The organism is Methylobacterium sp. SD274 (genome assembly GCF_017355285.1).
Classification (GTDB): Bacteria; Pseudomonadota; Alphaproteobacteria; order Rhizobiales; family Beijerinckiaceae; genus Methylobacterium.
On sequence record NZ_JADIJP010000005.1, the window covers coordinates 1 to 225765 of the forward strand.

The following is a 225765-nucleotide window of genomic DNA, read 5'->3' on the forward strand; positions in this document are numbered from 1 at the left end:
TACTTCCAGACGATCACGCCGTCCTTGTCGAGGTCGAGGGCGTAGACGATGTTCGGGAAGGGGGTGTGCACGTACATCATGTTGCCGATGACGAGCGGCGAGCCTTCGTGGCCGCGCAGGACACCGGTCGAGAACGTCCAGGCCACCTGCAACTGCTTCACGTTGCTGGCGTTGATCTGGTCGAGCTTCGAATAGCGCGTATTGGCGTAATCGACCGTCTGCAGAACCTGCTGGGCCGGATCGGCCGAGCGCTTCAGGACGTCGTCGTTGGCGAAGGCGGGGGCCGAAGCCACCAGACCAGCGCCGAGTGCGAGAAGATGGACCGCTCTCATGCATTCCTCCGACAAGTCTTTGACACAACTGGAGAGCAGTTCGACCTGCTTCCGTTTGCGCGACCTGTTATTTGCGACAGGGATAGTTCACTTCGATAGAGTCTCCTAAGCGGTTGTTTCCGCGAAACTTTCGCCTCAACCACCGCCTGCTCTCCCGGTCGCCGCTACCCCTTTGCGGCGCCCCTCCGAACCGAAGCTTGAATGAACTCTAAGAAAAATCTCGGCGGCGTCAACTCGATTGAGCAAGCTTGAGCATGGTCTGCATCAAGTCCTGGTGAACGAATGTCTTCCCCGGCAGGCATTTCATGCACCTGCACAAGGAAATGCTGCATTGCAAAATCGCCAAGTTCAAAGACAAAAGCATTTGTAAGCCGCAGGCGCTTCTTATGCACTCCATGCATGAGCTCGGCCTGGCATGCCAGATTCTCTCTCTTGCAGCAGAGACCATTGGTGGAAACGACCGCTTCGTCCCACGGAAGGGCAAGTTTCACCATTCGAAATAAGCATTATTTTGCCTGCTCGCAAAATAGATCGAGTGCCCCCTGCATGTGCGGAAACATCGATTGGGCGCCATTGGATCGGGCGCTGCGTTGTCTCGCCGCATGAGTACGTAGCGCGCCGCGCATGCGCCTTACGTCTTGTGCGCATGTGCATAATGTTGCGTCGGCGATATCTTGCGCCTCATGCAGGACGGTAAACGCCGTTCAAGCGGCGATGACGCCCGGAAAGCGATTCGCCAAATCCTCGCGCATGGCCTCCGACCATGCCCGGTCGCGTCTGTTACGAGGCCGGTCGAGGGTCACGTCGGCGAGCAGGCTCGCTGGGCGCGCGGAAACGAGCAGAAGCCGGTCGGCGATCTCGATCGCCTCCGCGACGTTATGGGTGACCATCAGCACGCTCATCCCTTCGCGCCCCACCGTCTCCACCACGATCTCCCGCAGGGACGCGGCGGCCCTGTCATCCAGGGACACGAAGGGCTCGTCGAGCACCAGGATGCGGGGACGTAGGGCCAGGGCGCGGGCGAGGGCCACGCGACGCGCCATGCCCAAGGAGAGCTTTCCCGGATAGCGGCTGCGCCACGGCGTCAGCCCGAGGGATTCGAACAGGCCGTCGAGATCACGCCCCCGCTCCGGGCGGGGCAGGCCAAGGCGGACGTTCTGCTCGACGCTGCGCCAGGGGAGGAGGCGAGGCTCCTGGAAGACCATGGCGATCCCCGCCTCGCGCGGATCGGGAGTCACCGCGCCCTCGTATGCGTCGTCGAGGCCGAGCAGGATGCGCAGGGTGGTGGTCTTGCCCGCCCCGGAGGGGCCGATGAGGCAGGCGATCTCCGAGCGGCGGATGGTGAAGGAGAGGTCGCGCACCGCCTCCACCGGCTCCGGCCCATCGGCGCCGTAGACTTTGCGGAGGATGGAGACGGAGAGAGCGTCCGCCATCTCAGCGCCAGCGCCGGACATACGCTTCGAGGCGCTGGAGGATGAGGATGTCGATGGCGATCATGACACTCATGAAGACGACGCTGTAGCCGATGATGGCGGCCACGTTCAGGCTCTGAACGAAGTAGAAGTTGATGGCGAAACCGACGCCGTTCGGCCGCCCGAGCAGCTCGATCACCAGCACGATCTTCCAGGCCAGCGACAGGCCGGACCGGGCCGCGGCCACGACGAACGGCTGCAGTTGCGGCACCAGGACGTGGGCGATCCAGGTGCGGCGATCGAACCGGTAGGTCCGCGCCATTTCCTCGAGCCCCGGATCGAGGCCCCGCGCGCCCTCCCGCACGATCACCGCCACGTTGGGCAGCTTGTTGAGCACCACGGCCAGTACCGCGGCCCCTTCGTTGAGGCCGACCCAGATATAGGCCAGCACGGTGATGACGAGGGCGGGCGTATTGAGCAGGATGAGGAGCGGCGTGTCGAGGGCGAGGTTCAAGCCCTTGAGGCGTCCGAGGGCAATCCCGAGGAGCACGCCGAGCCCCATGGCGATCATGAAGGAGACGCCCACCCGCGTGAGGGTGATGCCGACATTGCGCCAGAGATCGCCGCTGGCCGATTCACTGACGATGAAATCGAGGATCGCGAGCGGTGCGGGCAGGAGCCGCGATCCCGCCAGGCTTGCCGCCACCTGCCAAGCCGCCAGCAGCAGCAGGACGGAGACGAGCCGGGTCGCCACCCCCATGGCGTTGGAGCCGGGCCGGATCAATGTCCGCCGTGCCGATCGGAGAGGCCGCAGCGGCTCAACCGTTTCCGGCCCCGTCGAAATACAGGCCGGGGGGCAGGGTCGTCCCCGCCCCGACGAGGCGCTCGCCGCCGAGCTTGGACAGAACGCCGAACAGGCGCTCGCCGTCGCCGCGCTCGGTGGCGATGGGCCGGCGCGGAATGCCGGCGAGGAAGTCCCGCTTCAGGGCCTCGAAGGTCGGCTCGTCATCGGCCGACATCAGCGGTCGCACCACCTCCCAGGCGGACGGGTCGTTGGCGAGCATCTCCTTGGCGGTGCGCGAGGCGCGGGCGAAGCCGGCGATCGCCTCGGCCTTGCCCGAGACCGTGCTCCCTTCGAACAGGTAGCCGATGAGGGCGATGGAGCCGGTGGCGCCGAAGGCGCGCATGATGTCGTCGGAGCCGATGATGCGACGAAACCCCTTGGGCTCGAGCCGTGCGCAATAGGTCCAGTAGAGCAGGGCTGCGTCGAGTTCTCCCTGTTCCAGCTTCAGTGCCAGGAGGGGCGGCGCGCCATAGGCGATCTGCGCCTGAGATTCGAGGTCGATCCCGGCGGCATCCTTGGCCTGAGCCTTGAGCAGCAGCCAGTTCTTGTCGAGGGGCCCTCCGGCGATTCCGAGGCGTTTCCCGACGAGATCCTTGAGGCCTGCGATGGAACTGCCGGGCGGCACCATCAGCGATCCCTCGGTGGTGGAATAGGGGATGAAGCGCATCGCCCTGCCCTCGTTGCCGAGGCGGGCGGCCCAGAGCAGGTCCCCCACGATGGTGTCGACCTGACCGCCGAGAAAGGCGATGCGGGCGGCGTCGTTGCCGGCGAGCTTGACCACATCGAGGGTGAAGCCGTTGGCCGTGTCGAGGCCGCGCGCCTTGATGATGGCGGCCTCCCAGGACACGGTGCCGAAGGGCAGGCTGCCGACGCGCACGCTCGCCGATGCGGCCGCCACCGCGCCGGCCATGGGCCAGAGCGCCGCCGTCGCGAGCAATCCGCGCCGTGACAGCATGAGCATCGTCTCCCTGGGACCGGATTTTGAAAGCCCGGATTTTGCCGTTCGACGGCCTCATCGCTGAGACTGCCCGGCGGTTCTTATATTTAATAGGGTCTCACATCTCCGTCGTCCACCGACGCGCGCCATGGTCGAGTGGCCGCAGGTGACGAGCTCGGACGACCGGGGGCAGAGAATCCGAAAAACCCGAGCTCCGGAAAACTTGCCGGACTACGCTGCTCGGGGCAGGGTCCGGACCCGGAATGCCTCCGGTACCAATCACGACATCCAGTCGCTGGATGACATCCACCTCACCCAACAGGAATGCAGGCCATGGCCGGATCACGCGAAGACGTTATCGACGACGCCACCATCGCGGAGCGTTTGAGCGCCGAGCTGCCCGCCTGGACCTACGAGGATGGCTGGATCCGGCGGACCTACAAGACAGCGAGCTGGAAGAGCACGCTGATGGTCATCAACACGGTGGGGCACCTCGCCGAGGCCGCCTGGCACCATCCGGATCTCACCGCTTCCTATGCCTGGGTCGAAGTGCGGCTGATGAACCATGCCGCCAAGGGCATCACCGACAAGGATTTTGCCCTGGCGAAGAAAATCGAGGAGGTCGTGGGCTGGCAGCCCGGAACGGAAGGCCAAGGCCTGGAGGGCACGCCCGGCGACGCGCGCTTCGCTTATATCAAGTACGACAAGTAGGGCTTACCGCGCCTCCTTCACTCTCCGGCACTCGGTCTTGAGATAGGCGGTCTTACCGATCTCCTCGTTGAGATCGGTGCGGGAGATGATTTCCTGCCAGCCGTTGGTGCAGCCGAGTTCGTTGGAAACGCGGACCTTGCGCACCTCGCTCGCCTTGTCGTCCGAACAGGCCTCGATCGGGATCGCGTTGGCGCAGACGAGCACGACGGCGATGAAGGTGTTCATGACAGGCTCCGGTGCGAGGTGGGGCCGTGCCCCTCGGCCCTCTACGTCGGACGGAGGGCTTCGGTTTCGCGTGAGCCCGCTCTCTCGAAGATGATCGGAGAGTCGAGGCCTGCCCCTCACCCCAGATCGACGAACCTCTCGGCCGAGTAAGTCGCCCCCTCCACCGGGTTGGCGACCCAGCGGGTGCGGCCGACGCGCAGGTCGTGGCCGGAGTGGAAATGGCCGGAGACCCAGAGATCGGGCCGGCTCGCCTCGGGGAGATCGTCGAGAGCGGTGGTGGCGTAGAAGGCCGGCACCCACCAGGGCACGCCGGGCGTGGCCCGGAACGCGTCGGCCGCCAGTGGACTGGCCGGATGGTGGGTGACGACCACGGTAGGGCCGGGATGCGGCACGGCGAGGGCGGCGGTCAGCTCGGCCTTCTGGGCGAGATGCGCCGCCATGGCGTCGGCGGGCGACCAGACCGTGCCGTCACCCTTGCGGATCGACCCGCGAAACTCTCGCGAACCGGTCACCGGATCGGTCATCCGCGCCGCGGCGAAGGCGACGGGGTCCGCCGGGTGGTCGGCGACGGTCTCGTCGAGCCAGCGACCGGCCAGCGACCAGTCACTCCAGAGCGTAGTACCGACGAAGCGGATTCCATCGAGGACGACGCTGGCACCGTGGTTGAGGAGGTGGACCGGACCGCCCTCCCCCGACGTGTTGATCCGCGCCACCTCGGCCTCCAGGGCGGCGATCAATTCGGGCGCGGTGCGCGGGTCACCCGTCGGCGCATAATGTTCGTGGTTGCCCGGCACGAGCACGATGGGACGGCCCTGCGCGATCTGTCGCAGGGCGGCGAGGCCGAGTTCGGGCCGGCCCTCGTAAAGATCGCCGGGACAGACCAGCACGTCGAACGCTTCTGCCGGCCGCGCGATCGTCTCCGGACGCCGGCGCTCGAGATGCAGGTCGGAGATCGGGAACAGGCGCATCTTTCAGAACCTCATCGTCTTGGCGATACCGGGCATCGGCGCGGCCGGGCGGCGGGGCACGTTCTCACGCGACGGGATGCGCCGCGCGCCATTCGGCACGGGCGGCCTTGAGGATGTCCACGGCCGAATCCGCGTTGAGCACGGCGATGCCGGCCGCCGCCACGAGATCGGGCCAGGGCGAGAGGGTGAGCGCCGTGACGAGGCCTGCGCCGATGATGGCGAGATTGGCAAAGGCATCGTTGCGGGCCGAGAGATAGGCTGCCCGGGTCAGGCTTCCCCCGCCCTCGCGGTGACGCGCCAGCATCATGGCGCAGACGAGGTTCACGCCGAGGGCGCCGAGGCCGGCAAGGGTGAGCGGCAGCGGCGCGGGGGGCGCCATGTCGGAGACCTTCTCCAAGGCGGCATAGGCGGTGGCGAGTGCTGGCAGCAGCAGGATGCCGGCCAGCGCCATGCCGAGCCGCGCCCGGTTTCGCAGGCTCCAGCCGATCCCGGCGAAGATCAGCAGGTTGAGCGCCGCATCCTCCAGGAAATCCAGGCTGTCGGCGATGAGCGCAAGGGAGCCGATCGCCAAAGCCACGGCGATCTCGATGCTGAAATAGGCGAGGTTCAGTCCCGCCACCCGCAGGACGACCGGGCGCAGGGTGGCGTGACCTGCCGGGGTGGATGCGTCGGTCATCGGCTCTCAGGATCGGCTCTCGAAAAAGTCTTTGCTCTTGGACCGACGACGACAGGCCTGTCGAGCCGCGATTTTCGGCGTGCTTGCGCTGGATTTGCAGCAGCGCTTGTGCGACGCGACACGTCGGATGCGGGGCCAAGTCCCGTGAGTACGACGTGAGACGGGGGGAGACCGACCGATGATGCCAGAGCTGCGCGTCCTGTATTTCGAGGATCTCGAGGTCGGATTGTCCGAAACCTTGAACAAGGTCATCGCCTCCTCCGACGTGGTGGGCTTCGCCGAGATCACCGGCGATCGCAACCCGATCCACCTGTCCGAGCACTTCGCCGCCCGCACGCCTTTCGGCACCCGCATCGCCCACGGCCTGTATACGGCCGGGCTGATCTCGGCCGTGCTCGGCACCCGCCTGCCCGGCCCCGGCGCCATCTACATCAGCCAGACCCTGAACTTTCGCGCGCCGGTCCGCATCGGCGACACCGTCCAAGTGACGGTGGAAGTGGCTGAGCTCGTCCCCGAGCGCCGCCGCGCCCGGCTCAAATGCACCTGCTCGGTGGCGGGTGAAGTCGTCCTCGACGGAGAGGCCCTGGTGAAGGTCCCGACCAAGGAGGAGGCCGACCCGCTCGCCATCCGCATGGGCGGCCGCCCCGCGAACGCGTAGCGCGCATACCCCTCTTTCCGCATGCGGGAAGAGGGGCAGCTCCGGCCATGCGCATCATCTGCCAGGGCATAGGATGCGGCCAGCGGTGACACCCATCCCCATCGACGACCCCTCCGACCCCCGCATCGCGGCCTATGCCGCCATGCGGGAGCGCGACCTGATCGGCCGCGAGGGCCGGTTCATCGTGGAGGGGGAGGTGACCCTGCGGGTCCTGCTCTCGGGTGCCGCGCGTTTCCCGGCCGAATCACTGCTCCTCAGCCACGAGCGCTTGGCGCCCCTTTCCGATGCGCTCGCCGCCCTGTCCGCTTCGGTGCCGGTCTATACGGCCTCGAAGGCGGTGATGAGCGCCATCGCCGGCTTCCCGATCCACCGGGGCGTGATGGCGGTGGCCTCGTGCGGAGAGCCCCCACCTCTCGTCCTGCCTCCGTCCCCGGCGCCCGTCACGATGGTCGGGCTCGTCGGCTTGACCAACCATGACAATGTCGGCGGCCTGTTCCGCAACGCCGCCGCGTTTGGAGCCACCGGCATCCTTCTCGATTCCGCCACCTGCGACCCGCTCTATCGCAAGGCGATCCGGGTTTCGGCGGGCGCGGCGCTGATCGTGCCGTTCGCGCGGCTAGAGGCGGAGGCCATGCTGCACTTCGCGCAGGCCAACGACCTCGTCCCCCTGGCATTCAGCCCGCGCGGGAAGGCGGTGCTCGCGGACCTGCCGCCCTCGCCGCGCACGCTTCTGCTCCTCGGCACCGAGGGGCCGGGGCTGTCGCACGGCCTGATGGCGCGCGCCCGAACAGTGCGCATCCCCATGGCACCGGGATTCGACTCGCTGAACGTGGCGACAGCGGGAGCATTGGCGCTCCACCATCTGGCGATGCAGGCACGCGACAATCCGCACCCATTGTCCCGCTGGTGATGCCGGTCGAGATTAGGCGGCAAGCTAGGCCGGTGCGTCGGGGATTCCGGACGCCGCGACCTTGAGCTTGGAATGAATCTCGATACCCCTTACGGGAGGAACGATCCGCCGTAGGGGGCCTGTCGCCGAAGGAGTTCAACGCGTTGCTTCAGTCTCGGGATGGCATGCGGACCTTGTCCGGACGCCGCGTCATCATCGTCGGCGCCGGCCCCGGGGGATTGGCGACGGCGCTGCTCCTCGCACGAGCGGGCATCCACGTCACGGTGGTCGAGAAGGACCCTGCCGTCGGCGGCCGGACCAAGACGGTGGAGGCGCCCGGCGGCTACCGCTTCGATATCGGCCCGACCTTCTTCCTCTATCCACAGATCCTCGCCGACATCTTCGAGACATGCGGCGAGCGTCTCGAGGATCACGTCAAGCTGGAGCGGCTCGATCCGCAATATCACCTCGTGTTCGAGGGCAAGGATGCGGAGGGCAGGAACGGGGTCTCGGGCGAGATCCGTGCCACCGGTGACATGGAGCGCCTCGAGGCGGAGATCGCCCGCATCGCCCCGGATGACGCCAAGAACGTCCGCAAGTTCTTCGCCGACAACCGGGTGAAGCTGAAATTCTTCAAGCCCGTGCTGGAACAGGCCTTCCACACCCTGCGCGCCATGGCCTCGCCGGCCATGATCGCCGCCCTGCCCCACCTCCATCCCGGCCGCAGCGTCGACAAGGACCTGCAGCGCTACTTCAAGGACCCGCGGGTCCGCCTCGCCTTCGCGTTCCAGACCAAATATCTCGGGATGTCGCCGTTCCGTTGCCCGAGCCTGTTCACGATCCTGTCGTTCCTCGAATACGAACACGGGGTCTACCATCCCGTCGGCGGCTGCGGCGCGGTGTCAGAGGCGATGGCCGGGCTCGCCCGCCGCATGGGCGTGGACATCCGCCTCGACACTTCGGTCGACCGGGTGATCTTCGATGGCAAGAAGGCCACCGGGGTGGTCTGCGGGACAGAGACCCTGAAGGCCGACGCGGTGGTCATCAACGGCGATTTCGCCAAGGTCATCAAGGATTTGGTGCCGCAGACGCATCGCCCACGCTGGCGCGACGCTAAGATCGGCAAGGCCCGCCTCTCCTGCTCGACCTTCATGATGTATCTCGGGATCGAGGGGAAAGTGCCGGCGGCGCTGGGCCACCACACGATCTTCCTGTCGGAGGAATACGCCCGCAACATCCGGGAAATCACCGAGGGCACTCTGCCGATGCAGCCCTCCCTCTATGTCCAGCACGCGGGCTACACCGATGGCGGCATGGCGCCGGCCGGCCATACCAGCCTCTACGTCCTCGTGCCGGTGCCGAACCTGAAGTCGGGGATCGACTGGCCCTCCACCCGTGAGAGTTACCGCCGCCTCGTCCTCGACCGGTTGAAGCTGCTCGGCCTCGACGATATCGAGGATCGCATCCGCTACGAGCGCATCGTCGACCCGTCGCAATGGCGCGACGATTTCTTCGTGTATGAGGGCGCCACCTTCAACCTCGCCCACGACCTGATGCAGATGTTGTATTTCCGCCCTCACAACCGGTTCGGGCCAGGGCTCTACCTCGTGGGCGGCGGCACGCATCCGGGTTCGGGCCTGCCGGTGATCTACGAGGGCGCGCGCATCACCGCCCGCCTCCTCATCGAGGAGCTCTCCGCCGGGCGCGTCGGCGCGGAGGCCGCCGGCATCCCCACCACCCAGCCGCTCGCCACGTCGGGCGAGGCTTCATGAGGCGTTTCTTCGCGACCGCTTTGGCGCTGGCCTTCGTCATGCCTCTCGATCCCGCGCGGGCAGCCACCGTCGAGGTCGTGGTGGAGGGAATCGAGCCGGGGGCGGGTGCGGTCTACGTCGCTCTGTGCCAGGGCGGCCTGTCGGAGACCGAGTGTCGCAATGGGCAGGACGTTCTCGCCGACGGCAGGAACCAGCGGGTGATCCTCACGGGGATCGAACCCGGCGCCTACGCGGTGGCGGCCTATCAGGATCTCAACGGCAATCGTCGCCTCGACCGGACGGGCCTTGGCCTTCCCCTCGAACCCTATGGCTTTTCCGGCGAGGCGGCGCGCGCGCGACCGGATTTCGCCCGTGCGCGCGTCGTCGTGCGCGAACCGGGTCTCGCCCTGCGGGTGCGCCTCGTCCGCGCCCTGCCACCCCGCTGAACCCGCCCAGGATGAGTCCGGGACAGGAGCCCCTGGTCATGGTCCGGGGCGCCGTCCTCGCCTATCGCGGGCATCGGGTCCTGCGGGGCGTCGATTGCCGGATCGAGGCGGGCGAGACCCTCGCCCTGCTCGGCCCGAACGGCGCCGGCAAGAGCTCGCTCATGCGCATCGTGGCCGGACGATTGCCGCCGGAGAGCGGCACCGTGCGGATCGCCGGCGCCGATCCGTTCCGTGAGCGCGAGGCACGGCGCGCCATCGGCTGGGTTCCTCAGGAAATCGCCCTCTATCCACGCCTCACCGTGGCGGAGAACCTTTCCGTCTTCGCGCAGCTCTCGGGGATCGGTCGGCGTGAACGCAAGGCAGCGGTCCAGGCCGCCCTCGATCTGGCCGATCTCGCCGAGGTGGCGCGGCGTCCGGTGGGCCACCTGTCCGGCGGCTACCAGCGCCGGGCCAATATCGCCGCGAGCCTGATGGCGCGGCCGCGCCTCGTCCTCCTCGACGAGCCGACCCAGGGAGTGGACCTGCACGCGCGCGCCGCGATCCATGCGGTGCTCGCGCGCCTGCGAGAACAGGGCGCCGCGATCCTCATCGCCACCCATGATTTCGCCGAGGCCGAACGCCTCGCCGACCGGGTCGCCATCCTGGCGGACGGGCGGCTCATCCATGAAGGCCGGCTCGCCCTCCTCCTCGAACGCATCCGCGCGGAAGTGCCCGAACACGAGGTGGCGCTCACCAATCCCGCCGGCCCGGACGCCGTGGCCGCCCTGCGCCGGGCGGGATTCACCCCTATCGATACCGGACTGACCTGGAGGGCGAGCCACAGGGCCGGGCTCGACGGGACCGCGCTCCTCGTCAGCCTGCGGGCGGAAGGCGTGCCGGTGGGGGAAATCCGCATCCGCGCGCCGGGCCTGGACGCGATCTATCGCGAGGCCCTCGACCGGGCCGGGCCGGACCGGGCCATGCCTCTCTGCACGGGACACGAGGCATGATCACCGCCGCCTTCCGGGTGATGCTGATCAGCCTTCGGCGCGACCGCGCCGCCCTGGTCATGGCCTTCGTCCTGCCGACCGTGATCTTCATGATCTTCGCCGCGATCTTCTCGGGCGCCATCGGCGACCGGATCCGCATCCATCTCGGTCTCGTCGACCTCGCCCGCACGGCAACCACCGAGCGGCTGATGACGGCCCTGGAGGCCGACACCTCCCTGCGCATCGAGCGTCTGAAGGCCACCGATCTCGCCGGGGCGACGAGCGCGGTCCGGCGCGGGGAGGTGGACGCCGCCCTGGTCCTGCGCGGCGACCTCGACGCGCCCGTGGCCGGAGCCCCGCCCGAGGCCGCCCAGCCCGTGGTCCTCATCGAGAACCCCGCCCGGGCCCTGGCCACGCCGATCGCGCTCGGCCAGTTGCAGCGCATCCTCAACGAGGCCCTGCCTGACGTCGTCCTCGCCCGGATCGTCGCCGACGTGGAACGGTCGGGCAAGATCGGGCCGGACGAACGCGCCTTCCTCAACTCGGCCTTCGCCGAGCAGCGCGCCCGCAAGGAGCCGTTCTCCTTCGCCTCCCTGGTAGAACGCCAGAGCACCGCCTCGGGCCGCACCAACGAGCGGGTGAGCTATTATGCCGGCGCCATCACCGCCGTGTTCCTGCTGTTCGCGGCCATGCAGGGAGCGATGTCCCTGGTGGAGGAGCGGCAATCGGGCCTCGCCGACAGGCTCATGGCCGGGCCCGGAGGGCTCGCCGTGGTGGTGGTGGGGAAGTTCCTGTTCCTGGTGATCCAGGGCGTGGTCCAGGCCGGGCTGATCTTCGCCGCCGCCGCCCTGGTCTACGGGGTCGAGATCGGCCCGCACTGGCCGGCCTGGATCGTCACCTCGTTCCTCGTCTCGGCCATGGCGGCGGGGTTGGCGCTCGCCGCCTGCGCGGCGGCCAATACCCGCCAGCAGGCACATCTCGCGTCCACCTTCGGCGTTCTACTGCTCTCGGCGGTGGGTGGCAGCATGGTCCCACGCTTCCTGATGCCGCCCTGGCTGCAGCAGGTCGGCTGGCTCACCCCCAACGCCTGGGCGATCGAAGCCTATCAGACGGCGCTCGGCGAAGGCATGGCCGCGGCCATGCCGGCCTGGGGGGTGATGATCACCGTGGCGGCCTTGGGCCTGGTGGCCGCGGTGGGGTTGGTGGCGCGCCGGGTGGTGTGAGCCTGCGGGCGTCACCTCGAACCCGAAACTGGCCGCCTCGGACCTCCAATCCCCGCTCACGGCCCTGAAATGGGCGATAACTCCGGCGGCGCGACCGGTTAGCGCGTTGACCACGCGGCGATCCGGTCTAGCTTCACCCGTGAGGCGCGGCATCGGCCGGGCCCAGGGAGTGACGATGAACATGCGGATCGGGTCTTCGGTCGCCGTGGTCGGCGCAGGGTTGGGCGGCCTCGCGGCGGCCTGCGTCAGCGCTGCGCGCGGCCACACGGTCACTCTCTACGACAAGAACGATTGGCTCGGCGGCAAGGCAGCGGTGTTGCACGAGGGCGGCTTCCGCTTCGACATGGGCCCGACCATCCTCACCGTGCCGAAGGTGCTGGAGCGTATCTTCCAGGAAGCCGGCCGCAACATCCACGACTATCTCGACCTGCGCCGCCTCGATCCGCAATGGCGCTGCTTCTTCGACGACAACACCCATCTCGACCTCATGGCCGACGTGCCCACCATGGCCGCCGACATGGAGCGTTTCGCGCCCAATACCGGCGCCGGCGAGGGCTACAAGAAGTTCCTCGAAATCTCCGAGCACCTGCACGACGTCTCGAACAAGTTCTTCTTCTGGAAGCCGGTGGAAGATCTGTTCGACACGATCAACATCCGCGCCAACATGAATCCCGGTACCCTGCGGGACGTGCTCTCCCTCCGCATGGGCTCGTCGGTTGCCGGCACCATCCGCTCGAAGGTCAAGGATGCGCGCCTCGCGCAGATGCTCGACCATTTCGTGCAATATGTCGGCTCGTCCCCCTACGGCGCGCCGGCCGTGCTCTGCGCCATCGCCCACATGCAGACCGCCGAGGGCGTCTGGTACCCGATGGGCGGCACCCGCGCGGTGGCCGAGGCGCTGACGAAGCTCGCCTCCGAACTCGGCGCGACCCTGCGGCCTGGCGACGAGGTCACCGGGCTCGCCATCGAGAAGGGCACGGTGAAGGGCGTGAAGACCGCCGCCGGCATCACCCCGTTCGACGCGGTGATCTCCAACATGGATTCGGTGCGGACCTACCGCGAGCTCGTCGGCGGCGATGTCGGCAAGGCCTACGAGAAGAAGAGCTTCGAGCCGGCCTGTTCCGGCGTGGTGCTCTATCTCGGCCTGAACAAGCGCTACGACCACCTGAACCACCACGATTTCGTCTTCTCCCGCGATCCGGAGGAGGAGTTCGACTACATCTACCGCAAGGGCGAGCCGGCCCCGGACCCGACCGCCTATCTCGCCGCCCCCTCCTCCACCGACCCGTCGGTGGCTCCCGAAGGCGGCGAGGCCCTCTACGTCCTCGTTCACACGCCCTATCTTCGGCCGCATCACGACTGGTCCAAGATGTTCCCGGCCTACCGCCAGGTCATCCTCGACAAGCTCAAGCGCACCGGCCACATGCCGGATCTCGAAGAGCGCATCGTCGTCGAGCGCCATCTGACGCCGCAGGACATCCACGAGCGCTACAAGGTGCTCAACGGGGCGATCTACGGCCTCGCCTCGCACGGCAAGTTCATGGGCGCGTTCAAGCCGGGCAACCGCTCGCGGCAGGTGCGCGGCCTGTATCTCGCCGGCGGCGCGGCCCATCCCGGCCCCGGCATGCCCATGGTGATGATGTCGGGCTGGATCGCCGCCGACGCGCTCGATTCCGACGCTCGGCAGGGTGGGGCGACCGGTAGCGAGGTACGGCAGAGCGCGTGAGGCCAGCGGCGTCCCCGGCCCGACCGGCTCCCCGTCATTCGCCGCTGATCTGGCGGTTCATGGTCGGGTATTTCGACCGCTTCCTGCGCCGGCACATGAACGCGCTCCGGCTCGCCCGCTGGGGCGCGCCGGATTGTGCCGGTCATGCCGGCCCCATCGTCGTCGTCCTCAACCATCCGTCCTGGTGGGACGCGGCCGTGGTGATCCTCCTGGCCGGCCGCCTGTTTCCCGAGCGGACGAGCCACGCCCCGTTCGATGCGGCGGCGCTGGAGAAATACGCGGTCTTCGGGCGAATCGGCGCGTTTCCGGTGGATCTCGAATCGCTGCGCGGGGCGGCGCAGTTCCTTGCCCATTCCCGCGCGATCCTCGGCGCGCCCGGACAGATGCTCTGGATCACGGCGCAGGGACGCTTCGTCGATGTCCGCGCCCGCCCGCTCGACCTGCGCGCGGGTGTGGCGAGACTCCCCGAGATCGCACCGGACGCGCTGTTTGTGCCCCTGGCCCTGGACTACGCCTTCTGGGAAGAACGAGGCGCTGAAGCCTTCGCGGCCTTCGGGACGCCGGTGCGAGGTGCCGACCTCGTCGCCCTGCCCCGGCCGGAGCGGCTGGCACGGATGGAGGCAGACCTGACCGCCACCCTCGACCGGCTCTCCGCGGACGTCGTCGCCCGCGAGCCCGACCGCTTCACGACCCTGACCTCCGGCGGCAAGGGTATCGGCGGAATCTATGACGGCTGGCGCCGGATGCGGGCTATCCTCACCGGTCGCCGCTTCGACCCCGCCCATCGCCCCGAGGGAGACAGAGCCCCGTGACCCTCGTCCTGGCGCTCGTCGCCCTCGCCTTCGCCCTCCTCCCCGCCATCCTGGCCTGCGCGAACCTCATCGCCTTGCGCACGCCGGAGCCGGAAGCGGCGCAGGACGGGCTAGTTTCGATCCTGATCCCCGCTCGCGACGAGGAAGGCACCATCGTCGACACGGTGCGGGCCGCGCTGGCGAGCACCGGCATCGCCGTGGAGGTGCTGGTGGGGGACGACCATTCCACCGATGGCACGGCGGGCCTCGTCCGCGCCCTGGCGCAGACCGATCCCCGGCTCCGGCTGGTCCCCGTGCCCGCCCTGCCCGAGGGCTGGACGGGGAAGAACCACGCCTGCGCTGCCCTCGCGGCCGAGGCGAGGGGCGGGCAGCTCCTCTTCATCGACGCGGACGTCTCCCTCGCGCCCAGTGCCGCGGCAGGGCTCGTCGCCCATGCCCGCGCCACCGGGGCCGCCCTGGTGAGCGCCGTGCCGCGTCAGATCATGCGCAGCCTGGGCGAGCGGCTCACCGTGCCGATGATCAATTTCCTCCTCGTCGGCTACCTCCCCGTGCCGATGATGCGCGCCTCGCTCCGTCCGGCACTCGGCGCCGCCTGCGGCCAGCTCGTCCTGATCGACCGCTCCGTCTACGGTGAGACCGGCGGCCACGGCGCCATCCGCGGACTCCTGCATGACGGCGTGTTCCTACCCCGGATCCTGCGCCATGCCGGGCATCGGACCGACCTCGTGGCCGGGCACGCGCTCGCCACCTGCCGGATGTACCGGAACCTCGCCGAATCCTGGGCCGGCTTCTCGAAGAACGCCCATGAGGGTATGGCCACGCCCCGTGCCCTCCCCGTCTGGACGCTGCTCCTGCTCGCGGGTCATGTCCTGCCGCTGCTGCTCGTTCTCGCCGCCGCCTTCGGCCTCGCGACTCCGACGGCCGGGCTGGTGGCGCTCGCTGCCCTCGTCGTGTCGCTCGCCACCCGCGCGGCGATCACCCTCATCACCCACGAGCCGGCCGCGACCATCCTCCTCCACCCGCTCGGGGTGGTGGTGGCCCTGGCGATCCAGTGGAACGTGCTGCTGGACCCCAAGCGCGCCGGAGCGGCGGTGTGGAAGGGGCGAAGCTATCCGGTGAAGGGGACGAAGACGCCCCATTCCCAGCCGTAGGCGAGGCCGGGTTTTCAAGCGGTACCGTCGCCTGCCGGCTGTTCCCCGGCTGACCGGCCGCGCACAGGATTTCTATCCCCGCGACCAAAGGATCGGCCCGGCATCACGACGACGCATCGGCTGAACCGGAGACCGCCGGAGCGTGGAACGAAGTATACCAAGTGTTTGTTTTTTTTGACGTAAATATCAAAAAACTCTTGGTTTTATAATTTATGCAGATCGAATACTCGGATCTACGCGGCACGACATTGTCTACCCCGACAGGGATCCGATCATAGCCTGCCCGTGCCGGTCAAACAGCTCGGAATGCGATGGCTTCGATCTTCTGCCTTCCCGTCATCGTCGCGGCCAAGTCGGTGAAATTATTTTTCCCGACTGTGGTGGATGAAAAATCCTGCTCATCCGTGAGGCGTTTCGGAGCAAAATTTCGCGAATTCTGGATGAATCCTCTTGGGCTCATGCATTATGGTGCTTGCAAGCCAATCTGATATGCCAAATACTGAATACCAGCCAGCGACCTCTGATCTCGACGATCACTTGCCGCGGCCAAGGAAGCCGATGCGCTGGGGTGCCTCGACCACCAAGCCTTCAAGTATCCATGTCCATGATCAGGGAGAAAGCTCATGGCGACGTCCGTGACCGCGCCCATAGCGGTGCAACCTTCAAAGCGGTGGCTCCAACTTATTCTCGGCGTTGCCTGTATGGTCGCCGCGGCGAACATCCAGTACGCCTGGACTCTGTTCGTCCCGGAAATTCAGAAGACGTTCGGCTGGGACCGCGCCGCGATCCAGGTCGCGTTCACGATCTTCGTCGTGGTGCAGACATGGCTGACCCCGATTGAAGGCTATTTCATCGATAAGTACGGCCCGAGCCGGGTCGTGATGTTCGGTGGTCTGATGACCGGCCTCGCCTGGGTCATCAACTCCTACGCCACCTCGCTCACCGGCTTCTATCTCGGCTCCGTGGCGGGCGGTATCGGTGTGGGCTGTGTCTACGCCACCTGCATCAACAACGCCCTGAAATGGTTCCCGGACAAGCGCGGCCTCGCGGTCGGCCTGACGGCGGGCGGCTACGGCGCCGGCTCGGCCCTCACCATCCTGCCGATCGCCAGCATGATCTCGCACGGCAGCTACGCCCAGGCCTTCTTCATCTTCGGCCTGATCCAGGGCGCGGTCATCATGCTGGCCGCCATCGGCCTGCGCTCCCCGGCCAAGGACCAGGTCATCTTCTCGACCAAAGTCCTGCAGACCCGGCGCGACTACACCCTCGGGGAAGCCCTGCGCACGCCGGTCTTCTACGTGATGCTGCTCATGTTCACCTGCACGGTCACCGGCGGCCTGATGGCCGTGGCCCAGCTCGGCGTCATCGCGCAGGATCTCGGCGTGAAGGAGTTCCAGGTCAACCTGTACTTCTTCGCCATGGCGGCCCTGCCCTTCGCACTGATGCTCGACCGGATCATGAACGGCATTTCGCGGCCGCTCTTCGGCTACATCTCCGACCGGATCGGGCGTGAGAAGACGATGTTCATCGCCTTCACCATGGAGGGTATCGGCATCGTCGCCCTGGGTTACTTCGGCTCGAACCCCTGGGCCTTCGTGATCCTGTCGGGCATCGTGTTCCTGGCCTGGGGCGAGGTCTACTCGCTGTTCAGCGCCACGGCCGCCGACACGTTCGGCTCCAAGCATATCGGCAAGATCTACGGCGTGCTCTACTGCGCCAAGGGTTTCGCCGCCCTGTTCGTCCCGGTGGGCAACCTGCTGATGCAGGCCACCGGCACCTGGGCGACGGTGCTGTACACCGTGGCGGTCATGGATCTCTTCGCCGCCTTCCTGGCCGTGGCCGTCCTCCGGCCGATGCTCAAGCGCCACCACGTCGCCAACGGCTCGGTCACTCCGGCGGGCGCCCTGGCCCACGCCTGATCCCCGGCTCGTCCCGCCCGACCGGCGGGGCGAGCCCGGCACGACCGAAGGAGCCGATGACCGGCTCCTTCAGCGACCGGCCTCGATGGCGCCCCTCCGAGGAGCGCCATCTCCGGCCCGGCACACGGTGCGCCATCCTGTCCGCCGCCCCCGTGTTGCCCCATGCGCCGTCATGTCCAACTCTGCTCGGCTACCGCCGGAGTGCCCGAGATGAACATCGCCGCCATCCTCGCCCTGCAGAGCATTCCGTTCGCGGCCCTGGTGCTCGCCACGGCCGGTGCCAACCGCGACCTCTTCGCGGTGCTGTATGTAGCGGCCTTAGGCCTGACCTTATCGATCATCATCTTCGGCGACGGCTATCATGCACTTCCGCTGATGCCCGGCGTGTCCGGCGGCAACCATCGCTGAGAAGCCCTCAGCCAGGTTACAGGCACCGGAACGGCGCCCCCCCGTCCCATTCCCGACACTCACGCACCTTCCCGATGACCGGCTGGCCCCTCGTGCGACCGCAGAGTGGCCTTCATCCGCAGATCCGCGTCCGGAACATAACCGTCATACGGAATGTGATATACCAAAGACCATTGTGCGGTGCGATATAGGCTTCATTGCAGCTGCAAGAGAGGCTCCCTTCATGATCGCTCTGTTCATCCTCGGCCTCGCCGCCGTCGCCGTCGGCCCTGCTTTGGCGCTGCTCACGGACCGCCCCGAATCGGCTGAGCCGGTCTCCAACACGACCTCGGCCGGCATGTTCGTCGCCATCAACGACAACGCCCAGGCCTCCTACCGTCTGGCCGCCTGAGCCGAGGCCGATCGATCGGCACCCGTCCAGTACCGTTTCCCCCCGCCAGGCTGAGCCGAGGCGGGGTTTTTCATGCCCGGCGGGAGAGTGACCGCACGCGCCTCAACCGCCGGTCTCGCCCAGGATCCACGCCGCAGTGGCGGCATCCGCCCCGCTCGTAGCCAGGTGCAGGATGATCGGCGTCTCGTACGGGTGGCGCTGTTTCAGCGCAGTCGCGAGGTCGTCTGCGAGGCCCTCCCGGGTCTTGAGGATGGTGACGACCTCGTCGCCCCGCTCCACCGCGCCCTTCCAGGCATAGACCGACCGCATTCCCGGCAGGACGTTGACGCAGGCGGCGAGCCGCGCGCGCACCAGTTCCTCACCGATGGCGAGCGCCGTCTCGGCATCGGGAAAGGTGGTGTAGACGAGAAGCGGACGCTCCATGCTATGGGTCTCCCGGTCTGCGGCCTGTTCCGAGCGGAATGAGGCGCGCGGTCGAGCCCGGCGTCAACACGAGCGGACGATCACCCATGGCGCGGCGCTTCCAGAGGATCGCCTTCATCGCGAGCCCCACCGCCGATGCGCGCGGTGCGGCGGATACGCTGATGCGGCGCTACGACAGCGTCGCCCCCGAAGAAGCCGACGTGATCGTGGCGCTCGGCGGCGACGGGCTGATGCTGCAGGCGCTGCACCGCTTCATGCTGGCCGGCATACCGATCTACGGCATGAACCGCGGCACCGTCGGCTTCCTGATGAACGAGTACCGTGAGGACAACCTCCTCGAACGGCTGGAGAGCACCAAGCGCAGCACCATCCATCCGCTGCTCATGGAAGCCGTGGACGTGGAGGGGCGCCGGCACACGGCGCGGGCCATCAACGAAGTCTACATGCTGCGCCAGACGCACCAGACCGCCAAGCTCAAGATCTCGGTGGACGGACATGTGCGCCTGCCCGAGCTCATCGCCGACGGTGTGCTCTGCGCGACGCCCGCCGGCTCCACCGCCTACAACCTCTCGGTGGGCGGTCCGATCCTGCCCCTGAATTCTCGGCTTCTGGCGCTGACACCGATCTCGGCCTTTCGCCCCCGGCGCTGGCACGGAGCCCTGCTACCGGATCACGCCCGCATCCATGTGGAAGTGCTCGACGCGGCGCATCGCCCGGTGGCGGCGGTAGCTGACCACACCGAGTTCCGCCGGGTCTGCACCGTGGAGACATGGCTCGACCTCAAGACCGACCTCACCCTCCTCCACGATCCCGGCCACAGCCTGGACGAGCGGATTCTTCGCGAACAGTTCGGCTGATACGCTGGCGGCATATACAGGAACGCCCGCAAGAGCTCGGGGACGGGACACGGCCTTTCCTGCCGCGATCGGTGCGTCTCGCGTGAGCGTACCTGTCACGACCAGCACCTTTTCCAGTCGTCTCAAGTGTTAGCGCTCATCTCATCAGCCGCGAGAATAAACTCTCGCAAATACCTGCATCACATACGTTTTCTCGTTCATGCCGATCGGTTCGGATCCGCCCGCTTCGCCCGGTAGGCGCCAATCGTACTGCCCACCGAGGCCGTCATGATGCAGGCGATGGCCGCTCCCTGCAGGGGCGTGAGACGCTCCCCGAGGATGAGGTAACCGGCGAGCGCGCCGCAGACCGGCTCGAGACTGAGCAGGATGCCGAAGGTCTGGCGCGGCAGGCCCCGCAGCGCCACCATCTCCAGGGAATACGGGATCGCGCTCGACAGGATCGCCACGGCGAGGCCGGCCACGACGATGGAGGGCGAGAGCAGCGCCGTGCCCGCGCCGGCAATGCCGAAGGGCAGGATGACCAGGGCCGCCACGCTCATGCCGAGGGCGACCGCCTGCCCGCCGGGCAGGTGCCCCGCCCTTTGGCCGACGAGGATGTAGATCGCCCAGCACAGGGCGGCGCCCAGCGCAAAGGCGACGCCGAGGGGATCGAGGCCGGCGCTCGCCCGCTCCAGGGGCAGCAACAGGCACAGGCCGAGCAGAGCGAGCGCCACCCAGACCAGATCGACGGCGCGCCGCGACGAGGCCACCGCCACCGTGAGAGGCCCGACGAACTCGATGGCGATGGCGAGCCCCAGCGGGATCGTCCGCAGGGAGAGGTAGAACAGCAGGTTCATGCAGCCGAGCACGAACCCGTAGAGCACCACCACACCGGCATCGCGACGGCTGAGCGACCGGCGCCAGGGCCGCCATACGGCGAGCAGCAGCACCGCCGCCAGGGTGACGCGGTAGGCCGAGGTGCCCTCCGCGCCGATGACCGGGAACAGCTGTTTGGCGAAGGAGGTGCCGATCACGAGGGAGAGGATCGAGCCCACCAGGGCAGCCACGGGGGCGAGGCCGGAAAGAAGGGCTCTGGTGTCGGTGCCTGTCATGCCGCCCTCATAGCCGGATGAGGGCGAAGGAGCGACGGCCGGCGGAGGCCGGTCGCACCCCGTCAGGTCAGGCTGCCAGACGCATTCGGTCGCGGTCGGCGCGGTAGCTGGCGATCAGGGCGCCGGGGATCGCATCCAGGATCGCATCGGCTTCGTGGGTCGGCGATACGCCGATTTCGATCCGCACGGGGTCGGGTACGATGTCGAATTCCGGCTGGGACACGACGATGGAGGGCACGTCGATCGTCACGAGGTCGTGGCCAGTCAGATCGATCGGCGCGGCGGTGAGCGGGCGGACCTGCGCCCTCGCCTCGCGCACACTCGCCCTGAGCCCGTCGGACAAGGCGTCGAGCACGGATTCCATCGCCTGCCCCTGCTCGATGGTGACGGCGTCGATGCGGACGGGCTGGAGAACCAGCGGTGTGGGTTGGGCCGGCCGGGGAGAGACGAGCTGCTGCGCCAGGCGCCATTCGGCGTCGAGGATCTGCATCCGTGTCCGGGTCTCCCGGCTCTCCTTCTCCTCCATGGCCTTGGCGGTGACGCGGGCCTCCTCGCGGGCGGCCTCGGCCTCGTAGCGAGCCAGAAGCGCGACGACGCTCTGCGCCTCCGCAAGCGGCATGGTCTCGCAGGCGGTGAGCGCGCGCTCGATCATCCGGCGCGACAGGGTGGCATTGCCGGGCTTGGCTTGGCTGGTTTTGGCTTGGCTGGTTTTGGCTTGGCCCGGCTCGGCCTGGAGACCGGCCTCGCGCCAGGCCGAGAGCGCGGCGACGAAGGCGGGCAGCAGGACGGGCGGCAATCCGGCGCGGCGGTGGAGGGCCGCGAAGCCCGAGGCGGAGGGGTCGTGCATCAGCCCAGCCACGCGGTCGGCCTTCAGGCCGGTGAGATCGGACAGCGCCGCCTCCGCGAAGGCCATGCGGCCCGACAGGATCGCCCGCAGGATCAGGCCGGCATTGAGCTGTCCCCGGATGCGGAGATGGCTCACGAGGCGCGCGAGATCCGCCCCGTCGGCACCGGCGCTCACCTCCAGGGTGCTGCGCTCCAGGGCCTCGCGGCTCGCCCGCTCCCCGCGCGCCGGGGTGAGCCAGCCCGAGGCGATGGCGAAGGCCGAGAGCGATGCCGCCACACGGGCGGTGACGGCCTGCCGCACTTCGAGGGGCAGGTCGGCCCGTAGCGTCAGGGCGTTCCGGAGGCCGGCATCGTCGCCGTGCCGCTCCACCATGCGCAGCAGACTGCCGGTGGTGATGCGGGCGCTGCGGTTGCGCACCAGGGTGGTGAGCGAAGGGACGCCGCCGATCTCGGCCATGGCGCCGGCCACCGCGTGGGAGAGGCCGAGCCGGCCGGCGATGGCGGTGCGGGTGGTCTCGCAGCCGACGGCGATGCCGTCCACGAGATCCGCATCGGTCAGGACGGAGGAGCGCCGTAGCACAAGGGCGGCGATGTCGGGATGGTCGCCCGCCAAAGCCACGACCAGCGACCGGGGCGCGGTGGCGCAACCGGCGCAGGCTTGCGCCAGGGCTCGACGCACGGCGAGGGCCGGGTCGTCGAGAAGCGCCAGGATCGCCGATTGCGCGTCGCGCGCCGCCCCGGCATCGAGCCCGCCATAGAGATAGGCCCGGGTCAGTGCCGCCGCGGCCTCCGCGCGACGGTCGATGGAAGCGTCACGGGTCCAGGACAGGAATTGGCGGATGATCATTGACCGCTCCGGGTCGCGAAGAGTGAAAGATCGAGAGGTTTGGAGGCGAAGTGTCCGGCCGACGGGGCGGCAGTGAATTCGGCGGGCCGGCGCGGGGGCAGCGGTGCGCCGACGAGGGCGGTGGCTGTGGCGGCGGTGGGCGAGGCCGTCGCCGCGACCTTCGCCGGCTCCGCGGGGATTGCGGCCGTCACGGAGGCCGTCTCTCCCGTCCCGTCCGAGCGCGGGAAATAGGTCGGCGCGCTGCGCGTCGGCTCCGGCGACGGTGACGTGGCCCTGCCCTGCCAGAGGCGGGCGACCCCCTCGGACATCGCCCCCTGGCGCTTGTCGGTCTGGAACAGGGCCCGCAATCCGCCGCCATCGATGGCCGCATAGGCGGAGACGGGATCGGTGGTGGAGGCCGGCTCGGCTGCGGCACCCGTCAGGGCCGTGGGGGCGGGCCGCGACGCGGATTGGCTGGCGGAGAGGAGCGCGTAGAGTTCGGCGGCGCCGCGAGGGCGGCCGGTCTTGTCGTAGAACAGGCTCCTGTTGGCGGCGGCCGCCTCCGGCATGTCGAGGGCGGCGGCGCGCGCCGGACTCGCCTGGGCGGTGCCGATCAGCGTCGCCGCCCCCCGTGCGCCGAGAACATGGGCGGCGTAGAGATCGCCGCCGGTCGGCTCGCGCCCGAGGGCGGCGGTGAGCGCCTCGCCGTTGCGCTGGGTCAGGGCGCCCGCCATGGTGGCGGCCACCGCAGGGTCACGGCGCAGATCCAGGATGGTCTGGCGAGTGGTGGCGTCCTCGACCGCATAGGTGCCGTTGGGCCGGGCGGTGATGGCGTCGGCATAGGCCGAGAGGCCGAGCTTTGGCCCCGCATTCTTCATCGTCCCGAGCCAGGTCTGTTCGATGAATTGGAACAGCCCGGTGGCCGAGGACGTGGCGGCCTTGGCCGACGGGTCGAGGGAGGATTCGCGCTTGGCCGTGGCGAGAAGGTAGTCGAATTCGGTGCCGGTGCTGCGCGCGCCGCTGCGGATCGCATCGACCACGCCCGCCGAAGCCGATCCGGCGGCCGTTCCCGTGGTCGCCCCGTTCCGCGTGCCCGCGTCCCGGCCGAGGCCGGTCTCGCGAGTGCTGGCGGGGGGCGTCGTGAAGAGGAACATGACCGTCCGGCTGCAGGCGGACCTGACGATGTCGGCCTAAGCCTTAATCTGTTCCGGTTATGGTAAATAAAGGTTAAAGGAACCGCCACTCGCGCCGTCCCGAACCTGTATAAGTTTCAGGACGATACGGGTTCCGCCAACCCGCGCCGCCCCCGGCGCAGGGCCACCAGCATCGCGAGGCCGGCAGCGGCCATGGCAGCCCCGGCGAGGGGGACGGCCGGATAGCCGAGGCCCGCATCGATCACGCCTCCGCCGAGGGCGGCACCGATGGCGTTGCCGAGGTTGAATGCGCCGACATTCATGGCCGAGGCGAGGTTGGGCGCGTCCTGTGCCCTCTCCATCACCCGCATCTGCAGCGGCGGCACCAGGGCGAAGCTGGCGACGCCCCAGAGGAAGATCAGGATGGCGGCCGGGATCTCCCAGCGCATGCCCCAGGCGAAAAGGACCAACACTGCCACCAAGCCGGCCAGGGAGGCCACGAGTGTGCCGTCCACCGAGCGGTCGGCAAAGCGCCCGCCGGCCCAGTTGCCCACGGTGAGGCCGATTCCGTAGAGCACCAGCATCGCCGTCACGAACGGCGTCGCGGCTCCCGTCTCGATCCGCAGGATCGGCACGATGTAGGTGAACACCGTGAACATCGCGCTCGCCCCCAGCACGGTGAGGGCGAGGGCGGCAAGCACCGGCCCCCGCATCAGGACGCGGAGTTCGGCCCGCATGTCGCCACCGGCCTCGGCCTCGAGGGGCGGCAAAGCCAGGCGCAGCGACAGCATGGCCACGGCCCCCACCGCGGCGATACCCCAGAAAGCCGCGCGCCAGCCCAGCATCTCCCCGACCCAGGCCGCCAGCGGCACGCCGCCGATGGTGGCGATGGTGAGCCCCGAGAACATCGCGGCGACGGCAGCGGCGCGGCGCTCGGGCGGCACGATGCCCGCCGCCACCACCGCCCCGACCCCGAAGAACGCGCCATGGTTCAGGGACGTGACGAGGCGGGCGACGATCAACATCGTATAGCTGTCGGCCACCGCCGAGAGGAGGTTGCCGAGAGTGAAGATGCCCATCAATCCGACGAGCAGGCGGCGGCGCTGCATCCGGGCGAAGGCCAGCGTCATCAACGGTGCGCCGATGAGCACGCCCATCGCATAAGCGCTGACGACGAGACCCGCCGCCGGGATCGAGACCTGCAGGTCGTTCGCGATCAGCGGCAGCATGCCCATCGGCGTGAACTCGGTGACGCCGATGCCGAAGGCACCGGCCGACAGCGCCAGCAGGGGAAGGTTGAGTCTCATGATTCGTGCTTTCCGTCTGTTCCGGAACAGCACATGGCGGATACCGCTTCTCCCTGGTAGTATCGCGCTGGGATCAACATCCGTGCGCCGGAGGCATCAATGCTGCGCGACAAGGTCGACCGGGCCGGAGACATGGCGGTCTTCCTCGCCGTGGCTCAGGAGGGCAGCCTGTCGGCGGCCGCGCGCCGGTTCGGCCTTACCCCCTCGGCCGTGAGCCGGGTGGTGGCACGCATCGAATCCCGGCTCGGCGTCCGGCTCCTCGTGCGTACCACGCGCTCCCTGCACCTCACCGCCGAGGGCGAGACCTATGCCCGGGCGGCGCGACGGATCCTCGCCGATCTCGACGAGACCGAAGCGCAGATCGCCGACCAGGGCTGCCCGCGCGGCCGGGTCCGCGTCAGCGCTTCGATGGCCCATGGCAGGCGTGTGGTGGTTCCCCTCATCGGCGATTTCGTCGCCCGCCATCCGGGGATCGTGGTGGAGATCGACCTCAGCGACGAGGTCGCGGACGTGATCGGCGGGCGGGCCGATCTGGCGATCCGGTTTGGGCCGCTGGCGGACAGCCCCCTTACCGCCCGGCGCCTCGGCGAGACCGGGCGCATGGTCGTGGCCTCACCCGCCTATCTCGCCCGCGCCGGCACGCCACGGGTTCCGGGAGATCTAGCCGGCCATAATTGCCTCGACTTCAACTTCCGCCGGATCGAGCCGGGCTGGCCGTTCCGCGAAGACGGGCGCGACCACCTCCTGGCGGTGCGCGGCAACATCGCGGCGAATAACGGCGAGACCCTGGTGCAACTCGCCCTGCAGGGCATCGGCGTCACCCGTGTCGGCACCTTCCATATCTCGGAGGATCTCGCGGCGGGCCGCCTCGTGCCGCTTCTGGAGGCGTACAATCCCCAGGACCGCGAGGCGATCCATGCGGTGTTCGTCGGCGGGCCGGCCATGCCCGCCCGCATCCGGGTCCTGGTGGATTTCCTCGCCGAGCGCATGGGCCGTAGCCAGGGACCGGTTTCATGAAGGTGATCGGCAGCGATCGGACGTCCCGCGCCGGAATACGGGAGAGGCCGTCATGCGCGCATTCCTGATCGTCCCTGGGGATTCAGGGGCCATCGCGACGGCGATAGCGAGCGGCGCGCATGCGCTGATCATAGACATGACAGGTCTCTCGTCGCCGGTCCCCTTCCCCGAGCGGGAGCAGGGCGGGCCATCGATCTACCTGCGTTCATGCGACTTGGAACGCGATCTCTCGGCGATGATGGCCATGGCGCCGCACGGCATCCTGCTGTCCCGCTGCGAAGGCGCCCGGGATGTCATGCGCCTCGGTGCGCGGCTCGCCGTCGAGGAGGCGATACATGGGTTGGCCGACGGGTCCACGCAGATCCTCCCTCTCATCGAGACGGCACGAGGCGCCCTGGCCTCGCACACCCTCGCGGATGCGAGTGGGCGTCTCGCCGGCATCGCCTGGGACGCCGAGGCCATCAGGGCCGAGATCGGGGCGCTCACCACCCGTGATCGCGGCGGCGCGCTGAGACCGCCCCTCGCTCAGGTCCGCTCCCTCATTCGCCTCGCCGCCGCCGCAGCGAGGGTCGCCGCGATCGACGCGGCATGCCCGCCGGGGGGCGACTTCGCAGACGAGGTCGATGCTGCGTGGAGCGATGGATTCGAAGCGAAGCTCGTTCTCGAACCGGATCAGGCCGGATTCGTCACCGCTTTCGGCGGTCGCGCCCCGGCACCGTCCACGGAGAGATGACGGTGCCGGCAAGAAGGCGCTTCATCGTTCAGGCGCGTCGGGGCCAGCCTATTCGGCGGCTTCGCCGTCCTCATCCGCCGGCAGGGTCCGAGCGGTCGGATCACGCTGCGCGTCGGGCGAGACGAGGTCGTGGCTGACGGGGACCGCCGTTACGTCGGGGGTGGAGCGTGAGCCCGTATCCGCCAGCATCATCGAAGCGCCCACCGAGATCAGACCGGCGAGGGAGCGGATGTCGTCCGGCTGGCGCGGGCTCCGGGAGATGACTTCGGCCTCGCGCTGAAGGCGCAAGTTGCAAGCCTTGCTGGGCAGCCCGCCATCCGGCGTGCAGGCGTCGTGCCGGGCACAGGCCGCATCGAGGGCGTCGATGGGCGGGAGTGGGGCATTGTTGCCGGGCCCGCAGTAATTGCCATGGATCAGCATGGTCGGCGGCCGGGTCGTCGTTTGCGCCAGAGCCGGCGTCGCGAGAGTAGCGGCCAGCAGAAGCGGTGCGGTGAACTTGAGGAACATGATATGACTACCTGTGCGAGCGCCCCCTCAGGCGTTTCGCGGAAAGGAGTCGCCGAACGACGGCTCGGCCCATTAAGGCTTTGCCCCTCATCTTGGTTCCCACTTTGACACGAAGCAGACCCCGGCCACTCTCGTCATGGCTCAGCTTGCGCCGTTGGTGGGAGACTGGCCGAACCGAGGCTACTGACCTGCTCCGGGCGGACGCTTCAACTCGAAACGCGCTTCGTCGGTAACGCTGAAATAATCGAAATATCCTCCCCGCATGAGAGGATGCATGGCGCCGGTATCGACCCGGCCGTCCTTGATGAAGGCATCGTCGACATAGATCGACACAACCTGCCCGATCACCAGGAAGTGGTTGGCTTCGCTGCCGTCGAGAGGTGTCAGGGGCACGGTCTGGAGCCATCGGCATTCCAAGGCGGCGGGGGACTCGGCGACCCGTGGCGGACGCACCTTGCGCGATGGCACCGGAGTCAGCCCGGCCGCCACGAACTCGCTGTCGCCCCGGGCGAGGGGGGCCGAGGTGGCATTCATAGCGTCGCGCAGCCCGTAGGTAGCGAAGTTGCAGACGAACTCCCCGCCCTCCTCCGCGAAGGTCATCGCGTCCTTGCGGCCGAAGGACGAGAACATCACCATGTCGGGGCCGGTGGCGACGGCGTTGAAGTAGGAATAGGGGGAGAGGTTGACGTGGCCCTGCTTGTTCATCGCGCTGATCCAGCCGATGGGGCGGGGGGCGACCAGGGCCTTCAGCGGGTTGTGCGGCAGGGTGCGGTTCTCGGAATCGTAATGCATGGCGCGGCTCAGATCCGGGTGACAATGTCGGCCAGGGCCGGTCTCGGGCGATCGCCCGGAACCTCGCGGGCACGGCCGAGATGGATGAAGCCCGCGAGTTTCTCGCGCGGATCGAGGCCAAGGACGTCGAGAATGCGGCGGTCATAGGCGAACCACTCGGTCAGCCAGGCAGTGGCGAAGCCCGCGGCATTGGCCGCGACGACGAGGTTCATGCACACGGCACCGGCCGACAGCACCTGCTCCCATTCCGGGATCTTCACATGGGGGGCGGCGCTGGAGACGACCGCGACCACGAGGGGGGCATGGGCGAGGCGGTGGCGCTCCAGATCAAGGCGCTTCGGATCGGCCTCCGGGTGGTCCGCCGCATAGGCGTCCGCGATGGTCTCACCCACGCGCAGGCGGGCATCGCCCTCGATCACCAGGAAGCGCCAGGGGCTGAGCTTGCCGTGGTCCGGTACGCGGGACGCGATGGTGAGAATCGCATCGAGCTCCTCGGTGTTCGGACCCGGGCCCTCGAGATTGACCGGCGGAACCGAACGGCGGACGCGAAGGAGGTCGATCGTGTCGTTCCGCGGAATGTCGGATATGGTGTCCATGGAACCTGTTCGGGGCGAATGAGGAACGTGGGGGCACCGCCGGGCGGCTGGTCTGAGGCGAGCCGCTTCGGCGATCGATAGGAAGCTTCGGCCTTGGAGCCGCCACGGTCCGGATACAAAGCGGGATGTCGCATTCGGCACGGTGACGGTCGACAAGCGAAAACATGCCGTGCGGTCCGCAGCTTGGCAATCGCCGACATGCATGGCCGCCCCGTGCATGGTGGCCCCGTGAAGGAGATAGCGGATGGGACCGGTAATGCGCGCGCTCGCGGTGACGGGAGCCATGGCGATGGCGGCGTTTCCGGCGCAGGCGCAGGAGCGCGACCCGTTCGGCGGTCGCAACGGTCCGGCCCTGCCCTCCCCCTCGATCACGGGACCGCAATTGCCGAGCCCACCTGTCGAGGGCGAGGCACCGCTCGCCCTCACCGCCCTGTTCGCGGGCAGCAACCAGCCTGTACGGTCCGGCCTCGCCTGGCGCATCTACGAGGACCGGTCCGACGGGGTGCGGCCGAACATCGTCGCGCGGTCCGAGGCGGCGGATCCGAGCTTCACCCTGGCACCCGGCACCTACGTCGCCACCGTCACCTACGGCTTCGCCAGCGCCTCGAAGCGCATCACCATGGCGGGCGCGGCACTCAGCGACCGCCTGACGATCACCGCGGGGGCGCTCAAGCTCTCTGGTGCCATCGGCGACATGAAGATCGCCCCCGCCGAACTCGCCTTCTCGGTCTTCGTGCCCATCGGCACCAATTCGGAAGGGCGCCTCGTGCGCAGCGGCGTGAAGGCGGGCGAGTTGATCCGCCTGCCGGAGGGGACCTACCACGTGGTCTCGAACTATGGGGAATCGAACGCGATCCAGCGCGCCGACCTCAAGGTGGAGAACGGCAAGGTCACCGACGCCACCCTCAACCACCGGGCCGCCACGGTGACCCTCAAGCTCGTGGCCGCGCCCGGGGCAGAGGCCTTCGCCGGCACCGCCTTCAGCGTCCTGACGCCGGGCGGCGACACGATCCGCGAGGCGATCGGCGCCTTCCCGCAGGTGACCCTGGCCGAGGGGGACTACGTCCTCATCGCCCGCCATGACGGGCAGGTCTACACCCGCGAGTTCAAGGTCGAGAGCGGGATGGACCGCGATATCGAAGTGGTGGCGAAGGCGTCATGATCCGGACCGTCTGCGTGTCCGTCGTCCTTCTCGCCGCCGTGCCCGCCACGGCGCAGACCATCACCGACGGATCCGACGCGACCGTGGGAGCGGAGGTCGCCGCCGCTACGACGGCGCTGCTGGGCAAGGGGCTCAAGAGCCCGGCCGAGGCACGCTATTCCCGGCTGCGACCGGGCAAGGCGGGCGCCGTCTGCGGCGAGGTCGACGTGACCAACCGGATGGGCGTCCATGTCGGCCCGCGCCCCTTCGTCGCCGATACCGGATCGGGATTTGCCGGCATTCTCCCCGACGCGGCGGAAATCCGGCACCCGTCCAGCATGGCGCAGTATCAGGGTTTCCAGCGCATTCTGGCGCTGCTCGCCGCGAATTGCGAGGGATGACTTTTTCTCGGCTCCCTCCTGCGGCCTCATCCCGAATCGACCGGATGGGACTGAGGGGGCCTCAGCCTCCGAGAACCGCGAAGCCGGCCCCCGAGGCGGCTGTCAGCACGACGACGATCCAAGGCGGGGCCGCGCCGATCGTCAGGAGCAGGAACGCGCCGGCGGCGAGGGCGAAATCGCGCGGGCCGAGGACGGCGCCTGTCCAGAGCGGATCGTAGAGGGCAGCGGCGAGGATCCCGACCACTGCCGCGTTGGCGCCCCGCATGGCCGCCTGCGCCAAAGGCTTCGCGCGGAACGCATCCCAGAACGGCAGCGCGCCGTAGACCAGGAGCAGGCCCGGCATGAAGACCGCAACCAGGGCGATGACGGCCCCGGCCAGACCGTTGGGCTCAGGCCCGAGGGCAGCGCCGAGATAGGCCGCGACGGTGAAAAGCGGCCCCGGCACGGCCTGGGCCGCGCCGTAGCCGGCCAGGAACGCGTCCGGGCCGATCCAGCCGGTCTCGACCAGAGCCGTGCGCAGGAGCGGCAGCACCACATGGCCTCCGCCGAAGACGAGGGCGCCCGCGCGGTAGAACGCATCGAACATGGCGAGCCCCTGCGAGGCCAGAACTTCGGCCAGGAGCGAAGGTAGAACGAGGAACAGGCCGAACAGGAGGAGGGCCACCGTGCCGGCCCGGCGCGAGACCGGGAAGCGGAGCGGCTGGCCCGGCACTCCGGCCGCCTGCCGGCACAGGACGAGGCCGGCCATGGCTCCCGCCGCGATGGCAACGACCTGCCCCGCCGATCCAGCGAGTGCCGTGACGAGGCAGAGGGCGGAAAAGGCGATGGACGCGCGGGTGACATCGGGCGCGAGGCTGCGGCCCATGCCCCAGACCGCCTGCGCCACCACCGCCACGGCGACGAGCTTCAGCCCGTGGACGAGGCCCGATCCGACCGGGCCGCCGAGGGCACCGGCGCCATAGGCGAAGGCCACGAGAAGGAGCGCCGAGGGCAGGGTGAAGGCGGTCCAGGCCGCCAACCCACCGGCCAATCCCCCTCCCCGCATCAGGCCGAGGGAAAACCCGACCTGGCTCGATGCCGGGCCGGGCAGGAACTGACACAGGGCCACGAGATCCGCATAGGCCGCCTCGTCGAGCCAGCGCCGACGGTGCACGAACTCCTCGCGAAAGTAGCCGAGATGGGCGATCGGGCCGCCAAAGGCGGTAAGCCCGAGCTTGAGGAAGGCGAGGAAGACTTCCCGCACGGAACCCTCGCGGGCGAAAAGGGGTGTCGTCACGTGGGAGGACCTCGAGGGGACGGGGGCGGGCTCGCTCCCGCGACGTCTTCCTATCTGAATTCCTCATCCTGAGGTGCCGCGAAGCCGCCTCGAAGAAGGGCTCCGGCCTGACTGGCGATCCCTGGACGCCTCCTTCGAGGGCTCCGCTGCGCTGCGCCGCCTCAGGATGAGGTCGTGGGTGGGATGGCTCCCGGAACCTATCGCAGCCCGCCGGCCTCGACGATGAAGCGGGCGACCGTGTCGGCGCCGTGCCCCTCGCGCAGGGAGGAGAACACGTAGGGCCGCGTTCCCCGCATGCGCCGGGTATCCGCCTCCATCACCCCGAGATCGGCGCCGACCATGGGAGCGAGGTCGGTCTTGTTGACGATGAGGAGATCGGACCGGGTGATGCCGGGGCCGCCCTTGCGTGGGATCTTCTCGCCGCCGGCGACATCGATGACGTAGAGGGTGAGGTCGGCGAGTTCCGGCGAGAAGGTCGCCGCGAGGTTGTCGCCGCCGGATTCGATCAGGATCAGGTCGAGCTTCGGGAAGCGTCGGCGCATCTCGGCCACCGCCGCGAGGTTGATCGAGGCGTCCTCGCGGATCGCCGTATGCGGGCAGCCGCCGGTCTCGACGCCCATGATCCGCTCCTCGGGCAAGGCGCCGGCCACGGTGAGGATACGGGCATCCTCCTTGGTGTAGATGTCGTTGGTGATGGCGCAGATCTCGAAGCGATCGCGGAAGCGCTTGCAGAGCTGTTCCATCAGGGCGGTCTTGCCGGAGCCGACAGGGCCGCCGATGCCGACGCGCAAGGGGCCGTTCGGTGAGTGGCCGTTCAGTGAGGTCATGACGGGGTCTTTCACGAGCGGAAGATCCGAGAATACTGGGTCTCGTGCCGGGCCGAGCCGAGATCGAGGCGCAGTGTCGCGCTGCCGATCTCGTCCAGGCTCAGGGGCGGGATGGTTGCGGCCAAACCCGCCACCCGAGGGGTGAGGGACGCGATCACCCGCGTGCCGGCGCTCTGGCCGATGGGCGCGCAGCGCAGCGCCGCCGAGACGAGGTTCTGCAGGAAGGCGAGGCCGAACCCGGCGAGCACCGGGGCGAGCGCCATGCGATGGGCGCCGGCCGAGAGCCCGACCGCCACCGGGTATGCCACCTCGCCGGGCAGCGCCTCGCTCAACCAGTCGAGATCCGCGCTTCCCCAGGCGGCGCGGGTGGCGTCGAGGAAGCTGCGGCCTTGCTGGGTCGTCTCGAGGTGGAGTTCGCGCGTGGGCGCCAGGGCGACGGCGAGGTCGTTGACCTCCATCAGCGCCGGGACGTCCCCCGCCTCGGCGGCGGCATGGGCATGGGCCAGAAGAATCAGGTCGGTGCGCACAGCGCCCCGTTCGAGCACGTCGCCGAGCCATGCCAGCAGCGAGGCCTCGCCGCCGACATCGCCGCATTCCACGGCCCATTCGAGCCCATGCGAATACGCATAGGCCCCGACTGGATAGCCCGGCGAGAGCCAGGCCATGAGCCGAACGGTGTCGATCATCGAGGGGTCGCCCCTCATCGTACCGGGCGCCCTTCCCTGGAAGCCCGAACCGCCAGCGGTCCATGGGGCAGAGGATGGGGGCAGAGGACGAGGCTCAACCGGACACCGTGCCGTGGCTGTGCGGATGAGGGTGGTCGTGAGCATGATCGTGTTCGTGGGCATGGCCATGCCCGTGGTGGTGCCCGGCAGCCTCGCCGGCATAGGCCCCGCCCTCGGGCCGGAACGGACGCTCCACCGGCTCGGCCGTCCCCCCTAAGCCCCGTACCATCTCGGCCAGCACGTGGTCGTAGGCGATATGGACCGCGTCCGCGCCGATCTCGGCCGGGATGTGCCGGTTGCCGATGTGCCAGATCAGGCGCTTGAGGGCGAGGTCGTCGGCGGCCCGGATCTCGAGCAAGCGCTCGGGCGCGGCCTCGACCCAGACGAGGCGGCCATCCTGCAGCACCAGGGCGTCACCGTCGTCGAGGACCGTCGGCGCAGGCAGGTCGAGCAGGAAGGACAGTCCGCCGACCCCGCGCATGGCCATGCGGCGGCGATGCCGGTCGCCATGGTCGAGGACGATGCGGTCGACGATCTCGCCGGAGAGCGCGTCTCGGCGGATCACTTTCGTGGCGCGGATTAGGGAAGAGCTCAAAACAGGAAATACCGCTGGGCCATCGGCAGCACCTCGGCCGGCTCGCAGACCAGGAGCTCGCCATCGGCGCGCACGTCGTAGGTCTCCGCGTCGATCTCGATGTTCGGCGTGGCGTCGTTGAGGATCATGCTCTTCTTCGAAATGCCGCCGCGCACGTTCTCCACGGCGACGAAGAGCTTCTGCGCGCCGAGCCGTTCGCGAAGACCGTCCTCGATGGCGGCCTTCGAAACGAAGGTGAGCGCGGTGGCGAAGGGCGACCGGCCGATCGCCCCGAACATCGGGCGGTAATGCACCGGCTGGGGCGTGGGGATCGAGGCGTTGGGGTCGCCCATCGGCGCGGTGGCGATCATGCCGCCCTTGATGACGAGATCCGGCTTCACCCCGAAGAAGGCCGGGGTCCACAGCACGAGATCTGCGAGCTTGCCCGCCTCCACCGAGCCGACATGGGCCGAGACGCCATGCGCGATGGCCGGATTGATCGTGTATTTCGCGATGTAGCGGCGGGCGCGCAGGTTGTCGTTGCCGGAGGCGTCGCCCGGCAGGCTCCCGCGCTGGCGCTTCATCTTGTCCGCCGTCTGCCAAGTCCGGATGACGACCTCGCCGACCCGGCCCATGGCCTGGCTGTCCGACGACATCATCGAGAGCGCACCGATATCGTGCAGGATGTCCTCGGCCGCGATGGTCTCCTTGCGGATGCGGCTCTCGGCGAAGGCGAGATCCTCGGGAATCGCCGGGTCGAGGTGGTGGCAGACCATGAGCATGTCGAGATGCTCGTCGATGGTGTTTTTCGTATACGGGCGCGTCGGGTTAGTGGAGGACGGGAGCACGTTCATCAGCCCCGCCACCTTCATGATGTCCGGCGCGTGGCCGCCCCCCGCCCCTTCCGTGTGGAAGGCATGGATGGTCCGCCCCGCGAAGGCGCGGATCGTGTCCTCGACGAAGCCGGATTCGTTGAGCGTGTCGGAATGGATCATCACCTGCACGTCATGCAGGTCGGCCACCGTGAGGCAGGTGTCGATGGCCTGGGGCGTGGTGCCCCAATCCTCGTGGAGTTTCAGGGCGCAGGCGCCGGCGCGGACCATCTCGACGAGGCTCTCGGGCCGCGAGGCGTTGCCCTTGCCGGCGAAGGCGAGGTTCATGGGGAAGCTATCCGCCGCCTCGATCATCCGGGCGAGATGCCAGGGGCCGGGGGTGCAGGTGGTGGCGAAGGTGCCGTGCGCCGGGCCGGTGCCGCCGCCGAGCATGGTGGTGACGCCCGAGCACAGGGCCTCCTCGATCTGCTGCGGGCAGATGTAGTGGATATGGCTGTCGAACCCGCCGGCCGTGAGGATCTTGCCTTCGCCGGCGATCACTTCGGTGCCGGGGCCGACGATGATGTCGACGCCGGGCTGGATGTCCGGGTTGCCGGCCTTGCCGAGCTTGAAGATCCGCCCCTTCACGATGCCGACATCGCATTTCACCACGCCCCAATGGTCGAGGACCACGGCATTGGTGATGACGGTGTCCACCGCGCCATCGGCATTCGTCACCTGCGACTGCCCCATCCCGTCGCGGATGACCTTGCCGCCGCCGAACTTCACCTCCTCGCCATAGGTGGTGTGGTCGCGTTCCACCTCGATGAAGAGGGAGGTATCGGCGAGGCGGATGCGATCGCCCGTGGTGGGGCCGAACATGTCGGCATAGGCCGAGCGGGCGAGGGAGGCGGGGCGGGGTGTGTTGGACATCAGGCGGCCTCTCGTGCCTCTGCGACGGCGCGGTCGAACAGAGCGTCCAGCGCCGCGTTGACGCCGCGACAGCCGGCAACGACTTCTTTCGCCCAATCGATGTAGTTCGCCACGCGCTCCGCGCTCCAATCGTCCGGGGGGCTCGCCACGAGCGAATGCAGGTTGCTGATCTTGTCCGCGATCTTGAGGGCGCGGGCGCCGGGCGACTTGTGCGGCGCCTGCTCGACCTGGAGACGCTTGCGCTCGGCCTTGGGCAGAGATTTGTCGTCCGTGACCTCGGCCACGAGTTCGGCGACGCGCCGACCGAACAATTGCTCGATCTCCTCGCGGCTCGTCCCGGTATCCTCCACCGTGTCGTGGAGCCAGCCCGCCGCCACCAGATCGGCATCGGGCGCTTCGGCCGTCGCGGCCAGGAGCGAGGCCACCTCGGCGAGGTGGTTCACGTAAGGCTCGCGCGCCGCGCCCTTCCGGGTCTGTCCCACGTGACACCGCGCGGCGAACTCGGCGGCACGGGTGACGAGGAGGATGCCATCGCGCAGGCGGGATGTCTCGTCGGTCATAGGGACCCCATCACGTCACCGCGGAATCCGTAGACCGTCCGGGCACCGAGCAGCGGCACCAGGGAGACCTCCCGTGTGGCGCCCGGCTCGAACCGCACCGCCGTGCCCGGCGCGATGTCGAGGCGCTGGCCCCTCGCCTTCTCGCGCTCGAAGGTCAGGCCCGGATTCACCTCGTAGAAATGGTAATGCGAGCCCACCTGGATCGGCCGGTCGCCAACATTGGCCACGGTGAGCAAGGTGCGCGGGGCGCCGTCGTTGAAGACGATCTCGCCCGGAAGCGTCGTCACAATGCCCGGCACATCCGACGAGGGCGCGCCGCGGATCGGGTGGTGGACGGTGACGAGCTTGGTCCCGTCGGGAAACGTCGCCTCCACCTGGATGTCGTGGATCATCTCGGCGATGCCCTCCATCACCTGATCGGCGGTCAGCACATGGGCGCCCGCCTGCATCAGTTCGGAGACCGAGCGGCCATCCCGCGCGCCCTCCACCACGGCATCGGTGATGAGCGCAATCGCTTCGGGATAGTTCAGCTTGACGCCGCGGGCGAGCCGGTTGCGGGCGACCTGGGCGGCCATGGCGACCAGGAGCTTGTCCTTTTCGCGCGGGGTCAGGAGCACGGGAAACCTCGGGTGTTGGCCAATCGAGCGGAGACTTGGACACGTTGGCCCTCAAGGCAAGGACCGTGCGCGACGAATGCAAGCGGTATCGATGCATCTCTGCGCAAACAACGCGACCCCGGCAGTCCGAGCGCCTTCGTGGCGTAGGGCTGGTTTCTGGCGGGATGTGCCAAATTCGTCTTTCCACTTGATTGGACAAATCACGTTCGGAGAACAGCTGAGACGATAGGGATTTTTCAATCCAAAAATGTCATTCCCGATCCTACTCTCGCACCAATATAAGTATAGAGCCGACTTTAGGATCCGAGTCATGACAGAATCCAGCAAATTGCCTACCGAATTGGACATGACGAATGCGGCGGATGTCGAATGGGTGAGATCGCGAAACGATCCCGCGATTTGGCATGAAGCGGCGATAGCGGCAGTTGCTTATCGTGGCGACAAGCATGGCTTTCTGCCATGGCTCATACAACAGCCAAACATGGACCGCGCAACGGCAGGATGGTTGCTTTTCTGGCTTCAAGGCTCAAAATATTTACAAGGTCAAAAAGACTCGTTCTGGGCAAAAATTTACGACAATGATGCCGTCTCTCTACTGGATAGTCTTTGTCAGAGAAGTGAGAAGATCGGCTTCATCGAAGATAGCATCGGTCTGGACGGTGGCTTCGAGAAGGAGCGCCAAGCGTGCCTAGCAGTCATTGAAGATGGACTGCTGGCTACGGAAATCACCGTTCCCCATGCCATTATCGCAAAAAGCTTCAAATCTCCATCGGGAACCCAGCCCTATGAGATCCATGACGGGACGCTTCTGAGCATCGATTTTCTTCGGGATTCGATGCCGGAACTATATTCGTGACGATGCCGAAGTGGCAAACATAGCGTGCCTGTCCCTAACCGGCGACAAATCTATACGGTCTATGCGCCATCGGTTGACAGGACGCCGCTCCTCGGCCGAACAGCGGAGGCATTCCTCTCCCTGAGACTAGGGCAGGCCCCGTGACCTATCCCCGCGACCTCGTCGGCTACGGCCGCAACCCGCCCCATCCGCGCTGGCCGAACGGCGCGCGGATCGCGGTGCAGATCGTGCTCAACTACGAGGAGGGCGGCGAGAACTGCATCCTGCATGGCGATGCTGCCTCGGAGGCGTTCCTGTCGGAGATCGTCGGCGCCCAACCCTGGCCGGGCCAGCGGCACATGAATATGGAATCGATGTTCGAATACGGCTCGCGTGCGGGCTTCTGGCGGATCTGGCGGCTGTTGCAGGCGCGGAACGTTCCCATCACCGTGTTCAGCGTCGCCACGGCGCTGGCCCGCCATCCCGATATCGCCGCGGCCATGAAGGAGGCCGATTGGGAGATCGCCTGCCACGGCCTGAAATGGATCGACTACCGCGACTTCACCCGCGAGGAGGAGAAGGCGCATATGGACGAGGCGATCCGCATCCACACGGAGATCACCGGCGAGCGGCCGCTGGGCTGGTACACGGGCCGCTCCTCGGTTCACACCCTCGATCTCGGCGTGGAGGCCGGCTTCACCTGGCTCGCCGATTCCTACGCCGACGACCTGCCCTACTGGATCGAGGAACCGAGCGGACGCGGCCTCGTGGTGCCCTACACGCTGGACGCCAACGACATGAAATGCGTCGCCCTTCAGGGGTTCAACACCGGCGACCACTTCTTCACCTACCTGCGCGACACGTTCGACGCGCTCTACGCGGAGGGCGAGACCGCGCCGAAAATGATGTCGGTGGGCCTGCATTGCCGCCTCGTCGGGCGCCCGGGACGGATCGCGGCGCTGGCCCGCTTCCTCGACCATATCGCCACCCATGAGGACGTCTGGGTCGCGCGGCGGATCGATATCGCCGAGCATTGGATGAACACTCATCCGCCGGGCTGATCCCCCGCCCGCTGGACGGAACGGGCGTTCCTACTCCATCCTCGAAGCGGTATCCCCGACGGGACGAGGGGAACGCGTGAGGCCGTGGAGTTCCCAGCCGCTTCTTCGAAACCCGACAGGACCGCATCCCCGTGCCAACGACCGTCGAGAAGCCCCCCGAACGCCGTCGCCGCAAGGACGGCGCGGCGCGGCGCGAGGCGATCCTCGATGCCGGACTAGAGGTGTTCTCAGGGCTCGGCCTGCACGGGGCGAGCGTCGACCGGCTCGCCGAGCGGGCCGGCCTGTCGAAGGCCAACCTCCTCTACTACTTCCCCTCCAAGGAAGAGCTCTACGTGGCGGTGCTGCGCCGCGTCCTCGACGTCTGGCTCGATCCCCTGCAATCCTTCGACGCGGACAGCGAGCCCGCCGACGCGATCCGGGCCTATATCCGCGCCAAGCTGACCCTGTCGCGGGATGCGCCGCAGGCCTCGCGGCTGTTCTGCCTGGAGATCGTCCAGGGCGCACCGCTCCTGCGGGCCGAACTCGAAGGCCCCCTGCGCGGGCTGGTGGAGAGCAAGGCGGCGATCCTGCGCGGCTGGATCGACCAGGGCCGCATCGGTGCCCACGACCCGCACCACCTCATCTTTTCGATCTGGGCGATCACCCAGCACTACGCCGATTTCGCGGTCCAGGTGGATGCGGTCACCGGCCGGAGCCTCGACGAATCCGACTTCTTCGAAAGTACAGTGGCGAGCACGCACGCCTTGATCCTCACCGGGCTGGGCCTGCGATAGGCACTCGGCGGATTTCGCGTCCAGGAGCCCGCTCTGGAAGCGAGCCCCATCGGCGAGATCCCCGAAAAACCTATTTCTTCGAGGCGAGATACGCGATCACGTCATCGATCTTCTTGTCGTCGGGATAGCCGGCGAACACCATCTTCGTCCCCGGCACCTTGGCCTTTGGGCTCTTCAGCCATTCGTGCAGGCTCGCCTCGTCCCAGGTGAGGCCGGACGCCTTGAGCGGGGCCGAGTAGGAATACCCGTCGAGGGAGGCCGCCTTGCGGCCGACAACCCCCGTCAGATCCGGGCCGACGCCGTTCTTGCCGAAGGCATGGCAGGCCTTGCAGGGCGCGAACGCCTTCTCGCCGGCGGCGGCATCGCCCTCGGCGTGGGCCGCCATCGGAAGCAGCATCGCAACGAGAGCACCGAGCATCGGGTACCGCATGGGGTTTCCTCTCCGTGGTTGTTTTGAATACCTCCAGATTACTGACCGCATGCTTCCCGAAGGCAATGTCCGAGAGGGAAGACTCACGAGAACGTGTCACGTCGCGAGGATGGCCAGAGAAGATTCGCGTATCCGCCCCGCAATTCAGCAGACGCCGCCTCCCCACCGGGCAAATCGGAGAGAGTTTGGGCAAACACCTAATCTGTTGGATTTAGAGTTTGATCATATGGTCCAAACAGCTACCGTTCACCATCGGACGGGGCGAACACGGTACACTCCGTTCGCAACCTTGACCGGCATTGGATCCCATCGTCCAATCTCTGCCAGCTCAGCGAGGTTGTCATGAATGTCGGCGTCTTCATTCCTATCGGCAACAACGGCTGGCTCCTCTCGGAGAATGCGCCGCAATACAAGCCGAGCTTCGAACTGAACAAGCAGGTCGTCCTCAAGGCCGAAGGCTACGGGCTCGATTTCGCCCTGTCGATGATCAAGCTGCGGGGCTTCGGCGGCAAGACCGAGTTCTGGGACCACAACCTCGAATCCTTCACGCTGATGGCGGGCCTCGCCGCCGTGACGAGCCGGATCAAGCTCTTCGCCACCGCCGCCACCCTGTGCATGCCCCCCGCCATCACAGCCCGGATGGCCTCCACCATCGATTCCATCTCCGGCGGCCGCTTCGGGCTGAACCTCGTGACGGGATGGCAGCGGCCTGAATACTCGCAGATGGGTCTGTGGCCCGGCGACGGGTACTTTTCGCGGCGCTACGAATACCTCTCCGAATACGCCCAGGTGCTGCGCGATTTGTGGGAGACGGGGTCCTGCGACCTCAAGGGCGAGTTCTTCCAGATGGACGATTGCCGGCTCTCGCCCCGGCCGCAGGCGGAGATGAAGATCATCTGCGCCGGCCAATCGGCCGCCGGCATGGCGTTCACGGCGAAATATGCCGACTACAATTTCTGCTTCGGCAAGGGCGTGAACACGCCCACCGCCTTCGCCCCCACGGTGGAGCGACTGGAACTCGCCAAGGCCGAGACGGGCCGGGACGTGTCGTCCTACGTCCTGTTCATGATCATCGCCGCCGAGACCGACGAGGAGGCCCGCGCCACCTGGGAGCATTACAAGGCGGGAGCGGATCAGGAGGCCATCGCCTGGCTCGGGGTCCAGGGCGCGGCCGATACAAAATCCGGCGCCGACACCAACGTGCGCCAGATGGCCGACCCGACCTCGGCGGTGAACATCAACATGGGCACCCTCGTCGGCTCCTACGCGGAGGTGGCGCGCATGCTCGACGAGGTCGCTACCGTGCCCGGCACCGAGGGCGTGCTCCTGGTCTTCGACGATTTCCTCGAAGGGCTCGATGCCTACGGCACCCGCATCCAGCCGCTGATGCGCTCGCGGGCGCATGTCACCGCCGATGCGGTGCCGATGGCGAAGGTGGCGTGATGGTCGCCGGCTATCACGACGCAGCCGGACGCCATGGCGGCATCACCCTCCCCGCGCGGCCGGAACCCATCGCCTTCGCTGCCGAGGCCACGGCCCTCATCGTCATCGACATGCAGAACGCCTATGCCACGAAGGGCGGTTATCTCGATCTCGCCGGGTTCGACGTCTCGGCGACCGGGCCGGTGATCGGACGGATCGCGACGGCCGTCGCTGCCGCCCGCAAGGCCGGGATCAGGATCGTCTGGTTCCAGAACGGCTGGGACCCGGACTATGTCGAGGCCGGAGGGCCGGGCTCGCCGAACTGGCACAAGTCGAACGCCCTCAAGACCATGCGCAGCCGCCCCGACATGAACGAGCGGCTGCTCGCCAAGGGAAGCTGGGACTACGCCCTGGTGGATGCGCTGAGCCCCGAGCCCGGCGACATCGTGCTGGGCAAGCCGCGCTACAGCGGCTTCTACAACACCCAGCTCGACAGCCTGCTGCGCTCGGCCGGCATCCGCACCCTGGTCTTCACCGGCATCGCCACCAATGTCTGCGTGGAATCGACTCTGCGTGACGGGTTCTTCCTCGAATATTTCGGCATCGTCCTCGCCGACGCGACGCATCAGGCGGGGCCGGACAGCCTGCAGGCGGGCGCGCTCACCAATATCGAGACCTTCTTCGGCTGGGTCTCGGATGTCGCGAGCTTCGAGGCGGCCCTGGGCGAGCGGGACGCCGCCGCGGCGGAGTGACACCCTCCCCTCGCGCCCTCGACCTCATCTTGAGGTGCCGCAGCGTAGCGGAGGCCTCGAAGGAGGCTTTCAGTTCGCTCCCAGGGGCCTGGAGGCCTCCTTCGAGGCCCGCTGACGCGGGCACCTCAAGATGAGGTCACGGGTGGGCAAGACGACACAGACGACGAAGACGGCCATTTCGACGATCGAACGGGAGCACCGCGAACCATGCCCAAGACCGTGATCATTCCCCCAGGCACCGGTAAGCCGTTGGCCCCCTACGTGCCGGGCACCCTCGCCGACGGCGTGCTCTACGTCTCGGGCACCCTGCCGCTGGATGCGGATGCCAACGTCGTCCATGTGGGCGATGCCGGCGCGCAGACGAGACACGTGCTGGAGACGATCAAGGGCGTCGTGACCGCCGCCGGCGGCACCATGGACGATGTCACCTTCAACCACATCTTCCTGAAGGACTGGGCCGATTACGCCGCGATCAACGCGGTCTATGCCAGCTACTTCCCCGGGGAGAAGCCGGCGCGCTACTGCATCCAGTGCGGCCTGGTAAAACCAGACGCCCTGGTGGAGATCGCCTCCGTCGCGCATGTGGGCAAACCGTGAGCGCGACCATCCATCACGAGATCCACGGGGACGGGGAACGGACGGTCCTGCTTTCGCCGGGCCTCGGCGGATCGTGCGGCTATTTCGCACCGCAGATTCCGGCCCTGGCCGAGCGGTTCCGGGTGGTCGGCTACGATCATCGCGGCACCGGGCGCTCGCCCGATGCGCTGGAACAGGGCCACAGCATCGCCGCCATGGCCGCCGACGCCCTTCGGGTGATGGACGATCTCGGCATCGCCACGGCTGACATCGTCGGGCATGCGCTCGGCGGGCTCATCGGCCTCGAACTGGCGCGTGCCCATCCCACCCGGGTGGGGCGGCTCGTGGTCATCAACGGCTGGGCCAGGACCGATTCCGCGACGAAGCGGTGCTTTGCCGCCCGCAAGGCCCTGCTGGCCCATGCCGGCCCCGAAGCCTACGTGGCCGCGCAGGCGATCTTCCTCTATCCGGCGCCCTGGCTTTCGCTCAACGCGGAGCGCGTCGCGGCGGACGAGGCCCATGCCCTGGCGCATTTTCCCGGACCTGAGAACACGCTGCGGCGGATCGCGGCGCTGGAAGCCTTTGATCTCACCGCGCATCTGTCCGGTATCCCGCACGAAACCCTCGTGATGGCAGCGGCCGACGACGTGCTCGTGCCCTATCTGCGCTCGGAGGAACTCGCGGCGGCGTTGCCCAACGCCACGCTGGATCTGGCCAAGAGCGGCGGCCACGCGCATAGCGTGACGCAGGCGGAGGCGTTCAACCGCACCCTCGTCACCTTCCTCGACCGGCCCTGAGGAAGTTCGTCATGGCTCATCCGGCTCGACCGGTTCGTCTTGGCGAGCCAGCGCGCCATCTCGCTTGGATCCTCGAGGGGCTGCCGGTGTTCAGGCGCGGAACCGGTGACCACTTTTGCTGAACCTGCTTAGGATGAAAGCTCCGCCATGACCGAGACGACGTTGCCCACGGTCGAGGCCGGAGCTTTTCGCGAAGCGATGGCCCATCTGGCCAGTTCGGTCCATCTCGTCACCACCGACGGGCCGGGCGGACGGGCCGGTTTCACGGCCTCTTCCGTCTGCAGCGTCAGCGACGCGCCACCGACCCTCCTCGTCTGCATCAACCGAACCTCCTCCGCCTATGCCGCAGTGAGCGCCAATGCGGCCCTGTGCGTGAACACGCTGTCGGGCGGGCAGGCCGCCATCGCCGGCGCCTTCGGCGGCCGCACCCCCATGGACGAGCGCTTCGCGGCGGGGGCCTGGGGAGTGCTCGCCACCGGGGCACCGGTGCTGGAGGGGGCGTTGACCGCCTTCGATTGCCGCATCGTGGCGCGCCACGCCGTCGGCAGCCACGACGTGCTGTTCTGCGAGGTGGTGGATCTCTCGGAGCCCGCCGGCCAACAGGGTCTCGTCTATGCCGGCCGGCGCTACCACACCCTGCCCGTGGCGGTCGCTCCGCCGCACCCCGCCGCCGTCTGACCGTCCGGCCTCGCCCCGAGCATCCCGTCACGCTTCTCGCCTCACGCGATCCACCGCCCGGAGACCACGAGACCATGGCAGCCGAACCCTATTTCCCCGTCTGGCGCGCCAGAGATGCGACGACCGAGGCCGCGGACGTCATGCCCGACGAGCGCCTGCCGGCGGGCCAGACCGTGCTCCTCGGCTTCCAGCACGTGGTGGCGATGTTCGGCGCCACGGCCTTGATGCCGATCCTGATGGGGTTCGACCCCAACCTGGCGATCTTCTTCTCCGGCATCGGTACACTCATCTTCTTTCTCGCCACCGGCGGCCGGGTGCCGAGCTATCTCGGCTCGTCGGCGGCCTTCGTCGGGGTGGTGATCGCAGCCACGGGCTATGCCGGGGCGGGGCCGAACCCCAACATTGCCGTGGCGCTCGGCGGCATCATCGCGGCGGGCCTGCTCTACGGCCTCGTCGGCGCCGTCATCGGCCTCGTCGGCTATGCCTGGGTGGAGCGGGTGATGCCACCGGTGGTGACCGGAGCGGTGGTGGCCGCCATCGGCCTCAACCTCGCGCCGATCGCGACGCGGATCATCTCGGCCTCCGCCTTCGACACCTGGTTCGGCCTCCTGACGGTGGTCATCGTCAGCGTCATCACCATCTACGCGCCCGGCCTCGCCCGGCGCCTGCCGATCCTGATCGGGGCGGCCCTCGCCTACCTGCTCTATCTCCTCCTCGCCAACGGGTTCGGTCTCGCCAAGCCCATCGATTTCTCTGCCGTCATGGCCGCCCCCTGGATCGGCGTGCCGGGCTTCGTCGCGCCGGTCTTCGAGCCTAAGGCGATCGCCCTCATCGCCCCGGTCTTCGTGGTGCTGATCGCCGAGAATCTCGGCCATATCAAAGCCATCGGCGCGATGACGAGCCGCAACCTCGACCCCTACATCGCCCGCGCCTTCCTCGGCGACGGCCTCGCCACCATGCTGTCGGGCGGGCTCGGCGGCACCGGGGTGACGACCTATGCGGAGAATATGGGCGTCATGGCCATGACCCGGATCTACTCGACCCTGGTCTTCGTGGTGGCCGGCTTCACCGCGATCCTGTTCGGCCTGTGCCCGAAATTCGGAGCGCTGATCCTGACCCTGCCGGTGCCGGTGATCGGCGGATTGTCGGTGGTGGTGTTCGGGCTGATCGCGGCCACCGCCGGGCGGATCTGGGTGGAGAACAGGGTCGATTTCGCCAATGCCCGCAATCTCCTCACCGTCGGGATCGCGGTGGTCCTCGGCGCCGGCGACCTGACCCTGAAATTCGGCTCCTTCGCCTTCGGCGGCATCGGCACCGCCACGTTCGGGGCGATCCTCATCTATCATCTGCTCGGGCTGACGAGGCTCGGACGCGCACCGGCCGATCCGGCCAGCGTGCGGGCCTGAGCGGACCCCGTCTCAGGACGCCCGCGGATCCGAGCCTCACTCGGGCCTCAGCGGGATCTGTACCCGCCGCGACGGGCGGAGCCGGTGGTGATGTCGCGCTCATCCCCGCGGCGGGGCGCGGAGGCGGCGTATCTGCCGCGAGCATCCAAGGCGGCCTGGCCTACGAGGCCGCCGGGCGCCACGACCGCCGGGAGGCCGGCCGGCGCGGTATAGCTCTGGGCCGAGGCAGCGGAGGCTGCCAGGACCGAGGCAAGGGCGAGAAGACCGGTGGACAAACGTGCCGTCATGGGTGTCGTCCTCATCGTCGATTCCGATGCCGACCCACCGGCATCATCGATTCGAGGTCCCAATCCTTGAGCAGGACTGCCCAACCAAGCAACAGAAATTGCCGCCGCACTGTGCAGCATGCTGCCGACAGGCAGAGGACGATCGGCCCCTATCCGGCAGGAATCGAGCGGGCCAAGCGTGGTTCGGTGCCGGGAGCGCGGCTCATTCGGCCGCGAACAGCCCCGGCATCTCGGGCTCGACGCTGCCCGGCAGGCTCGCCTTCGGGTCGCCGGGGCCGGTCTCACAGCCGAGCGACGGCAAAGCGATGACGCGGTTGCCGCGAAAATCCATGCGGCAGACGATGGTGCCACGGGTCTCGACATAGGCGAGCAGACGCCGTGCCCGGCCCGGCGAGCGGCTGCCGATGGCGCGGGCCAGGGCCTCGTCGCCGGGGCAGGGCTCTCCCGCCAGAGCGGCGCGAGCGAGCAGCAGGAACAGGCCCTGGACCTCATCGGGCAGGGCGGCGGCAGCGCTTTGCGCCTCCTCCCAGCGCCCGTCGCTGTCGGCCGGGGCGCCCTGCCCGTCGATTCCCGCACGGGCGACGCCGAGGCGGCGGCGGAAGGCGGCGAGAGTGAGGGACTCACCGTCGAGCCCACGCATGCGGCAGCGGACGAGGAAGTCCTGGTAGATCACCGCCACCGGCTGACGCCCGGCATCCGGGTCGGTGGCGATGCCCCGCAGGATCTCGTCGAGCCCGGCACGCAGATCTTCCTCGCTCAAGGGCTCGGGCGCCTCGGCGGGTTCGGGCCGGTAGGCACTGAGCTCACGCAGCAGATCGGCCGGGCTGGCGCGCGGTGTCGGAGGGGTGCGCGGAGCCGGGGCCCAGGAGGCAGGGCCGTCCTCGGCCGAGCGGGTGAGGATCAGGGCGCGTAGATCCGCATCGGCGGGGGCGGGGAGCGGCACGAGCTTCGGGGAGCCCGAGCGCGCCGAGGTGGAGACCGGACCGATGCGCAGGGCCAACGGCCGACGGCTCAACGCGGGCCCGAGGGCCACGAATTCGCCGCGCGAGAGGTCGCGGAACCGCTCGGCACCGCGGCGGTCAAGGCCCAGCAGGTCGGCGGCGCGGGCCATGTCGATATCGAGGAAGGTGCGGCCCATCAGGAAGTTGGTGGCTTCCGCCGCCACGTTTTTCGCGAGCTTGGCGAGGCGCTGCGTGGCGATGATGCCCGCGAGCCCGCGCTTGCGGCCGCGGCACATCAGGTTGGTCATGGCGCCGAGGGAGGCCTTGCGCGCCTCGTCGGAGACGTCGCCGGCCGCGGCCGGTGCGAAGATCTGCGCCTCGTCGACGACGACGAGAACGGGGTGCCAATGGCTGCGCTCGGCCTCGAACAAACCGCCGAGGAAGGCGGCGGCCGCGCGCATCTGTGCCTCCATGTCGAGGCTCTCCAGGGTGAGCACCACGGAGACCCGGTGGGCGCGCACCCGCGCCGCGATGGCCTGGAGATCGCCCTCGCCATGGGCACCATCCACCACCACGTGGCCGTAAGCCTCTGCCAGGGTGACGAAATCGCCTTCGGGATCGATGATGACCTGCTGGACCGAGCCGGCGCTCTGTTCGAGCAGCCGCCGCAGCAGATGCGACTTGCCCGAGCCGGAATTGCCCTGGACCAGGAGACGGGTGGCCAGCAGCTCCTCGAGATCGAGCCGGGCGGGCTCTTCGCCCGGGCCCATGCTCAGCCCCATCTCGATCCCGACCGTCATTCCCGCTCCGCTGTCCCGCAACCCGTCCGCGACGATGGCGACCCTAGCACGGATGGGCTCAGGCGACCTCCCCCTGCCCTTCCCACATCCACAGGGACGCTCCAGGAGAAGAATAGGTCCATCATCCTAGGACAACTAACGCAGGCCTTTTGTCCTAGGAACATAGCCCTTCTCGAGAGGAAAGCCTCGAATGAGCAGTGGGACGGATGCGTTGCATTTTCCTGCCGGACTCCCTTGCCGGCTCGCCCGGGGCATCTAGTTCGCCTGTCATGAACACCATCCTCGTCGTCGCCCTCGTCTGCGCCTCCACCGTCCAGGCCCCGGATTGCACGCGGGAGACCGCCCTCGACGTGATCACCGGGCAGGCTCACACCCTGCAGGAATGCCTGATGCAGGGGCCGGTCCTCGCGGCCAATGCCGGCCACGGCGCCGACAAGGACAGCTACGTGAAGACCCGCTGCGACCAGCGGCGCTGACATCCGGGAGCGCGACCCTCATGAGCGACGACGTCAGCCCGGACCGGGCGGTGATGATCCGCTTGCGCGCCCGCCTTGCGGTGGTGGAGCGGGCAGCGTGGTTCGGCTTCGCCGAGGCGATGCGCCGGCAGCCGGAGGAGACCGAGGCCTATATCGCGGCAGAGCGCGCCAAATGCGCCGCCGGCTTCGCCGGGCCGAAATGGGCACGCGACCTCAGCGATGCCGAGCGGGCGATGCTCGGCGCCGAGGTCGATGCCGGGCTGGCGCAGCTGGTGGAGGACGCCAAGGAGGCGTGAGCCTTACGGGCCTCCCTCCTCGCGCATCTTCGGGCGCTGCTCATCGCGACCAAATCACATTGTCGGTCGATTTGCGGCAAAATCGCAACAGATCGTCGATTTTAAGAGTGTTGCGGAAGAGAATCTCGACTTCCACCTGAAAACCCATGATTGCTCCCCTGATCGACTGGGGAACATCCATGGCCACCGTTCAAGTTGAAGATAACTACTTCGATATTGAAGCAATCCATGGCGCATGGTCCGCAGGATTTCTCAGAAAGACATCGGCCACCAAATATACGCTCTCGCGCGACGATGGCACCTCCTATGGAATGGAACTAGTAGGATCCGGGTTCCAATACACAAAAAGCGGAGACATCAAAGCCGGGACGATCAAGTCGATCAGCCTGATCCACGTCGATGGATCAACGCAATGGACGATGTCGGGACTTTCGCTCAACGCGAATGCCTTTCGTATTGCACTGACCGATTCGAGTTTCGATGATAAGGGGCCGCTCCTCAAGCTGTTCGCCCCCATTGCACTGACCGTCTACGGTGCGTCTCTAGACGATAAGTTCTTCGGCGGCCAAAAGGCCGATACCTTTCTCGGCAGTTTCGGTTCGGATACCTTCGTGGGTGGCTCCGGCAAGGATGCGATCGACGGAGGGATCGGGGATTACGATGTCGTAGACTACAGTCGCGAGTCCGGTGGCAGGGCCATCAAGGTCGATCTCGAGAAGGGCACGGCGACCGATACCTACGGATTCGTGGATTCGATCAAGAACGTCGAGTTGATCATCGGTACGGGCAAGGCCGATTCCTTCATGGGATCGAAGACGGCGTCCTACGAAGCGTTCAGCGGCGGTGCCGGCGCGGACATCATCAACGGCGGCGGCGGAACCCACAACACGGTCCGGTACGACATCACGGCCTCGACGGGTGTGATCGTCGAACTGGCGGGCAATCCAGATGGGAGCGGCTTTGGACGCTCCCTCTCCCCGCTTGAGGATGACAGGTTGATCGGCATTCAAGACGTCGTGGGAACGAGAAGCGACGATACGATCATCGGCTCCAATGAAAACAACATCCTCTCCGGCCTCGCGGGCGCCGATCATCTCGACGGCGGACGAGGGATCGATACGGTGGATTATTCTCTCGAAACCGGATGGGGCACCGGCATTAGGGTAAACTTGGAGCAATCGTCCGGCTACGACTTGATGGGAAAAAAGGATGATCTGATTTCCATCGAGAACGTCACTGGATCGGGGTCGAGAGATTTCATCACGGGCTCTCAGATCAGGAATACGCTCTTCGGGCTCGACGGCAACGATACGCTTCGAGGTCTTGCGGGAAACGACCGCCTGTCGGGTGGCGATGGAGCCGACATTCTCTTCGGAGGTCTCGGCAAAGACATTCTGACGGGCGGTTCGGGCCACGACACCTTTGTCTTCGATAGCACGCCGAATGCCGTGTCGAACGTCGACCGGATCGTCGACTTTTCCGTGTCCGACGACAGGATCAGGCTCGATCACCCTGTCTTTGCCGCCCTCGCGAAGGGCCATCTCACCTCCGACGCCTTCATCATCGGCGCCAAGGCCACCGATGCCGATCATCGGATCCTCTACAATTCCAAGACCGGCGCAGTGTCGTACGATGCCGACGGCAACGGCGGTGCGAGTGCCGTGCAATTCGCCACACTCGACGCGAACCTCAAGCTGACGGCGGACGATTTCTACGTTCTGTAGGAGCGTCGAGAACCACCTTGGGGGGACCTCACCCGCCCCACAGGTCCCGCCAGGCGGGCGGCATCGCCAGCCCCGGCAGGCTCGTCGCTGCGTGAATTCCGATCGCCACCGCACGGGCGAGCGTGTCGGCCGCCGCCGCGCCGATGCGGGCGAGGTCCGTGATGGGGTCGGAGAGCGCGACCCGGCCGGTGGAGACCGCGAAGACCGCATCACCGTCGAGCGGGGTATGAACCGGGTGGATCGCCCGCGACAGGCCGTCCTGTGCCATCACCGCAAGGCGGCGGGCCTGGGCCTTGGTCAGGTCCGCGTCAGTGGCGACGATGGCCAGGGTGGTGCTGCTGCCGGGCAGAGCCTCGCGCGGCCAGGTGAAGGCGTCCGCCGGCATCGGATCGGGGAAGCCGAGAGCGCCGAACTCCCCCTCCCGCTCGAAGGGTGCGGCCCAGAAATGCCGCCCCTCCCCCACCGTGACCCGGCCGAAGGCGTTCACCGCCACCAGCGCGCCGACCCGCGCGGGCGTGCCGTCCACCAGGGAGGAAGCCGAGCCGAGGCCGCCCTTGAGGTTGGCCGTGCGCGCGCCGTAGCCCACGCCGACGGTGCCGAGGGCGACATCCTCGGACGCAGCGGCGGCGGCCGCGTAGCCGAGGTCGCGATAAGGCGAGACGCGGCCCCACTCCTTGTCGCCGCCGTTGAGGAGATCGAACAGGATCGCGCCGGGCACGATGGGGACGCGGATGTCGCCGATGGGAAACCCCCTCCCCCTCTCGGCGAGCCAGGCCACGACGCCGGCGCCCGCATCGAGGCCGAAAGTCGAGCCGCCGGAGAGGACCAGGGCGTCGATGCGTTCCACCGTGCGCTCGGGGTCGAGGAGGTCGGTCTCGCGGGTGCCCGGCCCGCCGCCGCGCACGTCCACCCCGGCCACCACCGGGGCGTCGAACAGGATCGCGGTGGTGCCGCTCGCCACCCGCGCGTCATGGGCGTGGCCGACCCTGATACCGGCGATGTCGGTGATGCGGTTGCGCATCGGAATCCTCCGAATCTCGCGGATCCTCCAAATGTCTCTCAGAACGATCTCATGCCGGGGCGGTCGGGGCCAGCGGCGACGGGTTCCGGCGGCGTCTTGGCCCGCCGCGCGGCGCGGAGGGAATCGGCGGCATAGAGGGCGAGCGCCAGCCAGATCAGGACGAACAGGACCAGTCGATGCGGCTCCAGCCGCTCGCCATAGACGAGGACGCTGAGCCCCAACAGGCAGGAGGGGGCGAGGTATTGCATCAGCCCGAGGGTGGAGAGGGTGAGGCGCTGGGCGGCGGCGGCGAACCAGATCAGTGGCAGGGCGGTGGTGACGCCGGTGAGGAGCAGCAGCGCGAGCCGGACGGGATCGCCCTTCACCACAGGCTCGGCGAGGCCGACGAGGTAGATTCCCGCGAGGGGCAGGAGCAGGAAGGTCTCGGCGGCAAAGCCCACCATGGCGTCGACCCCCACGACCTTGCGCACCAGCCCGTAGAGCGAGAAGCTGGCGGCGAGGCACAGGGACAACCAGGGCAGGTGCCCGGCCAGCACCACTGCGAGCACCACCCCGGCGGCGGCGAGCCCCACCGCCACGGCCTGGACCGGCCGCAGCCGCTCACCGAGGACGAGGGCGCCCAGCGCCACGCTCATCAGCGGGTTGATGAAGTAGCCCAGACTCGCATCGAGCATGTGCCCGGACTGGACCGCCACGAGGTAGAGCAGCCAGTTGACGGCGATGAGCCCCGCCGAGACGACGAGGAGGAGATGGCGCCGCCTCAGGGGAAACGGGTTGCGCACCCGCCGGCGCAGGATCGCCAGCAGGGCGACCACGAGCACGCTCGACCAGACGATGCGATGAGCCAGGATGCTGCCGGCCGGCACGGCATCGAGCAGCCGGAAATGCACCGGGACGACGAGGCCCCAGCTCAGATAGGCACCGAGCGCGTAGATCAGACCCACGACGTTCCTCCCCTCCCTTGCGAGGTTGGGACGGGGTTTACACCAAGTCTCGCGGGACGGCTCCGGTGGGGGATCGGGGAGCCGATCTGGATGGAGAGACCGTTCGGTTCCGCGACGGGATGACCGTGATCGGGAGCGGCAGAGCGGCGGTTTCTTGCTCGAAACCTGTCGCCTGTCATCGACCGCTTTGCCCCTTAGCGGCCCCGGGGAAGGTCAGCTTCGGGGCAAAGAACCCTGAAAGCCGCCGTTGAAGCCTTCAGTTGCCGAATGCACGAGACCGTCACTTCCTCAGCGGCACGCCCTTCGTGGTGAAACGCGGCGCGCCCGGATGGCGCATGGGGCGCGGCTGGCCCTGTCCCTTGCCGGCACCGAGCCCCGTTCCCGGCGGCTGCGAGGACGGAATCAGCTGGTCCGGCCTCGGCCCGATGAGATCGGCGCGGCCCATGGCCCGCAGCGCCTCGCGCAAGATGGGCCAGTTCTCGGGGTCGTGGTAGCGCAGGAACGCCTTGTGCAGCCGGCGCTGCCGCATCCCCTTGATCGCGTCGACGGGCTCGCTGCCGCCGCGCCGCACGCCCTGCAACGGGTTGATCTCGGTGTGATACATGGTCGTGGCCGTCGCCATGGGCGAGGGCAGGAACGTCTGGACCTGATCGGCGCGATAGTCGTTCTTCTTGAGCCAGACGGCGAGGTTCATCATGTCCTCGTCGGTCGTGCCCGGATGCGCCGCGATGAAATACGGGATCAGGTAGTATTTCTTGCCGGCTTTCTTGGCGGCGGCGTCGAACATCTCCTTGAAGCGGTCGTAGGTGCCGATGCCCGGCTTCATCATCAGGTCGAGGGGGCCGCGCTCGGTGTGCTCGGGCGCGATCTTGAGACGGCCGCCGACGTGATGGGTCACGAGCTCCTCGACATATTCGGGGCTTCGCACCGCCAGATCGTAGCGCACGCCGGAGGCGACCATCACCTTCTTCACGCCCTCCACCTCGCGGACCTTGCGATAGAGCCGGATCAGGTCGTCGTGCGAGGTGTTGAGGTTCGGGCAGATGTCCGGGAAGACGCAGGACGGCAGGCGGCACGCCGCCTCGATCTTCGGGTCCTTGCACGCCATCCGGTACATGTTGGCCGTGGGTCCACCAACGTCCGAGATCACGCCCGTGAAGCCCGGCGTCTTGTCGCGGATCAGCTCGATCTCGCGCAGGATCGAGCCCTCCGAGCGGTTCTGGATGACGCGGCCCTCGTGCTCGGTGATGGAGCAGAAGGTGCAGCCGCCAAAGCAGCCGCGCATGATCGTCACCGAGAACTTGATCATGTCCCAGGCGGGGATCTTCGCATCGCCGTAGGAGGGATGGGGGGCGCGGGCGTAGGGCAGGTCGTAGACCGCATCCATCTCCTCGCTGGAGAGCGGGATCGGCGGCGGGTTCAGCCACAGGTCGCGGTCGCCGTGGCGCTGGACGAGGGGGCGGGCGTTGCCGGGATTGGCCTCCCGGTGCAGCACCCGCGAGGCGCGGGCATAGGCCTCCTTGTCGTCCTTGACCTCGTCATAGGCGGGGAGCCGGATCACGGTCTCGCCGGGGCGGCGGCTGGCGGCCTCGTCGGCCGAATCGAGATCGTCGGCGGGCAGCTCGGTGTAATGCTCGGGCACGCGGCGGAACAGGGCGACGCCCCGGACGGAGTCGAGCTCGTGCGGCGCCGCGCCGGCCGCGAGGCGGTTCGCCACCTCGACCACGGCGCGCTCGGCATTGCCGTAGAGCAGAAGGTCGGCCTTCGCGTCCGCCAGGATCGAGCGGCGCACCTTGTCGGACCAGTAATCGTAATGGGCGATGCGGCGCAGGGACGCCTCGATGCCGCCGAGGACGATCGGCACGTCCTTGTAGGCCTCGCGGCAGCGCTGCGTGTAGACGATTGTGCAGCGGTCCGGGCGGGCGCCGCCTTGTCCGCCCGCCGTGTAGGCGTCGTCGCTTCGCAGGCGACGGTCCGCCGTGTAGCGGTTCACCATCGAATCGAGATTGCCGCCGGTGACGCCGAAGAACACATTCGGCCGGCCGAGCGCCTTGAACGGCTCCGCCGATTGCCAGTCGGGCTGCGCGATGATGCCGACCCGGAACCCTTGCGATTCGAGGAGCCGGCCGATGATCGCCATACCAAAGCTCGGATGATCGACATAGGCGTCCCCCGTCACCAGGACGATGTCGCAGGCATCCCACCCGAGCGCGTCCATCTCGGCGCGGCTCATGGGCAGGAACGGCGCCGCCTTCCGGAGAGGCTGCAGGTTGCAGGCGAGGGGAGCCACGGATCGACTCGGGGAAGCTTGAAGGTCCATGGGGTCCGTGCATAGACCGCCCAGGCCGCAAGCTCAACGAAAGGTCGAATTCGAATAAGAGGCCTTCCAAAAACCATCGGCGGCTCGAGATGGGTGGCGAGCCGCTTACCCGGCCCGAATTGCTGCCGGCCGCTTCACACCTCGCTCCGCCTCCCGAGGAACGGGCGGCCCCCAATCACCGCCGTGGCGGGGTGATCGGGTCGCCGCGCAGGAGGGCGTTGAGACGTTCGGTGTCGAAGCCGTCCGTGGCCTTCGGCTTGGCCGGGACGGGTTTCGCGGAAGCGGTCTTGGTCACCGGGGGCTTGCCCGCCGAGGAGGCGGAGGGCTTTGCCGAGGCGGGCTTCGCGCCCGTCGGACGGGGGGCCACCGGGCCTGTGGTGGAGAGGACGCCCGGCTGGAGCAGGGTCGGGATCGAGCCGGTATCCTGAGGCTCGCTCACGATCGGAGCCTGCACTATCTGTGGCGCGGGCGCCGCCGGAAGATGGGCCAGCCGGTCGGCGCTGACGAATCCGATCGCCAGGATGCTCAGCCCAAAGACGCTGCCGATGACGAGGAAGCGCAAGATACGCACGCGATACGCTTTCTACAAATACTCAACACCTTGATCACCGGTTTTAAACCAAGGCCGTTAACGAACCCGAGCATCGGCGGGCGGCCGGACCGTGCCATTTTCTGACCCTTTCTCATGTCGCTGGCAGGAGACGGTCACAGGATCTGGCTGAGGAAGGCTTGTGTCCGGGAATGCCGGGGCCTGTCGAAGAAATCGGCCGGCGGAGCGGTCTCGATGATCTGGCCCTCGTCCATGAACACCACGCGGTCGGCGATCTCGCGGGCGAAGCCCATCTCGTGGGTGACGCAGAGCATGGTCATGCCGCCGCGCGCCAGCTCGGCCATGGTGTCGAGGACCTCCTTCACCATTTCCGGGTCGAGGGCCGAGGTCGGCTCGTCGAACAGCATCACCTTCGGGCTCATGCACAAGGCGCGGGCGATCGCCACCCGCTGCTGCTGCCCGCCCGAGAGCTGGCCGGGAAACTTCCCCGCCAGCTGCGGGATGCGGACGCGCTCAAGATACTCCATCGCCAGCGCCTCGGCCGCCGCCCGGCCCATCCGCTTCACGTGGATGGGGCCCAAGGTGCAGTTCTCCAGCACGGTGAGATGGGCGAACAGGTTGAAGTGCTGGAACACCATGCCGACCTCGCGGCGCACGGCGTCCACGCTCGCCTGCGCGCTGGTGAGTTCGGTCCCATCCACCCGGATCGTGCCCTGCTGATGCGCCTCGAGCCCGTTGACGCAGCGGATCAGGGTCGATTTGCCAGAGCCCGAGGGGCCGCAGATCACGATCTTCTCGGCCTTCGCCACCGTGAGGTCGACGTCACGCAGGACGTGGTGGGCGCCGAACCACTTGTTGACGCCGGAGAGCGCGACGGCGGGGGAGGTCTGCGGTGCCTTCAAGGATTCACTCGTCATCGTCTCTCTCCCGCCGCGAGGCGGCGTTCGATGAACCCGGCATAGCGCGCCATGCCGAAGCAGACGGCGAAATAGACGAGGGCGGCGAAGATGTAGGCGGTGGCCGGGATGGTGGCAGCCGACCAGCGCGGATCGGCGCGCGAGGCTTCCAGCACGCGGATGAAATCGCTGATGCCGACGATGGAGACCAGGGTGGTGTCCTTGAACAGGCCGATCATCGTGTTGACGATGCCGGGCAGCGCCACCTTCAGCGCCTGGGGCAGGATGACGAGGCGCAGCGCCTGGCCCCGGCCGAGGCCGAGTGCCGCCGCCGCTTCGGCCTGCCCCTTCGGCACGGTCTGCAGCCCGCCGCGCACCACCTCGGCCATGTAGGCGGAGGCGAAGAGCGCGATGCCGACGAGGGGCCGCAGCAGGCGGTCCACGGTGATGTCGCCGGGCAAGAACAGCGGCAGCATCACGTTGGCCATGAACAGCACCGTGATCAGCGGCACGCCACGCCAGAACTCGATGAAGGCGGTGGAGAGCACGCGCACCACCGGCATGGTCGAGCGCCGCCCCAGCGCCAGCAGGATGCCGAGCGGCAGGGAGACGACGATTCCCACCGTGGCCACCACCACGGTGACGAGGAAGCCGCCCCACAGGCCCGTCGCGACGGTCTTCAGCCCGAGGGAGGGCGCACCGGAGAGGAGCAGGTAGGCCAGGACCGGGAAGACCAGGAAGGCGAAGAGCGCGCCGAGATCGCGCCGGGGCGCCCCGAGCCAGAGCATCCATCCAGCGGCGAGAGCGAGCAGCGCGACGGCGAAGTTCGGGCGCCAGCGCTCGGCGGCGGGGTAGGAGCCATAGGCGAGGTAGTTGATCTTGTCGGCGATGAAGGCCCAGCAGGCCCCGACTGGCCGCCCCGCCACTTCCGGCCGGCAGGCATCGCCCGATGCGCCGGTCCAGACCGCATCGATGACGAGGAAGCGGATCGCGATGGGCAGCAGCCAGGCGAGCAATCCCAGGATCAGTAGGGTGGTGAGCCCGTTGGCGAAGCTCGAGAACAGGTTCCGGCGCAGCCAGCCCAGCGGTCCGCCGACGGTGGCGGGCGGCGGGCGCGAGGCGTCGAGATCGGCGCGGACGAATCCCTCCATCCTCAGCGCTCCACCATGGTCACGCGGCGATTGTAGAGGTTCATCAGGAAGGCCGTGGCGAGGCTGAGCGTGAGGTAGACGGCCATGGTGATCGCCACCACCTCCACCGCCTGGTTGGTCTGGTTGAGCACGGTGCCCATGAAGACGTGGACGAGGTCGGGATAGCCGATCAGCACGGCCAGCGACGAGTTCTTGGTGACGTTGAGATACTGGCTGGTGAGCGGCGGCACGATCGCCCGCATCGCCTGCGGGACCACCACGAGGCGCAAGCTCTGGCCCCGGCTCAGCCCCAGGGCGGAGGCCGCCTCCCCCTGCCCCCGCGCCACGCTGGAGAGGCCGGCCCGCACGATCTCGGCGATGAAGGCGGCGGTGTAGGTGGAGAGCCCGAGCACCAGGGCGGCGAATTCCGGCAGGATCGGCAACCCGCCCTCGACATCGTAGGGGCCGCGCGCCGGCCAATCGACCGCGACCGGATGGCCGGCCAGCGCCAGCCCGATCCAGGCGAGGCCCGGCAGGAGGATCGTGAGGGCGAGCCCCGGCAGCCAGGCCCGGACCGGAGGCAGGCCGGTCTCGGCTGCGCGGCGCGCCCGCCGTCGCAGGAGCGACAGGGCGGCAATGCCGGCGAGGAAAGCGATCGGCACCAGCCAGGCGGCGCCTGAGAATTCGGGGCTCGGCAGAACGAGACCACGCTGCGAGACGAAGGCGCCTCCCAGGCTCGCAGGAGCCTCGGCCGAGGGCAGGGCCACCCGCACGGCCACGTACCAGACGAGGAGTTGCAGCAGCAGCGGCACGTTGCGGATTGCCTCGACATAGGCGGAGGCCAGCCCGCGCGCGAGGAGGTTCGGCGACAGCCGGGCGATGCCCACCACGAAGCCGATCAGCGTGGCGAGGACGATGCCCAGCGCCGCGGCGAGCAGTGTGTTGCAGAGCCCGACGAAGAACGCATCGAGATAGGTCGAGGTCGCCGCCGCGTAGGGGATCAGCCGCTGGCTGATGTCGAACCCGGCATTGCGCGACAGGAAGCCGAACCCGGCGACGATGCCCTGTTTCGCGAGCTTCTGCGCGGCATTGCCGGCAGCGAGATAGACGAGGCCGGCGACGGCGAGCGCCAGGAGGATCTGGAGCGCGAGGGCACGCAGGGAGGTCTTTCGGGATTCAGCCATGACGGCATCCTCCACGCGCAACCCCTCTCCCCCCTGCGGGAGAGGGTGGCCTTCGCGTCAGCGAAGGTCGGGTGAGGGGAGCGCCCTCTCCGGAAAGACCTGTGCCGGCCCCTCTCCCGCCCGCTCCGCGGGCACCCTCCCCCGCGAAGGGGGGAGGGTCTTGCTCCCACACGCCCCTCACCGGATCGGAGGCCCGTATTGCAGGCCGCCCTGGTTCCAGAGGCCATTCAGACCGCGCGGGATCTTCAGCGGTGTCTGCGCGCCGACATTGCGCTCGAAGGAATCACCATAATTGCCCACATGGCGGACGATCCGGTAGGCCCAATCGGTGGTGAGACCGAGGCCCTCGCCGTATTTGCCCTCGAGGCCGAGGATGCGCTTCGCGTCGGGGCTGAGCGCCGATCGGCGCATCTCCTCGACATTGGCCTGACCGATCCCCGCCTCCTCGGCGTCGATCATGGCGTAATGGGTCCAGGCGACGAGATCGCGCCACTGATCGTCGCCCTGACGCACGCCGGGGGCGAACGGCTCCTTCGAGATCGCCTCGTCGAGGATGACGTGCTCGTCCGGATGCGCCGTCTTCAGGCGCTCGCCGTAGAGGGAGGATTTGTCGGTGGAATAGGCGTCGCAGCGGCCGGATTCGTAGGCGCCCAGCGTCTGCTCGCTATTGGCGAAGGTGACGACCTTGTAGGTCAGCCCCCGCGTGCGGAACCAATCGGCGAGGTTGAGCTCGGTGGTGGTGCCCTGCTGCAGGCAGATCGTCGCCCGGTCGAGCTGTTTCACCGACGTGATGGCGAGGGACTTTCGCACCAGGAACCCCTGCCCGTCATAGAAGGTGATGACCGGAAAGTTCATGGCGGCGGTGTCGCGGGACAGGGTCCAGGTGGTGTTGCGCGACAGGACGTCGATCTCGCCCGATTGCAGGGCGGTGAAGCGCGCGGCCGAGGATTGCGGGATGAACCGCACCTTGGCCGGATCGTCGAAGATCGCCGCCGCCAGCGCCCGGCAGAAATCCACGTCGAGCCCGCGCCACTGGCCCTGGCTGTCCGGAATGCTGAACCCCGCGACCCCGCCGCTGACGCCGCAGACGAGATGCCCCCGCGCCTTGACCTGAGCGAGGGTGCCTTGGGCGGAACCGTTCTGGGCGAGGGCGGGAGTGAGGCAGAACAGCATGATCCCCCCGACCCAGAACCTCATCCTGAGGTGCTGCGAAGCGGCCTCGAAGGAGGCCTCCAGCCAGCATCGCGCGATCTGGAGGCCTCCTTCGAGGCCGCCGCTGCGCGGCGTCACCTCAGGATGAGGTGAACGGGTCGGATGAGGCGTCGACGATGCCGGGAGACCGTTGATCATACCCGCGCATTGCAAAGGATCGGCAGGCCCGGTCAAGGGCTTCCGCTTGACGCCATTGCACAGGCGAGGCTCAGGTTGCGGCGCAACCGCCCTCCCCGCATACGGGTTTCCATGTCGAACACCCCTCCCCGCGATCCCGCCCGCTTCGGCCCGGCCACACGCCTCGTCCATGCGGGGCGCGATCCGTCCGCGCAGCATGGCTTCGTCAACACGCCGATCTATCGCGGCTCGACGGTGCTGTTCCCGACCTATGACGACCTGCAGCACCGGCGCGGGCGCTACGATTACGGCACCAGCGGCTCGCCGACGATGGATTCGCTCACCCAGGCCTGGAGCGAGCTCGCCGGGGCGGCGGGTACGGTGCTGACACCCTCCGGCCTCGCCGCCCTCACGGTCGCCCTCATGAGCGTGGTGAGCGCGGGCGACCATCTCCTCGTCACCGACAGTGCCTACCGCCCCACCCGCATCTTCTGCGACGGGGTGCTGAAGCGCTTCGGCGTGGAGGTGACCTATTACGATCCCCTCGTCGGCGCCGGCATCGGCGCTCTGATGCAAACGAACACCAAGGCGGTTCTGGTGGAGGCGCCGGGCTCGCAGAGCTTCGAGATGCAGGACGTGCCGGCCATCGCGGAGGTCGCCCATGCGCATGGCGCCGCCGTCATCATGGACAATACCTGGGCGACGCCGCTGTTCTTCCCACCGCATGAGCGGGGCGTCGACATCGCCGTGGAGGCGGGGACCAAATATCTCAGCGGCGGCTCGGACCTGCTCCTCGGCCTCACCTCGGCCAACGAGCGATACTGGCCGGCGCTCCACCGCACCTTCGAGCATTTCGCCATGTGCGCCGGGCCGGAGGATGCGTTCCTGGCGCTGCGCGGCCTGCGCACCATGAACCTGCGCCTGCGCGAGCACGAGCGCCAGGGCCTCGCCATGGCGCGCTGGCTGCAGGCGCGGCCGGAAGTGCTGCGGGTGCTCCACCCGGCCCTGCCGGAGGATCCCGGCCACGCCATCTGGAAGCGGGACTTCTCCGGGTCGTCCGGCCTGTTCGGAGTGGTCCTCAAACCGGCTCCGGCGAACGCCGTGGCGGCGATGCTCGACGGGCTCGAACTGTTCGGGATGGGCTTTTCCTGGGGCGGCTTCGAGAGCCTCGTCATCCCGTTCGATTGCCGGACCTACCGCACCGCCACGCGCTGGGAGCCGGGCGGACCGGGCTTGCGCTTCCATATCGGCCTCGAGGAGATTTCGGATTTGCAGGCCGATCTCGATGCCGGGTTTTCGCGGTTACGCGCCGCGATGTGAGGCGCTCTTCGTAAGACACGGCGCACCGTCATCCCGGGTCGCCAAAGGCGAGCCCGGGATCCAGAGCCGCTGCCGGTGCATCGCCTTGCGCTGTCGTCGCTTCTGGATTCCGGGCTCCGCTACGCGGCCCCGGAATGACGGCGGATGACGATCGTGAGGGGGTTTTCCAAAACAGAAAAAGGGTCTTTCACGGCGCCAGCCAGGTCCCCGCCCAGCCGTCGCCGTCCCGCTTCCAGGCGGCGCGCCGGTGTCCCCGCCGGTCGAGGAATAGGAATTCGAGCCGGGTGGCACTCACCTGAACCGCGCAGAAATTTGGCCGGCCGGCGGCGATGGCCGCGTCGGTCTCCGGTAGGGAATAGCCCTCGCCCGAGGCGAGTTCGGTGCCGGGCCCCGGCGCCACGCCGTAGCAGACCCGGCTCATCGCCATCGATCCGTCCCAGGCGGCATCCGCCAGGGCATCGTCGGTATGGAGCGTGGCCGGGCCCGAGACCCGGATCTGGACCTTGCTCGCCGAATCGTAGCCGTGCAGCGCGGCCCGGCCGGAGGCGGCGATCTCGGCGGCCTTGCGGGACCGGCGGTCGCAATGGAAGCGCAGGATCCCGGTCCTGCGCTCGGCCTCGCGCAGGACGATGGTGCGGACCTGCGGGCAGCCGTCGGAATCCACCGTGGCGAGGGCCGGCATGTGGAAGGCGTTGCGGCGCAGCCTCGGCCCGTCCTCCAGAAGCTGCCAGAGATGGGCCAGGCTGGCGTCGAGATCGTCGAAGAAATCCGGCAGCGGAATCGTCGGGGGAGTCATGCCGAGGACGTCACGGAACGGGATCCGCCCCGGACTTCCGGCGCTTTTCCTTCAGGATCAGCGCGACGTTGCGGAGATAGATGCCGGTCGAGAGGGCCTGCCCGAAGATGATGACCGGCTCGCGCCGCACCAGCCCGTAGACCAGGGTCATCAGCCCGCCCGCGATGGAGAGGAACCAGAACGAGAGCGGCATGACGCTGCGGCCGGCCTTCTCGCTCGCCAGCCATTGCAGGATGAAGCGGGCACCGAACACGACCTGGGCCAGGATGCCGAAGACGAGCCAGCCGTCGAACTTGGTGACGAAGATGTCGTAGGCGTAGCCGCTCAGGTCTTCCGAAAGCTGCATCAGCATGGGTTCAGGCCTCCCCACCGGTCACGAGAGCGCTCTGCGCCGAAGTGGATGCCGGTTCGGCGAAAAAAGAGCGTGGCACGACAAAGGTCTAGATCTCCACCGCCTCGGGCGAGGGCCGCTTGCGGCGGATCAGCCACCACACCCCCGCGAGATCGAGGAGGCCCACCCAGAGCCGGTCGAACAGGCCGTAATTGGAACGCCCGGTGAAGCGCGGCCGGTCGACCACGTCGGCATGGACCACGCGGTAGCCCTCGCGGGCGACGAGGGCCGGCATGAAGCGGTGCAGCGCATCGAAATAGGGCAGCGCCCGGTAGACCTCGCGCCGGAACACCTTCATGCCGCAGCCGGTATCGCGGGTGTCGTCCTTGAGGATGCGGCCGCGCACGCCGTTGGCGATGCGCGATTGCAGGGTCTTCAGGCGCCCGTCCTTGCGGCCGACGCGCTGGCCCTGGGCCAGGCCCGTGCTCCGGCCGCCCTCCTCCAACGCTGCCACCAGGGCGGGGATGAAGGCCGGATCGTTCTGGCCGTCGCCGTCGAGGGTGGCGATGAGGGCGCCGCGCGCCACGGCGACGCCGCTGCGGATCGCGGCCGATTGCCCGCCGCTGCGGGCATGGCGGACCACGCGCAGCCAGGGCCGGGTACGGCGCAGATCGCCAAGGACCGCCCCGGTGGAGTCGGTGGAGCCGTCATCGACATAGATCACCTCGAACGGGGCGAGGGCCGAGCAGGCGCGCTCGATCTCGGTGACGAGGCTCTCGACATTGCCGGCCTCGTTCTTCACCGGGACGACGATGGACAGGCGGGTAGAGGGGGCTGTGTCGGTTTGGGTCACGGGGTCACCGCATAGGCCGAGAGGTCGATCCGCCGGCCGCTGTTGATGTTGAAGCCGGAGACCCGGCCGACCGGGGCAGCCTTGACGGGGGTATCCTTAGCGCGTGTCTCCGCCCGCCGGAACTCGTCCAGGAACGGCTCGGTGACGAAGACGAGGCGGCAGCCGCCCCCTGCCAGGAACTCCGCCGCCTCGGCCCCGGTATTCAGCATGGCGAGGTCCGTCCCGATGAGGAAGACGAGGCTCGGCTCGCGGTAGCCGAGGCTGGCGACCTTCGGGGCGGCGCAGGGCAGCCCGTCGCGGAGGGCGGCGAGGCGCGGCGAGACCTTCAGCGCCGCGAGCACCGGCTGGGTCAGGCCGAACACCGCCGGCGAGAGCAGGGCCGAGGCCAGGATGGCGCAGGCCAGCGCCCGTTCGGGCAGGCGGCGGGCGAACAGCACGACAGCGAGGATCGCGGCGGCGCAGGAGGCCAGCAGCAGCGGCAGCCCGGCGACGGGGATCACGTGGTCGAAGGTCCAGGCCACGCCGACGAGGCCGAGGGTCAGGCCGACCGGGATCAGCACCACCAGGGCGGCCACGGCCCTGGCTCCCCGCCGGCCCGGATCGAGGGCGCCGCGCCCCACGGCCAGGAGGGTGAGGATCGCCACGGCCGGCATCAGCGGCAGGACGTAATGCGGCAGCTTGGTCGGCACGGCCTCGAACAGGATCCAGGCAGGCACGATCCAGGCGAGGAGGAACGCGATCGCATCGTTGCGCCGATTGGCGAAGGCGAAGGGCGCGCTCAGCGCCGCGAAGGCGGCTCCCGGCCAGAAGGTGGCGAAGAACACCGCCAGATAGGTGCCGGGCGGCGCGCCGTGCTTCTCGGCGGCTCCCCCCACCTTGCCGAGCATGTCGCGACCCACCGCCTCGCCGAAGAACGCGCCGCCGCTCTTCCACGCGATGGCGACGAACCAGGGGGCGACGATGGCCAGGGTCAGCCCGAGGCCGAGGCCGGGACGCAGGTCCATGAGCCAACGGCCGGACCGCTCCTTCAGCGACAGCGCGAACGCGGCGAGCCCGACGAAGAGCGGCACCATAGGCCCCTTGATCAGGATGCCGATCGCCATGGCCAGCCAGAACACCAGCACGGTCGTGAGATCGGGCCGGCCCCGCGTCCGTCCGGGCGTGATCCGGCCGAGCCAGACCCGCGCCAGCGCGCCCATCGCGGCGACCGAGCAGGCGGTGAGGAGGGCGTCCGTCTTGGCGAGGCGCGCCTCCGCCGAGATCATGATGCAGGCCGAGAACAGGGCGGCGGCGACGAGCGCGCCCCGGCGCGGCAGGAAGGCGAGGGCCGCCCAATAGGTGACCAGGCTCGCCAACAGCGCGCCGATCAGCGAGGGCACGCGGTAGAGCGCGATGGTGGTGCGGGCCCGGTCGACCCCCAGGGCCTCGGCCCCCTTCACCACCGTGGCCTGCACCCAGTAGATCCCCACCGGCTTCTTGTGGCGCGCCTCGCCCTGGAAGCGGATGTCGACGATGTCGCCGGTCTCGATCATCTGCTTCGAGGCCTGGGCGAAGCGCGGCTCGTCGCGGTCCATCGGCTGGAGCGAGACGAAGCCCGGCAGGAAACAGACGAGGCAGAGAGCCAGGAGCAGGGCGCAGGCGCGGGCATGGCTCGCCGAGGCCGCCTCGATCAGCCTGTCGAGGAAGCCCGCTCCATCGCCGGGCGGGACGGCATGTCCGGCATCGGCGGTTCTCATGAGACGGGACGCAGTGGGGCGGACATGGGGCGGCTCCGGGCCGACGGGCAGCCCTTGACGATCGGTCGATGCCGCGACGGGCGGCGGTGTCGATGATGCGGCCGGGAAAGTCAAATTCGCCCGCATCGGAGGAGCGCTGCCAGGATCACGCAAAAGCAGCGAAACGACGGCGGTAATCACCGGGCGTCGTCGCGATCCGGCGCAGGAAGACCCGGCGCAGGGTTTCCTCGGCACGAAGGCCACAGCGTTCGGCGATGCGCTTCAGCGGCAGGTCGGTCTCCTCCAGCAGCCGGCGGGCGGCCTCGAAACGGATGCCCTCGATCGCCTCGGCCGGGCTGCGGCCCGTCGCGGCGCGGTAATGCCGGGCGAAACTGCGCGGGCTCATCCCGGCCCGGTCGGCCAAAGCGGGGATCGTCAGATCGGCGGCGAGGTTCTCGCCGATCCAGGCATGGAGGCGACCGAACCGGTCGTCGCCGCCCTGGAGCGACAGGGCCGCGCTGAACTGGGCCTGCCCGCCGGGCCGCTTGAGGAACACGACGAGGTGACGCGCCACGGCCAGGGACATCTCCCGCCCGAGATCGGCCTCCACCAGGGCCAGCGCGAGATCGATGCCCGCGGTGACCCCGGCCGAGGTCCAGAGCGCGCCGTCGCGGATGAAGATCGGGTCGGCCTCGACCCTCGCCGCCGGATAGAGGGCCCGCAGGGCATCGCAGCGGGTCCAGTGGGTGACCACGCGGCGGCCGTCGAGGAGGCCCGCCGCACCGAGGAGGAAGGCCCCGGTGCAGACCGAGGCGACGCGACGCGACAGGGCGGCCCGGCCGGACAGCCAGGAGACCAGGCCGGGATTGTCGAGATGGGCATGAACCCCTCGCCCGCCGGCGACGATCAGCGTGTCGATGGAGCCGGAATCCGGAACCAGACCCTCGGCGGTCAGTGCGAGACCCGAGGAGGTGACGACGGAGCCGGCACGCTCGGCGACGACGCTGACGCGATAAGGGGATGGCCGTCCGGCGTCGACGAAAAGGTCGTTGGCGGTGGCAAAGACCTGGAGCGGACCGGCTACATCGAGGAGCTGCACCCCCGGATAGGCCAGGATCGCCACGGTGATGATCGCCCCGGCGAGGGGCGGCTCCAGAAGCGGGTGGTTTGGCAGGATACGAGGGTTTTTGGTCATGTCGGCCGGCAGCCTGCGCCGGTACCGTCGGATCTGTCCAGCCGCGGCCTTTCCGTTGCCGCCCCCTCCCGGAGACCCTTGCCATGCCCCAGACCGAGATCCGCTTCGAGATCGGCCTCCTGACCTTCGAGGGCGTGCAGCAGCTCGACCTCACCGCGCCCTACGAGGTCTTCGCCTCGCTGCCCGGCGCGCGCGTCCATCTCGTCGGCCTCGACCGCGCCACCATCGTCAGCGCCACCGGGTTGCCGCTGACGCCCACGACGGATCTTACCGCCTGCCCGCCCCTCGACCTCCTCTGCATTCCGGGCGGGATCGGCGTGAACGCCCTGATGACGCACGCGCCGGTGCTCGATTTCGTGCGCGCCCAAGCCGAGCGGCCGATCCTGGTCACCTCGGTCTGCACCGGCGCCCTCATCCTCGGGGCAGCGGGCCTGCTGCGGGGGAAGCGCGCGACCACCCATTGGGGCGCCCTCGACCTCTTGGCGGCCTTCGGGGCGATCCCGGTCGACGAGCGGACCGTGCGCGACGGACGGATCATCACCGGGGGCGGCGTCACCGCCGGCCTCGATTTCGCCCTCGCGGCGGTGGCCGAGCTCGCGGGCCGGACGGAAGCCGAGACGATCCAGCTGGCCCTCGAATACGCGCCGGCCCCGCCCTTCTCGGCGGGCCATCCCGGCACGGCCTCGCCTGAGGTGGTCGCGGCTGCCCGCGCACGATTCGCCGCCTCGCGCGCCGCCCGCGAAACGATCATCGCGGGGATCACCGGGAACGGGGGGTTCTGAGCCTCATGCGTCATCGGGCCCGGCGGCGAGGGCATAGACCGCGTCGCCGAGGCGCTGGAACGGACCGTCGGGCCCCGAGCGCTTCCACAGCCGGGTGTTGAGGGCCGCCACCGGGTCGATGCCGGGGACCGACAGGCCGCGCAGGGTCAGGCCCTCCAGGATCTCGGCGGCGTGGAGAGGCCGGCCTGCCTCCTCGAGGATCTCGGAGGCCGCCTCCATGAGGAGACGACCCTCGCGCCGGGCCTGCGACCGGTCGCCGCCGGATTCGCCCACAGGCTCCTCGCTTGCCGAATCCTGCGGCGGGGCGACCGGGGCCGGATCGCGCCGCCCGTCCCCCGCCCCTCCGCTAGGCTCGGATATCCGGCGGCCGATATCGAGGAATAGCGTGAGGTCGGCGATGGCCCGCTCGATCCGGGCCCGCTCACGATAGAGGTCGGAGAGGCGCGTCTCGGCCTCGGCTTCCGTCAGGAACATGGTAGCACCTCTGGAATATTCCAATTACGGAATATCTAGCAGAAGGCGTGCCGGTATGGAATATTCCTCTCGGATATTCGGAAGATGTCTCAGCCCGCGAGGGCGCGCCGTGCCGCACCGGCCTTGGATGCGCCCGCCTTCGCCCCGCCGAGCCTGGGCGGCACCAGCAGGGCGCTCGGATGGGCGGGCTGGAGCATCATGCCGGCCTCGTCGAGGGAGACGGGCAGTTTCGGGAAAACCTCCTGCATATGGGCGAGATCGGCCTTGAAGGCCTGCCGGAAGCTGCGGATGCTGGCATTGTCGGCACCGAACTGGCTGTGCAGGTTGGCCCAGGTCAGCCGCAGCGGGCGCTGCAGGACGCGCAGGCGGTAGCCGAGCCAGAATAGGAGATCGAGCTTGCGGGCCGAGCCGGCGAAGGCGCGGGCCGCGCGGATATCCACCGGCAGGGCGTGCTGGATCAGGTTGTCGTAGAAATCCTGGTGGAACTGGACGGTCTTCGACCAGACCTGCCCCTCCCCCGATCCGTGCGAGAGCCAGAGGTCGAGCTGGCGGAAGGGCGGCACGTTGAGGGTGCTGGCCTTGTCGCTGCCGTCCCAGAGGCCGATCTGCAGGGTACAGGCGGCGAGCCGGTTGAGCTGTTCCTTGAACTGCCGGATCGTGCCGCGCTCGCCGCCGGTGACGGAAAATCCCATCTCCTTCATGAAGCCAGACAGGCTGTCCGCCACCGTGATGGTGGGGCTGCGCTGGCGCACCGCCTCGGTGCAGAGATGCAGCAGGACGAGGCGGGCCTTGGGGCCGTAGGGCAGGCCCTGGAACTCCATCTCGCCATTGACCGGGTTCTTGAGGCGGCCGGCCAGCAGGCTGAGGGAGTTGCGGCCGTATTCCCGGAAGAACTCGCGGGCATCGCCCGGATCGCGATAGGGCAGGCCGCACAAGGCCAGCACGCTGTGGATGTGCTGCAGGTTCTCCGGCAGGGTCGGTTCGTTCTCGATGACCTCGCGCACCATGTCGCGCCGGCGCCGGTCGCGGGGCATGGCGCCGCGCATGTCGGCGGCCTCGCGCAGGCTCGCCGCCTCGGCGTCGCGGGCACGCTGCCGGTGGAGGATATGCTCGACGATGCTTCCGAACAGGAAGCTGCCGCGGCCGGCCTCGACCTCCTCCAGGAGGTCGGGATCACGGATCTGGGCGAGCTTCTCCTCGATCCCCATGGCTGTCATCGATACCGGCGGCTCTGGTCACTGAACTCCCGCCATCGCACGATTCCGAGGCCAGGAGTCGCCGGGGCCGGATCTTATCCCGACAATCCACGGAGTCGGCCCAAGGGCTCGGCGAAGGGCTCGGCCAAGGGCTCGGCCACGGAACCCCGCAGCCGGGGGATGGGCCGCACCCGTGCGGCGATCCCGCCGCCGGAAGAGACCGCCCCTCAGCCCTTCCGAGGTCTACGCAGAGTTCGATACGGGCCGGAATTCCGTTCTATCCCCATACTTCACCGGCAAACCTCGTTCTCCCCGCAGAATTCCATACGGATCGGCGCAGAATCGCATACGGATCGGGGCCGCGACAGCGCAGAATCCGATACGGGGCCACGCAGAGTTCGATACGTACCCGCGCAGAGTTCGATACGCGAAAGGGTCTCAACCTACGGGGAGACCACGCGAATTCGCCGTCCCATATAACTTGCTGAACTGACTCTCTAAAAAGAGGTTACTGATATCTTTCCTAAGGGGTCGGTGGGTCGTTCGCTTTACCGGACGGCACGGTTTTTTGATCAATATCTTGGAATTTCCAGAATTCCTCCTCTCCCGGTCCACAGGTTCGGCACAGACGAGGATGGATCGTGCCCCCCTGCGACACCGGCTTGAGGGGACGCCACCGGTTGGCCTAACCGTGGCCGAGCCCGGACCTGCGCCCTTCCCCCTTCCTGACTTTCTCCAGCATGGTGAGCCCGTGACATCCGAAGCCCCGATCGAGACCCTGCTGCGATTGATGGCGGCCCTGCGCGATCCCGAACGGGGCTGCGCCTGGGACCAGGTCCAGACCCTCGACAGCCTCGCCCCCTACACGCTGGAGGAGGCCTACGAGGTGGTGGACGCCATCGAACGTGGCGATCTCGCCGATCTCCAGGGGGAACTCGGCGACCTCCTGCTTCAGGTCGTGTTCCAGGCGCGGGTCGCCGAGGAGGCCGGGAGCTTCGCCTTCGACGATGTGGTCCGGACGATCTGCGCCAAGCTGATCCGGCGGCATCCGCATGTGTTCGAGGCGGATGGGTCGCTGCTGGCGGATGGTCCCGAGCGCCTGAACCAGGCGCAGCTCGACGCCAACTGGAATGCGGCGAAAGCGGCGGAACGGTCGGAGAAGACGGGGCGGTCCGAACACGCCGGGGGCGACCTCCTCGGCTCCGTCGCCAAGGCCCTGCCCGCCCTCACCCGGGCCGAGAAGATCAGCCGCAACGCGGCGCGGCACGGATTCGACTGGCCGGACGCGGCCTCGGTCGTCGCCAAGATCCGCGAGGAGGTGGACGAGGTCGCCGACGCGCTCGGGCGGAACGACCCGGATCACCTCGCCGAGGAGATCGGCGACCTGCTCTTCGCGGTGGTGAATCTCGCCCGGCATTCCGGAATAGATCCGGAATATTCCTTGAAAATAGGGAATATCAAGTTCGAGCGGCGCTTCCACGCCATGGCGGCTTTGATCGCGGAGGATGGGGCAAGCCTGGACGAGGCCGATCTTCCCGCCATGGAGGCGGCCTGGCAGCGGGTGAAGCATTCGGAAGCCTGATCGCCGGCTGGCTTCGGTCCGTTCGCCCGCCCGCGCTCTACCGCCGCCCGAACGGCCAATCGACGATCCGCGTGGCGTGGAGCGCCCACCAGACCAGAACCGGCTGCAGGGCGAGGCGGGGCCCGTGATACCACCAGCTATCGGGCAGGCCGGGAACGGAGATCCCCTCGACCGCGTGCTTGATATTGGCCGGAACCACGCAGATCGCGTAGGCGGCCAAGCCGTAGCCGGCAGCGCGGCGGGTGCGCGCGACAAACAGGCCGGCCACGCAGGCGAGTTCGTAGAGACCCGTCAGGATGACGACCTGCCTCGGCCAGGGCACCCAATCGGGCATGATCGGCAGGAACCTGTCGGCGGCCGCGAGGTGGAGGAGGCCGATGCCGCCATAGAGCGCGGCGAGGCCGAGCCGCGAGAGCAGGCGGCTGTGCGTTGGGGCCTCCGTCGTGATGGTCTCCGGCCTCACGCCACTGCCGGCGCGACGCCGCATTCCTCGGCGATGAGACGGCGGAGCGCGTGGCTCAACGCGGCGACGGTCTCGTGCCCGCCGGGGAACGCCGTCGTCCCGATCGCCGTGACGGGGGAGAGGCCGCGCAGGGAATTCGTCATGACCACCGCCTCGGCGGCCAGGACCTCCTCGAGGGCGAGGGAGCGTTCCGTGGTCCCGATGCCGAGGGAGCGCGCCAAGCCGAGAACCTGCGCCCGGACGATGCCGGGCAGCACGCCGTCCGACAGGGGCGGGGTGACGAGGCGCCCGTCCAGGATCGCGAACAGGTTGCCGGTCCCGGCGCAGGCGAGGTGGCCTTTGGTGTTGAGGAAGAGGGCCTCGTCGAATCCCCGCGCCCTCGCCTCCCGGGCGGCGAGGATGGCGTCGAGATAGCCCAGCGTCTTGATCCTCGCGGTCGGCGAGGTCTCGTTGCGGCGGATCGTGCTCGGATGCAGCGAGACCGGCGTGAAACCCGACCCCGCCCGGCGCGGCGTGGCGGCGATCCACCAGACCGGCCGGGCCGGCTCCGGCGGGGCGAGACCGCGCGGGCCGGAGCCGCGGGTGATCGTGGTGCGGAGCGCGCCGTCGCCGATGGCGGCGGCGACGCGGCGCATCGCCTCCCCCACTGCCTCCCGGTCGATGGAAAAGCCCAGATCGTCGGCCGAGGCGGCGAGCCGGGCGAGATGCGACTCATGGAAGGCGAGGCGGCCGCCGAGGCAGAGGGCCGTGTCGAAGAGGCCGTCTCCGAGGGTCAGGCCCCGGTCGGCGAGGTCGAAACCGTGGCGGCTGCCCTCGTGGAGGGCGCCGTCAAACCACAGCATCGCGGCTCTCCCGCCACCGGCGCGCCAGATCGAGGAAGTTGCCGAACACCGCGTGGCCGTTCTCGGTCAGCACCGATTCCGGGTGGAACTGCACGCCCATCGTCGGGTGGCGCCGGTGCGACAGGGCCATCACCTCGCCCTCCCCCGACACGGCGTCGACGACGAGGGATTCGTCCATGCCCGGCTGGGGCGTGACGATGAGGGAATGGTAGCGGCCCACCTGCATCGGGTCGGGCAGGCCCGCGAACAGGCCGGACCCGTCATGCCGGATCGCCGTCGCCTGGCCGTGGAGCGGCCGCGCCGCCCGCTCGACCCTTCCGCCGAAGGCCGCGCCGATGGCCTGGTGGCCGAGGCAGACGCCGAGGATCGGGATCTCGCCGGACAGGGCCTCGATGGCGGGCAGGGTCACGCCGGCCTCGTTGGGGGTGCAGGGGCCTGGGGAGAGGATCAACGCCTCGGGGGCGAGCGCGCGGATGCCGGCGACGTCGACGGCGTCGTTGCGCAGCACCTTCACCTCCTGGCCGAGCTCCTCCACGTAGCGCACCACGTTGAAGACGAAGGAATCGTAATTGTCGACGACGAGGATCATGACGCCTCGCCCCGGTTGCGATCCGGCTCGAAGGCGGCGAAGACCCGCGCCGCCTTGGTCAGGGTCTCCTCGTACTCCGCGGCCGGGTCGGAGAGGAGCGTCACCCCTCCCCCGGCCTGGAGCACGGCGCGGGCCTCGTCCATGAACACGGTGCGGATGGCGATGGAGGTGTCGAGCGACCCGTCGAACCCGAGTGCACCGATGGCCCCGCAATAGAGCTCGCGCGCATCCCCTTCGATCTCGGTGATGATGTCCATGGCGCGCAGTTTCGGGGCCCCGGTGATCGAGCCGCCGGGGAAGGTGGCGGCGATCAGGTCGATGGCGTCGAGCCCCTGGCGCAGGGTCCCGGTCACCACCGAGACGAGGTGGTGGACCGAGGCGTAGGATTCGAGGCCGCACAGGACCGGCACCTTCACGCTGTGCGGCTCGCAGATGCGCGAAAGGTCGTTGCGCAGGAGATCGACGATCATGATGTTCTCGGCCCGCTCCTTGACGTTGGCCTGGAGCGCCTCGCCCAGAGCCCGGTCCTCGGCCGGATCCTCCACCCGGCGCACGGTGCCCTTGATCGGCCGGGTCTCCACCGCCCTGCCCTGCAGCTTCATGAAGCGCTCGGGACTGCTCGACGCGATGGTGAGAGCGTCGAAGGACAGATAAGCGCCGAAGGTCGCCGGGTTGGTCTCACGCAGGCGGTGATAGAGCGCGAAGGGATCGTATCCCGCCGGCAGCGCCGCCTCGAAGCGCTGGGCGATGTTGGCCTGGTAGATGTCCCCGGCCCGGATGTAGTCGCGGACCGTCTCCACCGCCGCCTCGTAGGAAGCCCTGGTGAAGTTGGAGCGCCAGGCGAGGGGCGCGGCCTCTGCTCTCGTCCGGGCGCCGCCGCCGCCCGCGAGCAACTCCGCGAAACGGTCGAGCCGCGCCCGTGCCCGGTCGGCGCGGGCGGAATCCGTCCGTTCCGGAAAGCCGGTGGCAATGAGCCGGCAGGTGCGGCTGTCATGGTCGATGGACAGGATCGTGTCGTAGAGATTGAAGGCGATGTCGTCGGTGAGGCCGGCGCGGCGGGCCGGCGGCGTCACCCGCTCCAGGCAGGCGCCCAGATCGTAGGCGAAATAGCCGATGGCCCCGCCGGGAAAGCCGATCGCTTCGTCGCTCGCCAACCGGTAGGGCGCGAGGCAGGCGCGCAGGGCCTCCAACCCGGACCCCTCGAGCGGGCGTCCGTCGAGCGACGCGCGGCCGTTCGCGTAGCGGAACCGCCCGAACGGATCGGCGGCCACGATCGAGACGCGCCCCAGGGTCTCGTGGCGCATGGCGCTGTCGAGGAAGGCCAGTCCCGGCAGGGACGAGAACGCCTCGGCCGCCGCGACGGGATCGATGAAGGGGATCTCGCGGGTCCACATGATGCTGTCGGACTTAAGAGCTTCGCGCGGGCTGGGACACGGGGCCCTCCTGCGGCATGGTTTCCTGATGACGCGCCACAGGTGACACGGGTCGCGGTCCGACGGAAGCCGCGCGGGCTGCATGGGCCGTGGAGATTGGCGGCATGGTGCCCGGAACCGCCGCCCTCGCAACCGCGCGAGGATCGGCGTATAGGGAGACCGCAACCCGGCACCCTCCGCCCCGAGAATCACGGCCGGTCGAGTTTTCCTCGGCCGCGACCGACGAGCGACCATGACCGTATCCGTCACCGTTCCGACCCCGGCGAAAGCCGCGCCCAAGATCTCCTTCGTCTCCCTCGGCTGCCCCAAGGCGCTGGTGGATTCCGAGCGCATCCTCACGCATCTGCGGGCGGAAGGCTATGAGCTCGCACGCCGGCATGACGGGGCTGACGTCGTCATCGTCAACACCTGCGGCTTCCTCGATTCGGCCAAGGCCGAATCGCTTTCGGCCATCGGCGAGGCCATGGCCGAGAACGGCCGCGTCATCGTCACCGGTTGCATGGGCGCGCAGCCCGAGGAAATTCGCGAGAAATATCCGAACCTCCTCGCGGTGACCGGGCCCCAGGCCTACGAATCGGTGGTCGCCGCCGTGCACGAGGCGGTGCCCCCGGCCCATGACCCGTTCCTCGATCTGGTGCCGCCGCAGGGGGTGAAGCTCACCCCGCGTCATTACGCCTATCTGAAGATCTCCGAGGGCTGCAACAACCGCTGCACCTTCTGCATTATCCCGTCCTTGCGCGGCGACCTCGTCAGCCGGCCGGCCGGCGACGTGCTGCGCGAGGCCGAGAAGCTGGTGAAGGCCGGCGTCAAGGAATTGCTGGTGGTCTCGCAGGACACTAGCGCCTACGGCGTCGATATCCGCTACGCCACGAGCCCCTGGCGCGACCGCGAGGTGCGGGCGAAGTTCTACGACCTCTCCGCCGAACTCGGGGAGCTCGGTGCCTGGGTGCGGATGCACTACGTCTATCCCTACCCGCACGTGGACGACGTCATCCCGCTGATGGCCGAGGGCAAGATCCTGCCCTATCTCGACATGCCGCTCCAGCACGCCAGCCCGTCCGTGCTCAAGCGCATGCGCCGGCCGGGCAACCAGGAGAAACAGCTCGAGCGCATCCGGCGCTGGCGCGAGATCTGCCCGGACCTCTCCATCCGCTCGACCTTCATCGTCGGCTTCCCCGGCGAGACCGAGGCCGAGTTCGAGGAATTGCTGACCTGGATCCGGGAAGCCAAGCTCGAGCGCGTCGGCTGTTTCGAATACGAGCCCGTGGGCGGCGCGGTGGCCAACGGGCTCGGCGATCTCGTCCCGCCGGAACTCAAGGCCGAGCGCAAGCGCCGCTTCATGGAGGCGCAGCAGGGCGTCTCGGCCCGCCTGCAGAAGGGGCGCGTGGGTAAGCGCCTGCCGGTCATCATCGATGCCGTCGAGGGCGGTATCGCCAAGGGCCGCTCGAAATACGACGCGCCCGAGATCGACGGCAACGTCCATGTCACCTCGCGCCGGCCGCTGCGGGTCGGCGACATCGTCACCGTGAAGATCGAGCGGGCCGACGCCTACGACCTCTACGGCAGCGCGGTCTGACACCGCCCACCAAGGAGCCCCACCGGCCGCGACCGGCGGGGCCTTCCTCGTTAGCCGGGGTGTACCTGACCCGTCAGGAGTTCTTGCTCGTCAGGAATTCTTGCGCGGGCGGTGGTTCGGATCGATGCCGCCTTCCGGCGTCGTCTCGTTGTCGACGTCGCCTTCGAAGGTCGACTCGCCTTCGAGATCACGGGGGTCGCCCCCCGACATCGTCATCCCCTTCGAGGTGCCGATTCCGGGATTGCCCTTGAGGTCCGCATCGGTCGGGACGTCGGTCTTCATGTGCTTGTTGGACATGAGCGCTCCATCACAGCTGCGATGACCCGTCAACGCGGCACCCACCGGCCAAGTTACCGGGTATCGTGCCGCATCAGGAATCGATGGACGCGCTGTCGATCCGGGTGATCCCGGCGCGGTCCATCTCGTCCCAGGCGCGGGCGAGCGAGCCGCTCTGGTCGATCGCCCTCACGGCGTCCTCCACCACGACGATGTCGAACCCCGCGCGCCGTCCGTGGAGGGCGCTCCAGGCGACGCAGAAATCCGTGGCGAGGCCACAGAGGAACAGGCGGGTGACGCCGCGTTCGCGCAGGTATCCCGTGAGCCCCGTGGGCGTGACGCCATCGGCTTCGAGGAAGGCCGAGTAGCTGTCCGTATGCGCATGGTAGCCCTTGCGGATCACCAGCTCGGCCTGGTCGGCATGCAGCTCGTCGGAGAGCCGCGCGCCGGGCGAGCCCTGGATGCAATGGTCCGGCCACAGGATCTGTGGGCCGTAGGGCAGATCCATGGTCTCGAACGGGCGTCGCCCGGCATGGCTGGACGCGAAGGAGACATGCCCGGCCGGATGCCAGTCCTGAGTCAGGACCACATGCGGGAACAGGGCGGCGAGGCGGTTGATCGGCGCGATCACCGCATGGCCGTCCGGCACCGCGAGGGCTCCGCCGGGCAGAAAGTCGTTCTGGACGTCGACCACCAGGAGAAGGTCGCGCTCACCTGGGGTCATCATTCGCTTCGTCCTGTCGTCGGGTGATCCCGGGATCGCGGTATCCTTGAATCACGGGATACTCGGATCACGAGACGCCTGAATCAGGGGATGCTTGGATCCGGAGTTTCTTGGATCCGGTTTTTTTTGGATCACGGGGTCATGATCGTGGCGCCCGTGGTCTGGCGTCCGGCCAGATCCTTGTGCACCTGCACCGCCTCGGCGAGTTTCGCTCGCGCATGGACGGGGATCTTCACCGCGCCGCTCGCCACCACGCCGAACAGGTTCTCGGCCATGGAATCGAGGGTGGACCGCGTCCCCGCATGGGCGAACAGGGAGGGACGCGTCGCGAAGAGCGAGCCCTTCTGGCCCAGCACCGCCAGGTTGAAGTTCTCCACCGGGCCCGAGGCGGAGCCGAAGCTCACGAACATCCCCAGCGGGGCGATGCAGTCGAGGGAGGCCGGGAACGTGTCCTTGCCGACGCCGTCATAGACGACGCGAACGCCCTTGCCGTCGGTGATCTCCCTGACCCGCGCGGCGAAATCCTCGTCGCGGTAGAGGATGACGTGATCGCAGCCATTGGCCCGCGCCAGTTCCGCCTTCTCGGCCGAGCCCACCGTGCCGATGACGGTGGCGCCGATATGCTTGGCCCATTGGCAGGCGATGAGGCCGACGCCGCCGGCGGCGGCGTGGAACAGGATCGTGTCGCCGGGCTTCACCGGGCAGGTGCGGTGCAGGAGATACTCGGCGGTGAGGCCCTTCAGCATCATGGCCGCGGCGGTGTCGTCGTCGACCCCGTCGGCGAGATGCACGGCGGCGCTGGCATTGATCACCACCTCCTCCGCATAGGTGCCCTCGGCCGAACCGTAGGCCACGCGCTCACCCACCCGGAACCCGGTGACACCCTCGCCGATGGCGGTGACGACGCCCGCGCCCTCCTTGCCGGGGGTGAAGGGGAGCTGAGCTGCCTTGTAGGCGCCCGAGCGGAAGTAGATGTCGATGAAGTTGACGCCGATGGCCGTCTGGCGGACGCGGATCTGGCCGGGGCCGGGTTCGCCGACGGTCACCTCCTCGTAGCGCATCACCTCGGGCTCGCCGTATTCGTAGACCCGGATCGCCTTGGGCATTGTCGTCACTCCTCGTCTGTTCGATGGACGCGACATAAGCTGCCGGTATTAAGGGGCAAGTCCGGCGCTGCCGATTGAGGTGCCCGGCCGGAGGCGCGGGCGGCATGGCCATTGCGAAACATCGCCCGCCTCGTGTGAGAGAGGCCGGGCGGCGGCGTTCCCCGGCAACCGCGACGGAGGGTGGCAGCGTTCCATGGAAGAGATCGTCTGGATCAGGCCCGCCGATTACGATCCCGCCGTCGTCGCGGGGCTCGTGTTCCAGCCGGAGCCGGGCCTTCCCGCCTTCGAGGTCATGGACCGCTGCCGGGTGGTGATGATGTTCAAGGCCGGGATCGCCTGGGAAATCAGGCCGTTCACGCAACTCACCTTGAAGATCGTCGAGGAGCCGGAAGGCTGAAGTCTTTCACGGGATCCGCGACAGTTCCAGGTCGCGGCGGATCGCCAGGAGGTCGAGGACGGCGAGAACCAGCCAGGGACCTGCGATCCCGATGAAGAATGCCATGTGACCTCTCCTGTCCCGGCGATGATCCGGCATCGCCGCATCGGACGATAGGACAGGTCCCGGCGGTCGGCAAACGGCAGGGCGCGGGTCTCGATCCGCCCTGCCCCCGGACGATGGTCAGGGCCGGCCGGCGGCGTCCAGGATCAGCTTCGCGATCGTGTCGGGCTGGGAGATCAGGGACAGGTGGCTCGCCGTCACCTCGATCGTGGTCGCGCCCATCCTCTTCGCCATGAAGCGTTGAAGATCGGGGTCGATCGTCCGGTCCTCCGTCGAGACCGCGTAGAAGCTCGGCTTCGATCGCCAGGCCGCCTGGGTGGTCCTGCCCGCCAGCAGCGCTTTGGCGAAGGGCTGCTGCACCGCGTAGAGCACCTTCGCCTTCGCCTCGGGAAGGTCGCCGGCGAAATCCCGCAGGAAGGCCGCTTCGCCGAGACGTCCGTACTCGCCGTCGAAGACGATGCCGGCCGTGGCGGGCGGTGTCGGAAACGTCCTGGCCAGGGCGGCGTAATCCTCTCCCGCATCGGGGGCGCGTGCCGCCACGTAGACGAGGGCCGACACGTTGGGGGCGATGCCGGCTTCCGTGATGATCATCCCGGCGAAGGAATGCCCGACGAGCACGGTCGGCCCGTCCTGCCGCTCCAGCACCCGCCGCACCGAGGCCACCGCCTCGTCGAGGGTGGTCAGCGGGTTCTGCACTGAGGTGACATCGAGCCCCGCCGCCTGCAGCCGCCCGATCACCTCCGACCAGCACGACCCGTCGGCGAACAAGCCGTGGACGAGGACCACGTTGCGCGCCCGCGGGACCGGTGCGGCCAGAGCGGGGCCGTGCAGAAGCGGGACGACTGACGCGGCGACGGACAGCCTCAGGAAAGAGCGGCGATCCATCGGGGGCTCCTCTGACGGCGACAGATTCGGTATTGACCGCGCCTTCGCGGGGAAAGTCCAGGCGCGGCTCGAAACTCTGCCCGCCGGGATGATCGCCCTCCGGCCCGCCTCAGACCAGCCCGGTCAGGTAATAGACCCCGATGACCAGGAAGACCGCGCTCGTCTTCAGCAGCGTGATCGCGAAGATGTCGGCATAGGCCTGCCGGTGGGTCAGCCCCGTCACCGCGAGCAGGGTGATGACCGCGCCGTTATGGGGCAGCGTGTCCATGCCGCCGCTCGCCATGGCGGCGACCCGGTGCAGCACCTCCATGGGGATGCCGGTGGCCTGGGCCGCCGCGATAAAGGTGGAAGACATGGCGGCGAGCGCGATGCTGAGCCCTCCGGAGGCCGAGCCGGTGATGCCGGCGAGCGCCGTCACCGTCACCGCCTCGTTCACCAGCGGATTGGGGATCGCGGAGAGTGCCTCGCGGATGACGATGAAGCCCGGCAGGGCCGCGATGACCGCGCCGAACCCGTATTCGGAGGCGGTGTTCATGGCGGCGAGCAGCGAGCCCGCCACCGCCGCGCGGCTGCCCTCTGCGAAGCTCTTCGAGACCGGCCTCCAGGCGAAGACGAAGACCGTGAGGATGCCGGCCAGCAGCGCCAGTTCCACCGCCCAGATCGCCGTGACGGAGGACAGGGTCGTGACGATCGGCTTGTCGAGCCCCGCCAGCATGGTCTCGGTCTTCGCCCCGTAGAGGCGCGGGATGAGCGCGGTGAAGGCGAGGTTCGAGAGGCCGACCACGACGAGCGGCAGAAGCGCCACCAGGGGATGCGCCAGGGCTTCGTCGGAGACGGGCGTCGGCTCGTTGCTGTGGCCGCTGCCGTAGCCCTCTCCCCTGGCCTTGGCCGAGGCGATGCGCCGGTCGAGATAGGCGACGCCCGCGACGAGGATGAAGGCGGCACCGATCAGCCCGAGCCAGGGGGCCGCCCAGGTGTTGGTGCCGAAGAAGGTGGTGGGAATGATGTTCTGGATCTGCGGCGTGCCGGGCAGCGCGTCCATCGTGTAGGAGAAGGCGCCGAGCGCGATGGTGCCCGGGATGAGGCGTTTGGGGATCTCGCTCAGCCGGAAGGCTTCCGCCGCGAACGGATAGACCGCGAACACCACGACGAAGAGCGAGACGCCGCCATAGGTGAGCAGATTGCAGACCAGCACGATGGAGAGGACGGCCCGGCGCGGGCCGACGAGATCGATCACCGCCGTGACGATGGAGCGCGAAAAACCCGACAGTTCGATGACCTTGCCGAACACCGCGCCGAGGAGGAAGACCGGCAGGTACAGCTTCACGAAGCCGACCATCTTCTCCATGAACAGGCCGGAGAAGACCGGCAGCACGGCGGACGGGTCGGTGAGGAGCACGGCAAGCAGTGCCGCCACCGGGGCGAACAGGATGACGCTGAAGCCGCGATAGGCGACGAGCATCAGGAAGCCGAGCGCCAGCAGCGCGATGGCGAGATTCATGACGATGCACTCATGGGGGAGCTTCCGCGCAGGCCCTCTGACGGGGCTCGCTGCTGATGCTAGAAGCCGCAGTGCCGCAATGCCACAGCGACGTGAACCCGAATGGGGCGCGGCCTAGATGAAGCGGTTGAAATCCGGTGCGGTCTCGTTCCGGCAGGTCGGGCGGGGGACACCTCGCCGAGGAGCGATGACATGAAGCCGTCCTCTCCCCGTTTCGACGTGGCCGTCGTCGGCGCAGGCGCGGCCGGGCTCGGTCTGGCCCTGGCCCTGGCGCGCGAGGGCATCGCTACGGCCCTCGTCGGCCGCCACGCCCCCGTCGCCGACGGACGCACGGTCGCCCTCCTCGACGGATCGGTGCGTTTCCTCCGCGCGCTGGGGGCCTGGGCGGAGGTGGCGCCGCATGCGGCACCCCTGGCCGAACTCCACATCGTCGACGATACCGGTAGCCTGTTCCGTCCGCCGCCGGCCCGGTTCGTCTCCACCGAAATCGGCCTCGACGCCTTCGGCTGGAACGTGGAGAGCGCCCGCCTCGTGGAATCGTTGCGAGCGCAGGCCCGGTCGGCTCCCGGCCTGACCCTGTTCGAGAGCGACGCGGTGGGGCTGGAACGGGATGCCGACGAGGCGCGGATCGGTCTGGAGGAAGGCCCGGCCGTCGCCGCGCGCCTCGTCGTCGGTGCGGACGGAGCCCGCTCGCGCATACGGGAGCAGGCCGGCATCGCCACCAAGGACTGGTCCTACCCGCAGGCCGCCATCACCACCTTGCTCGCCCATGAGCGTCCCCACCGGGACGTCTCCACCGAGTTCCATACCCGGCAGGGGCCGTTCACCCTGGTCCCCCTCCCCGGCGGACACCGCTCCAGCCTCGTCTGGGTCACCGGCGCGGGACCGGCCCGGCGCCTCTCCGAACTGGAGGATGCCGACCTCGCGCGCGCCATCGAGAACCAGGCCCAAGCCATGCTCGGTGCCATGCGCATCGACGGGCCGCGCGGGCTCGTGCCGATGCGCGGCCTCTCCGTCGCCTCCCCGGTCGGGCCTCGCATCGCGCTCATCGGCGAGGCGGCCCACGCCTTTCCGCCCATCGGAGCGCAGGGGCTCAATCTCGGCTTGCGCGATGCCGCGGCGCTACGCGACAGCGTCCTGGCCGCGACCGCGGACGGCCGCGATCCGGGCTCGCGCGAGGCTCTGTCCGGGTTCGCCCGTTCGCGGGCACTGGATGCCCGCCTGCGCACGGCTGCGGTGGATACGCTCAACCGCAGCCTGCTCAGCTCCCTGATCCCCGTCGATGCCCTGCGCGGGCTCGGCCTGCTGGCCATGACCACGATCGGGCCGCTGCGCCGCATCGTCATGCGCGAGGGTGTGCTGCCGCGCCTCGGCGCCCCCGCCCTGATGCGGTGACGGTCAGCGCCGGGCGAGGCTCGTCGGCGCATCCGCCGCACCGAAACGATCGCCGGTCGATCCGGTGGGGATCGAGGCCGCGGGCGTTCCGCGGCTGAAAGCGGTGCCGTCCCGCCCGAGGCGCTCGCCATGGGCGAACAGGGCCTTCATGTAATCCTGGTCGAACGGCGCCGAGGTGGTGCGCGTGAACCGGTTGTCGATCTGGGCCACGTCGAGATCGAGGCCGTGACGCTCGGCGAAGCTCTCCGTCAGGGCGAGCGCCGCACGGGTCTGCGCCTTGATCGCGGCCGACATTGCGCGGCCGAGCACGCTCAGGGTCGTGCGGGTGGCCATCTGGAAGTCCGGCGTCACCGTGTTGTTGACGACGAGATAGACCGTGCTCGTGGGAAGCCTCACCTTGGCCTTGCCGAGGATCGCGGCTTCCGGCGCCAGGTAGAACGGCGCAGTGGTGCCGCCATCGGCATGCATCTCTTGGAAATGCTTCCCGTCCGTACCGACCACGTCGATCATCACCGGCGGGAACACGCCCGGCACCGCCGAGGAAGCGAGGATGATCGCGCGGAACAGGTCGAGCGCCTTCGGGCTGCCCTCGGAGGCGATGGCGCCCATGTCCCACAGGACGGGGCGCTCGCTGTCCACCGCCGTGGTCGCCACCAACAGGCGACGTCCCTTGGCGTGCTCGGCGGCGATGTCGGCGAGAAGCTTGCCGGTGACCATCCGCTCGATCCGGCGCTTGAGCGGCCAGGTATCGGTCAGGGCTTCGTTGGTACCGCCGAATTCGAAGACGTCGGCGGCCGAGATCTCCGTATAGGCGTGCGCCAATGTCGCATCGGCGCTGGATCCGAGGAAGGCGAAGGGCGCGATCATCGCCCCCGTACTGACCCCGGTGATGATTCCGAAAGCGGGCCGGTTGCCGGCCTTCGACCAGCCGTTGAGGAGACCGGCGGCGAAGGCTCCGTTCTCGCCGCCGCCGGACAGGACCAGCCACGGATCGGACGCGGCACCCGCGCCGTCGATGAGATTCTGGAAGGCCTTGGTGTCGTCGGCTGGTATCCGAAGAAGGCCCTTCAGGCCGTCGGGCCTGGCATCGGCCGCATCACCGGCCGTGAACGCGACCCGTTCGGATGATCTCGCTGGCGATGACTTCGAGGATTCTTTGAGGGGAGCGGATCTCGCCGGTGTGCCCGCATGGGCCGGAGCGGCCTCGACCGGTCCGGCGATGCCGAGCATGGCCACCATGCTGGCCGCATAGAAGAGACCGTGTCGGCTGGATGATCCGGACATGAGAGAGTGTCCTTGGTAAGTCTCGAAACGCCCGCCTCTGCTGCGAGAACCCGGCGTCGACCGGCCGGTTCCGGTCCGTGGACCCTCCCCTTGCGTCGAACATGCGCCAGCGCACGTCGTTGGGAAAGCGGTCTTCTCCCAAAACCCGCCTTTACGCGGGGGGTAACCTTGACTAACCGCTTCGAGGCTAGAGCATCATCCGGAAAGTCAGATCTGGTTTTCGGTAAAGATGATGCGGTGCCAACACCCTAGGTCGACGACCTGAATACGATATGCAGGTCGTCGACCTGGTCCAACGACTATCCATAGCCGGAGCCCGAGTCCCGATGAAACTACCGCGCCGCTTCTTCCAGCCGCTCGCCACAGGCGCGCCGGCCCCGTTCCGTGACCTGCCGGTGAAGCTCGAGCGGATGATCCATTTCGTGCCGCCGCACAACGACAAGGTCCGTTCCCGGGTGCCGGAACTCGCCGCCACCGTGGACGTGGTGCTCGGCAATCTCGAGGACGCCGTGCCGGTCGATCAGAAGGAGGCGGCCCGCAAGGGCTTCGTCGCCATGGCGCAGGCCACCGATTTCGCCGCCTCCGGCACCGGATTGTGGACCCGCATCAACGCCCTCAACAGCCCCTGGATTCTCGACGACCTGTTCGAGATCGTGTCCCAGGTCGGGGACAAGCTCGACGTGGTGATGGTGCCCAAGGTCGAGGGACCGTGGGACATCCACTATATCGACCAGCTCTTGGCGCAGCTCGAGGCGAAGCACGGCGTCTCGAAGCCGATCCTCGTCCACGCCATCCTGGAGACCGCCGAAGGCGTCGCCAATGTCGACGCCATCGCCTCCGCCTCGCCGCGCATGCACGGCATGAGCCTCGGCCCCGCCGATCTCGCGGCCTCGCGCGGCATGAAGACCACCCGCGTCGGCGGCGGCCACCCGGATTACCGGGTCATCGCCGACCCGACGAGCGACGGCGCCGCCCGGGCTAGCGCCCAGCAGGACCTCTGGCACTACACCATCGCGAAGATGGTCGATGCCTGCATGGCCAACGGCCTCAAGGCCTTCTACGGCCCGTTCGGCGACTTTTCGGACGGGGATGCCTGCGAGGCCCAGTTCCGCAACGCCTTCCTCATGGGCTGCGCCGGCGCCTGGACCCTGCATCCGAACCAGGTCGCCATCGCCAAGCGCGTCTTCGCCCCCGATCCGGCGGAAGTCGCCTTCGCGGTGCGGATCGTCGAGGCGATGCCGGACGGGACCGGCGCGGTGATGCTGGACGGCAAGATGCAGGACGACGCCACCTGGAAACAGGCCAAGGTCATCGTCGATCTGGCCCGGCTGGTGGCCGAGAAGGACCCGGAGCTCGCCAAGACCTACGGCCTGAAGTGACCTCTGGCCCGAACTGAGATGGCCTTCCCTCTCCCCGCACGCGGGGAGAGGGCTTCATGCCTCCTCGTCGGGGCATGAAGCGAGGCGGCAGCCGAAGGTGAGGGGGCGGCTCAGGCACAGCCTCGTTCGTTCGACCCCCCCTCACCGCCGCTCCGGCTTCGCCTCCGCTTCCCGCAGCCACGGATCCCGAAGCGATCGGCCGGATGCCGTCCGAGATCTGCAGACCGAGACGGCTCCTTGCGATGCGGCGTGGCAACGCCGCCGATGACAACCTGTCCGCCGCATCCTATTTTGGCGTCATGACCGATTTCTCTCCCACCGGAATCCAGACGCGCACCGCCAAGTTCGGCCTCGGCGCCGTGGTGCGCCACCGGATCTACCCGTTTCGCGGCGTCGTCTTCGACGTGGACCCGATCTTCGACAACACCGAGGAATGGTGGCTGGCGATTCCCGAGGAGGTCCGGCCGCGCAAGGACCAGCCGTTCTACCACCTTCTCGCCGAGAACGCGGAGAGCGAGTACGTCGCCTATGTCTCCGAACAGAACCTCATTCCCGACACGTCCGGCGAGGCCCTGCGCCATGCCGGGATTCCGGAGGTGTTCGAGCGGGATTCGGACGGCGCCTACCGCCTTCGGGGCGCTCACGCGAACTGAGTCCCGGACGGGACCCCACATCGCGGAGCCCCCTCATCGACGGTGCGCATGAAAAAGGCCGGGCTCGCCGCCCGGCCTTTTCCTATTGTCATGAAGTGGGTTCGAGGCCCGGTCTCAGGGCTTCGGAGCGGTACCCACGGCGGCAGCGCCGGCGGCATTCTGCTTCTCGAGGTTCTTGCGCATGTCTTCGCTGCGCTTCTCGAGCTCGGCCTGGAGCTTCTTCTGCTGCTCTTCCAACACCTTCGGATCGACGGCCGGGCCGTCGAAGGCCTTGCCGAAGCCGGTCAGCGGCACGGCGAAGGTCACCTCGCGCTGGGCCTGGTTCTGGACGCTGATGTTGAGGGTGGTGCCCTTCTTGAGCGCGTTCACGAGGTCGTTACCGACATTGCCGGCCTCGGCGAAGCAGCCGTTGGGGAAGCACACGGCGAACTTACCCGGCGTCGCCTGCTGGCCATCGACGGTGAAGCGGATGCCGGGGCCGAGGAGCAGGCCGAGCGGCAGTAGGTAGCGCACCACGCGCACGCTCTGCTGGGCGTTCTTCATGTCGTAGACCGCCACGGCGAGGACCGGCTGGCCCTGGTCGGAGACGAAGTCGCGGGTGGTGTAGCAGACGTCGGTGCTGGTGTTCTGGTCCTTGCCGCAGACCTTGGTCCAATCGGCCTGGGACGGCTCGGACTTTACGTTGACGATCTGCGGGCCGGCCGGCTGCTGGGCGGCCGGGGTTTGGGTGGCCGGCGCTGCCGGGGCCGGTGCGGTCGGAGCGGGGGCCTTGCCCTTCGGAGCCTGGGCGAAGGCCGGTGCCGCCAAGCCCGCATTGCCCATCATGCCGGCCAGGGCGAGAATCGCGGCGGCGCGCATCGGGCGCGCGGGACGGTTGGCAAAGAACATCAGCTCTGACCCCTTGGATATCGCGAATGACGAAGACATGCTGCGGCGCTTGAACCCAGCAGGACGTTTCCTGAACTCGATGATGCGGATCGAAACCCGCGGACGGCGTTCGGCCGAGCCCTCGCCGCCCTGGTTCGCGCGGTCAAGCCCTCGGCGCGCGCAAATCACCCGCTCCTGAACCCTGGATGGCCAATATGGGCCCGCCAGGGTGCCGAACGGGGCGTTCAACGCCTCGAACCCGCTCGAACGACCGGGCCGCCTGCTTCCCTGCGGAATGCGGCGAAGACATGACACCTGCGCTGTCCGCCAGATCGCGGACGACCTGTCGGTTGCCCTTTCCAAAGGGCGTTTTTAAGCAAAGTTTAACCCTAACCGTTCATCACCGCAGGGCACGGAAAGTCGATGCACGCGGGGAGTTGAGGCGGAGGTGTCGGCGCAGCCAGCGATCATACCCTTTGGCGACGCTCCTCCCGTCGCCCTTCCGGCGGACAGGCCCGTCGTGCCGAGCCCGCATTCGGATGTGGTCAGGCCCGGCCTCTGCACGTTGCTGGCGGCGACCGCCCATGCCGATCCGGGCCGTGTCGCCTTCATCGATCCCAAGGACAAGGTCGGGTGGTCCGGGCGCAGCCCCATCACCTGGACCTATGGGTCCGCTGCCGAGATCGTCGCGCGCCTCGCCAGCGGGATGAGGCAGTGGCGGCTGGCCCCGGCGAGCCGTGTGGGCCTGATCGCCGCCGCCGGGTCGGAGACCGTGCTCTCGTACCTGGCCATCGAGGCCGCGGGCCACATTCCCTGCCTCCTACCCCTGACATGGGACGAGGACGCCCTCGTGGCCGGCATCCAGGCCGCCGGTATCCAGGCCGTGCTCACCCAATCCCGTATCGCCGGAATGCTGCCGGCCGAAGGCCTGCGCCGTGTCGCCCTGCGCTATTTCGGTCTGCGCTACCTCGCGGCCTTCGGGCCGGAAGTGCCCGACGGGGTCATCAGTCTCGACGGCATGGTCCTCGATGGACATGGCGGCCCGTTCGCGCCGTCGAGCGCCGGGCTCGTGACTTTCGCCGCTGCCGATCCCACGCAGCCGGTCTATCGCCCGGCGGACGCGCTGATCGCCTCGATCGCGGTCCATCTCGCCACGATCCGGATCGCACCACGCGACCGAATCCTGACCCTTCTCGCGCCAGCCGACCTGAGGGGCCTCGTCACCGGCCTCGGCGCCGCCCTCGTGGCGGGGGCCGGGCTCGAAACATGTGGGCCGTTCGACGCCGCCCACCTCGCCGAGGCGCTGGCTCGACCGGGACCGACGCATCTTGTCGTGCCCGCTGCCCTGGAGCGCAATCTCGCGGCGAGCCGTTGCCCTCGCAGCCTCGAATCCGTCACCCTTGCTCACCGGTTGCCGACCCGCCTGACCACACGGCTGCTGGCGCCGGGCGCCGTGCATGGTCCGCGAAGGGTGATCGATGTCCTCGCCTTCGACGAGGCGGCCCTCCTCACCGCCTCGCGGGCCGATGGGGACGTCGCCCACTTCCTCGCGGATGCCCATCCGTTGGCACCGTTCCCGGCTCTTCTGGATATCGCCCGTGACGAGGACGGGCGATTCGCTTTCCGGGGCCGCGCCTCCAAAGCCAGCCCCCTGCAACGCGGCATCCCGCCGGAAAAAGCCGCCGATCTGTGGAGGGCCGTCCCATTCGCGGCAAAAATATTTGCCGGACGAGCAACAGAGATCCTTCGCTGCTGACCATCCGGCGGTATCGTCGTGCCCGAAATTCACCGCTTTCGACGCGTGGCACGGCGGCCGTGCCGAAGTCGGTGATTCAGCTATTTTGTGAAACGAATTTCCTATTTCGGAACAGCGGTCTAGAGTGAGTTCCGGATGTCTTGCGCGATGCCGCGTGAGGCTAGGGCGCCACGGGTCGCGAGCGGGCTCTTCGCCGGATAGCAAGAGGATTTTCACCCTGCAGCCGGCGAACCAACTGGGTTCACGTGTGTTATCGCACGGGTCCCTTCCCAAGGGGCGATGGATGAGCTAACCCTGACAGTCATGAGTGCGCTGCAACAAGTGTTGGTCGTCGATGATGGTCACCGCGCCATCGATCACTCCCTCGCCGCCGAGCTTGCCGAGCTGGGTTATGCGAGCGTTACCGCATCCCTCGAGGCCGCCGACGACGTTCTCGCCGTCATCGCCCGCCCCGCGGCCATCCTGCTTCAGACCTCGACCCGGCTCGACCCGGCCTATGCCATGCTTTCCGAGCGCCTGCGTGAGCAGATGCAGCATGCGGGCATTCCCGTCATCGTCATCGATGGCCGGACGGGACGCGGTAGCGGTGCCTCGGTCGATCTGCAGAGCCGCATCGGTCCTTACGTCCTGAACGAACCGGACCTCTAATCCTGCCTATGAGGACAGCACCGCAGGTGCTTGTTTGAGAAAAGATTTTTCGATGGAGGCGGGCCGGTGAGCCCGCCTTTTTCATGAGGTTTTCGCCGAATACGCCGGGGTGATCGACCCGGCGTGATGTCCCTCACGCCGCCTTCTTGGCGCGGGCGATCTTGGACAATTCGCGCAGGATCGAGGTCGTGATCTTCAGGCGCTCGGGGATGGAATCGAGCTCGCGGATGAACACGATGCTCATGTCCGGGCGCACCTTGGCGAAGGAGGCCTGACCGCCGACGAAGGCCACCAGCCCCTGCGGATTGGCGAAGGACTTGTCGCGGAAATGGACGACGACGCCCTTCGGCCCGGCCTCGACCTTCTCCACGTTGGTGTCGCGGCACAGGATCTTGATCGTGACGATCTTGAGGAGCTGCTCCACCTCCGGCGGCAGCGGCCCGAACCGGTCGATCAGCTCGGCCCCGAAGCTCTCCATCTCGGCATCGTTCTCCAGGGTGGAGAGCCGGCGATAGAGGCCGAGGCGGACGGTGAGGTCCTCGACGTAATCCTCCGGGATCGTGACCGGTGCTCCCAGCGCGATGGTGGGCGACCACGCCTCCTCCACCGGCTCCTCGATGCCGGCCTTGAGGGCGGTGACGGCATCCTCCAGCATCTGCTGGTAGAGCTCGTAGCCGACCTCCTTGATATGGCCGGACTGGGCGTCACCCAGCAGGTTGCCGGCGCCGCGGATGTCGAGGTCGTGGGAGGCGAGCTGGAAGCCAGCGCCCAGCGTGTCGAGGGTCTGGAGCACCTGGAGGCGCTTCTCCGCCTGCACGGTGAGCTGCTTGTTGGCCGGGGTCGTGAACAGGGCGTAGGCGCGGGCCTTGGCGCGCCCGACGCGGCCGCGCAGCTGGTAGAGTTGGGCGAGGCCGAACATGTCGGCCCGGTGCACGATGAGGGTGTTGGCAGTGGGGATGTCGAGGCCGGATTCGACGATGGTGGTGGAGAGCAGCACGTCGAACTTGCCCTCGTAGAACGCGGTCATCACGTCCTCGAGCTGGCCCGCCGCCATCTGGCCATGGGCCACCGCCACCTTGGTCTCGGGCATCTCGGTATCGAGGAAGCGCTTCACCTCCGCCAGATCCTCGATCCGCGGCACCACGTAGAAGGACTGGCCGCCGCGATAGCGCTCGCGCAGCAGGGCTTCGCGGATCATCAGCGCATCGAACGGGATCACGAAGGTGCGCACCGCGAGGCGGTCCACCGGCGGCGTCGCGATGATCGAAAGCTCGCGGACCCCGGTCATGGCGAGCTGGAGCGTGCGCGGGATCGGCGTCGCCGAGAGGGTCAGCACGTGGACATCGGCCTGGAGCGCCTTGAGGCGCTCCTTGTGGGCCACGCCGAAATGCTGCTCCTCGTCGACGATGATGAGGCCGAGATCCTTGAAGGCCACGTTCTTGGCGAGCAGCGCATGGGTGCCGACCACGATGTCGACGGTCCCGGCGGCGAGGCCCGCGCGGTTCTGCTTCATCTCGGCGGCGGAGACGAAGCGCGAGAGCTGCGCCACCTGCACCGGCAGCCCTTTGAAGCGCTCGGCGAAGGTCCGGTAATGCTGGCGCGCCAGCAGGGTGGTGGGCACCACCACCGCCACCTGCTTGCCGCCCATGGCCCCCGCGAAGGCGGCGCGCAACGCCACCTCGGTCTTGCCGAAGCCGACATCGCCGCAGACGAGGCGGTCCATGGGACGGCCGGCATTGAGATCGGACAGGACGGCGTCGATGGCGGTGGCCTGGTCCTCGGTCTCCTCGAACGCGAAGCGGGCGGCGAACTCGCCGTAGAGGCCGTCCGGAGCCTGGAGGCGGGGTGCCTGGCGCACGAAGCGCTCGGCCGCGATCTTGATGAGCTGGCCGGCCATCTCCAGGATGCGCTTCTTCATCTTGGCCTTGCGGGCCTGCCAGGCACCGCCGCCGAGACGATCGAGAGCGACCTCCGCATCTTCCGAGCCGTAGCGGGTCAGAAGCTCGATATTCTCTACCGGCAGCAGTAGCAGTCCGCCGGCATACTGGATCTCCAGGCAATCGTGCGGCGCGCCGGCCGCCGTCACCGTCTTGAGGCCGACGAACCGGCCGATGCCGTGATCGGCATGGACCACGAGATCGCCGGGCTGCAGCGCCTGCACCTCCAGGATGATGTCCTGTGGGCGTTTAGACTTGCGCTTCTGGCGCACCAGCCGGTCGCCGAGGATGTCGCCTTCCGAGATGACCGCGAGCTTGTCGACGACGAAGCCGGAATCGAGCCCCCACACCGCCACCGCCATGTCGGTGCCGCGCTTCAGGGCATTCACCGCCGTGAGGGTGTTGATGGAGACCGGCTTCTTCAGGCCGTGATCGGTGAGCACGCCACAGAGCCGGTCACGCGAGCCGTCGGACCAGGATGCGAGGATCACATGATGACCCGATCCCTGGAGTTCCTTCACATGGGCGACGGCGGCGTCGAACACGCTGGCCGTCTCGTCCGCCCGCTCGGCGGCGAAGCTGCGGCCCGCCTTGCCCTCGCAATCGATGGTGAGGCGGTCCGGGCTCTCGGGCATTGCGAAGGGCGAGAGCCGCGCGACGGAGGCGGCGGCGACCCGCTCCTTCCAGTCGTTCTGCGTCAGGTAGAGGGAGGACGGCCTCAGCGGCTTGTAGGGCGCGACGCCGGTGGACGGCGTCTTCATCGCCTCGGCGCGGGCGTCGTAATAATCGCGGATCAGGGTGAGGCGCTCGGCGACCGCCTCCTCCGCCTGCGCGTCGAAGACCAGCGGCACGCCCGGCACGTAGTCGAACAGGGTGTCGAGATGATCGTAGAACAGCGGCATCCAGTGCTCGAGGCCGGCATAGCGCCGTCCCTCGCTGATGGTCTCGTAGAGCCGATCGTCGCGGGTCGCCGCGCCGAAGGTGGAGATGTAGCCCTGGCGGAAGCGCCGGATCGTCTCCGTGGTCAATTGCACCTCGCTCATCGGAACGAGGTCGAGGGAGCGGAGCGAGCCCACCGTGCGCTGGGTCTCCGGGTCGAAGGCGCGGATGGATTCCAGGGTATCGCCGAAGAAGTCGAGGCGGATCGGGTTCGGCAGGCCCGGCGGCGACAGGTCGAGGATGCCGCCGCGCACGGCGTATTCCCCCGTCTCGCGCACCGTCCCCGTGCGCAGGAAGCCGTTGGCCTCGACCCAGGCGGTAACGGTATCCATCGGCACCACGTTGCCGATCGCCGCCGAGAAGGTCTCCACCGCGATCTTCTCTCTGGGAGGCACTCTCTGGATCAAGGCGTTGACGGTGGTGCAGAGGATGCGCGGCTGTTCCTCCGAGGAGCGCGAGCGCGAGAGCCGCGACAGGGCGGTCATCCGCTGGGCGGCGATGGCGGCGTTCGGAGAGACCCGGTCGTAGGGCTGGCAGTCCCAGGCCGGGATGCTCATCACCTCGATCTCGGGGGCGACGAATTTCAGCCCGGTCTGGAACGCGTTCGAGCGCCCGGAATCACGGGCCACATGCACCAGAACCGCCGGTCCCTCGAAACTCCGCGACAGGGCGCGGGCGAGATCGGCCACCACCACCGCATCGAACCCTTCGGGCACGTTGGCGAGCGTCGGGCTATCGCCGCGCTTCAGCGCCTCCAGCGCACGGGCGAGCGCACCGGATTTCGGCAGGGCGAACCGCGCCGTCTGGGGCTTCGGGGCGGGAGCGGGAGCTTTGGGCTGGGGTTTGGCCATCGGGTCGGGGTTTTCGAACTCATGGGAAAGTGAGACGCGACGCGCCTCCCTCCCCCCTGTGGGGAGGGACCGAGGGTGGGGGTGGTTGGGCGACCCTCCCACTGCGGAGGCGAGCGGCGCTACCCCCACCTCCAACTCCTCCCCACAAGGGGGAGGAGAGCCTCGCATCGCCTAGACCGCTAATGAATCGGCGCGTCGTGCTTATGGAACGCCTGGAGGCGGCGGTATACCGGCGTGTCGTAATTCTGCGGCGTCTCGTCCTCGCCGGTGAGCCAGCGGAACAGGTCGCGGTCGGGCAGCTCGATCAGGGCTTCGAAGGTCGTCAATTCCTCATCGCTCAGCGTACCGATCTCCGCATCGGCGAAACGGCCCATGATCAGGTCCATCTCGCGCATGCCGCGATGCCAGGCGCGGAAGAGGGTGCGGCGGCGGCGCGGATCGAGATCCGCGCTGGTGCGGGTGGTTCCGGACATGGGGTCAGCCTGTCATGCTGCGATCCTGGGATCCGGTGATCCCGGGACAGGGGAAACTGTGCGCGGCCCGGTGCCGCGATAGCGGCGTAGGACCCTGCCGTCGTCTATATAGACCCGCGCGGCGGCATCACCATCTCCGTTCGCGCGGCTCAACCGGCTTTGCATGACAGACGAACCCCGCCCGACGAACCTGCGCCCCAGCATCCTCGATCCGCTCTTCGCCCAGGCCCGGACCCTCCCCGGCGTCGGGCCGAAGATGGCGCCGCTGATCGAGCGGCTCCTCGGCACGCCCGAACAGCCAGCGCGGATCGTCGATCTTCTGTTCCACCTGCCCCAGGGCGGGGTGGCGCGCACGATGATGGGCTCCATCGCCGAGGCGCCGCCGGGCGAGCCCGTGACGTTGGGTGTCACCGTGACCGGCTATCGCCCGCCGCAGCCCGGGGCGGGGCGGCGTCCCTTCCGGGTCCTGGTGGAGGACGGCACCGGCGACATCACCCTGGTGTTCTTCGGCATGCCGCAGGCCCGCGTGGAGAAGATGCTGCCGCTCGGCGCCCATCGCTACATTTCCGGCCGCATCGACCTGTGGGACGGGCACCGGCAAATGGTGCACCCATCGCGGATCGTGGACGAGGCGGGGCTCGCCGCCCTCCCCGCCGTCGAGCTCGTCTACGGCGCGACCGAGGGGCTGACCTCGCGGGCGATCTCGAAACTGGCGCATTCCGCCCTCGACCGGCTGCCGACCCTGCCCGAATGGCAGGACCCGGCCTGGCTCGCGCGGGAAGGGCTGCCGGGTTTCGCCGATGCGCTCAGGGCCGAGCACCGGCCCGAGAACGCGCCGCCCACGCCCGCGAGCGATGGCGTCACGCCCCGCACCCCGGCACGCCGGCGGCTCGCCTATGACGAACTCCTCGCCTCGCAGCTGGCGCTGGCCCTGATGCGGGCCCGCAACCGCAGGGCGCCCGGCCGCGCCAATGCCGGCGACGGTCATCTCAAGGACCGGATCGAGGCCGCCCTGCCCTTCGCGCTCACCGGCGCCCAGGCCCGGGCCGTCGAGGAGATCCGCGCCGATCTCGCCTCCGACCGGCGCATGCTGCGCCTGCTCCAGGGCGATGTCGGCTCGGGCAAGACGGCGGTGGCGCTGCTGGCCATGGCCTCGGCGGTGGAGGTCGGCCGGCAGGCGGCTCTGATGGCGCCCACCGAGATCCTGGCGCGCCAGCATTTCGAGCGCCTGACGGAGCTCGTCGGTTCGCTGCGCCTGCGCCTCCTCACCGGGCGCGACAAGGTCTCGGAGCGCCGCGCCACCCTGGCCGACCTCGCCGACGGCCATATCGATATCGTGGTCGGCACCCACGCCCTGTTCCAGGATAGTGTGATCTTCAAGGATCTCGGCGTCGCCGTGGTGGACGAGCAGCATCGGTTCGGCGTCCATCAGCGCCTCGCGCTCGGCGCCAAGGGGGCGGCGGTGGACATCCTGGTGATGACCGCGACGCCGATCCCCCGCACCCTGGCGCTGACCTGTTTCGGCGACATGGACGTCTCGGTCCTCGACGAGAAGCCGGCCGGCCGCCAGGCCATCGCCACCCGCCTCGTCTCCATCGACCGGCTCGACGAGGTGGTGATGGGGCTCGGCCGGGCGCTTGCCGCCGGGGACAGGGTCTACTGGATCTGCCCGCTAGTGGCGGAATCCGAATATGTCGATCTCGCCGCCGCCGAGGATCGCTTCGCCGACCTGCGGCAGGAATTCGGCGACGCCGTCGGGCTGATCCACGGCAAGATGCCGGGGCCGGACAAGGATGCCGCCATGGAGCGGTTCGCCGCCGGCGAGACGAAGATCCTGGTCTCCACCACGGTGGTGGAGGTGGGCGTCGACGTGCCCGAGGCGACCATCATGGTGATCGAGCATGCCGAGCGGTTCGGCCTCGCGCAGCTGCACCAACTGCGCGGGCGGGTCGGGCGCGGGGCCAAGGCCTCCACCTGCCTGCTGCTCTATCGCGGGCCGCTGGGACAGGTCTCCCGCGCCCGCCTCGAAATGATGCGCGAGACCGAGGACGGTTTTCGCATCGCCGAGGAGGATCTGCGCCTGCGCGGCGAGGGCGAGGTGCTGGGCACGCGCCAATCGGGCGCGGCCGCCTTCCGCCTCGCGAGCCTCGAGAGCGACGCCAACCTGCTGGAGGTCGCCCGCGATGATGCGCGGCTCATCGTCGAGCGCGATCCCGGCCTCAGATCCGAGCGTGGCAAGGCGCTTCGGGTGCTGCTCTACCTGTTCGAAAGGGACGCGGCGATTCGGTTGCTCGGAGCCGGTTGAGCCGATTCGCTGGCCGTCAGGAGCCCACGCCAAACCTGAACGCATCGCCACAAAAGCGACGAATCGACCACCGATGACGTATGCGCAGTTCAGCTTCGAGAACCATGGCACCGCAGCCACACAGCGCCGGAAAGAGCTTGATTTTCAAAGACTAAGCTGATTTCCGGATCTCGTTTCCCGAGCCGTTGTGCGGTGCCGCACGGACTTCCTGAACTTGAAATGAACGTATTCTCCTCTTAACTGAACATGAACGAACAGCCCGCCAGACTGGGCTGCCACAACGAATTCAGGAGGATGGATATGTCTGCCGGACTGTTCCAAAACCTACCGGGTGCCCACGAAATGGGGAGCGTCCACGCCCTTCCGAGCGAGCCGTGGCTGCTTCCGATCTCGGATGGCAAGGAGCCCGCGCTGAAGACGACGGACGATATCCTCCTCGCGGTTCGTCAATCCGCCCGCCCCTTCCAGATCGCCGCGAATGCGCTGATGGTCCTGCTTTTGGTGGCCGTCACCGCCCAGATCGCCATGGGCTGGGGTGGTTCCACCGTTGCCCCGCACGCCAACAGCCATGTCGCCGATGCCTCGCCGCCGACGCTGCCCATCGAGAAGGCCTCGATGACGGTTCACAACTAGGCGCGTTCCAGCGAGGCTCCCGAAAGGCGGGTTCGCTTTTCGGGAGGTGTGCGTCGGGTCATGTACCGGCCCGGAGACTTGGACCGGCAGCCCTGCGAGGGCGAGCTTTTCACTCCGTGCTGACGAGCTTGTCCTGACGACGGGACGAGGCTTCGAGCACCGCCTCCGGCCCGGCGGCCTGCCCGTTCTGAGCCGAGCGGATCGACGCCGCCATGGCCTGCAGCCTGACCTGCGGATCTTCCGGTTGGATCACCCCTGCCGACATCACCAGCTTGGCCGCGTCGTCGATGCTCATGGGCACTTCGATGATATCGGCCCGTGGCAGGTAGAAGAAGAAGCCCGTCGTGGGGTTGGGCGCGCAGGGCAGGAACACGCCCACATGGTCGTTTTCCTCCCCCAAAGCCGTCTGGACGTCCGGTCCGGCCGGCGCCGAGACGAACACCACCGACCACGTTCCCTTTACCGGGAATTCGACCAGGCCGACGGTGCGGAACGACGTGCCGTTGGCCGAGAACAGCGTCTCGAAGATCTGCCGCAGGCCCTTGTAGAGGCCCGAGATCACCGGGGTGCGTGCGAGCAGCACCTCCCCGAACTCCACCACGCTGCGGCCGACGAGGTTGGCGGTGAGGAAGCCGAGCAGCGTCACCGCGACGAAGGCGATGACGAGGCCGATGCCCGGAAGCGAGAAGGGCAGGTAATGGTCCGGCAGATAGCTCGCCGGCACCAGGGGCTTCACCCAGCCGTCGATGAGGCTGATGAACCACCACGTGATGTAGATGGTGATCGCCAACGGCCCGGCGACGATGATGCCGGTGAGGAAGTAGGTCCGCAGGCGGCTCTTCTTGCTCACCCGAGGCGGCGGCCGTGCGACGGCGGGGTCTGGTTCCGGCAACGGGGTGAGCGTTTCGCGCACGGGCGGCCTGTCTCGTGGGAGGCTGGTCTTCAGCCTGCATGACAAGGGTTAGCGGGTCGGGCGTGCCACCTCAAGCGCGAGGAAGCGCCCCCTGCCCCGGATGATCCGAGGCCGAGGATCACGGCTTGGTTTCGCCGAGCGCCGCCTCTGCCGTGAGCGCCCTCTCCTTCCACGCATCCCGTTCCGCGAGGGCCTCCTTGAGGGCGAGTTCGGCGCGCTGTGCCCGCGTGGCGCTGGCCGAGGCCAGGGCTTGGGCCCGTTCGCGAGCGCGGGTCTCGCCGGCCATCTGGACCTTGAGGTCGCGCGGCGTTGCCATGGTCGTGTCCGTTCTTGTCGGGGAGGGAAGTTGCAGGATGCCCCGCCGGCGCTCGGTTCGCCAGAGCCGAGGCACCGTTCCCAGGGCGGCGTTACCTCAGGTCGACGAAAGCGGGTCGTTTGCCAGGACGATCGCCTCACCGTGCGGGGTCGCGGCGGCAGCGCGCAGGAATGCGTCGCTACGGGCCTGGACGCTCGCGGAATCGGTGACACCGCGTTCGGCGAGCAGGGCTTCCAGAGTCGCGAGCCAGCGTCCGTAATCGGCCGCCGCTTCCGGCTTCCCCTCCGGCCGGATGGTGCGCCCGAGGGCGCTCGCCCACTCCTCCTGCGTGAACAGGCCCCTCTCCTGCAAGGAGACCACCAGGGCGAAGACCTGCGCCTCCCACGGTTCTGCGAACGGCCCCGGATCGTCGGTTCGGCAACCGGCGCTCATCGCGGCGTCCCCGGCAGGAGATAGCCCTCGAAGGCGGCCACGGTGACGCGCCCTCCCGAGTCGGCGCTCGTCCCCCATAGTTCGGCGGCCTCGAACCCCACCGTATAGAGCCATTGCGGCGGGGCCTCCCGGCCCTCCGCGCTGGCATCGGGCAGGACGAAGGCACCATGGACCCGCTCGATGACGCCACGCCGACCCCGGACGTAACGCGGTAGGCGGGTGTGGCCAATGGGGTGGTCGTTGCGGGTCAAGACGGGGTCGCGTACCGCATATAGGGCCGGCGCATCCGCTGGCCGGTCGCTGGGAAATCCCACGGAGAAGCGAGGCGGGATCTCCTCGGCACGCAGCACCCGTTTCACCGGGCTCGCCGGCCCAGCGCTGGCGCCAGTGGCGATTTCCTCTTGCGTGGCAAGGCCATGGGCAACGACCTGCGCTTCGAGGGCGGCGAGCCAGATCTCGTAATAGCTCGACGACAGGTACTCCGCCGGGGGCAGCGATTCCCGCGCGGCGCGGCTGCCGTCCAGGGTCCAGGTACCGGTATAGCCCACCGCCAGAGCCAAGGCGAAGACGCGCCGTTCCCATTCCGCATGAAAAACCGGCTCGTTCGCCTCCGGCATGACGGTGCCGAATCCGTGGGCGCCGCCGAGATCCTGTGCCCCGTTCATTGGGTCGTCTCCGGGGTGAGCGGCAGCCCGGTGCCGATCATGGAATCGCGCGTGACCAGTGCGGCGAGCTCGGCCTCGCTCAGGGATTCGGTGCCGGCGGGCCGCAGGGGCAGGACCATGAAACGGGTCTCGGCGGTGGAATCCCACACGGTGATGCGGGTCGTCTCGGGAAGGGTGAGGCCGAACTCGGCGAGGACGCCGCGCGGGTCGAGGACGGCGCGGGCGCGGTAGGGTGGCGCCTTGTACCAGACCGGCGGCAGCCCGAGCACCGGCCAGGGATAGCAGGAGCACAGGGTGCAGACGACGAGATTGTGGCTGTCGGGCGTGTTCTCGACCACCACCATGTGCTCGCCGCCGCGCCCCCCGATGCCGAGTTCCGCGATGGCCGGCGTTCCGTCGGCGAGGAGCCGGTCGCGATAGGCCGGATCGGTCCAGGCGCGGGCGACGACGCGGGCGCCGTTATGGGGGCCGATGCGGGTCTCGTACATTTCGACGAGCGCATCGAGTGCGTCCGCCTCCACGTAGCCTTTCTCGAGAAGCAGCGATTCCAGCGCCCTCACCCGCGCCTCGATGGGGGTGAGGCTGCTGCCATGCGCGTGGTCCGGATGGTCATGGTGATGGTCGTGATCGTGCGCCATGGCGTCTCGTCCTGTGCCCGGAACGGCTTCCAAGTCGGTTGTCCGGCCCGGAGGCGGGCAAGCACGGGGCGCGCCGGGCATTATGCGCGGGCCAGTCTGATACCGGAGAGGCACCGTGTCGACACCACTTCGCAGTTCGTCAACGCACGGCTTCGATGGCCTCCTGAGCATCGCGGTGATCCTCCGCGGTGGCCTCGGGCTTCTCCTGCCGGGCGGGGGCCTGCGGCGCCGCGCAGAGGCTGACCGTGATCGGGAAATGATCCGAGCCGACGCCGGGCAGCCGTTCCATGTGGCCGAGCAGGAAGTGCTCGCTGAAGAAGACATGGTCGAGGGGCCAGCGCATCACAGGCCATTTAGCGTGGAAAGTCGCGAACAGGCCGCGGCCCCGGCGCGGATCGAGCAAGCCGCTGATACTCTGGAACAATTGGGTCGTGCGGGACCAGGCCACGTCGTTGAGATCGCCGGCGACGATGGTCGGACCCGGCGCTTCCGCCACTTCACGGGCGACGATCACCAGTTCGGCGTCGCGCGGCGCGCTGCTATGGCCGGGATGCGGGGGGCGCGGATGCAGGCCATAGAGCCTCACCGCCTCGCCGTCCGGCAACACCACCTGCGTGCGCAGCGACGGCACGTCGTCCTGGAGCAGGAAGCGGATTTCGGGGCCGCGCAGGGGAAGGCGGGAGTAGAACAGCAGGCCGTAGGTGTTGTCCTGCGGCTGCTCGACCCGGTTCGGGTAGAGCGCGCGCAATGGGGACATGGCCTCCTGCCAAGCGGAATCGGTCTCCAGCAGCAGGACGAGATCGGGGGAGCGACGCGTGACGAGATCGAGGGCCGCGCCGTAATTCCTGTTCGTCTGCAATACGTTGAGCACCACGAGGCTGAGCCGGTCTCCCGGCTCGCAGGCTTTGGCCGCCTTCGCCTGGGTGGCGGCGAGCGGCGTGAAGGGCAGGATGTAGCGGACCTGCATGACCAAAGCCGCCGCCATGGCGAGGGCGAGGATGAGGGACGTCGTGTCCCGGGAGACCAGAAGGAGGCCGGCGAGGCAGGCCGCCAGTGCCACCGCGATCTGGAGCCGGGGGAAGTCCAGGCTGCGGACGAAGCCGAGATTGGTCTCGATCAGGGGCAGCACCGTGGCTGCCACCAGCAGACCGGCGATGCCCTGCAGGGCGAGCGTGAGATACGTCAAACCTGGTCTCCGCCGCCGTGCGCCCGTCAGGGAGCCGCCCAACCGGGCCATTCAATGGGCCATGCCGCGTCGTCTCGCGCGACCGCCACGCGGCCCGTAATGACCGCCATGCGACCCCCGTTTCGACCGCCACGCGACCCGGTTTCGAGGGGCGCCTGACAATCGACGGATTCCGGTGGCGGTTCCGGCCTATTCCACCGTCACGGACTTGGCGAGGTTGCGCGGCTGGTCCACGTCTTTGCCCATGAAAACGGCCGTGTGGTAGGCGATGAGCTGGATCGGCACGGCGTAGACGATGGGAGACACGACCGGGTCGAGGTCGGGCATGGTCACCGTCGCCATGGTGTCGAGGCCGGCCGCCGCCGCGCCCTTGGCGTCGCCGATGAGGATGATGCGGCCGCCGCGCGCGGCCACCTCCTGCATGTTCGACACCGTCTTCTCGAAGATTGCGTCGTGCGGCGCGATGACGATGACCGGCACGCTCTCGTCGATGAGGGCGATGGGGCCGTGCTTGAGCTCGCCGGCGGCGTAGCCCTCGGCGTGGATGTAGCTGATCTCCTTGAGCTTCAGCGCGCCTTCCAGCGCCATCGGGTAGCTCGTGCCGCGGCCGAGATAGAGCACGTCGCGGGCCTTCGAGACCTCACGGGCGAGAAGCTCGATCTCGCCTTCCAGCTTGGTCGCGTCCGCCATCAGGCCCGGCACGGTGATGAGCGCGTCGACGAGTTCGCGCTCGCGCTCGGCGCTCAGGGTACCCCGCGCCCGGCCTGCCGCGATGGCGAGGCACAGGAGCACCGTGAGCTGGCAGGAGAAGGCCTTGGTGGAGGCCACGCCGATCTCGGGGCCGGCGAGCGTCGGCACCACGGCCGAGGCCTCGCGGGCGATGGTGGAGGTCGGCACGTTGACCACCGCCAGGGTGTGCTGGCCTTGGCTCTTGGCGTAGCGCAGGGAGGCCAGGGTGTCGGCGGTCTCGCCCGATTGGGAGATGACGAGGGTCAGGCCGGCCGTGTCGAGGGGCGGCTCGCGGTAGCGCGCCTCGGAGGCGACGTCGATCTCCACGGGCAGCCGCGCCAGGGATTCGAACCAGTATTTCGCCACCAGCCCGGCATAATAGGCGGTGCCGCAGGCGGTGATCGAGAGCCGCGAGAGGTCCTTGAAATCGAACGGCAGCGCCTCGGGCAGGGCGACCCGGCCATTGGCGAGATCGACGTAATGGGCCAGCGTGCGGCCGACCACTTCGGGCTGCTCGTGGATTTCCTTGGCCATGAAGTGGCGGTGGTTGCCCTTCTCGACCCGGTAGGCCTGGGCGACGATGCGCTGGCGCTGGCGCGAGACCGGGTTGCCGTCGATGTCGCGGATCGCGGCGCCCTCACGGGTCAGCACCGCCCAGTCGCCCTCCTCCAGATAGGTGATCTCCTCGGTGAAGGGGGCGAGGGCGAGGGCGTCCGAGCCCAGATAGGTCTCGCCATCGCCGAAGCCGATGGCCAGGGGCGCACCGTGGCGGGCGCCGATGAGGAGATCGTCGTGGCCGGCGAAGATGAAGGCCAGGGCGAAGGCACCGCGCAGGCGCGGCAGGGCGGCGGCTACGGCCTCCACCGGGCCGAGACCCTTGTCCATCTCGGCGCTGACGAGCTGGGCCACGACCTCGGTGTCGGTCTCGCTCTCGAAGCGTACGCCGCCGGCCTGCAACTCGGCCTTCAGCTCGCGGAAATTCTCGATGATGCCGTTATGGACGACGGCCAGCCGCGCCGTGGCATGCGGGTGGGCATTGGTCTCGTTGGGGCGGCCATGGGTGGCCCAGCGGGTATGGCCGATGCCGATGGCGCCGGGCAGCGGCTCGTCGCGCAGCCTGAGTTCGAGGTTGGAGAGCTTGCCCTCGGCGCGGCGGCGATCCAGCCGGCCATTGGCCAGGGTGGCGACCCCGGCCGAATCGTAGCCGCGATATTCGAGGCGGCGCAGGGCTTCGACCACCTGCCCCGCCACCGCCTCATGCCCGACGATGCCAACGATTCCACACATGGTCGCTTCTCTCACACGAGGGGGCTTGGCCGGGAAAGCGGAAGGATCGTGCCTCCGACAGTCCCGGACCGGGATCTTGGCGGTGGCCCACGCAAGGAGCGGCCCAAGCCTTCTGGGAGGGCCTTGTACCGGATCGGAACACGATCCGGCCAGGGTTCCTGCTCTTGCACGGTCTCCGAGGCTGAATTCGGCTCAACGGATACGTCCACGTCCGACGATACGATACTGACGGAACTAGTCTTTCTTGGAACGAGCGGCCTTCATCGCCTGCAGGGCTGCCCGCATCCCGCTGGCCATGCCCTCGATGATGCGCTGGCGGCTGCGGGCGATGGCGAGGGCATCGGCCGGCACCGAATGCGTAATGACCGAGCCCGCGCCAATGATCGCGCCGGCCCCGACGCTCACGGGCGCCACAAGGGCGGTGTTCGAGCCGATGAAGGCGCCGGCCCCGATCTCGGTCCGGTGCTTGTTCACCCCGTCGTAATTGCAGGTGATGGTGCCGGCCCCGACATTCGCGCCCGGCCCGATCTCGGCATCGCCGAGATAGGTGAGGTGGTTGGCCTTGGCGCCCTCGCCGAGGCGGGCGTTCTTCATCTCGACGAAATTGCCGATGCGCGAGCCGGCCTCCAGCACCGCGCCGGGGCGAAGCCTCGCATAGGGGCCGACGCTGACGCCCTGTGCCAGGGTCGCGCCTTCGAGATGCGAGAAGGCATGGATCACGCAACGGTCGCCGACCGTCACGTGGGGGCCGAACACCACATGAGGTTCCACGAGAACGTCCCGGCCCAACACCGTGTCGACGCTGAAGAAAACCGTTTCCGGCGCCACCAGGGTGGCCCCGCCGATCTGGGCCGCGCGGCGCAGCCGCGCCTGGATCGTCGCCTCGGCGACGCTGAGCTGGACCCGGTCGTTGACGCCCTGCGCCTCGGCCTCGTCCACGGGCACCACCGCCACGGCGAGCCCGTCTTCCACGGCAAGGGCGACCGCGTCCGGCAGGTAGTACTCGCCCGCCGCGTTGGCGTTGCCGATCCGCGTGAGCAGGGAGAGGGCATGGGGGCCGGAGAGCGCCATCAGGCCGGCATTGCACAGGGTGACGGCGCGTTCCTCCGCGCTCGCATCCTTCTCCTCGCGGATGGCGAGCACGCGCCCGCCCGCCGTCAGCACCCGTCCGTAGCCGGTGGGATTCTCCGCCGTGAAAGCCAGCACCGCCACCGCCGCCCCATCGGCCAGGGGCGCGCGCAGGCGGGTGAGGGTGGCCCCGGTGACCAGGGGAGTGTCCCCGAACGCGATCACCACGTCGTCGGAGCCCGCCTCCAGGGCCTCGCGGGCGGCCAGAACCGCATGGGCGGTGCCGAGGCGCTCCACCTGCGGATGGACCGAGGCTCCGGGTGCGGCCCGCGCGATCTCGGCGGCCACCGCCTCCTGCCCCGGCTCGACCACCACGGCGATGCGGGTCGCCCCGGCCTCGCGAGCGGCGGCGAGAACATGGCCGAGCATGGTCCGCCCGGCCACCGCGTGCAGCACCTTAGGCAGGTCGGACCGCATCCGCGTGCCCTTGCCGGCGGCGAGAACGATGGCCGTGAGGCTGCGTCCGCCCGTCCTGGCGGGCTCGGTCGAATGGGGGGTCTGCGCCGTCATCGTCGCTCCGCCGCTGTCGGGCCGGGGGCCGGCTCGCGTCCTATCCGGCTGCGCTACTGCGTGGCTTGTCGGGTAGCAAGCCTGCGCGGCCGGCGAGCCGGGGGCGCGGACGGAGATCCGGTCCGAACCGTCCGAGTCATCAGCTCTTGCATCAGCTCTTGAGGATCAGGGTGATCAGCACGGCGGCCAGGCACACGAACATGACGACCCCCAGGACCAGGCTCGCCAGGGTGGTGGAGGAGATATAGGTGCCGGCGACGGTTCCCAGCATGCGCGTCACACCGCCTCCCGCCGGGGAGGCGGCGTCACCGGGGTGGCCGCATCCCGGACAGGCCACGGCTTGCGCGGAGACCTGTCGCGAGCAGGCAGGGCATGGGATGAGCGCCATGAGGTGCCTCGTAAGAGGTGAACGACCTCTGGAATCTGTCACAAGCGCGGCTATTCGGCCAGTCCGGGACCCTTATCGCCCCTCGCCGCCGTTCCCGGCCGAACTGCTTGCCTGCCGGGAAAATCCGCGTTCCGTTGAACGGTTTCGGTTCCTTCCGGCTTAAGGTTGGGTTCGGGCCGTGCCGTGGTAAAGCCGGGACATACTGCATCGCACCCCGCGCCTTCCCGCGCCGACATTACAGGTCCAATGACGCCGACGATTCCGGGACTTCGCCGCGCCGTGACAGAACCCTCCTCCGATGATCCCGTGCTGACGGGACCGCAGGACCGGAGCCGCCGGGAGCTTTTCTTGCAGGCGAGCGCCGCCGCGCTGGCTCTCTCCCTCCCCGGCACCGCCTCGACCGCCTGGGCGGACGATGCCCCCGCCCTCCCCGCCGAGGGCGCGCCGTTCCTCGGCCATACGGTGCCCGACCTCGCCCGCGAGCTTGCCAAACGCCCCTATGCCGCCCCCCGCACCGACGACCTGCCCGGTGCCCTGACCGGGCTCAACCGCGAGCAGTACAACGCCATCCGGACCGTGCCGGGCAGCGCGATCTGGGCGAACGAGGCCTTCGGCTTCACCCTCGAGCCCCTGCATCGCGGCTCGGTCTTCACCGGCCGCGTGGCCCTGGCCCTGGTGGAGGACGGCACAGTGCGGCCGCTGGCCTACGACCGCGCCCGGTTCGAGGCGGAGGGCATCGCCCTGCCCGAGTTCAAGGACGATCCCGGCTATTCGGGCCTGCGCATCCGCGCCCGGTTCGATGGCGGCGAACTCACCGATTTCGCCACTTTCCAGGGGGCGTCGTTCTTCCGCCTCGTCGCTACCGGCCAGGGGTTCGGCGTCACCGCGCGCGCCCTCACTCTGCGCCCCGCCGATTCACGCGGCGAGGAGTTCCCCGAACTCCGCGCCATCTGGGTCGAGCGGCCGGGCCCCGGCGGCCCGCTGGTGCTGCATTGCCTTGTCGATTCCCCCTCGGCCACCGCGTCCCTGAGGATGAGCCTGCGGCCCGGCGGCGATTCGCTGTGCGATGTGGAGGGCACGGTGTTCGCGCGCGCGGCCATCGACCATCTCGGTCTCGGCGGCATGACCACGAGCTACCTCTTCGGCCCCTACGACCGGCGCGGTGCCGACGATGCCCGCGCCGGCGCCTATGCCTCCACCGGCCTGCAGATCCGCACCGGTGCCAATGAGGCGATCTGGCGTCCCGCGCGCAACCCGGAGACGCTGCAGGTCTCGTCCTTCGTCGACGAGAACCCCAAAGGGTTCGGCCTGATGCAGCGGGCGCGCAGCTACGCCGATTTCGAGGACGACGTGCAGCATTGGGAGTGGCGCCCGTCGCTCTGGCTCGAGCCGTTCGGCAATTGGGGGCCGGGCGCGGTGACGCTCCTCGAGATCCCGAGCGATTCCGAGTTCAACGAAAACATCCTGGCCTATTGGCGGCCGAAGGCGACGCTGGCGGCGGGCACCGAGCATGCGTTCAGCTATCGCCAGCACTGGTGCTGGCAGCCGCCGGAGGCGCCGCCCGTGGCGCTCGTCTCCGGCACCCGCAGCGGCAAGGCGCCGGGGAGCAACCGCCGCCTGTTCCTGGTGGATTTCACCGGCGACATCCTGTTCGCCGATCCGGACTTGCAGCCGACGCTGCTGACGTCGCCCGGCACGGTGGCGGCCCCGACCCTCTATCGCTATCCCGACCGTAAGACGGTGCGGGTCTCCTTCGAGCTCGACACGGGCGGCGGGAAATCCTGCGAACTGCGCCTCGTGCTCAAGCGCGGGGAGGCCTCCGTCACCGAAACCTGGCTCTACCGGTGGACACCCTGAACACGCACGCGCTTCCCCCCACCGCCCCGGCTTCCTTCCGGCCCGCGATGCCGCCCGAAGCCCCGCTGCCCATGCCGGTGCAGGCGCTCGACCGCTGGGACCCCGCATCTGGGCACCGTCCGGCCAAGCCCGCGCGGCGGCCCTGGGCCGCCCGCGCCTTCGTCTTCGGCGGGGCGGCGCTGCTCACCGCCTACGGCGCCCTGGAGATGTACGAGGTCGTGGCCGTCTCGGGCGGGACGACGGCGCTGCAATACGTGCTGCTCGTGCTCTTCACCCTGAACTTCTCCTGGATCGCCCTCTCCTTCATGAGCGCGATCCTGGGCTTCGCCACGCTCCTGCGCCGGCCGAAGGCGCCGCTTCCGCCGACCCGGCTCGCCACGAAGACCGCCATCGTCATGCCGGTCTACAACGAGGCCACCGCCCGTACCTTCGCGGCCGTGGAAGCCATGCGGGCGGAGATCGACGCCACCGGCCTCGGCGAGGCCTTCGACTATTTCGTCCTGTCGGACTCGACGGTGGGCGATGCCTGGATCGCCGAGGAGCGCGCCTTCCTCGATCTGCGCGAGCGCTGGGGCGCGGATGCGCGGCTCTATTACCGGCACCGTGCGAAGAACCATCACCGCAAGGCCGGCAATATCGGCGACTTCGTCTCGCGCTGGGGCGGGGCCTACGACCACATGCTGGTGCTCGACGCCGACAGCCTGATGACCGGACCCTGCGTGGTCCATCTCGCCGCCGCCATGGAGGCGGACCCGGATTCCGGCATCATCCAGTCGCTGCCGCTCATCATCAACCGCAACACCCTGTTCGCCCGCGTCCAGCAATTCGCCGCCCGCATCTACGGCCCGGTCATCGCCACGGGCCTCTCCGTCTGGTCGGGCCGCGACGGCAATTACTGGGGCCACAACGCCATCATCCGCACCCGCGCCTTCGCGGAGGCCTGCGGCCTGCCCGATCTCAAGGGCAAACCACCCTTCGGCGGCCACATCCTCAGCCACGATTTCGTCGAGGCGGCGCTGATCCGGCGGGCCGGCTGGAGCGTGACCATGCTGCCCGCCCTGCCCGGCTCCTACGAGGAGAGCCCGCCCTCCCTCATCGACGTCGCGGTGCGCGACCGGCGCTGGGCGCAGGGCAACCTCCAGCACAGCCGCGTCATCGGGGCGGCGGGCCTAACGCTGGCCTCGCGCCAGCATTTCGCCACCGGCATCGCCGGCTACGTCGCCTCCCCGCTCTGGCTCGGCCAGCTCGTGGTCGGTATCGCCCTGGTGCTCCAGACCGCCTATGTGCGGCCGGAATATTTCACCTCCGAATTCGGGCTTTACCCGGTCTGGCCGCGCTTCGACCCCGTGCGCGCGCTCCAGCTGTTCGGGCTCACCATGGGCATCCTGCTGGCGCCGAAGCTCCTGGGGCTGATCCTCGCCCTCATCGACGGGCCGGTGCGCCGGGCCTCGGGCGGCGCCATCCGCCTCGTCCTGTCGAGCCTGATCGAGACGATCCTCTCCGCGCTCATCGCCCCCATCGCCATGCTGATCCAATCCGGCTCGGTGTTCGAGATCCTGGTCGGGCGCGATACCGGCTGGAACCCGCAGCGGCGCGACGACGGCTCGATACCCTTGCGCGACATCGTCCGCCGCCACCGCTGGCACATGGTGCTGGGACTGGTGACCGGCATCGCCGCCTTCGCCATCGCCACCTCGCTGTTCCTCTGGATGTCGCCCACCATCCTCGGCCTCGTCCTGGCGATCCCGATCTCCTGGGCGAGCGGCCAGCTCTCCTGGGGCCTCGCCCTCAAGCGCCTTGGCCTGCTGATGACCCCGGAGGAGCGCGACCCGCCCGCCATCGCCGTCACCGCCGGGACGCTCGCGGCCCGCAACGCCGAGGCCGGCCTCGACGACTCGGATGCGATCCGCGCCCTCCACGCCGATGCGGGCTTCGCCGAAGCCCATGCCCTGATGCTGCCCGAGATGCCCAAACGTCCCCGCGGCGTGATCGACACGGACCGCGCCCTCGCCCAGGCCAAGGTGGTGGAGGCCGAGACCATCGCGGAGGCCGCCGAGTGGCTCAGCCCGAAGGAGCGCATGGCCCTCCTCCACGACCGCGCCCTCCTCGACCGCCTCACCCGCCTCGCGCAGGCGTGAGCTACGATCGTCACGCCTGTCGCGGGATGCGCTGACGAGCCCTCCTCCCCAGCGGATCTCGGGCCTGCCCGAGATCCGTCGAGCTTGTGGGGGGAGTTGGAGGTGGGGGTGGTCGGGCGACCCTCAAGCTGCGGAGGCTGGCGGAGCCACCCCCACTCCTAACCTCTCTCCACAAGGGGGAGAGGGACGCGGTCTGCCAACGAGGGCAGATGTGTGAATCCGGTAGCCCGCGTGAGACGGGGGGATCGACCGTGCCCGGAGCTCGTTTCCACGAGAGCCCGCGGATCCGGGCGGCCGATGCCGGCCCCCTGCCCGCTCGGCCGCCGATCCGGAAGGTCAGTCGGCGTTTCCCGAATCGGGTGCCTTGGCGAGACGGTCCGCCAGGGAGGCCTCGTACTGGATGAGGTCCTTGCCCCGCTTCATCGCCCGGTAGAAGTCCCGCGCCGCCACGTGGGCGTTGATGTCCCGGACATAGGGAGCCGTGGTCGGTACCGCCTCGAGCAATTCGCTTGCCTGGGCCACGAACAGGTTCTCGATCTCCGACACGTCATCGGAGAGATAGAGCACCGTGAGAGTCAGGTAGAGGCGCTTGCAGGCCGTATCGGCCTCGCTCTCCGTGATGATGTCGGATTCGCGCAGGAACTTCGTCATCGTCTCGATGACGAAACTCGACCGCCGGGACCCGTTGCGGATCGCGGCCCCGCCGATCAGCAACCGCTCGAACGGCTTGAGTTCGATCTTCAGGGGCATGACCGGTCCTTCGGGCTCGGGCGGGATCATCGGTCCGGACGGTTAACAAGACGTCACCGCATTGGCGAGGGTTGCTTCGCGGAATCCGGCATCGCCCCGAAGGCCGCGAAAATACGGAGAATGCAGCGGATCCCCCACATGTTTCGTTAACCGTTCGCCTTAAGACCTTCGCAACGTCCTCGTGGTTTGGTGACGCTGCATCCAAAAAAGGGGTGCTTCCAGATCAGAATGGATCGGACCACATGTCTTCAGGCATCACGCTCACCGCGGCAACGCGCCAGAACCTGCTCTCGCTGCAGGGTACCGCCGACCTCCTGACCCAGACCCAGAACCGTCTGTCGACCGGCAAGAAGGTCAACTCGGCCCTCGACGATCCGACGAGCTTCTTCACCTCGCAGTCCCTGTCCGGCCGCTCGGGCGATCTCGGCTCGCTCCTCAACGGCATCTCAAACGGCGTCCAGACGATCCAGGCCGCCAACCAGGGCATCACCTCGATCCAGAAGCTGGTCGACTCGGCCAAGTCCACCGCCAACCAGGCGCTAGCCGACAAGAGCGCTGTAACGAGCGGCACGCCGGCAACGTCCGCAATCCTCTCGGCAGCGACGTCCTTCCAAGGTACGTCCACGGCGGCCACCGACGGCACGCAGGACTTCTCCGGCACCCGCAACGCCGTTTTCACCGTGAATGACGGCACCAATAATACTGTGATCACCCTCGATGCTTCCACGCTGAGCGGCGTGACGAGCAACGTCGGCAAGGCGACCGCTGATGACGTGGTCAAGGCAATCAATAACCAGCTGGCCAACGACACGACAAATCCTGCTGCGGTCTCTGCCTCCAAGACGACAGATGGTCGGATTGTTTTCACGTCGACTGCGACCGGTAAGGACGCAACGGCAACGGTCACTAACGCGACCGGCAACGAAGTCGATCTTGGATTTGGTACTGCCACAGCTGCACAGACAGCCAAGGGTGCTGATGCTAAGAACGGCGCCACAGCTGCAGCTGCAGAAGGTGCAGCAGTTGCTGGTTTGGCCACTGGTGGTACCGGCCCTGACTTCACGGGCGCAGCCGATGCGTCGTTCACGATCAAGCTCGGCGATGGCCCGGCCAAAAAGATCGAGCTGAACACGGCTGCGGATGCCACGCTCGGCGCTCTGACGGATGCAAAGGCGACGGACCTTGCCACCGCAATCAACAAGCAACTGAATGCCGATACCGGTTTCAAGGGTAAGGTCACGGCCGTTGGTGATGATACGACGGGTAAGGTGACCTTTACTTCGACGGCGACGGGTTCAGATCAGAAGATCACGATCGATGCGTCTTCCGCGACGACCGACACGGATATCGGTTTTGGTGCCGGTGCCACCGCAAAGCCGGTCGTGGCGAGCGGTGCTGGATCTGCCAGCGGCACCAACGCGACCCGCACCTCCCTCGCCAAGCAGTTCAACACGCTGCTGGATCAGATCACCCAGCAAGCGAAGGATTCGAGCTACAACGGCATCAATCTTCTGTACCGTTCGGGCACGGACAAGGCCGAGAACTCGCTGAAGGTCACTTTCAACGAGACGGGTTCGTCCAACCTGAACATCGAGGGTGCCAAGCTCGACTCCGATGGCCTTGGCCTGAGCTCGGTCACCGGTGGGTTCCAGTCCGACGACGAGATTAACAAGGCCCTGACGGCCATCACCGCCGCCACCAGCCAGCTTCGTGCCCAGTCCTCGACCTTCGGCTCCAACCTTTCGGTGGTGCAGAACCGTCAGGATTTCTCGAAGAACTTGATCAACATCCTCGACACCGGCTCGGCCAACCTGACGAACGCGGACCTCAACGAGGAAGCCGCCAACTCCCAGGCCCTGTCGACCCGCCAGTCGATCGGCATCTCGGCCCTCTCGCTCGCCAACACGGCGCAGCAGGGCATCCTGCAGCTCCTCCGCTAAGCGGATCAGCCGTCACGACACTAAGCGGCCGGGGGAAACCCCGGCCGTTTTCGTTCGCGACACGTCCCGGCCCCGGCCGAATGAGGAGTATCGAGGGACGACCGAGCGGGCCACCACGATCCGACAGATAAGGGCGGTTCGGTCCCGCTGCCCCTCACGCTGCCGGGGACAAGGCCGCCGGATGACGGGATCGAGCCCGTTCAGCGACGGACGACAGCCCAGGCGTCGGCGAAGGCACGCCATCGCGCCTTCGCAACGGTTCGGAAGGATGGCCGAGTGGTTCGAGGAAGCGGACTTCAGATTCGCTTCCGGCCATTCCGCGCAGTCCCTCGAGATCAGCGACAGTATTGCCCGGGCTCGGTCTTTCGATCCGAAGGCGTTCGCTCATCGTTCTCTGCCCCTGCCCGTATCGAGGCGTTGGGCGGGCCAAAGGCGGCAACACTCGTTCGGCCTTTGGCCCGCCGAACGGCCGCCGGAGCGGAGCTCAGTTCGGCTCTGTCCCACCCGCGGGCGGCTTCTGCTCCGTGCAGACGATGGGGTGCTTGGACTGGTCGGTCCACGTGACCTCCTGCCCCTTGCCGCGCAGTTCATGCGTGTCGTCGCCGTAGCGAAACCCTGAGCCCGAAGGCTGCGCCGGCAGAGTGATCTCCGGCCCTTCGGGAGGCCGGACGATCGCAGGCTGTGCCGGGTCGGAGGTGACGAACTCGACCGTGAGCAAGACGTCCTTTGGGCACGAGAAGATCACCCGCTTCGTCGTTGCCCCCTCGCTGGCGGTCGCCCGGGACAGCGTCTTGTCGGGGGCCTCTGCGTGAGCCTGGATCGACACGCCGACCATGACGGCGGCAACGAGAAACGGCGATACGGTGTGAAGGCGCATCATCGAGAGCATCTCCGAGTTCAGCCTGATCGGCCGGAGGGTTAGGACGCGCCCGACCGGAGGTCCCGTCAAGCATACGACCGCTCGGGATCATGATGATGGGCCGGAGCTCAGGGGCTCCTGGATATCCCGATCTCCGCTCCTCGCCCATGACGATCCGACACGGGCCGCCAGGAGGGCCTCCATCGACGTCTCTCCATCCGCGTCCGGTTCAACGTCCAGTATCCGTCTCCCGGTCGGCATCCACGTCGGCGGAGAGCGCTCTGGCGTGGCTGGCCCGCCCGTTCAAGGGGGACGAAACACCGGAGTGGAACCAGCCTGCGAGCCATTACCGTTGTTCCGTCGAGGACGCCTCAGGTGAGGGCGACCGCAGGAGGCATGTCCATGCAGAGCAAGCTCACGAAGACGATCATCGGGGCTGTCATCGCCGTGGCTCTCGCGGCTGCCGTGTCCTATGGGCTCATCAACCAGCAGACGGCGGATCAGCTGCAGACCAAGGCGAACCAGACGCTGTCGGACGACCAGGCTGCCCCCGGCACGGCGCCTCGGCAGCCGGCCCCCGCGCCGCAGGGCCCCAACCAGCAAGCGCCGACGCAGCCGACCCCCACGCCCGCACCTCGGCAGTGAGAGTGGTGGCACGGACATCCGCACGCCGTCTCGGTTCGCCGGCTGAAACCGCCCGGTAACCCTCCGGCTTTAGGCCTCGTTAGGCACGAAACCGCCGAACCGAGATGGATACCGATGACCAGGGACCAGCTTTCCGCCGAACTGTCGCGCATGGCGAAGATGCAGATCAGCGACATCACCCGGGCGGTGAAGAGCGGCGATAAAGCCATCGCCTTGAACGAGGTGAGCGACCTAGCGCTACGCTTGAATTTCCTCGCCGACGCCATCGCCGGCGTACCGGTCCCGGCACCGGCACCGGCGGTTTCCCCCGCTCGCGTCCTCGATCCGGCGTGACCGCTGCATCGGAGTGGCGCGCGGAGCGCAATGGACGCTCCCGCGCCCGGCTTGAACGCTCGCTTCCCGCCCTCTTCCCGGCGCCGGTCCTCCAGCACGCGCTGTCACGCCCGCTGACGCCGCCCACGCCGCGCCTCGCCGTCGAGAGTTATTGGCGCAACCACGTCCTCCGGGCCGATCGCCTGGCGCGGGCACTGGCCGCACGCTCAGGCCAGCCGGAGGGATGGACGTGGCGTCTCGGTTCGGAGAAGGGTTCGGGCCTCGCCGCGACCTTCCGGATGCCCCCTTCGCCCTATCGCGAGCCTGCGCATGCGCGAGGGCCCGGCCATTGCTGCATCTGCGGGCAGCCGATCTTCCGCTTCGGCTGGCACAAGGATCTGTGGGGCACCGGCACGCCGAACAAGAACGCCCGCTGGCATTCGGCCTGCGTCACGGCCTGGAAGTTCTGGGTGGCGCCGAGCGACCAGGTGAAGGTTTTGAAGGCGCATCAGCGCCATCGCTGCGCCGCCTCCGGGAAGCGCCTGCTGAAGACGGCCGAGGTCGACCATCGCACACCGCTCTATCGCGTCTGGCGCGAAGACCGCGACGCTGCTTGGCCGACATTGCTGGCCTATTGGGGCGCTCCGAACCTTCAGGTCGTGAACCGCGTTGTCCACGTGGAGAAATGCGGTGCGGAGGCAAGCGAGCGAGCGCTCCAGCGGCGGTCTTTCGTCTCGGACAATCCCCTCGATACGGAGGCTGACGCCATGATGCTTTTCTCGACATCGGCGTGAACCACTCGCCGTCGAAGCCTTTCCTCGGACCTGCTTCCCGCGCGCGATGGGTCATCACGCTACCGCTTCCGGAATTGGAGACGATCGAATGACGGATGACAAAGTCGGCCGGCAGGACCGTAAGGACACGAGGGCTGCCAAGGCCGCCGAACGTGCCGATACGGCTGGTCAGGTCTGGGAAGAAGTCAAAGTCCGAGAGACGGCGCGTGACGACCAGATCGTTCGGCTGAAGGCCCAGCGGCTCGAGCGCGATGCCGCGGATGCCGCTGCAGAGAAGCCTCCCACGAAGCGCTCGTCGTGAGTGAGCTTCGTGGCACTGACCGAAACTGTCGGCTGCGGAATCCTAGGCCGAGCGGTGCGGGCCGATCGCAGCGCATCTGGTTTGGGACCGGGGGGGCCATCGAAGCCGCCCTCCCCGGCGGCCACATGGAGCCGATGCACGAGGGACCGGGGATAGTTAGTGAGCGCTCGCGAGTTTCATGGTCACGAGTCCTGAGACGATGAGGACAGCCGCGATCATGCGGGTGAGGCTGGCTTCTTCTCCGAGGACCGTCACGCCGACCACGAAAGCGCCGATCGCGCCGATACCCGTCCAGATCGTGTAGGCAGTCCCCAGCGGCAGCGTTCGCATGGCCATGGCCAACAGCCCGAAGCTTCCGACCATCGCCACCAAGGTGATGACCGTCGGCCAGAGGCGGGTGAAGCCGTCCGACTGCTTCATCATGGATGCCCAGACGATCTCGAGGACACCGGCAATTCCGAGATAGACCCAAGCCATATCGGCCCTCTGCTTCAAGGGCCGGGCCGTCCCGGACTTCGACCCTGCAGGAGGGGGAGGACGTGGCCTCGCGAGTGCCTAATTAGCGAGCAGAATGCTTATTTTCAAGGCGGAAAAGTGCCGGTCATCCCCAAACGGGAACGGCGGCCCCTGAGATGCCGCCGCGCAGGAACACGCCTGTTCCATCCTTTCGACTGGTCGATGGAGGCCCCTCGCTCGCGCATCGTCATCGGCCGGAGCGCATCTGTGTAGGCCGCCGCGCCAGGAACGAACCGCGCTCCGCGATCTTCTCTGAAAGACAGCAGCCCGTGGGAGAGCACAATGGACGACGATCGCGTCTGGTCCTTCGAGAAGAGTCTCTGGACCGGTGGGGCGGACCATTACCGTGAACTGGTCGACGACGAATGCCTGATGGTGCTGCCGCAGCCCCCCTTCGTGCTGAGCGGCTCGCAGGCCATCGAGGCCGTCGCGGACACGCCCCGCTGGTCGGAGGTCGAGCTTTCCGGGGGACAGATCTCCCGTCCGCAGGAAGGGCTGATCGTCATCGCCTATCATGCGAAGGCCTCGCGGGACGGCGAGACCTATCAGGCGCATTGCACCTCGACCTATCGCCGGCTGTCACACGAGGTCTGGCGCGTGGTTCAGCACCAGCAGACGCCGCCGCTGGTCGGCTCCACGGCCGAGAAGGCCGCCGGATAGGTACGGCCATCCTCGTAGCCGAACCCTGCGCTCGACGCCCGAGAGCGGCGAGTCAGGCTTCCAGCGCAGCGGCCTGTCGCTCGAAACTGGCGAGGTCGAAATAATCCCGCCATTCCGTGATCGCGCCGTTGCCAACGCGCATGCTGCCCATGGTGGGAAGGGTGATGCGGCCGCCGTTCCGGTCGGTGAAGAGATCGAGCCTCTCGGTCAGAACCGTATCGCCATCGTTTGCGATGTGCAGGAGCTGCCAGTCGACACGAATGCGACTGCCGACCCCGAAGGTCTTATGGAAGCTCCGCGCGTTCTCCCGACCACGGATCTCCGGCAGCGGGATGTTGTGGTAGACGACGTCCTCGGCCAGGAGATCGATCGCGTCATCGAAGCGATCTGCGTTGATGCGTTCGAAAAACAGACGCACCAGGGCGATCTCGGGGGTGTCTTCGATCATTGCGTGCCTCGTTTCCCCTCAATCGGCGTCGCCGGTCGTCGATCGAACTTCGAACGAGACCGCGCATGGCGCCAGCAGCCGATCGACGCTGCCGGACTATCCTCACGGTCGGCGGACCACGTCACCGCAGCCCTCGTGCAGGGGAGAACCTACCCCCTCACGAAGGCGAGAATGTCGGCGTTGAGCGTGTCGGCATTGACGGTCAGCATGCCGTGGCTGAAGCCGGGATAGGTCTTCAGGGTCCCGTTCCGGAGGAGCTTGATCGATTCCCGCGCCGCCGCCCCGATCGGTACGATCTGGTCGTCCTCGCCGTGCAGAACGAGAGTCGGGACGGTGATCGACGTCAGGTCGTCGCGCTGGTCGGTTTCCGAGAAGGCCGCAATGCCGTCGTAATGTGCCTTGGCACTGCCCATCATGCCTTGGCGCCACCAATTCGTGATCACGCCGGGCTGCACCGTCGCGCCATCGCGGTTGAAGCCGTAGAAAGGCCCTGTCGGCACGTCGATGAAGAATTGCGCCCGGTTGGCGGCGAGCGCCTGACGGAAACCGTCGAAGACCTCGACCGGCAGACCGCCCGGATTGCCGGCGGTCTTGAGCATGAGCGGCGTCACGGCGCTGACGAGCACGACCTTGGCGACCCGGCCGTCCGGTTGACCGTGCCGGGCGACATAGCGGGCGACCTCACCGCCCCCGGTGGAATGGCCGACATGGACGGCGTCGTGCAGGTCGAGGTGCCGGACGACGGCGGCCGCATCCGCGGCGTAAGCGTCCATCGTGTGCCCATCCGAGACCTGCGCCGAGCGACCGTGACCGCGCCTGTCATGTGCGACCACCCGGAAACCCTTCGTGAGGAAGAAGAGCATCTGCGTGTCCCAATCGTCGGAGGAGAGCGGCCAGCCATGGTGGAAGACGATGGCTGGCGCATCTCTCGGGCCCCAATCCTTGAAGAAGATGTCGACGCCGTCGGATGTAGAGACGTAAGGCATGGTCGTGTTCCTGCTGTTTGCCGAAGCAGTACGGATCGATGGAGCGTAGAGCGAGGGTCGTTTCAGGGGTGTGACAAGGCTATTGTGCTTGGCCGCATCGTCATCAAGCGAACCTGACGAGGTTGAGGGCCGGCAATGGCCCCCCTGGGAACTGTGCAAGACGGCCGCCATCCGCGAGAGAACCGAGGTCGATGCCGAAGAAGCCGAGCCGGTCGATGAGCGTACGAACCGTCGCTTTCGCCTCGGCATCGTCGCCTGAATAGAAGAGGACGCGCCGACCGCCTTCGCTGGCCGGATCGCCTGCCAGGAGCGGTGGCCGGAGATGGTTGAACGCCTTCACCACCCGGGCACCGGGGACCAGGGTGGCGACGATCTCGGAGGACGAAACGCCCCCGAGATCCACCGGCTCGAACGACGGTGCCTCGATCGGATTGTTGGCGTCCACCACGATCCGGCCGCCGAAATCCGGCAGGCCGCCCAGCGCAGCCGGCAGCTTCGACCAATTGACCGCGACGATGATCATGTCCCGGGCGGCGGCGTCCTCGCGCGTGCCGGGCGTGATCGTCGGGCCTAACGAAGCAATGGCCTCGGCGAGGCTGTCTGGACCGCGACTGTTCGCGAGGATCGCCGGAATCCCGTGCCGAGCGAGGGCGCTGGCAATGGCACGGCCGATCTGGCCGGCGCCGATGATGCCGATGGAGGGCATGGAGAGGTGTCCTTGCGAGGGAGGTCGAGAGGAGGCGTCAGGCGGATTGGCCACCGTCGACATTCAGTGTGGCGCCCGTGACGTACCCGGCGTCGGGACCGACGAGGAACGCGACCGCTCCGGCGATATCCTCCGGACGGCCGTAGCGGCCGAGGGCCGCAAGGCCCTTCAGTGTCGTGGCGAAGGGGCCGTCCTCGGGGTTCATCTCGGTGTCGATCGCACCCGGCTGGACGAGGTTGACGGTGATGTCGCGGGGACCGAGATCCCGTGCCCAGCCCCGCGTGTAAGCCGCCACGGCCGCCTTCGTGGCGACGTAGTCCGCCGCACCCGCGAAGGGGACATGCACGGCCCCTGTCGTGCCGATCGAGACGATGCGTCCCCCATGCGTCATCAGCGGAACGGCAGCGCGGACCGCGGCGGCGACGCCCTTCACGTTGATATCGAGTTGCCGATCGAACGCGGCACGGTCGGCTTCCGGATCGTCCACCATGCCGGTGACGAAGACGCCGGCCGAATTGACCAGGATGTCGAGCCGACCGAACGTGGCATGCGTCTGGCGGACCAGGCCGGCGACCTCGGATGCGTCAGCCTGGTCGGCACGGATGGCGATGGCGCGGCGTCCCGATGCCGTCAATTCGGCGACGATCCGGTCGGCCCGCTCCCGCGATGCGGAATAGCTGAAGGCCAGATCGGCGCCGTCACGCGCGAGACGACGAACGATGGCGGCGCCGATGCCACGCGATCCGCCAGTGACAAGGGCCACCTTGCCGGCGAGCGGTTGCGGGTCCTGGCCCATGATGCTGCTCCTGTCCTCTTGGTGGAGCGAATATGGCCGAGGTATTGCGCTTGGTTTAGCCGGGATTGGGTTACTACACCTTCAATCATCCCTTGAAGGTGGCATCGTGGAAACCCTGGCGAACCTGGAATCCTTCATCCGCAGCGCGGAGCACGGCAGCTTCTCCGAGGCCGCCCGGCGCTTGTCGCTGACTCCGGCCGCCGTCAGCCGGAACGTCGCCACGCTGGAGCGGAACCTCGGTGTGCGGCTGTTTCATCGTTCGACGCGGAAGCTGAGTCTGACGGAAGCGGGTGAAACCTTCCGCCTCGCGGTCGCGGACAATCTGGAAGGCATCCAGGCGGCCATCGCCGGGATCGCCACCGCCGGCGGCGAACCGGCCGGTACCCTGAAAGTCAGCATGGCCCTGACATTCGGCACGATGCACATCCTGCCGCTCTTGCCGCCGTTCCTCGAACGCTATCCTCTGATCCGCCCGGAATGGCATTTCGAGAACCGTCGGGTCGATCTCGTCACGGAGGGCTACGACGCCGCGATTGGTGCCGGGTTCGACCTGGCCCCCGGTCTCATCGCTCATGCTCTGGCCCCCGCGCACGTCATCGCGGTCGCCTCGCCGGCCTACATGGAAGGCCGCCCACGTCCCGACGATCCGAGCGGGCTTCAACCCCTCCAAGGCATCGTCCAGCGTTCGCTCCGGACCGGCCGCCTCCAGCAATGGACCATGCGCAATCCCGCAGGCGAGGACATGCCAGCGCACCTGTCTGCGACCATGGTCGTCAACGACCCGGCGGCGATGCAGGAAGCGGCTCTTCTCGGGCTGGGCGTCACCATGCTGGCGGTGCCCGACGTCCTGCCGGCATTGGAGGCTGGCCGCCTGATCCAGCTGCTGCCGGGTTGGTATGCCGATGCGGGAGCGATCTCGCTCTATTATGCCAGCCGAACCCTGCTGCCTGCCAAGACCCGCGCATTCGTCGACTGGGTCACCGAAGCGTTCAGGAATCGGCGTCTCGCCGAGCGCTTCGCGGGGCACCGTCTCTAGGTTCGTGTTTCGGCACCGACGTCCGACATGGCATGGTGCCCGATCCGGCCGGATACGGACGCCATGGCCGGCATGGCCCTAGAGCTGTGCCCGGCCACCTTGGGTCGGGTGCGGCTCTAGGCCTTTGTTTTGCCGCGCTCTTTTTCGCCGAACCGGCAGCCATTTCGGCGGTGAGCGCTCTAGTTCGGGATCAGCTCGCGGGCCGGGCCGCCCGTCTCCTGGCCACGGGCCTGGGCATAGCCCGGCAGAGCCGGGTTCTTGGCGTTTCCGCTGTCGGTGTCCGGCCCGCCGAGCCAGTACGCGGATTGCGCCGGAGCCGGGATCGAGCCCGTGATCGTCGGGCTCTCCATCCGATGCGGGGCGGGCCGGGCCTCAGAGGCCCCGGTCAGGGCGGCGAGCGTGCAGGCGGACGCGAAAACGACGGCCGAAAAGGTCTTGATCATCGTCATGTCAGGTCTCCGGTAATTCCTGCTCGATCCAAGATCGTCAAGCAGTGATGCCGGACAGACGACGTCTTCGTCTGCTTATTCCATGACCCTATCGAAAAATTCCAACGCTATGCTCGGGACCATATCCCGTGAACGAATATTCGATGCCGAGTGCGAAGTTTTTCGTGCAGACGTGGAATAAACACGATTTCGCGGCGTCCATGCCCCTGTCGCCGGCCCCGAAATCCGTTCGGTCCGGCCAGCGTGCCGACTGGAGCCCCGCCCATGCCAGGAGACAGGAGATGATGGACATGATGCGCCTCATCGAGCCGCTGATCCCGGCCCTGCGCCGCTACGCGCACGCCCTCCTGCGCAACCCGACCGATGCCGACGATCTGGTGCAGGATTGCCTCGAGCGGGCCGTCACCCGCTGGCACCAGCGCCAGGCCGACGGCGACGCGCGGACCTGGCTCTTCGCCATCCTCCACAATCTCGCCGTGACGCAGATGCGCCAGCGCGCCCGCCGCGGCGCCCACATGCCGATCGAGGACACGGCGGAGGCGAACCTCGCGGTGGCGCCGACGCAGGAGAGCGGCCTGCGCCACCGGGACCTGATGACGGCGCTCGACGCGCTGCCGGAAGAGCAGCGCAGCGTGCTCCTGCTGGTGACGGTGGAGGGCCTGTCCTACGCCGAGACCGCCGACATCCTCGCGATTCCGACCGGGACCGTGATGTCCCGCCTGTCCCGAGCCCGGGACCGGATGATCCAGTCGATGGACGGCACCGAAGCCTCCGTCCCCGCCAAGCGCCCGCTCCTGCGGAGGGTGAAATGAGCATGCGTCCGATCGGTGACGACGATCTCCAGGGCCTCGTGGACGAGCGGCTCGATACGGCGCGGAAGCGTGAGGTCGAGGCCTATCTCGACTCCCATCCCGAGGCGCGGATCCGGGTCGAGCGCATGGTCGCCCTGCGTGAGGACATGCGGGCCGCCTTCGCGCCCATCGCCGCCGAGCCGGTGCCGGCCCGGCTGAACCTGGCGCGCATCGTCGAGGCGCGCCGCCGGCCGGCACATCCGATCTGGCAGGCTTCTCCGATCTGGCAGGCGATGGCGGCGGGGCTGCTGCTCCTCGTCGGAGGCGCCGGTGGCTGGGGCCTGCGTGAGGTGGTCTCGCCCGTGCCCACCGGCATCGAGGCGCTGGCCCAGTCCGCGAGCGTGAACTACGCGGTCTATGCGCCCGACCACACCCGCCCCGTCGAGCTCGCCGCTGCCGACCGCGACGAACTCGCCGGCTGGTTTTCCGCCCGGATGAAGCGGCCGGTGGCCGTGCCGGACCTGAGCGGCTCCGGCTACCGCCTCATGGGCGGGCGTCTCGTCGCCACGCAGCAGGGACCCGCCGGGCTGCTGATGTACGACGATGGGCACGGCGCGCGCTTCGTCATGTTGATGCGCCCCATGAGCGTTCCCGGCGACGCGCCGATGCGCGCCCACACGACGGAGACGTCGAACGGCTACGCCTGGGCCCAGGACGGGCTCGGCTACAGCCTCGTGGGTGCGGCCGACCCCACGATCCTGCACCCGCTCGCCAACGAGATTCGCCGCGCCACCGCGAAAGCCATCTGAAGGCCCGACATGTCCCTCCTGAACGACCTCACCGGGGCCGATCCGGCCTTGAGCCCGCGTGCCGCTGGTCTCCGCCTCGCCGCCATCGGGGCGCTCGTCGCCGGCACGACGGGGGCCTTCGCCTATGCGGGCGGCTGGCTCTCTCCGGGGGACCTGACCCAGGCCCGGATCGTCGACCGCTTCGAGCAGGTGAATGGCCCCCATCCGGGCTTTCGGCGCAACCACGCCAAAGGGCTCTGCCTCGCCGGGCGCTTCGAGAGCAGCGGCCGGGGCGCGCGTGTGTCGACGGCGTCGCTCTTCACTGCGGGACAGGTCACGCCCGTCACCGGCCGCATCGCGCTGGCGGGCGGCCAGCCCTATGCGGCGGACGCGGCCACGACGGTGCGCAGCCTCGCGCTGCGTTTCCACCTTCCCGACGGCGAGGAATGGCGCACCGGCAACAACGACATCCCGGTCTTCCCGGTCCGCAGCCCGGAGGGGTTCTATGCGCAGCTTCTCGCCGCCAAGCCCGATCCGGCGACAGGCAAGCCCGATCCCGAGGCGCTCAAGGCGTTCTTCGCCGCGCATCCCGAGAGCGCGAAAGCGGCTTCCCTGATCAAGGCGCGAACCATCACCTCAGGCTTTGCCGACGACACCTTCCGGAGCCTGAACGCCTTCCGGTTCATCGCCGCGGACGGGACCCGGACGCCGGTGCGCTGGGCGTTCGTGCCGGAACGGGCCGCGACGGCGGAGAGCCCGGCCCAGAGGGCTCGCGCGGACAAGAACGTTCTGTTCGACGACTTCGTGTCCGCCGTCCGCCGGGCGCCCGTGCGGTGGCATCTCGTCGTCACCCTGGGGCAGCCCGGCGACCCCACGGCGGATGCGACGCTTCTCTGGCCGGTCGAGAGGCAGAGCCTGGACGTCGGGACCGTAATCGCTGCGGAAACACAGCCGGAAGCGGATGGCAATTGCCGCGACGTCAACTTCGACCCTCTCGTCCTACCCGCCGGCATCGTGGGATCGGACGATCCACTGCTCAGCGCCCGTTCGGCGGCCTATTCGCAATCCTTCACGCGCCGCGCCGGCGAACCGAAAACGCCGAGCGCCGTCCAAAACACGCCTGCATCGGGAGCCGGATTGTGAGCCACACCGCGCGCTTCAACCTGCCGGCCCGGCTGCTGCACTGGACCATGGCGGCCCTGATCCTCGCCATGCTGTTCATCGGCGTGACGATGGTGACCTCGCTGGCGCATTACCACACCCTGGTCGCGCTGCACCGCCCAATCGGGATCGGCATCCTGGTCCTCGCGCTGCTGCGCCTGCTCAACCGCTGGCGCCATCCGCCGCCCGGCCTGCCGTCGGACCTTCCGGGCTGGCAGCGGCGGGCGGCGCATGTCTCGCACGTCTTGCTCTATGGGCTCATGCTCGCGCTGCCGCTGGTTGGCTGGGCGATGCTGTCGGCGGCCGGCTATCCGATCGGGCTCGCCGGCTCCCTCGTCCTGCCGCCGATCCTGCCGCGCGATTCAAGCCTCTATGCGTGGCTCCGTCCGCTTCACACACTCCTGGCCTACACCCTGTTCGGTCTCGTCCTCGCTCATCTCGGCGCGGCCCTGATGCACGGTTTGATCCGCCGGGATGGCGTCTTCTCCAGCATGATCGCGCGCCCGACGGCATCCCGGTCCCAGTAACGTCGAGGCAGGCTGGAAGGCGAAACACGGTGAACGATCGCGCAACGGGCAGGGTGCTCATCGCCGGCGGCGGCATCGCGGGCCTCGCCATCAACCTGCCGGGCAACGCGGTCCAGGCTCTCGGCCAACTCGGCCTGGAAGACGCGCTCCGCTCGCGGAGCGCGCGGAGTGGGGCACGGTCGATCCGCGCTACGAAGCGCTGCGCCGGCCCCGCGTGGCCCATGTCCAGGCCATGACCGATCGCCTGTCCCGCTCTGCGCGGATGCCGGGCCGGAAACCTCCTGCTTCCCGTGATCGGCCCGCGCAGCTACCGCGCGGCTTACTCGCCGCTCCGCACGCCGGTCTCGGCCTGAGCCTGGCTGCGGCGATTGCCCGGCCTCCTCCCGGTCGAGGCTCTCGGACTTGTGCGGCGCAGGCCGGTCCGGCCCATGAGAACCGCGGCAGGATCGGTTCGTTGGCCCGGCAGACATAAAAGCGCTTCCAGCAAAAAATGGAGCGCACCCTCTAGACGACCGGTCTAATTCAGGCTAGTTAAGGGTCATGGCACGCGTCACCGCACATACCGACACACGACAGGGCATCCTCGATACCGCCTACGGCCTGGTGGGCGCGAAGGGTTTCTCAGGGGTCGGTCTCAATGAGATCCTGGCCACGGCCGGCGTGCCCAAGGGGTCGTTCTACCACTATTTCGGCTCGAAGGAGGCCTTCGGCGAGGCTCTTCTGGCGGATTACTTCGAAAGCTACCTCGCCGATCTCGACGCAACCCTCGCTGAGCCCGGCTTGAGCCATGCCGAGCGACTGATGAACTACTGGCGGAAATGGCAGGCAACGCAGGGAAGCATCGACGACCAGCGCAAGTGCCTCGCGGTGAAGCTCGCGGCGGAGGTCTCGGACCTGTCCGAGGCCATGCGCCTTGCCCTCAAGAGCGGGACCGCCGGGATCATCGAACGCCTGTCGGGAGCGATCGCGGCGGGCGTGGCGGAGGGCTCGCTCACAGTCGAGGGCGAGCCGCGGACGATCGCCGAGATGCTCTACCACGTCTGGCTAGGCGCGAGCCTGATGGCCAAGATCGTCCGGACCGACGCACCGTTCGAGGCTGCCATGGGGACGACCCGGCGCATCCTCGGCCTCAGGTCGCATTGACCCCCCTCATTCCGACGTTGCCGAGAACCACCTTTTACCAGGCCCAAAAACGAGACGACCGGTCTACTTATCTGGGAGTCGATCACCTTCCTCGGGCCGGCCGGCGAACAGAACCCAGATGGAGAAAACCCATGCCCCACCACACGAAGACATCTGTTGCCGCGACCCTCCCCTTCGCCGGGCTGATGGCGTTCCTGACCATGCCGGAAGCAACCGCGCAGGAACGGATCACCCTGGAGACGATCGGCGCCGTCCGCATGGCCCGGTTCGAGGAGGTCCGTGGCGCGAGCCCGGAACTCCGCCCCTCGCAGGCGGCGCCGGTGCGAGATCCGGCCACGGGACGCACCGCAAAGGCGCGATAGCGCCGGTCCACCTTCCCCGAGCCGCCACCGTGCGGACCCGGCGAAAGGCCCGATAACCCAAGACGTCCTGCTCACCCCAAGCGAAAGATCCGGAGAATAACGATGAAGATCCTCATGGTGCTGACCTCGCACGACCGCCTCGGCGATACCGGCCGGAAGACCGGCTTCTGGCTGGAGGAGCTCGCGGCCCCCTACTACGTGTTCAAGGATGCGGGTGCGGAGGTGGTCCTGGTGTCGCCCGAGGGCGGCCGCCCACCGCTCGATCCGAAGAGCGCCGAGCCGAGCTTCCAGACCGACACGACGCGCCGCTTCGAAGCCGACGCGGCGGCCATGGCGGTGCTCGCCGAAACGGGCAGGCTCGACGCCGTCGGCCACGAGGGCTTCGACGCCGTCTTCTATCCCGGCGGTCACGGGCCCCTCTGGGACCTCGCAGAGGACCCGGCCTCGATCAGGCTCATCGAAACGACGCTCGGCGCGGGCAAGCCCTTAGCCCTGGTCTGTCACGCCCCCGGCGTCCTGCGCCATGCCAAGGCGGAAGGCGGGAAGCCCCTCGTCGAAGGCCGGAACGTCACCGGCTTCACGAACACCGAGGAGGAGGCCGTCGGTCTCACCCAGGTGGTTCCATTCCTGGTCGAGGACGAGCTCAAGCGAAACGGAGGTCTCTACGCCAAGGGGGCCGACTGGGGACCCTTCGTCGTCACGGACGGCCTGCTCGTCACCGGCCAGAACCCCGCCTCCTCCGGCCCCGCCGCCGAGCGTCTCGTGGCCCATCTCGCGAACCTCTGAAGACGTGGGCGCCCAAGGTGGCGCCCGCCCCCGACCACCCGCTCAACCCATGATCGTCGCTTGGCCGAGCCAGCGCGATCCGGCCGCACCGGCGGTCTCGAAGGATTTCATCCCATGACCACCGACATCCTCTTCTCGGACGCGACCCGTCTCGCCGAGCTGATCCGCACCCGGCAGGTCTCGCCGGTCGAGGTGGTGCAGGCCCATCTCGACCGCATCGCGGCGGTCGATTCCAAGATCAACGCGATCGTCACCATCGCGGAGAATGCGCTGTCCGTCGCGAAGGAGGCCGAGGCAGCGGTCATGGCGGGCAGGGAGCTCGGCCCCCTGCACGGCGTGCCGTTCACCGTCAAGGATTCCATCGACACCGCCGGCGTGATGACCCAGCGCGGCTCACCCATCTTCAAGGGCCGCACCCCCGACACCGACGCGACCAGCGTCGCCCGCATGAAGAAGGCCGGCGGCATCCTGCTCGCCAAGACCAACCTGCCGGAGTTCTCCTACTGGATCGAGAGCGACAACCTGCTCTCCGGCCGCTCGAACAACCCTTGGGATCTCACCCGCACACCGGGCGGATCGAGCGGCGGCGAGTCGGCGGCCATCGCGGCGGGCATGTCGCCGCTGGGCCTCGGCACCGACCTCGCCATCTCGGTACGCGGACCGGCGGCGCAGACCGGCATCGTCTCCCTGAAGGGGACCCATGGGCGTGTGCCGATGACCGGCATCTGGCCACGGGCGCCCCGCCGCTTCTGGCATGTCGGCCCGATGGCGCGCAGCATCCGCGACCTCGCGCTCGCCTTCTCGCAACTGGCCGGCCCCGATGGACTGGACGCCTTCGCGACCGGCGCCGTCCCGTTCGACGCCGGCATCGGCGCCGCGCCGGACCGCAAGCTTCGCGTCGGCTGGATGGTCGGGCCGGGCTTCGGTCCCATCGACACGGAGGTGGTGGCGACCGTCAAGGCGGCGGCCGAGGCGCTCAAGGGCGAGGGGCACCCCGTCGAGGAGGTCCACATCCCGGCACTGGAGCGCGACTTCGCCCTCGACGTGTTCAACAAGCTTCACGTCATGGAGATGAAGCCGGCCTTCCGGGAGGCGACCGCCGGACACGAGGACCAGATGTACACGATGGCCAAGACCATGCTGTCGCTGCCCGACACCTCGATGGAGGACTACATCGCGGCCGAGCAGGCGGCGGAGCGTCTCCGGGACGGCTATGCGACCTACTTCCGAGATTACGACGTCCTTCTCACCCCGGTGCTGCCGGTGCCGGCGCACGAACACGGCATCACCGAACTCGTCGTCAACGGCGAGACGGTCGACCTGACCTACCTGCAGGGCGCGACGGTGCCCCTGAACGTGACGGGCTTGCCCGGGCTGTCGATGCGCTTCGGGACCAGCCGGGAGGGTCTGCCCATCAACGTGCAGTTGGTGGGGCGCTGGCAGGCAGAGACCACGATCCTGCACGCCGCCGCGGTACTGGAGGGCGTCAGCACAGTCCGCGGCCTGCACCCGAGCCTTTGACGGGCGGGAACCTGCCGGAGAGCGCTTCGGGGTCCCCGGCCATGACCGGAGGTCGAACGGCGGAAATGCCTGCTCGAAAAGGGCATGGGCGGGGCTGGGGGAAACGAGGCACGAGGTATCCGGTCCCCGGGAAGCTGGCGATCATCCGGCTGGTCGAGCCGTCTCACCTGCCGGTACGGGCCACCCTGGAGAAACCCGGTATCTCGCGTGCCACCTTCTACCGCCGGTACGCGGCCCACCGGAGCGGCGACCCCGAAGCCCTGCCGACCGCCCTGCCCTCGCATCCGCTTCCACGACCTGCAGCACAGCCACGCGACGCAGATGTCGACGAGCGGCATCCACCCCAAGATCGCGCAGGAGCGCCTCGGCCATTCCAGCATCGGCATCGCCCTCGATCTGTACTCCCGCGTGATGCCCGGAATGCAGAAGGATGCCGCCGCGAAGGTTGACGCTGCCATGCGCGCCGCCATAGACAAGGCGGCCGGATGATTGGGTATAAATCCGGCAGCGACGGACGAAGAATCAAGCGTCGGCGAAGGCAAATGATCTAGCCTGCGCAACGGCTTGGAAGGGTGGCCGAGTGGTTTAAGGCAGCGGTCTTGAAAACCGCCGTGGGGGCAACTCCACCGTGGGTTCGAATCCCACCCCTTCCGCCATGTTACCAAGCCAAATCATTGCGAACGTTATAGAATTTTGCTCGACGGCCTGCTTCAGCCGCCTATTTACCCAACATTTCGTATGGTTTGTGTTGGCGAAAGCTAGATCTCGGTGGACTTCGCCTCGCGCGCGCAGGGCCAAGCCCCGGGGGTGCATTGCAGCGTTTTAATTAGCGCTGCTTTTTGCCCAGAGGTGCTGATATCCGGCCGGGCGGATGCGTTTGAATAACGGGCGACTGCTCAGGGCATGTGTCACCGACGGATTCGCAGGGCCGCCTTTTTCACTGCCGACACGCATTTCGGAGACACGGCCGCGCGAGTACGACGGATCGACTGGAAGTTCATTCTCTGAAGGGGGCGGCGACGCATGACGAACACCCTCGACCAGTCGACAGATGGGCCGACACCGTTGGCTACGACTTCCCCGCTACCGAGCGTCGGCATCTTCTGGGGCCTATGCGAGGGCGATGGCCCCTGGGAACTGGTGCATGCCGGGCTCCCGCTGTCGGAGGCGGAGCCCTATGGCGACTGCTTGACCTATCCCGGCGCGCACTACGATGTTTGGGAAGGCTGGTGCCGACTGCGTCCCGCGGGCCTCCGCAAACGGGGATTGCCGGCAATGATCGCATCCCACGAGTACGAACACTTCCCCCGCGGCCGTATTGTCTACGAGACGATGCCGCACCGCTTCGTTCTATATGCAGACCGTCGTCTGCAGCGGCCCATGATCATCCACCAATTGCGGCGGGCGTTCGGTCTCGTCGATGCCAATGTGATCGTACGCAGCGACTCACATGACCGAACAACACCGTAGCCGTTGATCATGGCCGTATGCCTGGTTCACCGCACGTCGGCCGAGGGTGGTTTTCCACCGACTTGCTTCGATCTTTCTCAAGATTAATCTTCCGTAAAATCCGCAGATCCTGAATTGGCGAGATAGAGTTCAAAGCTAAAATCTTCACAATTTGCTCATCAACGACATGGCCACGATTAGGTTCATCCCCCGGTTTCGGACATCTTTCTCGCAAGCTGGGTGGCTGCGCCACGGCTCAAAACGAAATCGTGGCCTTTGGGCTTCCGGCCGAGGGCCACGTCGATGATTCTCACCAGATCGTCGTCCGTGCCGCCGGTTCGCAGGAGTGTCCGCAGGTCCGTCGCGTCGTCCTGGCCCAGGCATGTGTGCAACGTGCCCGACGCCGTGATCCGCACTCTGTTGCAATCCGCGCAGAAGTTGTGCGTGTGCAGGGTGATGAAACCGATCAGGCCACCCGTCTCCGCGACACGCGCATACCGGGCCGGGCCGCCGCTTCGCATCGGGACGTCGATGAGCGACCAGCGCTCCTCGATCCGCCGGCGCAAGGCGTCCAGGGGTAGGTACTGATCGAGGCGATCGACACCGACATCGCCGAGCGGCATGGTCTCGATGAGGCTCAGCGTCATGTTCCGATCGTGGGCGAAGGCGATGAGATCGTGGATCTCGCCCTCCGTCCCGTCCTTCAATGCGACCGCGTTGAGCTTGACCGCGAGCCCCGCCGCGCGGGCCGCGGCGATCCCCTCCAGCACCTTGGCGAGGGAACCGCCACGGGTCAGCATCCGGAAGCGCTCCGGGTCGAGGGTGTCGAGCGAGACGTTGATCCGGCGCACCCCCGTCCGGGCCAGATCCTCGGCGAAACGGGCGAGCTGCGTTCCGTTCGTCGTAAGGGTCAGTTCGCGCAACGAGCCGTCCCGGAGCGGCTGGGAGAGTTGCTCGAACAGGCCGAGGATGCCGGGCCGCACCAGCGGCTCCCCCCCGGTGATGCGCAGCTTGTCGATGCCGCGGGCGATGAACAGACGCGCCAGCCGAGCCAATTCGTCCAGGCTGAGGATGTCCCGTCGAGAGCGAAAGGTCATGTCTTCCGACATACAGTAGACGCAGCGCAGGTCGCACCGGTCGGTGACCGAGAGACGCAGATAGGTCACGCGTCGTCCGAAGCTGTCGATGAGCCCGCAGGTGGAGGCCGCATTCTGTGCTGCCATCTCAAGCCGCCACGCCCGCGACCGCGAGCATCTCTGCGCGCGTCACGAACTTCTCGCGGGGTTTTCCGACCGCTCGACCACGGGCGGCTTCGGCGGCTTCGATCCGGCGCCAGGCGGCATAATCGAGGATGTGCCCGGTCCGCTTTGCGAGGCTGGCGAACAGCGCGTCGGCGTTCCCGATCGGAGCCGGGAGAGACGCGAGGTCGGCGAGCAAGGCCGTGGCCGTCTCCACGCCACAGGCGCGATTCGTCCCGATCGTGCCGTGGGGGCCGCGCTTGCTCCAGCCGCAGGTATAGAGGCCGGGCACCGGTACGCCCTCCGCCTGAATTCGCCCGCCGAGATTGGCGTGAATGCCCGCCCGCGCATCGTAGGGGACGCCCTGCACTGGCGCGGTCCGGCGACCGATGCTGGAGATGACGAGGCCGCAATCGAGGTCGATCGTCCTGTCCGAGCCGGTTCGGCGCAGATGCAAGCTTTGCACGTGGCCCTCGCCCGACAGGCGGACGGGCTCCAGCCCGAAGCGGATCAGACAACGCCGCCGCTTGCCCGTACCGCCCTGAGCGTCGGCGAAACCACGCAGGATCGGAGCGATGGCGCGTGCCTCCATGCCGGCGTCTATCGACGGCTCCGGAATGCCCTCGGGCAGGTCATCGGGGTCGAGCCCCGTTTCGCAATCGCGCAGATCGCCGAACTCACCGAGTTCCTTGGGGGAAAAACGCGCCCGCTCGATTCCGCCGCGCCCAACGATCTGAACCTCCCGGATCCGGCTCTCCGCCAAGGCGTCCAGCGCATGGGCCGCGATATCGGTATGGCGCAACTCGTCGGTGGTCTTGAGGAGGATGCGGGCCACGTCGAGCGCCACGTTACCGTGTCCGATCACCACCGCCCGCTCCGCCGAGAGGTCGAAGCTCAGGTGGGCCGCGTCGGGATGACCGTTGTACCAGCCGATGAACGCGCCCGCCTGATGGCTGCCGGCCAGATCTTCGCCGGGAATATCCATCCGCCGGTCCAGGGAGGCGCCGTTCGCCAGGATGACGGCATGATAGCAGGCACTCAGTTCGGCCACGCTGACATCGGCCCCAACCTCGACCCCGCCGATGAAGCGGAAGCCGGGGAGACCGGCGATCCGGTCGAACACTGTGGTCACCTGCTTCAACTTCGGGTGGTCCGGCGCGACGCCGAACCTGACCAGCCCGAACGGAGCGGGCAGGCGCTCGAACATGTCCACTGCCACCGGCACGCCGGAGCGCAGGAGCGCCTCGGTCGCGTAGAAGCCGGCAGGACCGCTCCCGACCACTGCGATGCGAGCGAGCGCACTCATGAGGCCAGCCGCCTTGCCTGCTCGTCGGCGCCGGGCAACGGCGGAATCTTGGCGGCGATCACCGGGGTCTCGGCTGCCCGCAGGCGATTGATCTCGACCCATTCGGACTTGCCCGCCGGCATCTGCCAGGACGGGTGGATCGCGCCGACCGGGCAGATCGGCGCGCAACCGCCGCAATCGATGCAGTTCTCAGGGTCGATGTAGGTCATCTGCTCGTCGAGATGGAAGCATTCGACGGGGCAGACGGTGACGCATTCGGTGTAACGACACCCTCGACACGCATCGGTGACGACATAAGCCATGGACGTCTTACTCACTCTGGCATTGACGGGAGGCTGAGAGGGCCGTCAGGCGGCGGCCACGTCCACGAGCATGTCCGAGAAGGTCGGGGCACGGCCGAGATCGGCGAAGGCCGGGGGCGTCAGGGCGTGGACGGTCGGCCCGCGCTGGTTGGAGCGCTGCCAGAAGCCCGCCGGGGCAACGACAACCCCGCGCATCACATCGGCCGACAGGGTGGCGAAGGCCTCGAAGGCGCCCCGTTCGTTGAACACGCGGATCGGCGTTCCTGCGCCGATGCCACGGGGCGCGGCATCCTCCGGGTGCAGGAGCACTGCCTGCTGCTCGCCCGCCTGCGCCACCTGAGCCGGAAGGTTGCCGTAGTTCGAATTCATGAACGCGTGGCTTTTCGGCGAGATCAGGCTGAGGGGGAAGCGCTCGGCCAGCGCCGGCGCGGTGCGCGGGTTCTCGTTCGGGGGCACATAGTGCGGCAGCGGATCGACCGGCTCACCCGCCTGATCGCCGCCATAGCCCTGGCGGAACAATGGCACTACGAAGTTTCCGCCTTCGGCCAGGCTCGACTTGAACTCGCACTTGCCGGAGGCCGTCGGAAAATTGCCGTCCCGGTGTGGGGCCCAGGAATCGGCCGCGTCCATCGTCAGACGCATGTAGCCCTTCTGTTTCAACTCATCGAGAGTGATCCCGGCGAGGACCGGGCTCGACCAATCCATCGAGGCTTCGATCATCTCCTCGTCCGACCGGAAGAAGAACGGATCGTCGATCCCGAGCGCCTTGGCGAGTCGACGGAACAGTTCGGTATTCGAGACGGCCTCCCCGAGGGGGGCGATGGCCTGGTTGTTGTAGGACAGATACAGGTGCCCCCAAGAGAACATGATGTCCTCCTGCTCGAGCTGGGTCGTCGCCGGCAGCACGATATCGGCGTAGCGCGCGGTGTCGGTGAAGAAATGCTCGCTCACGACCGTGAACAGGTCCTCGCGCGCAAGGCCCTGCTCGATCACCTGCTGCTGCGAGACCATCGCCATCGGATTGGCGTTGTAGACCATTAAGGACCGGATCGGCGGGTCGAGGGGCATCTCGCCGGTGAGAGCCGGGCCGAGGCGCCAGGAATTGATGACCCGCATCGATTCCGGCTGGAGATCCGGTCGCATCAAGCCCGCCCAATTCACGGGGAAGGCCCAGATCGGCAATTGGAGCAGGCCACCGCCGACATGCTTCCAGGCGCCGATCAGCGCCGGAAGGCAGGCGATCGCCCGGACGGTCTGGCCGCCGCCCGCATGGCGCTCGACCGCCACGCCGATCCGCACCACCGCTGCCGGTGTCGTGGCGTATTCACGGGTGAGCTTCAGGATGTCCTCGACCGGGATACCGGTCTCGGCCGAGGCGAATTCCGGCGTGTAGGTCTCGCACCGCACGGCGAGTTCGTCGAACCCCAGAGTGTGCTTGTCGATGTAATCGCGGTCCGTGAGCCCTTCCTTGATGATGATGTGCATCATCGCCATCGCCAGGGCGCCGTCGGTGCCGGGCTGAATCGGGATGTGCCAGTCGGCCAGCCGCGCCGTACGGGTGCGGACGGGATCGATGACGACGAGCTTGGCACCGTTCCGCTTGGCCTGCTCGATGAACGGCCAATGGTGCGAGTTGGTGCTGAGCGTATTGCAGGCCCACAGGATGATGTATTTGGAATGGACGAAACTCTCGGGGTCCACGCCCGGCGTATGCCCGATCGTCATCATGTAGGCGGTACAGGCGCCCGAATCGCAGAAGGTGCGCTCACAGACGGTGGCGCCGAGCTTGTTGAAGAGGGGATCGCCGACGTTGAGGCCGTTGATGATGCCCTGGGTGCCCAGATAGCTGTAGGGAAGGATCGCCTTGGCTCCGCTCTCGGCGATGATGGCCTTCCAACGGCCCGCGATCTCGTCCAGAGCCTCGTCCCAAGTGATGCGCGCGAACTGGCCGCTTCCCTTCGGACCGACGCGCTTCATCGGGTAGAGCACGCGCTGGTCGCTATAAACCCGGTTCTGGTAATCGTTGACCTTCACGCAGAGGCGCCCTTTGGTGAAGGGATGATCCGGGTTGCCCCGGACAGCGATCGCCTTGCCGTCCTCCACCGTCGTGAGGATCGAGCAGGTATCGGGGCAATCGTGCGGGCATGCGCCGATGACGACTTCGCGAGCCATATCCACTCTCCGGTTGAGTAATTCTCGAACAGGAGGAGAGCGTGCCAATAATCGAGGCCGTGGGCATTATCGGGACCTGCGCCTTCGTATTCCTCGACTGCGGTCCTCAGCCCGGCGGAACGGACGGTCTTTCTAAGCCTCAGGCTCAATGGCGCGGTTTGTGCACCGGTTGGAGCGATTCCAAGTGCTGACGCGAGAGAGGGAGCCATGCTGGGCCATTCGGTCGACAAGTACGTGACAGGCCGGTTGCTCGACACCTCCAACGATTTGCGCTGGTCGACTCTGCACGCCGAACGCTGGAGCCATATGCCCGGCGAGCTCCCGTCCCTCACCCCACGCGATACCGAAATTGCCGTCCAGTTGGGCGGTCGCACCTTCGTCGAACGCGTCGGGGACGGACGGCGTCAAAAGACTCACGGCCATCGCGGCACGATTTGGCTCTGCCCGGCCGGGATCGAAGAAAACTATATCAATATCGCCGATCCGATGGTCGATTGCCTGCATATGTTCATGCCGGCTCACCCATTCGAGCAGACGATGCTGCGGGATCTCGACATAGACCCCGCCCGGTGTGAATTGCGCTACGATGTGATCCAGCAGGATCCTTTCATTGAATATGTTGCCTGTCGCGTCATCGATGAAATGGAGCACGAGACCGCAGCCGGACGTCTTCTTATCGAAACACTGGGAGTCGCGTTGGCGGCCCATCTGGTCCATCGCTATTCGGCCGCGACCATCCGCATCCCGGAGAGCGGCGACAAGCCCCTTGATCGACGACGCCTGGAACGGGTCGAGAATTACATCACGGCGCACCTGTTTGAGGATTTCGCGGTCGCCGATCTGGCGTCGGCCGCCTGCATGAGCGTGGCGCATTTCACCCGCAGTTTCCGTGCGGCGACGGGGCGTACGCCCTACGAGTATGTGAGTGGACGCAGGCTCGAACGCGCCAAGCATCGGCTCGTGACCGAGGAGACACCGATCTCCGAGATCGCAGCGGCGATCGGCTTCTCGTCGCAGGCGAATTTCACGCGCGCCTTTCGTAAGGCGATGGGCGTGACCCCAGCCCAGATGCGTTCCTCCGCTCAGAAATAGACGCTGCGGTTTGCTCCGAAGAGACGTCTCCAACCTCCGGACATGGATGGGGTCCGCAAGAAGACCGCAGATCGGAGGATCGATTGAGCGCGCTCTTCTCCATGACACGATGCAAGGGTCGAGAGCGCTGGTTCGGGAGCGGTATCGGTGTCATTCGGCGCTCGACGCCTGCTGTTCCGCAGGCGCAACCCGGCGGCGTGCAGAGCCGGGCCGAGTCGCGTCCATGGCCATGACACGGAGCCCGGACGAGTTCCCGTCGGCCGGCCATTCCTTCGGATGGATCGAGACGATCAAATCGTTGCGAACGCCCGTTCGCGCTCGCGCCGCCGGCTTCAGCAGGAATCGAACAACGAAAGATGGTTGCGGATAAAGACCGCAGGCGGAAAATCCGGATGCTGACCCTGAAGAAAAACCCCGACATTTGATCTGGGGTCGAGGGGTCTCTCATGAAATCAAGATTTGGTCTGAGCCTGATTTCGGCTGCCCTATCCACATGCATGAGCTTTAGTGCCGAGGCGCTTGAAGTGAATCCCGGCGATTACGAACAGTTCCCCTCCGGGGCGACAATCGGATTGCTGTATTATCAGCATGGCCGTGGAGACGAAGCCTACGCGCGGGGTGCCAAAACGACATCAGATGCGAAGCTCGAGACGAATGTTGGCATCATCCGCCTGCTGCATGTTTATGAGATCGCCCCGGGCGTGACGGTCGACCCGCAATTCCTCCTCCCGGTTGGGGCGATCTCGACCGGCGGTGTCCTGTCACCCCTTGGATCGCCGGGCGGCGTGGGCGACATCATCATGGCCACCGCCTTCAAGTTCAAACTCAATACCGAATTCAACGATGTCTTCGCCATCACACCTTATCTCATTGCCCCGACGGGGACGTATGACGAGAACAAGGCGCTGAATTTTGGAGCCAATCGCTGGCAGGGCGTCATTCAGGCGGCCTACGTCAAGCACTTCAATCCGGTTTGGTCGCTCGATCTGATCGGCGATGTCGCCTTTTACTCGGACAACACACGCTATAACCTCGGTGGCATCGGTTGGCTCTCACAGGATCCTCAATTCGAGCTGCAGGCCTATCTGCGGTACAAGATCAATCCTGCTTTGGAAATCGGCGGCGGCCTCGGCGGTAAGATCGGCGGCAACCAATCCTTCGAGCAGACGTCGCTGCGAAATTCACAAGCGACCCAATATGGCCGTCTCGCGGTCGCCTATTTTCCCGAGCCGACCCTTCAAATCCAAGCGATGATTGGCCAGGACTTCATTGTCGAGAATGGAACGAAGCAGTCGACATTCCTTCAGCTGCGGATTGCAAAGATTTTTCCGTAGAAAATCAGCTATAATAGGATGGCAGATATCTAGCCTGGCTTTGGACAAATCGCCGCTTCGGCATGTCGATTTGGCAAAAAAGATTGCTCATGCCGTAGCATCCCTCGGCGCCAAGACGGACACAATATCGGCTACGTTACCGATATTGTCTTTCTTGGGGTTGGACTTTGGCAAATCCCTCAACCGCATATACTGGCAGGCAGCGTTGCCTTGGCGGCAAAAAATTCGGAAGAGGTAAGTGCGTTCCCTGCAGAGCATAGTACTATCTACTAAGCAGCTTCAGAATTATACAAACGTTGCCGAGCACGTTCGGCAACGCCTCGCTGCAGTCTTACTACATACGCCGACGCATCGACTTACCCCTTACAATGAAATTTTTGAGTCAGCTCCTCTGCCTCGCCCAACTATTTGCTCTTTCGTTGTGCGTCGAAACAAGCTGCGGTGAGGCGTCCTCTTGACAGGATGTCTCACGATGGCTCGACGCCGTATTGCCCCCGCCGACATCGCAGGCACGATCGAGACCGTTCGCATAATTTGCGTCGCAAACGATGCGATCCTACCGATTCTACAGCGATCGAATCTCTTTGCAGTACGCCCGGATTCCTTCCGGCTCCCCCTCGTCGGTATCGACTTCGCTCTCGTACGGGGTGAACGAGGAGCCCTCACGCTTCGCCGCAACGACGGTGCAATCGAGGAACGATGCCCCCTCTGGACGACGAGCATATCGCAGCAACGATTCACGACCGTCACAGATGGAATGATCGGCGCCGATCAGGGTGAGGATGGGACCGGATTGGCTCTCTCGTTCGACTGGACCCTGATCCGTTCACGATCAGGGCAGGAACAGGCCGAACTGGTCTTATGCATCCGGTATCGATTCGAGCCGTTCTGGCTTGACGAGATGGCTTATGCACTGCGTGATCTCGCGGAACACACGATGAACCGTTTCGTCACCCGCACCATCCTAAAGCAGCAAGCCTAATCGGCGTCGCAACACCCGTCGCGCTAGCGAGGCGGACGACACACCGGCGCAACGCTACAGAGGGACCGGGCACACCCGCGTGTTTTTGGATACTTGAACGCGCTATAAAAGTATAAGGGCATTGGAGTACCGGATGGGACAGCGAGTACGGCATGTAGCCGTCCGGTAGGCACCGGCATGCACCCAACCGCCTACGGCACTACGTGCGACCGCAGGCACTCCTGTACGGCCAGCCCCTACGCCACATAAGACCTACGCGCTGCCCACGCAGCCACCACGTCGGCACGTCCCCCTGCCCACTCCGCCGACACCGATCCGGCATCCCGCTACCACCGAGCCTTTGTCCGGCACGCCGCCACCGCCACTGCCGCTACCCATTCTCGTTCATGATCCGACGGGCAACGGGAATCCTGACCTGACCGCACCACCGCGGCCGCATGTCAGGATTTCATCATGGCCGACAACGCCCTCATCCCGCTGCCCCGCCAGCGACCACACCCCTTCGTCCACCCATCTCGACGCTTTCGACCTCACCGGGCTCGGACCGCTGACCATCCTGCCGATCAACTCCGATGCCCAACGGTCGAAGCCACCACGTCTTCGTCCCCGCCGACCACCGCTTCAAGGCCGCCGCCGATGGCGTTCACCACCGTCCTTCTCCCGATTTTCCTTGCTGCGGAGGAAATACCTTTCGTACAGAGCCGTACCCCGACGGTCACCGCATCGTAGTGCAGGCGTGACGCTGGCCTGACCAATAGATCCGCTTTGGCGGCCTCTGCCCGGAGGCAGACCTGAAGAAAGCCACCCATCTCGGACGCTTCGGGAGGGCGACATCTGTCAGATTTTCACCACCAGTTCGCGCTTGGAAACGGCAGGCCCACGAATTGGCAATAGCTATACCCCCGATATACCATAGCGGGAGATACGCCTGCGCGGACAGATGCACGCTCGTAAAGATGATTGTATAAGGCGCATCTATGACATGTCTGGCGCGGAATAATCAAAGTGAACAATCACCCTGAAATCATCATTGATGCGGCAAGCTATGTATATCGCTTTCGCTTATTCGCGGTTATAGGCGGAATTTTAGGTATAATTACATGCTCTGCGGGCTTGGCGCTGGCAGATCAGCCTTCGGCCAAATTATGTACGAGCGAGCCCACCACTACCGCGACAGGGGTTTGCATAATGAACGCCCTCAACGAAGCGGATAAAAAACTCAACCTCGCGTACAAGAAGGCTCAATCGGTGATCGAGCAGGATGACCGCGGTCAAGATGACCCCGAGGAGGTTGCCAAGGCAAAGACTGCATGGACGGCACAACTCGCGGCAGCTCAACGAGCTTGGATGGCGTTCCGGGATGCGGATTGCGGCGACCTTATCTTCAGCGAGTGGAACAACGGCCACGGAGTTCTTCCAGCGGTCTATGCTTGTCGATATGACAAGACAGTTCAGCGCACTAACGAGATTTTAAGCCGTTACCCTCTCCACTAGAGATCGCTTAGCACACTTTTGGACCATGCCATGCCTAAAAATGGAACCAGTCCCGCAAACAGAAAGTGGTTTATCGGGTTATTTATGGGATTTTCCAATCTGCTGGCATATCTCGCCATGAGCCTGCTGAATATTCCGCATAGTTTCTATGCCAGTGCTGTGGCGGGTCTTATATGTGCTGTGCTTGCGTTGAGTGCTTATAGTTTTGTCCAGAGAGAAAATTAGAAGGTTTTTCTCGGCGACAGGAAATTCCCTTCTAATATTTTTCCATCCTTGGATTGATCCAATGAGCCAATCTTGTGAACGACGCAGCCAAAATCGAAACAGGTTCGGTAGAATGCTGTGCCGAAGCATCGGGTTACTCGCCTTGTTGCCCGTGGCCTCCATTGCTCAAGAAAGTTCTTTATTTGCCTCGTCTCCATGTGGCGATAGATCTGCCATTCCAGATCCGGAAGTTTGCGAGAATCCCATCATAAAGCGCCTCGATTCCGCGGTTACAGCCGCCTACGAACAGGCTAAAGGGCGACTTCAGGGTGACCAAGCCCTGACCAGTGATCTTCAAGACAAGCAAAGGTTCTTTGTCGAGGATAGCAACAATGCCCACGCGACAGGGGCCGGCCGTCTGCAACGCTACCTCGAGACGTGGCAGCACTGGCTCGACGCAATCGGCCCTCCGCGAGAGGGATTTGCGGGTGCGTGGATCAGCGGGACCGGCAGTCTTCAAATCATACCACGGGATAAAACGACTTTTACAGTCCTGGTGCGTGCAAACGAGCCAATCCAGGGTATCTTCACATGCGAATTCATCGGCGTTGGACGGATGGACGGTGAAGTCCTTGATGTAGCGTGGGACAAGGCCGAGACAGGCGATGACGATGATGCTGAAGGGTGGACGCTTCGGATTCACCGATCCGGACATCTCCTCAGGCTTGACCAGCGTCGTAACGGTAGCGTGGCATCCTCGCCTCCGTTCTGCGGCGTTCAGGGAAGCCTAGCGGACAGCTACTTGCCTGCGCAGTATAAGCCTGAACCAGTCCTCACCTGGAGCACAACCATTACGAAAGATCGGAGCCGATAGGAATGTCATAGCGAAAAATCGGCTTTTCTCCTGCAACCTCATGACCAAGGTCGACTGCCTGTGTCAGTACCAGCGGAGGAAACGACTGTTTTCGACCGATGGACGCCCATCACCTCTACAAATAATCATCGCGCAATCTTGGCTCGTGCCACAGTTTCTTGCTTCCGGCACGAACGGATCGATCACATTTCAAGCGATCTGATGACCTTAAGGAGAGGCGTTATCTGGCATTTCATGCAAGATCCGCCGAGCAGCTTCGTGCCCTAGTGCCGCAGCCCGACGATACCAAGCTTTGGCTGCGACTACATCAACCGGAACAGCCTCGCCACGGAAGCATAGGTCGCCCAGTAAGGCCGCGGCCTCCGCATCTCCCGAATGGGCAGCACGGCGCAACCAGCGCAGCCCCTCTCCGACGTTTCGCCGGCCTCCATCACGGCCATGCAACAGGATATCTCCCCACTTGGCTTGGGCCGCTGGCGAGCCGCCTGCAGCGGCGGCCTGGAACAGGCGATGAGCCGCCGATTTGTCTACGGGCACACCGATCCCCGCCTCTGTCAGCATGCCCAGGAGATGCAACGCGGCCGGCAAACGAGCATCCGCTGCTCGAGTCACCGCTGCGGCGGCGGTCGCCTCATCCGCGGGACCAGGGGCTGCCCGCAGTAGCGCAATCCCGGTGCCGAGCCACCCCTCCGGGGATCCGCTCTCGGCCGCGCGGCGATACCAGACAGCCGAAGCTTCCGGGTCACGCAATTCCGCCGGGCCATCCCGAAGAATCCAGGCGTACAGAACTTGCGCATCCGCGATGCCACCTTCGGCGGCGCGCTGTGCCCATGAGGCGGCTTCCACGATGTCTCGGGCGCAGCCGCTGTCGAACGGACCTTGCGAGCGCGGACTGGCGCGATTGCCTTGTGCCAGCAAGGCAGCGAGGTGGAATTGCGCTCCCGAATGTCCCGCACTCGCAGCAAGGCGCAGCCACCGGATAGCTTCCGTGGCACATTGGGGAACCGTCTTGCCGGTGGAATAGCTTTGCCCGAGGTGGAAACACGCCTCGACATCGCCAGCTCGCGCCGCGCGTGCAAGGCTCCGCAACCCGCGTACATCCTGTCGAGCGAGCCGTGAGAGGCCATGCCGCCGCAAGGCCGCGCATGGCCACGCCATCACCCACCTGAAGGGGCCATCTGGGTCACGGTTCACGCATGCCATCCTGAAGCGGAGTGAGCACACGCATCAGCAGATAGTCCAGCACCGTGCGTCGGCCCACAGAGACATCCGCTGCCACCGGCATGCCCGATACCACCCGGAACCCCTCCGGCACGTCGTGCAGGGCTGTCCGGTCGAGGGACACCCTGACCCGGTAGTATGGCTCGGTGCTATCCTGCCGCGGCAGGGATGCCGCGGCCGGGTCCGAGCGCTCGGTGAAGCTTGCAGGGCTGATCGCCTGGACGGTTCCCTGCGCCGTTCCGTAGCGCGAGAACGGCAAAGTATCGAACTTCACCGTCACGGCCTGACCGGGCCGGACCCAGCCGACATCACGACCCGATACCGCCGCTTCCACCTCGAGATGAGCGTCGTTCGGCACGAGGGTGATCAGTTCCGCGCCGGATTGCAGCACCGACCCGACGGAAACACGGGCGACACTCAGCACGATCGCATCGGCCTGTGCCCTCAAGGAGACCAGTCCTTGGCGCAGGTCCGCCTTGGCCAGAGCCGCTTGGGCGCCTGAGAGCCGGCTTTGTAGCAACGTCAGGTCCGCCTCGTTGTGGGCGATCCGGCCGCGGGCATAAGCCTCGCGTTCGCTGGCTTTGGCTTCCAGGGCGCTCAGTCCCGCCGTGACGGCACTCTGTGCCTCCTCGAGGGATTGTTGCATCTGCGCCTGTGTGTCGTTGGCCGCCAGCGTGTTCATCAGGCTGCCGACCTGCAGCCGCTGCAACTCGGCCCGGCGGCTCGCCAGATCGGTGGCGATGCCGAGACGCTTGGTGCCGATCGCGACGTCGGTCTGCGCCCGCTGCAATTGCGCCTGAAGCGCGCCGGTCTCGGCGTCGAAGCGCGCGAGGGTCGCGCGGTGTTCGGCCATCCGTTCTTCGAAGAGGGCAGCCTGCTGCACGTGCACGGGATCCTGCGTCGAAGGAGCGTAGGGCCGACCGGCGATCTCCGCCTGGAGTCGCTCGATCTGGGCCGTCAGGCTCGCGACCTGCTCCTGCCGGCTCGACTGGTCCGAGCCGGTGAAGGTGGGATCGAGTTGAGCGAGCATGTCGCCCTTGCGAACTAGTTGCCCGGGTTCGACGTGGATGGCGCGCACGATACTGGTGTCCAGCGGCTGCACCACGAGCGTCCCGTTAGGGGCCGCCACGATGCCGCGTCCGGTGACCACCTTGTCGATCGGGATGAACGCGAGCGCCGCGAGACTGCTCAGCATCAGCGTACTGATGACTAGAGTGGTGCTGCGCGCCAGCGGCTGCATTGGCAGCGTGACCAGGGCGCGGCTGGGGCCGGCGAAGTCGAGGAGAGCGGCAGCGCCGTCGTCCGACTGGCGATGGAACCCGTACATCTCAGATCTCCGCCGCGACAAGTTCGTGGGTATCGGCCGGCGCCTGGACCGGCCGCCCCTTGGGTTCACGGTCGAGGTAACGGTTTTGCTGACGCCAGAGCTGCTGGTAGATCGCGCATCGCTCGACCAGCGCGTCGTGCGGCGCGATATCGACGAGGCCTCCTTGGTCGAGAACCGCGATGAGGTCGCAATCCAGGAGCGAGGACAGGCGGTGCGACACGATCACCATCGTGCGACCGCGGGCGATCCGCTGCAGGTTGGCATTCACCACTGCCTCGCTCTCGGGATCGAGGGCACTCGTGGCTTCGTCGAGGATCAGCACCGGCGGGTCGGCGACCAAGGCTCGCGCGATGGCGAGACGCTGACGCTGGCCGCCAGACAGATTGGACGAGCCCTCCTCGATCCACGTGCCGTAGCCCTGCGGCAGGCGCTCGATGAACTCGTCCGCTCCCGCGAGACGGGCCGCCTCCATGGCGTCTTCAAGGGTGAGATTGGGACGTCCGGCCAGGATATTGTCGGCGACCGTCCCGCGGAACAGCACATTATCCTGTAGGACGATGCCGAACGAACGGCGCAGATGCGCCAAGTTGATCTCACGCAGGTCGGTCCCATCGACCCGCACCGTTCCGGAATAGTCTCGGCTGATCCCCTGGAGAAGCCGCGTAATGGTACTCTTGCCTGAGCCGGAGCGGCCGACGATACCGAGCATCGTTCCGGCCGGGATTCCGAATGAAACGCCGTCGAGAGCCGGTCCACGGGCTCCGGGATAGGTGAAGCTCACACCTTCGAAGCGCAGGGCGCCGGCGATCCGCGGTGAGATGCCCCCTTGCATCGCCGCGGTCTCGGTCGGGTTGTTCAGCACCAGCGCGACCTGCTGCACGGATGTGCGAACCTCCTCCACGTCTTCGAGCAGTCGGGCGAAACCGATGAGGGGCGCCGCGAGTCGGCCGCTCAGCATGACGAAGGCGACGAGCGCACCGACCTGGACGCCGGAGACTCTGTCGAGAACGAGGTAGGCGGCAACCAGCAGGACCCCGCGATCGATGAAGCGCTCCGCCGGGAGGGTCAGGGTGCGCGGCCAGCGGCCGAGCCGGCCCGCCGCAACCTGCGCGAGGCCAGCCTCGGCGACGGCGGCGTCCCATGCCTCCCGCCGTTGCGGCTCGAGCACCAGCGACTTGACCGTCCGGATGCCCTGCACCGTCTCGACCAGCAGCCCGCTCTTGCGCACCTCGGCAGCGATCGCCCGGCCATAGGCGCGGCGCATCGCCGGCATGAAGGCTATGATCACGAGGGCGACGACGCCGGACGCTGCCAGCACCATCGCTGCGAGGATGGGTTGAAGCCAGAACACCACCGGCAGCAACACCAGCAGCGTGGTGCCGTCGAGGACGGTACTCATCAACTTTCCGGTCAGAAACGCGCGAATCCGGAAGATCTGGCCGATGCGGTGGTTGGTCTCGCCCGTGGGATGCCGCTCGAAATGATCGAGCGGCAACATCAGGAGTCGCTCGAACACAGCAAGATTGAGCTGTGCGTCGATCCGGGTAGACAGAACCTGTAGCGCTTCGCCTCGAGCATGGGTCAGCAGCGCCTCGAACAGCACAGTGATGCCGACCATGACGCCCACCAGGGTCAGGGTGGACCAGCTCTGATAGACCAGCACCCGATCGAGCACGATGGAGGTCAGCAGCGCGGGAACGATGGCCAGGACGCTGAGGACCAGGGATGCCAGCACGACGTGGCGAAGGATTTCGCGTTCGCCGAAAACCAGGCGGGCCACGGAGGCGAAACCGAACGGTGCCTCGGCCTGCGCAACACCACGTCCCTTCCGAACCAATAGCGCCTCGCCCGACCACCATTGTGAAAGCCGCAGGGCGTCCATCGGGACCGGCTCGCCCCGTGGATTAGCCGGATCCCGCAGCCAGGCGAGGTCGCGCTTGGTATCGGCCGCGACGACCAGGCCGGCGCTTCCATCGGTGAAGAGCACGACAACCGGGCGGTCGGGTGCGGCCTGGGCGAGTTGGCGCCAGGAGAGCTTGACCGCCCGCGCCCAGAGCCCTGCCTCCGATAGCCAAGCCGCCAAAGCAGCGGGTGAGGGTGGCACGCCCTCCTCCCTCAACCGGGTGCGATCGAGGTCGATGCCGTGAAAACGCGCCGCCGCCGCGACGGCGGCGATGCGCAGCTCAGCCGGATCGGAACCGTCCGGCCCGCCAGGAGGCGGGCCGGCGGTGGAAGGGGAGTCCGGCATCGTTGTGGTCCTGGCAGATCTGAGGGTGTCCGGCCTCCCGAAAGAGGCCGCACGGCTCGTTTCAGCGTTGATGGAGGCTTGAGGTGGCTTGACCGGACTCGTGGGCGAGCCCCGCTACTCCGTGACGGTCGTCCTCTCCGGGCATCGGCAAGAGACCGGCCTGCGCCTCCGGATCGTGGATCGCCGCCGCGACTCCACCGGCTGGCGCGGGAACCGGGACCGCAACTCCGGGAGGAGACGAGGCCTGAAACAGCATGCTGTTGACCGCATTCCGTGGATCGCCGGTTCCAAGGCTGCTGATCTGCCCTGGCGGCAGGGTGAACAGCTCCGTCGCAGGTGCCGCATCGGCGCCCCCCGGAGCGGCTGCGGCTACGGCCGAGGAATCGGCTGAGGCAGTCCCGGCCGGCTGAGCGAGGCTCACCAGAGTTCCCCCTTGGCCGTCGCTCGCCAGGGTCAAGGCAGCCTGCGGTGCCAGTCCCTCGATCGCCAGAACGGCATGGTCTGTGCCGTTGCCGATCAGCACCTGCGAGGCTGCCATACCGCCGGCGGCGGTTGGTGCGCTACCGGGCGCACCGATGGCCTGGGTCATCGCCCCCTGCTGGTACGCGACGTCGGCGAGGTCGATCGCGTCGCCGGCCGCCAGTCCGGAGATGCCATTGAGGAGGGCGCCGCTTCTCGTGACCGCCGCGTCCACCTTCAGCGTGCCCACACTGCCGGTTGCAAACGTGATGTCGCCGGTGCCGGCCGCACCGGCCGCACCGAGTTCGAGGGTGCCGCCGTCGATGACGGTGCCGCCGGTATAGGTATTCTGCACCTCGAGCGCGACCGTGCCGGGCCCTGCGGCGATTACGGTACCGGCACCGGTCGCGCCACTTGCGTCATGTGACCCGGTCTCGTCGGAAATGACGTCGTTGATGGTCGTGGTTTGACCGGAGAGAGCCCCGAGTGTGATCGCCTGATTGCCCTGAATGAACCAGCCCGCGCCATAGGCCTGGCCGTCGCCGCCGCCGTTCTGTCCCTGGCCGCCGGCGACGGTATCGCCCGTGCTGCCGGAATTGACGACCGTCAGGCTCGACCCCTGCTCGACGAAGACCGCGCCTCCCGCACCCAGGCCGCCGCCACCGCCCAGTTGGCTACCTGCGATGCTGCCGCTCCCGCCGGCTCCGCCGCCAAAGCCCCCTTGATGGCCCGTGTCCTGCAGAATTGGAAGACCGCCCCCGCCGCCGCCGCCGAAGCCACCGATGCCGCCGCCATTGCCCAGACCAGCGCCACCGCCGCCTCCGAAGCCACCATTACCACCGAAGGTGTTGTTGCCGCCGCCGCCGCCGCCCCAGCCGCCCGTGCTGCCATCGCCCCCCTCGCTCGTGTCGGCACCGCTCAAACCGTAGATGCCGCCACCGCCACCATTGGTTGGGTCTTGATCGATGTTTCCACCGTTGCCGCCGCCGCCCTCAATGCCACCGGTGACGCCTTTGAGACTGCTTCCGTGATCCGTTGGGGCGTTGATAAGAGTACCGACGACGCCCTGCGCATTGCCGCCGTCGGAGCCCACGCCATCCCCACCCGTAGAGGCCCTGCCGATCCCGCCGCCGCCGCCATTGGCACCATAATGAGAGCCGGACGACATGCCGTCGCTCGATCCGTCGCCCCCATTTCCACCAAGGCCGCCGCCGCCACCTACGCCTGTGCTCAACGCGCTAGCACCACCGATACCGCCCTGGGCGGTATCGTCGGAGAAGTTGACGTCGTCGAGGGCAACGTTCGCGGTCCCGGCCACCATGAGGCCGCCACCGAGACCCGCTCCGCCGCCGCCGCCGGCTGCCCCGCTCCCGCCTGTTCCACCCTGTGCCACAGTATCGGCGATGGTGAGGTTATTGACGGCAACGAGGCCCCCGAACACCATCAGCCCACGCGCGGCATGATCACCATCCAATGTGTAGCCGTTGCCCATGAGCGCGACAGAATTTGCTGCGTCGAGAATGGGCAGGTCACCGCTAGCGAGGGTGATGTCGTTGGTGAACTCGATCGCCAGCGGCCCCGGCGTTGTGCCGGCATTGGCCTGATCGATGGCCGCCGTGAGCTGCGCCTCGGTGCCGACGCGCAGGACGATGCTTCCCGGGGCTGGCGTGCCGAAACTCGCATCGGTGGCGGGCGGCGTGCCGCCGGTCCCGGCCGGAAGGGTGAGTGCGGCGGACAGCACCGACTGGTTGCCCGAGGCGTCGGCAGCCATGGCCACGACGGGGCCGGCACCGACATCCGGCAGAGTATCGGGCGACAGGCTGAACGTGCCATTCGATGTGGCGGTCGCAGTCCCGAGTTGAAGCAGGATGCCGGCCTGCGCTTGCACCTGATACAGGGTGACGGAGCTTCCGGCCTGGGCCTGACCGGACACGACCGGCGAGCCATCCGCAGCGGTCGTCTCGGCCAAACCGGCCGGTGCCGGCATCGCCTGGGTCATGGTCAAGGTCGAGCCGCCCTGGCCATCGCTCGCCACGGCGAAGGTAGCCCCGGCGTTCAGACCTTCGATCAGGACCGACTCCGACTGCGCGCCGTTCGAGGCCGTGACCTGTGTGGCGGTTTGCCCGTCCGTAGCCATGGCTCCGCCGACCGTCCCAACCGTGACCTGGGTCGCACCGGCGAGACCTGCGAAGTCTACTCGATCACCGGTCTGCATATCGCGCAAGCCCGTAACGAGAAGGCCGCCAGCGGGAAGGGCGGGAGCATCCACGCGCAAGGTCGCGCCGTCGCCGGTATCTCCGAAGGCGATCGCACTGGTGGCGCCTGCGGCCCCGCTCACCGCGAGCTCCAGCGTAGTGCCGTCACCGATGACGATGCCTCCCGAGAGGGCGTTCTCTTCCGTGATCGCGACGGTACCGCCGCCGACGGCCATCACCACTGCCGCGCCGCCCTGACCGCTCGGATCATGGACGCCGGACTGGTCGGAGATTCCCCCACCGAGTGTCGTCGTCTCGCCCGGCTTGGCGAAGGCCGTCAGGACCTGATTGCCCGAGAGGAAGATCGAATCGCCGTATCCCTGGCCGCTCCCTCCACCGCTCGCACCCTGGCCACCGGTCGCCGTGTCGCCGGTGAAGCTGCCGCCTTCGATACTGATCGTGCTGGTACCGTCGGCGAAGGCACCGCCGCCGAGACCCGCGCCGCCGCCACCGCCTTCCATAGCACCGGCACCGCCGCCGAATCCGGCCTGGCCCTGGTCGACGCCCATGATGCCAACGGCGCCGCCACCACCGCCACCGCCACCGCCGTAGCCGGCGGCTCCACCACCACCACCGCCGCCGCCGCCATACCCGCCATTACCGCCGACGTCGCCGCTGTCGCCATCTCCGGCGCTGCCGGCGCCACCGCCTCCCCAACCGCCCTGAACGCCATTGGCGCCGAGGCCTCCACCGACGCCCGCGGCATCGTTGTTGGCGGATGTGCCATCGTCCAAGCCCAAGCCACCATCCGCGCCGGTCAGGATGGAACTGCGCCCACCAGGGCCGCTGGCGCTCCCCGTCGCCGCAATGCCGAGGCCGCCGCCACCGCCGCTGCTGCCGTCCCGCCCATCGTCCTCGTCGGCCTGAACTAGGGGGTTGAGGTGCTGGCCGATATCGCCGAACACACCTCCGACGCTCGAATGCCAGGCGCTTCCCGCTCCCCCGGCGCCGCCCATGCCACCGCCGCCGCCATATCCCGCACTCCCGAGCAGAGCGCCGGCCTCCCTTGCGCCGCCCTGTCCGCCGGTAGCGGCGTCGTTCGTGAACGAGACGTCATCGAGGGCGATCGTCGCGTGGTTGACCGCAAGCACGCCGCCACCGAGACCCGCGCCGCCGCCGCCGCCGGCCTTGCCGATGCCGCCGGCGCCCCCCTGGGCGACAGCGTCCTGAATAGTAAGGTCTTTCAAGAGAGCCTGCGTATCGTCCACCATCAGGCCGCGGTAAGTATCGGCACCGTCGAGCACGTGTCCTTCGCCGTCGATCCGAACCACGCCCAGGGGCTGGTTCAGCGCTGGAAGGTCCGCATTCAGGGAGATGTCGGCCGTGACATGGATCGCGTAGTTGCCAGGCGAGGCGTTGACCGTCTCGATGGCGGCGGCGAGCTGGGCTTGATTGGCGACAGCGAGGACTTGCACTGCCCCATGGGTGGGGAGGATCGATGGCGCCGTGGGCGTGCCGTCCGGGTTCCAAGGGGTGCCGGGTTGCAGCGTCGACACCTGCTCATCCGGCGACCCCTTGGCCACCGGATAAAGTAGGATGCCCGCCGCGACCACGGCAGAAGCCGGCCCGGCGAACTCGCCTCCGACTCTCACAGCGTTTCCAAGATACCCAAGTGATCTAATGAAGACTGCAGCTCCATCTGGCGACAGTGAGCTCGCGAAGTTGGCCGCCCAGTCATTGAAGCCTTGTGCGAACGCCGATCTAGTCCCGTAATTCTCCGCATCCCTCAGAATCGTGGAGCCATAGCCGCTCGATTCATCGAGCACGCTGTCTTCGCCTGCCACCTCCGGGACGGTCGGTGGACCCCCGTTAGGCCCGACTGCCCTTCGCAGTCCCTGCAAAAGGATGCTGACTTCTGTACCGCCGGCGGTCGTATTGACGGCCTCCTGTACAGTCCCACCCTCAGGATTTGCCTGATTTTCGATAGTCGCGCCAGACATGCTCTAACCTTTCGTCGTCACATCTGGGGATACGGTCCATCTTTATGGCCCGCTCCTGAAGCGACGAGGCAACGTCGCAGCCAGAACTTGATAAACAATTGAATGCCGTAGCTGGGATGACACCAAGGTGAGCGGAACCTTAATAAAACGACATGCAATGAATTGTTGTACGTGGTGGCCCCGACCTCGTTCGATCCACCGATCCCAGGCTGACTCTGACGCTACCGCCAAGCTCGCTTGCGCTCGGGCAGCCGGGCGAACTGCTAGAGCAAATCGGTTGTCATGCTGCAGAATATGGACGCGAGCTTCTTTCCGCTGAAAGGAAAGAGCCACGCTCCTTATGAGCCCCGAGCCACCACCCTTAGAGCGTTCTCGATTTAATCTAGCTCATATCCTGCTGCGGCGAAGAAGTTGGCGCACTCGTCGGGTGTGACGGCGTCGACGAGGCGCCCGATGGCCGACCACATTCCCTCGACGGTCCGTTCCTCGGCTTTGCGCAGCAGCGCTTTCAGCTCCGAGAAGGCCATCTCGATAGAGTTGAAGTCGCTGCGCGGTCCTTCGGTTCGGGGCTGTAGGGCGGGAGGAACAACAGCTATGCGCCCGCGGCCTCGATGGCGGCTCGCACGGCAGGCCCCTTGTGGCTGCCGAGGTTGTCCATGACGACGATGTCGCCGGGAACGAGCTCGGACGCCAAGACGCGGTCGACGTAGGCCTGGTAGGCGCCCCGTTCGCGTTTATCGATTTGTCATGAATTTATATGCTTGAGCAACGGCATCGTTCTTTGACTCTGCAAAATACATGGGAATTGGAAACGCCTTCGAGAGTTTGTCTGCTTGCTGACGAAGCACGGCACGCCGTGAAACATCGGGTTCAACGACGAAGTACGCGCGGCAGACCTGGGCAAACTCATTGAGATGCACCTTGAGCCACGCGGCCTGGGTCGCGCGTTCCTCCGCAGTCTCGTCTCCGCCTGAGGCGGTCGTGACGATCGCGAACGCCCTCTTGTTTTGGATGAGACGGTCGAGCGCATCATGCTGCGAGCGCAGCCGGTCGGGTGTGCCCGGTGGCGGCAGGTCGAGCGCGACGACGGGCGGCGCATCGAGGTTTTGACCCAGATCGTCTTCGGTCGGCACGGAGGAGCGTCTTCCTTCGGTCATTCCATTTTTCCCGCCAGAATACGATGTCTCGACGTCGCGTCGCATTGGCCGCCTGGGCCTATCCCGGTGTCAGAATTTGAGCCGAACCGAACCCCCAACCATGAGAGGGGGAGCGATGGCGACCAAAGGACCGAAGCCGACGTCGAGAGCAATGCTACGATAGCGGGTATCGGTCAGATTCGTGCCGAACAGACTCAGCGCATAACGCTCGTTCTCGAACGAGATGCGGGCATTGAGCAAACCGTATCCCGGTTGCCGCAACGTATTTTCCGCATCGAAGTAGAAACCGGATCTTGCATTGTACCATACATCGATGGTCCCGATTAGATTATCGTAACCTGTATTCCATGCATAGCTTCCGCCGATGGAGCCGTTATATTTCGAAACGTATTGCTGCTGGTTTCCGCTGGCGTCGATCGCGACCGAGCGTCCGGTGGCGATGGCATTCTTGAAATCTTCGTAGGTCGCATCGACATAGCCGATGCCGGCGCGGACTGACCAATGCTCGTCGATACGGAACCGGCCCTCGGCCTCGGCACCATAGGATTGGCTGCTGAGGGCATTCTGAATCGGGGTCGATTGGGTCGCGATGTTGTTGACCTGGACCTGCTGGTCGCTCCAATCGTTGAAGAAAACGGCGCCGTCGATGGAGAGGCGGTTGTCGAGAAGCTGCGCTTTCCACCCAGCCTCATACGTCATCAAAGACTCGGACTTGTATGGTCGGTCGTCACCTACACTGACGAATGCCGAATTGAATCCGCCGGATTTGTAGCCCCGGCTGACGCTCGCATAGATGTTCACCTCCGGATTCAGCGCGAATTGGAGTCCCGCCCGCGGGGTCACGTAGGCCTCCGACAGGGTATTGCGGAACGAGGACGCGAAGGCGGCGGTGAATCCGAGGGCTGCGAAGGACGGGTTGTCGACGCTGAAGCGATAATCGATATCTTTCCAGTCATGTCCGACCCGGGCGCCGGCGAAGAGCTTGAGACGTTCGGTCAGGGCATAGGATCCATCGACGAAGCCCGCGACGGCGGTCGTCGCGATGTCGGCTTTCGACGCCAGGCTCACGCTGTCGCCCGTGAGGAAGCCACCGGGAGAGAACGTGCTCTTGAGGCCGTAGGTGCTCGAGCCCTTGCTATGCTCCACATAGGCGCCGGCCAGCCATTTGAACCGGTCGTCGGAATCGGAGATGTAGCGGTATTCCTGCGAGAACTGCTGGTAGCTGCCGCGGAACGGGTTGTCGGTGCGGTAGCGAAATCCGGCGATTCCGAAGGCTTGATACTGCGCCTCCAGCGGCGCGAAGTAGCCGCGGGGAAAGGTGTTGCCGCGATACTCGTTGTTTCTGTCCTGGAAGCCCGTGATCGAGACGATCCGGTCGCCGTTCTCGCGCTTGAGGGTGAATTGGGTGCGGGCCGTCGTCGTGTTGAGTGTGCCGTTGAAGGGGTCGAGGATATCGACACGAGCGCGGCCGGCGCGGAAATCCTGATCCCGCTGGAAAGCCGCGTCGTAGCTGCGCTGACTCTGGCTCTCGACGCTGCCGATGAATTCGAGCGTGTCGGTGATGTCCCCCTTCACGCTGAAGCGCCCGTGCAGGTCTTCGAGCGAATTCAGATCGCGGTGCGTGGCGAGATTGGGCGTGTATCCGTCGTTCCGGCTGCCCGATAGCGCGCCGCGGACAGCCCAGCCCGAGTTGGCAATCGGCATGTTGACGATGCCGAAGCCGCGCAACTGGTTGAAGCGGCCGTACTCGATCCCGACTTCGCCGAACACCCGTGCGGGATCGGGCAAGCTGGAGATGACGTTGATCGCTCCTGCGAGGTTGTTGCGGCCGTAGAGAGTTCCCTGCGGGCCCCGCAGAACCTCGACGCGGTCGACGTCGAGCAGCCCACCCGAATAGCCTTGAGAATTCCCGACGGACACGCCGTCCTTGTAAAAGCCTACCGCCGGGTCGGTGTCGATGAGGCCGGAGCCGATGCCGCGAATGGCGGTGAAGTTGGTGTAGAGGCTGCCGCTCAGCGTCCCCATCTGGGCATTCGGGATTTCGTTGATCGCCTGATCGGCGCGGCGGATCTCATGACGTTCGAGATCGGCCGCTGTTCGCAGACCGAGGCTGATCGGCACGTCACCGGCCCGCTCCGGCCGATGTTGCGCCGTCACGCTGAGTTCATCGAGGGTCACGGCATCCGCCGGTGCAGCGACCTGTTGAGCGAGAGTCGGGGATGCGGCGGACGCAAGAATGAGGGCAAGGCTGCCGCGGACGATCATGATGACACTCGGAAGGAAGAACCGGGTGCCAGTCTCTCAAACGACAACGGCCAAGGTTACCGGTATCCCGTTTGCAGTCTGACAAAAGGCCTATGCGAAGGCATGACGCCCCTGCCCCGGGCCGCCGAAAAGGGGGCGGGCGACGGGGTCGCGATACGGTCTCAGCTGCGCGCCGCGCTCGGGGGATGGCCGAAACGTCGCTTGAACGCCGTCGCGAAGTTCGCCGGATGCGCATAGCCGGCACGATAGGCTGCCTCCGACACGGTGAGGCCCATGGTCTGGATGAGCTCCCGCCCATAGTTGAGCCGGCGATCGGAGATGTAGCTGCCGATGCAGACCCCGAAAGCGACGCAGAAATCCTGCCGGAGCTTGCTCGGGCTCATGCCGAACTCGCTTGCCAGGGACACGATCGAGGTCGTGCCGCTTGGGTTGCCGTCGATCCACTGGCGCACTGCCATGATGCGTTCGATCGACTTAGCACTGAGGGAAGGCGCCTTCGGTTTGGGATCGACGTGGTCGAACTCGTCCGCCAAGGCGCTCAGGAGATCGAGAGCCCGGCTCTGGTAGTGCAACTCGATGAGTCCGTCGGTACGCGGCGGATGGTGGACCGCCCAGGCGATGCGTTTCAGGCGCGCGTCGAGGGGGCGGCGCCGGACCGATGTCGGGCCATTCAAGGCCGCCCACATCCGCATGAAGGGCCGGTCCTTCAGGAAGCGCGGCTCGTTCCGCTCGAACCATTCCGGCAAGACGATGAGTTCGACGGTCCGGACCGGGAGGTCCGGCATGATCACCTTCTGTATGTGCATGCGCGCGTTCGAGGTCGCGACCCATACCTCGTTCGGTGAAAAGCTGGCATCGAACCCAGCCGTCTGCCCCTCGGCGCGCCCATCGAGGACGATGCTCATGCAGACGCAAGGAAAGGTCTGCGCCTCGACGAAAATCGGCTCGACCGATTGGAAGTTCGTGGAGAGTAGGGTGACGCCATCCTCCTTGAAGACGACATCGTACTTCGCCGATTTTCTGCTGAGCGTCTCCGGTGGGTGGACTGCTGTACCCGGATTCTCCCAATCGCAGATGGCGTCGCAGCGACACTCCATTCCCTTCCGCCTTCCATGCCGACCGCGCTCCAAGATGCGCAACAGCTCCCGTGCATTTGAAAGTGTGAACAGTCTTTATGATGTAGAATTATTACAGTGACGATGTTTGTTCGCACCGAAACTCAGTCAAACGCGATGCTAGCAGCGTGCATTGCCGAGAACAAGAACTTTTGACTCCACGCTGTGTTGTGGCAGCTCCTCATCCGACCGCTCAAGGGGCAGCCGGACACTGTGAAGCGAGATCAAAATTCTTCCAATTTGGAAGATTGCAGCAAAGATCTTTTGACGAATCGCAAATGCGATCCTTCGCGCAAAGGCCCTCGCAATGATGCATAGGACTCACCATCCAGGCTTCGGAAGTGCGGGGCGGTCATGTGTATTACTGGAACAGGTCAATACTATGCCTTCTCCACCGAATGAAATCGCATTTTCATAATAAGAATTCGAGTAAGTTCTCCCCTTATGTCCTGATCGAATGCGCTGTTCCCTGCGAGGCGGCCGGGCGATGACGCGGAAGCAGTGGCGGCGGCGCGCGCGATGATCGGTGCAGCCGCCCCTATTACGAGGCGTGGAAGGCAAATGATCTCGTCTGCCAGGGCGTGATCACCCCGGTCCTGTCACGGACCTATCCCCTGTCGGATGCCATCGCCTGCGTCGAGTGCATGCGGGGCAACCGCCATGTCGGGAAGATCAGCGTGCTGTGCCTCGCTCCGCGCGAAGGACTCGGCATCGAGCGTCCGGAGATGCGTGTCCGCATCGGCGAGGACCGCCTCTCCCTCTTCTCCGCATAAGCTTGCGGATCGAGCGCCGCGCCCTGCCACGGCCGGGACGCGCACGAATGGCCCGACGAAGGTCTGCTCCGCGTCAAACCATCATTCGTCTTCGCGCCATCGCGACCCAGGAGATCGCTGCATGAATTCGTTGTCCCGTCAGACGTTGGCCACCATCCTGTTCGGATTGATCGTGTTCGGGATCGGCCAGACCGTGCTGTTCGCGATGCTCGGCCCTGTCGCCCGCGATATCGGCCTCGACGTCGTCGATGTCGGTCTCGTCGTCACGGTCTCGGCGCTTGTCGTCGTGGTCGTCTCACCGTTCTGGGGGCGTGCCGCCGACCGCTGGGGACGAACGCGCACGCTGACGCTGGGCCTGGCCGGCTACGCCGTCACGACCGCGCTCTTCGCCTATGTGCTGCATCTCGGCCTCATCGGCGACATCTCGGTCTACGTGGTCTTCGGACTGATGCTCGCGAGCCGGGTCCTCTACGCGCTGGTCGCCGCAGCCATCCAACCCTCCGCGTCGGCGATCGTTGCGGCCGCAACCGACGAGGCGGGGCGTGCCTCCGGCATGGCACTGATCGGTGCAGGCTTTGTCTTCGGAACCATCCTCGGCCCGGTGATCGGAGCCGGTCTCGTCGGCTGGGGATTGCTGACACCGCTCTTTGCCACCGCCGGCCTGGCAGGCCTCGCGGCGATCGCGACCCTGGTGTGGGTCGAATCACCGATGGGACCCGAGACGAAGGCAGCCAAGGCCGCGGTGAAACCCAGCGATCCGCGGCTATGGCCGACCCTGCTCCTTGCCGCGCTCGCCTTCGTCACGATCGCAATGACCCAGCAGACCCTGTCCTTCTACGTCCAGGACCTGCTCAGCCTCGACTCTGCGGCTGCGACGCGACACGTCGGCTTCGCCCTGGCCGGTTTCGCGTTGGCCGCCCTTGCGAGCCAGATCCTCATCGTCAGACAGCTCTCGCCGACGCCGCGTACGATGCTGAGACTTGGAGCGGCAGGACTACTGACAGGTTTCGTCGCCCTCGCCTTGGCACAGAATCTTGCCCTCATCGTCGCCGGCTGCATCGCCTTGGGCGTCGGCTACGGCGTCATCATGCCGGGTCTGCAGACCACGGCCTCCCTGGCGGTCGGGCAGGCTGAGCAAGGCGCCGCCGCAGGACTGGTCTCCGCCGCCATGGCTCTCGGATTCGTGGTGGGGCCGATCCTCGGCACCTCCCTCTATTACGTTGAGCCGCGCCTCCCCTTTCTGATGGCCGTCGGCCTCAGCATCGGCCTCCTGGCCGCGGTCGCATCCGATCGCCTCGCTCCCGTCGCCCGGAGGATCGGATGATGACGCATCCGATCCCCCTCGCGATCTCCCTCGGCAGAGCGACGTTTGCGGTGCTACCTCTGCGTGCATCATCGCGGTCGGCTCAGAAGCGGGTTGCGCGCGGAGGCCTCGCGCAAACGTGAGGCGGCTTCGCGTCAGGCGTTTCCGACGGCGTCCCGCAAAGATCGAAGGCGACCGCACCTTGATTTTTGTTAGACGCGCCAGATTTCGCTCGCAGCGTCGGGTCGCGCGAAAGTTGCTGTCGCTCGAGGCGTTGCACGCTCCACGTCGCATCAGGCGACAGACAGGCGACCCGATCCGTCCGATGGCGCCGGCCCTGCGCCAAGGGAAACGTTGATGAACGAGTTGATGATCGACAAGACCAATACCGAATCGTACCCGATGGCCGGCAAGTGCCCGTTTGGCGGCGATCGCATCAGCGGAGCACTCGGCAGCCGTCCGGCACTGGAGAACTGGTATCCCCACCGTCTGAGGGTCGAACTCTTGCACCAGAATGGGGTCGCGTCGGATCCGCTCGGACCGGATTTCGACTACGCCAGCGCATTCCGGACGATCGACCTCGATGCCCTGAAAAGCGACATCAAGCAGTTCCTGACCTCGTCGGTGGCGTGGTGGCCGTCCGATTACAAGAATTACGGCCCGCAGATGATCCGCATGGCCTGGCACTCGGCCGGTACCTACCGCATCGCGGACGGGCGGGGCGGGGCCGGCACCGGGATGCAGCGCTTCGCGCCGATCTCGAGCTGGTGGGACAACGGCAACACCGACAAGTCGCGCCGGCTGCTGCAGCCGATCAAGCACAAATACGGCAACGCCCTCTCCTGGGCCGACCTGATGGTGCTCACCGGCAACTGCGCCCTGGAGATCATGGGCCTGCCGACCTACGGATTCGCCGGTGGACGTCTCGACGCCTGGGAGGCGGACAACGCCACCTACTGGGGGCCCGAGGTCGTCGAGATGGGCAAGGTCTCGAGCTTCGACGAAATGGTCAACCGTGACGAGCGCTGGCGCGGCAAGAACGGCGACGCCGACTACGACCTGGAGAACCCCCTCGCCGCTTCCCACCAATCGCTGATCTACGTGAACCCCGAGGGACCCTACGCGAACGGGGACCCGCAGGGCTCGGCCAACGACATCCGGACGACGTTCACCCGCATGGCCATGAACGACGAGGAGACCGTGGCGCTCATCGCCGGCGGTCATGCCTTCGGCAAGAGCCACGGCATGACGCCCGCCAAGGAGATCGGACCGCCGCCCGAGATGGCGCCGATGGAGGCGATGGGGCTCGGCTGGCACAACCCGAACGGCGCCGGCTCGGGCAAGGACACGATGACGAACGGCATCGAGGGCAGCTGGACTCCCGATCCGACGCAATGGGACAATGCCTACCTCGAGAACCTCTTCCGGTTCGAGTGGGAGCAGACCAAGAGCCCGGCCGGTGCCCTGCAATGGACCCCGACGGATCCGAACGCGCCCAAGACCCCCGACGCCCATGTGGCGGGGCAGATGCATCCCCTCATGATGATGACCTCCGACATCGCCCTGAAGGTCGATCTGGAATACCGCAAGGTCTGCGAGAAGTTCCTCAACGACTTCGATGCCTTCACGCAGGCCTTCTCCAAGGCCTGGTACAAGCTCACCCACCGCGACATGGGCCCCAAGCACCGCTACCTCGGCCCGGAGGTGACGATCGAGGACGGTCTGCTGTGGCAGGATCCGATCCCCGATGCCGCCTATGCCCCGGTCGGCGAGGCCGAGATCGACGCCCTCAAGCAGGCGATCCTGGCCCGGAACCTCTCGGTCTCGGACCTGGCCTTCACGGCCTTCTCGGCGGCCTCGACCTACCGGGACAGCGACAAGCGCGGCGGCGCCAATGGCGGCCGGCTCGCCCTGGCCCCGCAGAAGGATTGGGCCGTCAACCGGCGAGCCGCGCCCGTGGTCGAGGCGCTCCGTGGGGTCATGGCCGACTTCAACCATGGGCGCAGCGACGGCAAGCAGGTCTCGCTGGCCGACCTCATCGTGCTCGCCGGCTGCGTCGCCGTGGAGAAAGCGGCTCGGGACGCCGGGGTCGAGACGCAGGTGCCGTTCACGCCCGGCCGGGTCGATACCACGCAGGACCTGACCGACGTCGAGATGTTCCAGTGGCTGAAGCCCGTCGTGGACGGCTTCCGCAACTACGTCGATGACGGGTTCGGGGAGATGGCGCAGCGTCTGGCGCCGGAGGAGATGTTCCTCGACAAGGCCAACCTGCTGACGCTGACCGTGCCGGAATGGGTGGTGCTGACCGGCGGCCTGCGCGCCCTCAACGCCAACCACGACGGGTCGAACCGGGGCATCTTCACCGACCGGGTCGGCGTGCTGACGACGGACTTCTTCCGGAACCTGACCGACACGAATCTGGTCTGGGAGAAGGCCGACTCGGCCGGGACGTCCTTCGCCCTCAAGGACCGCGAGAGCGGGCAGACGAAGTTCCAGGCCACGCGCAACGATCTCGTCTTCGGGTCGAACGCGCAGCTGCGCAACATCGCCGATGCCTATGCCGGCAGCGATGGCCAAAGCCGGTTCGTGGCGGATTTCGTGCGGGTCTGGGACAAGGTCATGATGCTGGACCGGTTCGACGTGAAGGGTCACCGTCGTTACGGACCCATGGCGGCCTGATCGTCGCGGCTGCGAGCAACCCGTGCCCCCGTTCCACCCTTCGGTGGGCCGGGGGCACCACGAGAGCAGGTCGGCTCAGAGGCGATGTGTCATCGCCTGGATGTTCCGACCCCAGCGGATCGAGGGCGAGGCCCGGTCATCACCGTTTTCCATCCTTCGCCCGGATCGGCAATGCGTTCGCGCGCTTGATCTGGCCAAGGGCGAAGCTCGATTCGATCGCTGCGACGCCGTCGAGGCGGGTGAGCTTGTTCTTGAGAAAGCGCTCGTAGGCTTCGAGATCCTCGACGACGATCCGGAGCAGGTAGTCGCGCTGCCCCGTCATCAGGTAGCAATCGACCACCTCCGGCCAGCGGATGACGGCCATGGCGAAGCGGTCGAGCTCCTCCTCGCGCTGGCGTTCCAGCTTCACCGAGGCGAAGACGCTGACCGGCAGCCCGACCGCCACCTGGTCGACGACCGCCACGTAGGCCTTGATCACCCCGGCGGCCTCCAGGCGGCGCACGCGCCGCGCGCAGGGCGAGGCGGAAAGCCCGACCCGTTCGCCGAGTTGCAGCACCGTCAGACGGGCATCCTCCTGGAGCGCGACGAGGATATTGCAGTCGATGGCGTCGAAATCGGCTTTTGGCACAGAACACTCGCGATCGTGACCCCAGCAGCTGATCTGAGCCACAATCCTTGCATCCGGCAAGTGGGTTTGGTCCCTTTTCGCCCCACGCCATGGCTACGATTGGCCCATGAGCGATCCGCGATTACCCCACCTGACCGCGCTGGCCCGGAAGAGCCTCTGGCTCTCGACCTGGATCATCCACAACGCCAACCACCTCCGCGCCTCGGCGGACGGGTTGAAGGTGGGCGGCCACCAGGCCTCCTCGGCCTCGCTCTGCGCGATCATGACGACGCTCTACGGCGCCGTGCTGCGCCCGGAAGACCGGGTTGCGGTGAAGCCCCATGCGAGCCCGGTCTTCCACGCCCTGCAATACCTGTTCGGCCAGCAGACCCGTGAGAAGCTGGAGAACTTCCGCGGCTTCGGCGGCGCCCAGTCCTATCCGTCGCGCACCAAGGACGTGGACGACGTCGACTTCTCCACGGGCTCGGTTGGCCTCGGCGTGGCGCAGACGCTCTTCGCGTCGCTGACGCAGGATTACGTACGGGCGAAGGGGTGGGGCGGCGAGCGGCCCGAGGGCAAGATGGTCGCCCTCATCGGCGATGCCGAGATGGACGAAGGCAACATCTTCGAGGCCCTGCTGGAGGGCTGGAAGCACGGCCTGCGCAACACCTGGTGGATCGTCGACTACAACCGCCAGAGCCTCGACGCGGTGGTGCGCGAGGGGCTGTGGTCGAAATTCGAGGCGATGTTCCGCAATTTCGGCTGGGACGTCGTCGTGCTCCGCCACGGCACGCTCCAGCGCGCCGCCTTCGCGGAACCGGGCGGCGAGCGCCTGAAGGACTGGATCGAGTCCTGCCCGAACCAGACCTATTCGGCGCTGGCCTTCCAGGGCGGCGCGGCCTGGCGTCGGCGCCTCACGGAGGAACTCGGCGACCAGGGCGACGTGTCGGCCCTGATCGACCGGCGCTCGGATGCGGAACTCGCCGCCCTGATGGGCAATCTCGGCGGCCACGACCTGCCCATGCTGCTGGAGGCTTTCGAGGCAGCCCGCGCCCATGACCGTCCGGTCTGCTTCATCGCCTACACGATCAAGGGCCACGGCCTGCCGCTCGCCGGCCACAAGGACAACCATGCGGGCCTGCTGACCCCGACCCAGGTCGAGGGCTTCCGGGCCGAGATGGGCATCCGGCCCGGCCGCGAATGGGACCCTTTCGAGGGCCTCGACATCGCGCCGGAGGCCATGCGGCGCTTCCTCGCCGAGGTGCCCTTCGTCCAGCGGGGGCGCCGCCGCTACGAGGCTCCGGCGATCCCGGTGCCGGAGCGTCTCGCGACTCCGAGGCAGGCCTCGCTCTCGACCCAAGCCGGGTTCGGCCTGCTGATGCACGAGATCGCCAAGACCGACGGCGCCTTCGCGGCGCGCATCGTCACCACCTCGCCCGACGTCACGGTCTCGACCAATCTCGGTGCCTGGGTGAACCGGCGCGGCCTCTTCGCCAAGCAAGCCATGGCCGACCTCTTCCGCCAGGAGCGCATTCCCTCGACCTTCAACTGGACCTTCTCGCCCACCGGCCAGCACCTCGAACTCGGCATCGCCGAATCGAACCTGTTCACCGCGCTCTCGGCGCTCGGCCTGTCGCACGCGATCTTCGGCGAGCGCCTGCTGCCGGTGGGCACCCTCTACGATCCCTTCATCGAGCGCGGCTTGGACGCCCTGAACTACGCCTGCTACCAGGATGCGCGCTTCATCCTGGTGGCGACGCCGGCCGGCATCACCCTCGCCCCCGAGGGCGGCGCCCACCAGTCGATCAAGACGCCGCTGATCGGCATGGGCCAGGACGGGCTCTCCGCCTTCGAGCCGGCCTTCGTGGACGAACTCGCCGTGCTGCTGCGCTTCGCCTTCGCGCATATGCAGCGCAGCGGCGCGCCCGAGCCCGACCCGGTGACGTGCCTGCCCGATGCGGCCGGCGGCTCGGCCTATTTCCGGCTCTCGACGCGGGCCGTGGAGCAGCCGGTCCGAGTGATCGATTCGGATCTTGCCGCCGATATGGTGGCGGGGGCCTACTGGCTGCGCCGGCCCGGCCCGAACGCGGAGGTCGTCGTCGCCTATCAGGGCGCCATCGCCCCCGAAGCGATCGCCGCCACGGGCCTGATGGCCGAGGATCGGCGCGATGTCGGCCTCCTCGCCGTCACCTCCGCCGACCGGCTGCAGGCCGGCTGGACCGCTGCGCAAGGGCTGCGCGAGCGGGGATCGCCGGGCGCGTCGAGCCATATCGAGCGACTGCTCGCCGGCGTACCCAGCCATTGCGGCCTCGTCACCGTCCTCGACGGCCACCCGGCCACCCTCGGCTGGCTCGGCTCGGTGCTGGGTCACCGCACCCGCGCCCTCGGCGTCTCGCATTTTGGGCAGACCGGCACGATCGCCGACCTCCACCGGCATTTCGGCATCGATGCACGGGGCATCGCCACGGCGGCCCAGGCCATCGCCCCAGGTCGCCGGATCCGGCATCTCCAACTCGCTTGAGCCTGACGCCCTCTGCATCCGCATCCGCTTCCTCGCGCTGCACGCCGTTGGCGTGAGCGGTGTCGATGTGGTGCATCTGTCACCGCGTACTCCGGCACCGGTGCCATGCTGGTTTGGCTCGGTGTTGCCCTTACGGCCTCGAACGTGTTGTTCGGCGACCTGCAGAAGATCACGGCAGAGCAACTCGGGCTGTCACAGGTCCTGATGGCGGCATCCAATTCCTCCGGCGGCGTGATTGGCAAGATGATCGACGCGCAGTCCATCGTCGTCGCCTCCACTGCGACGCAGTGGTACGGCACTGAGGCGACGATATTGCGCTACGACATCTTCCACTCGATCGCGCTTGCCTGCCTCGTCGGTGTGCTGGTGATGCCGCAAACCTATCTGCCGTGCTTCACAGCCATGGTCCCGGCGCATTGAAACCTGCTAGAGCGCTCACCGCCGAAGTGGATGCCGGTTCGGCGATAAGAGAGCGCAGATCTTGGCAGGGGGCGCAGGAGCGCCCCCGCTTCTTTCCTTCATTCGGCGATGGCGCGACGCGCCCGCGGAGACCCACGATGCGTCTGAGCGACTGTCACAGCTTCCACGATTTCCGCCGCATGGCACAGGCGCGCCTGCCGGGACCGATCTTCGACTACATCGACGGGGCAGCGGACGACGAAGTGACCTACCGGCGCAACACCGCCGCGTTCGACACCTGCCAGCTCGTCCCCAACGTCCTGCGTGGCGTGGGCGAGATCGACATGTCCGTGACGGTGATGGGCCAGAAGCTCGCCATGCCGGTCTATTGCTCGCCGACCGCCTTGCAGCGGCTGTTCCACCACGAGGGCGAGCGGGCCGTCGCCGCTGCGGCCGGCAAGCATGGAACGATGTTCGGCGTATCCTCCCTCGGGACGGTGAGCCTGGAAGAGGCGCGCCGGATCAGCAGCGGTCCGCAGGTCTATCAGTTCTACTTCCACAAGGACCGCGGCCTGAACCGCGCGATGATGGAACGGGCCAAGCAGGCGGGTATCGAGGTGATGATGCTGACGGTCGACAGCATTACGGGCGGCAACCGCGAGCGCGACAAGCGGACGGGCTTCTCCATCCCGTTTCGCCTGACCCTCGCCGGGATGATGCAGTTCGCGGTGAAGCCGGCCTGGGCGATCAACTACCTGACCCACGAAAGCTTCAAGCTACCTCAGCTCGACGGCCATGTGGACATGGGTGGGGGGGCGCTCTCGATCAGCCGCTACTTCACCGAGATGCTCGATCCCTGCCTGTCATGGGACGACGTGGCCGCCATGGTTCGGGAATGGGGCGGCCAGTTCTGCCTGAAAGGCGTGATGTCGGTGGACGATGCCAAGCGCGCGGTCGAGATCGGCTGCACCGGTATCGTGCTGTCCAATCACGGCGGACGCCAGCTCGACGGCTCCTGCTCGGCATTCGATCAGCTCGCGGAGATCGTGGACGCGGTCGGCGACCGGATCGACGTGATCATGGATGGGGGCGTTCAGCGCGGTACCCACGTGTTGAAGGCCCTGTCACTCGGCGCGAAGGCGGTCGGCCTGGGTCGGTACTACCTGTTCCCTCTCGCCGCAGCCGGTCAGCCGGGCGTCGAGCGCGCCCTGGACTTGATGCGGTCCGAAATCGAACGCGACATGAGGTTGATGGGCTGCGCGTCCATCGACCAGCTGACGCGCAGCAACCTGCGGTTCGTCTGAGAGGGATACCGTCCCTTCCCGATGCCCGATCTCCGAGAACGTTGGGGATCGGGTGTCATGGGATCCGTTCGCGTAAGATGGACGGGGCGGTGCTCTAAGAGCGCGCGAGTGCGTCTTCCGGTCGGTCCTTGCATTTGCGGGGAATCCTGATGGGATAGTCATGCGGAAGCCGCCGTCTCCCGCTCGAACCTTTATGCGCCCGGATCCAACTTATGGGGGCGGTCCACCGATGGATCGCGCGAACCCCAGCCGTTCCATGCCCGTCGCCATTCCGGCCGCCGCCCTCGCCTCGAAAGCGGCCGAGCCTCCCTCCACACGCTTCATCGTTGGCCAGGACCCGCAGGGGAACTGGGTCGCCATGGAAGTCCACGGCCTCGGCGGCGGTCTGTTCCGCACACGGCACGATGCGCTGCACTACGCGACCGACCTCACCGGCCATCGTCCGGATGCGGTGGTGATGTCGGCCGACCAAATCGAGCTTCTTCTATGAGATCGACGCCTGAGCCAGCGGGCGCGGTGTATCCGTCATCAGGCTGCGCGCCCCCTCGCCTCTCGACGCGCCGGGCGCGTGCGGCCTCGAAGCCACGGGGCTTCGGCGTGAGCCACCTGGAACGCCCATCCCGAGGCCTGTCCGTCACGAGAGGCGGACAGGAATGCTGGCTCTAAGCCGCGTTCAGGATCTGCGAGAGCCGCATGATGAAGTCCCGACCCGGATTGGTCTCGAATTCGAACCGCTCCTGGTTAGACTGCGAACATCAGGTCCCGCCGCCTGTGCGAGCGTGCCAGATCGGCGGCCGCCAGTGCTTCGGGCAGGTCTGCCAGGGTCACCTCGGTGCAGGAGCAGGTTTTCAAGTCGCGTACTCCCAAGGTTTGCTTTGCCGTTCTCAGTTGTCGGAATGCACCGAGCGGTTCATGGCGATGATCTCGGCATGGCTGGGGTTGGGACCGAGCTTTCCCATGAGGCCGTAGACCCGGTTCAAGGTCTTCGGCGCCTCTCCCTTCACCGCGGCGAGCAGGGCCTTGTGCATCGTTTCCGCGTCGTAGTCGCAGCAATAGCTCGGGGTGGCGGGCTGCTGACGCCAGGATTCCGCCAGCATTCCGGCATCCACCGGGTCGAAGCCGATCTGGTCCACGATGCCCATGACGGTCCGCTTCGCGGCATCGTCATCGCCGGCCACGGCGACGGCGATCCGGTCGGGCGTTCCCGCCGGACGACCGAGTTCGGCGAGGGAATGGGCGAGGATGTTGTTGAACGCCTTGATGATGGGGCGGCCGACCTGTTCCGACACCCAGACGCTCTCCGTCTTCCCGGCGTCGAGTTCGGCGATCTGCGGATCGCGCAGGCCGGGATAGTAATTGCCCGTATCGACGATCGGAGTGGCCGCGGGCAAGCCGTCGAACAGGTCCTTCGGCAGCGTCGCCACGGCGGGGAACGGGATCGACAGGATCACGAGGTCCGCGCCCTCGACGGCGCCACGGATATCGACCGGAGTCGCGCGGATCTCCTGGGCGAAGGCGCGGACGCCGTCGGGGCCCTTGGAATTCGCGACGCGGACCTCGTGCCCTGCCGCGCTGAGCTTGCGGGCGAGCGTGCCGCCGATATTGCCGGTGCCGATGACGCCGATCTTCATGCCTGGTTCCTTTGCAGTTGGATGGATGGCCCCTTCAGGGGGCGGTGGTCGGGCGCGCGAGAGCGTCCAGCGTGCGCCGTAGCGATTCGAGGCCGTCCGGGGTCAGCTGGCACGCCGTCCGGATCTTGTCGGGAATGCCGCGAAGCGCGTCTTCCATGGCCCGGCCATGCGGGGTGAGATCGATCAGAACCCGGCGTTCGTCGGACGCGTCACGCGTCCGCGTGACCACGCCAGCGGCTTCCAGCCGCTTGAGCAACGGCGTCAGTGTGCCGGTCTCCATGTCGAGCCGGGCACACAACTCGCCTACGGATTGCGGTGAGCCGTTCATCAATTCGAGGGCGACGAGGTACTGCGAGAACGTCAGGCCCAGCGGCTCCAGGAACGGCTTGTGCAGCCGCACCATGCGGTTGGCGGCCGCGTTGAGCGCGAAGGAGAATTCCGCGGCGGTGCTTTGTCGATCGTCGGCCATTTATGAAGTTTGCTATCATGTAGTGTGCTATATAACTGGCCGAAGACAGCGCTTCGTCAACCCCCGCGATGCCGACATTCCAGCGGAGCAGGCGTGCCGACGAGGGGCCGGAACAGGGCGAGAGCGGCGGAGGAGATCGGTACGGCATCCCGAAGCCATGGACGCAGCCAAGCCGATCCTGACGACGAAGCAGCGCCTTGACGAAGCTAACGGAATCTCATCGGGTCGTAGCGCCGGGACGCCGGCATTCTCCGACGCCCGCCCTGTCCCTGCCCCGCCGTGAGACCGGACGTCTCCGCCTCTGTCCGAGCGACCCGCTAACGCCCGCTTCCACCCAGCGCGCGAACCGGGGCACCGGCGAGGTCGACCGTGGAGCCCACGGTGTCGCGGAGGCCCGAGCCCATGTTCGACAGGTGCTCGCCATATGTTTCACGGGTCTGCGGGTCGACGAGCGCGACCGGGGCCGCAACCGCCAACGCTGCCCCCGTCGCCACCGTCGATGCGGCACCCGCGGCCGTACTCACCAGCCGGTCGCCGATGCCGATCTGCCCGTCCGAGATCGGCTGGCCGTCGGCAAGCCGTCTACCCAGCAGGGCGACGACTTCACCGGACGCGAACTTGCCGTGGTTGAGCGCATCGTCCGACTTCATTGTCGACAGGTTCAGGACTGCGACGTTCTCCCGTTCCAGCTCGGAACGATAGGGCTCGGCAGCAGGGTCGATGGCCCCCAATCGTACGCTGTCACCCCAGACCAAGCGGGAGACGGCGAGAGCCTGGTCGTCCCCGGACACCATCAGCGTCAGGCGTGGGCGATCCTTGCCCATGTCGTGGAACGCAGCGCGGGCGAGGTCCATATCGACGTCGGGTGCCGCCAGGATCACGTTTCGGATCTTGGGGGCCACGCGCTTGTCGCGGATGGCCATCTGACGGAGGCTTTCCAGGGCGAGCCAGTTGCCCATCGAGTGGGCCAGGACGGTGATCTCACCGACATTCGGGTCCCGCGCGAGGTCGCGCAACAGCGTCTCCAGGGCGTTGCGGGAGAAGTTGGTACTCTCCCGGTCGTACCCATAGGCGAGCACACTGCCGCGCGACGGCCATGTGAACAGGACGGGTGCGACCTCGGCGCCGGAATCATGCACGATCTGCGCGAACCGAAAGACGGCGTCCTCGAACTTGTTGTTGAAGCCGTGCACGAAGACGAGAGCGTGGCGCTTGGCCCCGCGCCGGACCGACCGACCTGTCCAGGTGGCGACCTTCGACCGCTCGACCGGGTCGGCGCGTAGCGCCACGAAGTCGGTGGCCGGATTGCCCGGAACGGATTTCGGCCATTGAACCGAGCCGGGCTGTCGCGTGGCGTCCGGCGGGATAGAGACCGCGAGGTCGGTATAGGTCACGGCCTCGCCGCGCTCGCCGGAGAACAGAACGCCCTTGTCCGCCGCGGATTTGCGGGTCGTCGCAACGAGCATGTCGACACGCGAGGTCCCGGGCACCGCCCCCGCATCGGCGATGGGCAGGAGCACGCCGGACGGGCGGCCGGCGCAGGCCGGCAGGGCGAGTAGTGCCGTCAGGACGAGCGCCGCACGCCCATCCCGTTCAATTCGTCCGAACACTCGTGCCCCCGAAAACTGCCGTCCCATGCAACCTGGACGACCGGCCGGTTAACGGGCTGTCAAGGCTGGTACGGGCTATCGCAGGATTGAGGCGGGACCCAGGCTCGGCTCGGATTGCCGTCGCGTCATGCGCCGGGCTTTTCCAACGCCGATGCGCCGGGCTTTTCCAACGCCGATGCGCCGTGCTTTTCTGACGCCGATGCGCCGTCCTGGCGGATGCCATAAGGTGAGATGGCGCCCATCGTCGGGTTCCCGGTTTCGCCGGTCCCGAGGCTTGCCGGTTCCGAGGCTTGCGGCCCGATGACGCGACCCGGCCCCCACAGAGACGCAGCCATGGTCCAGGACGTTGACGAGGGAGACGACTGGCGCTCGGTCGGCACGCGGTCGCAGGATTCCGCCGCCCTCGAGACGGCCCGGCAGCGGGCGCGGGAGCCGGACCGGGGCCGCGATGCCAGCCGTCCCTCCGACATTCCTGGGGCCGGATGGAAGGACATCCTCTGGCGTGTCCTGTGGGCCCTGCCGCAGGATCGCGTGCTGACCACCGCCGGCGGCGTCGCCTTCTTCGCCCTGCTCGCCGTGTTTCCCGGCCTCGTCGCCGTGGTCTCGATCTACGGGGTGTTTTCCGATCCCGCCGTGATCAGCCAGCATGTCGGCCTCCTGACCTACATCCTCCCCACCGCGGCCCTCGATCTCCTGGCCGAGCAGCTGGTGCGGATCGCCGAACGCAGCACGGGGTCGCTCGGTCTCACCTCGACGATCAGCCTGCTCATCGCCCTGTGGAGCGCGAATTCCGGCGTCAGCGCCCTCTTCGATGCCCTCAACGTCATCTACCGGGAGCGGGAGGACCGGACCCTGGTCCGGTTCTATGCCACGACCTTCCTGTTCACCCTCGGCGGGGCCGCGTTTCTCCTCCTGACGATCAGCGTGGTCGTCCTCCTTCCCGCGATCCTGGAGCGGGTCGGGTTCGGGGGATTGGCCGACACGCTCCTGTCCGTGGCGCGGTGGCCGGTCATCCTGGTCGTGGTGAGCCTGAGCCTGTCGCTGATCTATCGCTACGGCCCGAGCCGGCGCCGGGCGAAATGGCGCTGGGTGACCTGGGGCAGTGCGCTGGCGGCGTTTCTCTGGGTCTGCACCTCTGGGGTGTTCTCCTGGTACGTCGCCAGCTTCGACAGCTACAACCGCATCTACGGGTCGCTCGGCGCCGGCATCGGCTTGATGTCGTGGATGTGGCTGTCGATCGTGGTCGTCCTGCTCGGCGCCGAGATCAACTCGGAGATGGAACGCCAGACCGCCCGCGACAGCACGGAGGGTCGGCCGAAACCCCTCGGCGGCCGGGACGCCTTCGCCGCCGATAACGTCGGACCGGGGCGCTGATGGACCACCTCCATCGCGATCGGCGGCCGGAAAGCCCGGTTTCATCGAGCTGTGTAAGGCCGGATAGACCTGAGTTCCCAATCCGGCGGGTGCGACTGTGGCCTGAGGAGCGCCGAATGCATGGTTGTGCTCCCGGGACTTGACTGCGAACCGCATGAACCGGCGTTGAGCAGCAGGGGGCCGGTTATCTCCGGCGCTCTCGTGTCGCTTCCTCGATGGCTGTCTCGACGATGTCGAGGGCGTCCGTCATCTGCTCCGGCGTGACGGTCAGCGGCGGCGTCAGGGTCAGGACGTTGCCCATGGTGGTCTTGAACGACAGGCCGGCATCGAGCGCCCGGTAGAGCACCGCCTCGGCGAGGTCGGCATCGGGTTCGCGGCTGGCGCGGCCGCGCACGAGTTCGATGCCGATGAGGCAGCCCCGGCCGCGCACGTCGCCGATGGACGGGCAACGGTCCATCATGGCGCCGAGGCGGGCAATGGCCAGCGCCCCGACCCGCGCGGCGTTGGCGACGAGATCCTCGTCCTCGATGATCCGGATCGTCTCCAGGGCGGCCCGCGTCGTCACCGGGTTCTTCTCGTGAGTGTAATGGCCGAACGCCCAGGCGCCGCCGACATCGAGGCTCGGGTCGGCGATCACCGCCGCGATGGGCAGGATGCCGCCGCCGAGCCCCTTGCCGATCACCAGGATGTCGGGGGCGACGCCGTCATGCTCACAGGAGAACATCCGCCCGGTCTTGCCCAGGCCGGTGGGGATCTCGTCGAAGATCAGCAATACGCCGTGCCGGTCGCAGATGCGCCGGACCTCCGCCCAGAAGCCCGGCGGCGGGATGTAGGGCACCGCCCGCGTCGGCTCGGCGACGAGGGCCGCCACGTCGGGGTCGCGGGTGAGGACGTAATCGATCATCCGGGCGCAGGCCCGGCCGCTCGCCTCGGCGCTGTCGGTGCCGTAGGGGCAGCGATAGCCGCCGAAGGGGGCGACGTGCAGGGCACCGGCCACCAGGGGCCCGGCGGGGCCGGAGCGGAACAGCATCTCGCCCGACATCGCCGCCGAGCCGGTGCCGGCGCCGTGGAAGGCATCCCAGAACGACAAGGTCTTGTGCCGGCCGGTGGCCGTGCGGGCGACCTTCACCGCCACCTCGACCGCGTCCGAGCCGCCGGTGGTGAACAGCACCTTCGCGAGGTTGCCCGGTGTGATCGCCGCGAGCTTCTCGGCGAGAGCCACGGCAGGCTCGCAGGCGTAGCGCCTGGGCGCGAAGGGCAGCGCGTCCATCTGCTCGGCGATGGCGCGCTTGAGGCGCGGATGGCCGTAGCCGATATGGTGGACGTTGTTGCCGTGGAAATCCATGTAGCGGCGCCCGGCCGCGTCCTCGATCCAGATGCCCTCCGCCCGCACGATCGCGTTGAGGCAGGGCGTCGAGACCGACTGGTGCAGGAAGGCGTCCGAATCCCGGGCGAGCAGCCCGCGCGTCGCCGTGTCGAGGCTCCGCGCCTGCCAGGCGACGCGCCGGTCGGTGCGGTTGGTGTCGCCCTCGGATTCGGCGATCCGTGCGCCCCGGCTCATGCGGTCGCCTCACGGCGGCGCCAGCCCTGGGCGCGGGCGATCACGAAGCGGTTGACCATCGCCAGAGCGAGGCGGGCGCCGAGGGCGGTCGCCATGATCACGCTCGCCATCGCGGCGGCGGCGGCCGTGGTGCCGGCCTCGTCCATATGGACGATGGCGATGGCGGCGAGCTTGGTGCTCGGCCCGTAGAGGAAGATCACCGCCGAGACCGTCGTCATGGCGTTGACGAACAGGTAGACGAACAGTTCCAGCACGGTCGGCAGGCAGATCGGCAGGCTGACCCGGCGGAAGGTCTGCCAGAACGGCACCTTCAGGGAGGCCGACACCGCCTCGAATTCCGGGTCGATCTGCTTGAGGGCCGTCGTCGCCGTGACGTGGGCGACCGTGTAGTAATGCGCCAGCGTGTTGATCACGAGGAGCGCCAGGGTCCCGTAGAGGACGTTCAGCGGGTTCCAGGGCGCGTTGAAGAAGAACACGTAGCCGAGGCCGAGCACGAGGCCCGGCACCGCGAGCGGCAGCATCGCCAGCAACTGCGCGAAGGCCCGACCGGCGGGAAACAGCTTCAGCTTCTCGATGAGGTAGGCCCCGCAGAAGATCGTCATCGTGCCGATGGCCGCGACCGAGATCGCCATGGCGAGCGAGTTCCAGTAGGGCGACCAGCCATCGGAATCGGCCGCCGCGAAGTCGTAATGGTCCAGGGTCAGGCCGAGGTTGTAGGGCCAGTAGCTGATGAACGAGGCCCAGACCGCGACCCCGTAGGTGCCCACGATCACGCCGGCCACGAGCATGGCGTAGACCAGGACGAGGCGGTCGCGGACCGGATGGGGCTTCGGCTCGTAGGGTACGGAGCGGGCCGAGAGCAGGGACGATTGCCGTCGCTGGATGAGCCGGTCGACGATGAAGGCCAGCACCGCCGGCACCAGCATCAGGAGGCCGACCACGGCGCCCATGGGGAAGTTCTGCTGGCCGACTACCTGGCGGTAGGCGTCGGTGGCGAGCACCGGGTACTGGCCGCCGATCACCTTCGGGATGCCGAAATCCGTGACCACGAGGGTGAAGACCACGAAGGCCGCGCTGACGAGGCCGTAGCGGGCGCCCGGCAGCGTCACGGTCACGAAGGTGCGCAGGCGGCTCGTGCCCATGGCGGAGGCGGCCTCGTAGAGGCGTCCGTCCGAGAGGCCGAGGGCGGTGACGAGGATGATGAGGGCGTGCGGGAAGGCGTAGAGGCATTCGGCGAGGGTGATGCCGATCGGCCCGTAGACGCTGTGGCCGAACAGGAGCCCGCGTAGGAAGCCCTGGTTGCCGAGGATGTAGGTGAGCGCGATCCCCGAGAGCAGCGAGGGCGCGAACAGCGGCAGCAGGGCCAGGGCCAGGAATAGGCCCTTGAACGGCATTGCCGTGCGGGTGAGCGCGTAGGCGTAGCCGAAGGCCAGGGGCACCACGAGTGCCACGACGATGCCGGCCACGGTGAGGCTGTTGAGCAGCGCATCGACCAGGGTCGGCGTCGCGAAGTAGGTGCGGAAGTTGGACAGGCCCGCCATCCCGCCATCCGGCGCCTCCAGGCTCTTGATCAGCAGCGTGCCCAGCGGCAGCGCGATGATGAGCAGAAGGAACAGGCACAGCACCGCGATCAGGGCGGTGCCGATGGCGGCTTCGGGCACGGTGCGGCGCTTGGCGGGCAAGGCCTCCGGCAGGGACAGGACCGCCTCCGGCAGGGACAGGACCGCCTCCGGCAGGGACAGGGCCGCCTCCGGCAGGGAGACGACGAGGGGAGATGTCCCCAGGACGGACTCGGCCATGGCGCGGCTCACGGGCGGGCGGCCACGGGGAAGGCCCGCAGGGCCGCCGGCGGCAGGGAGACGTAGAGGTACTGGCCTTCCGTCAGGGCGAGGTCGCCGTGGAGATTGGCCGAGACGTCGGCGACCAGGGAGCCGCCCAGGTCGAGGCTCGGTTCCAGGCGGGCGCGGGTGAAGGCTCCGAGGAATTCGAGGCTGCGCACCCGCACCTGGAAGGCGTTGACATCGGTGGGACGCACGTTGCCGACCCGGATCTCCTCCGGGCGGAAGCCGAGGCGCACGGGACTGCCGGGGACGAAGCCGCGCCCGTCCTCGCAGACGAGATCGACGGCACCGACCCGGATCTGCCGGGCCGATCCCACCCGGGCGTCGAGGAACGTCATGGCGCCGATGAAGTCGGCCACGAAGGCGGTGGCCGGGTTACGGTAGATCTCCGCCGGGGTGCCGACCTGCTCGATCGCGCCGCGATTCATCACCACGACCCGGTCGGCCATGGCGAGCGCCTCCTCCTGGTCGTGCGTGACCATGATGGTGGTGATCCCGAGGCGCTTCTGAAGCTGGCGAATCTCGTCGCGCAGCCGGGTACGGACCTTGGCGTCGAGGGCCGAGAGCGGCTCGTCGAGGAGGAGCAGGGAGGGCGAGGTCGCCAGCGCCCGGGCGAGGGCCACCCGCTGCTGCTGGCCCCCCGAAAGCTGGACCGGATATTTAGGCCCCTGCTCGGGCAGCCCGACCAGAGCCAGGAGTTCGGCGACCCGCGCCGCGACCTGCGCCTTCGGCATTCGCCCGTTGACGAGGCCGTAGGCGACGTTGGCCGCCACCGTCAGGTTCGGAAACAGCGCGTAGGATTGGAACACGATGCCGAAGTCGCGCGCCGCCGGGGGCGCCGTCGAGACGTCGACGCCGCCGATCACGATACGTCCCGAATCCTGACGGTCGAGCCCGGCGATCAGGCGCAGCAGGGTGGTCTTGCCGCAGCCGGAGGGACCGAGGAAGCAGACGAACTCGCCCCGGCCGATTTCCAGGTCGATTCCGTCGAGGGCGGTGAAGGCCCCGTAACGCTTCGACAATCCCGAAACCCTGAGGAACGGCGTCGCATCGCGCAGCGTCATGGCGGTGCCCCCTGCTCTTTCGTGTGGTCGTTCAGGCTCGCTTTGCGTCGTCGCGGCTACTTCTTGGCAGCCTTCGCCTCGTAGCGGCGCGACCATTCGGCGAGCACCCGCTCACGGTTGTCGGCCATCCAGCCGAGATCGTTCTTGATCATCGCGGCCTCGGCATTGGCGGGGTAGTTCGCCGGCACGTTGGCGACGCCCGGATAGGCCACCACCGCGTAGCTCTTGGCGTAGAGTTCGTTGGCGGCCTTGGTGGTGCCCCAGTCGGCGACCTTGCGGGCCAGATCCAGGTGCTTGGTGGTGCCGACGATGGCGTAGGCCTCTTCGTCCCAGCCCGTACCGTCGGCGGGGACGACGACGGCCAGCGGTGCCCCCTTCGTCTTCTCCGAGGCGCCGCGCATGTCCAGTGACAGGCCGGCGGTGCGCTCGCCGCGCGCCGCCTGGACGCAGGGAGCCGAGCCGGAATGCAGGTAGGCGGCGATGTTCTCGTGGAGCTTGTCCATGTAGGCCCAGCCGGCCTCCTCGCCCATGCCCTGGAGCCAGCCGGCGACCAGCAGGTAACCGGTGCCCGAGGAGGCGGGATGCGGCATCACCACCTTGCCCTTGAGTGCGGGCACCAGGAGATCGGCCCAGCGCACGGGGGTCTTCACCCCGTCCTTCTCGGCTTCCGCCGTATTGAAACAGACCACGCCGATGGAGGCGTCGGTTCCGGTCCAGCTGTAGGGGCCGATGGAATCGCGGAAGGCGGGCTTCAGCGCGTCGGCGCCCTTCGGCTCGTAGGTGGCGAGCAGGCCCTGCTTCTCGAACAGCAGCAGGCTGGAGGCGGCCAGCCCCATCACCATGTCGGCGCGGGGATTATCTTTCTCGGCCAGGAACCGTGCGGTGATGACGCCCGTCGAATCGCGCACCCAGACCACCTCGACCTCCGGCACCGCCCGCTCGATCCCGGCTTTGAAGGGAACGAGCTGATCGTTCTCGAGGGCCGTGTAGATCGTGAGCTTTGTGCGCTCGGCGGCCATGGCCAGGGTCGGCGACGTCAGGGCGAGGGTCAGAGCGAGGAGGCCGAGGATTTTCATTGATAATGCTCCGGAGTCTTGTCGTTCCGACGTTTAAATCCTGATGCATGACAGGAAGAAGACAAAACCCCGTGCAATCAAGTCCAGGCTTTTTGCATATGCTTCCTATTTCAAGATCATGTCACAGAATTACTTACGTTGATTGCGGGCAGCCGAAATCGACCCCCGGCGCTTGGCCGCGGGTCGATGTTGAAACCTTTCGATTGCTCCCGTGAAACGGCCTCCAGCCGTGACGCGGTGTCCCTTAGAGTGTTCTCCGCCGAAGCGGATGCCGGTTCGGCGAAAAGGAGCGCGGCAAAAAATGGAGGGCTGGAGCTGCACCCGGCCCAACGTGGTCGGGTGCAGCTCTAGCAGGCCTGTGGCATGCGTCCGGCCGCCAGCAATCCGTTGATATCGGCGACGACGCCCGGCAGGTCGGCGATCGTGTCGATGAGGAAGTGGGGCTTGGATTCCGCGAACAGGGTGGCGATCCGCGTCCGCTCGGAGGCGAGGCGATCGGCGGACAGCGCGCGGAACGCGTCGTAGGTCAGCCCCAGCGCGTTGCCCGAGCAGGTGAGCGCCACCGTCCACATGCCGGCTTTGCGGCCTTCGAGGATGCCCGGCACCGTGTCGTCCACCTTCACGCAGGCGGCGACGTCGTCGATGCCGAGCGCGATGACGTTCGCCAGCGCCTGGGCCGGAAAGGGGCGCCCGTTCGGGACCTCGTCCGTGGCCACCACATGGTCGGCGACGTAGCCGTTGGTGGCGGCGAGCGCGACCACGCGCTCCATGACGCGCGCCGGGTAACCTGAGCAGGAGCCGATCTTGAGCCCCCCTGCCCTGAGGTCGGCGATGGCGTCGAGGGCGCCGGGGATCACGGCCGAGTGTTCGGCGATCTTCTCGATCTGCAACGGCATGAAGCGCTCGTAGATCGCGGTGACGTCGGTGTCGGTGGCCGGATGCCCGTGGGCGGCCGCGTAGCGCGCCGCGATCTCGGGCTGGTTCAGGAGCGTGCGGATGTGGTCCCACTTGCCCATGCCCATCGGGCCGCGCGCTTCGGGCAGGCTCACGGCGACGCCGAATTCCGCGAAGGCCTCGACGAAGATCTGGGTCGGCGCGAAGGAGCCGAAATCGACGACGGTCCCGGCCCAGTCGAGGATCGCGGCCTGGAGTTTCTTCGGGGGGGTGTAGGACATGGCTGGGCTTTCCGGGTGACCCGCGGAACGCGCGGGAGGCCGAGGAACGGGCGGTCAGACGGTCGTGATGTTCAGCTCGGTGAACACCGCCGCGACGGCCTCGACCGCGCGCTCCATGTCGGCGGATTCGACGTGGCCGATGCAGCCCACGCGAAACGTCTCCAGCTGCGTGAGCTTGCCCGGATAGAGGATGAAGCCCCGTGCGCGGACGGCGGCGTAGAAATCGGCGAAGCGGTACTTCGGGTCGCGCGGGGCGTGGAAGGTCACGATGATCGGCGCCTGGATCTCGGGCGCCAGGAAGGATTTGAGGCCGAGGCGCTCCATGCCGCGGATCAGCACGTCGCAATTGCGCGCGTACTTGGCGTGGCGGGCCGGCAGGCCGCCCTCCTCGTCGTATTGCAGCAGCGCCTCGTGGAGCGCCGCGACCACGTGGGTCGGCGGGGTGAAGCGCCACTGCCCGGTGCGCTGCATGTAATCGTGCTGGTCGCTGAGGTTCAGGGCCAATGAGGCCGAGTTGCCCTCGGCCCGCGCCAGGGCATCCGCCCGCGCGATCACGAAGCCCATGCCGGGCACGCCTTCGAGGCACTTGCCCGAGGCGGCGATCAACGCCTCGAACGGAACCGTGGCCGCGTCGATGGGGAGCGCCCCGAAGGAACTCATCGCATCGACGATGAGGCCGCGCCCGTGGCGGGCGACCATTGCGGCGATCTCCGGCAGGGGGTTGAGGATGCCGGTGCTGGTCTCGCAATGGATCAGCCCGACATGGCTGATCGTGGGATCGGCCGCGAGCAGGCTGTCGACGGCCTCGGGCGTCGTGGGCACGTCGTCGGCGGTCTCGTAGACGCTATGATCGCGGCCCAGAGCTTCGCAGATCTTGGCGAGGCGCTTGCCGTAGGCGCCGTTGACGAGGACCAGGACCTTGCCGGTGCGCGGCACCAGGGTGCCGACCGCCGCCTCGACCGCGAAGGTGCCGCTGCCCTGGAGTGGCACGCAGACATGGCTGCCGGTCCCGTTGGCGATGGCGACGAGGCGCTCGCAGACGCTGGCCGTCAGGGCGTTGAAGCTGCCGTCCCAGGAGCCCCAATCGGTCATCATCGCCGCGCGGGTGCGCTCCGACGTCGTCAGCGGGCCGGGAGTCAGGAGAATGGGAGCGGCTGTCATGGTGATCCTGCCCGATCTGCCGTGAGCGCCGGGAGCGCTTCGGGACAGGTAAATCTTGCGTTCGGGCAAGCCATCAGATCAAATCGTTTCTTGTGATGCCCGCCATCAGTCTTGCCGATAGGTCGCCATGAACCTGTTCCAGCTGCGCGCCTTCGACGCCGTCGCGCGGGAGGGCAGCTTCACGCGCGCGGCCCAGCGCCTCTGCATCAGCCAGCCGGCGGTGACCGGGCACATCAAGGCGCTGGAGGAGCGCTACGACCTCGTTCTGTTCCGGCGCACGGCGCGGGCGGCGGAACTGACTCCGCAGGGCCGGGCGCTGTCCGAACTCACCGGCCCGCTCTTCGGCCTCGTGGAGCAGGCGGAGGATCTCCTGGAGGCCAACCGGACGCTGGTTTCGGGGCGGGTCGAGATCGCGGTGGATTCGCCCCATATCGTGATGCCGCTGCTCGCCCGCCTGCGGGCCCGCCACCCCGGCATCGTCGTCGGGCTGATCCTCGGCAACGCCGCCGATACCCGCGAGGCCCTGCTGTCGGAGCGGGCGAGCGTCGCGGTGCTCACCGAGGCCGAGGCGCATCCGGACCTCCACCTCGCGGAGATCGCGGTCTCGCGTATCTGCGCCGTGGTCCCGCGCGACCATCCCCTGGCGGGTCGCGCGGCGCTGGATCTGGCCGAACTCGACGGCGCCGCCATGGTGCTGCGCGAGCCCACCTCCGTGACCCGGCGAACCTTCGATCGGGCCTGCCGGCGCATCAGCATCGCGCCCGCCGTGCTGATGGAACTCGACAGCCGCGAGGCGGTGATCGAGGCCGCCGCTGCAGGAATCGGCATCGGCATCGTCTCGTCCCTGGAATGCGGCGAGGACGCCCGGATCGCCGCGATCCCGATCGACGGGCTGGACCTCGTCAATCGCCACGCGATCGCCTGTCTGGCGCGACGCCGGAACCTGCGCCTGATCCGTGTCGTGTTCGAACTGGCGGTCGATGCGGCGGAGGCGACGCGATGAGCCGGAAGCCCTCCGCACCGGAGAACCGGGCGCTGGCCGCCTCCCGCCACGACGCGATTCTGGCACGGCTCGGCCAGGACGGCAGCGTCAGCGTCGAGGCGATGGCGGACCGTTTCGGCGTCTCCCGCGAGACGATCCGGCGCGACCTGAAGGCCCTGGCCGAGCGGGGCCGGCTCGCCATCGTGCACGGAGGCGCGACCCGGCGCGCGGACGAGCCCGTCCTGGCCATCCGCGAGCGCGACAATCCGGCGGGCAAGGCTGCGATCGGACGGGTCGCAGCGGGGCTCGTCGAGGACGGCATGGTGGTGGTGCTCGATTCCGGCGCCACCACCCTGGCGGTGGCGAACGCGCTGGCCGGTCGCGACCCGCTCTTTTCCCGCCCCATGCCCAAGGGGCTGACGATCTGCACCAACAGCCTGCCGGTGGGGCTCCTGCTCTGCCGTGTCGCCGGCGTGCGGGTCCACTTCCTCGGGGGCGAGATCGAGGGCGCGGACGAGGCGGCTTTCGGCACCGAGGCGCTCACCGCCCTGGCGCGCTTTCGCGCCGACCTCGCCTTCGTGGGTGCCGGCGGCATTTCACCAAGCGGCGAGATCACCGACTTCGCGCCGCTCCCCACCGAGTTGCGCACCCACATGCTGGCGGCGGCGGAGCAGGGCTACGTGGTGGCCGACAGCACCAAGTTCGGTCGCCTGACCCCGATCCGCCTCGCGCCGATCCCGGCGGGGACCGGTCTCATCGTCGATGTCGAGCCCCCGCCCCTTCTCCGGGACGCCCTGACCCGACGCGGCCTCGACCTGATCGTCGCGCCCTGATGTGGTTTTTTGTGGCTTTTTGATTTCTTTTGCAGCGGGCCTGCATTAGGAACGGACGACGTTTTCGGCCGCTCGTCGGCGTGACGCTGCCCTCACAGGACGCGAGATCTCATGATGGCCACCGGCATGAGCCTACCCGTCTTCTGCGCAGTGCTTGCCGCCGCCTTCATGCATGCGGGCTGGAACGCGGTGGCGAAGCTGCGCCTCGAGCCGATTCTCACCATGGCGCTGATCTCGGCCTCGGCCGGGCTGTTCGCGCTTCCGGCCTCGCTTTGGTTCGGATGGCCCCAAGCCGCCGCCTGGCCCTGGCTGGCGGGTTCGATCCTGTTGCATCTCGGCTATTACATCGCCCTGGCCGAGGCCTACCGGCACGGGGATATGGGGCAGGTCTACCCGATCGCGCGCGGAAGCGCCCCGCTGCTGACCGCCTGCGCCTCGCTCCTGCTGCTGCAGGAGGCGCTGGCCCCCCTCGCCGCCCTCGGGATCGGCATCCTCTGCGCCGGGGTCGCCCTGATGGCGTTCGCCAAGGCCGGCGGCCAGCGGCTGAGGCGGGCGGCCCTGGTGCACGCGCTTCTCACCGGCGCCCTGATCTCCGGCTACACGCTGGTGGACGGGCTCGGCGCGCGGGCGGCGGGCGACCCCCACGCCTATGCCGCCGCACTTTTCGTGATCGACGCGATCCCGCTGCCGGTTTTCGTGCTCTGGACGCGGGGCCGCGACGTGCTGCGCTCCGTGCGGGGCCTCATGGTGCCAGGACTCGGGGGTGGAGCCCTGGCCCTCGGCTCCTATTGGATCGCGATCTGGGCGATGACGGTCGCGCCCATTCCCCTGGTCGCGGCGACGCGTGAGACCAGCGTCCTGTTCGCGATGCTGATCTCCGTCATCGTGCTGAAGGAGCCGCTTCTCCTGTCGCGAACGGCGGCGGTGGTCATCATCGTGGCGGGGGTCGTGGCCATGCGCCTGGCCTAGAGGCTCGATCCCGCGGCGCGCTCCGACGATCGAGCACCATGCCGCGAGGGATACGCGAAGCGCGGCAAAGCGGAGCTCCCGATGCGAGGGAATGGATCGTCAGAGCCGCCGGGCCGGGCGACCGTCTCTGACGACGAGCACTTGATTGCGTGCAGGCTGCGAATACCCACTCATGAAGCAAAGCCGGTCCCCGCGACGATGACGCGGAAGTACCGCTCCGGGCGTGTTCCTGCGCGTTTGCTTACGCCGGCAGGATGACCACCTTGGTTTTGACCGGTGTCCGCGAATACAGGTGGATCATGTCCTGGCTGAGCAGGCCGACGCAGCCGCTCGTGATGCCCGTGCCGATCGTGTCGGGCTCGCTGCTGGCATAGATCGTATAGAGCGTATAGGCGCCGTTCTGGTAGAGATGAAGGGTGCGGGCGCCGAGCGGATTGTCCAGGCCGCCCGGCATGCCGCGGGCATATTTGGCGGCCTCTGGCTGACGCCGGATCATCTCCTTCGGCGGTGTCCAGGTCGCCCATTCGGACTTGCGGCCGACATAGGCGTCGCCGCTCCAGAGGAAGCCATCGCGGCCGACATTCGCGCCGTAGCGGGTGGCGGAGCCGTCGCCCTCGATGCGGTAGACGTAGAAATTGCCGGGATCGACGACGATCGTGCCGGGAGCTTCCTTGGTGTCGTAGCGAACCGTCCGGCGATAATATTTCGGGTCGACCTTGCTGATATCGGCGGCCGGGATCGGGAATTTCTCGTCCGGCATCGGCCCGTAGATCTTCGCCGCCTCGGCGAGGATCAGGCCGTCGGATGTCGCGCAGCCGGCGAGCCCCAAGGCACTCAATCCAGCGGCCGAGCCGGCCAGGAAAGACCGGCGGGTGAGCGGCCGCGTTCCATGCCCGAGCGGATCGATAATCCCACCGTCCATGATCATGATCCCGGACCTTCCCTGCCCTGCGGACCGAAGAACGAGTGCTCCGGTCGCGCCTCAATGGCCAGCTGAGACTGGCAAGCTCGGCTTTTGCGTCGAGAGTATGGCGAAACTCTCTCGTTGCCGGGGATGGGGGGACGACAACGGCCTTTGAGCGTCTTCGGTGAGGACGATGACTTGCGATGCGAACGACCGGTGCCGCGCCGTCGCGCGAAGAGGCCTCGACGGATCAGGCTCAGCGACGCCCGATATCGGGTCGGCGCCAGCGAGGTATCGCACCGGTCTTCGCCAAAGCTGGCCGTACGGGTTTCTTTACAGAATTCACCGATGACATGGAGCGATGTTGCAGGGGCTGTCGCCATGCTCCCGATCGATCTCGAGATCGGGAACGGCTCAGTCCGCCAGACGTGCGGGTGATGGGTCGATACAATGGCGACGGGCGTTCAGAATTCTCAGGTCGTCATCCCTCTCTACACCTCGGTCGGGAAGCTGGCCTACAGCCCCCTGGACTCTGCCGGCCTACAGAGCGGCATGTACGCGCATGTCTCCGTGGTCGGCATCGCCGGGGCCGACGGAAAGCCCGTTCCCGCGTCGCTGAGCCAGACCCTGCCCGCGGCACACTCGACCCCCGGTGCGACCCCCGAGGCGAACCACGGGACGGGGGTCGACGTGCCGCCCGCCACCGGCATCTTCCAGGTGGATACCGGATCCTGGGCGACCGTCCTTGCGCAAGAGCTCGTCGAGGCTGCGGTCGGGCCGATCGACTGGACGCAGTATCCGCAATATCGAGAGGGTAGCCTGAAATACAGCAGCGACGGCATCGTCGAAACCGGGCACTGGGTTCCGCTGATCCTCGCCTTCCCCGACGCGACCCTGCCGGATGGCAGCGTGCCGACGACCACGGTGACGGCCCTCGTCCGCAGCGACGGCACCAATACGTATATGCTCGGCGTCGGGTTCAACACCGGCTTCGCCACGGATGTGAAGGGGACCACGCTCACCTCCGCGAACAATGCCGTCCTGAACCTCGCCGAGATGAAGAGCGGGGAGATGGCCCATAGCTACATGATCGATCGCGAGGGCATGCATCTCGGCTGGTCCGGCGCCGACGAGGGGGCGGGCTGGACCGTGCAGAAGCTCGACGAGGCCCTTTCGGCGCCGTTGCCGGGCAGCCCGCAGGATTGGCTCTGGCCGACCGGCTCCGTCGTCATCGACGGCACGGTGCATAGCGGAATGGACCTGCTCTTCGACACCGGCACGCCGGAAGCCTTCGTCCATTACCCCGGCATCACGAAGCCGGGCCATTTGATGCCGGATGGCAGCGCATTCACCGTGACCGTTCCCGGCTCGAACGGTGCGGCGACCAGTTACGGCTTCGTCCTCGGCGACGAGAGAGGGGATACGCCCTCGAACGTCTGGGAGAGCCGCGCCACCCATGGCTCGGCCTCGTTCATGAATACGGGAGCCCATTTCTTCCGCGACCACACCTACGTCTACGATGCGGATAAAGGTCTCATCGGGTTCAAGACCAACGGCGCGCCGGTCTCTCCGACGATGGCCGAGGAGGTTTCGTTCATCAACGGGCTCTCGCCCGACGGAACGCTGACGGAGGCGAGCTTCGCCGGCTGGGAGGGTAGGACGGCGCATAAATGGGGGGCGCCCACCGCCGGAACCGGAGCGACGATCACCTATGCCTTCGATCCGGACTCGTCGTTCTCCGCGAACGAGCAGGCCACCGTCCTGCGGGCCTTCGCGACCTGGTCGGGCGTGGCGGATGTCCGTTTCGTGGCGGCTTCGTTGAGCACGGCCGCCGACGTCCTGATCCATCGCGGGAACGATGGCCGGGCCGACACGAGCAACACGAGTTCACGCGGCAGCGGAAGCACCCTGGGCACGCCTCAGAGTCAGGTCGTGGTCTCGATCGATACGAGCAAGCATGGGTTCGACCTGTCGGGCTCCCTCCACAAGGCCGCCGGATACGGGTTCGGGACCATCGTGCACGAGATCGGCCATGTGCTGGGTCTCGGACATGATGGCCGCTACAACGGCAAGGTCGATCCGGCGACCCAGCAATTCAGTGCCTATGACGACCGCGAATGGTCGGTCATGTCCTATATCGACTGGACCAAGGCGCATGACGCCAAGTACCGCGCGAGCGATCCGGTCGCCGGCACGGATTGGGGCCATGCCGATGGCGAAACCCGCAAATCCAGCCAATCGCTGATGCAACTCGACATCCTGGCGATCCAGCAGCTCTATGGCGCCGCGTCGCCGGCCGGCACGCCGTTCTCGGGCGGGCAGACCTACGGCTTCAACAGCTCGATCACCGGTCCCCTGGAGAAGATCTACGATTTCAGCCTCAACACGCAGCCGGTTCTGACCCTCTTCAACGAAGGCCGCCACAATATCCTCGACCTGTCGGGTTTCGCGAAGGCCGCCTTCGTCGATCTCCGCGCGGGGGCCTTCAGCAGCGTCGCCGGCCTGACGAACAACATCGCCATCGCGCAGGGCACGGTGATCGAGACCGCCATCGGTGGAAGCGGGCGCGACACCATCGTCGGCAACGATACCGCCAACCTTCTCGACGGCGGCGGCCGGTCCGACTTCCTCTACGGCCTGAAGGGCGGCGACACCTACATCGTCGATAGCAAAGCCGATCGCGTCTACGAACTCGCGCATCAGGGCTACGACCGGGTTCTCACGGATGTCGGTTACGCCCTCGGCACCGGCCAGTCCGTCGAGTTTCTGGCTGCCAGGGACGCCAGCGCCAGGGACGCCTTCAAGCTCGTGGGCAACGAGATCAACCAGGTGCTGCGCGGCAATGCCGGCGACAACGTCCTGAACGGCAAGGGCGGTACGGACAGCCTTTACGGTGCTGCCGGCAACGACACCTACATCGTCGACCGCCTCGCCGACCGTGTCTTCGAGACGGGCGACGAGGGCCGCGATACGGTCGTGGCGTCGACGAGCTATGCCCTGGCCGCCGGCCAGGAGATCGAGATACTGAAACTGGCGATCGCCACCGGAACGTCGCGTCTGCACCTCGTCGGGAACGAGTTCGACAACCTGTTGCGCGGCAACGAGGGCGCCAACACCCTCGACGGGGGATTGGGTTCCGATATCATGAGGGGGCTCGCCGGACGCGACGTCTTCGCGTTCTCGACCACACTCGGGGCCAACAATATCGATCGCCTTACCGATTTTACCGTGGGCGAGGATCGCATCCGGCTCGACGACGCCATCTTCACGGCGCTGGCCCCCGGTCGCCTCGCCGCCGACGCGTTCAAGGATGTGAGCGTGGCCAGGACCGATGCCGACGATCGCATCCTCTACGATCACGACACCGGAAACCTGTTCTATGACGCGGATGGCAGCGGTGCGGGGCAGGCCACCCGGTTCGCCATCCTGAACGACGGGGTCGATCTAGGCTACCGCGACCTCTTCGTGGTATGAGAGCGAGCCGCGCCGGCTCTGCCGGATGGGGTTCTGTCACGCGCGATCAGGGCGCCAGTGACCGTCCATGCCTCAGCAAGGCGTCGATGAAGTTCTGGATTTCCGTCTGGCGCCGCTCGGGGTCGGTGACCTGATCGTCGAGTCCCAGCCGCCAGGCGAGGTCGCGCCGGTCCGGCTCGCGATGGAGGTTCTCGACCAGGGCGGCCTGCGCCTCGACCTCGGCGGGGGACAGGGCGAGCCCGCTCTCCACGAGATCGTCGGCCTGGCGGCGCAGGGCGCCCGCAACCTCGTCGAGGCCGATTTCGGGGTGGTACTGCACGCCCCAGAAGACACCCCCGTCATGGCGGATCTCGGCGGCCTGGACCGTGGTGCCCCGGTTGCTCGCCAGGAGGGACGCGCCCGCCGGCAGGGTCTCCACCTCGTCGGTATGAATGCTCGGAGCGTCATAGGCGGCGGGTCGGCCGGCCAACATGGGATGGGCACGGCCACTCTCCGTGGCGGTGATGCGGCGGGCAAAGCCTGCCTCCGGGCCGTGAAGGTTGCGTCGCACGGTTCCGCCGGCTGCGACGGTGGCGAGTTGCAGGCCGGCGCAGGAGCCGAAGGCGGGGGTGCCCGATGCGAAAGTGGCCTGCATGAAGGCGACCGCGCGCCGAACTTCCGGTGTCTCCTCGTAGAGGGCGAGCGGCGAGCCGCTGAAGAAGACGGCATCGTAGCCGCCCGGCGTTTCACCCGGCGGCAGGGCGCTGTCCGCGTCGGCCGGCGTGACCCGGTGACAGGTCGCGCCGGGTGCGAGCCGAGCCAGGAGATCGAGATAGGTTTCTCCGGATGACCGCCCAACGCTTTTCCGGCGTTCGTCGCGCGCTTCGGGAGGCTCGCTTTCGGCGATCAGGAAGCGCAACCCGGCTGTGGTGACCTTCAAGGAAACGCGTGCTCCGGAGAGTTATTCTCCGGTACCCGAACCGGTGGCGGCGATCCGCGTTCCAGCCTCGGCGAACCTGCCGCAGGGGGCTCTACGGTCCGCGCCACCAGCGTCGCGCTCATGACGCGTGGGGGGATCGGCGCATCATGGCTACGGTTCCGAAGTCCAGTCCCGGATGTTCCGCCGAGACGGAGAGTCGGCTTCGTTTAAGATTTTCTCCGGGTCCGACACATCCAAAACGAAGGTCCGGGAGTTTTCAGGGCAAGCCGTCTTCGGGCGGCGTGTTTCGTGACTGAAGGAGAAGACGATGAGACTGCTCGCCTTGGGCGCACTCTCTGCGCTGACCCTGGGAGCTTGCTTGAGCGTCGGTTCGGTGACTGCACAGGCCGGCGATTACGGCTATGGCGGCTACGATGAGCCCGCGACCGTGGTCACTCGGCGCACGGTTGTCGAGCGCCAGGTCGTTCGCCCGCAACGGTTCGTGCGTGAGGAGATCATCGAGCGACCGCCGGTCTATGCGCCGCGCCGCGTCGTCCGCGAGGTGATCGAGGAAAGGCCGGCCGTCTATCGGCCGCGTCCGGTGGTTCGGGAGGTCATCGTGGACCGGGAGCGCGTCTACGACCATCGCCCTTATGGTCCTCGTCCGGTCGGATTTCGGCACCCTGGGCCCGATTTCGAGCCTTACGATTGACGGTGGCCGACAGGGTGTAAGCCCGTGGGACAGTGCGAGGGGCCTGTGAGGCCCCTCGTCACGCTCAGACGGGGCCTCGCTGAGGCTGACACTATCGAGGCTGACTTGCCGAGACCTTGCCGCTTCAGGCCTTCCCACTTCAAGCCTTCCCACTTCAAGCTTTGCCGCCCTCGCCTTCCCTGACCGCCGCATCATATCCGGCGATCCATTCCGCATGCGCCTCGGTGCCCTCGGCATAGGGGCAATCCTCGCGCCTCAATCCCTTGCCGGGGGCGTAGTAGCCGAGGGCGCGGTGGTCGAGGTTGTCGTCTGGAGGCTGTGTCATTGCCGCAAGGTAGGGCGCCATGAGCCCGGTCCAAGAGGGCGAAGCCCGATGAAGGGCTGCGGCGGAAAGCTTGAGCGCAACAATCGCTGTATCAGGCTATTTGATCCGGGACCCCAAATGTCGTGCGATGATTGATATTTGCTATAAACCTTCTATAATTGACGCGATGTCGCCATTTATTCTTGGAACATTGCTTGATCAGCATGGTTTTTGGCTGAGCACCTAAAGCTAAGCTACATCGGCGAGGTGCGTCCTCAAGCACTCGGAGCACTGCAATGCATCGTCGCGCCTTCGTACTTGGCATGCTCACGGCCACCGCTTCCCTTGCCGTCACCCGCACCGCGGCGGCCCAGCCCGTTCCCGGTGGTGGCATGCCCACCCCGGTCTACCTCAACATGGCGACCAAGGGCGGCCTGTTTCTCGAGAACACGGCGCGTGATGCGTTCGACAAGACGACGAACCCTCGGGTGAAGAAGTTCTCCCGCGCGGAGGTGGTCGAGCAGGTAAACCTGTCCCGCAAATTGGCTCCCTATTCGGAGGGGTTGGCCTCCGCGGCGGCAGGCGGCCCTCCCGGCCCCGGAGGTCTCATCGGGGGACTCGTCGCGGCGCCTCTGGCTGTCGCGGGTGGGGTGGCCGGCGCCGCTGTCGGTGTCGCCGGCGGTGCGCTGGGGGCCCCTCCGCCCGGCGGCATGACCACGGACGAGCAGAAGGCTCAGCTCCTCTCGCAGCTTGCCGCGACCCAGCCGGGCCCGCAATATGATGCGGCCTTCGTGAGCGCCTCGCTGCAAGGCCACCAGGAAGCCTATGCCATTCATGGCTCCTACGCCGAGAGCGGCGAAGATCCCCAGCTCCGCCGCATTGCCCAGGGCGCCATCCCGCTCATCCGGCTCCACATTTCCCAGCTGACCAAGATGCAGGCGATGATGGGCGGTCAACGCGGCTGACCGTCCCGGCGTTGCGGCGCGTGAAGGGCCCGGCGGGGTTCCGCCGGGCCCTCTCCGTTTCAGGAACGGCGGCGCCCTCGTCTGACCCACGCAACGAGCGCGGCGACGCCGACAAGGGCCGCGCCGGCGAGGACGGCCCGGGGCCATGGAGCGACGGAAGATGGGCCGCTCGGCCGGGACAGAAGTCGCCCGCCGCCGCTGTCGGGTCCCAGAAGCCATGAGAGCGAGCGGCGCAGTTTCGCGGCCGCGTCACGGTCGAACCATTCGCCGTGCGTGAAGATCACTCTCTCCGGCTCGAATCCCACCAGACGTTCGGCCGCTCGCGCGACCTCGCTACGGTTCGCGCGCAGAAGAAGCCTGAGATAGAGCGGCGCCTTTCCGTCGGGGGAGACGATCCCGAGCATGCGGGCCAGGGACCGCGGCACGGCGGACAGATCATCCGCCCGCAGGTTAATGATGAGGTCGGTGAGGAGAAGCGTGCCGCTCGGTCGGTGAAAGAGGCAGACCTCTTTGAACACGGGGCCGGCGACCAGCACCTGGTCGATCTCGTCGGCCCAGAGGCGGGGCGGTCTGTTCCCGAGCTCGGCGTCGATCCGGACACCGGAGCGGCGAACCTGGCCACGATCCTCGAGTCCCGGGACCGCCCAGGTGATCGCGTTCGGACAGGCCGCCTGCCAATCCCGGAGGAACATCCAATGGCCGACGCTCGGGGCCACGAGATGACCGATGCGGCCGAGTTCCTCCAAGCCGCGCTGTAGGCCTGGATTGTACGGGATGGGCGAGTGCAGGAGCAGTTCGCCACCCGCCAACCGTAGAACCGTCATGCGGATCGGCAACGGTATCCCGCCCGCATGGATGGGGGCCGCGTCCACGATCCAGACGCCATCGGCAACCTGTTTCAGGGTATTCAGAGGTGGATAGCCGGTTTCGTACGCCACGCCATGGATCTCCGGGTTCGCTGTCCATCAGAGGGTGAAACGTAGGAACCGGGCGCGAGGGTCCCATCTTGGGCGTTACTCAACGCTCAAAGGCTCTGTCTTAGAACCTGCGGCACGATATGCCTTCTGTAGCGTCGGGAGCACCGGCTATAGCCGGTGGCCGGGGAAGCGGGCCACTAAGTCGCACACGAAAAGCCCCCGAAACCCGGCGGGCGCCGGGGCTTTTCCGCGCATTGATGCGTTGGCCGCTGCCGAACAAGGAGACCCTCATGGCAGCGAATGACAAGGCCACGACCTACACCCTGAAACAGGCCCTCGCGGCGAAGGTTGGCGACCACGTCGAGATCGCAGTGGAAGCCGAGGACGGGACCAAGTTCAAGATCGTGGCGACCGCCGAGCAGCTGGACGCGCTCACTGGCGATCTGGAAAGCATCCTCGACGAGGACGACGCAAAGGTCGAGGCCGCGGAGTAACCGCCGATCCGGCATGGCGATCATTGATTATTAACTATATTGCCCCCATCTAGGGGACATACCGATCGCGACCTCGTCGCTTCATCGGAGACGGCCACGATGCCGGGACAGGGTGACGCCGGATGTACGCGCACTTTGGCCCGGCCTTCGTGGCCGTTGGCTTTGACAGGAGCCGGGAACTCTTCGCTGAGCTTCCAACGCTACGTCTCTTCTGTTCGACATCATGTCATCCATGGGCGGGAAAGCATGCGCCGCCGCATGGTCGAACCGGGCCGTGAGCGAGGTGGAGTGACGGGCGGCCCATCCGCCCGCCTCGGTCTTTCCCATCGCTGATGTCTTCTCCTCGCGACTCTGTTCGAGACTGTTCGCGATGATGTGTTTCGTGAGATGTCGAATGAATGCAAAAGCTGCCGGCATCGTGTTGCCCGCGATCCACCCCCGTTCTAATCCATCGCTTTGAGAAGGATCGCGACTTGGATCGATCGACGGATGTTTCCGACGTCATACACGCCGAGCCGAACGATGCCGTCGAGACTGGGCCGGACGCTGTCCTGGAACCGTTGGCGGACTTCCCCCATATCGATCTCCGCACCGGGGTAGAGCCCTGGGAGAAGCGCCGGGCCGCCGGCAAGACCTTGCGGGGGAAAGTGCCTCACGCGGTCCATGCCTCTCTCGACATCGGCTCCGACCGTCCCGATCCGGTCTCGCTGATCGAGGGCGCTCATGATGGCAGGCAGGCGCATCTGATCCCGCTCAGGGTCGCCCGCATGGCGAGCTCCCCGTTCGCCTTCCTGCGCGGCGCGGCGCATGTGATGGCCTGGGACCTGGCGCAAGGACCCCACGGGACGATCGACGTCGTGATGAACGGCGACGCCCACATCTCGAATTTCGGATTGTTCGGGACACCGCAGGGCGAGGTGGTGTTCGATCTCAACGATTTCGACGAGGTGACGATCGGGCCTTGGGAATGGGACCTGAAACGGCTCTGCGCCAGCATCGAGGTGGCGGCGCGCGACGATGGCGTACGGGCCGTGGAGCGGCGGGCGGCCGTGCTCGCGGCCGTTGCCGGGTATCAGCACACCATGGACGATCTGGCGCCCCGTGGTTCCCTCGATGTGTGGCAGCGGGCGGCGCGGGCCGACCAGCTCGAATTTTCCGGTATCGAGATCGACGCGCAATCCCAGACGGTGGTGCGCAAGGCCGTCGAGAAGGCGCGCCGCAAGAACAACAAGAGCTTGCTCGACCGGGTCGGCGAGCGACGCACGGATGGCAGCTGGCGCTTCAGCGAGGAGCCGCCGATCCTCATGCGCGTCGACGAGGAGACGCGCCAGAACGTGACCTCGGGCCTCGAACGCTACGCCGAGACCTTGCCGCGCGAGCGCCGCTTCATGCTCAACCGCTATCACGTGGTCGATGTCGCTCATCGCGTGGTCGGGGTCGGGAGTGTCGGAACCCGTGCCTACGTCGCCCTGCTCTGCGGCAATTCCGATCAGGACGCGCTCTTCCTTCAGGTCAAGGAGGCCGTTCGCCCGGCCCATGCGCCCTATCTGACCGGCATGCCCGAACCCTATGCGAGCCACGAGGGCGAGCGCGTCATCTACGGGCAGAAGCTCCTGCAGGCGGTGGGAGACCCCCTGCTCGGTTGGACGTCGATCGACAACCGGCCGTTCTATGTCCGCCAGATGAAGAACATGAAGGGGGAGATTCCCATCGCCAGGATGGCGGGGCAGCCTTTGCTGTACTTCTCCCACGCCTACGGCGCCCTCCTCGCTCGGGCGCATGCCCGTACGGGTGATGCGGCCGCCATCGCCGGCTATTGCGGTCATGACGGGCGCGCGGATCTGCGCGAGGCCTTCGCGGACTGGGCGCACGCCTACGGAGATCAGAACGAGGCGGATTACCGGGCGTTCCTGTCCGCGATTTCTGATGGCAGGCTCGAGGCCGCGCCGGATTCCTGCCTCTGATCGGGGAGGCGGGAGGGATGGGCGCCTCGGCCCATTGCCCTATCTCGCCATGGTCGCCGAGCAGGGAACCGATCATGAGTACCGAACGCGCCGAGGGCTACCACGAGGCATTGTCGAGCGTCAGAACCACGATCCAGCGACGCGTGAAGGCCGCCGACATATCGCATGAGGGGAAGCTGGAACTCCTCGACCTCCTGTCGATGCTGGACGATATGCTGAATTCGGGCAAGCGGGACGAGGATGCCGACCGGTCCCCACCCGTGCCCCTGAGCGGCAGCTTCTGACCACCCGTCGTCACCGCGGGGAGGTTTGATAGCGGACGCGGTCCGATCCTCCGGACGGTGCCGGGCAGGCATCGTCGAGACGGCATCGATTCCCTGCTAAGGGTGCCCATCCCTCTTCTCGGGGAGCGAAAGGGGGACGGCGTCCCCCTGCAGGGTCCGGCTGGTGAGGGGCATCGCCATACGGTAGCGCAAGCCGTCGGGCGTGAAGGTGAAGCTCGCCTCGGCCTTCAGGTTGTGCGCCAGCATCTCGCCCAGAACCACCGTGCCAAAGCCCTTGCGGCGCGGCTCGCGCTCGTCCAGCGGCACGCCACGCTCCACCCAGTCGAACACGAGGTAGGGGCCGCCATCCCGCTCCTCGATTTTCCGCTCCTCGACCCGCCATGTCACGGCCAGGCCGCCCCCCGGCGTGGACAGGGCCCCGAACTTGAGGGCGTTCGTCGAAAGCTCATGCAGCGCGAGCGCGAGGGGTTCGGCCGCGCGCAGATGCAGCCGCAGGTCCGGTCCGTCGACCTGCGTGCGTCCATCCTGGTAGGCGAGCGCGCTGGTGAGTTCGTCAGTGACGAGGCGGTCGAGATCGACCCCGGCCAAGGGGTTCTGGATGATCACGTTCTGCACCCGGGCCATGGCGGCCAACCGCCCGTCGAGATGCGCGGTGTAATCCTCCAGGCTCTCGCTGAATTCGGCCGAACGCCGCGCGATCATGCGCATCGTCGCCAGCGTGTTGCGCACTCGGTGCTGCAATTCGGCCAGCAGCACCACCTGCTCTTCTGTGTCCGTCGGGTTGGATCCCATCGTCATCGCAGCTCCACGGCATGCTTGAGGCAGAACCGGTTCAGGATCACATCGATCCGTTGGCATCGAAATGATGGCCTTCGTGGTCGAGGTGAAGATAACTCGGATTGAACAAGGATGCCCTCTGCAGGGCAAGAAAGTCGGGAATGGTCAGGCGCCCACCCTTCAGCACGATCAGGCCGGCGCGTCGCAATTCCTGCAGCGTGCGGTTGATGTGCACGTTCGAGAGCCCGAGCGCATCCGCCAGTTCCACCTGCGTCAGCGGCAGGTCACAGGTGGTGCCCTCCGTCAGGCCGACGCTCTGCAAGCGCAGGAAGAGTTCGCAGAGGAGATGACCGACGCGCTCGAAGGCCGTGCGCTGGCCGAGATTGACCGTCCATTCGCGCTGGACCGCGACCGTCACCAGGGTGTCCCACCAGAGTGCCTTGGTGAGCCGCACATTGTCGTTGGCGATCTGTTCCAGCGCGGCGCGCGAGATCTCCGCCAGTTTGACGGGGGTGAGGGCAACGATGGAATGGTCCATCTCGCGCAGGAGATAGACGTGGCTGTCGCAGAGATCGCCGGGCACGAAGAAGGAGATGATCTGACGCCGGCCATCGTCGAGCTGCTTGTAGCGACAGGCCCACCCTTCCAAGATCAGGTTGACGTGATGAGGATCGTCACCTTCGCTGATGATATCGGAGTGTTTTGCAAAAATCCGCTGCTTGCTGGCCGCGATTTCCAAGGCCTGCCGGTCGTCATGCGAGAGCTTGGTGAAGTGCTCAAGCTTGCGAAGGAGATGTTGCGGCATGCTTTCCTCGTCGTGCGCAGAGCACGAATAGAGAATTGCCCACACACAATAATTTACTTGTGTTAAGTTTTCGGGGAGCTTCTCATTGACCCCCCTGGAAATGAAAGCAAGACCTTGCACGGGTGCCGCCGTCAAGCCTTGAGGAGCGTCTCGATCGCGGCAAGCACCGTTTCGGGCTCGACCGGCTTTTCCAGGCGGAGAACATGGGCGTAGGCGTCCGGGATGACGCCTTGGTCGTAGCCCGTCGTGAAGACGAACGGCACGGATCGGGCGATCAGAACGTCCGCGAGCGGGTAGACGCACTCGCCCCCGAGATTCACGTCCAGACTTGCTGCATCCGGCTTCGTACGTGCCTCCAGGATCTGGAGGCCGCTCCGCACGGAGGCGACCGGGCCCAGCATTTCAGCTCCGGCATCCTGCAATTCGCGCCGCAACTCGTCCGCCAGAAAATACTCATCCTCCGCGACGAGGATGCGTCGGCCTTGGAATATGCTGTGCGGCATCGGTGTCCTTCTGGCGGATCGTGCGTTCCGATACGGGAAGTGCAATGGTGCAGTGAATGCCGTCGGCTTCCATCACGTAGGTTGTTCTGGCCCCGAGTTGGTAGGGCAATGCCCGTTCGATCAGTTCGCGGCCGGAGCCGCCTCCCTGCGGCTGATCATCCCGCGATGGCATCCGCACGCCGTGCTCACGCCAGTCCACATGGAGCCATGGGCCATCTTCCGGTCCGGGATACTCCACGTGCCAGCGAATTTCGAGGCGTGCCTGCCGCTGCGCGAGCGCCCCGTATTTCAGCGCATTCGTCGCCAGTTCGTGCAGGGCCAGGGCGAAGATCTGGACCGTCGAGGAGCGCAGCGCGATCGCCGCCGGCCCGTTCATGCTGACGCGGGAGGCCCCGCCGTCGAGCGCGGCCACTTCGCTCCGGATCAACTCGTCGAAACTGACTCTCTCACCCTCGGCGAGGCGGGACAGTAATCCCTGCACACGGGCGAGGGCCGCCAGGCGCGGGCCGTAGCGCGCCCGGAAATCGGCGAGATCCGTGCTGTTGCGTAGGGTCTTGTCGACGGTGGCGCGCACCACGCCCATGAGATTGCGGGTGCGGTGCTGCAGCTCCGCCACGAGCACGCTCATATGCTCGGCCGTCTCCTTCTCCTCGGTGATGTCCCGGCCGACGCCGCCGATCCAGCACACGGCACCGGCCGCGTCGCGCATGGGAAAATCGGTGTCCCGCAGCCAGCGGATGCCGCCGTCACTGGGCCGCCTGACGCGATACTCGAAGGTGACGCTCTCGCCCGTCCGGACCCGTTGCAGGCTCTCGACCGCACGCTCGCGGTCTTCCGGCACGATCAGCTCGACCCAGCTGGTCATGTGGTCGCCGGCGACTGCCGTCGCACGGTCGAGACCGTAGATCGTCTCGAAGGCAGGCGTGAGATAGACCCACTGGAAGGTCGAGGCGTCGCGCATCCAGAGCACGTTGGAAGAGGCTTCGCCGAATTGGCTGAGGCGCTCCTCGCTCTCGCGCAACGCCGTCTCGGCTTTCCTGCGCGCCGTCACATCGCTGGCCGTTCCCAGCCATTCCTTGATCTCGCCCCACTCCGTGAGCGTCGGCACGGCACGGGACAGGCTCCAGCCGAGCGACCCGTCGCTGCGGATCACCGCATGTTCCAGCTCGAAGATCGATCGCGTCGCGATTGCCCGGTCGATGGCGGCCCGGACCTCCGCCTGGTCGCCGGGGCGGATGTAGCGGTCGAGCCAGGTCTTGTTCGGCTGGTCCGTGGCGCTCCGGAAGGCGCGTCCCTCCAGCCGTTGCAGCTCCGACCAGTCCGGGCTCATCCGGTAGACGACGTCCGAACTGGCGGTGACGAAGGCACGGAAGCGCTCCTCGCTCTCCCGCAGGGCCGCCTCGGTGCGCTTGCGAGGTTGGATGTCCTTGAACAGGATGGCGACCCGCTGCTGTTCGGTGGTGCCGACGCGAAAGGCATAGACGTCGTACCAGCGCCCGATGGCGCTCGACCGGCGTTCGAACCGTTCCGCCACGCCGTTCAGGGAGATCCGGCCGAACGTCTCGAACCAGTTCGCCTCGAGCCCGGGGAGCAACTCCCGCATCGTCCGGCCGACGGCGTCGCCGAGCCCGGTCTGGTGACCGAATGCAGGATTGACGGAGAGGAACCGGTAATCGACCGGACGCTGCCGGTCGTCGAAGATCATCTCGACGATGCAGAAGCCCTCGTCGATGGAGTTGAACAGATGGCGGTACATCGCCTCGCTCTCCTCCAGTTTCGTTTGCGCGACCTCGTCTTGCAGACGCAGGATCTCTTCCTGAGCCGCCTTCCAGGCGGTGATCTCCTTGGCGGTGGTCGCCACGCCGTCGCCGAGTTTCACCACCGATTGGTAGAGCCAGCCGTCTCCTCGCTCGTGTGCGTAGCGGCGTTCGGCGACCGAGGACCGGCCTGTCTGCACGACCTGCCGAAAAGCCTCGAAGGTCCCTTCCTGAACCACGCCTGGACTGCGTTCGAGGAGGCTTTGTCCCCTCACCTCGCCGAGGTGCCGTTCCGACGTGTGGTTGTTCAACCGCCAGCGGAAATCGACGATCTCGCCCGAAGCGTCCCGGACAGCCTCGAAGACCTGGATCATGTCCATGGAACTGTCCAGCGTAGCCTGCAGCAGGTCACGGCTCAGCTTCAGCTCGGCCGTGTGCTCCCTCACCTCCCGTTCCAGTTCGGCACGATGCCACGCTTCGGTTTTGCGTAGTGCGTCATGGGCTTCCGTCAGGGCGCGGGTACGGTCCATGACCCGCTGCTCCAGTTCGCTCCTGCCGGCCCGTGCCTCATCGAGGGCGCCGGTCATGGCGTAAGCGGCGGAGGCGAAGTGCGTCAGCCGAGTGAGGAGCCTGAGATCCTCGCCGTCGAAGCCGCGACCGGGGTCATGGATGCCGGCCCAGAGCGTACCGACCGGCTCATCGCCGGCACGGAACGGCACCAGCAGGAGTTCCCGGATCAGCGGCTCGACACGGGCGGCCGGGAAGCGGGTATGGGGGTGGGAAAGCAGCAGGGGAATATTGCGGCTCACCACGAGTCCGCAGGGGCTCTCGTCGAAGGAGATCGAGCCGCCCATATGCGCAGCCCATGGTCCTGCGATTGCCGGCCAGTGGAAGCTTTTCGTCGGCTCTCCCGACCCGAGAATGCTGATGCCGGCCGACTCGGCCATGCCCATCTCGACGACGAGATCCGCCAGGCGCTGCAGGACCGTGTCCGGCCGGACGGCCAGCGCCTGGGCCAGTTCGGCCAGCGCATGGGCTTCTGCCTCGTAGTCGGGAGGCCGTACGGGACGCCTCAGCAACGCGTCGGTGATCAGGACCTCTTCGAGGCCGGCCAGCGCATCCGGTGACTCCGTGAGGGTCATCTCTCTTGGGTGCTCGTCGTTCGTTCGAGGTCGAAGCAGCCAGGAACACTGCGAGCGTACTCAATTTCGCTCTCCAGCGCGAATGTCATCAATCTTTCCGCGATAGGGCGCGCTGAATCAATTTAAACTTGTGCCGAAAGCCGAATACGCATTGGTCCAATCTCCAAGGTGCCGCTTTCGCTCGAGACGGACCGATCGACGTCGAGGGGACGAGCCGGCGGTGCGCGCCCTATCCGTCCGCGTCCGTCCGGGATGCCCGGTCGCCGAGGATGAGATCGAGCTCCCGAAAGACCGCCGCATTGCTCACCGGTTTCTCCAGCCGCCGAGCGGATGCGTATCGGTTCGGGATCGTCGCCAGATCGTAGCCGGTGGTGAACAGGAACGGTACGTCGAGGGCACGGAGGGCGTCGGCCACCGGGTAAACCTCGTCACCCCCGAGATTCACGTCCAGGATGGCGGCGTCGGGCGGCATCGGGCCTTTGAGGAGGGCGAGGGCACCCTCGAGGGTGGCGATGGGACCGAGCACCTCGGCGCCGGCATCGGACAAACCGCGCGACAGTTCGTCGGCCAGGAAGTACTCGTCCTCCACCACCAGGATACGCCGGCTGCAGAGCGTCCGCTTCGGCATCATGTCTACTCCCTTCCCCCGTTGTGAAACGGATGGAACCATGATGCCGTCAACGTCATCTTCTTCCATCACGTAGATTGCTTATGCGTCGAACCAGTCGGGTGGGGGGCGATTACTCAGCCCACCGGCCGGATCATCCCGTTTATAACGATGCGCTCCTGCGTGGGAGCGGACCCTGCGGGCGGACGAAACACGTGATGCGTCTTGAAACCGGTTCGGTTCGATGGCTCGCCGGCAAAAGCCGGATCCTCGTCGCCGGTTGACCCGAGGGCTGAAAATCGCGAGGAACAAAGGCCGAACGCGTTGCCTGCCTGCTGCCCCGTGCACCGATGTGACAGCCCGATCCGATGTCGAGCCCTGCCGACACTGCCTCCGTCCGCAAGATCATCCATATCGACATGGATGCGTTCTACGCGTCCGTCGAGCAGCGCGACGATCCGGCTCTGCGAGGGCGGCCCCTTGCGGTCGGCGGGTCGCGCGAGCGCGGCGTGGTGGCGGCCGCCAGCTATGAGGCGCGAGCCTTCGGTGTGCGCTCGGCCATGCCCTCCGTCACGGCCCGGCGCCTGTGCCCCGACCTCGTCTTCGTCAAGCCGCGCTTCGAGGTCTATCGGGCGATCTCCGAAGAGATCCGCGCGGTCTTTGCCCAGCATACCGCGATCATCGAACCGGTGGCCCTCGACGAGGCCTATCTCGACGTCACCGAGAACCTGCAGGGGCTGGCCACCGCCACCGAGGTGGCGCGGGTGATCCGGGCGGAGATCCTCGCACGGACCGGTCTCGTGGCATCGGCCGGCGTCTCCTACAACAAGTTCCTCGCGAAGGTTGCCTCGGACTTCCGCAAACCCGACGCGCTGTTCGTGATCACGCCCGTGATGGGCCCTGGCTTCGTCGAGGATCTGGCCATCGGCCGGTTCCACGGCGTCGGCCCCGTCACCGAGGCGAAGATGAAGCGCCTCGGCATCCTCACCGGCCGCGACCTGAAGGCCCGCTCCCTGGAAGAGCTGCAGGCGGCCTTCGGCAGCTCGGCGGCCTATTATCATTCGGTGGCGCGCGGCATCGACGAGCGGCAGGTGCGTGCCCATCGGATTCGGAAGTCGGTGGGGGCGGAGACCACCTTCTCGGAGGACCTCACCGAGTTCGATGCCATGGAGGCGCGACTGGCGCCGCTCATCGACAAGGTCTGGGCGTCCTGCAGCGCCAAGGGCGTCGCCGGCCGCACCGTCACGCTGAAGGTGAAATTCTCGGATTTCGTCCAGATCACTCGGGCGCAGTCCTTCGAGGCCCCGGTCGCCGGTCGCGATACGATGATGCTTTCGGTGCTGGGACTGCTCCGTACGGTGTTCCCGCTCCGCCGCAGCGTTCGCCTGCTCGGCGTCTCCCTGTCGGGCCTGCAGCAGGGCGAGACGGAGGGACCGCGCCAACTCGGGCTCGCGATCTGATCCCGGCAGCGGGCAACGGCGGATGACGATTGCCGCGCGACACCGGCGCACTATCTGAATTGTGCAGCTCATGGATCGATCGGGTCCGGACCAGGACGTGCGGATAAGAGGGAATGCATGAGCAGCCGGAATGACAAGGGACTCCTGCTCCTCCTCGGCGACGCCATCGGCGAAACCCAGATCCTCCTGTCCAAGCAACTCGCCCTGTTCCAGGCCGAGATCGGGTCGGCGGTCAATCAGGTGGCGCGTCCGCTTGCCCTGTTCCTGATGGCGGCACTCTTCGTCCTGATCGGATTGTTCGTGCTCCTGGTCGCCTTCGTCAAAGGGCTGGCGCTCCTGATCGGTTCGGAGGCGATCGCGTCGCTGATCGTCGGCGGTGCCTTTGCCGCCGTGACGCTCGGTCTCTTCGCCTTCGGGTATCGGTTGATGTCCCTCTCGAACCTGGAGCCGATGCGGACGCGGCGCCAACTCGCACGGGACCGGGACGCCCTGAGAGCCCGCTGACGCCGAGCCAGCAGCCGCCTTCCGGTCTCCTCGCCGATCGACCTCCGGGCTCAGGCGGGGATTTCCTGTTTGTCGACCACCCTGCCCCGCTCGTCGAAGCGGTAGGCCAGCATCTGGGCCGTGGCGAGATGCACGTCGGCCACCTCGGCGGCGCTGATCCCGTCGAGATGCATGATCAGCGCCCGCAGCGAATTGCCATGCGCCACGAGAAGAACCCGCCTGCCCTCCCGGACCCGGGATTCGATCTCGTCCCGGTAATACGGCAGCATCCGGTCGGCGGTCATCGCCAGGCTCTCGCCGCCCGGCGGTATCGCATCGAAGGACTTGCGCCAGGCACGGACCTGCTCCACGCCCCAGCGTTCCTGGGATTCGCGCTTGTTCAACCCGGCGAGCTCGCCGTAATCGCGCTCGTTCAGCGCGGCGCTCCGGTGGACAGTAAGGTCGGGTTGCCCGAGGCCCGCCAGGATGAGAGCCATCGTGCGCCGGGCCCGCGTCAACTCGCTGGTGAAGGCGAGATCGACGACGAATCCGAGCTCTTTCAGCCGGCGCCCGGCGCTCTGCGCCTCGCTGACGCCGCGTTCCGTCAGATCGGGATCTCGGATGCCGGAGAAGAGGTCACGCTCGTTGTCGTGGCTCTGCCCGTGGCGGACGATGACGAGAGTTCGGTCGGGAAGGAGCATTCGGGGAGCGGTGTCCGCAGGAGGTCGGGCGAAGTCGGGTTGTGCGAAGTCAGGCCGCGGGTCAACGCCTGCGGCTGCCGGTCAACGCCTGCGGCTGCCGCGCGGGCCGGTGACCACCGGGGTGTTGGCCCGGTTCTCGTCGAGGAGCTTGCGCCACCGGGTCAGACGTTCGGGATCGAGCGTGCCCTCCGTGACGGCGGCCTGAACGGCGCAGCCCGGCTCGTGGGCGTGGGTGCAGTCCCGGAAGCGGCAGGAGGGGGCCAGCTCGACGATCTCGGCGAACAGCGTATCGATGCCCTCCGCGGCGTCGCTCACATGCAGCGTGCGCATCCCCGGCGTATCGATGACCCAGCCGCCGCCCGCGATGGCATGGAGGGAACGCGACGTGGTGGTGTGGCGCCCCTTGGCGTCGTGTTCGCGGATCCCGCCGGTCTCCTGGGGGAGATCCTGATCCGGGCCGGCGAGCGTATTGACCAGGGTCGATTTCCCCACCCCCGATGAGCCGACGACCGCCACGGTCAGACCTTCGCCGCACCAGGGGGCGAGGAGCGCCACGGCGTCCGGAAGGCGCGGATTGACCGTGACGACGGCGAGGTCGCGCTGCAGGCCGGCGGCCTGCCGCCGGTAGCTCTCGGCATCGGGCGCCATATCGGCCTTGGTGAGGACGATCACCGGGTTCGTCCCGCCCTGATTGGCGAGCGCCAGGTAGCGCTCCAGCCGGGCGATGTTGAAATCGGCGTTGCACGACGTGACGACGAAGAGGGTATCGACATTGGCCGCCGCCAGCTGCAGCGGGCCTCCGCCTTCGTTGCGCCGTTGCAGCACGCTCCTGCGTGACAGACGGCGCTGCATCGTCCCGGTCTCGGGCTCGACCAGCACCCAATCGCCCACGGCGAAATCGCCGGTCTGGGTATGGACCGGAAGCACGAGCCCCACCGGCCCCGTGAGGGATAGGGCGGTCAGCCGGGAGCGGTGGACCGTCGCGATCCGCATGGGCACGAGACCGGCCTCGGCCGGTTCACGTTGCTCCTCGAAGAAGTCGGACCATCCGAGACGGGAGGGCCGCAGGGGATGGGAGTTGCTGAGATCATCGGTCACCGGCCAGCCATGACAGGGCCTTGGCGGATTGACCAGCGCTTCGCCGTCCCCTGGCGCCCTCCCCTTGCTCCGTGGCGGCAAGGTGACCGATCATCGAGGCAACGGATTCGGGAGAATGGATTCCAGGGATGGGTCAGACGATGTCGAAGCTCGATGAGAAGCGCGAGGAGATCGCGGCCCTGATCGCATCGGAACTCGGTCTCGGCGATCTGACCGGATTGAGCGAGGCCGACCGCGCGGCCGTCGATCGCCAGACCTCGGAGGTGATCGAGGGCTGCGCCCTCGACACGGATGAGCCGGCCGATTGCGAGGAGGCGGGCACGCAGCTTCAGCAGCGGCTGCGAGAGTACCGCGCCCTGCTGGAGTTGCGGACGGACGAGGCGGATGCCCGGCTGGCCGAAGAGGGCGAGGTGTTCGGCCGCGAAGACGATGCGTGAATCCGGCCCCGCCGGCCCCGCCGGAACCGGAAGACTGCCCTTCGCCTATGTCCTCGAGGGAAGTCCGTTCGCGACGGCCCCGCCCGACGTGTCGAGCTTGGCCCGACACCCGACCGCGTAGACATTGGGCGGCCGGCTGCCGACCTCACGCTGCCAGCGGCAGGTTTGCGTGAGCCTCACATAGACATCCAGAACCGAGGCGTGATCGCCGAATTGCTGGCGGAGGCGGGCGACCCGATAGATGCCCCGGCGCTCGCAAGGACCGCAGGCGATGACGAGGTGCGAGGCCCTCACGTCGCAGAGGCGCTCCATGTCAGGCCACCGAACCGGGAGATGAGCCCCGGATCCTGCTCTGCGCCGGTGCGACGTTGCCGGTAGCTGCCTCCCCGCCGGCCATGTTCGTCGCTTCGGACGTAGCTAGGGCCGCAAGCCGCAGCAAAGGATCGGCCAGCATGGTGGACACTCCGCGCATAAGAACATATAGAGAACATAGAGTTCAAGCGCGGAGGTCAAGATGCAGACGGCCGACCTGTGGATATCGGGAAATCTCTCTCCCGCCGGCCTGCCCTCGGGCATGGCGAAGCGTGCGAATGCCGGTTCGGCTGCACGCGTGCCGTCACCCCGCACGAGCGGAGACCGGGCCATGCATTTCGACGTGCTGGAGGAGCGGGTCGGGCGTTGGGGCTGGTCACTGCGTGACGCTTACGGCCAGGAGGTCGCCCATTCTCCGATGCCGTATCCGAGCCGTGTCCAGGCCTCGGCGGCGGCCTTGGCCTTTTCCCAGCTCGTGGCTTACGCCGGCAAGCAGATGCGCCGGCCCTGAAGCCGGACGGCGAGTGTTTGCCGGGTGTGGATTCCCTCGCGCCTCGTGCGAGCGAATGACGGATCGACCCGTTCCCCTAACGGATACTGCCGCAGGGGAGCGAACCGATCCTGCCGGGGATCTCGAAGATCGTCCCGGATTGTAGTCCGGGACGATGTGTTACGAATTTATCAGTATATTGGCGGAGCCCACGATAGTCGCGGCCAGCATCACCGATGCAACGCCGACCATGATGTAGGAAAAGACTTTCAGTATCGATGCCAATGAACTGTCCTGACTGGGTTAGCAGCGGCTTCCGCCGGACGTCTGGCCGTATTGCATGACGTCGCGGGTCTGCTGGTTTGCGTTGCCCTCCGCGGCCGAACTCATCGGACAACCGAAGGACGCGGGGACCCGACGGTCGGCTCGGATCGCGTTGGTGGTCTCGACGTCGTAGGGAGCGAACGCCGTGTAACGCGAGGGACGCTCCATCGCCATCGTAGGCGAGATCGATGTCAGTCCCACGACGAGAGCAGTCGAGAGGGCGGCGATGTAAGACTTCATATGGGCAATGGCTTTCTTTTCTTGTGAAGCCTCCGTATCCCGGCTGCTTCTTCTGTGTGAAGCCAATATGAAGTAATAATTTCCTTTGTGGCGTGTCGGCACGCACGTGGTGCAGCGGATTAAAGATCCTGATCAAGCCTATGTCATCGATGTATGTGGCATTCCAGCATCGAATTATTTGATGGGACAATCAAATACAAAAGTGTTGGTTATATAATCCCTGAATAGTTTGGGAATGAGTGTCGCAGGGCCTGCGATGGCGGAAGTGGCTGTGACCAGGGCCTGATTTCGAGAATGGCCGTTCCGATCTCGTCGATGCGAGTGCCGTTCGGACGAGTTGTGCCGACGGCGTGTGGGCGGCTCTCCTCCCCCCCTCACGCCATCGTCCGCATCGGTTCGCGCGCCGGATCATCCCCGGTCGATCATCGGCGAAGAGCATCGCCTCGCTCGTCGATGATCCTCTGCCAGCCTGTGTCAGGTCGAGGGTGCGATACGGTCGAGCGCCGCCATCGTGTCGTCGGACAGGTCGAGTTCCGTCGCGGCCATGTTCTCGCGCAGGTGCTCGACCGACGACGTGCCGGGGATCAGCAGGATGTTGGGAGAGCGGCGCAGGAGCCAGGCCAGCGCGACTTGCATGGGCGTCGCGCCGAGCCCCTCGGCAATCTTGTTCAGTACCGCCGACTGGATCGGGCTGAAGCCGCCGAGCGGGAAGAACGGGACATAGGCGGTGCCGGATGCGGCGAGATCGTCGATCAGTGCGTCATCGGCCCGATGGACCAGATTGTACTGGTTCTGGACGCAGACGATCGTCGCGAGGGATCGACTCTCCGCCACCTGCCGCGCCGTTACGTTGCTCAACCCGATTCGGCGAACGAGGCCCTGTCGCTGGAGATCGGCGAGGATGGAGAGCGGCGAGGATGGAGAGCGGCGCCTCGATGGAGCCTTCGGCCGGTCCATGCACGTCGAGCATGATGCGCAGGTTGACCACGTCGAGGGCGTCGACGCCGAGGTTGCGCAGGTTGTCATGGACGGCGCTCGTGAGCTCCGCTGCGGAGAAAGCGGGATTCCAGGAGGCATCCGCACCGCGCCTGGCTCCGATCTTGGTGACGATCACGAGGTCGTCCGGATAGGGGTGGAGCGCTTCGCGGATGATCTGGTTGGTGACGTGCGGTCCGTAGAAATCGCTGGTGTCGATGTGGTTGACGCCGCGCTCGACCGCTTCGCGCAGCACCGCGATGGCGGCGGCCCGGTCCTTCGGAGGACCGAAAACGCCGGGCCCCGCCAATTGCATCGCGCCGTAGCCCAGGCGCTTCACGGTGCGGTCTCCGAGGGCGTAGGTCCCGGCCTGTCCGATCTTGGTCATGCGACTCTCCTGTAGGATGACCAGGACTGTAATGCCTCATGGATTGCGTGATAATGCGCCCTTATCCGCACGGGATGTGCGAAAAGGCGAACAATGGCGACCGATCTCGGGGATTTGGCGGCGTTCGTCGCCGTTGCGGAAGCCGGCGGGTTTCGCGACGGCGCACGGGCGAGCGGCGCGAGCGCATCCGGCTTGAGCGAGGCGGTCCGCCGGCTGGAGGCCAGGCTGGGCGTCCGGCTCCTCAACCGGACGACCCGCAGCGTCGCGCCGACCGAAGCGGGCGCACGCCTCCTCGAACGATTGATGCCGGCCTTGAGCGAGGTGGATGCCGCGCTGGACATCGTCAACGGCTTTCGCGATCGCCCGGCCGGCACACTCAGGCTCAACGTGCCGGTCAGCGCGGCGCGGCTCGTGCTGCCGCGGATCGTGCCGCCTTTCCTCGAAGCCTATCCCGATATCAGGCTCGACATCGTGGCCGAGGACGGTTTCGTGGATGTGCTGGCCGCTGGATGTGACGCCGGGATCCGCTACGACGAGCGGCTCGAACAGGACATGATCGCGGTTCCGATCGGGCCGCGCCGGCAGCGCTTCGCCACGGCCGCCTCCCCGTCCTATCTCGATCGTCACGGGCGTCCCGCCCATCCGAGAGACCTGCTGAGCCACGCCTGCCTCGGCGGCCGTTTCGCGAGTGGCGCGACGACGGCGTGGGAATTCGAGCGTGAGGGCGAAGTCGTTCGCATCGACCCCAGCGGTCCCCTCATCGTCCGGGTCGGGGCCGCCACCGACCTCGCGGTGGATGCCGCCATTGCGGGGACCGGGATCATTACCCTGTTCGAGGATTGGCTACGCCCGCATCTCGAGAGCGGGGTTCTGGAGCCCGTGCTGGAGCCATGGTGGCAATCGTTCTCCGGCCCGTTCCTGTATTATCCGGGCCGGCGCTACCTTCCCGCGCCGCTGAGGGCCTTCGTCGACTTCATCGGCGCGCATCGCGATCCTCGCTGATTTCGCCGCGCGACCGAGCACCTCGTCGTCTGCTCAGAGGCCGAAGTTTCGGCTCAGGACGATCATCAGTTCCGTCTGGCTCGCCGTATCCGTCTTGACGAAGATCTTCTTCAGATGGGTCCGGGTGGTATGGATCGATATGCCGAGCCTGTCCGCGCATTCGCCGGTGCTGTGGCCGGCCAGCAGGCTGTGGCAGAGCTCGGCCTCCCGTGGCGTCAGCCCGTACAACGTTTTCAGGATGTCACCGGCGAGTTCCCGGCTGTCATCGAGGTCCGTGATCGTCAGAATGGCGCGGCAGCCGTCGAAATACTCCAGCCCCGCCTTGCGCAGGGGCTGAACCCGGAGAGTGAGAGGCCGCTTGGCCTCCCGGCGGATGACGATCGGCGCCGAGGCGAGTGAGACAGCTTGCGGATCGGACCAGATGGCGGCGGTGATATGCGCGCGAAGCCGGGCCGTGGCCTGAGCATCGGAGGGAACGACGAGTTCCCCGAGCCGGACAGTCAGATCGGGTCCGAACAGGCGTTCCGCGCCGCTGCTCACCCGCAGAACCCGTCCCGTCCTGTCGAGGAGCACGCTAGGATTGCGGACCGTTTCCAGGGCGTCGGCGATGCCCGTGAGACGCGCCTCGCCGAGGCTGTGGGCCAGTTGGGCGGCCCGGTTGAGGGGGGCAATGAGGCGCCGCAAGGCGATCTGCTCATCCAAGGTGTAGGGCCCCTGTTGGATGGTCCGCTGCATCATCATCACCCAAGCATCATTGCCCGCCTGGACCATCAGTCCGGCGGACCATTGAAAGCCGTGGCTGCGCAAGTAGTCGGCGTAGAACGCTTCGGATCGCATGGCCTCCGGCGTCGCGTAGTCCTGATCGACGAACATGCCTGTCTTGAGAAGCTTGGGGACGCCTCTCACGCGGTAATCGTTCTTCGACCAGCCGTCGCGAAAATAGCCGTCGGCCACCGCTTCGAGACTGGCGCTCATCGGCAGGCCGGGTACGCGTCCCTTCAACGGGATGGCGACGACCCCTCTCGCGCCCGTGGAAGTCGCGATTTTGGCGACTGCTTTGTCCCAGTCATGAGACTGAAGCGCGGATGTGACGAGCGAGTTTTCGATGTCCTGCAAAGTCTCGTCGTCGAGGAACATCTTGATCCTTCAGCGGCGTCGAACGCTCCCGCGTAAAGCGATGCACTCTCGGCTGAGGAAAAATAACCCGGCTGAACTAAATTGAAAAGACCTTGATATGTTTTTGTTGGATGAGGTGCCTATTTTATAAATAAGCCTTACTGTGATTGCACTTTCTAGAAATATTATAATATTTTCTAATAGTTATAAATATATAGAGCGTTTGCAGAGCTATCGGTTGGTCACAGATTCTGTCCTGCATAGAACAATCGGCGGTCAATAGTTGCAAGCACGCTGCAAGGCGGGGGAGCTGGATCCCTTCGATCATCGCCACGCCGCTCGCTTCGCCGCGCCTGGGCTTGCCGCTCCATCGCCGGCATCAGGCCGGCTCGTAGGCAGGCGCCGACAATCGAGTGCTGTCCGAAGCCGTTTCCTGTGAAAGCGCACCCAGGGGGCCGGCATGAAGCCGGGCGATCAGCCGTGTCATGTCCTCGGGCAGGTCGGCAGCGCTCTCGAGGCCGAAGGCGAGATCGAGGCCGGGTATCATGCTACGTAGGAAGGCCTGGGACGCCTCCGCGCCGGGGCGGGGAAGCTCCGCCCCCCTGGGCGGGATGTGCAGGACGGACGTGCCGAGGGTCGTTGTGGGGAGAGCGAGCATGGCTTCCACGGGGTGCGCGACGCGCCTTGCGCAATCCCGCCGCCACCGGACCGGGGCGGCCTATCTCGTAAGGCTGCCCAAGCTAGACCATACTGGTTGAACCGTAGCTGAAGGGAGCCGGTGGCCTTGCCGCTCCATCGTGGTTCTGCCGTCCAACGAGGGCGAGCGGCGGAGATGAGAGGGGATGCCGTTCCAGAGTTCCGGGAACGAGACGACGGATTCCGCGAAGCTGCCGCCGATCCGGGATCAGGATCAGATGTAGTGTCGGAAGACGACCTGGCTCTGAGCGTCCTTCGCCTTGCCGCGTTCACATCCGTCGACCGGAGGCCGAGCCTGGATCAGCGATGACGGCAGGACCAGCGTGACGAGGGCGAGCAGCCAGCGGAAGGGACGTGCAACTGTCATGTCGGATTCCTGGGGCTGCGTCGCGGTCGGATCGTCACCTTGAGATCATGCGCCTATGGCGGCTGAATGGTTCATGGCTGGCCGCGATCCGTTTCGCTGTGCCGGCGCGCACATCGGCTTGGCCGTTCTAAGACAGAAACGGCTTCAGCAGCGGTGCGGTCGCCGCGCCCAAGGCGCCGAGCGCGATGAAGAGCCGCCAGACGTGAAGATCCGTGATCATGGAAGCCTCGATCTTGCCGCCGTTCGGCGCGTGAATGCCACATCATGGCGGCGATACGTTGCGGCGTGGTTTCGAGACAGGGTGAACGATGTCTTCTACCCTTCCGAGGCCATGGCGCCTCGGTCCCCGCCTCCCCGGGGGCCCGGGGCGATCCCCAGACCGGGCGGTTTCATGCCGCCGGGTGTCGGCGCGTGGCTCTTATGAAATCGGGCTCCCGCCCCGTTCCGCGTGACCCCGATCGTCAGCGGGAGGCCCGTCAGGTGTCCTAGACCACGAGGATATCTTGGAATGTCAGGACTGGACGCGAGGTGAGGAGGGCGAACTGGAGGGCGTCGGCCGATCCGCTGCCGTCCGCGTCGTAGGAGACGGCGCCCGTCCGCGAATCGTAGAGGATCCGGTCGTCCGCATCGAGGATGGCACCGGCCGCGCCGAGATCCTTGAAGGCACCCGCCGCCAGGGTTCCGGTCTTGGTCAGTGCCGTGAAGATTCCGTTCTCGAGTCGGAGCGTGTCGTCGATGGCGGCGAAGTCGACGATGCTGTCGACATTGCCCGAGCCGAGCGCCGTTTTGAAGAAGAAGATGTCGGCACCGGCTCCGCCCTTCAGGATGTCGTCGCCCAGACCGCCATTGAGCATGTTGGCACCGCTATTGCCGGTGAGCGTGTTGGCGAGGGCGTTGCCGTTGCCGTTGATGTCGGCGCTGCCGGTGAGAAGCAGGTTCTCGATCTCGTTGCCGAGGCTGAACGCCACCGAACTCCGCACGAGATCGATGCCGCCCCCCGCCACCTCGAAGATCTTGTCGCCACCATCGGTGATGTAGGTGTCGTTGCCCAATCCACCGGTGAGCCTGTCGGTACCGGTCCCGCCATTGAGGACGTTGGCGGCATCGTTGCCCAAAAGCACGTTGTCGAGGGCGTTGCCCGTCGCCTTGATCGCCCCCGTTCCGGTGAGGGTGAGGTTCTCCAGATTTCCGCCAAGGGTCAGGGTCGCCGAACTCCGAACGAGATCGGTTCCGGCGCCGAGCGCCTCGACGATCGTGTCGCCGCCATCGGTGACGTAGATGTCGTTGCCGAGGCCACCGATGAGGGTGTCGTTCCTGGCCGATCCGATGATGGTGACACCAGCGGTCAGGCCGGCATTGGAAACCAGCACCGAATCCGTGCCGGTGACGCGGCTGGTGAAGTCGATCGTACCGCCCGCACCCCGTAGGGAGATTTCGAGCCGTGTGGTGGTCGCCGTGCTGTCGATGAGGCTGGCGAAGGACGAAAGCTGGGCTGTCGTGGCGAAGACTGACGTGGTGTCCAGCGTCTCGACCCCTGTGAAGCTGGCATCTCCCAGGTCGAAGGCGTCTGTCACAATGTCCGTTCCGATGCCTCCTTCAACGGTCACGCCGCCGCCATAACCGGTCATGAGCCGGAACGTGTCGTTACCGGCTCCGCCATCGAGTCTGTCCACGCTGCCGTTATCATAAAGTGTGATCGTATCGTCACCCTTACCGCCGGAGACGATATCATTGCCCTCGCCGCCATCGAGGATGTCGTTGCCGGCTCCGCCACTGAGGGTGTCGTCGCCCGAACCGCCGGTGAGAGTGTTGGCGCCGGTATTGCCGATGAGGATCTCGTTACCTGCAGTCCCTGAAATCGAGATCGGCGATGCGCCGAGGGCGGTGATCTTCGTGGTCACTCCGTCTGCGAGGAGGGTGATGCCGGTAACGCTGGAGGGGGCGCTGAAACGAAGGTCGTCGACCGTCACGGTAGCCGTCTCATTCCCGCCATATGCAGCGGAGACCGCGATCGTATCTCCGGGATCCGAAGCCGCGATGGCATCGGCGGTCGTTGCGTAGGTGCCCGGAACGTTGCGCGTCGCCGTGATGGTCATCTTCCCCTGGAAAGGCGTCGTGACCGTCTCGAATCTTGAACATCACGGCGGTCATTCGTTTGCCCGGCGCGGTTAGAGCACCTGATTGCATGCCGCACATCCCCCAAACAGAGTATGTCGAGTCAACGATTCGCTGGTGGACTGTGCTGGTGGGCTCAAGCCATGATAAGCCATGCCTTAAAATCAAGCATTTCGGCATTCATGCGGAGTCCGCCGCGGCCGGCCCATCGATGCGGACTACATAATGATGTCGATCTTCGTCATAACGTGTGCTGGATCTGGTTTAGACGATGCCAATGACCGTCAGTTCCGAAGTCCTGATCGACCATATCTACGAAGCCGCCGTCATTCCGGAGATGTGGCCCAGTGTACTGGCCGAACTGGTGCGGGTCGGCGAGGGACAAGGCGCGCTTTTGTTCACGACGGTGGGCAGCGAGTTCCGCTACGTCACGTCCCCGGGCTTCGAGGCAGGGATCGCCGAATATGTCGCCGGGGGCTGGCCGGCGCGGACCGACAGGCCGGCGCGGTTGTTCGCCAAGGAACATGCCGGCTTCCTCACCGACCTCGACGTCTACACTGCCGCCGAGATGGAGGTGGAGCCGGTCTTCCGGGACTTTCTGCGGCCGAGGGGCCTGGGTTGGGGCGTCGCCAGCGCCATCGCGGTGCCGAGCGGGGATCGGCTCATCTTCAACGTGGAGCGGGAATTCGCGCGCGGTCCCGTCCCCGGCGAGATCGTCGCCCGCCTCGATGCCCTGCGCCCTCACCTCGCCCGGGCAGCCACCATGTCGGCGCGGCTGCGGCTGCAGACCGTCAGGGTGGCGGCTCAGGTGCTCGATGTGGTCGACATTCCCGCCGCGATCCTCGGCAGGCACTCCCAGATCCTGGCCATTAATGCCGGCTGCGCGGCGTTCCTCGGAAGCACCATCCGGGAGGCGCATCGCCTGACCTTGTCCAACCCGGAGGCGGACCGCCTGCTGGAGCGGGCCCTCGAAGGACTGGCGACGGAGCGGCGGACCTCGATCCGGTCCATCCCGATCCCGGCCACGGACGAGCGCGGCCCGGTGATCCTGCATCTCCTGCCGATCCGACGGGCGGCGGCGGACCTGTTCAACGCCGCCTCCGCCATCGCGATCTTCACGCCCGTGGCACAAGGCGCCGCGCCCGACCTCACTGTCCTCTCGGGCCTCTTCGACCTGACCGTGGCCGAAGCGCGGGTGGCACGCGAGATCGCCCTGTGCAGGACGGTGGAGGACATCGCCCTGCGGACCGGCGTCGCCACCAGCACGGTCCGGACGCAGCTGCGATCCGTCCTGTCCAAGACTGGAACCAACCGCCAAGCCGAACTCGTCGGGCTCCTCGCGGGAACGGCCCCGCGGGACTGGCGGACATTGTAAGACGATCGGACGAGCCGATCCGTGTCCTGTTGTCCCGTGGAGTTGCCTGTATGAAAAGCGCCGCCCGCTCGGGTTCGTCGGATCGCCATGACCAATCCTGACCCGCTGCGTCTCGTCGATGCCTGCTACGCGGCCGCCCTCGATGCCTCGCTCTGGCCGGGTGTTCTCGAGCAGGTGAGCGCCTGCCTCGGAGCGCGGGGGACGGTGATCGTCTCCTACGATCCTCGCCGGACGGCGGACACGCTCCATTCGGACAGCCTGCGGGAGGTGCACGACGCGTATAGCGGCGGGTGGTGGGAGCATGACAGCCGTATCGCCCGCGCGCGGGGGCTCGGGATGCGGCCCGGCCTCGTGGTGGCGGATGCGATGCTGTTCACGCCGGAGGACAAGCGCAAGGATCCCTTCTTTCAGGATTTCTGCGCCAAGCACGGGCTCGACGAACTCGTGGCCTTCTTCGCCCCCGATCCCGGCGGCGGGCTGATGACGGTGAGCGCCCTGCGCGAGGCCGGCAAAGGGTATTTCGAAGCCGGGGAGATCGCCCTCCTCACGCTGTTGGGGCCGCATGTCGCGCGGGCCTTCGACCTCACGGCTCGGCTCGGCGTCGCCCACCGGCAGGCGGCCGATCTCGGCTCGGCCCTGGCGCGGGCGGAGATCGGCGTCGTGCTGCTCGATCGGGGTGGCGCCGTGCGGTTCGTCAATCCCGGCTCCGAGAGGATGGTTGCCGGCTGTCTCAAGATCGCCCCGGGCCAGCCCGTGAGGACCGTCGTGGCGGCCGATGGCCCGAGACTCGACCGTCTCGTCGCCTCCGCCCTGGCGGAGAACAGGCCCTGCGCGGCCGAACCCATCATCCTGCGCTCGTCGAGTGGGTCCCCCTGGCTGCTGGCGGAGGCGATGCCCCTGCGCACCGGTGAGCCCGGTCTCGAATTGATCGGCTCGGCCAAGGGCGGGGTCCTGCTCCTGCTCCATCCCGTCACGCCGCCAGTGTTGGTTTCCGTTGCCCCGCAACTCGAGCAACTGGGCCTGACGCGGATGCAGGCTCTTGTGGCGATGGAGATCGGCCGGGGAAGCTCGCCCCGGGAGGCGGCGGAATCGCTCGCGGTCCGGGAGGGCACGGTGCGGGTTCACTTGAAAGCGATCTTCGGCAAGCTCGGCGTCAGGCGTCAGAGCGAGCTCGCCATCATCGTCGCGCGCCTCGATGCCATCCTGAGCCGACGGCGCGAGCGCGAAGCCGATACCAAACCCTGAACGGTGCAGGCGTCACCCAGTATCATGAACGCAAAAAGCCGCCCAAAGGCGGCTTCTCGCGGAGACCTTGGTCTCGCTCTATCGGTGGGAAGCGTAGACGCTTCCGGCCGACTTAGTTGAAGGTGTCGATCTCAGCCGACTCGTAGCTGGTGACTTCCATGCCGACACACACTTCCTGAACGACGGGGGCAGTCCAAGCCATGATGTTTCTCCTGCGTTGCAAGTCTTCTTTAGAAGACATCTCAGATGCGCGGCACGACCGCGCTTGAGCAATACCTATTGTCCGCCCTGCCCCATAGCAAGCAGAAAGACGGAAATATTCTGCAGGATTCCCTTAGTTTTCTCTCATGGAACAGAGGGGGAAGCCGCATGCGGACGGACCGCTTCCGTCATGTCCGGGCGAAGGCCGCGGCCTCTTTCACCTGATTCTCGTCGGGAGTTCGGCCCGTATAGAGAACGAACTGCTCGAGAGCCTGCAGTACCACCACGTCGTGGCCGGTGATGACGCGCTTTCCCATGCTTTCGGCCGCCCGTAGGAAGGGCGTCGTCGAGGGCAGCGCCACCACGTCGAAGGCGACGATGCAGGCAGCGATCTGAGGGGGCGGAAAGGCGAGGGTTTCGGCCTCCGGCCCTTCCATACCGAGGGGTGTGACGTTGACGAGGAGCGGGGCCTGCGCCTCGCCGATCTCGGGGCGCCAGCCATAGCCATGGCTTTCCGCCAGGGCGCGCCCGGCCGGTTCATTACGGGCGACGACCGTACCATCCACGAAGCCCGCATCGCGCAGGGCTGCGACGACGGCCTTGGCCATGCCGCCGGAACCGCGCAGGAGGAACGGTGTCTGCGGATCGATGCCGTGCTTCTCGAGGAGCAGGCGGATCGCGATGTAATCGGTGTTGTAGCCGGTGAGGCAGCCGGCCTCGTTCACCACCGTGTTGACGCTGTCGATGGCCGCGGCCGAAGCTTCGAGGCGATCGAGAAGCGGGATCACGGTCTCCTTGAACGGCATCGAGACGGCGCAGCCACGAATGCCCAGAGCCCGTATGCCGCCGATCGCAGCCGGCAGGTCGGTCGTGGTGAAGGCCTTGTAGACATAGTCGAGCCCCATGAGCTCGTAGAGCCGGTTGTGGAAGCGCGACCCGAAATGACCCGGCCGTCCCGACAGGGACATGCAGAGCGTGGTCTCGCGTCCGATCGGGGGCTTCATCGCGGTCTCCGGTCGCTCGGAAACGCGGCATGCCCCGCCCTCCGGCACCGGAGCGATATCACGTCCCGCGATACGTCGCGCCCGTCAGGCCTTGCGGTTGCGCCCGTCGTCCAGGATCGCCTCGGCGTGGTACCAGCCGTCGCAGAAATCCATCCTCGGCAGTTCCATCGGTCGCGAGATGCGTGAAGCGAGGTCCACCACGGCGTTGCTGCCCATGCGTGTGCCTGTCGAATGGGCACGCGCCGATGCTGCAACCTTCCTGGGCACGAAAGCAAAGATTTCGGCTGAATTCCGAGGTGAGCTCAAAGTCATGATCCAACGTCTCCAAAAGCTGCTGGGCCTTCATGCCCCCGACGTCTCGTTATGATATGAGCGGTATCTGATATTTGCACTGGCTAAACGTGAGAAAGGCACGCCATGCCGGTAATTCGAGCATGCCTGAATTTGTTTCATGCGTGAATGTATGGTGCGCTGCCGCCGCCGGACGCCTCTTTCGCTCCTGCTCATGCCGATGACGGACGGCTTTGTGGCGATTGTGCTACGTCATCGGCGCGCTGCCCTCGAGCAGCCGAGCGTATCGTCTTGCTCACATGTGAGGGCGGATCAAATCCAGACCTGCCGCGCATCAGGTCGTTCGGAACCATGACGGCGTAAATATCTTGATCAAGCCTAGCAAGCGCACGCCGATATCATCGCTTAACTTGGGTCAAGCTTTGCCGTGTGCGCATGGATGCGGGAGAACGATCCGGTCCGTATTGTGTCCGCCGGATCGATCCCGTTTGGCCTGTCACGACGTCATTCAAACAAGGAGGAACGAGCCATGGGTCTTTTCACCAAGGACATCCAGACTCTCGACGATCTGTTCGTGCATACCCTGCAGGACATTTATTACGCCGAGAACCAGATCACCAAGGCGCTGCCGAAGATGATCGCCAAGGCGACCGATCCCGAACTCAAGAGCGGGTTCGAGAAGCACCTTTCGGAGACCGAGGGTCAGATCAAGCGCCTGGAGCAGGTGTTTCAGATGCACGGCCATACACCGAAGGCGGTGACTTGCCCGGCCATCGACGGCATCATCAAGGAGACCAACGAGGTCTCCGGAGAGATCGGCGACAAGCAGGTCCTCGATGCGGCCCTCATCGCCTCCGCACAGGCGGTGGAGCATTACGAGATCACGCGCTACGGCACCCTCGTCGCCTGGGCCAAGCAGCTCGGCCGGGACGATTGCGCCAGCGTGCTGCAGCAGACCCTGGATGAGGAGCGCACCACCGACGAACGCCTGACGCGGATGGCCGAGAGCCAGGTCAACCGCCGCGCCGCCTGACCCGAGAACGCCGCCCTCCCCGGTCGGAGGGCGGCCCGTCCGTCAGGTTGGGAAGAATTGGTTGGCTGGGCGCGGCAGGCCGAGATGGTCGCGCAGGGTGGTGCCTTCGTATTCGGTGCGGAACAGGCCCCGACGCTGGAGTTCCGGCACCAGGGTGTCGACCACGTCGTCGAGGCCTTCCGGCACGAAGGGGAACATGACGTTGAACCCGTCGCAGGCCCGCGTCACGAGCCATTCCTCCATCTGGTCGGCCACCTCGGCCGGCGTCCCCACCATGGTGAGCCCGCCATAGCCGCCGACACGCTGGGCGAGTTCGCGCACCGTGGCCCCGGTCTTCCGGGCGTAGCCGACGATTTGGGCCTGGGCGCTCTTGCTGGCATTGGTCTCCGGGAGATCGGGCAGGGGCGCGTCGAGGTCGAACTCCGAAGCATCGACGCCGAGGCGCACCGAGAGGTTGGCGATGCCGCTGTCCGTGGGCACGAGCGCATCGAGCCGGGCCTTCTTGGCCTCGGCTTCGTCGCGTGTCTCGCCGAGGACGATGAAGGCGCCGGGCAGGATCTTGAGATGGTCGGGATCGCGGCCGGCGGCGGGCATCCTGCCTTTCACGTCGGCGTAGAATTCCTGGGCGGCGGCGAGTTTCGAACCGGCGCCGAACACCATTTCGGCGGTCTCGGCGGCGATCTGACGGCCGGCTTCCGATGCCCCTGCCTGCACGATCACGGGCCAGCCCTGGACGGGGCGGGCGATGTTGAGCGGCCCCTTCACTTTCAGGAACTCGCCGGCATGGTCGAGGACATGGAGCTTGTCGGGATCGAAATAGACCCCCTCTTCCACGTCGCGGATGAAGGCGTCGTCGGCCCAGGAATCCCAAAGGCCGGTGACCACATCGAAGAACTCGCGGGCGCGGGCATACCGGACCGCGTGGTCGAGATGAGCGTCCCGGCCGAAATTCAGGGCCTCGTCCGGGTTGCCGGAGGTGACGAGGTTCCAGCCGGCGCGGCCATTCGAGATATGGTCGAGGGAGGCGAATTTTCGGGCCACATGGTACGGCTCGCTATAGGTCGTGGAGGCCGTGGCGATGAGCCCGATCCGTTCGGTGACGGCAGCGAGCGCCGGCAGCAGGGTCATCGGGTCGAAGGACGTCACGGTGGCGCTGCGCTTCAGCGCGGCCATGGGCATGTTCATCACCGCCAGATGGTCGGCCATGAAGAACGCATCGAACTTGGCCGCCTCCAGTCGCTGGGCGAAGCGCTTGAGATGAGGAAAGCTGAAATTCGCGTCCGGATATCCACCGGGATAGCGCCACCAGGCGGTGTGGATGCCGATCGGCCGCATGAAGGCGCCGAGATGGAGGCGACGAGGCTGGGTCATCCGAGGCTATCTCCGTCCGGTGCGTGAAAGCACGACTTCGGAATAGAGCAGCGGGCAGAGAAAAGGCTCCCGGATTTCGAGGGAAATGGCCGGGAAAATCTCAGCGCCGGTTCGCCGTCACGGGCGTCGTTCCCGCCACAGGACGGCGGCCCGGCGGGCGACGTCCCGTACCCGCCGGTCGAGAGCGGGATAGCGGCGGAGGGTCGAGACCAGCCGCGCCCGCGCCGCGCCCTTCAGGCCGCGCCAGCCGAGGGAAACGGTGAAATCGACCAGCGGCAGGGGCTCGACGTTGAAACGGCGCTTGTAATCGTAATCGCCGATGCTGAAGTCGAACGAGCGGCAACCCTCTTGATGAAGTGCCTCCATGGTCTTGTCGATGACGAGGCGCCCGGGCGAGCAATGGGACCATTCCCCCCCGGCATTGCTGATGCGGATCATGACGTAGGTGTCGGCATTGCGGATGCCGAGCAACGCGGCGACGACCTCGTCGCCCGATGTCAGGGCGCTGACGACGGCGTAGCCGTGGCCGAGGCCCCGTCCGACGAGGCGACGGTAGAAGGCGTCGAACTCGGCCTCGTCGAGGCGGTAATCGGCGCCGATGCTGCGCATGCGCGCCTCCTGCTGGCGCGCCATCACCTCGAGAACCCGCTGGGCCTCGCCCTGGTCGGTGACGATGCGGAAGGCCGTCTCGGGCTCGCGGGAAAACACCCTCCAGCTTCGCTCCAGCTCCTTGCGCACGGTCTTGGCGAGGCTGCGATGATAGGCCTCCCAATCCTCGCCCGTCCTGACCTCGTTGCCGTTGAGCGGGCACGGGGACACACCCCTGAGGAGGGACAGCGGATTGGGCCCGTCGGCGAAGGTCGCCGGCATCTTGCGCAGGGAGAGAAGGTCGGCGCGGGGCAGCGCAGAGCGGATCGCCTGCCATAGCTCCAGGGCGCCGGCATGGTCTCTCGGAGCCGCTGGGCCGAGGAGCGGCGCGTTGTAATCGGTGAGGCCGAGATCGGCGAAGGCGATGATGCGGCGGGGCCCCGTCTCGTCGACCACGAGGGGAAGATGCAGCGCGAGCACCCCCGTTGCCCTGTCCCGCGCCGTCACCAGGAGGGGCGTCAGCCCCGCGCGAGCTTGAAGCGATTCATACCAGGTCTCGATCCAGACCGGATCCTGGAACGGCGTCGGCGCACCCGTCCATCCGGACACGCACTCCGTCCAGTCGGATGCGATCGCCACATCATAGCTCCGCGCTCCGGAGGCGCCGGTTCCCGATGGCGCGATGCTCCGGCGATGGGCCGGCAGCGCCGTCCCGCTCACGCCGGAGCGGAGAGTTCGAGGATCTGGCCCGGTCGGGCCGCATCGAGGCGGAAATCGACGGCACGGCGGGCCGCGCGCTCCTTCTTCACCCAATCACTGTTGCGCAGCAGCTTCTGCATCACCGCCTTGGACCAGTAGCCCGGCCCGGTGATGGCGTGGCTCGCCGGCTCGCGGCCGAAGCGATGGCGCAGCATGCCGTTGGCGAGGTTGACGATCTGCTTGCGGCGGATCGGCTCGTCCACGAAGGAGACCGTCATCGACACGTTGAGGCAGTCGAGATTCTCGACCCGGTGCGGGGCATTGAGCGGCCAGCTCAGCATCTGGCCGGGCGACAGCTCCATCACCTGGGCATGAGAATCGTACCAGGGCGCATAGGGCATATCGACCTCTACATCGAAGAGGGCGATGTCCTCGAGATGCTTCGGCGTCACGAAGGGCGGGGTCGAGGGATAGACGTAGACTCGCTTGGCGCCGATGATCTGCCACAGGTGCTGCCCCGGCAGGTCGGCATGGTAGTAGACCTGGGCGTTGGGCGACGAGATCAGGATGCCGCAGGTGGATTTCGCCGGAGAGAAGCCGGGTACTCGCTGGGCCAACTCCTCGAACATGGCGTCGAGCGTGTCGCGGTAGCGCCGGTCCACGGTTTCGACATTGCGCAGGTTGAGCCACATCCGCCCCTGGGCGATGGACTCGATCACCTGCGCGCCGGGAAGTCCCCCGGTCTCGCCCTCGCGCCAGAACTTGCGCTGTCCGGCGGCTCCCATATGGACGAGGCTGTACTGGCCGCTTGGATAGGTGTCGATCAGATCGGCCAAGGCCTCACGCGAGAACAGGGGAGACTGGTGCAGCCGATGCCCGAGCCGCAGCGGCTGATGCCCCCAAAGGGCGCTGTGGGGCTCGTCCCAGAAGGTGAAGATCGGGTCGTTCATGGCTACGGTCAATCCGTATCGTGTCCCGCTGTTCTTCAGATGAGGTGGGTCGGTCCCCCTGCGGGACAGGGCCGATCCATTTCCGGACATCATATCCGACGTTGATGAAATCTTTGCATTCGCGGTGCCGACGGAAAAAGATTCCTGCGTGGGCCGGGTGAATACGGTGTCATGCTCTTCGTAGAAGGGCCGTTGGCGGGTGGATCGAGCGTTTTAAACTGCTCGGCCGAAAGTCTTTCGCAAGCGACGGCCTGTTAGGACGGGCCGGTCACATCCTTCTCTGGAACCTCACCGCATGACGCAACGCCCTGGACCGGGAGAGACGCGGGTACCCTCCCCCTGGCTGCATCTCGTCGGTACGGGGCATCCGCCCTGCGGGGTCGGCGATTTCGCCGGACAGTTGATCGAGGCCCTCAGGCGTCAGGGTCAGCCTCAGGAGACCCTCGTGCTCGCGCCGGGCCGCGTGCCGCTCGGCCAGATCTGGCGCGCCGTGGGGAAGAGCCGCGCGGTCGTCGCCAATCTGCCGCTGGTGCCCTGGAAGCGGGCGCTGATCGGCCCCCCTTCGGCCTTCGCCATCGCGTTCCTGCGGCGTCGGCGACGGGTCGCGATCCTGCATGAATGGGGCAGCATGCACCGCCTGCGCCGGCTCGTCCTCCGGCCGCTTCTCCTCTTCGCGGACACGATCGTCCTCCTGTCGCCCCAGGTCCGGGACGAGCTCGCCGCCGATCCCGTGATCGGCCGTCTCGCGCGGCGGGCGGTGATGATGCCCCTGCCGCCGAACATCACGCGGCCCGAAACCACCGTGCCGAGCGCCCTGTCCGCGCGGATGCGCGCCGCCCGCGAGGGAGGGCGTCTGGTGGTCGGTCATTTCGGCTCGATCTATCCGGGCAAGCAGCCGGAGGCGATCCTCGACATCGCCGCCAGCCTGAAGGCACGCGGCGCCGACCCGCTCGTCGTCTTCATCGGTTCGTTCATCCGCGCCTCCGACGGGATCGAAGAGATATTCCACGCCAAGGTCGCGGCGCTCGACCTCTCCGAGACGGTGGTGGTCTCCGGCTATGTCGCCTCGCCGGAGGAGCTGTTCGGCCTGTTCGACGAAGTGGACGCCTTCGTCTACGTCCTCCCGGAGGGCCTCACCGCGCGCCGCGCCAGCATCCTGGCCTGCGTCCAGGCCGGCCGGCCGGTCATCGTCACCGAGCCGGTGCGCGCTGATGAGTTCGATCACCATCCGCGCTTCCGCGCGCTCCTGTCCGGTGGGGCCATAGTCCTCGCGCCGGGCGGAGCCGGACCCGAGGCCTATGCCGACCTCGCCCTTGCAGCGTCGACACGGCCGACGCTGCCCCCCGCCATCGATCGCCAAGTCTGGTTCGCCGATGCCGCCGGCAGCCTGAGGGACGCCCTCGGCCGAGGCGCGACCAAGCTTGGGAGGTGTGAATCTTGGGAGGTGTGAACTTTGCCCTCTCCCTGGGATCGACGGGCTGAAGAGGCATGCCATGACCCAATCTGATCCAGGCACCGTGCCGTATGAGAACAAGACCGGCTGGTCCGCGCATTGGGCGGTCGGAGGGCTGGTCGTCGGCTGCGTCGCGACCCTGCTCTGGTTCGGCGCGCTGATGACTCTCGGCGGCTGGGCCGTCGGCATCATCGAGTTCTGAGACTCCCGGACAGGGCGTCCCACTTTCGGGATGAGTCGCCCCCGGGCGTTTCACGCGCTGCGGAAACGGGCGAGGTAGCGCAGGCCGAAGACGGAGATCAGGAAGGTGACCCAGACCGGGTCTCCTCCATCGAAGAAGAAGCTCTCCATGCAGGAGAGCAGCAGGCCGAAGAGCCAGACCTGCACGAACATCGTCACCAGCGGGTCGGCCCGGCCGTTCGCTTCGATCCTCATCACGTCCCGCAGGGGGGCGGCGACGAAGATCGCGAGTACCAGGACCAGCCCGGGCAGGCCCAGGGTGACGGCGGTGTCGAGGTAGCTGTTGTGGCTGTGCGAGGCGTATCCGGCCCAGCTCGACCCGTCATCGGACGCGGCGCGCACGGTGACGTTGTTCCAGAATGCCGAGAAGCCGTAGCCGGTGAGCGGACGCGCCGTGAGGGCCTCGATGGCGAACTGCCACACATCGGTCCGGCCGGTGAAGGTGGAATCCACGGGCAGAGCCCGCACGATGGCGGCCAGGGGCTCGCTCACCACCGTGCCGACGCTGAATAGGTTGATCGTGAAGAGCGGAACCAGCGTGAGGAGGATTCGGCCCGCGAGCGAACGGATGACGCCGAACAGGCCCGTGATCGCCAGCGAAGCCACCAGGAGCGCCGTCGCGCTCTTGCCTTCCGAGCCGAGGAGGAACAGCCCCGACAGGGCGACGATGACGAGGCCCACCGTCACGAGCCCCGAACGCGCCACGGCGATGCCGATGAAGACCAGCATGGCCATGACCGCCGCCGCACTGTTCTTATGGCCGAACACGCCGCGCCAATTGCCCGCGAGCATGGGCTCGCCCACGTCCTTCGCCTGATGGATGGCAAGGTCCGGCGCGAGCAGCATGCCGAGATAGCATGCGCCCAGCAGTAGCAGGGAGGCGATGGCGAGGAGGTTGCGCAGATCGTTCCGCGACCGCGCCAGCAAGGGCAGGCAGGCGGCCGCCAGCATCACGGAGCCCGCCAGGGTCAGGCGCTTGACCGACGTCATGGGATCCTGTGACAGAACGACATTGACGGCGAGCCAGGCTCCGAGCGCCAGGAACCAGGGCGAGGCGAAGCCGCGCAAGGCTTTGGCGTGAGCCGGGAGAGTCAGGGCGAGGCACAGCAGCGCGAAAAGGCCGAAGCTCGCATAGGTGAGCCCCTCCCGCCCCGTGGCGAGTTCCAGAACGTCCGGATTGCTGAGATCCTGGAACGGTTTGAGAGAGATCCAGCTGAGCAGCAGGACAGCGAGGAAGACGACCTTCCGCGCGATGAGGATGGCGGGCGTGTCGGCGAGTACCGCCTGCAGGCGGCGCCATCCCCCGGGCGCTGCCTCCGATGCCGGCACTCCGATCGCCCCCGTCTTCATCGATCCGCCTCCTTCATCTCCCGCGAGTCCGCAGGCGCGGGGTGCTGGCGCGGTAGGGCTGCGGTTCGATGCCCAGGGCCGCGAAGCAGCGCCCGAGGGCCACGAGGATCGGGTGCAGGGCGATGGTGGGTTCCCGTGTCCGGACCAGATTGAGGATGGCGCGTCCGAACGAGACCCCGAGGATGGCGAAGGATTTGCCGGCCAGGGTCACGAGACCAAGACTGCCCTGCGCATGCTTGCGCTCGATCCGGTAATTGACGGCCCCGATCCGCAGGCCGCGTGCGGCGAGCCATCCCGTCCGCGTGCGGGCGAGAGGCACCGTCTCGGTGATGACCGCATCCGCCTCCCAGTAGAAGGTCACACCGGAGCGGCGGGCGCGGGTGAAGAAGTCGGTGTCGCCGCCGCCGAGGAAATTGTAGCTCGTGTCGAAGGGCGGAGCTCCCATCAGCGCGAAGGTGCGCCGCGTGATCAGGCAATTGCCGCTGCCGTAGATTACCGGAACCGGCCCGCTCTTGTCGTAGGCGGGGGCGAAGGCGGGGTGGTTGTCGAGGCCGGGCCGTGTTCCCGGTTCGAAGCGCGGGATCACCGGGCCGCCGACGATGCCGACCCCCGTGCGCTGCGCCGTGGCCACCATGCGCTCCAGCCAGTCGGGCTGTGCCAGTTCGTCGTCGTCGATCATCAGGAAATAACGGGTGTCGGGATAGGCCGCGAGGGCAGTGGTGAAGGCGCGGTTGATCGCCGAGCAATTGCCCTGGCGCTGCTCGACCACGCATTGGCCCTGGAGCGGTCCCTTCGCGAACACCGCCTCGGCGGCCGCCAAGCCGGCCTGCGACGCGCCGTCGTTGTCCACCACCACGACGGCGAAGCGGAGGCCGGTCCGCTGGCGCGCCAGGGAGGCGAGGGTCTGGACGAGGTGCTCCGGGCGTTTGAAGGTCGGGACGCAGACCACCGCGTCGAATGGATTGGCGCGCGCCTTCACGACGCGCTTCCGGTGAAGCGCTCAATCACGGTCATCAGCGGCTTGGGCCTCAGGTCGGAATCCAGGGGGAGCGGCCGGTTCGCCGTGCCGTCGGGTCGGGTGAAGTATATCGGTACCCAGGTATAACGATCCGTAATACCCCAGGTAAGGACCGCGCTCGGCGGCGTCACCTCGTCCACCGCGTGGAGGAAATCGGCCGCCTTGCGCGCGATCATCGCATCTCGGGTGGCGGCGTCGGTCGGCAGTCCCACGTCGATCACATCGAGTTCGGTGACCAGAACGTCGAGCTTCAGCGCCTTGATCTCCCGCAGGAAAGCCTGGAGGCCGTCGCGGTCGATCTCCCGATCCGCGAACAGATGGGCCTGCAATCCGATGGCATGAATCGGGATACCTCGATCGACGAGGGAGCGTGCGATGGCGAGGATGCCGGCTCGGCGCATGGCGAAGCGCGGTCCGACGAATTCGATGTCGTATTCGTTGAGGACGAGCTGGGCGGCCGGATCGGCGGCATGAGCCGCCTTGAAGGCGATGGGGATGTACTCGGCGCCGAGGGTCTTCGTCCAGACGAAGGAGCGCAAGTCCCGTGGCGAGACCGGATTTTCGGGCATCGGCTCGTTCACCACATCCCAGGATCCGATGAAGCCGCGATAGCGGGAGACCACCGCTTCGATATGGCTGGTCAGCACCCATTCGGCCTCGACGGGGCTCGTGATCGCCTCCGCCCAGGCGGGCATGCCGCCGTACCAGGCCAGGGTGTGACCCCGCAGGCCGAGTCCGTTGCTACGGGCGAAGGCGGCGATCGTGTCGGCATCCCCGAAATCGAACGTTTCCCGGTTGGGCCGCAGGACCGGCCATTTCAGGCTGCCCTCCGGGACCAGCAAGCGGCACCTCTCCGCCAGGGCGGCGCGATAGCCCGCATCCGCCGCGAGAGCGTCCCCGCGAACCGCCGCCCCGAACGGGATCTTGCGCGGAGAGGCGACGGCGGCGCGATGGGCGAGCGTGCCTTCCAGCCCGAGCGCGCCTCCCAGCCCGAGGAGGCCGCCCAGCGCTCCCTTGAGGATAGTCCGGCGATGGGGAGGGCCCTGTATCATCCCGAGATCCTGGGAAGAGTGAGAAGTCGCCCAAAACGGCACATCCCACCGAGAGATGGTGGGGAGTTCTGCAAGTTCAGGTCCGTACACAGGTTCTGAGCCGAACAGGGAATGGTATCCGTCACGGATGACCCTACGATGCATCCATCCTTGTGGGATGCCACCCGCGATCGGACAGCCGAGACCTATGGGTCCATCAGGACGTCGTGTTCACCAGGACTTGTGCCCTCGGCAGGAATACGCCGATCACCAGGGCATGACGGCGCCCCGTTCTCGAGGATAGGACATCGCTCCGACCCGACCGCTCCGGACGGAGCCTGCCCTTCTCTTTCCCGCGCCATGGCACGGGCCCTGCGGAAGCCTCGGCCATGACCGCCCAACTGTCCCGAAATCCGACGCCCGTCGCGCAGGCGCTCCCTGCCGGGCGACCCGGTGTGGGACGTCGCATCGGAGAGTTGCATCGCACGCCCATGCGTCTCGTCGCCGGCGCGTGGGCGACCCACCGCACCGTGCTGATCGGTTACGGCCAGCTTCTGGCCGGGGCGGGTGGGCGCCTCGTGCTTCAGATGGTCTATTTCCTGGTTCTCGCCAACACGTTGAGCCTCGCCGAAATGGGGGTCTTCGCCTCCGTCTCGGCGGCGGGCGTGATGATCGGCTGTCTGGCGGGGTTCGGCTTCCAATCCTTCGTGATGCGGTCGGCCGCCGGAAGGCGTTCGTCGATGGGGGGATATCTCGCCGTCTACTATGCTTGTTTCGGACTCGCCCTGCCGATCATGTTCGGCCTCTCGCTGGCTCTCTACGCGTTTCTGTTCCGGGACGTGATCGCCCTGCCCGGCTACCTGGCGATCATCGTGGTCGAGGTGGCGCTCTGGCGCCAGATCGAGCTCCTGGTCCAGGTCAATAACGGGCTCGGCCGCTACGCCGCGGCGGCGACGGTGATGTCGCTTCCCATCGGCTTCCGCGCCGCCGCCGCCTTGGCGTTCTGGGCTGCGGGCGGCGGCAACGCCGAAACCTGGGCCGTCTACTATTTCGTCGGTAACGCGGTCTCGGTCGTCGTCCTCGCTATCCGCTTCCATCCGCGCACGCGGATGCGGTTCCGCGCGGCGCTGCTCAAGGGCCGGCTGCGCGACGGACTGCTCTTTGCCGCCTCCTATTTCATGTTCCTCGCTCAGGGCGAGATCGACAAACTCATCGTCCTGACGCTGGCCGGCGAGCGCATGGCGGGTATCTACGCGATCTCGATGCGGCTCATCGATTTCACCGGTGTGCCATTGCGGCCGATGTTCATGATGTATTCGCGTAAGCTCATCCAGGCCGGCCGCGCCACCCGGGCGAGCCTGCGCGAATCTCTGAAGGTGGAAGCGATGGTGGCGGTCGTCTCGACCGGTGCCCTCGTCTTCATGGTCGCGGTCCTGCACATCCGCCCCGACCTTCTCGGTCCTAACGTATCGGCGGCCTACGGCATGCTCGCCGTCATCGTCGCCGTGCCGGCGGTGCGCAATCTTCTGGAATTTCATGGCGAGTTGTTCTTCGCCTTCGGTCGGATGGGGTTGCGCGCGGGAGTCACCGCGACCCTCATCGCCCTCAAGGCCCTGGGCTTCGCCCTGCTTCTCACGGCACTTCCCGATCCGGCGCAGTGGAGCCTGTGGCTGAACGCGATCTATGTCGCGATCTACGCGTTCTCCTTCTTTACCCTCTACGGTCTTTTGTGGCGGAACACGGCACCGTGATCGCGACATCGCATGACAGGCGCGGTCCGATGACGGAAGCCTTCACCCCTCCCGGCGCAGGGTCCCCCCGATGAAGGGCGGCGGATCGGAGGAAGTGCGCATGAAGGCCGAGACCGGAGATCGTGCTTCTGCAGCCGCGGAGCAGGGCCGGGCCGAGCAGGACCGAGCCGAGACGGTGGGCCTGATCACCCTCAGCCACCGGGGCGATCTCGAACGATGCGCCCTGCTGTTCGAGAGCATCGATCAGCACGCGGCGTCGCGCGGCTGCCATTACGTCCTCGTCGACGACCGGGACGTGGCGCTGTTTGCGCACTTTGCCCGTCCCGACCGGCTGATCCTGCCGCAGTCGCAGTTCCTGCCCTGGTGGATCAGGCCAATCCCGTTCCTGCGTCGGCGCAGGCTCCGCTACTGGCTCACGCCGTTCGGCAAGCCGGTCAGCGGCTGGCACATCCAGCAGTTCGTCAAGATCGAGGCCACGCGCAGGCTGCCGGAGGCACGCTACTGCCTGATCGATTCCGACGTCTGCTTCTTCCGGGACTTCGACCTCGCCGCCTTGGCCGAGCCCAATCCGACGCCGTTCCACGTCCATCCCGGCGGTGTCGGAGCCAACCGGCCACGCCACATCCAATGGCTCGGCACCGCGAGCCGGCTTCTCGCCACCAAGCCGCAAAGCGTACCCGCCGACGATTACATCGACCAGATCATCATCTGGGACCAGGCAACGACACGGGCGATGACCGACCGGATCGAGGCCGTGACCGGCCGTGGCTGGGTCGCCGCCCTGTGCCGGGACCGCCACTTTTCAGAATACATGATCTACGGCACCTTCGTCACCAACACGCCCTCGGTGATGGCGCGGCATGCGGTGACGACGCAGAGCTTCTGCCGGACCCATTGGGACGACGACGCCCTGAGCGAGGCCGATATCCTGGCGATGCTGGACGTCGCCACGCCGACCGAGCGGGCCTTCTGCATCCAATCCTTCGGATCGACGCCGCTCTCCACCATCCGCGCCAGTATCGACGCGTTCCGTGCCGAGGGTGGAGAAGAGCGTTCCAAGCTGCGGACGGAAGCGGCCTGAAGCCTCATTCCGCCCGCGCCTCGACTTGCTGAGGCATATCGCACGCCGAGGCAAATCCCTCGCGGGTGATGAATGATGAAGGGGACCGACAGGCGCGCTAATACGTTTCCCCGCGCCCGGTACTTGGAAAAGTAAGATTTGCCGTGTCATGTGCGAGAGCACGGTCGACGCACTTTCCGGAAGGCGGATTCTCTCCCATGCCCTCGCAGAAGTCTTCGCTTCCGTCTCGCCCCATCACGACGGAATAGAGACGGAGCATGAAGGCCACGGCACAGGACGACACCGCCTCCATGGCGGGGCAGGTCGGGCGGGAGGACCTCCACCAGGACACGGAGATGCCGGCGGGCGAGGCCGGGTTCAGCCTCGCGAAGGTCCACGAAATTCTCGAGGAACTGCTTCCGGCGGGCGAGGTCTCGGTCTACGAGGCCGGCGGCGGAGCATCCTCCTATCTTCCGGTCTCTGTGCTGCGCCGCTCCCGCGTGACCGTGGTCGATATCGACCCGACCCAGGTGAGCAACAACGCCTATGCCGATACGGTGATCTGCGGCGACGTCCAGACCCACCGTTTCACGCCCCTGACCTTCGACCTCGTGACGAGCTACAACGTCATCGAGCATCTGCCCGATGTCGGCGCGGCGATGGAGCGCTTCGCCGAATGCCTGAAGCCCGGCGGTCTCCTGCTGATCGGCGCACCGCATCCGCGGTCGCTCTCCGGCCTCGTGACGAAATATTCGCCGCATTGGTTCCACGTCTGGTTCTACCGCCATATCCGCGGTCACGAGCGGGCGGGCGAGCCGGGCGAACCTCCGTTTCCAGTCCATTATCACCCGCTCGTCCTGCCGGCCCGGCTGAAGCCGTTCCTCGATCGCCTCGGGCTCGAGCCGATCTACGAACATGTCTACGAGAGCCCGCGCTATGCGGAGATGCGGATATGCCGTCCGCGCCTCGCCGCCTTCACCGACGGCGTGACCGATGTGGTGAACAGGGTGACGGGGCGGCGCTTCAACCTGCAGCGCGGTGATTATCATCTGGTGCTGCGCAAGCGGTCCGGGCATCCGACACCGCAATGACCCCCGACGCCATCCTCGATCGCGACGTGACCGAACTCAAGGCGCAGCTCTCCTTCCGGGCGCGGCTCTCGCATCGTCTGTCGCGGCATATCCCGTCCGCGCCCTTACTTCCCCGCCTGTTTGGCCCGATGGTGAGCGTCACGTTCGACGACGTGCCGGACAGTGCCTGCGAGACGGGCGCTGCCCTCCTCGACGCGCATGGCGTGAAAGGCACGTTCTACGTCTCCCGCACCCTCCTCGGCACCGCCACCGAGCATTGGCGGGTCGCAGGCGTCGAGGCCTTGACGGAGATCCATCGCCGCGGGCACGAGATCGGCTGCCATACTCATGATCACCGTCTTGTGCCCACCCTCGACGCAAAGCGATTCGCCGCGGATCTCCGGCGTAACCGGGATGCGCTCGCTTCCCTCGTGCCGGGACTGGTGCTGGAGAATTTCGCCTTTCCCTACGGCTATGCGTCGCTGGCCGCAAAGCGCGTGCTGAGCCGGACCTATGGATCCGGCCGCAGCATCATGCCGGGCCTGAATGCCGGACGCATCGACCGCTATTTCCTGCGCGCCAACCCGCTCTTCGACCGCTGCCTCGACGCCGTTCTCCTCGCGCGCCTGATGGACGAGGCGGTGGCCCGTAACGGCTGGGTGATCTTTTTCGGCCATGACGTGACCGAGGGGGCAAGCCCCTACGGCTGCTCCCCCGCCTTGCTCGAGGCCACTCTCCTGGCCGCGAACCGGCGCGGCATCCCGGTGGTCTCGATGGCGGAGGGGATGGCGCGGGCCCTTGGCATCGCTGGGGAACGGCGCCCCGTGGAAGAGGCATCCCGCCTTTCGGGCTAGACCTCGACGCAGCTCTCGAAGAACGGCCCACGCGACGCGTGAGCCCGCCCGCATCCGAGGCTTCTTGTCCTGTCCGGTGCCATGACGAAAGCGTGTCTTCAGGCGTCCCATCCAATTCCGGCGGGAGGTGTAAAGACGTGATTCATCATCGTTCCGCGTTGTTGCGCATTCGTTGAGGGTCGCCTGAGAATTTAATCTAATTTGGACTCGCAGTTGCTATTCCCTCGTGCATTCGGCCGCGCGCTCTACGGACTGTGCCGGCTCGGGACACGAACGGACCGAAGCGGGATCGTCACACCAGCAATCCCGGGGCGCGCCGGGGCTCGTGTCTTCTCGGAACTCCGTGATGGTGGGAGGCGATTGATGTTGGTCTACGACGATCCCCCTGCATCCGGCAGGCCCGGCCCGGCCGAGCCGGTACGCGACGGCTATCGCCTCTCCGTCGGGGGTGCCTTCTCGGCCTTGCGCCGACGCATCGTCTGGATCTTCGCCTGCGCGCTCGTCCTGGCCGGGATCGGCCTCGTCGGGGGAAAGCTGCTGAGCCCGCGCTACACCGCCGAGGCGCAGATCTATATCGACCCGCGCGACCTGAACCTCGTCTCCCGCGAACTGACCACCGGCGGCCAGGATTCCAACGCCTATCAGAGCGTGGTGGAGAGCCAGACCCGTCTCATCACCTCGAGCAGCGTGCTGCGCCGGGTCGTCGATGCCACCGGCCTCACCAGGGACGACGAATTCACGGCCGCGTCGGGCGGGATGGTCTCGAAGGTCGTCGCTGCCCTGGGGTTCGGAAGTCAGGACGCGCCTTCGGATGACGAGGGCGACGCGAATGCGGCGGTCGGGCTCCTGCAGCAGCGAATCTCCGTGCGCCGAACCGGGCGAACCTACGTGATCGACGTTTCGGTCTGGGCGCGGGATGCGGCGAAGGCTGCGCGCCTCGCCAACGCGGTGGTGGCCGCCTATCTCGCCGAGGATGCCGCCGCCCGGACGGAGGCCGCCAACCGCGCCAATTCCGGACTCACGGCGCGGCTCGGCGAATTGCGCACCGCGCTCAACGCCGCGGAGAATCGGGTTCAGGCCTATCGGGCCGAGACCGGGCTCGTCGGCACCCGCGACGCCCTCGTGAGCGATCAGCAGCTGACGCAGATCAACGCGCAACTCGCCGCCGCCCGCGCTCGGGTGGTCGAGGCGCAGGCCCGCGTCGAACAGAGCCAGCGCATTGCCCGCGCCGGGCTGGATGCCGGGGCGACGGACGATATCCTCTCCTCGCAGACCGTGGCTGCCCTGCGCAGCCAATACGCGGACCTCACCCGGCGTCAGGCCGAGCTCACCAACGAGCTCGGGCCGCGGCATCCTTCCGTCTCCTCCATGGTCAAGCAGGTCGCCCAGGCGCGCCGCTCCATCGACCAGGAGGTCTCCCGTTTCGCACAGGCGGCGCAGACCGACCTCGCCAAGGCGCGGGCTACCGCATCGGCCCTGGAGAAGAACTTCGATCAGGCCAAGGGCCGCACGGTCGGTCTCGCCCAGGCGTCGATCCGCCTGCGGGAACTCGAACGGGAGGCCGAGGCCAGCCGCTCGGTCTACGAAGCCTTCCTCACCCGCTCGCGCGAGACCGGCCAGCAGGCCTATCTCGACATGGGCAATGCCCGGGTCGTCTCCCCGGCGACGAAGCCGATCATGCGCAGCTTCCCGCCCCCGGCGCGGACGCTGATGGCGATGGGTCTCCTGGCGGGTCTCGGCCTCGGCATTCTCCTCGCCCTGCTCGACGATTGGACCCGGTTCGGCCGGTCGGACCCTGTCCGTGGGCCCAGGGTCGCTGAGCCCCCCATGGCGGTGAAGGCCGCCACTCCGGCACGGGAGCCGGAGCCGGCTCCCAAGATGGCCCAGGCTTTCAAGCGGGCTCCCGTGTCGGA

213 protein-coding genes, 1 tRNA gene and 6 pseudogenes are annotated in these 225765 nt (G+C 67.2%); 100 read left to right on the top strand and 120 right to left on the bottom strand.

All coding sequences use genetic code 11. The annotated features are described in order from the left end of the window. The 5 genes and pseudogenes from IPV08_RS06115 to IPV08_RS06135 form a co-directional block, all read right to left on the bottom strand. Positions 1–332: pseudogene (locus tag IPV08_RS06115) on the bottom strand (PQQ-dependent dehydrogenase, methanol/ethanol family); the annotation flags it as partial. Positions 333–496: 164 nt separating this feature from the next. Further along, the gene (locus IPV08_RS06120) at positions 497–826 is read right to left on the bottom strand and encodes a hypothetical protein (protein WP_207411182.1); all 330 of its coding nucleotides are present in this window, start codon (positions 824–826) and stop codon (positions 497–499) included. Positions 827–1036: 210 nt separating this feature from the next. Next, positions 1037–1786, bottom strand: coding sequence for an ATP-binding cassette domain-containing protein (locus tag IPV08_RS06125; RefSeq protein ID WP_207411183.1), 750 nt, complete (start codon positions 1784–1786; stop codon positions 1037–1039). Continuing rightward, the gene (locus tag IPV08_RS06130; RefSeq protein WP_056425907.1) at positions 1767–2504 is read right to left on the bottom strand and encodes an ABC transporter permease subunit; all 738 of its coding nucleotides are present in this window, start codon (positions 2502–2504) and stop codon (positions 1767–1769) included. The genes IPV08_RS06125 and IPV08_RS06130 overlap by 20 nt, the downstream gene beginning before the upstream one ends. Before the next feature lie 58 nt (positions 2505–2562). Further along, positions 2563–3543 carry an ABC transporter substrate-binding protein gene (locus IPV08_RS06135; RefSeq protein ID WP_056425909.1) on the bottom strand — a complete coding sequence of 327 codons (981 nt, stop codon included), beginning with the start codon at positions 3541–3543 and terminating at the stop codon, positions 2563–2565. 315 nt (positions 3544–3858) lie between these two features. On the opposite strand from IPV08_RS06135, the gene IPV08_RS06140 reads away from it, so the two are divergent. Beyond that, positions 3859–4236, top strand: coding sequence for a 4a-hydroxytetrahydrobiopterin dehydratase (locus IPV08_RS06140; protein WP_207411184.1), 378 nt, complete (start codon positions 3859–3861; stop codon positions 4234–4236). 3 nt (positions 4237–4239) lie between these two features. On the opposite strand, the gene IPV08_RS06145 is transcribed toward IPV08_RS06140, so the two are convergent. The 3 genes from IPV08_RS06145 to IPV08_RS06155 form a co-directional block, all read right to left on the bottom strand. After that, positions 4240–4461, bottom strand: coding sequence for a hypothetical protein (locus IPV08_RS06145; protein WP_056425532.1), 222 nt, complete (start codon positions 4459–4461; stop codon positions 4240–4242). Between the two features lie 116 nt (positions 4462–4577). After that, positions 4578–5429, bottom strand: a complete 852-nt coding sequence (locus tag IPV08_RS06150) for a metallophosphoesterase (RefSeq protein ID WP_207411185.1) — start codon at positions 5427–5429, stop codon at positions 4578–4580. A gap of 64 nt (positions 5430–5493) precedes the next feature. Continuing rightward, on the bottom strand, positions 5494–6105 hold the full coding sequence (locus IPV08_RS06155) for a cation transporter (protein WP_207411186.1): 612 nt from the start codon (positions 6103–6105) through the stop codon (positions 5494–5496). A gap of 178 nt (positions 6106–6283) precedes the next feature. Here IPV08_RS06155 and croR point away from each other — a divergent pair, with 178 nt between their 5' ends. From croR to IPV08_RS06215, 12 genes are all read left to right on the top strand, one after another. Further along, positions 6284–6763: a 3-hydroxybutyryl-CoA dehydratase gene (gene croR, locus IPV08_RS06160; protein WP_056425543.1), complete on the top strand. Its 480-nt coding sequence runs from the start codon at positions 6284–6286 to the stop codon at positions 6761–6763. A 73-nt stretch (positions 6764–6836) separates the two neighbouring features. Then, a complete protein-coding gene (locus tag IPV08_RS06165; protein ID WP_207411187.1) occupies positions 6837–7673 on the top strand; it encodes an RNA methyltransferase in 837 nt (278 codons plus the stop codon). 143 nt (positions 7674–7816) lie between these two features. Continuing rightward, complete coding sequence (gene crtI, locus IPV08_RS06170) at positions 7817–9424, top strand: phytoene desaturase family protein (protein WP_056425549.1); 1608 nt, start codon at positions 7817–7819, stop codon at positions 9422–9424. After that, positions 9421–9849, top strand: a complete 429-nt coding sequence (locus tag IPV08_RS06175) for a DUF2141 domain-containing protein (RefSeq protein WP_207411188.1) — start codon at positions 9421–9423, stop codon at positions 9847–9849. The genes crtI (IPV08_RS06170) and IPV08_RS06175 overlap by 4 nt, the downstream gene beginning before the upstream one ends. 11 nt (positions 9850–9860) lie before the next feature. Next, positions 9861–10838: an ABC transporter ATP-binding protein gene (locus tag IPV08_RS06180; RefSeq protein WP_207411189.1), complete on the top strand. Its 978-nt coding sequence runs from the start codon at positions 9861–9863 to the stop codon at positions 10836–10838. After that, complete coding sequence (locus IPV08_RS06185) at positions 10835–12040, top strand: ABC transporter permease (RefSeq protein WP_207411190.1); 1206 nt, start codon at positions 10835–10837, stop codon at positions 12038–12040. Before IPV08_RS06180 ends, IPV08_RS06185 begins: the two co-directional genes overlap by 4 nt. 181 nt (positions 12041–12221) lie before the next feature. Beyond that, positions 12222–13766 carry a phytoene desaturase family protein gene (crtI, locus tag IPV08_RS06190; RefSeq protein ID WP_207411336.1) on the top strand — a complete coding sequence of 515 codons (1545 nt, stop codon included), beginning with the start codon at positions 12222–12224 and terminating at the stop codon, positions 13764–13766. A 59-nt stretch (positions 13767–13825) separates the two neighbouring features. After that, on the top strand, positions 13826–14578 hold the full coding sequence (locus IPV08_RS06195; RefSeq protein WP_207411191.1) for a lysophospholipid acyltransferase family protein: 753 nt from the start codon (positions 13826–13828) through the stop codon (positions 14576–14578). Continuing rightward, positions 14575–15729, top strand: a complete 1155-nt coding sequence (locus tag IPV08_RS06200) for a glycosyltransferase (RefSeq protein WP_207411192.1) — start codon at positions 14575–14577, stop codon at positions 15727–15729. The genes IPV08_RS06195 and IPV08_RS06200 overlap by 4 nt, the downstream gene beginning before the upstream one ends. 623 nt (positions 15730–16352) lie before the next feature. Continuing rightward, positions 16353–17648, top strand: coding sequence for an oxalate/formate MFS antiporter (gene oxlT / locus IPV08_RS06205; protein WP_056425573.1), 1296 nt, complete (start codon positions 16353–16355; stop codon positions 17646–17648). A 210-nt stretch (positions 17649–17858) separates the two neighbouring features. Next, a complete protein-coding gene (locus tag IPV08_RS06210) occupies positions 17859–18056 on the top strand; it encodes a hypothetical protein (RefSeq protein ID WP_056425576.1) in 198 nt (65 codons plus the stop codon). A 223-nt stretch (positions 18057–18279) separates the two neighbouring features. Beyond that, on the top strand, positions 18280–18447 hold the full coding sequence (locus IPV08_RS06215; protein ID WP_156467719.1) for a hypothetical protein: 168 nt from the start codon (positions 18280–18282) through the stop codon (positions 18445–18447). A 102-nt stretch (positions 18448–18549) separates the two neighbouring features. Here IPV08_RS06215 and cutA read toward each other — a convergent pair whose 3' ends face one another. After that, the gene (gene cutA, locus IPV08_RS06220; protein ID WP_207411193.1) at positions 18550–18870 is read right to left on the bottom strand and encodes a divalent-cation tolerance protein CutA; all 321 of its coding nucleotides are present in this window, start codon (positions 18868–18870) and stop codon (positions 18550–18552) included. Positions 18871–18956: 86 nt separating this feature from the next. On the opposite strand from cutA, the gene IPV08_RS06225 reads away from it, so the two are divergent. Next, on the top strand, positions 18957–19727 hold the full coding sequence (locus tag IPV08_RS06225; protein WP_207411194.1) for an NAD kinase: 771 nt from the start codon (positions 18957–18959) through the stop codon (positions 19725–19727). Positions 19728–19924: 197 nt separating this feature from the next. Here the strand turns inward: IPV08_RS06225 and IPV08_RS06230 are convergent, their stop codons facing one another. From IPV08_RS06230 to IPV08_RS06245, 4 genes are all read right to left on the bottom strand, one after another. Beyond that, positions 19925–20818 (bottom strand): DMT family transporter, encoded by an 894-nt coding sequence (locus IPV08_RS06230; protein ID WP_207411195.1) that lies wholly within the window; start codon positions 20816–20818, stop codon positions 19925–19927. A 67-nt stretch (positions 20819–20885) separates the two neighbouring features. Continuing rightward, the gene (locus IPV08_RS06235) at positions 20886–22511 is read right to left on the bottom strand and encodes a DUF2336 domain-containing protein (RefSeq protein ID WP_207411196.1); all 1626 of its coding nucleotides are present in this window, start codon (positions 22509–22511) and stop codon (positions 20886–20888) included. After that, positions 22508–23644: a lytic transglycosylase domain-containing protein gene (locus IPV08_RS06240; protein ID WP_207411197.1), complete on the bottom strand. Its 1137-nt coding sequence runs from the start codon at positions 23642–23644 to the stop codon at positions 22508–22510. Before IPV08_RS06240 ends, IPV08_RS06235 begins: the two co-directional genes overlap by 4 nt. 116 nt (positions 23645–23760) lie before the next feature. Then, positions 23761–24930, bottom strand: coding sequence for an MFS transporter (locus IPV08_RS06245; protein WP_056425596.1), 1170 nt, complete (start codon positions 24928–24930; stop codon positions 23761–23763). 99 nt (positions 24931–25029) lie between these two features. Here IPV08_RS06245 and IPV08_RS06250 point away from each other — a divergent pair, with 99 nt between their 5' ends. After that, complete coding sequence (locus IPV08_RS06250; protein ID WP_207411198.1) at positions 25030–25947, top strand: LysR substrate-binding domain-containing protein; 918 nt, start codon at positions 25030–25032, stop codon at positions 25945–25947. Positions 25948–25999: 52 nt separating this feature from the next. After that, positions 26000–26680 (top strand): aldolase/citrate lyase family protein, encoded by a 681-nt coding sequence (locus tag IPV08_RS06255; RefSeq protein WP_207411199.1) that lies wholly within the window; start codon positions 26000–26002, stop codon positions 26678–26680. Between the two features lie 48 nt (positions 26681–26728). Here the strand turns inward: IPV08_RS06255 and IPV08_RS06260 are convergent, their stop codons facing one another. From IPV08_RS06260 to IPV08_RS06270, 3 genes are all read right to left on the bottom strand, one after another. Further along, complete coding sequence (locus tag IPV08_RS06260; protein WP_207411200.1) at positions 26729–27187, bottom strand: hypothetical protein; 459 nt, start codon at positions 27185–27187, stop codon at positions 26729–26731. 180 nt (positions 27188–27367) lie between these two features. Then, a complete protein-coding gene (locus IPV08_RS06265; RefSeq protein ID WP_207411201.1) occupies positions 27368–27979 on the bottom strand; it encodes a flavin reductase family protein in 612 nt (203 codons plus the stop codon). 8 nt (positions 27980–27987) lie between these two features. Continuing rightward, the gene (locus IPV08_RS06270; RefSeq protein ID WP_056425610.1) at positions 27988–28575 is read right to left on the bottom strand and encodes a nitroreductase; all 588 of its coding nucleotides are present in this window, start codon (positions 28573–28575) and stop codon (positions 27988–27990) included. A gap of 244 nt (positions 28576–28819) precedes the next feature. Here IPV08_RS06270 and IPV08_RS06275 point away from each other — a divergent pair, with 244 nt between their 5' ends. Next, positions 28820–29737: a hypothetical protein gene (locus IPV08_RS06275; RefSeq protein ID WP_246747829.1), complete on the top strand. Its 918-nt coding sequence runs from the start codon at positions 28820–28822 to the stop codon at positions 29735–29737. Next, a complete protein-coding gene (locus tag IPV08_RS06280) occupies positions 29734–30117 on the top strand; it encodes a hypothetical protein (RefSeq protein WP_056425620.1) in 384 nt (127 codons plus the stop codon). Before IPV08_RS06275 ends, IPV08_RS06280 begins: the two co-directional genes overlap by 4 nt. Before the next feature lie 61 nt (positions 30118–30178). Here the strand turns inward: IPV08_RS06280 and chrA are convergent, their stop codons facing one another. The 7 genes from chrA to IPV08_RS06315 form a co-directional block, all read right to left on the bottom strand. Beyond that, a complete protein-coding gene (gene chrA / locus IPV08_RS06285) occupies positions 30179–31393 on the bottom strand; it encodes a chromate efflux transporter (protein ID WP_348646086.1) in 1215 nt (404 codons plus the stop codon). 197 nt (positions 31394–31590) lie between these two features. Continuing rightward, positions 31591–32220, bottom strand: a complete 630-nt coding sequence (ureG, locus tag IPV08_RS06290; RefSeq protein WP_207411202.1) for an urease accessory protein UreG — start codon at positions 32218–32220, stop codon at positions 31591–31593. A gap of 11 nt (positions 32221–32231) precedes the next feature. Then, a complete protein-coding gene (locus IPV08_RS06295) occupies positions 32232–32906 on the bottom strand; it encodes an urease accessory protein UreF (RefSeq protein ID WP_207411203.1) in 675 nt (224 codons plus the stop codon). Between the two features lie 94 nt (positions 32907–33000). Next, entirely contained in the window at positions 33001–33540 is a 540-nt protein-coding gene (locus IPV08_RS06300; RefSeq protein WP_207411204.1) for an urease accessory protein UreE, read from the bottom strand. Further along, positions 33537–35264, bottom strand: a complete 1728-nt coding sequence (ureC, locus tag IPV08_RS06305; RefSeq protein WP_207411205.1) for an urease subunit alpha — start codon at positions 35262–35264, stop codon at positions 33537–33539. Before ureC ends, IPV08_RS06300 begins: the two co-directional genes overlap by 4 nt. Beyond that, the gene (locus IPV08_RS06310; protein WP_207411206.1) at positions 35264–35824 is read right to left on the bottom strand and encodes an HD domain-containing protein; all 561 of its coding nucleotides are present in this window, start codon (positions 35822–35824) and stop codon (positions 35264–35266) included. Before IPV08_RS06310 ends, ureC begins: the two co-directional genes overlap by 1 nt. Next, positions 35821–36441 (bottom strand): urease subunit gamma, encoded by a 621-nt coding sequence (locus IPV08_RS06315; RefSeq protein WP_056425642.1) that lies wholly within the window; start codon positions 36439–36441, stop codon positions 35821–35823. Before IPV08_RS06315 ends, IPV08_RS06310 begins: the two co-directional genes overlap by 4 nt. Before the next feature lie 310 nt (positions 36442–36751). Between IPV08_RS06315 and IPV08_RS06320 the strand changes: the two genes are divergently transcribed. From IPV08_RS06320 to rutR, 3 genes and pseudogenes are all read left to right on the top strand, one after another. Next, positions 36752–37297: a hypothetical protein gene (locus tag IPV08_RS06320; protein ID WP_207411207.1), complete on the top strand. Its 546-nt coding sequence runs from the start codon at positions 36752–36754 to the stop codon at positions 37295–37297. Positions 37298–37437: 140 nt separating this feature from the next. Then, positions 37438–38316: pseudogene (gene puuE, locus IPV08_RS06325) on the top strand (allantoinase PuuE); the annotation flags it as partial. A 152-nt stretch (positions 38317–38468) separates the two neighbouring features. Next, entirely contained in the window at positions 38469–39110 is a 642-nt protein-coding gene (rutR, locus tag IPV08_RS06330) for an HTH-type transcriptional regulator RutR (protein ID WP_207411209.1), read from the top strand. 70 nt (positions 39111–39180) lie between these two features. Here the strand turns inward: rutR and IPV08_RS06335 are convergent, their stop codons facing one another. Beyond that, on the bottom strand, positions 39181–39540 hold the full coding sequence (locus IPV08_RS06335; protein ID WP_207411210.1) for a cytochrome c family protein: 360 nt from the start codon (positions 39538–39540) through the stop codon (positions 39181–39183). A gap of 342 nt (positions 39541–39882) precedes the next feature. Between IPV08_RS06335 and rutA the strand changes: the two genes are divergently transcribed. The 6 genes from rutA (at position 39883) to IPV08_RS06365 (ending at position 45171) form a co-directional block, all read left to right on the top strand. Further along, positions 39883–40983, top strand: a complete 1101-nt coding sequence (gene rutA / locus IPV08_RS06340; protein WP_207411211.1) for a pyrimidine utilization protein A — start codon at positions 39883–39885, stop codon at positions 40981–40983. Then, positions 40983–41714, top strand: coding sequence for a pyrimidine utilization protein B (rutB, locus tag IPV08_RS06345; RefSeq protein ID WP_207411339.1), 732 nt, complete (start codon positions 40983–40985; stop codon positions 41712–41714). The genes rutA and rutB overlap by 1 nt, the downstream gene beginning before the upstream one ends. A 207-nt stretch (positions 41715–41921) precedes the next feature. Beyond that, positions 41922–42311 carry a pyrimidine utilization protein C gene (rutC, locus tag IPV08_RS06350; RefSeq protein ID WP_056425656.1) on the top strand — a complete coding sequence of 130 codons (390 nt, stop codon included), beginning with the start codon at positions 41922–41924 and terminating at the stop codon, positions 42309–42311. Further along, on the top strand, positions 42308–43087 hold the full coding sequence (gene rutD / locus IPV08_RS06355; protein WP_207411212.1) for a pyrimidine utilization protein D: 780 nt from the start codon (positions 42308–42310) through the stop codon (positions 43085–43087). Before rutC ends, rutD begins: the two co-directional genes overlap by 4 nt. A 147-nt stretch (positions 43088–43234) precedes the next feature. Further along, a complete protein-coding gene (locus IPV08_RS06360; RefSeq protein WP_207411213.1) occupies positions 43235–43765 on the top strand; it encodes a flavin reductase in 531 nt (176 codons plus the stop codon). Positions 43766–43839: 74 nt separating this feature from the next. Beyond that, positions 43840–45171: a solute carrier family 23 protein gene (locus IPV08_RS06365; RefSeq protein ID WP_207411214.1), complete on the top strand. Its 1332-nt coding sequence runs from the start codon at positions 43840–43842 to the stop codon at positions 45169–45171. A 47-nt stretch (positions 45172–45218) separates the two neighbouring features. Here the strand turns inward: IPV08_RS06365 and IPV08_RS06370 are convergent, their stop codons facing one another. Together IPV08_RS06370 and IPV08_RS06375 are read right to left on the bottom strand one after the other, a co-directional pair. Next, positions 45219–45458: a hypothetical protein gene (locus IPV08_RS06370; RefSeq protein WP_207411215.1), complete on the bottom strand. Its 240-nt coding sequence runs from the start codon at positions 45456–45458 to the stop codon at positions 45219–45221. 202 nt (positions 45459–45660) lie between these two features. After that, positions 45661–47199, bottom strand: a complete 1539-nt coding sequence (locus IPV08_RS06375) for an ATP-binding protein (protein WP_207411216.1) — start codon at positions 47197–47199, stop codon at positions 45661–45663. 269 nt (positions 47200–47468) lie between these two features. On the opposite strand from IPV08_RS06375, the gene IPV08_RS06380 reads away from it, so the two are divergent. The 3 genes from IPV08_RS06380 (at position 47469) to IPV08_RS24915 (ending at position 49695) form a co-directional block, all read left to right on the top strand. Next, complete coding sequence (locus IPV08_RS06380; protein ID WP_056425674.1) at positions 47469–47675, top strand: hypothetical protein; 207 nt, start codon at positions 47469–47471, stop codon at positions 47673–47675. A gap of 20 nt (positions 47676–47695) precedes the next feature. After that, positions 47696–47971: a hypothetical protein gene (locus tag IPV08_RS06385; RefSeq protein WP_056425677.1), complete on the top strand. Its 276-nt coding sequence runs from the start codon at positions 47696–47698 to the stop codon at positions 47969–47971. 146 nt (positions 47972–48117) lie between these two features. Then, a complete protein-coding gene (locus tag IPV08_RS24915; RefSeq protein WP_207411217.1) occupies positions 48118–49695 on the top strand; it encodes a calcium-binding protein in 1578 nt (525 codons plus the stop codon). Positions 49696–49723: 28 nt separating this feature from the next. Here IPV08_RS24915 and IPV08_RS06395 read toward each other — a convergent pair whose 3' ends face one another. From IPV08_RS06395 to IPV08_RS06430, 8 genes are all read right to left on the bottom strand, one after another. Next, positions 49724–50716, bottom strand: coding sequence for a P1 family peptidase (locus IPV08_RS06395; protein WP_207411218.1), 993 nt, complete (start codon positions 50714–50716; stop codon positions 49724–49726). A 38-nt stretch (positions 50717–50754) separates the two neighbouring features. Further along, on the bottom strand, positions 50755–51660 hold the full coding sequence (gene rarD / locus IPV08_RS06400) for an EamA family transporter RarD (protein ID WP_207411219.1): 906 nt from the start codon (positions 51658–51660) through the stop codon (positions 50755–50757). Positions 51661–51940: 280 nt separating this feature from the next. Continuing rightward, the gene (locus IPV08_RS06405) at positions 51941–53980 is read right to left on the bottom strand and encodes a YgiQ family radical SAM protein (protein ID WP_207411220.1); all 2040 of its coding nucleotides are present in this window, start codon (positions 53978–53980) and stop codon (positions 51941–51943) included. Between the two features lie 175 nt (positions 53981–54155). Next, on the bottom strand, positions 54156–54551 hold the full coding sequence (locus tag IPV08_RS06410) for a hypothetical protein (RefSeq protein WP_207411221.1): 396 nt from the start codon (positions 54549–54551) through the stop codon (positions 54156–54158). A 134-nt stretch (positions 54552–54685) separates the two neighbouring features. Continuing rightward, on the bottom strand, positions 54686–55447 hold the full coding sequence (locus tag IPV08_RS06415) for an amino acid ABC transporter ATP-binding protein (protein ID WP_207411222.1): 762 nt from the start codon (positions 55445–55447) through the stop codon (positions 54686–54688). After that, positions 55444–56577 carry an amino acid ABC transporter permease gene (locus IPV08_RS06420; protein WP_207411223.1) on the bottom strand — a complete coding sequence of 378 codons (1134 nt, stop codon included), beginning with the start codon at positions 56575–56577 and terminating at the stop codon, positions 55444–55446. Before IPV08_RS06420 ends, IPV08_RS06415 begins: the two co-directional genes overlap by 4 nt. 2 nt (positions 56578–56579) lie before the next feature. After that, positions 56580–57740, bottom strand: a complete 1161-nt coding sequence (locus IPV08_RS06425) for an ABC transporter permease subunit (protein ID WP_207411224.1) — start codon at positions 57738–57740, stop codon at positions 56580–56582. A gap of 177 nt (positions 57741–57917) precedes the next feature. After that, positions 57918–58913 (bottom strand): amino acid ABC transporter substrate-binding protein, encoded by a 996-nt coding sequence (locus tag IPV08_RS06430; RefSeq protein ID WP_207411340.1) that lies wholly within the window; start codon positions 58911–58913, stop codon positions 57918–57920. Positions 58914–59201: 288 nt separating this feature from the next. Between IPV08_RS06430 and metC the strand changes: the two genes are divergently transcribed. After that, entirely contained in the window at positions 59202–60389 is a 1188-nt protein-coding gene (gene metC, locus IPV08_RS06435) for a cystathionine beta-lyase (RefSeq protein ID WP_207411225.1), read from the top strand. 187 nt (positions 60390–60576) lie between these two features. Here metC and IPV08_RS06440 read toward each other — a convergent pair whose 3' ends face one another. From IPV08_RS06440 to IPV08_RS06460, 5 genes are all read right to left on the bottom strand, one after another. Beyond that, on the bottom strand, positions 60577–61185 hold the full coding sequence (locus tag IPV08_RS06440) for a pyridoxamine 5'-phosphate oxidase family protein (RefSeq protein WP_207411226.1): 609 nt from the start codon (positions 61183–61185) through the stop codon (positions 60577–60579). Between the two features lie 10 nt (positions 61186–61195). Then, positions 61196–61537 carry a lipid-A-disaccharide synthase N-terminal domain-containing protein gene (locus tag IPV08_RS06445; RefSeq protein ID WP_056425711.1) on the bottom strand — a complete coding sequence of 114 codons (342 nt, stop codon included), beginning with the start codon at positions 61535–61537 and terminating at the stop codon, positions 61196–61198. Positions 61538–61625: 88 nt separating this feature from the next. Then, the gene (locus IPV08_RS06450; RefSeq protein WP_056425714.1) at positions 61626–62369 is read right to left on the bottom strand and encodes a glycosyltransferase family 2 protein; all 744 of its coding nucleotides are present in this window, start codon (positions 62367–62369) and stop codon (positions 61626–61628) included. Continuing rightward, the gene (locus IPV08_RS06455) at positions 62366–64105 is read right to left on the bottom strand and encodes a glycosyltransferase family 39 protein (RefSeq protein ID WP_207411227.1); all 1740 of its coding nucleotides are present in this window, start codon (positions 64103–64105) and stop codon (positions 62366–62368) included. Before IPV08_RS06455 ends, IPV08_RS06450 begins: the two co-directional genes overlap by 4 nt. 145 nt (positions 64106–64250) lie before the next feature. Then, positions 64251–65279 (bottom strand): GlxA family transcriptional regulator, encoded by a 1029-nt coding sequence (locus IPV08_RS06460; protein WP_207411228.1) that lies wholly within the window; start codon positions 65277–65279, stop codon positions 64251–64253. A gap of 83 nt (positions 65280–65362) precedes the next feature. On the opposite strand from IPV08_RS06460, the gene IPV08_RS06465 reads away from it, so the two are divergent. Next, on the top strand, positions 65363–66061 hold the full coding sequence (locus IPV08_RS06465) for a DJ-1/PfpI family protein (protein WP_207411229.1): 699 nt from the start codon (positions 65363–65365) through the stop codon (positions 66059–66061). A 3-nt stretch (positions 66062–66064) separates the two neighbouring features. Here the strand turns inward: IPV08_RS06465 and IPV08_RS06470 are convergent, their stop codons facing one another. Both IPV08_RS06470 and IPV08_RS06475 read right to left on the bottom strand, forming a co-directional pair. Then, on the bottom strand, positions 66065–66535 hold the full coding sequence (locus IPV08_RS06470) for a winged helix-turn-helix domain-containing protein (protein ID WP_207411230.1): 471 nt from the start codon (positions 66533–66535) through the stop codon (positions 66065–66067). 89 nt (positions 66536–66624) lie between these two features. After that, positions 66625–67743 carry a replication protein RepA gene (locus IPV08_RS06475; RefSeq protein WP_056425726.1) on the bottom strand — a complete coding sequence of 373 codons (1119 nt, stop codon included), beginning with the start codon at positions 67741–67743 and terminating at the stop codon, positions 66625–66627. A gap of 739 nt (positions 67744–68482) precedes the next feature. Here IPV08_RS06475 and mazG point away from each other — a divergent pair. Beyond that, positions 68483–69313: a nucleoside triphosphate pyrophosphohydrolase gene (gene mazG, locus IPV08_RS06480; RefSeq protein WP_207411231.1), complete on the top strand. Its 831-nt coding sequence runs from the start codon at positions 68483–68485 to the stop codon at positions 69311–69313. A 37-nt stretch (positions 69314–69350) separates the two neighbouring features. Here mazG and IPV08_RS06485 read toward each other — a convergent pair whose 3' ends face one another. Genes IPV08_RS06485 through pabB form a run of 4 tightly spaced genes read right to left on the bottom strand, consistent with a single transcriptional unit; the run spans position 69351 to position 72601 of the window. Further along, positions 69351–69800, bottom strand: a complete 450-nt coding sequence (locus IPV08_RS06485; protein WP_246747830.1) for a DoxX family protein — start codon at positions 69798–69800, stop codon at positions 69351–69353. Beyond that, positions 69773–70618 carry an aminodeoxychorismate lyase gene (locus IPV08_RS06490; RefSeq protein WP_207411232.1) on the bottom strand — a complete coding sequence of 282 codons (846 nt, stop codon included), beginning with the start codon at positions 70616–70618 and terminating at the stop codon, positions 69773–69775. Before IPV08_RS06490 ends, IPV08_RS06485 begins: the two co-directional genes overlap by 28 nt. Beyond that, a complete protein-coding gene (locus tag IPV08_RS06495) occupies positions 70605–71207 on the bottom strand; it encodes an aminodeoxychorismate/anthranilate synthase component II (protein ID WP_056425731.1) in 603 nt (200 codons plus the stop codon). The genes IPV08_RS06490 and IPV08_RS06495 overlap by 14 nt, the downstream gene beginning before the upstream one ends. Then, on the bottom strand, positions 71204–72601 hold the full coding sequence (gene pabB, locus IPV08_RS06500; protein ID WP_207411233.1) for an aminodeoxychorismate synthase component I: 1398 nt from the start codon (positions 72599–72601) through the stop codon (positions 71204–71206). Before pabB ends, IPV08_RS06495 begins: the two co-directional genes overlap by 4 nt. A 271-nt stretch (positions 72602–72872) precedes the next feature. On the opposite strand from pabB, the gene rimO reads away from it, so the two are divergent. Further along, the gene (gene rimO, locus IPV08_RS06505; RefSeq protein ID WP_207411234.1) at positions 72873–74216 is read left to right on the top strand and encodes a 30S ribosomal protein S12 methylthiotransferase RimO; all 1344 of its coding nucleotides are present in this window, start codon (positions 72873–72875) and stop codon (positions 74214–74216) included. Between the two features lie 90 nt (positions 74217–74306). On the opposite strand, the gene IPV08_RS06510 is transcribed toward rimO, so the two are convergent. From IPV08_RS06510 to IPV08_RS06520, 3 genes are all read right to left on the bottom strand, one after another. Beyond that, positions 74307–74513: a hypothetical protein gene (locus IPV08_RS06510; RefSeq protein WP_056425741.1), complete on the bottom strand. Its 207-nt coding sequence runs from the start codon at positions 74511–74513 to the stop codon at positions 74307–74309. Between the two features lie 73 nt (positions 74514–74586). Next, complete coding sequence (pncA, locus tag IPV08_RS06515) at positions 74587–75219, bottom strand: bifunctional nicotinamidase/pyrazinamidase (RefSeq protein ID WP_207411235.1); 633 nt, start codon at positions 75217–75219, stop codon at positions 74587–74589. A gap of 128 nt (positions 75220–75347) precedes the next feature. Next, the gene (locus IPV08_RS06520; RefSeq protein WP_207411236.1) at positions 75348–76322 is read right to left on the bottom strand and encodes a quinone oxidoreductase; all 975 of its coding nucleotides are present in this window, start codon (positions 76320–76322) and stop codon (positions 75348–75350) included. Positions 76323–76515: 193 nt separating this feature from the next. Between IPV08_RS06520 and IPV08_RS06525 the strand changes: the two genes are divergently transcribed. Continuing rightward, positions 76516–76719 (top strand): hypothetical protein, encoded by a 204-nt coding sequence (locus tag IPV08_RS06525; RefSeq protein WP_018043697.1) that lies wholly within the window; start codon positions 76516–76518, stop codon positions 76717–76719. Between the two features lie 222 nt (positions 76720–76941). Here IPV08_RS06525 and IPV08_RS06530 read toward each other — a convergent pair whose 3' ends face one another. Further along, a complete protein-coding gene (locus IPV08_RS06530; protein WP_207411237.1) occupies positions 76942–77706 on the bottom strand; it encodes an alpha/beta hydrolase in 765 nt (254 codons plus the stop codon). Positions 77707–77815: 109 nt separating this feature from the next. Further along, the gene (locus tag IPV08_RS06535; protein ID WP_207411238.1) at positions 77816–79207 is read right to left on the bottom strand and encodes a GntP family permease; all 1392 of its coding nucleotides are present in this window, start codon (positions 79205–79207) and stop codon (positions 77816–77818) included. A 192-nt stretch (positions 79208–79399) separates the two neighbouring features. Between IPV08_RS06535 and IPV08_RS06540 the strand changes: the two genes are divergently transcribed. Further along, complete coding sequence (locus IPV08_RS06540) at positions 79400–80602, top strand: FAD-dependent monooxygenase (protein ID WP_207411239.1); 1203 nt, start codon at positions 79400–79402, stop codon at positions 80600–80602. 3 nt (positions 80603–80605) lie between these two features. Here IPV08_RS06540 and IPV08_RS06545 read toward each other — a convergent pair whose 3' ends face one another. Next, entirely contained in the window at positions 80606–81886 is a 1281-nt protein-coding gene (locus tag IPV08_RS06545; RefSeq protein WP_207411240.1) for a patatin-like phospholipase family protein, read from the bottom strand. A gap of 326 nt (positions 81887–82212) precedes the next feature. On the opposite strand from IPV08_RS06545, the gene IPV08_RS06550 reads away from it, so the two are divergent. Together IPV08_RS06550 and hspQ are read left to right on the top strand one after the other, a co-directional pair. Next, positions 82213–83265: a CoA ester lyase gene (locus tag IPV08_RS06550; protein WP_056425762.1), complete on the top strand. Its 1053-nt coding sequence runs from the start codon at positions 82213–82215 to the stop codon at positions 83263–83265. Positions 83266–83564: 299 nt separating this feature from the next. Further along, entirely contained in the window at positions 83565–83918 is a 354-nt protein-coding gene (hspQ, locus tag IPV08_RS06555) for a heat shock protein HspQ (protein WP_056453784.1), read from the top strand. A gap of 114 nt (positions 83919–84032) precedes the next feature. Here hspQ and IPV08_RS06560 read toward each other — a convergent pair whose 3' ends face one another. After that, complete coding sequence (locus IPV08_RS06560) at positions 84033–84806, bottom strand: invasion associated locus B family protein (protein WP_056425765.1); 774 nt, start codon at positions 84804–84806, stop codon at positions 84033–84035. A gap of 499 nt (positions 84807–85305) precedes the next feature. Here IPV08_RS06560 and IPV08_RS06565 point away from each other — a divergent pair, with 499 nt between their 5' ends. Continuing rightward, positions 85306–86541, top strand: coding sequence for an AMP-binding protein (locus tag IPV08_RS06565; RefSeq protein ID WP_348646088.1), 1236 nt, complete (start codon positions 85306–85308; stop codon positions 86539–86541). A gap of 303 nt (positions 86542–86844) precedes the next feature. Beyond that, positions 86845–87189, top strand: coding sequence for a hypothetical protein (locus IPV08_RS06570; RefSeq protein WP_056453741.1), 345 nt, complete (start codon positions 86845–86847; stop codon positions 87187–87189). 133 nt (positions 87190–87322) lie between these two features. Here IPV08_RS06570 and mfd read toward each other — a convergent pair whose 3' ends face one another. After that, on the bottom strand, positions 87323–90916 hold the full coding sequence (gene mfd, locus IPV08_RS06575) for a transcription-repair coupling factor (protein WP_207411242.1): 3594 nt from the start codon (positions 90914–90916) through the stop codon (positions 87323–87325). Positions 90917–91095: 179 nt separating this feature from the next. After that, entirely contained in the window at positions 91096–91389 is a 294-nt protein-coding gene (locus IPV08_RS06580) for a succinate dehydrogenase assembly factor 2 (protein ID WP_056425773.1), read from the bottom strand. 163 nt (positions 91390–91552) lie between these two features. On the opposite strand from IPV08_RS06580, the gene recG reads away from it, so the two are divergent. Beyond that, on the top strand, positions 91553–93694 hold the full coding sequence (gene recG / locus IPV08_RS06585) for an ATP-dependent DNA helicase RecG (protein ID WP_207411243.1): 2142 nt from the start codon (positions 91553–91555) through the stop codon (positions 93692–93694). A gap of 300 nt (positions 93695–93994) precedes the next feature. Then, positions 93995–94327, top strand: a complete 333-nt coding sequence (locus IPV08_RS06590) for a hypothetical protein (protein WP_207411244.1) — start codon at positions 93995–93997, stop codon at positions 94325–94327. Between the two features lie 109 nt (positions 94328–94436). Here the strand turns inward: IPV08_RS06590 and IPV08_RS06595 are convergent, their stop codons facing one another. The 9 genes from IPV08_RS06595 to IPV08_RS06635 form a co-directional block, all read right to left on the bottom strand. Next, positions 94437–95240 carry a DUF502 domain-containing protein gene (locus tag IPV08_RS06595; protein ID WP_207411245.1) on the bottom strand — a complete coding sequence of 268 codons (804 nt, stop codon included), beginning with the start codon at positions 95238–95240 and terminating at the stop codon, positions 94437–94439. Positions 95241–95358: 118 nt separating this feature from the next. Continuing rightward, positions 95359–95556, bottom strand: a complete 198-nt coding sequence (locus IPV08_RS06600) for a hypothetical protein (RefSeq protein ID WP_207411246.1) — start codon at positions 95554–95556, stop codon at positions 95359–95361. Positions 95557–95652: 96 nt separating this feature from the next. Beyond that, positions 95653–95988: a nitrile hydratase accessory protein gene (locus tag IPV08_RS06605; protein ID WP_207411247.1), complete on the bottom strand. Its 336-nt coding sequence runs from the start codon at positions 95986–95988 to the stop codon at positions 95653–95655. Further along, positions 95985–96653 (bottom strand): nitrile hydratase subunit beta, encoded by a 669-nt coding sequence (gene nthB, locus IPV08_RS06610; protein ID WP_207411248.1) that lies wholly within the window; start codon positions 96651–96653, stop codon positions 95985–95987. Before nthB ends, IPV08_RS06605 begins: the two co-directional genes overlap by 4 nt. Beyond that, entirely contained in the window at positions 96650–97291 is a 642-nt protein-coding gene (gene nthA / locus IPV08_RS06615; RefSeq protein ID WP_207411249.1) for a nitrile hydratase subunit alpha, read from the bottom strand. The genes nthB and nthA overlap by 4 nt, the downstream gene beginning before the upstream one ends. Positions 97292–97430: 139 nt before the next feature. Beyond that, positions 97431–98477 (bottom strand): endonuclease/exonuclease/phosphatase family protein, encoded by a 1047-nt coding sequence (locus tag IPV08_RS06620; RefSeq protein ID WP_207411250.1) that lies wholly within the window; start codon positions 98475–98477, stop codon positions 97431–97433. A 189-nt stretch (positions 98478–98666) separates the two neighbouring features. Then, positions 98667–100493: a glutamine--fructose-6-phosphate transaminase (isomerizing) gene (gene glmS / locus IPV08_RS06625; protein WP_207411251.1), complete on the bottom strand. Its 1827-nt coding sequence runs from the start codon at positions 100491–100493 to the stop codon at positions 98667–98669. 234 nt (positions 100494–100727) lie between these two features. Next, positions 100728–102131, bottom strand: coding sequence for a bifunctional UDP-N-acetylglucosamine diphosphorylase/glucosamine-1-phosphate N-acetyltransferase GlmU (gene glmU, locus IPV08_RS06630; RefSeq protein ID WP_207411252.1), 1404 nt, complete (start codon positions 102129–102131; stop codon positions 100728–100730). 151 nt (positions 102132–102282) lie between these two features. Continuing rightward, a complete protein-coding gene (locus tag IPV08_RS06635; protein WP_207411253.1) occupies positions 102283–102519 on the bottom strand; it encodes a hypothetical protein in 237 nt (78 codons plus the stop codon). A gap of 348 nt (positions 102520–102867) precedes the next feature. Here IPV08_RS06635 and IPV08_RS06640 point away from each other — a divergent pair, with 348 nt between their 5' ends. Next, entirely contained in the window at positions 102868–104376 is a 1509-nt protein-coding gene (locus IPV08_RS06640) for a glucan biosynthesis protein D (RefSeq protein WP_244483603.1), read from the top strand. Then, the gene (gene mdoH / locus IPV08_RS06645) at positions 104364–106514 is read left to right on the top strand and encodes a glucans biosynthesis glucosyltransferase MdoH (protein WP_207411255.1); all 2151 of its coding nucleotides are present in this window, start codon (positions 104364–104366) and stop codon (positions 106512–106514) included. Before IPV08_RS06640 ends, mdoH begins: the two co-directional genes overlap by 13 nt. Before the next feature lie 336 nt (positions 106515–106850). On the opposite strand, the gene IPV08_RS06650 is transcribed toward mdoH, so the two are convergent. Next, positions 106851–107264 (bottom strand): flagellar biosynthesis repressor FlbT, encoded by a 414-nt coding sequence (locus IPV08_RS06650; RefSeq protein ID WP_207411256.1) that lies wholly within the window; start codon positions 107262–107264, stop codon positions 106851–106853. A 242-nt stretch (positions 107265–107506) separates the two neighbouring features. On the opposite strand from IPV08_RS06650, the gene IPV08_RS06655 reads away from it, so the two are divergent. Next, the gene (locus IPV08_RS06655) at positions 107507–109204 is read left to right on the top strand and encodes a flagellin (protein WP_207411257.1); all 1698 of its coding nucleotides are present in this window, start codon (positions 107507–107509) and stop codon (positions 109202–109204) included. Positions 109205–109688: 484 nt separating this feature from the next. On the opposite strand, the gene IPV08_RS06660 is transcribed toward IPV08_RS06655, so the two are convergent. Beyond that, positions 109689–110084, bottom strand: coding sequence for an MliC family protein (locus IPV08_RS06660; protein ID WP_246747832.1), 396 nt, complete (start codon positions 110082–110084; stop codon positions 109689–109691). A gap of 381 nt (positions 110085–110465) precedes the next feature. Between IPV08_RS06660 and IPV08_RS06665 the strand changes: the two genes are divergently transcribed. The 4 genes from IPV08_RS06665 (at position 110466) to IPV08_RS06680 (ending at position 112115) form a co-directional block, all read left to right on the top strand. After that, complete coding sequence (locus IPV08_RS06665) at positions 110466–110708, top strand: hypothetical protein (RefSeq protein WP_207411258.1); 243 nt, start codon at positions 110466–110468, stop codon at positions 110706–110708. Between the two features lie 114 nt (positions 110709–110822). Beyond that, entirely contained in the window at positions 110823–111041 is a 219-nt protein-coding gene (locus IPV08_RS06670; protein ID WP_056425820.1) for a hypothetical protein, read from the top strand. Continuing rightward, the gene (locus IPV08_RS06675) at positions 111038–111814 is read left to right on the top strand and encodes a hypothetical protein (protein ID WP_207411259.1); all 777 of its coding nucleotides are present in this window, start codon (positions 111038–111040) and stop codon (positions 111812–111814) included. The genes IPV08_RS06670 and IPV08_RS06675 overlap by 4 nt, the downstream gene beginning before the upstream one ends. An 88-nt stretch (positions 111815–111902) precedes the next feature. Continuing rightward, positions 111903–112115 (top strand): hypothetical protein, encoded by a 213-nt coding sequence (locus IPV08_RS06680; RefSeq protein ID WP_056425826.1) that lies wholly within the window; start codon positions 111903–111905, stop codon positions 112113–112115. Between the two features lie 156 nt (positions 112116–112271). Here the strand turns inward: IPV08_RS06680 and IPV08_RS06685 are convergent, their stop codons facing one another. Continuing rightward, positions 112272–112592 (bottom strand): multidrug efflux SMR transporter, encoded by a 321-nt coding sequence (locus IPV08_RS06685; RefSeq protein ID WP_207411260.1) that lies wholly within the window; start codon positions 112590–112592, stop codon positions 112272–112274. A gap of 321 nt (positions 112593–112913) precedes the next feature. On the opposite strand from IPV08_RS06685, the gene IPV08_RS06690 reads away from it, so the two are divergent. Continuing rightward, positions 112914–113291: a DUF4440 domain-containing protein gene (locus tag IPV08_RS06690; protein WP_056452601.1), complete on the top strand. Its 378-nt coding sequence runs from the start codon at positions 112914–112916 to the stop codon at positions 113289–113291. Between the two features lie 52 nt (positions 113292–113343). On the opposite strand, the gene IPV08_RS06695 is transcribed toward IPV08_RS06690, so the two are convergent. From IPV08_RS06695 to IPV08_RS06710, 4 genes are all read right to left on the bottom strand, one after another. Then, positions 113344–113739 (bottom strand): limonene-1,2-epoxide hydrolase family protein, encoded by a 396-nt coding sequence (locus IPV08_RS06695; protein ID WP_207411261.1) that lies wholly within the window; start codon positions 113737–113739, stop codon positions 113344–113346. 149 nt (positions 113740–113888) lie between these two features. After that, the gene (locus IPV08_RS06700; RefSeq protein WP_207411262.1) at positions 113889–114725 is read right to left on the bottom strand and encodes an alpha/beta hydrolase; all 837 of its coding nucleotides are present in this window, start codon (positions 114723–114725) and stop codon (positions 113889–113891) included. Between the two features lie 103 nt (positions 114726–114828). After that, the gene (locus IPV08_RS06705) at positions 114829–115431 is read right to left on the bottom strand and encodes an NAD(P)-binding domain-containing protein (protein ID WP_056452594.1); all 603 of its coding nucleotides are present in this window, start codon (positions 115429–115431) and stop codon (positions 114829–114831) included. Between the two features lie 37 nt (positions 115432–115468). Then, positions 115469–116227: an SDR family oxidoreductase gene (locus IPV08_RS06710; protein WP_056425843.1), complete on the bottom strand. Its 759-nt coding sequence runs from the start codon at positions 116225–116227 to the stop codon at positions 115469–115471. A gap of 106 nt (positions 116228–116333) precedes the next feature. Here IPV08_RS06710 and IPV08_RS06715 point away from each other — a divergent pair, with 106 nt between their 5' ends. After that, positions 116334–117263, top strand: coding sequence for a LysR substrate-binding domain-containing protein (locus IPV08_RS06715; RefSeq protein WP_207411263.1), 930 nt, complete (start codon positions 116334–116336; stop codon positions 117261–117263). Positions 117264–117442: 179 nt separating this feature from the next. Here the strand turns inward: IPV08_RS06715 and IPV08_RS06720 are convergent, their stop codons facing one another. Then, positions 117443–117712, bottom strand: coding sequence for a hypothetical protein (locus IPV08_RS06720; RefSeq protein WP_207411264.1), 270 nt, complete (start codon positions 117710–117712; stop codon positions 117443–117445). A gap of 281 nt (positions 117713–117993) precedes the next feature. Between IPV08_RS06720 and IPV08_RS06725 the strand changes: the two genes are divergently transcribed. The 13 genes and pseudogenes from IPV08_RS06725 (at position 117994) to IPV08_RS06785 (ending at position 126261) form a co-directional block, all read left to right on the top strand. After that, positions 117994–118524 carry a sigma-70 family RNA polymerase sigma factor gene (locus IPV08_RS06725; RefSeq protein ID WP_056425944.1) on the top strand — a complete coding sequence of 177 codons (531 nt, stop codon included), beginning with the start codon at positions 117994–117996 and terminating at the stop codon, positions 118522–118524. Continuing rightward, positions 118521–119312 (top strand): anti-sigma factor, encoded by a 792-nt coding sequence (locus IPV08_RS06730; protein ID WP_207411265.1) that lies wholly within the window; start codon positions 118521–118523, stop codon positions 119310–119312. Before IPV08_RS06725 ends, IPV08_RS06730 begins: the two co-directional genes overlap by 4 nt. 9 nt (positions 119313–119321) lie before the next feature. Then, entirely contained in the window at positions 119322–120434 is a 1113-nt protein-coding gene (locus IPV08_RS06735) for a catalase family peroxidase (RefSeq protein WP_207411266.1), read from the top strand. Then, positions 120431–120979 (top strand): cytochrome b/b6 domain-containing protein, encoded by a 549-nt coding sequence (locus IPV08_RS06740; protein WP_207411267.1) that lies wholly within the window; start codon positions 120431–120433, stop codon positions 120977–120979. Before IPV08_RS06735 ends, IPV08_RS06740 begins: the two co-directional genes overlap by 4 nt. A 29-nt stretch (positions 120980–121008) precedes the next feature. After that, complete coding sequence (locus tag IPV08_RS06745) at positions 121009–121215, top strand: hypothetical protein (protein WP_207411268.1); 207 nt, start codon at positions 121009–121011, stop codon at positions 121213–121215. 304 nt (positions 121216–121519) lie between these two features. Continuing rightward, complete coding sequence (locus tag IPV08_RS06750) at positions 121520–122122, top strand: TetR/AcrR family transcriptional regulator (RefSeq protein WP_207411269.1); 603 nt, start codon at positions 121520–121522, stop codon at positions 122120–122122. A 131-nt stretch (positions 122123–122253) separates the two neighbouring features. Further along, positions 122254–122484 (top strand): hypothetical protein, encoded by a 231-nt coding sequence (locus IPV08_RS06755; RefSeq protein WP_056425873.1) that lies wholly within the window; start codon positions 122254–122256, stop codon positions 122482–122484. A 102-nt stretch (positions 122485–122586) separates the two neighbouring features. Beyond that, complete coding sequence (locus IPV08_RS06760; protein ID WP_207411270.1) at positions 122587–123270, top strand: type 1 glutamine amidotransferase domain-containing protein; 684 nt, start codon at positions 122587–122589, stop codon at positions 123268–123270. Positions 123271–123384: 114 nt separating this feature from the next. Further along, entirely contained in the window at positions 123385–124791 is a 1407-nt protein-coding gene (locus tag IPV08_RS06765; protein WP_207411271.1) for an amidase, read from the top strand. Positions 124792–124865: 74 nt separating this feature from the next. Then, a pseudogene (locus IPV08_RS06770) lies at positions 124866–125054 on the top strand (IS3 family transposase); the annotation flags it as partial. Continuing rightward, positions 124999–125280 carry a tyrosine-type recombinase/integrase gene (locus IPV08_RS06775; protein ID WP_348646090.1) on the top strand — a complete coding sequence of 94 codons (282 nt, stop codon included), beginning with the start codon at positions 124999–125001 and terminating at the stop codon, positions 125278–125280. The pseudogene IPV08_RS06770 and the gene IPV08_RS06775, both read left to right, overlap by 56 nt. A 77-nt stretch (positions 125281–125357) precedes the next feature. Further along, positions 125358–125447: transfer RNA gene (locus IPV08_RS06780), tRNA-Ser, on the top strand. A 367-nt stretch (positions 125448–125814) separates the two neighbouring features. Then, entirely contained in the window at positions 125815–126261 is a 447-nt protein-coding gene (locus tag IPV08_RS06785; RefSeq protein WP_207411272.1) for a hypothetical protein, read from the top strand. A gap of 182 nt (positions 126262–126443) precedes the next feature. On the opposite strand, the gene moaA is transcribed toward IPV08_RS06785, so the two are convergent. Genes moaA through IPV08_RS06805 form a run of 4 tightly spaced genes read right to left on the bottom strand, consistent with a single transcriptional unit; the run spans position 126444 to position 131258 of the window. Continuing rightward, positions 126444–127463, bottom strand: coding sequence for a GTP 3',8-cyclase MoaA (moaA, locus tag IPV08_RS06790; RefSeq protein ID WP_207411273.1), 1020 nt, complete (start codon positions 127461–127463; stop codon positions 126444–126446). A 1-nt stretch (position 127464) separates the two neighbouring features. Beyond that, positions 127465–128784, bottom strand: coding sequence for an FAD-dependent oxidoreductase (locus IPV08_RS06795; protein ID WP_207411274.1), 1320 nt, complete (start codon positions 128782–128784; stop codon positions 127465–127467). Continuing rightward, positions 128781–129101, bottom strand: a complete 321-nt coding sequence (locus IPV08_RS06800) for a 4Fe-4S binding protein (protein ID WP_348646091.1) — start codon at positions 129099–129101, stop codon at positions 128781–128783. Before IPV08_RS06800 ends, IPV08_RS06795 begins: the two co-directional genes overlap by 4 nt. A gap of 30 nt (positions 129102–129131) precedes the next feature. Then, complete coding sequence (locus IPV08_RS06805) at positions 129132–131258, bottom strand: molybdopterin-dependent oxidoreductase (RefSeq protein WP_207411275.1); 2127 nt, start codon at positions 131256–131258, stop codon at positions 129132–129134. Between the two features lie 207 nt (positions 131259–131465). Here IPV08_RS06805 and IPV08_RS06810 point away from each other — a divergent pair, with 207 nt between their 5' ends. The 4 genes from IPV08_RS06810 (at position 131466) to IPV08_RS06825 (ending at position 136160) form a co-directional block, all read left to right on the top strand. After that, the gene (locus tag IPV08_RS06810) at positions 131466–132350 is read left to right on the top strand and encodes an AraC family transcriptional regulator (RefSeq protein WP_207411276.1); all 885 of its coding nucleotides are present in this window, start codon (positions 131466–131468) and stop codon (positions 132348–132350) included. A 446-nt stretch (positions 132351–132796) separates the two neighbouring features. Then, positions 132797–133684 carry a transporter gene (locus tag IPV08_RS06815; protein WP_207411277.1) on the top strand — a complete coding sequence of 296 codons (888 nt, stop codon included), beginning with the start codon at positions 132797–132799 and terminating at the stop codon, positions 133682–133684. A 472-nt stretch (positions 133685–134156) separates the two neighbouring features. Then, positions 134157–134666 carry a hypothetical protein gene (locus IPV08_RS06820; RefSeq protein WP_207411278.1) on the top strand — a complete coding sequence of 170 codons (510 nt, stop codon included), beginning with the start codon at positions 134157–134159 and terminating at the stop codon, positions 134664–134666. A gap of 1005 nt (positions 134667–135671) precedes the next feature. Further along, positions 135672–136160, top strand: a complete 489-nt coding sequence (locus IPV08_RS06825) for a lysozyme inhibitor LprI family protein (protein WP_348646092.1) — start codon at positions 135672–135674, stop codon at positions 136158–136160. 403 nt (positions 136161–136563) lie between these two features. Here the strand turns inward: IPV08_RS06825 and IPV08_RS06830 are convergent, their stop codons facing one another. From IPV08_RS06830 to IPV08_RS06875, 8 genes and pseudogenes are all read right to left on the bottom strand, one after another. Then, positions 136564–137067: a hypothetical protein gene (locus IPV08_RS06830; protein ID WP_207411279.1), complete on the bottom strand. Its 504-nt coding sequence runs from the start codon at positions 137065–137067 to the stop codon at positions 136564–136566. 1354 nt (positions 137068–138421) lie between these two features. After that, the gene (locus IPV08_RS06840; RefSeq protein WP_207411281.1) at positions 138422–139786 is read right to left on the bottom strand and encodes an HlyD family type I secretion periplasmic adaptor subunit; all 1365 of its coding nucleotides are present in this window, start codon (positions 139784–139786) and stop codon (positions 138422–138424) included. Between the two features lies 1 nt (position 139787). Then, entirely contained in the window at positions 139788–142034 is a 2247-nt protein-coding gene (locus IPV08_RS06845; RefSeq protein ID WP_207411282.1) for a peptidase domain-containing ABC transporter, read from the bottom strand. A gap of 61 nt (positions 142035–142095) precedes the next feature. Next, entirely contained in the window at positions 142096–146340 is a 4245-nt protein-coding gene (locus IPV08_RS24920; protein ID WP_281435323.1) for a hypothetical protein, read from the bottom strand. A 725-nt stretch (positions 146341–147065) separates the two neighbouring features. Further along, positions 147066–147415, bottom strand: a pseudogene (locus tag IPV08_RS06860) (transposase); the annotation flags it as partial. Positions 147416–147422: 7 nt separating this feature from the next. Continuing rightward, complete coding sequence (locus IPV08_RS06865; protein ID WP_207411285.1) at positions 147423–147821, bottom strand: hypothetical protein; 399 nt, start codon at positions 147819–147821, stop codon at positions 147423–147425. Between the two features lie 93 nt (positions 147822–147914). Then, the gene (locus tag IPV08_RS06870; RefSeq protein ID WP_207411286.1) at positions 147915–150110 is read right to left on the bottom strand and encodes a TonB-dependent receptor; all 2196 of its coding nucleotides are present in this window, start codon (positions 150108–150110) and stop codon (positions 147915–147917) included. A gap of 161 nt (positions 150111–150271) precedes the next feature. Continuing rightward, positions 150272–151207 carry an AraC family transcriptional regulator gene (locus IPV08_RS06875; protein ID WP_207411287.1) on the bottom strand — a complete coding sequence of 312 codons (936 nt, stop codon included), beginning with the start codon at positions 151205–151207 and terminating at the stop codon, positions 150272–150274. A gap of 599 nt (positions 151208–151806) precedes the next feature. Between IPV08_RS06875 and IPV08_RS06880 the strand changes: the two genes are divergently transcribed. The 3 genes from IPV08_RS06880 to katG all read left to right on the top strand — a co-directional run bounded on the left by IPV08_RS06880 (position 151807) and on the right by katG (position 155980). Continuing rightward, on the top strand, positions 151807–151998 hold the full coding sequence (locus IPV08_RS06880; RefSeq protein WP_207411288.1) for a hypothetical protein: 192 nt from the start codon (positions 151807–151809) through the stop codon (positions 151996–151998). A gap of 121 nt (positions 151999–152119) precedes the next feature. Continuing rightward, on the top strand, positions 152120–153322 hold the full coding sequence (locus tag IPV08_RS06885) for an MFS transporter (protein ID WP_207411289.1): 1203 nt from the start codon (positions 152120–152122) through the stop codon (positions 153320–153322). A 336-nt stretch (positions 153323–153658) separates the two neighbouring features. Next, entirely contained in the window at positions 153659–155980 is a 2322-nt protein-coding gene (katG, locus tag IPV08_RS06890; RefSeq protein WP_207411290.1) for a catalase/peroxidase HPI, read from the top strand. A 139-nt stretch (positions 155981–156119) separates the two neighbouring features. On the opposite strand, the gene IPV08_RS06895 is transcribed toward katG, so the two are convergent. Further along, a complete protein-coding gene (locus IPV08_RS06895; RefSeq protein WP_207411291.1) occupies positions 156120–156608 on the bottom strand; it encodes an Lrp/AsnC ligand binding domain-containing protein in 489 nt (162 codons plus the stop codon). 106 nt (positions 156609–156714) lie between these two features. On the opposite strand from IPV08_RS06895, the gene IPV08_RS06900 reads away from it, so the two are divergent. From IPV08_RS06900 to IPV08_RS06915, 4 genes and pseudogenes are all read left to right on the top strand, one after another. Next, a complete protein-coding gene (locus tag IPV08_RS06900; RefSeq protein WP_207411292.1) occupies positions 156715–159108 on the top strand; it encodes a transketolase in 2394 nt (797 codons plus the stop codon). Positions 159109–159207: 99 nt separating this feature from the next. Then, positions 159208–159528, top strand: a pseudogene (locus IPV08_RS06905) (L-lactate permease); the annotation flags it as partial. Between the two features lie 137 nt (positions 159529–159665). Continuing rightward, the gene (locus tag IPV08_RS06910; RefSeq protein ID WP_207411293.1) at positions 159666–160811 is read left to right on the top strand and encodes an alpha-hydroxy acid oxidase; all 1146 of its coding nucleotides are present in this window, start codon (positions 159666–159668) and stop codon (positions 160809–160811) included. Between the two features lie 229 nt (positions 160812–161040). After that, positions 161041–161301, top strand: a complete 261-nt coding sequence (locus tag IPV08_RS06915) for a hypothetical protein (protein ID WP_246747834.1) — start codon at positions 161041–161043, stop codon at positions 161299–161301. Positions 161302–161695: 394 nt separating this feature from the next. Here IPV08_RS06915 and IPV08_RS06925 read toward each other — a convergent pair whose 3' ends face one another. From IPV08_RS06925 to IPV08_RS06935, 3 genes are all read right to left on the bottom strand, one after another. Continuing rightward, positions 161696–162469: an NADPH-dependent F420 reductase gene (locus IPV08_RS06925; protein ID WP_348646096.1), complete on the bottom strand. Its 774-nt coding sequence runs from the start codon at positions 162467–162469 to the stop codon at positions 161696–161698. Between the two features lie 7 nt (positions 162470–162476). Next, the gene (locus tag IPV08_RS06930) at positions 162477–162911 is read right to left on the bottom strand and encodes a MarR family winged helix-turn-helix transcriptional regulator (protein ID WP_056434192.1); all 435 of its coding nucleotides are present in this window, start codon (positions 162909–162911) and stop codon (positions 162477–162479) included. 317 nt (positions 162912–163228) lie between these two features. Further along, the gene (locus tag IPV08_RS06935) at positions 163229–164521 is read right to left on the bottom strand and encodes an alpha/beta hydrolase (RefSeq protein ID WP_348646093.1); all 1293 of its coding nucleotides are present in this window, start codon (positions 164519–164521) and stop codon (positions 163229–163231) included. Positions 164522–164854: 333 nt separating this feature from the next. On the opposite strand from IPV08_RS06935, the gene IPV08_RS06940 reads away from it, so the two are divergent. After that, on the top strand, positions 164855–165895 hold the full coding sequence (locus IPV08_RS06940) for a YihY/virulence factor BrkB family protein (protein WP_056434187.1): 1041 nt from the start codon (positions 164855–164857) through the stop codon (positions 165893–165895). A 184-nt stretch (positions 165896–166079) separates the two neighbouring features. Here IPV08_RS06940 and IPV08_RS06945 read toward each other — a convergent pair whose 3' ends face one another. The 6 genes from IPV08_RS06945 to IPV08_RS06970 form a co-directional block, all read right to left on the bottom strand. Then, on the bottom strand, positions 166080–167456 hold the full coding sequence (locus tag IPV08_RS06945) for an aspartate aminotransferase family protein (RefSeq protein ID WP_207411296.1): 1377 nt from the start codon (positions 167454–167456) through the stop codon (positions 166080–166082). Then, entirely contained in the window at positions 167453–169255 is a 1803-nt protein-coding gene (locus tag IPV08_RS06950) for a putative 2-aminoethylphosphonate ABC transporter permease subunit (protein WP_207411297.1), read from the bottom strand. The genes IPV08_RS06945 and IPV08_RS06950 overlap by 4 nt, the downstream gene beginning before the upstream one ends. 8 nt (positions 169256–169263) lie before the next feature. Further along, positions 169264–170361, bottom strand: a complete 1098-nt coding sequence (locus IPV08_RS06955) for a putative 2-aminoethylphosphonate ABC transporter ATP-binding protein (RefSeq protein WP_207411298.1) — start codon at positions 170359–170361, stop codon at positions 169264–169266. A gap of 56 nt (positions 170362–170417) precedes the next feature. Continuing rightward, positions 170418–171437: a putative 2-aminoethylphosphonate ABC transporter substrate-binding protein gene (locus IPV08_RS06960; protein ID WP_056434178.1), complete on the bottom strand. Its 1020-nt coding sequence runs from the start codon at positions 171435–171437 to the stop codon at positions 170418–170420. Between the two features lie 347 nt (positions 171438–171784). After that, positions 171785–172612 carry a phosphonoacetaldehyde hydrolase gene (phnX, locus tag IPV08_RS06965; RefSeq protein ID WP_207411299.1) on the bottom strand — a complete coding sequence of 276 codons (828 nt, stop codon included), beginning with the start codon at positions 172610–172612 and terminating at the stop codon, positions 171785–171787. 54 nt (positions 172613–172666) lie between these two features. Further along, positions 172667–173773 (bottom strand): 2-aminoethylphosphonate--pyruvate transaminase, encoded by a 1107-nt coding sequence (locus IPV08_RS06970; RefSeq protein ID WP_207411300.1) that lies wholly within the window; start codon positions 173771–173773, stop codon positions 172667–172669. A gap of 127 nt (positions 173774–173900) precedes the next feature. On the opposite strand from IPV08_RS06970, the gene IPV08_RS06975 reads away from it, so the two are divergent. The 3 genes from IPV08_RS06975 to IPV08_RS06985 all read left to right on the top strand — a co-directional run bounded on the left by IPV08_RS06975 (position 173901) and on the right by IPV08_RS06985 (position 176557). Beyond that, the gene (locus IPV08_RS06975) at positions 173901–174776 is read left to right on the top strand and encodes a LysR substrate-binding domain-containing protein (protein WP_207411301.1); all 876 of its coding nucleotides are present in this window, start codon (positions 173901–173903) and stop codon (positions 174774–174776) included. Beyond that, positions 174773–175588 (top strand): DeoR/GlpR family DNA-binding transcription regulator, encoded by an 816-nt coding sequence (locus IPV08_RS06980; RefSeq protein ID WP_207411302.1) that lies wholly within the window; start codon positions 174773–174775, stop codon positions 175586–175588. Before IPV08_RS06975 ends, IPV08_RS06980 begins: the two co-directional genes overlap by 4 nt. A gap of 126 nt (positions 175589–175714) precedes the next feature. Beyond that, a complete protein-coding gene (locus IPV08_RS06985) occupies positions 175715–176557 on the top strand; it encodes an EamA family transporter (RefSeq protein ID WP_207411303.1) in 843 nt (280 codons plus the stop codon). 241 nt (positions 176558–176798) lie between these two features. On the opposite strand, the gene IPV08_RS06990 is transcribed toward IPV08_RS06985, so the two are convergent. After that, a complete protein-coding gene (locus tag IPV08_RS06990; protein ID WP_056434279.1) occupies positions 176799–177479 on the bottom strand; it encodes a L,D-transpeptidase in 681 nt (226 codons plus the stop codon). Between the two features lie 432 nt (positions 177480–177911). Between IPV08_RS06990 and IPV08_RS06995 the strand changes: the two genes are divergently transcribed. After that, entirely contained in the window at positions 177912–180935 is a 3024-nt protein-coding gene (locus IPV08_RS06995) for a M10 family metallopeptidase (RefSeq protein ID WP_207411304.1), read from the top strand. A gap of 46 nt (positions 180936–180981) precedes the next feature. Here IPV08_RS06995 and IPV08_RS07000 read toward each other — a convergent pair whose 3' ends face one another. Next, the gene (locus tag IPV08_RS07000) at positions 180982–181854 is read right to left on the bottom strand and encodes a type 1 glutamine amidotransferase (protein WP_207411305.1); all 873 of its coding nucleotides are present in this window, start codon (positions 181852–181854) and stop codon (positions 180982–180984) included. 307 nt (positions 181855–182161) lie between these two features. Here IPV08_RS07000 and IPV08_RS07005 point away from each other — a divergent pair, with 307 nt between their 5' ends. Then, positions 182162–182545 carry a hypothetical protein gene (locus tag IPV08_RS07005; protein ID WP_056434164.1) on the top strand — a complete coding sequence of 128 codons (384 nt, stop codon included), beginning with the start codon at positions 182162–182164 and terminating at the stop codon, positions 182543–182545. A 154-nt stretch (positions 182546–182699) separates the two neighbouring features. On the opposite strand, the gene IPV08_RS07010 is transcribed toward IPV08_RS07005, so the two are convergent. Beyond that, positions 182700–182891 (bottom strand): Rmf/CrpP family protein, encoded by a 192-nt coding sequence (locus tag IPV08_RS07010; RefSeq protein WP_244477943.1) that lies wholly within the window; start codon positions 182889–182891, stop codon positions 182700–182702. A 254-nt stretch (positions 182892–183145) separates the two neighbouring features. On the opposite strand from IPV08_RS07010, the gene IPV08_RS07015 reads away from it, so the two are divergent. Then, a complete protein-coding gene (locus tag IPV08_RS07015) occupies positions 183146–183814 on the top strand; it encodes a DUF4142 domain-containing protein (RefSeq protein WP_207411306.1) in 669 nt (222 codons plus the stop codon). A gap of 59 nt (positions 183815–183873) precedes the next feature. On the opposite strand, the gene IPV08_RS07020 is transcribed toward IPV08_RS07015, so the two are convergent. Further along, positions 183874–184752 (bottom strand): DUF4336 domain-containing protein, encoded by an 879-nt coding sequence (locus IPV08_RS07020; protein WP_207411307.1) that lies wholly within the window; start codon positions 184750–184752, stop codon positions 183874–183876. A gap of 269 nt (positions 184753–185021) precedes the next feature. On the opposite strand from IPV08_RS07020, the gene IPV08_RS07025 reads away from it, so the two are divergent. The 3 genes from IPV08_RS07025 to IPV08_RS07035 all read left to right on the top strand — a co-directional run bounded on the left by IPV08_RS07025 (position 185022) and on the right by IPV08_RS07035 (position 187473). Next, entirely contained in the window at positions 185022–185225 is a 204-nt protein-coding gene (locus IPV08_RS07025) for a hypothetical protein (RefSeq protein ID WP_056434273.1), read from the top strand. Positions 185226–185728: 503 nt separating this feature from the next. Continuing rightward, positions 185729–187189 carry a DUF2252 domain-containing protein gene (locus IPV08_RS07030; RefSeq protein ID WP_348646097.1) on the top strand — a complete coding sequence of 487 codons (1461 nt, stop codon included), beginning with the start codon at positions 185729–185731 and terminating at the stop codon, positions 187187–187189. Positions 187190–187263: 74 nt separating this feature from the next. Continuing rightward, positions 187264–187473 (top strand): hypothetical protein, encoded by a 210-nt coding sequence (locus tag IPV08_RS07035; RefSeq protein ID WP_056434160.1) that lies wholly within the window; start codon positions 187264–187266, stop codon positions 187471–187473. Positions 187474–187569: 96 nt separating this feature from the next. Here the strand turns inward: IPV08_RS07035 and IPV08_RS07040 are convergent, their stop codons facing one another. The 5 genes from IPV08_RS07040 to IPV08_RS07060 form a co-directional block, all read right to left on the bottom strand. Then, positions 187570–188271, bottom strand: a complete 702-nt coding sequence (locus IPV08_RS07040; protein WP_056434158.1) for a sensor histidine kinase — start codon at positions 188269–188271, stop codon at positions 187570–187572. A 40-nt stretch (positions 188272–188311) separates the two neighbouring features. Next, positions 188312–189055: a Crp/Fnr family transcriptional regulator gene (locus IPV08_RS07045; RefSeq protein WP_207411347.1), complete on the bottom strand. Its 744-nt coding sequence runs from the start codon at positions 189053–189055 to the stop codon at positions 188312–188314. A gap of 131 nt (positions 189056–189186) precedes the next feature. Further along, entirely contained in the window at positions 189187–189558 is a 372-nt protein-coding gene (locus IPV08_RS07050; RefSeq protein ID WP_056434152.1) for a response regulator, read from the bottom strand. Continuing rightward, positions 189509–192457, bottom strand: a complete 2949-nt coding sequence (locus tag IPV08_RS07055; RefSeq protein ID WP_207411309.1) for a PAS domain S-box protein — start codon at positions 192455–192457, stop codon at positions 189509–189511. Before IPV08_RS07055 ends, IPV08_RS07050 begins: the two co-directional genes overlap by 50 nt. Positions 192458–192686: 229 nt before the next feature. Further along, on the bottom strand, positions 192687–193088 hold the full coding sequence (locus IPV08_RS07060; protein ID WP_348646094.1) for a response regulator: 402 nt from the start codon (positions 193086–193088) through the stop codon (positions 192687–192689). A 344-nt stretch (positions 193089–193432) separates the two neighbouring features. Between IPV08_RS07060 and dinB the strand changes: the two genes are divergently transcribed. Further along, positions 193433–194524, top strand: a complete 1092-nt coding sequence (gene dinB, locus IPV08_RS07065; RefSeq protein ID WP_207411310.1) for a DNA polymerase IV — start codon at positions 193433–193435, stop codon at positions 194522–194524. 117 nt (positions 194525–194641) lie between these two features. Then, positions 194642–195028, top strand: a complete 387-nt coding sequence (locus IPV08_RS07070; protein WP_056434146.1) for a phage holin family protein — start codon at positions 194642–194644, stop codon at positions 195026–195028. A 50-nt stretch (positions 195029–195078) separates the two neighbouring features. Here the strand turns inward: IPV08_RS07070 and IPV08_RS07075 are convergent, their stop codons facing one another. Then, entirely contained in the window at positions 195079–195708 is a 630-nt protein-coding gene (locus tag IPV08_RS07075; RefSeq protein WP_207411311.1) for a 2,3-bisphosphoglycerate-dependent phosphoglycerate mutase, read from the bottom strand. An 81-nt stretch (positions 195709–195789) separates the two neighbouring features. After that, entirely contained in the window at positions 195790–196806 is a 1017-nt protein-coding gene (rsgA, locus tag IPV08_RS07080; protein ID WP_207411312.1) for a ribosome small subunit-dependent GTPase A, read from the bottom strand. Between the two features lie 140 nt (positions 196807–196946). On the opposite strand from rsgA, the gene IPV08_RS07085 reads away from it, so the two are divergent. Then, on the top strand, positions 196947–197243 hold the full coding sequence (locus IPV08_RS07085; protein WP_246747836.1) for a hypothetical protein: 297 nt from the start codon (positions 196947–196949) through the stop codon (positions 197241–197243). A gap of 45 nt (positions 197244–197288) precedes the next feature. Here IPV08_RS07085 and IPV08_RS07090 read toward each other — a convergent pair whose 3' ends face one another. Beyond that, the gene (locus tag IPV08_RS07090; RefSeq protein WP_056434138.1) at positions 197289–197555 is read right to left on the bottom strand and encodes a hypothetical protein; all 267 of its coding nucleotides are present in this window, start codon (positions 197553–197555) and stop codon (positions 197289–197291) included. A gap of 202 nt (positions 197556–197757) precedes the next feature. Between IPV08_RS07090 and IPV08_RS24505 the strand changes: the two genes are divergently transcribed. Next, the gene (locus IPV08_RS24505; protein WP_246747837.1) at positions 197758–198066 is read left to right on the top strand and encodes a hypothetical protein; all 309 of its coding nucleotides are present in this window, start codon (positions 197758–197760) and stop codon (positions 198064–198066) included. 282 nt (positions 198067–198348) lie between these two features. Here IPV08_RS24505 and IPV08_RS07100 read toward each other — a convergent pair whose 3' ends face one another. Together IPV08_RS07100 and IPV08_RS07105 are read right to left on the bottom strand one after the other, a co-directional pair. Further along, positions 198349–198609, bottom strand: a complete 261-nt coding sequence (locus tag IPV08_RS07100; protein ID WP_207411314.1) for a hypothetical protein — start codon at positions 198607–198609, stop codon at positions 198349–198351. 474 nt (positions 198610–199083) lie between these two features. Further along, positions 199084–199972: pseudogene (locus IPV08_RS07105) on the bottom strand (aldo/keto reductase family oxidoreductase). 93 nt (positions 199973–200065) lie between these two features. On the opposite strand from IPV08_RS07105, the gene IPV08_RS07110 reads away from it, so the two are divergent. Beyond that, the gene (locus IPV08_RS07110; RefSeq protein ID WP_207411315.1) at positions 200066–200974 is read left to right on the top strand and encodes a LysR family transcriptional regulator; all 909 of its coding nucleotides are present in this window, start codon (positions 200066–200068) and stop codon (positions 200972–200974) included. 33 nt (positions 200975–201007) lie between these two features. Here the strand turns inward: IPV08_RS07110 and IPV08_RS07115 are convergent, their stop codons facing one another. The 4 genes from IPV08_RS07115 to IPV08_RS07130 all read right to left on the bottom strand — a co-directional run bounded on the left by IPV08_RS07115 (position 201008) and on the right by IPV08_RS07130 (position 205249). Beyond that, positions 201008–202111, bottom strand: a complete 1104-nt coding sequence (locus tag IPV08_RS07115) for a helix-turn-helix transcriptional regulator (RefSeq protein ID WP_207411316.1) — start codon at positions 202109–202111, stop codon at positions 201008–201010. Between the two features lie 358 nt (positions 202112–202469). Continuing rightward, entirely contained in the window at positions 202470–202748 is a 279-nt protein-coding gene (locus IPV08_RS07120; protein WP_207411317.1) for a hypothetical protein, read from the bottom strand. 252 nt (positions 202749–203000) lie between these two features. Then, positions 203001–203153 carry a hypothetical protein gene (locus tag IPV08_RS07125; protein WP_207411318.1) on the bottom strand — a complete coding sequence of 51 codons (153 nt, stop codon included), beginning with the start codon at positions 203151–203153 and terminating at the stop codon, positions 203001–203003. A 485-nt stretch (positions 203154–203638) separates the two neighbouring features. Beyond that, the gene (locus IPV08_RS07130) at positions 203639–205249 is read right to left on the bottom strand and encodes a calcium-binding protein (RefSeq protein ID WP_207411319.1); all 1611 of its coding nucleotides are present in this window, start codon (positions 205247–205249) and stop codon (positions 203639–203641) included. A 296-nt stretch (positions 205250–205545) separates the two neighbouring features. Between IPV08_RS07130 and IPV08_RS07135 the strand changes: the two genes are divergently transcribed. Together IPV08_RS07135 and IPV08_RS07140 are read left to right on the top strand one after the other, a co-directional pair. After that, entirely contained in the window at positions 205546–206643 is a 1098-nt protein-coding gene (locus tag IPV08_RS07135; RefSeq protein WP_207411320.1) for a helix-turn-helix transcriptional regulator, read from the top strand. Positions 206644–206730: 87 nt separating this feature from the next. After that, positions 206731–207888: a LuxR C-terminal-related transcriptional regulator gene (locus tag IPV08_RS07140; RefSeq protein WP_207411321.1), complete on the top strand. Its 1158-nt coding sequence runs from the start codon at positions 206731–206733 to the stop codon at positions 207886–207888. Positions 207889–208000: 112 nt separating this feature from the next. Here IPV08_RS07140 and pqqA read toward each other — a convergent pair whose 3' ends face one another. From pqqA to IPV08_RS24510, 3 genes are all read right to left on the bottom strand, one after another. Then, positions 208001–208090 (bottom strand): pyrroloquinoline quinone precursor peptide PqqA, encoded by a 90-nt coding sequence (gene pqqA, locus IPV08_RS07145; RefSeq protein WP_018043773.1) that lies wholly within the window; start codon positions 208088–208090, stop codon positions 208001–208003. A gap of 187 nt (positions 208091–208277) precedes the next feature. Then, positions 208278–209093: a shikimate 5-dehydrogenase gene (locus tag IPV08_RS07150; protein WP_207411322.1), complete on the bottom strand. Its 816-nt coding sequence runs from the start codon at positions 209091–209093 to the stop codon at positions 208278–208280. Between the two features lie 84 nt (positions 209094–209177). Next, complete coding sequence (locus IPV08_RS24510; RefSeq protein ID WP_244477938.1) at positions 209178–209309, bottom strand: DUF2735 domain-containing protein; 132 nt, start codon at positions 209307–209309, stop codon at positions 209178–209180. A gap of 604 nt (positions 209310–209913) precedes the next feature. On the opposite strand from IPV08_RS24510, the gene IPV08_RS07155 reads away from it, so the two are divergent. Then, complete coding sequence (locus IPV08_RS07155) at positions 209914–210417, top strand: ferritin-like domain-containing protein (protein ID WP_207411323.1); 504 nt, start codon at positions 209914–209916, stop codon at positions 210415–210417. A 42-nt stretch (positions 210418–210459) separates the two neighbouring features. Here the strand turns inward: IPV08_RS07155 and IPV08_RS07160 are convergent, their stop codons facing one another. The 3 genes from IPV08_RS07160 to IPV08_RS07170 form a co-directional block, all read right to left on the bottom strand. Next, complete coding sequence (locus tag IPV08_RS07160) at positions 210460–211788, bottom strand: LLM class flavin-dependent oxidoreductase (protein WP_207411324.1); 1329 nt, start codon at positions 211786–211788, stop codon at positions 210460–210462. Positions 211789–211905: 117 nt separating this feature from the next. Beyond that, positions 211906–213015 carry a GNAT family N-acetyltransferase gene (locus tag IPV08_RS07165; RefSeq protein WP_348646095.1) on the bottom strand — a complete coding sequence of 370 codons (1110 nt, stop codon included), beginning with the start codon at positions 213013–213015 and terminating at the stop codon, positions 211906–211908. A gap of 77 nt (positions 213016–213092) precedes the next feature. Next, the gene (locus tag IPV08_RS07170; protein WP_207411326.1) at positions 213093–214025 is read right to left on the bottom strand and encodes a hypothetical protein; all 933 of its coding nucleotides are present in this window, start codon (positions 214023–214025) and stop codon (positions 213093–213095) included. A 295-nt stretch (positions 214026–214320) separates the two neighbouring features. Between IPV08_RS07170 and IPV08_RS07175 the strand changes: the two genes are divergently transcribed. Together IPV08_RS07175 and IPV08_RS07180 are read left to right on the top strand one after the other, a co-directional pair. Further along, the gene (locus tag IPV08_RS07175; protein WP_207411327.1) at positions 214321–215475 is read left to right on the top strand and encodes a hypothetical protein; all 1155 of its coding nucleotides are present in this window, start codon (positions 214321–214323) and stop codon (positions 215473–215475) included. Between the two features lie 43 nt (positions 215476–215518). Continuing rightward, positions 215519–215680 (top strand): hypothetical protein, encoded by a 162-nt coding sequence (locus tag IPV08_RS07180; RefSeq protein ID WP_207411328.1) that lies wholly within the window; start codon positions 215519–215521, stop codon positions 215678–215680. A gap of 50 nt (positions 215681–215730) precedes the next feature. On the opposite strand, the gene IPV08_RS07185 is transcribed toward IPV08_RS07180, so the two are convergent. The 3 genes from IPV08_RS07185 to IPV08_RS07195 are packed head-to-tail and all read right to left on the bottom strand — an operon-like array spanning position 215731 to position 219138. Further along, positions 215731–217068 carry an O-antigen ligase gene (locus IPV08_RS07185; protein WP_207411329.1) on the bottom strand — a complete coding sequence of 446 codons (1338 nt, stop codon included), beginning with the start codon at positions 217066–217068 and terminating at the stop codon, positions 215731–215733. Positions 217069–217081: 13 nt separating this feature from the next. Then, positions 217082–218047: a glycosyltransferase gene (locus tag IPV08_RS07190; RefSeq protein WP_207411330.1), complete on the bottom strand. Its 966-nt coding sequence runs from the start codon at positions 218045–218047 to the stop codon at positions 217082–217084. After that, positions 218044–219138, bottom strand: a complete 1095-nt coding sequence (locus IPV08_RS07195; RefSeq protein WP_207411331.1) for an endo-1,4-beta-xylanase — start codon at positions 219136–219138, stop codon at positions 218044–218046. Before IPV08_RS07195 ends, IPV08_RS07190 begins: the two co-directional genes overlap by 4 nt. Positions 219139–219506: 368 nt before the next feature. Here IPV08_RS07195 and IPV08_RS07200 point away from each other — a divergent pair, with 368 nt between their 5' ends. From IPV08_RS07200 to IPV08_RS07220, 5 genes are all read left to right on the top strand, one after another. Then, positions 219507–220868, top strand: a complete 1362-nt coding sequence (locus IPV08_RS07200) for a hypothetical protein (protein WP_207411332.1) — start codon at positions 219507–219509, stop codon at positions 220866–220868. 100 nt (positions 220869–220968) lie between these two features. Further along, positions 220969–221949 (top strand): DUF6492 family protein, encoded by a 981-nt coding sequence (locus tag IPV08_RS07205; protein WP_246747838.1) that lies wholly within the window; start codon positions 220969–220971, stop codon positions 221947–221949. Positions 221950–222206: 257 nt separating this feature from the next. Beyond that, positions 222207–223019: a class I SAM-dependent methyltransferase gene (locus IPV08_RS07210; RefSeq protein WP_207411333.1), complete on the top strand. Its 813-nt coding sequence runs from the start codon at positions 222207–222209 to the stop codon at positions 223017–223019. Continuing rightward, positions 223016–223852, top strand: coding sequence for a polysaccharide deacetylase family protein (locus IPV08_RS07215; protein ID WP_207411334.1), 837 nt, complete (start codon positions 223016–223018; stop codon positions 223850–223852). Before IPV08_RS07210 ends, IPV08_RS07215 begins: the two co-directional genes overlap by 4 nt. Positions 223853–224215: 363 nt before the next feature. Then, the coding region (locus IPV08_RS07220; RefSeq protein ID WP_207411335.1) for a GumC family protein at positions 224216–225765 on the top strand (1550 nt) is incomplete at its 3' end.

Bases quoted from the DNA above. Each gene is read 5' to 3' on its own strand.
- IPV08_RS06225 (WP_207411194.1), top strand. From the start codon at position 18,957: ATGGCGCGGCGCTTCCAGAGGATCGCCTTCATCGCGAGCCCCACCGCC.
- IPV08_RS06485 (WP_246747830.1), bottom strand. From the start codon at position 69,800: ATGCGGCGTCGCGCCGGCAGTGGCGTGAGGCCGGAGACCATCACGACG.
- rutB (WP_207411339.1), top strand. From the start codon at position 40,983: ATGGTCGCCGGCTATCACGACGCAGCCGGACGCCATGGCGGCATCACC.
- glmS (WP_207411251.1), bottom strand. From the start codon at position 100,493: ATGTGTGGAATCGTTGGCATCGTCGGGCATGAGGCGGTGGCGGGGCAG.
- IPV08_RS06460 (WP_207411228.1), bottom strand. From the start codon at position 65,279: ATGACCAAAAACCCTCGTATCCTGCCAAACCACCCGCTTCTGGAGCCG.
- IPV08_RS06885 (WP_207411289.1), top strand. From the start codon at position 152,120: ATGAATTCGTTGTCCCGTCAGACGTTGGCCACCATCCTGTTCGGATTG.
- IPV08_RS07005 (WP_056434164.1), top strand. From the start codon at position 182,162: ATGAGACTGCTCGCCTTGGGCGCACTCTCTGCGCTGACCCTGGGAGCT.
- IPV08_RS06530 (WP_207411237.1), bottom strand. From the start codon at position 77,706: ATGGATCGCCGCTCTTTCCTGAGGCTGTCCGTCGCCGCGTCAGTCGTC.
- IPV08_RS06260 (WP_207411200.1), bottom strand. From the start codon at position 27,187: ATGTTCCTCAAGTTCACCGCACCGCTTCTGCTGGCCGCTACTCTCGCG.
- IPV08_RS06680 (WP_056425826.1), top strand. From the start codon at position 111,903: ATGACGGATGACAAAGTCGGCCGGCAGGACCGTAAGGACACGAGGGCT.
- hspQ (WP_056453784.1), top strand. From the start codon at position 83,565: ATGACCGATTTCTCTCCCACCGGAATCCAGACGCGCACCGCCAAGTTC.
- IPV08_RS07170 (WP_207411326.1), bottom strand. From the start codon at position 214,025: ATGAACGACCCGATCTTCACCTTCTGGGACGAGCCCCACAGCGCCCTT.
- IPV08_RS06875 (WP_207411287.1), bottom strand. From the start codon at position 151,207: ATGGAGTGTCGCTGCGACGCCATCTGCGATTGGGAGAATCCGGGTACA.
- IPV08_RS06940 (WP_056434187.1), top strand. From the start codon at position 164,855: ATGGTCCAGGACGTTGACGAGGGAGACGACTGGCGCTCGGTCGGCACG.
- IPV08_RS06380 (WP_056425674.1), top strand. From the start codon at position 47,469: ATGAACACCATCCTCGTCGTCGCCCTCGTCTGCGCCTCCACCGTCCAG.
- IPV08_RS06915 (WP_246747834.1), top strand. From the start codon at position 161,041: ATGGATCGCGCGAACCCCAGCCGTTCCATGCCCGTCGCCATTCCGGCC.
- IPV08_RS06660 (WP_246747832.1), bottom strand. From the start codon at position 110,084: ATGATGCGCCTTCACACCGTATCGCCGTTTCTCGTTGCCGCCGTCATG.
- IPV08_RS07185 (WP_207411329.1), bottom strand. From the start codon at position 217,068: ATGAAGACGGGGGCGATCGGAGTGCCGGCATCGGAGGCAGCGCCCGGG.
- IPV08_RS06250 (WP_207411198.1), top strand. From the start codon at position 25,030: ATGCTGCGCGACAAGGTCGACCGGGCCGGAGACATGGCGGTCTTCCTC.
- IPV08_RS06525 (WP_018043697.1), top strand. From the start codon at position 76,516: ATGGAAGAGATCGTCTGGATCAGGCCCGCCGATTACGATCCCGCCGTC.
- IPV08_RS06945 (WP_207411296.1), bottom strand. From the start codon at position 167,456: ATGAGCCGGGGCGCACGGATCGCCGAATCCGAGGGCGACACCAACCGC.
- IPV08_RS07115 (WP_207411316.1), bottom strand. From the start codon at position 202,111: ATGTTCCTCGACGACGAGACTTTGCAGGACATCGAAAACTCGCTCGTC.
- IPV08_RS07060 (WP_348646094.1), bottom strand. From the start codon at position 193,088: ATGATGCCGAAGCGGACGCTCTGCAGCCGGCGTATCCTGGTGGTGGAG.
- IPV08_RS06960 (WP_056434178.1), bottom strand. From the start codon at position 171,437: ATGAAAATCCTCGGCCTCCTCGCTCTGACCCTCGCCCTGACGTCGCCG.
- IPV08_RS07025 (WP_056434273.1), top strand. From the start codon at position 185,022: ATGGCAGCGAATGACAAGGCCACGACCTACACCCTGAAACAGGCCCTC.
- IPV08_RS06470 (WP_207411230.1), bottom strand. From the start codon at position 66,535: ATGTTCCTGACGGAAGCCGAGGCCGAGACGCGCCTCTCCGACCTCTAT.
- IPV08_RS06135 (WP_056425909.1), bottom strand. From the start codon at position 3,543: ATGCTGTCACGGCGCGGATTGCTCGCGACGGCGGCGCTCTGGCCCATG.
- IPV08_RS07055 (WP_207411309.1), bottom strand. From the start codon at position 192,457: ATGACCCTCACGGAGTCACCGGATGCGCTGGCCGGCCTCGAAGAGGTC.
- IPV08_RS06180 (WP_207411189.1), top strand. From the start codon at position 9,861: ATGAGTCCGGGACAGGAGCCCCTGGTCATGGTCCGGGGCGCCGTCCTC.
- IPV08_RS06670 (WP_056425820.1), top strand. From the start codon at position 110,823: ATGACCAGGGACCAGCTTTCCGCCGAACTGTCGCGCATGGCGAAGATG.
- IPV08_RS07210 (WP_207411333.1), top strand. From the start codon at position 222,207: ATGAAGGCCACGGCACAGGACGACACCGCCTCCATGGCGGGGCAGGTC.
- moaA (WP_207411273.1), bottom strand. From the start codon at position 127,463: ATGGCAGCACAGAATGCGGCCTCCACCTGCGGGCTCATCGACAGCTTC.
- IPV08_RS06195 (WP_207411191.1), top strand. From the start codon at position 13,826: ATGGTCGGGTATTTCGACCGCTTCCTGCGCCGGCACATGAACGCGCTC.
- IPV08_RS06215 (WP_156467719.1), top strand. From the start codon at position 18,280: ATGATCGCTCTGTTCATCCTCGGCCTCGCCGCCGTCGCCGTCGGCCCT.
- IPV08_RS24915 (WP_207411217.1), top strand. From the start codon at position 48,118: ATGATTGCTCCCCTGATCGACTGGGGAACATCCATGGCCACCGTTCAA.
- IPV08_RS06130 (WP_056425907.1), bottom strand. From the start codon at position 2,504: ATGGGGGTGGCGACCCGGCTCGTCTCCGTCCTGCTGCTGCTGGCGGCT.
- IPV08_RS07150 (WP_207411322.1), bottom strand. From the start codon at position 209,093: ATGAAGCCCCCGATCGGACGCGAGACCACGCTCTGCATGTCCCTGTCG.
- IPV08_RS06405 (WP_207411220.1), bottom strand. From the start codon at position 53,980: ATGGACCTTCAAGCTTCCCCGAGTCGATCCGTGGCTCCCCTCGCCTGC.
- IPV08_RS06975 (WP_207411301.1), top strand. From the start codon at position 173,901: ATGAACCTGTTCCAGCTGCGCGCCTTCGACGCCGTCGCGCGGGAGGGC.
- IPV08_RS06465 (WP_207411229.1), top strand. From the start codon at position 65,363: ATGCCCCAGACCGAGATCCGCTTCGAGATCGGCCTCCTGACCTTCGAG.
- IPV08_RS07070 (WP_056434146.1), top strand. From the start codon at position 194,642: ATGAGCAGCCGGAATGACAAGGGACTCCTGCTCCTCCTCGGCGACGCC.
- croR (WP_056425543.1), top strand. From the start codon at position 6,284: ATGATGCCAGAGCTGCGCGTCCTGTATTTCGAGGATCTCGAGGTCGGA.
- IPV08_RS06910 (WP_207411293.1), top strand. From the start codon at position 159,666: ATGCGTCTGAGCGACTGTCACAGCTTCCACGATTTCCGCCGCATGGCA.
- IPV08_RS07180 (WP_207411328.1), top strand. From the start codon at position 215,519: ATGACCCAATCTGATCCAGGCACCGTGCCGTATGAGAACAAGACCGGC.
- IPV08_RS06240 (WP_207411197.1), bottom strand. From the start codon at position 23,644: ATGTTCCTCTTCACGACGCCCCCCGCCAGCACTCGCGAGACCGGCCTC.
- IPV08_RS06420 (WP_207411223.1), bottom strand. From the start codon at position 56,577: ATGGAGGGATTCGTCCGCGCCGATCTCGACGCCTCGCGCCCGCCGCCC.
- IPV08_RS06210 (WP_056425576.1), top strand. From the start codon at position 17,859: ATGAACATCGCCGCCATCCTCGCCCTGCAGAGCATTCCGTTCGCGGCC.
- recG (WP_207411243.1), top strand. From the start codon at position 91,553: ATGACAGACGAACCCCGCCCGACGAACCTGCGCCCCAGCATCCTCGAT.
- IPV08_RS06805 (WP_207411275.1), bottom strand. From the start codon at position 131,258: ATGGCTCGCGAAGTCGTCATCGGCGCATGCCCGCACGATTGCCCCGAT.
- IPV08_RS06270 (WP_056425610.1), bottom strand. From the start codon at position 28,575: ATGGACACCATATCCGACATTCCGCGGAACGACACGATCGACCTCCTT.
- IPV08_RS06765 (WP_207411271.1), top strand. From the start codon at position 123,385: ATGACCACCGACATCCTCTTCTCGGACGCGACCCGTCTCGCCGAGCTG.
- IPV08_RS06665 (WP_207411258.1), top strand. From the start codon at position 110,466: ATGCAGAGCAAGCTCACGAAGACGATCATCGGGGCTGTCATCGCCGTG.
- IPV08_RS06185 (WP_207411190.1), top strand. From the start codon at position 10,835: ATGATCACCGCCGCCTTCCGGGTGATGCTGATCAGCCTTCGGCGCGAC.
- ureG (WP_207411202.1), bottom strand. From the start codon at position 32,220: ATGACCTCACTGAACGGCCACTCACCGAACGGCCCCTTGCGCGTCGGC.
- rimO (WP_207411234.1), top strand. From the start codon at position 72,873: ATGACCGTATCCGTCACCGTTCCGACCCCGGCGAAAGCCGCGCCCAAG.
- IPV08_RS06705 (WP_056452594.1), bottom strand. From the start codon at position 115,431: ATGCCCTCCATCGGCATCATCGGCGCCGGCCAGATCGGCCGTGCCATT.
- IPV08_RS06475 (WP_056425726.1), bottom strand. From the start codon at position 67,743: ATGGGGATCGAGGAGAAGCTCGCCCAGATCCGTGATCCCGACCTCCTG.
- IPV08_RS07015 (WP_207411306.1), top strand. From the start codon at position 183,146: ATGCATCGTCGCGCCTTCGTACTTGGCATGCTCACGGCCACCGCTTCC.
- IPV08_RS06870 (WP_207411286.1), bottom strand. From the start codon at position 150,110: ATGATCGTCCGCGGCAGCCTTGCCCTCATTCTTGCGTCCGCCGCATCC.
- katG (WP_207411290.1), top strand. From the start codon at position 153,659: ATGAACGAGTTGATGATCGACAAGACCAATACCGAATCGTACCCGATG.
- IPV08_RS06995 (WP_207411304.1), top strand. From the start codon at position 177,912: ATGGCGACGGGCGTTCAGAATTCTCAGGTCGTCATCCCTCTCTACACC.
- IPV08_RS06930 (WP_056434192.1), bottom strand. From the start codon at position 162,911: ATGGCCGACGATCGACAAAGCACCGCCGCGGAATTCTCCTTCGCGCTC.
- IPV08_RS06295 (WP_207411203.1), bottom strand. From the start codon at position 32,906: ATGATCGACACCGTTCGGCTCATGGCCTGGCTCTCGCCGGGCTATCCA.
- IPV08_RS06245 (WP_056425596.1), bottom strand. From the start codon at position 24,930: ATGAGACTCAACCTTCCCCTGCTGGCGCTGTCGGCCGGTGCCTTCGGC.
- IPV08_RS07175 (WP_207411327.1), top strand. From the start codon at position 214,321: ATGACGCAACGCCCTGGACCGGGAGAGACGCGGGTACCCTCCCCCTGG.
- IPV08_RS06150 (WP_207411185.1), bottom strand. From the start codon at position 5,429: ATGCGCCTGTTCCCGATCTCCGACCTGCATCTCGAGCGCCGGCGTCCG.
- IPV08_RS06145 (WP_056425532.1), bottom strand. From the start codon at position 4,461: ATGAACACCTTCATCGCCGTCGTGCTCGTCTGCGCCAACGCGATCCCG.
- IPV08_RS06230 (WP_207411195.1), bottom strand. From the start codon at position 20,818: ATGACAGGCACCGACACCAGAGCCCTTCTTTCCGGCCTCGCCCCCGTG.
- glmU (WP_207411252.1), bottom strand. From the start codon at position 102,131: ATGACGGCGCAGACCCCCCATTCGACCGAGCCCGCCAGGACGGGCGGA.
- IPV08_RS06550 (WP_056425762.1), top strand. From the start codon at position 82,213: ATGAAACTACCGCGCCGCTTCTTCCAGCCGCTCGCCACAGGCGCGCCG.
- IPV08_RS06495 (WP_056425731.1), bottom strand. From the start codon at position 71,207: ATGATCCTCGTCGTCGACAATTACGATTCCTTCGTCTTCAACGTGGTG.
- IPV08_RS06955 (WP_207411298.1), bottom strand. From the start codon at position 170,361: ATGACGCTGCGCGATGCGACGCCGTTCCTCAGGGTTTCGGGATTGTCG.
- IPV08_RS06600 (WP_207411246.1), bottom strand. From the start codon at position 95,556: ATGGCAACGCCGCGCGACCTCAAGGTCCAGATGGCCGGCGAGACCCGC.
- IPV08_RS06700 (WP_207411262.1), bottom strand. From the start codon at position 114,725: ATGCCTTACGTCTCTACATCCGACGGCGTCGACATCTTCTTCAAGGAT.
- IPV08_RS06785 (WP_207411272.1), top strand. From the start codon at position 125,815: ATGACGAACACCCTCGACCAGTCGACAGATGGGCCGACACCGTTGGCT.
- IPV08_RS06125 (WP_207411183.1), bottom strand. From the start codon at position 1,786: ATGTCCGGCGCTGGCGCTGAGATGGCGGACGCTCTCTCCGTCTCCATC.
- IPV08_RS06490 (WP_207411232.1), bottom strand. From the start codon at position 70,618: ATGCTGTGGTTTGACGGCGCCCTCCACGAGGGCAGCCGCCACGGTTTC.
- IPV08_RS07050 (WP_056434152.1), bottom strand. From the start codon at position 189,558: ATGCCGCACAGCATATTCCAAGGCCGACGCATCCTCGTCGCGGAGGAT.
- IPV08_RS06310 (WP_207411206.1), bottom strand. From the start codon at position 35,824: ATGACCGACGAGACATCCCGCCTGCGCGATGGCATCCTCCTCGTCACC.
- IPV08_RS07085 (WP_246747836.1), top strand. From the start codon at position 196,947: ATGTCGAAGCTCGATGAGAAGCGCGAGGAGATCGCGGCCCTGATCGCA.
- IPV08_RS06320 (WP_207411207.1), top strand. From the start codon at position 36,752: ATGACAGAATCCAGCAAATTGCCTACCGAATTGGACATGACGAATGCG.
- metC (WP_207411225.1), top strand. From the start codon at position 59,202: ATGTCGAACACCCCTCCCCGCGATCCCGCCCGCTTCGGCCCGGCCACA.
- IPV08_RS06795 (WP_207411274.1), bottom strand. From the start codon at position 128,784: ATGAGTGCGCTCGCTCGCATCGCAGTGGTCGGGAGCGGTCCTGCCGGC.
- IPV08_RS06605 (WP_207411247.1), bottom strand. From the start codon at position 95,988: ATGAGCGCCGGTTGCCGAACCGACGATCCGGGGCCGTTCGCAGAACCG.
- IPV08_RS07110 (WP_207411315.1), top strand. From the start codon at position 200,066: ATGGCGACCGATCTCGGGGATTTGGCGGCGTTCGTCGCCGTTGCGGAA.
- IPV08_RS07140 (WP_207411321.1), top strand. From the start codon at position 206,731: ATGACCAATCCTGACCCGCTGCGTCTCGTCGATGCCTGCTACGCGGCC.
- pabB (WP_207411233.1), bottom strand. From the start codon at position 72,601: ATGTGGACCCGCGAGATCCCCTTCATCGATCCCGTCGCGGCGGCCGAG.
- ureC (WP_207411205.1), bottom strand. From the start codon at position 35,264: ATGTCCAACACACCCCGCCCCGCCTCCCTCGCCCGCTCGGCCTATGCC.
- IPV08_RS06685 (WP_207411260.1), bottom strand. From the start codon at position 112,592: ATGGCTTGGGTCTATCTCGGAATTGCCGGTGTCCTCGAGATCGTCTGG.
- IPV08_RS06570 (WP_056453741.1), top strand. From the start codon at position 86,845: ATGAGTGCGCTGCAACAAGTGTTGGTCGTCGATGATGGTCACCGCGCC.
- IPV08_RS06455 (WP_207411227.1), bottom strand. From the start codon at position 64,105: ATGAGAACCGCCGATGCCGGACATGCCGTCCCGCCCGGCGATGGAGCG.
- IPV08_RS06540 (WP_207411239.1), top strand. From the start codon at position 79,400: ATGAAGCCGTCCTCTCCCCGTTTCGACGTGGCCGTCGTCGGCGCAGGC.
- oxlT (WP_056425573.1), top strand. From the start codon at position 16,353: ATGGCGACGTCCGTGACCGCGCCCATAGCGGTGCAACCTTCAAAGCGG.
- IPV08_RS06360 (WP_207411213.1), top strand. From the start codon at position 43,235: ATGACCGAGACGACGTTGCCCACGGTCGAGGCCGGAGCTTTTCGCGAA.
- IPV08_RS06970 (WP_207411300.1), bottom strand. From the start codon at position 173,773: ATGACAGCCGCTCCCATTCTCCTGACTCCCGGCCCGCTGACGACGTCG.
- IPV08_RS06335 (WP_207411210.1), bottom strand. From the start codon at position 39,540: ATGCGGTACCCGATGCTCGGTGCTCTCGTTGCGATGCTGCTTCCGATG.
- IPV08_RS06280 (WP_056425620.1), top strand. From the start codon at position 29,734: ATGATCCGGACCGTCTGCGTGTCCGTCGTCCTTCTCGCCGCCGTGCCC.
- IPV08_RS06760 (WP_207411270.1), top strand. From the start codon at position 122,587: ATGAAGATCCTCATGGTGCTGACCTCGCACGACCGCCTCGGCGATACC.
- IPV08_RS06900 (WP_207411292.1), top strand. From the start codon at position 156,715: ATGAGCGATCCGCGATTACCCCACCTGACCGCGCTGGCCCGGAAGAGC.
- IPV08_RS06690 (WP_056452601.1), top strand. From the start codon at position 112,914: ATGGACGACGATCGCGTCTGGTCCTTCGAGAAGAGTCTCTGGACCGGT.
- IPV08_RS06590 (WP_207411244.1), top strand. From the start codon at position 93,995: ATGTCTGCCGGACTGTTCCAAAACCTACCGGGTGCCCACGAAATGGGG.
- IPV08_RS06650 (WP_207411256.1), bottom strand. From the start codon at position 107,264: ATGCCCCTGAAGATCGAACTCAAGCCGTTCGAGCGGTTGCTGATCGGC.
- nthA (WP_207411249.1), bottom strand. From the start codon at position 97,291: ATGGCGCACGATCACGACCATCACCATGACCATCCGGACCACGCGCAT.
- IPV08_RS06255 (WP_207411199.1), top strand. From the start codon at position 26,000: ATGCGCGCATTCCTGATCGTCCCTGGGGATTCAGGGGCCATCGCGACG.
- IPV08_RS07010 (WP_244477943.1), bottom strand. From the start codon at position 182,891: ATGGCGCCCTACCTTGCGGCAATGACACAGCCTCCAGACGACAACCTC.
- rutC (WP_056425656.1), top strand. From the start codon at position 41,922: ATGCCCAAGACCGTGATCATTCCCCCAGGCACCGGTAAGCCGTTGGCC.
- IPV08_RS06385 (WP_056425677.1), top strand. From the start codon at position 47,696: ATGAGCGACGACGTCAGCCCGGACCGGGCGGTGATGATCCGCTTGCGC.
- IPV08_RS06580 (WP_056425773.1), bottom strand. From the start codon at position 91,389: ATGTCCGGAACCACCCGCACCAGCGCGGATCTCGATCCGCGCCGCCGC.
- IPV08_RS06545 (WP_207411240.1), bottom strand. From the start codon at position 81,886: ATGTCCGGATCATCCAGCCGACACGGTCTCTTCTATGCGGCCAGCATG.
- IPV08_RS24505 (WP_246747837.1), top strand. From the start codon at position 197,758: ATGCAGACGGCCGACCTGTGGATATCGGGAAATCTCTCTCCCGCCGGC.
- IPV08_RS06655 (WP_207411257.1), top strand. From the start codon at position 107,507: ATGTCTTCAGGCATCACGCTCACCGCGGCAACGCGCCAGAACCTGCTC.
- IPV08_RS07195 (WP_207411331.1), bottom strand. From the start codon at position 219,138: ATGATACAGGGCCCTCCCCATCGCCGGACTATCCTCAAGGGAGCGCTG.
- IPV08_RS07205 (WP_246747838.1), top strand. From the start codon at position 220,969: ATGAAGGCCGAGACCGGAGATCGTGCTTCTGCAGCCGCGGAGCAGGGC.
- IPV08_RS06695 (WP_207411261.1), bottom strand. From the start codon at position 113,739: ATGATCGAAGACACCCCCGAGATCGCCCTGGTGCGTCTGTTTTTCGAA.
- IPV08_RS06985 (WP_207411303.1), top strand. From the start codon at position 175,715: ATGAGCCTACCCGTCTTCTGCGCAGTGCTTGCCGCCGCCTTCATGCAT.
- IPV08_RS07215 (WP_207411334.1), top strand. From the start codon at position 223,016: ATGACCCCCGACGCCATCCTCGATCGCGACGTGACCGAACTCAAGGCG.
- nthB (WP_207411248.1), bottom strand. From the start codon at position 96,653: ATGAACGGGGCACAGGATCTCGGCGGCGCCCACGGATTCGGCACCGTC.
- IPV08_RS07160 (WP_207411324.1), bottom strand. From the start codon at position 211,788: ATGACCCAGCCTCGTCGCCTCCATCTCGGCGCCTTCATGCGGCCGATC.
- IPV08_RS07100 (WP_207411314.1), bottom strand. From the start codon at position 198,609: ATGAAGTCTTACATCGCCGCCCTCTCGACTGCTCTCGTCGTGGGACTG.
- IPV08_RS06720 (WP_207411264.1), bottom strand. From the start codon at position 117,712: ATGACGATGATCAAGACCTTTTCGGCCGTCGTTTTCGCGTCCGCCTGC.
- IPV08_RS07130 (WP_207411319.1), bottom strand. From the start codon at position 205,249: ATGACCATCACGGCGACGCGCAACGTTCCGGGCACCTACGCAACGACC.
- IPV08_RS06265 (WP_207411201.1), bottom strand. From the start codon at position 27,979: ATGCATTACGATTCCGAGAACCGCACCCTGCCGCACAACCCGCTGAAG.
- IPV08_RS06520 (WP_207411236.1), bottom strand. From the start codon at position 76,322: ATGCCCAAGGCGATCCGGGTCTACGAATACGGCGAGCCCGAGGTGATG.
- pncA (WP_207411235.1), bottom strand. From the start codon at position 75,219: ATGATGACCCCAGGTGAGCGCGACCTTCTCCTGGTGGTCGACGTCCAG.
- IPV08_RS06275 (WP_246747829.1), top strand. From the start codon at position 28,820: ATGGGACCGGTAATGCGCGCGCTCGCGGTGACGGGAGCCATGGCGATG.
- IPV08_RS06120 (WP_207411182.1), bottom strand. From the start codon at position 826: ATGGTGAAACTTGCCCTTCCGTGGGACGAAGCGGTCGTTTCCACCAAT.
- IPV08_RS06365 (WP_207411214.1), top strand. From the start codon at position 43,840: ATGGCAGCCGAACCCTATTTCCCCGTCTGGCGCGCCAGAGATGCGACG.
- IPV08_RS06840 (WP_207411281.1), bottom strand. From the start codon at position 139,786: ATGTACGGGTTCCATCGCCAGTCGGACGACGGCGCTGCCGCTCTCCTC.
- IPV08_RS06415 (WP_207411222.1), bottom strand. From the start codon at position 55,447: ATGACGAGTGAATCCTTGAAGGCACCGCAGACCTCCCCCGCCGTCGCG.
- IPV08_RS07040 (WP_056434158.1), bottom strand. From the start codon at position 188,271: ATGACGATGGGATCCAACCCGACGGACACAGAAGAGCAGGTGGTGCTG.
- IPV08_RS06155 (WP_207411186.1), bottom strand. From the start codon at position 6,105: ATGACCGACGCATCCACCCCGGCAGGTCACGCCACCCTGCGCCCGGTC.
- IPV08_RS06730 (WP_207411265.1), top strand. From the start codon at position 118,521: ATGAGCATGCGTCCGATCGGTGACGACGATCTCCAGGGCCTCGTGGAC.
- cutA (WP_207411193.1), bottom strand. From the start codon at position 18,870: ATGGAGCGTCCGCTTCTCGTCTACACCACCTTTCCCGATGCCGAGACG.
- IPV08_RS07125 (WP_207411318.1), bottom strand. From the start codon at position 203,153: ATGACAGTTGCACGTCCCTTCCGCTGGCTGCTCGCCCTCGTCACGCTG.
- IPV08_RS06510 (WP_056425741.1), bottom strand. From the start codon at position 74,513: ATGTCCAACAAGCACATGAAGACCGACGTCCCGACCGATGCGGACCTC.
- IPV08_RS07120 (WP_207411317.1), bottom strand. From the start codon at position 202,748: ATGCTCGCTCTCCCCACAACGACCCTCGGCACGTCCGTCCTGCACATC.
- IPV08_RS06175 (WP_207411188.1), top strand. From the start codon at position 9,421: ATGAGGCGTTTCTTCGCGACCGCTTTGGCGCTGGCCTTCGTCATGCCT.
- IPV08_RS06440 (WP_207411226.1), bottom strand. From the start codon at position 61,185: ATGACTCCCCCGACGATTCCGCTGCCGGATTTCTTCGACGATCTCGAC.
- pqqA (WP_018043773.1), bottom strand. From the start codon at position 208,090: ATGGCTTGGACTGCCCCCGTCGTTCAGGAAGTGTGTGTCGGCATGGAA.
- IPV08_RS07035 (WP_056434160.1), top strand. From the start codon at position 187,264: ATGAGTACCGAACGCGCCGAGGGCTACCACGAGGCATTGTCGAGCGTC.
- IPV08_RS06990 (WP_056434279.1), bottom strand. From the start codon at position 177,479: ATGGACGGTGGGATTATCGATCCGCTCGGGCATGGAACGCGGCCGCTC.
- IPV08_RS07075 (WP_207411311.1), bottom strand. From the start codon at position 195,708: ATGCTCCTTCCCGACCGAACTCTCGTCATCGTCCGCCACGGGCAGAGC.
- IPV08_RS06165 (WP_207411187.1), top strand. From the start codon at position 6,837: ATGCGGCCAGCGGTGACACCCATCCCCATCGACGACCCCTCCGACCCC.
- IPV08_RS06815 (WP_207411277.1), top strand. From the start codon at position 132,797: ATGAAATCAAGATTTGGTCTGAGCCTGATTTCGGCTGCCCTATCCACA.
- IPV08_RS06845 (WP_207411282.1), bottom strand. From the start codon at position 142,034: ATGCCGGACTCCCCTTCCACCGCCGGCCCGCCTCCTGGCGGGCCGGAC.
- IPV08_RS06395 (WP_207411218.1), bottom strand. From the start codon at position 50,716: ATGCGCAACCGCATCACCGACATCGCCGGTATCAGGGTCGGCCACGCC.
- IPV08_RS06950 (WP_207411297.1), bottom strand. From the start codon at position 169,255: ATGGCCGAGTCCGTCCTGGGGACATCTCCCCTCGTCGTCTCCCTGCCG.
- IPV08_RS07200 (WP_207411332.1), top strand. From the start codon at position 219,507: ATGACCGCCCAACTGTCCCGAAATCCGACGCCCGTCGCGCAGGCGCTC.
- IPV08_RS06235 (WP_207411196.1), bottom strand. From the start codon at position 22,511: ATGATCATCCGCCAATTCCTGTCCTGGACCCGTGACGCTTCCATCGAC.
- IPV08_RS06635 (WP_207411253.1), bottom strand. From the start codon at position 102,519: ATGGCGCTCATCCCATGCCCTGCCTGCTCGCGACAGGTCTCCGCGCAA.
- crtI (WP_207411336.1), top strand. From the start codon at position 12,222: ATGCGGATCGGGTCTTCGGTCGCCGTGGTCGGCGCAGGGTTGGGCGGC.
- dinB (WP_207411310.1), top strand. From the start codon at position 193,433: ATGTCGAGCCCTGCCGACACTGCCTCCGTCCGCAAGATCATCCATATC.
- IPV08_RS06425 (WP_207411224.1), bottom strand. From the start codon at position 57,740: ATGGCTGAATCCCGAAAGACCTCCCTGCGTGCCCTCGCGCTCCAGATC.
- IPV08_RS06820 (WP_207411278.1), top strand. From the start codon at position 134,157: ATGGCTCGACGCCGTATTGCCCCCGCCGACATCGCAGGCACGATCGAG.
- IPV08_RS06370 (WP_207411215.1), bottom strand. From the start codon at position 45,458: ATGACGGCACGTTTGTCCACCGGTCTTCTCGCCCTTGCCTCGGTCCTG.
- IPV08_RS06710 (WP_056425843.1), bottom strand. From the start codon at position 116,227: ATGGGCCAGGACCCGCAACCGCTCGCCGGCAAGGTGGCCCTTGTCACT.
- IPV08_RS07090 (WP_056434138.1), bottom strand. From the start codon at position 197,555: ATGGAGCGCCTCTGCGACGTGAGGGCCTCGCACCTCGTCATCGCCTGC.
- IPV08_RS07045 (WP_207411347.1), bottom strand. From the start codon at position 189,055: ATGCCGCAACATCTCCTTCGCAAGCTTGAGCACTTCACCAAGCTCTCG.
- rutA (WP_207411211.1), top strand. From the start codon at position 39,883: ATGAATGTCGGCGTCTTCATTCCTATCGGCAACAACGGCTGGCTCCTC.
- IPV08_RS06750 (WP_207411269.1), top strand. From the start codon at position 121,520: ATGGCACGCGTCACCGCACATACCGACACACGACAGGGCATCCTCGAT.
- mfd (WP_207411242.1), bottom strand. From the start codon at position 90,916: ATGGCCAAACCCCAGCCCAAAGCTCCCGCTCCCGCCCCGAAGCCCCAG.
- IPV08_RS06140 (WP_207411184.1), top strand. From the start codon at position 3,859: ATGGCCGGATCACGCGAAGACGTTATCGACGACGCCACCATCGCGGAG.
- IPV08_RS06445 (WP_056425711.1), bottom strand. From the start codon at position 61,537: ATGCTGATGCAGCTTTCGGAAGACCTGAGCGGCTACGCCTACGACATC.
- IPV08_RS07135 (WP_207411320.1), top strand. From the start codon at position 205,546: ATGACCGTCAGTTCCGAAGTCCTGATCGACCATATCTACGAAGCCGCC.
- IPV08_RS06980 (WP_207411302.1), top strand. From the start codon at position 174,773: ATGAGCCGGAAGCCCTCCGCACCGGAGAACCGGGCGCTGGCCGCCTCC.
- IPV08_RS06430 (WP_207411340.1), bottom strand. From the start codon at position 58,913: ATGCTGTTCTGCCTCACTCCCGCCCTCGCCCAGAACGGTTCCGCCCAA.
- phnX (WP_207411299.1), bottom strand. From the start codon at position 172,612: ATGTCCTACACCCCCCCGAAGAAACTCCAGGCCGCGATCCTCGACTGG.
- IPV08_RS24510 (WP_244477938.1), bottom strand. From the start codon at position 209,309: ATGGGCAGCAACGCCGTGGTGGACCTCGCTTCACGCATCTCGCGACCG.
- IPV08_RS06535 (WP_207411238.1), bottom strand. From the start codon at position 79,207: ATGAATCTCGCCATCGCGCTGCTGGCGCTCGGCTTCCTGATGCTCGTC.
- IPV08_RS06735 (WP_207411266.1), top strand. From the start codon at position 119,322: ATGTCCCTCCTGAACGACCTCACCGGGGCCGATCCGGCCTTGAGCCCG.
- IPV08_RS06725 (WP_056425944.1), top strand. From the start codon at position 117,994: ATGATGGACATGATGCGCCTCATCGAGCCGCTGATCCCGGCCCTGCGC.
- IPV08_RS06560 (WP_056425765.1), bottom strand. From the start codon at position 84,806: ATGTTCTTTGCCAACCGTCCCGCGCGCCCGATGCGCGCCGCCGCGATT.
- IPV08_RS06375 (WP_207411216.1), bottom strand. From the start codon at position 47,199: ATGACGGTCGGGATCGAGATGGGGCTGAGCATGGGCCCGGGCGAAGAG.
- IPV08_RS06755 (WP_056425873.1), top strand. From the start codon at position 122,254: ATGCCCCACCACACGAAGACATCTGTTGCCGCGACCCTCCCCTTCGCC.
- IPV08_RS06810 (WP_207411276.1), top strand. From the start codon at position 131,466: ATGCTGGGCCATTCGGTCGACAAGTACGTGACAGGCCGGTTGCTCGAC.
- IPV08_RS07155 (WP_207411323.1), top strand. From the start codon at position 209,914: ATGGGTCTTTTCACCAAGGACATCCAGACTCTCGACGATCTGTTCGTG.